Origin of the sequence: Paenibacillus sp. LK1, from assembly GCF_002750415.1 — a bacterium.
GTDB lineage: Bacteria > Bacillota > Bacilli > Paenibacillales > Paenibacillaceae > Paenibacillus > Paenibacillus taichungensis.
Window position 1 is genome coordinate 173,015 of sequence record NZ_PEII01000003.1, and the last position, 230,686, is coordinate 403,700.

Consider the following 230,686-nt stretch of genomic DNA (forward strand, 5'->3'; position numbering starts at 1 on the left):
AGACAACAAACGTTCCTGAGCTTCATTATGTACAGATTCGTACACCGCTCCACGGTGAGACATCTCCATAATCGACATTCCTGTATTCCGAAAATCAACAAATTCTGCCTGAGCACGCTCCAGAACCTCAAGTGGCAACGCCGCAGGTCCTGCATTGAAATTATACGCTCTCTTTGTCACAAAATCCCCCGCCCTTTCCATCCGTAGCTGACATATGAAGTGAATATTATCGCTATGATATCAGTATTCCCTATCTGCTTCAAGGGCAATAAGCACCGAAGCTGCGAATCAGGGTTATCAAATTCCTTTATCACCCTGCAAAGTTAATGCACTACATCGTTCAATTCAAGGAAAAGCCTCCGAGAGCGAGTCCCGGAGGCTATACATTGGGAACAGTTTCTGTTCCGACTGGATTAGCAGTCGAAGTAGAGGCTGTACTCATGCGGATGAATGCGAATTGCTACTGCTTTCGCTTCGTCACGTTTGAGGTTGATATAGTTGTCGATGAATTCTTTCGTGAAGACGCCGCCTTCAGTCAAGAATTCGTTGTCCGCTGCCAGAGCGTCAAGCGCTTCTTCCAGGGAAGCTGGCACACTGCGGATATTTTCTTTGTCTGCATCAGACAAATCATAGATGTTTTTGTCGAGTGGACCATATCCAAGCTCAGTTGGGTTGATTTTGCGTTTGATACCATCCAGACCCGCCATCAGCATTGCAGCGAATGCCAGGTAAGGGTTAGCTGTGGAGTCCGGTGTACGGAACTCGATACGACAACCTTTTGGTGTCACAGCCGCAACCGGAATACGTACTGCTGCTGAACGGTTACCTTTGGAGTAAACCAGGTTAACCGGTGCTTCATAACCAGGTACGAGACGTTTGAATGAGTTCGTACTAGGGTTAGTCAAAGCAATCAAAGCCGGTGCGTGGTACAGAATTCCTCCAATGTAATGCAGAGCCATTTCGCTCAGGTTTGCATATCCCGCTTTGTCATAGAACAATGGGGAATCACCATCGAAGATGGATTGGTGAACGTGCATTCCGCTACCATTATCACCAAACAGTGGTTTTGGCATGAATGTTGCTACTTTACCATATTGACGTGCAGTGTTATGCACGATGTATTTGTATACAAGCAGGTTGTCTGCTGTTTTCTTCAACGTATCAAAACGGAAGTTGATTTCGGCTTGACCAGCTGTCGCCACTTCGTGGTGGTGACGTTCAATCGACAGGCCTGCTTCTTCCAAAATGCGACACATTTCACTACGAATATCTTGTTGTGTATCCACTGGAGCTACAGGAACATATCCGCCTTTAGTGCGAACTTTGAAGCCCAGGTTACCGCCATCTTCCTTACGGTTGGTGTTCCAAGAAGCTTCTTCGGAATCTACGAAATAGGAAGAGCTGTTCGTGCCGCTCTCATAACGTACATCGTCGAAAATGAAGAACTCGGATTCAGGTGCGAAGAATGCTGCTGTACCTACTCCGCTTTCTTTCAGGAATTCTTCCGCTTTGACTGCGATACCGCGTGGGTCACGCTCATAACGCTCGCCATCCGGAGTGAAGATATCACACATAACATTCAATGTAGGGTGTGCTGTGAACGGATCGACAAAAGTCGCTTCAGGATCTGGAATCATAACCATATCGGACTCTTCAATTCCGCGGAAACCTTGAATAGAAGAACCATCAAAGGCTACTCCATTTACAAAAGTGTCTGCGTCAACTGCCGAAGCTGGTAACGAGATGTGGTGCGCACGACCGGATAAATCTACAAAACGAAAATCTACCCACTCGATGTTGTTCTCTTGAATTGATTTCAATACGTTTTCAACCGACATGTATTCGTCCTCCCAAATATTCCGAACATTAAACAACCCCACTAAGAAAATGTCCATATTCGAATTTTTTTCTGTCGTCATTATAAAATCTCAAATGTGACATCGTCAATACTTATGTAAGGTATTTTTTGCAACTATGTAAGCTATGCTCACATTTTATAAACCTATTGATTTCACTTAACAACGTATATACATTACATTTAACTGGTTTAATGCGGTAAAGCAAGGCTATATTTAGCCTAAATTATGGAAATAACATTACATCATAAATGTTTCTTATCACCTATGATTAATAAATGCGTTCAAAGCTCCAAATAACACAAAAACCGGACATTTTGTCCTAGCCCCATTCTCATTGAACGGAGCCAGGGCAGATGCCCGGGTGAACTATATTACCTATACTATGAAGATCAGTTATACGCCAACTCGTGCTGGAAAGAACTCCGCCGGTTGTTTGGCTGTATTGAATGTTTTACCGACGATTGGTGCCAATTTCTCCAGATCCTGAAGCAGGTTGGCAAATTGGTCAGGGAACAGAGACTGCACGCCGTCACCCGTCATAGAGTTATCGGGGTCCGTATGCATTTCGATAATTAGGCCGTTAGCACCAGCAGCGACAGATGCCTTCGTCATTGGTTCAACCAGCTCACGGCGCCCCGTACCATGACTTGGGTCCGAAATAACTGGTAGATGACTGAGAGACTGCAAGACAGGAATGGCCGAGAGGTCGAGCGTATTACGTGTGTAGGATTCGAATGTACGAATACCACGTTCACACAGCATTACATTCGGGTTGCCACCCGCAAGAATGTATTCAGCGGCATTCAACAGCTCATCGTAAGTTGCACTGAAGCCACGTTTCAGCAATACCGGTTTGCCACACTCACCCAATTTACGTAGCAAATCGAAGTTCTGCATATTACGTGTACCTACTTGCAGAATGTCTGCGTACTCGGCACAGATATCCACATATTCAGGCGTCATGACTTCTGTAATCGTCAGCAGGTCATGTTTCTTCCCTGCTTCTGCCATCATGATCAGACCTTCAACGCCCGTTCCCTGGAAGCTGTACGGACCTGTACGTGGCTTAAATGCACCACCGCGAAGCACCTGTCCACCGGCAGCCTTAACCAGCCCGGCAATCTCATCAATCTGTGCAGCTGATTCAACCGCACACGGTCCGCCCATAACGACGAGTTCTTTCCCGCCAATATCTACACCTTTGATGGAGATCACGGTATCTTGAGGATGGAAATCACGGCTTGCCAATTTGTAAGACTTCGAAATCTTAACGACATTCTCTACACCTTTCATTTGACGGAGATGCTCAGCCATTTTCGGTTCTACTTTACCAATAAGGCCAATGATGGTGCGGTCCTCTCCACGCGAGATATGGACCTGAAGTCCTTCCTTTTCAATTGTAGCGACGATATCCTGAATATGTTCCTCCGGAGTAGCTTTACCTGCAATAACGATCATTATAATTCCCATCCTTCCTTGTATGAGAGCGCCTAAGCGCGTCTGATTTAATCCTCAAAACTCTTCTCCACTTAAACGCTTGTTCGCTTTTAAGCTTTTATCCACTAAAGTAAATATAACATATTCACCCTTTTCAGTCAAGCCGACTCTTATCCCCTACAAAAAAAAAGAATCCTGCAGTCAGTCACCAAATTTCGGCTCAGTGCTGCAAGATTCTTATATTCATGTTTTGTTTACGTCGTACGAGTCTTTTCCCTTACAGGAGGTAGTAGCTTGCTCATATTCACCGTACGTTTGATTTCCCATGTTTCCGGCTTGTCATGTTCATATTGCTCCAGATATAGAATGACTTCCTTCGTGATCGGAGTTGGCGTAGAAGCGCCTGAAGTAACCGCCACCTTATTCACACCTTTCAGCCATTCCTGCTGTATCTCAGCCACATCTGATACACGATATGCCGTTACACCCGCAATTTCCTCCGATACTTGTGCAAGTCGGTTGGAGTTATTACTGCGAGGATCACCTACAACAATGACCAGATCTGCCTGCCCTGCCTGTTCGGCAACAGCTTCCTGACGGACTTGGGTTGCCAAGCATATCTCATTATGAATCTCTGCGCCTGGATACTTCTCCAGAAGACGGCTCATAATGTGTTTAATGTCCCATTGACTCATCGTTGTCTGATTTGTGATAAGGATTTTGCCAGGAGGTACGTTCAGACCGTCAATCTCCTCTTCCTTCTCGATCAGATGAACATGATCGGGTGCAACACCAACCGCGCCTTCCGGCTCTGGATGATTCTTTTTCCCAATATAGATAATGTCATATCCCTCTGCCGTCTTCTCCCGAATAAGGTCATGGGTTTTGGTTACATCCGGACATGTTGCATCCACTGTAGTTAAACCTTTATCACGTGCCATCTTGCGCACTTCTGGAGATACACCATGGGCCGTAAAGATCACTGTTCCACTCTCGACCTGGCTCAAAATATCAATCCGATTCGGTCCGTCCAGTGTAATAATGCCCTCATCTTCAAAAGAGTCCGTCACATGTTGGTTATGCACAATCATACCCAATATATAAATAGGCCGTGGTAGGTCCAGATTGCGTGCCGCCTGGCGCGCGAGCACCATCGCATCCACAACTCCGTAACAATATCCCCGCGGCGAAATTCGCAGTACTTCCACTTGGTTGCCACCCGCTTTCTTTCTCGGCAAAGATAGCCGATGTAATTGCAGTCCTGTCTATTATAACCTTATTCGATAGGCGGAGCAAAGACTACCGGCAACCAAATGATAAAGGTCGTTCCTTCTCCACGTCTGGTTACAACCTCGACAGACCCTTGGTGTTCCTCAATGATCCACTTGGCAATCGACAGTCCCAGACCTATACCTGGTGTGGCACCGCGTGACTCATCCGCCCGATAGAACCTGTCAAAGATAAATGGAACTTCATCCCGATCCATTCCGATTCCCGTATCACTGATGCGTAGTCCTACCTGACCTTTATAAAGTATTGCATCAAGCGTAACCGAGCCATCTGGAGTGTACTTGAAGGCATTCTCGATAAAAATAAACAACATCTGCTGTAAATAGTCCTTGCTGCCGTTCACATATATGCCATTCAGAATCGATAGATCTCCTGGACTCCAGTCTGCCTGATGATCAAGGAATTGCGACCTGCGAGCCACTTCCTGTACCAGAATCTGCAACGGGATCGGGTTCAGTTCGATTTTCTGTCCTGTATCGGCTCTGGCCAAAGACAGCATATCACTGATCAGTCTACTCATGCGTTTTCCTTCATCCGCCATGTCCTCTATCGCTTCGAGCGACATTTGTTTAACCGTTTCTTCGTCCAGATTTGGTCGGTCCGTGCTCTCCTGATCCCACAGCTTCTTAAGGAAGTCCACATTTCCACGGATCGTGGTCAGCGGTGTACGCAGCTCATGCGAGGCATCAGATACAAATCTGCGCTGAGCTTTATTCGTCTCCTCGAGACCTCTGAATGACAGCTCTGTTCGTTCAAGCATATTATTGACTGTTTCAATCAGACGTCCAATCTCATCCATGGGACCCGTATATTGAATGCGCACACTAAGGTCATCCCCGGACTGAATCTGATTGGCCGCATCAATCACATTGACGAGCGGACGCATGGATTTGCGAGCCAGAATCAGCCCCGAAGTAATGGCAAGCGCCATTGCGACAAGCCAGCCAAAAACCAGAATATTTCGTAAAGCTTCCAAGAGTCGTTCCTGGGAACTAACATTGGCGCCGACTTGAAGGAGCCCCCTTATTTCATTGGTTCCCTGAAGAGACAGGGGCTGTTGATTCACCAAGAAAGGGGTCCCATTCACATAGATCTTGGATATTCCACGCTTTTTCTGGATCTCATTGGATTTCACAACGGGAAATTGAATCTGAAGTTTCTCCATATTGCCTGAGATTTTACCAGATCTGCTCTGGTAGTCCCACAACTGGATATATATCTGAGCTTCCTGAAGCTGACTTTCCGTAAAAGGGTCCAGGTCCAGCGATTGTGAAAGTGGATTGACACCAATCTGATTCGTAATTCGTTCACTTTTATCTTTCAGTTGCTGTTCCACTTCTTGATACGTATTAAAATAAACAAAAGCGTAGATCACAACTCCCCAAAAAATGAGCACGGCTGCCAAGATGCCTGAATACCACGCGGTTAATCTTAACCGAATGGACATGTCAGGAGTCACCTCTCAAAATATAGCCGGCTCCCCGGATGGTCTGGATCAAACGTTTGCCGCCGTATTCTTCGGTTTTTTGTCTGAGCATGGCAATATACACTTCGAGCACATTGGACTCACCACTGTAATCATAACCCCAGATTTTATCCATAATCAGATCACGGGACAGCACACGTTTCGGATTTTGCATGAACAGATTCAGCAATTCGAACTCCTTGGCAGTCAGTTCCAGACGCTGACCGTCACGCAACACCTCACGAGAATCATTATCCAGAATAATATCCTCATACATTAGTCGATTATCAGGCGTGTCTGCTATATCCGCTTTACGACGCAATAAGGCACGGACACGAGCCAACAGTTCTTCAAGCGCAAACGGCTTCACGAGATAATCATCTGCACCTGTATCCAGCCCAATTACCCGGCTCTGTACTTCATCTTTGGCAGTAAGCATCAGCACGGGTACCTTGCTCCCCGCTTCTCTGAGTCTGCGGCATACCTCAAACCCGTCAATTTGCGGCATCATGACATCAAGAACCACGATATCCGGCTCTTTATCCATCAGCTTACTGAGGCCCTCCGCCCCATTCGAAGCTGTCTGTACATCATATCCTTCAAAAGCAAGTCCCCGCCGAAGCATGGACACGATTTTTTCATCATCATCAACAATCAAAATAGTTGAGCGCATGGTCTTTCTCCTTTATCCCTTAACGTTTTAATCTCATTGTAACAGCCAAAAGCGCAATCTGCATCTTTCCAAACACCTTGATGGAGTACAAACGTATATAGTGCAAAAAAGCGAAAGGGCCCTCGAACCCTTCCGCTCTTCTAAACCTTATTTTATAACCCATGTTTCAGCATTATGGTTGTTGTTGCTGTTGTTGATCCGTCGTTTGTGTAGTATCGTAATCGTTTTTGTTGCCGATTTTGAGTTTCACATCCATTTTTTTGCCGTCCCGAACAACATTCAGTGTCACTTCACTGCCGATTTCCTGTTTCTTGATGAAATCAATCAAATCCTGACTTGTGCTGTACGCTGTACCATTAGCACCTGTGATGATGTCATAAGCACGCAGGTCTGCTTGGTAAGCAGGGGATTGATAGATCGTGCTGGCTACAACTGAACCTTCAGTGATATCCGTTCCCATCTGTTTAGCCACTTCAGGCGTGAGGGCCATCAGAGATGCACCAATGAACGGTACGGGCTCTTTGGGAACTTCTTTGTTTTCTTTCAGATATTTAACCGCATCCGAGATTACACTCGAAGGAATGGCAAACCCAATACCCTGTGCATCCGCGCTAACCGCAACGTTCATACCAATGACTTCACCATTCAGGTTAAGCAATGGTCCACCGGAGTTACCAGGATTGATGGAAGCATCCGTTTGTAACAAGTGGCTGTACTCACGGGTTTTGCCTGTTTCTTCGTCCGGAATGCTGATCGTACGTTCTTTCGCACTCAACACACCTGCAGTAACTGTGTGTTCAAATCCTTCCGGGTTACCAATAGCTACAAGCCATTCACCCACTTGTGTGCTGTTGGAATCACCCAGTGGAGCGACAGGGAAAGCATCATCGCCGCTGTTTTTCTCGATTTTCAATACGGCAAGGTCAAGGTCGAAGCTGCTTCCCAGCAATTTCGCTTCATATGGTTTGCTGTTGTTCTCCAGCGTTACCTGAATCACATCTGCACCTTGAACCACGTGTTGGTTCGTCAGGATGTAGCCTTCTTTGTCAAAAATAAATCCAGAACCAATGCCGAGTGGAACCAACTGATTGCTGCTTTGTTGCTGTTGCTGCTGATTTTGGCCTTGGTAGCTATCTGTTCCGCCATTGCTTCCATTACCAAAGAAGTATTGGTACAATGGATCACTCATCGTAGAACCGCCCTGGCTGCTGCTGCGTGAAGACTGCTTCGCTAGTGTTTCGATTTTGACGACAGCCGGACTTGTACTCGTTACTACAGAGGATACATCCTCTTTGCCCGTTGGCAGTAATGACGCTGTCACGTTATTGCTGCTGCCTGAGTTAGTAGGAGAAGATGACTGACTGGAGCTTTCATTTTCTGCACTTGTTAGCGCTTCCTGTGGTGTAAACATATTTGTTCTGTCCGCTGTGTACATCAGCACTGTAATGACCAGCATCCCGGCGATGAAAGAGAACAGGAGCGATCTTACGGAAGAACGTGGCCGACGGTTGTTATAATTCCAATTGCCATTGTTCTTGCCTCCGTTTCCCTGATCTCCTCCGTTGCCACCTGAACCATTGCCGCCGCCCCCTCTGGAGGACGTATTGGCTTGATCAGATGATTCGTTACTGTAATTACTGTAGTAAGTAGGTACGGGCTTCACGGGGTCAGGTCTTGTAATCTCTACATTTCCTTCTTCACGTAGATTATGTTCCCCATTATGACTTGCTGTATCTTCCTGATTCACGGACTGAAAAGGTCCATAAGAATAATAATAGGAGGAATCGTCCGTCCCGGATGAATTGCGATTCTCCGCTTGTTTAGTTTCATTTTCCTCGTCTTGACGGTTCGCTCTGTAATTACGTTCGTCCATGCCTCTCTACCTCCCAATCTCTTCTTCGCAAGAGATATTCTTTAACTGTCCTTATTTTGTACTTTAAACCTTAACCGTACCTTAAAAACAATTAAAAAGGAGATAAAAGCACGCTGTTATAGAACATTTTTCCCGCCAAATCTGCATTCTAACCCTTATTCTTCACCCATCCCTGACGATGAGCGTAAATTGCCAGCTGTGTCCGATCGTCCATTTCACACTTCATCAGCAGATTGCTCACATGGGTTTTGACAGTTTTGATACTAATATGTAGTTCTTCCCCGATGTCCTTATTGGTCTTGCCCTCTGCAATCAGCAAAAGCACTTCCTTTTCCCGTTCCGTCAGGCCGGATTCGTTCTCTCTTGCCGTGCGCTGCCTGATACCACGGGTCAATGCCTGTGATACGTCGCCTGTCATTACAGGCATACCTCGGTATGCTCCTTGCAGAGCATAGATTAACTCTTCAGCAGATACCGTCTTCAGCACATAACTGACCGCTCCAGCTTCAATCGCTTGTACCACAAGGTCATCCTCCAGAAAACTGGTCAGCATCACAATTTTCATGCCCGGAAATTCGGCCATGATCGCTTGTGTCGCTTCCGCACCATTCATCACCGGCATCATCAGGTCCATCAGGATCAGGTCAGGCAGTTCGTTTTCTCCCAGCTTGCGTAACTGATTCAATGCATCCTGTCCGTTACTTGCTTCCCCCATCACATGAAATGTGGGTTCCAACATAAGATACGTTTTCAATCCCATTCGCACCATATCATGATCATCCACAATCATTACATTCACTTTTACGCTCATTCTGTTTCCCCCTCTGGTTCTTTCGGGAATTTCGGGATGAATACCCGCACCGTCGTCCCCGCTCCCGGCTTCGATATAATCTGAACCTGACCCCCAAGCTTCTCTGCCCGTTCACGCATCGTTGATAATCCGTATGAGCCAGGCCGTTCCGCTTGCTGCAAAAAACCCTGACCGTCATCGCTAATGCTCATGCTGATCTGATGTTCACTCTCTCGTATGGACAGACTGACCAGACCCGCTTCCGCATGTTTGACCACATTAGCGACCGCTTCCTGAATAACAAGAAACAGCTGGTGCTCGATGGCATCGGAAATTCCGCCATCCAGTTCCAGCTCTTTCACTCCTTTTAAACCATTCTGCCTGCAATAATCAGGGAACCAGCTATCCAGCGCTTCGCCAAGATTCCTTCCCTCCAACTCCACTGGGCGAAGCTGAGCGATAAGCCCACGCATCTGTCTCTGGGCAATATGCGACATCTGAATAAGTTGATCCAGCACTTTGCTGCCATGCTCGGGATTCATCTCCAGCAGACGTGGTAAGGAGGAAGCCGACATATGCATGGCGAAAAGCTGCTGGCTGACCGTATCATGCAAATCCCTTGCCATCCGTTTACGCTCTTCAATTACAGCGCGCTCAGATGCCTGTTCCTTTTCAATGACTTCCTGCTCACCGAGCCGCTGAAGCAATCTCATTTTTTTCTCAATCGAATCCATCATGACATTGAATTCCTGATATACCCGCCCGAATGAGGCATCATCTGCCTCAGGCATACGAACAGCAAGATTGCCTTTTGACACTTTCAGCATGTTGAGATCCAGTAGATCAATCTTACGTTGAAGTCGCAAAGCAGCAATATACCCCGTGATTACGGTAGCCAGAAGGACAACAGCAACATAGGTCCACGCACGCTGTCGCCCTGTTCCCATTAGCACTTCCCCGTACAGCAAGTAAAACCCGCCCAAAGTAATGAGTCCGGTCACCGCAAAATACATCATCAGTTCCCACTTATTTGCTTTGAGAATCGTTCGAATCATGCGTTAACCCACCTTATTCACTTTGACATCTCCAATAAACACACTAACGACAATCCGTACTTTTTTTCCTGCTTCGCGATAATGCGCCGTTTCAGCCTGAGCACTGCTTAGGAATCCGCCTCGTTTTTGATTTAACAGCGACATGTCCCCAATAAATGAGTTTGTCGTCACAGTCACACCCAGATCCATATCTTCAGGAACAAATACCTTCACATCCCCAATAAAAGAGGAAATGTTAATTTTCGTCTCACCGTAAGGTATTTGCGCCTTCGTCAAATCAATCACCGTATCGCCAATAAATGCCGAAATATTCATCGGTTTCAGGGAGAACACTTCCTGTCCCATATACATATCACCGATAAATGCCGATTTGTTAATTGTATTCCCATGGCCACCATAGTAATTCGGATCATCATCATAGTGGTCATCGTGATCAAATGTTCCATATCCCTTTTTATTTGAACCGTAACCTTTATGCTTGTGATGATGATGTTGATGTTTATGATGGTGTTGATGTCCGTGTGTTTTAGGGTCTTCCTTATCTGTATAGAATGAGCCATGTGAATCATTCTTGTGTTCCTGTTCCGGTTTGCCAAATGTTTTCTCGAACTGTTCATCAAACGAAGACGGCATTTCCAGGTCCTCAGGGGACAATGGCTTATAAGGTGGCTCCGGTGGTGGAGGCGGTTGCACTTGGTCATGATGTTTCCGGTCACGACGACGAGGTCCGATCAGAACGAACAATCCCCCACCAATCAGCATTACCGGAATTAGGTAGCGAATGAACTCGCCCATGGAATAATCAATCCACCCCAGATTGCGTGCCAAGAAGTATCCACCAATCGCCAGTACAATGGCCGGTCCAATCAATGCATGACTCCCATTACGCCGAATTTCGGTTAACCCTTTTACACCCCACCAAATCAAGAATAACGGCCAATATGTTCTGAACATGTATCCGATATCTATGTCATAGCCCAATTGCCTGAACAATATTATTGCGCCAATCGCAATAAGAGGAATGCCAACCCACCAGCGGTCCCGCGTAGATCGTTTCATCGCTCATGTCTCCTTTGTCTGTATTCTGTATCCAGTTTACATCAGACAAGGATTGGTTAACAGCGGCGGCAGATGGAATTGATCTCGGTCTCCAGACCGAGGCGGAAGGTTATTTATGTAAAATATTAAAAACACCCTGGAGAAATTCTCCAAGGTGTCTGTGCATTGATTTACTTTTGTGTTTTGCCTGTGTTCTCAGTACCGAACTCAGCATTGTATTTTTCATCAGGTGTTTGGAAGTTATCCTTCACTTTGTTTTGGTGCGATTGTTTCACTTTGCTTGCTGCATTCTCTTCTCCAAACTCTGCATTGTACTTCTCGTTTGGCGTTTGTGAACCTTGAGATTTCTTAGCCACGACGATCACCTCTCTCTTCATATTTACATTGCATGTCTGCAACGCGGGGTTCGTCCCCAGAGAGTATTATGTGAAGAGTGCGCGTGCGTTATTCATGTATTAAAATTCATCATCATTATACAGCCTTGTCCAGCCATGAATCCGGTACAGATTTGTACACATCAATGGCCTCCGATAACTCTTCCAGCATTTTTTCAGTGCATTTTCCAGCACCTTGTTTGATCACCTGAACTTCGACGTCCTTTTTGCCCCATTCTTTATACACTTGCTTTGTTGTAGGGAAATAAAGATCAATTTTATTGCCCTTGATCGCCGAGCCCGTATCTGCAACGATGCCGTAACCATAACCGGGAATATATAAAATGGAACCCAGTGGGAACAGCTTCGGATCAGCTGCAATTGTCGAAACTGTTTCTTTATCACGGCGCACCTTTACACCTGAATACGTAATTCCGTATTGAGGATGTTTCGGACCTTTTCCGGTTGATTCCACACCTGCAGTGTATCCGGTAGCCGTCACCTTGTGTGTATCCAACACCTGTTCTGTACGCGGAGCGAGTACCGGCATGGATGGGTCAACTCCGGTCTGCTTCTCCGGAACTTCCGGCCGTGGAATAACAATAGGCTGTGGAGACCACAAAAACCCCATATAGACCAAAGTAGTGAGTTGAGCCTGATCGCTGTATTCATAAACTGCCGCTTCTGAATGTACACCTTCAAGCTCTCCTAAAGTTTCGCTATGCCGATTCTCCACATACATGACTTCATTTTCCTCTTCAAAGGTATATGCTTCTGCCTGATTCAAGCCTAAGACTATTCCAGTGAGCACCACACAGCAAGAGATGATGAACCTTATGTTTTTCTTCTGAATTAAGAATTGCTTTTTCATTATAGAACCTCCCCCTTACTGCAAAGGTTTTCCAAAATGAAAAAATTCTATACTTTTCACCTATTAAGGCTTTTAAATCGGATATCCAGAAAACCTTAAAACAACAAAAAAACCGTCTAAACCATTGGATTTTACTCCAATACGATTTAAACGGTTCTTTATTATAGAAGCTACAATTCAGGATTACACCAGTCTTGTTGCAATCTCTTCTTTAAGTTGGGCTACAATTTCGTCCACAGGTTTCATGCCGAGATCGCCTTCTCCACGTTTCCGCACAGATACTCCCTCTGCATTACGTTCATTTTCACCAACGACGAACATGTAAGGCATTTTCTCAAGCTGTGCTTCACGGATTTTATAACCAAGCTTCTCGTTACGCAGATCCGCTTCAGCAGAGATACCCGCACGTTTCAGCTTCGCTTCCACTTCACGTGCATAGTCGTCGAAGTTGCCGGATACCGGAATAACCTTCGCCTGTACAGGAGACAACCACAGTGGCAGAGCCCCTGCAAAGTTCTCCAGCAAGAATGCAGTGAAACGCTCCATCGTACTGATTACACCGCGGTGGATAACAACCGGACGATGTTTCTGTCCATCATCTCCCACATATTCAAGCTCAAACCGCTCTGGCAAGAGGAAGTCCAATTGAACAGTAGACAATGTCTCTTCTTTGCCCAGTGCTGTCTTGATCTGAACGTCCAGTTTTGGACCATAGAATGCCGCTTCGCCTTCTGCTTCATAGAATGGAAGGTTAAGTTCTTCCACAACTTCACGCAGCATGCGTTGGGACATTTCCCACATCTCGTCGTTTTGGAAGTATTTCTCGGTATCCTGAGGATCGCGATAGGACAAACGGAAACGATATTCGTGAATGCCAAAATCTTTATAAACCGTTTGAATCAGCTCAATAACACGAGCAAACTCTTCCTTGATCTGATCCGGGCGTGCGAATATGTGAGAGTCGTTCAGCGTCATCGCACGTACACGATGCAGACCTGTCAACGCGCCCGACATTTCGTAACGATGCATCATGCCAAGCTCGGCAATCCGGATCGGCAGATCACGGTAGCTGTGCATGCTGGACTTGTACACCATCATGTGGTGAGGACAGTTCATTGGACGAAGAACGAGTTCCTCATTGTCCATAACCATTTTAGGGAACATGTCTTCCTGATAGTGCTCCCAGTGTCCGGATGTTTTGTACAACTCAACATTACCAAGCACCGGTGTGTATACATGCTGATATCCGAGGCTCTCTTCCAGATCCACGATATAACGCTCCAACGTCCGGCGCAGCTTCGCACCGTTAGGCAACCAGATTGGCAAGCCTTGTCCAACCAGTTGGGAAAATGTGAAGATTTCAAGTTCCTTACCCAATTTACGGTGATCCCGTTTACGTGCTTCTTCCAGGAAGTGCAAATGCTCATCAAGCTGTGCTTTTTTCACAAAAGCTGTACCATAAATACGTTGCAGCATTTTGTTTTTGCTATCTCCACGCCAGTAAGCACCGGCAACATTCATCAGTTTAAATACTTTGATTTTGCTGGTGGATGGCACGTGTGGTCCACGACACAAGTCGAAGAATTCACCTTGCTCATAAATAGTGATTACACTGTCTTCTGGTAAGTCACGAATCAATTCCAGCTTGTAAGGATCGCCCACTTCTTCGAAGATTTTGATCGCTTCCTCGCGGCTAACTTCCTTACGTACAATTGGCAAGTTCTCATTAACAATACGTTCCATTTCCTTCTCAATCTTTTGCAGATCTTCGGGATTGAGCGGTTGTTCCAGATCCATATCATAGTAGAAACCATCTTCAATGACAGGACCAACGCCGAGATGAACCTCTTTGTTTCCATATAAACGCTTCACAGCTTGAGCGAGCAAGTGAGCTGTACTGTGACGCATCACTTCCAGACCTTCTGGTGAATCCAGTGTTACGATCTCCACCAATGCTCCCTCATGAAGTGTTGTGGACAAGTCCACTACGATTCCATCCAGTTTGCCGGCTACGGCATTTTTGCGAAGTCCGCTGCTAATCGAAGCGGCCACATCTTCAATGCTGCTTCCGTCGGCATACTCACGAACCGAACCATCGGGTAGTTTAATGTTAACTGCCATTTGTCTCATTCCTCCTGTAAATTCAACCTCTGTCCATGTATTTCATGGATGGATAATCTATTGCTGTTCCTGCAATTTTGCAAAGGAACGCAAAAAACACCCGTCCCGGCAAAGGGACGAGTGTTGTATACTCTCGTGGTTCCACCCTAATTCAGCTGCTTCATCCATATTGGAAGTACAGCCCTCATTGGCATGACGGTAACGGGCATGACCCGGCATATCCTTACTCATGGATGACTACCTGTATTATAGAGGCAATATTTATATCCATTTTCAAAACTGCAGCTCCAAAGGGGTAAACCAAACGTGGCATCCGGAGGAAATTTCAGCCTGGTTCCCTCTCTCTGCACCGACCGTGCGTATGGTTCTTGTCTTTGTCAACGCTTTTGTTTATTGTTCCATAACAACTCAAATAAATCATGGATCAACAGTTATTATAATTGCCGATATCACTTGCGTCAAGACCTGTCAACAATCCGGAGCGTAGGACTTCACACTCAGGACAATGATGGCATAATTGCACCTTGTCTTCAAAGATCTGACGGATCGTAGAGATGATAGGCAGATCTGGAGTACGTGTATGCAGCATGACCTTTTCAGGTGAGATGGAGATCAGCGTACTCACGATCATATCTTCAATATCCATTTCCAATTCAAGCCCCGGCATCTCCACGACGACCTGTTCATCCTTTTGTACGGGCAGCACATTAAGCGCAGCATCCAATACTTGAAATTCATGTAATCCTTTGTGGATCAAATGCACAAGAGGTACTTTCGCCTCCTGAAAGAACACAAAATATTTGAGCAGCCCCATAAACTCTTCATATTGACGATCCATCCAGAATTCATCCAGTGCATATTCTACCAGCTCGTGAAGTTCCTGCTTATATGGCCGAATCCGGAAATTAAGAATGCCTTCAAGATGAAAAAAATGCACCTCTTCCAAATCCTGCTTCAATCCATTGGCCAAAGTGTTACGGCGACGCTCGCGCAGTCCTGGCTGATCCAAGTCACCATTGAATAATAAAGGCATGCATATCCGGTTTACCTTCTCCACCTCATGTTCATCCATGACTGAGCATGCCTTTGAGATCATCTCTTCCACCATAATACGTTCACGCGTATCCATAATGAAATCTGCAAGTCCGTTGGCAAGCAAATCACTGATCTGGGGCAACCACTGCTGGAAGTCAGCGTGATTCTCATTGCCTCTGCATACCCAGGCCGCTCTTCCGTCATTATGTTTGAAGGTGAGCCGAAATCCTCTTTTGCTTATATGTAAACCTTTGGTTTTTTCCTTCACACAACGATAAAATTGATCCGCTTCTTCCTGCCCTGATACATCGGTCCATACGGCGAACAGTTCCATAAGAATCACTCCTTTCCTTCCTGTTCAAAGTATATGGCAAGGCTGATAGGGATATACGAAGCGGATTGATGGAAAGCGTGTCATGATTTCTCAGTATATTATCAATCTGTTTGGAGTTAAGACAAAAATGTGTTATTATTTTTATAACAGTATGTTTCACGGAAAAGGGGGGAAGCCAAAATGAGACAACAACCAAGAATACTCCGTTACGCCTTTATTATCATTTTGTGCGTATTCCAAGCGTTGTCCTTCCATATTCCGATGCAGTCGGAATCCGCTGTCGAGGTAACCGTTGAGACGACTTCCAACAAGGAAGTGCTTGTCCACACTTTGGAGTCTCAGCAGAAACCTGCCATTCGCAAATACCCACAAGTCATGTCGAAGTTGATTGCGGTCACGCATAACAAACCTGTCTTTCTTGTGCTCGCTTTGTTGCTAATGCTGCGAATTCCTACACCGCGTCTACCCTTTAAACCGTTGATTTGTCTGTTTAAACGCAGATTATTTCTGCTACCCATCAAATTCACCAGTATGTATGTATCTCCCACCCCGATAGCACCAATTTACGTGAACGCTCTTAGCTAGCCGTTACACCGTAATTTAGGTTGCTTTGCATGGAGACACCTCTGTCTGTGAGACGGTGTGCTTGTGCATAACTTTTAATCCTTTTAGCAAATGTTAGATATCGATCAGTTTTATTTGGCAACACCTATTTGTTAACGTCTATTTTGTTATCCCCATCTTCTAAAAATTCACAACACAAGGCTGTGTGTCAGGAGTCCCTGGCTCTGTTTACCCGCATCATTTAATGTTCCTAAGCGCAACAGTTCATTCTATTTTCGGGAAATAAGCCTGTCTTCTGTGGCCAGCCCTCAATATAAGGAGGCATACTATCCATGGATGTACGCGAAACAGATTTGCCGGGAATCGGCAAGAAATTTCAGATTGAAACGAGCAGTGGAGATAAAATTATTGTCATTATTCACGATGACGGTCGCCGGGAAATGTACCATTTTGAGTACGATGATCCAGACCAAAGCATCTCCATGATTACACTTGATGACTATGAAGCAAGACAGATTGCTGCCATCGTTGGTGGGTTGACCTATAAACCAAAGCAGCTTGAAAATATTGAAGTAACGTTTGACGATCTGATTATTGAATGGTACAAAATCGAGCCATCCTACGGATGTATCGGTAAATCAATTGGTGAACTGGACGTACGTCAAAACTCAGGGGCAACGGTTATTGCCGTTGTTGAGAAGAATCACAAAAAACATATCAGCCCCGGTCCGGAGGTCGTGATTAGTGCAGAGTCCACGGTAGTAGCCGTTGGCGAACGCAATCAGCAGAAACTGTTTAAATCCCTCCTCCTGACTGGAAGGGGGTAAATAGATGGATCATTTGATATTCGAAGTAGGTCTGGCCCTTGTGCTCATTGCGGCAGCCGGCCTTTTATCTGCAAAACTAAGATTTTCGGTCGTTCCGTTTTATATTCTGATCGGGATGGCTGTTGGGCCACATGCTATGAAAATCTGGCATCTGGACTTCCGCTTTATTGAGAGTCAGCCTTTTATTGAATTTATGGGCCGGATCGGTATCCTGTTCCTTCTCTTCTACCTTGGACTTGAATTCTCGGTAGGTCGTTTAATTAAATCGGGTCGCTCTATTGCAGTTGGCGGCTCGATCTACATCGGCATTAACTTTACGCTGGGATTAATATTCGGTTTTATGTCCGGTTTCCCAGTTGCAGAAGCACTTATTATCGCAGGTATAACTACCATCTCTTCCAGTGCCATCGTGGCCAAGGTACTCGTGGATTTGAAACGAACGGCCAATCCAGAAACAGAGATGATATTGGGTATTATTATGTTCGAAGATGTATTCCTCGCTGTATATATCTCGATCTTGTCCGGACTTGTGCTTAGTGATTCATCCTCCATCGGAGGCGTCATCATGTCCGCACTTATTGCTCTCGGATTCATGCTTATCGTGATTATCCTTGGACGCAAAGCAACACCGCTACTAAACAAATTGCTTAAAATTCGATCGAATGAGCTATTCTCTCTCGTTGTATTCGGAGCCTTGTTCCTGGTAGCCGGCTTCTCTGAAACCATTCATGTTGCCGAAGCGATTGGTGCATTACTGGTTGGTCTGGTGCTTGCTGAAACAGAACACGCAAAACGGATTGAGCACTTGATTCTACCGTTCCGTGACTTCTTCGGAGCAATCTTCTTCTTCAGCTTTGGATTGTCCATTGATCCGTTGTCCTTGGGTGGCGAAGCCGTATGGTTAGCTCTGATTGCAGTTGTTATTACATTGTTCGGTAACTTCCTGGCAGGTATGATGGCCGGACGCAGTGCAGGACTATCTCCCAAAGCATCGGCGAATATTGGATTAACCATTGTGTCACGGGGTGAATTTTCCATCATATTGGCCAACATGGGTAAAGCCGGGGGACTGTTGCCAATGATTCAACCGTTTGCCGCGCTCTATGTCCTAATTCTGGCCATTCTGGGTCCTTTATTAACTAAAGAATCCAAACATGTATTCCGTTTATTGGATAAAATATTCAAGTTCAAGGATCCTCGGAAAAAGAAAGAAGAACCGAAGGTTTTACAGAAAGAAGGGTAACCCCCTTGTCTGTTCAGACAGACAACGTATCGTAATCGCGGCTCTACCGCCGATCTTTCTGTGATTAACCCAGGGAGAATTGCACGAAAGCCGCACAAAGGAGGATGACCTATGAAAGCACCTCTGATATCGGCTAATCCGGTGCCACAAACCGCCAAGACCAGATTATCATCTGCCCGTCGCATGTTGAATTTATTGTTTGTAATAGCGGGTGGAATTCTGGCCTCCGTGGGACTTGAATTGTTTCTACATCCCAATAAGATCATTATTGGAGGCATTACAGGCATCTCTTCGTTGTTCGCCCACTGGACCGAAATGAGGATTGGTTTGTTCCTGTTTTTGTTCAACGTTCCATTTATTTTTCTGTCCTATAGACTCGTGCAAAAGAAATTCGTACTGGTCACTGTTCTGGGTTTGGTTGTCTTTTCGATTGGTGCCATTGTGCTTCATCCCATGCCGCCGCTTGTCGAGCACCCCCTGGCTGCCGCCATGTTTGGCGGATTATGTCTCGGTCTAGGAATCGGTCTAGTCGTGCGGTATGGTGGGACACTGGATACGCTGGAAATCGGTGATCCGTCCTCCCGTCCACCTGAACGTGTATTTAGCGGGAAACGGATGCTTATCGAAAAAATAATCATGCTGCTCAACTTGTTGATTCTAACCGCCGCTGGTGTTGTCTTCGGTTGGGATCAAGCGATGTACTCGGTAATTGCTTATCTCATTGCATATGAAATGGTGTATATTGCATTCCGCGGATTCACAGCTAAGCGCAAAATATGTATTTTAACCACACAAAGCGCTCAAGTTGAAAAAGCCATCCGTAAACGGCTGCGCCGTGAACCTGGAACATTGGATCCTTCAGCAGATTCAGGACACCCTGCTGTAGCTGAAGGTTGGATCCAACACGTTCCGGGAGCACTCTACTATGAGATTCATTTCCTTGAAATGATCTGGCTCAAATCCATTGTGCGTCATATTGATCCACATGCAGGTATTGTGACGAACCCGGAAAAATAATCAAGATTTCTATAGGCTAGGCGCACAAAAACTCTCTCTGATTTCCCATGGATGTTAACCATTCATTCAGGATCAGAGAGAGTTTTTTTCAGTTATTCTTTTTATAACTCCACTATCGCTTTCACTACATGCGAATCCGGTTGTAACCAGGTGTCGATCGAATCAGGCAATTGATCAAAACTCGTCCGGTGTGTAATGTAGCCGTCCATGTTCAACTTCTTCTCCCGCAAGATCGACATGACTTGTTCAAAATCTTCCCGTGTGGCGTTTCGGCTACCTAAAATGCTCATCTCTCGCTTGTGAAAGTCTGGATCATGAAAGGAAATATCGGCTTTGACCAGTCCAACAAAGATTAATTGTCCACCATGAGCAACGTATTGAATGGCATTATTCATCGATTGCATGTTTCCTGTTGCATCAAAGACAGCCGTCGCATAGTCCCCATTCGTGATTTCAGCAACTTGCTGTGCCGCTTGTTCATTGGCCTGAACCATAGCATCCACTCCGGCCCATGTTCGGCTAAGTTCCAGCCTGTCCAGATTTCGGTCAATAGCAATGACCCGAGCACCCGCCTGTTTGGCAAATGCCATCACACCCAGACCAATCGGTCCAGCTCCAACGACAACAACCTGTTCACCAGGCCTTAGGGCTGCTCTTCTGACCGCGTGAGCACCAATACTGAGCGGTTCTACCATCGCAGTTTCATCCAGTGTAAGTCCTTCAGCTTGGATCAGATGGGAGACAGGCACAACGATTCTCTCTCGCATGCCGCCGTCCACATGTACACCCATCACCTGCATTGACACACAACAATTCGTTTTCCCTGATCGACAAGCGATACAATGACCACAATGCAAATATGGAATAATACTAACCTGATCTCCCGCCTTCAGGCCCGCTCCATTCTCCCCGATTTCTTCAATAATCCCTGCAAGCTCATGACCCAGTACACGAGGATAGGTGAAAAAAGGCTGATTACCTTTGTAGGCATGCAGATCTGTGCCACAGATTCCAATTCGGCGGATGGTTACCAGCGCCTGATTCTCGTTTCTTTCAGGTTCAGCTATGTCTCGCAACGCCAAACGATTTATTTCTTCACATATAACAGCTCTCATTCCTGTTCCCCCTCGGATGATGCTTGTGACTTCATGTTATGTTCAATGTTATATTCAGGGCGTCCGCTGGCCCAGCTTTCATTACGAATTGGAGCCAGAATACGCAGCACCTCTGATAACAGTTCCTGGTCTAATGGTTCCTCAATCCAGGCTGCATTGTTGCGGATATTATGTTCACTTGCACTGCTGACCAGTGTTGTTGGAATCCGTTCATTGGCTGTTGCAAATTGCACGGCAAGCTTCGCAATATCAGTGCCCTGTTCCGCGCAGAACTGCGCCGCTTGCTGGCAGATCTGCTTCACGCGATCATCTGCCGGGTGCCAGGCAGGAGCTCCTCTTGTGCTTAATAAGCCCATAGAAAGTGGCGAAGCATTCACAAGGCCAACTTCTTTCTTTTCCAAAAGGGGCAGCAAGGACAGCAGTGAAGTATCATTTAATGCATAATGGCAGTAGGAAATGATGGCGTCAGCATCAATCTGTGGCAACACTGTTTCGAATAACGGCAGCGGTAAGCCACAAATCCCTGCATGGCGAATGACTCCCTGCTCTTTCAGGCGAAGCAAGGTTGGAAAAGCTTCTTCAATAATAATATCGGCCGGGACAAACTCAATGTCATGCAAGAACAGGATATCGATATAATCAGTATGCAGTCGACCCAGACTCTCTTGTACACTATCATGTATCCGCTTACGCGAAAAATCAAATGCATTCTCCCCATAACGTCCAGCCTTGGTCGACAACGTAAACGAGCTACGTGGCAAACTACGGATGGCTTCTCCAAGCACCGATTCAGCCTTCGTTAATCCATAATAGGGCGAAACATCTATATAGTTCATCCCTGTATCTACAGCGGCGTGAACCGTACGAACACCCTCACCTCGGTCAATATCACGAAATACTGAACCTAGAGAGGATGCTCCAAAGCTCAGCACAGGTACTTCCAGTCCAGTCTTACCAAGTCTTCTCGTTTTCATCGGCCTGCCCCTTCCCAGCATGTCTAGCATACTCACGTGTTCTTTCATTGTAACAGTTGAATTTCAAACTAAAATATCGCCAAATGCGTAATATATACTGTTTGATGATCTGTGAATTATCGCTTGGTGTGAAGTGAAATTAAAAAGTCCGCCGATTCCCCTTTTAAAGGGAAATCAACGGACTTCATATCCACACTGACTGAATGAACTACTTATCCATTCATTTCATCAGCGTGATGTGCTATAAAATAAATATTAGTTCTGCATTACAAAATCTTGTTGAATGGCATTATTCTCATCAAACGTCCGCAGGATATCATATCTCGTGTTACGCTGTGCTGGAATATAACCGGACTCCCGAATCAGTTGCGTAATGGAACCAATGTTGACTTTGTACGTTGCGCCTGCAGCAGATACCACGTTCTCTTCAATCATGGTGCTACCAAAGTCGTTGCAGCCAAATTCAAGTGATTTTTTGCCGACTTCAGGTCCCATCGTTACCCATGAGGATTGAATGTTTTTGATGTTGTCCAATACCAGTCGGCTGATCGCTACCGTCTTCAGGTACTCTTCTGGCGTCTGACGCTCCAACTTCAGATTCGTATTATCCGGTTGGAATGTCCAAGGAATGAACGCCAGGAATCCTTCAGAATCATACTTGTTCGCAATGCACTCATCCTGAGCTTCACGTACACGAAGCAGGTGCAGTGCGCGTTCTTCCATCGTTTCACCTAGGCCGATAACCATCGTTGCCGTTGTGTTCATACCGATACGGTGAGCTGTCTGCATAACGTCCATCCAATCACGCCAGGAACCTTTCAGACGGCTGATTTTGCGGCGTGTACGGTCATCCAGGATTTCGGCACCACCACCAGGCAGAGAATCGAGTCCCGCTTCGTGAATTGCACGTACAACCTCTTCCAAAGTAAGACCGTCGGACACTTCAACCATTTTCATAATTTCGGCTGGCGAGAAGGAGTGCATCGTAATATTAGGGAAACGCTCCTTGATCGCTTTGAGCAGGTCGGTGTAATAACTAAACGGCAGATTCGGATTCGTTCCACCTTGCATCAGAATCTCGGTACCATTCACGTCTTCGGTTTCTTGAATCTTCTGGAAGATGACTTCATCGGGAAGTACATATCCTTCGTCAGAGCCAGGTCTGCGGTAGAAAGCACAAAAACGGCAGTACACATCACACACGTTCGTGTAGTTGACGTTACGCCCAATTACAAAAGTTCTGTATGGTTCGGGGTGCATGCGTTTTACAATCACATTGGCGGCTGCCCCGATTTTGTCTACTTCATTTGATTCAAACAGCTGAATCGTGTCTTCCAAGTCCAAACGTTCGCCCCGAAGGGCTTTATCTAAGATACGGTCTACCGTACTCATCGTAAAAAAGCCTCCCTCATGAAGAGAAAATATAATCACGATCCGTCCCAACTTGCTCATATAGATGAAAGTTTTGGTGGCAACATCGCATTTCCGTACTCCACATATCGTAACACAGGTTACATGTGAAAAAAAGCACCTTATGAGCAGGTGCTTTAAAAATTAATAAAAATGTTTACATATGCCATCTATTTCATTTCTTTTTCAGCGGGCTCTAACACCCGTGTTTCAATACAGCCGACTTACGAATCCTGAAGTGCCTGATCCAGATCTGCAATCAGGTCATCGATGTCTTCCAGACCTACCGAGAAGCGCAGTAATCCGTCAGTTATACCTCGATCACGGCGAACCTCAGCCGGCATAGCCGCATGAGACATCATCGCAGGATAAGACAAGATACTTTCAACCGCACCCAGACTCACGGCAACAATTGGCAATTTCACACGGTTGAGTACAGCCTTGGCACGATCTCCCGACCCAACGTCAAACGACACGACAGCGCCGTATCCGCTTGACTGACGTTCATGAGCTTCACGGCCGGGATGATCCAGCAGCCCCGGATAAAATACAGCCGTAATATCACTGCGTCCACTAAGCCAAGCAGCCAGCTTCGCTGTGCTTTGTTCACTGTGTGCCATGCGCGCACCCAAAGTTTTCATGCCACGCATCAGCAGCCAGGATTCCTGGGCACCAAGCACGGTTCCAAGTCCATTCTGCAATTGTTTTAGCTGTGTACCCAATGAATCCGTACGAGCAACGGCTAAACCTGCCAGCACATCACTGTGTCCGCCAAGGAACTTGGTCGCACTATGTACGACAATATCCACACCAAGCTCGATCGGCCTTTGGTAATAAGGCGTCATGAAGGTGTTATCGAGAATGGAGATTAGCTCATGTTCCTTTGCCCAGGAGGTGACCGCAGCAATATCCGTGATCCGAAGTGTCGGGTTGGATGGTGTCTCCATATAGACTGCCTTCGTGTTCGGTTTGAGCGCTGCCTTTACTTCCTCAATATTGGTCATATCCACAAAGGTAGTCTCAATCTGCATCCGGCTCAGAATGGAAGTAAGCAGTCGATACGTTCCTCCATATACGTCTTCCGTCACAATCATGTGATCGCCTGCCGAGAACATCATGAACACACTGGAGATGGCAGCCATTCCTGAGGAATAGGCAAATCCGCGTGCCCCACCTTCCAATAATGTAATGTAATCCTCCAATGCCTGACGAGTCGGGTTACCGGAACGACTATAATCATGTTGGGGTGGATTAAAAATATCAAAATGATGGAATGTGGAGGCCTGGTAAATTGGCACACTGGAAGCCCCGGTTGTTTTATCGATTTCGTCACCGAAATGCAGCAGCTTGGTATCGAACTTCAGGTCAGAATGAACATTCCGTTCATGATTGTTGGCATTATTGTTTTGCTCACTCATGATGCGGTTCCCCCTTCTATCTCCTGTTGTGCAGCTGTAAGTGCATTGCCCAGATCGGCAATCAGATCTTCGGCATGCTCGATCCCTACTGAGAAGCGCAACAGACGGTCATCTACACCTACAGCGTCACGAATTTCAATCGGAATATCCGCATGGGTCTGCACCGCAGGATAAGTCATCAATGACTCTACACCCCCGAGGCTTTCCGCAAAAGCAATCAGTTTAATGTGACGAAGCAATGGTTCAACATAACGAGCATCCTTTACCTTAAAGGAGAAAATGCCTGTATTTCCACTGGATTGTTTATTCTGTATTTCAAATCCGGGATGATCCGACAAACCAGGATGATACACTTCATTAACGGCTGGGTGCTCCAAAAGGTACTTGGCAATCGTCAGAGCATTATACTCATGCCGCTCCATGCGAAGAGCGAGTGTCTTCATGCCTTTCATCAGCTGATAGGAGTCACTTGGAGACAATACGGCTCCAATGGAATTGTGCAGGAATGCCATTTCGGCCGACAATTCCTCACCTTTGGTAATAATTAATCCGGCAAGTACATCATTATGACCACCCAGATACTTCGTGGCACTATGAATGATGATATCAGCACCAAGTTCAATTGGACGCTGGAAGAACGGAGTCAGTAGTGTATTATCCACAATGGTGAGCAAGTTGTGGCTCTTGGCCCAGGAGCATACCGCTTCCACATCCGTAATCATCATTAGTGGATTGGTTGGTGTTTCAATAAATACCGCTTTTGTATTTGGTTGACGAATATTTTCTAGAGCTGCCAAGTCATTAGTATCAACGTAACTTGCCGTCACACCAAATCGAGACAGGATGCGTTCAAGCAAACGATACGTTCCGCCGTACAGATCCAGCGATACAATCAGATGATCCCCTTGTCCGAATAAAGCGAAAATCGTTTGCAAAGCAGCCATGCCGGAGCTACAGGCAAAACCTGCATCACCGGATTCCAACGCTGCCGCTGCTTCTTCCAACACTTTACGGGTTGGATTGGTCGTACGAATATAATCAAATCCCGTGCTTTGTCCAAGCTTTGGGTGGCGAAACGCAGTGGATTGATAGATCGGAAAATTAATGGCGCCCGTTACCGGTTCATTGATAGACCCAATTTGGGCCAATCGACTTTCGATTTTCAATTTGTTGTCTTCCATTGCAGCATCCTCCTGTAATGTCGATTAAATTTGCGGACCAATATCGTAAGGTGTCTCTTGATACACATAGTAATTGAGCCAATTAGAGAATAATAAGTTTGCATGTGCTCGCCAAGTGGCCGGGGGAACACGGGAAGGATCGTCATTCGGGAAATAATGTCTCGGCAGCGCAATGTCCATACCTTTAGCTGCATCACGGTCATATTCCCATTTCAATGAAAGCGGGTCATACTCGGCATGTCCGGTTGCAAAAATCTGTTTGCCGTCTTTGGTAGCAACGAGGAAAATACCCGCTTCCTCTGATTCAGCCAATATTTCAAGGTTTTCATTTTTTTCAATATCTTCACGTCGCACTTCCGTATGGCGGGAATGCGGGACGTTGAATACTTCATCAAATCCGCGCAGCAGCTGCACATTGGATCTGTTGATCGTATGTGAGAATACGCCAAAACATTTTTCATCCAGCGGAACTTTGGGAACTCCGAAATGATGGTATAACCCCGCTTGGGAAGCCCAACATATATGCATGGTCGAAGTCACATTGGTTTTGGTCCATTCGAAGATCTCCTGGATTTCTTTCCAATAGTTCACGTCTTCAAAGTCCATTTGCTCTACAGGAGCACCTGTAATGATCATGCCGTCAAAACGGCGGTGTTCGATCTCATCAAAGGTTTTGTAGAACAAGTCCAAATATTCCTGGGAAGTGTTCTTGGACGTATGAGACTTCGGATGAACCAGAACGATATCTACCTGAATTGGTGTGTTACCCACCAAACGAAGCAATTGAGTTTCTGTCGTTTCCTTTGTGGGCATCAGGTTTAATATAGCGATACGTAGTGGACGAATGTCCTGCTGGTAAGCAGATGTCTCGTCCATGACAAAGATGTTCTCTCCTGCAAGTACTTCTTTGGCAGGCAGTGTGTCTGGAATTTTGATTGGCATGGTAGTTCTAACTCCTCCTTGTGCATAAATAGATGCAGCCACTGCGGACTCGATACGATTCGCATCCGTACAGTTTTAGGCTGCCATGAGCTTGCCTGCAGGCGCTGAATTGCAACCACATTGCTGGCGGCAAGCTCAAGTTCCTTAGCGAAAATCACTGCTGAGAAGTCGGTGCATATAACAAAGACCTTCCTCGGATTCCGAGAAAGGTCATATGTAAATAGATATGCGCCTCTCTCATCTCTCAGTTACAACAGTGCCACTTGGACACTTGGTCGCTGCAAGAATTAGCACCGTGCGGTATACCGCCGGTTGCCGGGTTTCATCGGGCCAGTCCCTCCACCTACTCTTGATAAGATTTCGCTTTATTCAATTGTAAAAACTAGTGTGGTTCACCTTTTACTTTAAGACATTAATCCCCTCACGTCAAGGTGTAGTTCAATGTCTGTTCCTCAGGATCGGAACCGTTCATCATCCGTTGTCATACACTGCTCCAGGGCGCGAAATCGACACATTTTTGCGCTTGAAAGGACCCTGTACCAGCGGTATACTAGACAAGTGTTATAAACCCTTATGTGAGAGGTGACATATTCAATGGATGGCGACCCGAGGCCTGACTGGCAGCCGAATTCCGACAAACTGCATAGAGAATTGATATCAGCATGCCGGCAGCGGGACGTTACTTCCGTTTGATTATAGAGCGAACGCAGTCCTGACTTCCAGGCTCCGCTGCCGACCGGCTGATCTGTTCTTTTTGCGCCCATATTGATGAAATCCGCCCATTTGGCGGGTGCAGAAGGAGTAGATGAATAATGAAAATCCGGTTGGTAAATAACGGTGTATTTATTCCGGTGGACGACATTCAGCAGGCGCTGACTCCACCAGCGGAGGGGTTTTACTGGATTGATGCGGACGTAGACGATTTGGCGGTACTTCAACCGCTGTTCATGATGCATGATCTGGCCGTGGAAGACTGTTTGAGTGACGAAGAACAACGTCCGAAGATTGAAATTTATGAGAGCCATTATTTTATTGTTATTAATAGCATTCGTTTTGATGATGAAGAGATTTTTTTACGTGCCGTCAACTTGTTCCTTGGCAGACACTTTATTATCAGTGTTACCAAACAGAAAGTCAGCGAATTGCGGACATTGAAACCGATCCTTTGGGAACAGGAAATTAGTACGCCAGATAAGCTGCTGTATCTGCTGGTTGACTTGATTGTTGATAATTATTTTACTGTCGGTGACCGAATTGAAGCGCGCATTGAGAAGCTTGAAGAGGACATTCTGATGCATACCAAGAAGTCACATCTGAATGAGATTATCGGGCTGCGCAGTGAGATTTTGTGGCTGAAGAAAGTGCTTGGACCTCAGAAAGAGGTCATTAACACACTCAATAAAAAAGATCTGCGTCTTATTGATGATCAACTGCAAAAGTATTTTAGTGACATTTATGAAAATGCTGTGAAAATATCCGAAACCTTTGAGACTTATCGCGACTTGATGGGGAACTTACGAGAAGCTTACCAATCCAGTATCGCCAACCGGGCGAATGAAATCATGCGTGTGTTCACCGCCATTACGACGGTGTTCATGCCGCTGACGGTTATCACTGGCATCTATGGGATGAACTTTACGAACATGCCCGAGTTGGACTGGAAATATGGTTATTTTGTGGTTATTGGCCTGATGGTTACACTGGGCCTGAGTATGTTCTTTATTTTCCGCAAAAAAGATTGGGTTTGAAATAGCAAAAGACGAAGCGCTCCACTTCTGGAGACGTCTCGTCTTTTTTTTATTATCCGCTTAATGTATGACAACTAACGTCCTATTTCCAATCTAGCCTGCATTCTGCTCCGTCTCTGTGTGACGACGAAACCGGATGCGAATCATGCGCAGTCTTTCGTAGACCTGCTCCAGATTGCTCCCGCCAGGCTTCTCTTCTCCATACACCTTATGTAACACGGGCTTCAGGAACGTATCTCCCAGCTCCTCGTAGGCACTCCATACCGCCTCTTGCTCCTCTTCAGACATGACAGCAAGCTCCGCATCAAGTAGACAATCGGTGTCATACCCCTCCAAATCCAGTGTCTCCAACAGTTCAATTAGCTCCCGACGGGACAATCCGGAACGATTCACAATCTCCTCCAATGTATATCCTTCTTTCATACCCTCAAGTACCTGCTTCCGTGTGGTGAATCTGTCTAGCTCCTGCTTGTACTTCTGCTCTCTCTGTTTGTACAGCCAGCTCTCATATTCTTGTTCTTTCAGAACCGAGTACACCCAATCTAGCGGGAAAGATGTGGAACGTTCCAGTCCATTCGTAAGCTCCAGCCATTGCTCTCCGTACTCGGAAGCCTTGCTCTCCCCTACGCCAGGCAGTTGCATCAATTCATCGATGGTTTGTGGAACAAATGCACTGATCATGCGCAGCAACCGGTTCGTTGCAATAAAATAGGGGGCCTTCCGGTCAGACGCTGCTCTCTTCCTGCGCCATATGCACAGGTCCATATACAGCCCCTCATTGCCATATAATTCACTGTAGCAATGAAGACGTTGACCGCCATAACTGCGCGACTTCAAATCATCATTTTCGTGGAACAAACCTTGCAACAATGGACGATATCCTTCGCCCATCTGTATGGCTAACTGATGACGATACACATGCAACAGCTCGTCCCACGAACTGCCATCATACCAGATGGCATCCGTACGATCTCCTTCCTCATATCGGCTCCACCCCAGATGCCACGCCCCTTCTTCTTCACCAATCCACAGCTGCGCATGCTCTTCATTCTGACCTGACATTCTGGATAATCTGTTCATGAAAATGACTTCCATATCCTGTCCCTCCTTCAATAGTTCAGCTCGACACAGTCTGTATTGTGCTAAATTAAGCAGCACAAAAAAACACCTCTCCTGCAAAATCCATGCAAGAGAGGTGCTTCCTCATTAACCGTGCTATGCTGTTGCTCATATATTACCACAATGGAAAAATTCGTCAACTACTTGTTTGTAAAGCTATTTACTTATTCAAAGCTAGTTTCGCCAGCGCAAGTGAACCACACAACCCCGCATTATCGCCAAGTCCAGGTGAAACGACATACTGGTCAATTTCGGACTGAAGTGCAGGATGCTGAACGTATCCAGCGAGCAATTCCTGCAGTTTACTGCGAACCATTGGGAACAGATGCTCCTGCTTCATCACACCGCCACCCATTACAATTTTCTGAGGTGTGAGGATCAATACATAATTCATCAGAGCATGCGCCAGGTAATGTGCTTCAATCTCCCAAGCCTTGTGATCGGCTGGCAGTTCGTAAGCCGGTTGCTCCCAACGTTTATTGATGGCAGGACCTGCGGCAAGCCCTTCCAGACAGTCTCCATGATACGGACAGAACCCTTCATACGTATCCTCAGGATGTCTGCGTACAATGATGTGTCCCATCTCTGGATGTGACAATCCATGGACCATTTTGCCACCTACAACTGCGCCTGCACCAATACCCGTTCCGACAGTAATATACAGACAGCTATCTAGGCCTTGTGCAGCCCCCCAGGTTGCTTCCCCAAGCGCAGCACCGTTTACATCGGTGTCGAACGTCATCGGTACATCAAAGTGCTCTTTGAGCTTACCAATCAGGTTGTACTGACCCCAATGTGGTTTTGGTGTTGTTGTGATGTAACCATAAGTCGGGCTTCCTTCAATCGGATCAATCGGACCAAATGAACCTACACCTAATGCTTCAATACCTTTACCTTCAAAAAAAGCGATTACTTGAGCCATCGTCTCTTCCGGTGTCGTCGTTGGAAAACTTACGCGTTCAAGAACTTCTCCTTCTTCCGTACCGATACCACATACAAATTTGGTTCCTCCAGCTTCAATTGCGCCTAAAATCGTCATGTTAGTCACACTCCCAAGTAGTTTAAAATTAAAATGGATCTTCGAATCTGTTCTCTAAACAAGGGCATGAATTAATCCTGTTCAGCAGTTTCGAGCTTAGCCAGTCGCTTCAATAAGGTCTGCTTCCAGCTGTCGGCTAACGTTGGAATGGCCAGCAAAGCACGCATAGCAGCGACATCCTGCTTCCCCTGATGCATAATTCGATTAGCTTCCAGAATGGTCATTGATGCAGGATCCGTGCTTATTCGTCTGAAAGTTGCAGAAGGAGTTACCTCGCCCTCTTGCAACACCCGAAAATAAAATCCGGTATGCCCGCTATCCTGGAAATAAACAGGCAGCTCTTTGTAATCATACCGTGCACCAAGCTTGAAGCAAGGCTGTCTCGGCTGGCTGACCTGTACCGTGGCTTTCCCCAATTCATACACATCACCAATGCGGACTTCTTCCTCCATACAGCCTTCAACTGTCAGATTTTCTCCACAAGCTCCCCAGTCCAGCTTGCGATCCATCAGTTGTTCAAGCGCCGCATAACGACTGTAATCGTATACACAAACCGCCTTGTCAGGCCCACCATGATGCTCCAGATCAGCCTGGGCATCCCCTGTCATTCCGGTGAATGACAGGAAGACCGGGCTGGATATGGGATGTTTCACAATGCCGCTCATCACTTCGCGCTTCTGGCCAGGCAAGGCCTGAACTTGCCCTACGTTTACAGCTAATACCGCCGTTTTGCTTTCATCTGGCTTCCGGTTATGTGTGAGTGTCATCTGATCCTACCTCCCATATTAGCTTTCTTTTAACGAACAGAGCCACCAAAAACAAGTGTATTACTTAACAAGCGGCCCGGGGAAGTAAGCATTTTGCCGCCAGCATACATGCCAGAAGATGCACCACCATCCAGGTTCATTGCCTGCTTGGCACCAAGCTTCTGCATGACAGCAGCCCATTCCTTAATGGTCGCTCCAGAAACGGTAGCCAACATAACCGAACCGTCGGCCATAATGGCAATACCACTTCTTGCGCCGGAGGCATTGAGAATTTTGGTATCCTTGAAGCCCTCACTCGCTGGATTTACGGCAACTTTGCCGTCTTTCACCAAACGTGGACCTGCGCCCACAGCGGTGACTACATCTTGCCAAGGGATCTCTTTGCCCGCTGCATTGGTGTACTTATAATTCATCTCTACAGTTGATCCAATGGTGAAGCGGTCGGACGAAGATTTCTGATTTCCCGTGAAGACCAGCACCGAGCCATTCTTCGGAATGGCTACATCGGTATTCGGTACTTTCTTGGTGACAATCCCTTTCTCCATCACAACCGCCGTACCTCCTTTGAACCCGACTGTAGATCCCCGCTCTGGCGTGTATAACATCGTAATACTCGCATTCGCGGAAGGTGTTCGGTTAATAAAGGTCGCATACCAACTGCGTGAATTCCCTTCTTTATCTGTTACTTTACCCGTCAGGCTCACTTGAAGCGAATCCATGATGGCTGAGCCATCTTCCTTAAATCCAATCGTTGTTCCGTATCTTCCAATATGTATAACTTTGCCGTTTGCTATTAACATGCCGTATGGATCTGGAGCTCCGTTATAAGCTTCAAAAAACGCTCCGTTAATGGCCGCTTGCGCGCCATATGCCTTAACAATCGAAGGTAATGTTGCAGTCTGACCAACCTGCTTCTTCGCTAATCCTACGGTAACTGGTGTACCCTTGGGAATACTAACCGTCTGCACGGTAAAACTGCGTCCTGCTGCTTTTACTTTCTGTACCTTGGTGCTAATTGCCGCTTTGGCATCTGCTGTCTGTGGAACACTCACTGCTCCTGAAAGGACTACAGGCAAAGCAAGGACGAGGGCCATAGCCCCTGTCCACCACTTTTTGCCCGTCCGTTTTGTCTGCATGCTACTCACCCTATTGCCACTCCCATCCAAGAGCCCAGGCTCTTCATCTCAAGTTGTTCGAACTTGTCCATCACCATATCCGGATCAAGACGCAATTCACATACATCCAGTGCACATGCTACCGGAACAGCACAGTGAATCTCTGCCAGTTTGCGGGACAGATGAAGCATGTCGAGGTCATTCTCAATCTTGTTACGTACCGAAGGGGTAAGCTTATCCATATTGTCCAAAATACCTTCAATGGAGCCAAACTCCTGCACAAGTTTCAAAGCCGTCTTCTCCCCAATGCCACGTACCCCAGGATAATTGTCACTGGCATCGCCCATCAGACCTTTCATGTCAATCACTTGACGAGGTGTCAGTTGTTTCTCCGTCATTAGAGATTCAGGCGTATACACCATGTAATTGCCATGACCTTTTTTCATAATAATAATGCTTGTGCGATCATCAATCAGTTGCAGCATATCATGGTCACCCGTAAGTACCATCACGTTCATATCCGTCTGCTCGGTGTAGTATTTGGCAAGTGTACCGATGCAATCATCAGCTTCATATCCTTGAGCGCCAATATTCGGAATGTTCAAACTATCCATCACTTCGCGAATCAGAGCAAACTGAGGAATCAAATCATCCGGAGCTTCCGGACGGTTCCCCTTGTACGCTGCATACTCTTCACCGCGAAACGTCTTGCCCCCCATATCCCAACAGCATACGACATGACTTGGCCCAAAGGTCTGAACCGCATCCCAGAAATAACGGATAAATCCGTATACTGCGTTGGTTGGCACGCCTGCCTTTGTACGTCTGATATATCCGCTTGCAGATGTTGCATAGAATGCACGGAACAACACCGCCATACCATCTACCAGCAACAAAGTAGGTTCATTACGTTGATTCACTTGAATTTGTTCTCTCCTGTCCTGTATCTAGCAAATAAAATATCGAACTAATTCTATCATTATAGCATAGTTCCGCCAAGGATCGACCAGCCAAAAAAGCCCTGAAATTTGAACATTCAGAGCCTTTTTTACCTTGGTTCATTTAACAATCAATGAAATCATTAATCAACTAATTACGTGTTGTTCCATTCCTGCTCATACGTATCTTCCTTGAAACCTACGGTCACTTTGTGACCATCCGTAACGATTGGACGTTTAATCAGACGACCATTGGAAGCCAGCAAACGAATCTGCTCTTCTGTGGACAACCCCGGCAGCTTGTCCTTCAGTTGCTGCTCCTTGTATACTTCCCCACTCGTATTGAAAAACTTCTTCACTTCAAGTCCGCTCTTCTGAATCAATTCCGTTAATTCTGTTTCGGATGGAGGTGTGTCGAAAATAGGGATTAATTCCAGCTCATGCCCCTGAGCTTCCAGCCATTTTACGGCTTTACGGCACGTGCCACATTTGGCATATTGGTATACTTTTAGATTACTCATCGTTGCTTGTCCTCCTAAAATTGCTCCTGTATCGGGTGCTCCGGTTTCGATTTCTCGCTTCCCTTGGTTTGCTTCGCAAATCCAAAAGTCGCTCCAAACCGATACCATCGCACTGTAAATTTAAACCTCTTTGCGAATGAGAAAAATGTCCATTCGGCTTTAGGATCAAAAGCCTAAAACATAAAATCTTACAACCTGAAAATATTAAAAATTAGCCTACGGCATTTTGTTCGGATGCAGTTTGCATGCCTCACACGGGTTAAGGTAACTAACCGTTGACTTACTGCTGGACACAAATGCACTCTGAGCTACTACACACAGCGCGAATTGCAGGCTGTTTGATAGATTCCTACAACACTTCTCTAGGAGATGCCTCGGCATCCAAACGTGCCTCCAGGGCTGCCAAATCAGCGGGCAACGGGGCTTTGAACGTCATCCGACTTTGCAAAATGGGATGGTCAAACGCCAGCTCACATGCGTGCAATGCCTGACGGGCAATCCAAGTGTCTCGTTCATCCCTAACAGACATGGTCTGCTCATCGATGTCATGCACAGGAAGGGTCTTGTACATCCGATCCCCAATTAACGGGCAGCCGATCGATGTCATATGTACCCTTATTTGATGGGTTCTGCCGCTCTCCAGCTTCAGGTTCACCGCACTGGCGCTTCCGCCCGCCCATCTTGCAACGGTCGTGTATAACGTTCTTGCCGCATAACCGTCAGGTGTAACGATTCGACGATGCGGCTCTTCGGGATCACGATCAATCGGCCCATCGATGGCCCCCTCTTCTTGGGCAGGACTACCGTGCACAAAGGCAATATATTGTTTATCCACCGTTCCTGCGATCATCTGTTCAGACACATGCTGGTGCACATATGGATTTTTTGCGATTGCCAGCACACCCGATGTTTCCTGATCCAGTCGATGAATTGGTCTGAATCGGAAACGCTCGCTCTTGGACTTCCAATAATGGACAACTCCGTTTGCCAATGTACCTGTGTAATGCCCATGTGTTGGATGTACGATGACACCAGAATCTTTGTTCACTATAAGCAAGTGCTCATCTTCATACAGTATCGTAAAGGGAATCGGCTCAGGTAAAATATCATCCGACTCTTCCTGTTCCATCCGGACTTCCAGGACGTCACCTGTGCTAACTTTGACGCTGATGTATACTCGCTCGCCATTCAACATAATTCCCTGCTCTGTAAGTTTGATTCTCGACAGGAGCTTGCGCGAAACCTGTAGGCGCCGCTGAAGCACGGTCTTCAGCAGCCAGCCATCTTCATTTTCGGGAACCGTGTAAGTAAGTGGTGAATAATAATCGCTCATTCTTTGTCTTTGCGGCGGAATACTTTTTTGCTCCGCACATATTCAATGTCAGCTACCTGTTGTCTCGCATTGGCAGTCCGAGCTACAACGAAGAAATAATCAGACAGACGATTCAAATAACGTCGTACAGAAGGGTTGATATCCGTATGTTGTCCGAGTGTTACGGCGCGGCGTTCAGCGCGACGACATACTGTACGGCAGACATGTAATGTGGAAGAGAGCAGACTGCCCCCAGGCAAAATAAACCGCTCCACCTTCGGATTTTCCGCATCATACAGATCTATCCATTGCTCAAGCCGGGTGACCATCTCATCCCGTACTTTATATTTGGTTTCGCTAATTTTTACAAAGGCGAGATCGGACCCGCAATCAAACAATTCTTGCTGAATTTCGAGCAAGTGTTCACGCAAATCCTCAAATTTTCCGTTTGCTTGATCAATAAAACTAATGGCCTGCCCAACAAAACAATTCAGCTCATCAATTGTCCCGTAAGCTTCAACCCGGTCATCGTCCTTGATGACCCGTCCACCAATGACTGAGGTTTGTCCCTCGTCACCTGTTCGTGTATATATGCCCATTGTAATCCCTCCTATTGTTAATATCATTCGCATGGTAGAACGCTGGGGTTAAATATAAATGCATGCCCTTTTAGAGTTTAACTTAATCAGTATACTTGACCTACTATGAATACGGGAATGCTATTATTTTCAGAAACCAGTGAGATCCTTCACACGTATATATGAGTTGGTGTACTCTGCCGAGTATACGCCAAATCCTTGCAAACCAAAAGTAGAGGAGACGATTATGCAAAACTGGATAACCGATTTCATGGAACAATACGGCTACATAGGCATTGCACTCATTATTGCGCTTGAAAACGTATTTCCCCCCATCCCCTCCGAAATCATATTACCTTTTGGCGGCTTCATGACCACCTACACCAGCTTGACCCTTCCCGGTGTTATTCTTGCTGCTACCATTGGTTCTGTGCTTGGGGCAGTCATTCTCTATGGGATCGGACTGCTGATTGATGTTAATCGGCTGGAGAAGATTGTAGAACGTTGGGGTCATATTCTGCGGATCAAAAAAGAAGATATCCACCGTGTCGATGCATGGTTTGACAAATATGGAATGTGGACCGTATTATTCTGTCGCATGGTCCCCCTTGTTCGCAGCCTGATTTCGATTCCTGCCGGCATGTCCAACATGAAATTTGGTTTATTCCTGCTCTTCACAACCATTGGAACACTGGCCTGGAATATTATTCTCGTCTCGGTTGGTGCGGCTCTCGGTGCGTCATGGGAGAGTATCCTGCACTTTATGGACGTGTACTCCCTGGTCGTATATGTACTTCTAGCGATTATTGTTGTGGGCTGTATAATTTGGTGGATCAGAAGAAATAAAACTCGGAAATAAAGAAATTTACACGCATCGCATTTGTCATAAAATAAAGCCTCCGCACCACATTTGTGGTGACGGAGGCTTCTTTAGGCTCGTCCATCGTTAACATAATGAAATGTTAATCTTCATAGCGCAGCCCTCGATCTTTGAGATCTACAGGCAGGCCAGATATTAACAGATACATCTGTTCCGAATGCGCCTGCAACGCCCGGTTAACTGACGCCATTCTTGCTGCAAAAATTCGTTCTTCCTCTGAAGGATACAAAGAGCCGTGCATTTCATTGGTAATCACAAGCAGTTTTCCCTGGTAAGACAGAAGGGCGTCCAGCAACAGCTGTGTCTCTGAACGCTGCTTATCCAGATCATCACTTGCCCTGAACCCGGCTGCCATCCATGCGGTCAGACTATCCACAATGACAATACGCTGATCTGCCAGGAAGAGATTGGATTCCCGATTAATCTGGTGAAGCACCTCCGTCAGGTGCTGGCCATTCCCAGCCTGGATGGCACGATAATGAGCGGATGGCAATTCGGGAATCACGGGATCATGATCACCAGTGGATAAATAGATGCCCTCCCGGCTAATCCGGGCTGCGTATCCAAGCGCAAATCGGGTTTTACCACTGCCTATGCCGCCTGTGACCGTAATTAGCAATCCGCTCCCCTCCTTCAGTAGCCATACTAGATTGCATTTACTCTGTCAGCGCCTTCAGCACTTTCTTGGATTCTTCGACATTAGACGCCGACACTGGAATGGTAGCAAACAGATTTTGCGCAGCATAATCTACATCTTTGAACATTTTCATATCTTCCAGCGGAATGCCATAGAGATGTGATTCTGTCTTGATATCTGAACCGTCATCTCCTTCACCCTTTTCAACCAGGACCCCGCCTTCAAATACACCGCGCTTATACTTCTCCGCATCAAATGTATCATCCAGCGGAATATTGGAGCCGTTACTTCCGTACTGCTTCATATCAGCCTCAGGCAAAATGAAAATATCATGACCACCGGCCGCGTACTCTACCATAATTTTCTGCACATCATACATCGCACTGGTGATAACCTCCACCTTGGGCTCCTCGCCCAGCTTCTGCTGCAAATTAGCTTGCAACTGCTCCGAGATCACGGATGGATTTCCTTGGTTATCAATGATAAAAATTGTAAAACCGTCCTTACCGCCACAGCCAGCAAGCAGAAAAATCATAGAAATGATTGCGGTAAGCCCCCAAAATCTCTTCATTCCAGTTCCCCCTTTAGTCTCCTATGTACAATATATCACAATTGTTTCACGCAAAAAAATAACCCTGCCTATCCGGAGCAATCTATTCATAGATCAAAAAAAAGACCCATGCCGGGTCTTCTTTAAATTGCATATGCGTAACGTTTCGATACAACGAAAAATTACTTTCCTTTGATCGGATTAGCCTTCATGTATTCATTAATCTTCAAATCTAGTAAACTGCTAATTTCAATTACAATATCGGATGTGAATGATTTCTCTTCAAGGAATATCTGTTCCATCTTGCGGCGTAGCATATGGATCTCATCTTCCAAGGAAACGTTATGCAAAGATGCGTGATCCGGTTTCACCGACCATCGGTCGCCATGATCGCCTTCTGCCAAATAATGCCCACGATTAGTCGGTAAATCATATTCAACACAAAACAAAGCCAACCCCTCCTTGGAAAAATTAGTTTCCAAATACAAGAAAAACATATTTCAAATTGAAATTATATCACAATATTTTGTAAAAGAAAGTTATTTTTTTCTAGTTTGAAAAATGTTCATATTACTCAAAGGCTTCTAATCCCTATTAACCCTCTTTTTGCAGTTTGTAAACAAAGTTTCCGATTCGTTCCAATGCTTCATTCAATTGGGTCACCGATGTTGCATAGGAACAACGAAGAAACCCCTCACCTTGTGGACCAAATACATTACCCGGAACAGCCGCCACTTTATTTTCCGTTAGCAAACGCTCAGCAAAAAGATCCGAACTCAGCCCCGTCTTCTGGACACTAGGAAATGCATAAAATGCTCCCTGGGGTTCATGACAGTCCAGCCCGATATCTCTAAAACCCTGCACGATAAGGCGTCTGCGCTGATTATAGGATTCAACCATTCTATCCTTCTCACCTAAACCGTTTGTCAATGCCTCAAGCGCGGCCACCTGTCCCATGGCAGGTGCACACATCACCGTATACTGATGAATTTTGAGCATGGCTGCAATTAGTTCAGGATGTCCGCACATATACCCGATCCGCCAGCCGGTCATGGCAAAAGCCTTGGAAAACCCACTCACCAAAATGGTTCGTTCCTTCATATCCGGAATCGAAGCGAAACTAACATGTTTTTGCGTATATGTCAGCTCAGCATAAATCTCATCCGCAATGACGATCAGGTCATGCTTTTTGATCACTTCAGCAATCGGTAACCATTCTTCATAGGTCATGATGGCACCTGTAGGATTGCTCGGATAACATAGAATAAGAACCTTGGACTTCGGCGTAATTCCCGCTTCCAGCGCCTCGGCAGTCAGTTTAAACTGATCCTTCGCATACGTTTCTACACCAACCGGTATACCTCCACCAATCGAAGCGATCGGTGAATATGCTACATACGAAGGTTCTGGAATCAGAATTTCGTCTCCGGGTACGATCAAGGCACGTAATGCCAAATCAATGGCTTCACTGCCACCAACGGTAACAATAATTTCGTCTTTTGGATCATACTTGGTATCAAACTGAGTATCCAGGTACTCGCTAATGGCTTCCCTCAGTTTCGGCATCCCTGCATTGGAAGTGTAACTGGTCATTCCTCTTTCGAGTGAGTACACACAAGCTTCACGCATATGCCATGGTGTTACAAAGTCCGGTTCACCTACACCCAGTGTGATGATATCTTTGTTATCGCCAACTAGATCAAAAAATTTGCGTATGCCGGATGGCGGTATCTGTTGAACCAATGGAGCCAAGTACGAAGTCATTTTCTTGTTGTTTCCTGTTGTCTGTTCATTCACTATCATGACACATCTTCCTTTACGGCGAGATCATGAGACGGTTGTCTTCCTGATGGTCTTCAAAAATAATCCCGTCCTGCTTATATTTTTTAAGAATAAAATTCGTTTTGGTTGAAAGTACAGAGTCAATCGGAGACAATTTCTCCGATACAAAATTAGCGACTTCACGCAGGTTGCCACCTTCTACTTCTACGAGCAGATCATATGCACCTGACATGAGATATACCGATTTCACTTGCGGATACAGATAAATGCGTTCAGCGATCCCTTCGAAGCCACGACCACGCTCAGGCGTAATCTGTACTTCAATCAAGGCTGTTACTTTCTCATCATCAATCTTGCTCCAGTTCACAACGGTTGCGTATTTTACAATCACGTGGTCCTGTTCAAGCTGGGCCACGGCGTTCTTGATCTTATCTTCCGACTCCCCCAGCAGCGTCGACAGCAGTGCGGGAGTCCTTCTCGCGTCTTCCTTCAACAAATCCAGAACTTTTAATTGCAGATCGTTCAGATCCTTCATGTCTTTCCCTCCAGCGTCATTCAGGTTCCTGAAAATGAATTAATACTTATATTACATGAATTCAACGATCATGCAAAGACAAAAACCGCCCGCCCTGAATTCGGGCAAGCGGTGGTATGGTCTGCAACAGTACCTGCTTCAAACCATAATGACAAAGGTTACATGTAATAAGGGTTACCGTAATTCGGTTGATGCTGGGGTACATTAGGCGCCTGGCTGTAAGCACTCGTCTGCGTATTCTTTTCCTGAATGAACTGTTGACATTTCTGTTGGGTCTGGTGGGCCGATTGAATCTGCTTGTCCACATCCTGGCGCAATGCCTTCGAACCTACCGAATACATGTTGTTCTGCTGCATCACATTGAACAGCTCACCTTGCAAACGGAGTGTATCATTGGTCAAGTCTGTGAACATCCGACGTGTAATAGGACAGGAAGCTTCGGTAGTTGCTGTCGTATATTCGCGCGCGGTTCGTCTTAAATCCGCAAGAATCGACTTCAACAAATCCTGCTCCTGCATAAATGATCCATTAGATGATAAAGATTGAGAATACACAAAGTTTCCTCCTATACGGTTAGATTCGGCTTCTATTACTGTGCTTGTGTTGGAGCAATAGATTGATGTTGCTGCAAAGCATTGACAAGTGTGTTCAGATGCTGTTCATGGGAACGAACATAGTGATTCAGTGCCTGCTGGATTTGCGGATTATGTGAGATGGAAGCTGTAGCCGCACACTGTTTGATTAGCAATTCTTCATTGGTTATTGAATCCGCAATATAATTTAACTCTTTCGGACTCAGCGCTTGCATGGATTGATTCTGCATGTTCTGGTTGACCTCCTCGGCATTAAGTTATGCGCAATTATTGTTAACCCGGTCACTCAAAAGTATACTCACTTAATACATTCTTACTGAGGTGAATCCTTATGGAACTTATAAATGGTAATCCATTCTGGCCTACCACATTACAATCAAATTCCAGTTATCCCATTCTCGAAACAAATCTCTCCTGTGATACCTTGATCATCGGAGGAGGCATGGGGGGGGCGCTCTCAGCCAAGCTCTTAACAGATCGTGGAATAGACACGGTTGTCATTGATAAAAGAAAAATAGGCACGGGGAGCAGCATGGCTAACACGGGATTGCTTCAGTATACCAATGACAAAACACTTACCTCGTGCATTAATACGTTTGGTGAGGAACAAGGGGTGAGATTTTATGAATTGTGCCGCATTGCGATGCAGCAGTTAAAGGAAGTCGTGTCGGGTCTTGAAATGGACACTTGGTTTATTCCTCGGACGAGTCTATACTGTGCCAGCACAGAAGACGATGTGACCAAACTGGAAGAGGAGTATCATACCCTGAGACGTTATGGATTTGAAGTAGAGTTATGGAATCAAGAGAAGATCGAGAGTCATTTCCCATTTAGCCGTTCAGCGGCTTTATATACATATGGGGATGCTGAAGTTAATCCTTACCGATTAGTGCATGCTCTACTTCATTCGTCTGTACAAAAGGGCGCACGGGTATTCGAACAGACTGAAATGACACACTGTGACTTTAAGGAAGATGGCGTTGTCTGTTATACCCCCAATGGCACGATCAAAGCTAAAAATGTAATCTTCTCCACAGGTTATGAAACGCAGGAGATCAAAAATGATCGTGGTGCCTATTTACAGAGTACTTATGCGATTGCGACCAAACCATTGAATGACCTCAGCAACTGGTATAAGCAAAGCATGATTTGGGAAACATCTCGTCCTTATCTGTACATGCGGACAACACCAGATGGCAGGATTATTGCTGGTGGTCTCGATGAAAATACGCCTCATGAGGACCAGCGTGCTATTCGAGCTCTGAACAGAGCACGGGTTCTACTGGAGAGAGTTGCGGAGTATTTTCCACTGCCAGACCTCGAAATTGATTATGCTTGGGAAGCCACTTTTGGCAATACACATGACGGACTTCCCTTTATCGGACCGCATCCGGAGTATCCACACTCCTATTTCCTGGAAGGATATGGCGGTAATGGTACCGTATACAGCATGATTGCTGCATCCATCTTAACGGATACTATAACAGGGAAAGAGAATAAGGATCTGGAACTTTTCTCATTAACCAGAACGAGTAAACCCTCTCCCCTCTAATCGAAAAAAAAGGGTACGCGCTCAGGAATGAACTCCTGAGCCGTCCCCTTTTTTTGCTACACAGAAGGTCCTTGTTGATCCCAATGTCCAAGTATTTTGCGCATAAATATCCAGCCAATGAGCGGGAAAGCTCCAAGTGTCACAATAAGCCAGGTTAACGTTTGTAACGAAGGGCCATTCATAACCGTCAGAATAAATACAGCAAGGCCAAATAAACGACCGACCATCAAACAAAGCTCCCTTAATACGACAAGTTCAACCCTTTTCTCTACATTTTCGCCGTTCGCCCCCATCAGGTCGAATCCTGCCGAAATCATCGGCAAAATATACAACGGCATCGACAAGGCAGATCCAATTCCCATAATTAAAAGCGTACCATAACTGACCTTCCATAATAGCGGAATCAACACGATGAATAACAATATCGCACCGGCTAACATCCCCCTGGACCTGTATTGCGGCTTAAACCATTTTCCTGCAGCCCAGTAACTCACCAGTGCTACGGCAGAAGTGATTAGTGAGAACTGCCCAAGCTTATATTCCTGCTTAGTTGCCACATAGACGAGCAACGCAATCAGAAAGGCAAATACGCCTTCTCGCACGCCTTGCGCAAACAATCCCATGCCAAGCGGCCTCCATGCGCTATCTTTGGCAGACAGCTGTCGCCACGGTTCAGACCAGCGGTATGTTCCGCTGACCTCCCTTTTTTTCAGAAAAAAACTGAACACAACGGCAATCACATAAATTACCAACGACACCGTAAAAATAAGGCGATAACCCGAATTATCAACCATCCGTGAAATAATTAGACCTGAGAACCAAGGACCGATAATACCTGTCATCGAACCCAGTAAACCCACCCAACCATTGAACAGGTCCCGATTCTCCCGGTCAGTCACCTCAAAATAAACCACATTGAACGCAATCCAGAACAATCCCAGTGCACATCCAAACAAAATCCCCAGAGGCCATATCCAGTCAACCGCTTTTGGCCCTGCCCATAACACAAGCATGTAAAAAATACCTGACAAGGCTGTTCCCAAGCGCAACGCACTCATTTTGTTATGTTCCTTGACCCACTTTCCCGCAAGCCAAAAAGTGAGTCCCAGTGCAATTTGTTGGCTTATCGTGAACCATCCCAGCATGGCGTAATCCGGGCGGCTTTTCCATAGATACACGTTCAGAAACGTCCCCGACAAAGCTCCGGCTAACACAAACAATCCATTCACGCCTAGTAGCAGAATGGATTGTCGGCCCAGAGAAATCTTCATCTGCTCCCTCCTTATTCCACCTGAAGTCAGCACTTCACAGGCAAGGTCTCAGGGTTAACGTACCCCAAGCAGAAGGAAAACATGATGAATTTCCGGAATATTATATATTTTCAGAGCAGTATACTCCCTTATTTCCGCGCACTCAAATTCTGGATCAGACGCAGACGGTCATCCTCGGACAGGTTATATTGAACCTGGAAGCAGCCTGAGCATACATACATTTGTACAGAGAACGGCGCATCAAGCAACGAATCCGTACCAGTTACGGCATTGGCAACAGGATTGAACGTATCCTTGCTTGCCTTCTGTGTACCCGTAAGAATCATGAATTCACGGCAGTGTGGACATTCTGGAACTTCTTCTTGCAAATCAAGTTGCTTCTCCACGCCTTCTTCGTATTGAATCAGATCATTGCCCTCATCCGCATACTTCGTCAATGTGCGAAGCTCCGGCATTTTCAGCTCTACTTCATCACCCCACAGATTGGCGAGATCGGTAGTTTGTTCATCGTCCTCAACTTCATCCATATCATAGATGTCTTCCTCAGATTCATTGCTCTCTTCATCACCGATATTGATGTTTAGTGTACGGTATCCCTTTAATTCATTGTGACAGTAAGGGCATTCTTCTTCAGGACCTAGCTCCTCATCCCATACAATCTCGGTGTGGCACCACGGACATACTGTTGGTTCCATATTGAATCAACCTTTCTCTTTCGAATAATCATGTGTTTAAAACATAAATGACGCCAATGGCAAAAAATACAATCGATGCAGCAAACAGAATCCGTATCAATATTTTCATGAACGGTCCCCCTACATGATGCTCGCGCCAATAACAAATGACAACGAGACGGAAATAATCATGGATATCAATCCAACGGCCCGGTTATCCGCTTCAATCTCCTTGTCAATGGAGAACACCGGTGTCAGAAACTCGAATAGAAAATAGGCAATGAGCAGAAGGACAAATCCTACAAATGACCACGTCATCGCTTCATACACCGATGATTTGGCCTGAATGCAGAAATGAAGCACGTTGCAGATTCCAAAGATTTTGCCTCCTGTAGCCATCGCAACCGCCACATTGCCCTTCTTGATTTCATGCCAGCATTTGTACTTGGTCACCAGTTCAAAGCAAGCCAGAAATACAAGCAGCTCCATAATCGCTACGGAGAAAAATCCGAGCACCATCCCCAAGGGATGAGACAGCAATTCGTCAATCGTCCCTTTCACTCACCGTTCCCCTTCCCCATTCTGCTGCCTGAACTCGTCAGGCGGCAGAACTTCTTTGATTCCTGGTCGGGCTATTCCAATTCTGCGACGGTCACACCGTTTCCGCCTTCTCCGTAATTGCCCAGCCGGTAACTTTTTATATGTCTATGCTTACGCAGGTAATCCTGAATACCGGAACGTAAAATTCCTGTTCCTTTACCGTGAATAATATAAACCTGACCCAGATTAGCAAGGAAAGCTTCATCAATAAAACGATCTGTCTCCATCAAGGCTTCTTCCAGATTCGTCCCCCGCAGATCCAGTTCACTTTTCACATTATCATCGCGAGTTCGTTTCACACCAGTTACCGGTTTCTGCTTCGGTTTGGCTTCTGCTGGTGCAGACTGTTGTAATTCAAGATCATTCAAGGATACTTTCATTTTCATGATCCCCAATTGAACCATGGCATCCTTGGTGCCTGACATCTCCACCACATGACCTTTTTGATTCAAACTGTAGACAAGAACTTCATCACCCGGTCCGATGGCCCGAGACTTCGTTGCCGTTGAAGTGCGTTTAACTGTCTTCTTGCGTTTCTCAGGTTCAGCTTCATCCAGTTGTTTGCGAGCAGCAATAAGTTTGTGCTCTTTCACGGATGCGCCTTCTTCCATGGCGAGCTGGCGAAGATCAGCTATAATCTTCTCAGCTTCTGCTCTGGCCTTGTCCACAATGTTGCGGGCATCTTCTTCCGCTTTTTCAATGCGTCGGTCACGCTGCTGTTCCAATTTCTCCAGTTCAGCTTGATGACGGCTGCGTAATTTCTCCATATCTTGGCGCAAACGCTCTGCACTCTCACGTTCTTGCTCCGCAGTAAGCCGATTTTCTTCCAGGGAAGCGATCATATGCTCTACGCGCTGGTCTTCCTCTTTCACTTCGCCACGCGCGTAATCCAGAATGTATCCTGGCAGGCCGAGCCGCTCCGCAATTGCGAACGCATTACTCCGTCCAGGCACACCAACGAGCAGTCGGTAGGTAGGGCTCAGAGTGTTAACGTCGAATTCCATGCTGGCATTAATAACACCTTTTCGCTCATAAGCGTAAGCTTTCAGCTCACTGTAATGCGTTGTTGCTACCATGCGGCATCCAGTCTGATGCATATGCTCCAGAATGGAGATCGCCAGCGCAGAACCTTCTGCAGGGTCGGTACCTGCCCCAAGTTCGTCGAGCAGCACCAGACTTTTGGTCGTCATGTTTTTCAATATCCGAATGATGTTAGTCATATGACTGGAGAACGTACTCAGGTTCTGTTCAATACTTTGTTCATCACCGATATCCGCATAAATCGCATCAAATACGCAGAGCTGGCTGCCGTCTTCGGCCGGAACGAACAAACCCGACATCGCCATAAGGCTCAGTAACCCAATCGTTTTGAGCGTTACTGTCTTACCACCTGTGTTTGGACCCGTTACGATAATGGACGTATAATCGTTGCCGAGTTCAATGTCGGTTGGCACCACATTTTCAATCGAGATCAGAGGATGGCGTCCCTTTTTGAGCTTGATGAATCCGCGATCGTTCATACGTGGCAATGTGGCTTTCAGTTCACGGGCAAGACGTGCTTTGGCAAAAATGAAATCAAGCGATCCCAGCAGGTCAACATCATACAATAACCATTCTGCCTGTTCACTGACAAGTGCTGTTAATTTCTGCAAAATCACTTCAATTTCGCGTTCTTCCCGGATTCGGGTCTCGCGCAATTTGTTATTCATCGCAACGATGGACTCTGGCTCAATAAACAGCGTTGCTCCCGAACCGGATTGATCATGTACAATCCCACCAAAGTACGAGCGATATTCCGATTTTACGGGAATCACGAAACGGTCTCCCCGAATTGTAATCAGCTGGTCCTGCAGCATTTTGGATACCGTAGAAGAACGGATCATTGAATCCAGTTTCTCACGGATGCGAGCTTCACCGCCGCGCAACTCACGACGAATCTGCGCCAGTGTTACACTCGCGCTGTCTGAAACTTCAGCATTGTCGTCAATACAGATACGAATCGCATCTTCCAGCGTTTTTTGCTCAGATAACTGATCACTGATATAGAAAATGGATTCCACTTTTTCATCATCGTGGAGGGCAGCGATCTGACGTTTCAATCGACGTGCTGCCAAAGTGGTGTTGGAAATTCCCAGTAACTCATGCGGGTTCAACGTGCCCCCTATTTCGGCACGTTTGATCGAAGCGGTAATATCCACAATTCCCCCAAAAGATGGAGAGCCTTTCAGACGATCAAACGTAAAAGCTTCATCGGTTTGCTGGAGCAGTCTCTTAACTTCTTCCAGTTCACTGATCGGCTCCAATTGTTCCGCTTTCTTTTTTCCCATCGTAGTCTGGGCAAAGCTTTGCAATGTATTTAAAATTTTGCGATATTCCAATGTTTGTAAAATTTTCGTGTCCAAGTGTACAACTCCTTCCAAACTATAACTGTATTATAACGAAAGAAACTTTCTAGCGCTATTTAACGAATCCTTCCACACATAACTTGGGACATAGCGCCGCAAACTACAGGTGTCAGGATTGTGCAACCTCACCAGTGAACAGGATGTACAATGCTCAATCCGATTTGAATAAAGGAGGTATAACACCATGAATTTTCTGGGACATGTCGTGCGATTTATCATCGCCGCAATTGTATTGATGGTCGTCAGCTGGATCGTACCCGGATTCGCCGTCGGTGGTTTCTGGAGCGCACTGATGCTTGCTCTGGTTATTGCTCTGCTTGGCTGGGTTGTTGAAGGCATCTTCGGTAAAAGGGTTAATCCTTTTGGCCGCGGTATAGTCGGCTTCATCGTCAGCGCACTAGTGATCTGGATTGGTCAATATGTCGTAGATCATGTACATGTCAGTCTGCTTGGTGCTGTTCTGGCTGCATTGGTCATTGGGATCATTGATCTGTTCATCCCGGTTTCCACCCCTTTTGATGCCGGAAGAAGATCCAAAGATCACGCATAGGCTCCAACGTACCTACTCTCCATAGGCTTCCCCTAAACCTCTGATGGCTTAAACGCCTGATGAGGTTTATTTTTTTAGGTTGTGAACATGCTGATGTTCAAAAAAACGACATAGGCAGCATGTACAGGCATCTTCAATTTGCGGTATGATGACTGGAGAAATCATTCAAATTTTATCCATATCACGCTTTTTGAGGAGGCAAATGATGAAGAAAGGCCTGGCATGGCTTGCAGCCTGTATGTTGATTCTGGTCCTTGCTGCATGTGGTGGAACTGGACAATCCGCAGAATCAAACGGTGAGTCCGACTCGGGTGCAACTGCAAGCGAAGAACTGGTAATCAAAGCAAGCAACTATGAATTTGACCAACCTGAATACCATTTAAAAAAAGGTGTCCCGGTTAAGATTGTTTATGAAAATACAAACGGAAACCATGGTGTTCTAGTACCTGAGCTGAACCTTCGGCTGGATACCCAGAACAGTTCCAAAGTGATCACTCCCGACAAAGCAGGGGAATTTGAAATGTCCTGTTCCGTCTATTGCGGAAGCGGTCACGGCAGTATGATCTCCAAAATTATTGTTGAAGAATAGTGTTCAAGACAAGGAGCCCCCGTAGCGACGGGAGCTCTTTCTTCATTATAACAAATTGTACAAGAGTGCGCTGTCCAGGATTCCAGTTATGACATAATCATCAGCTAGGTCTGATCCTGCTCAATCAATTCAATCCATTCGTTATATTCCGTCTGCAATTTCGTATATTCATCCCGCAATTGGCGGTAATCTGTATTCAGTTGCTCCGCCTTCTCCTGCTCCATCTCACGTTCAACTTGCAGCAAACGTAACTGATTGGCCGCAAGTTCATACCGCTCACCGATATCCAGCAGTTCATTTTCCATCGTCTGCTTTTCTTCGATTGCTTCTGCACGCTGCTGGGCAAGCTGCTGCCGCTCGTGTTCCAACTCTTCTACCTTCTCCACACTGGCAGCACTTTCTTTCTGCCAGAGATTCAATTCATTCTCCAGTGCAGCCCATCGATCTTGCCAGGACTGTTCCTGAGCCGCCCATTCATCAGCACGACGTTGCCAAACCTGATCTTGTTGTTCTGCTTGTTGTTCCGCTTGTTCTACTCTGGATTTCAGCTCAACTTCCCGTGCAGTCAGCTCTTGCAGGCGAGAGGAGAGCTCTGCCTGTTGGGCAGACAATTCTTCATGCTTAATCTGCCACTCAAGTGCTTCTTCTTCTGTCTGAGTCAGTAAGCTGCCTTGCTCATCGATCCGAGCAGATAGCTGATTGGCATTCTGTCTTGATTCTTCAAGCGCACGCTCAATCTCTTTCTTTTCTTCGCTCATCTCATTCAGCTTGCGAGTATAGTCCTCTTCGCGCTGCAGAGCATCACCATAATCCTTGCGGATTTGTTTATAATTTTCCTGCAGCTTGCTTAGTTCTTCACGTGCATCATTCAATTCACCATCAAGCTCTTTATGTTGTAGCTCCAGACGACCAGCTTGTGCAATGTAACGTTCCGCTTCTTCGCTGGCGTGACGAGCTTCTTCTTTAACAACGGATAATTCATCATGAAGAGACTGTACACCTGACTCCAACGTTTCATTCTGTTCTGCAGCTTCAAGCACCTGTGTCTCCAATTCGCCGATCTCGATCAGACGTTGTTCAGCCTGCTCTTTCCAGGACAGCTCGCTCTGCGTCAGTGCACCAAGTTCATGTTGTAATGTGCGTACTGCCGCATGGGCCTGCTCAAGCACTTTTTGCAGCCTGCGCTGCTCATCCTCGGATTTCGCTTCGGCTTCACGAAGTTTCTTGATTTCCTGCTCCAGTTGACTGTGCTGCTCCTGTACTTTTCGCAGCTGTGCTGTCAGAGAAGATTCACGTTCAACGGTCTCGTTATACTGCTGTTTCCATTGCTGTTCCGCTTCCCGGAAATGTTCGGCCTCAGCTTCTTTGTTGCGGAGTTGTTCAGTCAGCAGAGCACTATCTGCTTTTAATTGTTCCAGTTGCTGCTCCAATTCCGTAATTCGACGAAGCTGAACATCTTGCTCCTGTTTGTATACGGCTTGTTCACTGCGCAACGTTTCAGTTTGATTACGCTCGTGTTGGAGCTGTTGCTCCTGATCCACAACCACCTCTTGAGCATTCTTGAGCTGCTTACGTACCTCGGCTAATTGGGCTTCAACATCGATTAAGCGCGATTTGGCCTGTTTACGCTCTTCTTCCAACTGCTGCTTCAGCTTGCCTTGCTCTTCTTGTAGCAAAGCTTCAGCAGTTGCCGCAGCCTCGTTCGCCTGAGTCTGGGCTGCTTCATGAATTTGCTGAAGCCGTTCTTCATAAGCCGCTTCTTTTTCCATCCATTCCAATTCCGCCAGTTCGGATGACTCCTTGAATGCTGCATTCAGCTGTTCAATTTCAGCCAATCGCTTCTGCTCTGCTCGTTGCTGCAGTGCGACTTGTTCTTCTTTTGCCTTCTCAGTCAGTTCTTGAGCCTGATTGACGGCAGCTTGCTCTGCCTGCTGTATACGCTGCTCCATCTTAGTTTGAAGTTCACGATATTGAAGCTGGGCTTCATCCTGAACCTTCTGCAATTGAGCTTCGGCTTGTTCCAGTTCAGACAAAATTGCCGCTTCCGCTTGTTCCTTCGCCATTTGTACCTGCTGTGCAGCCTGCATCTCGATTTTTTGACGTTCTGCTACGGCCCGAGCTTCGGCTTCTTTCAGTTGAACTGCCGTCTTCTCCTGCAGCTCCTTGTATTGTGCAGCCGCTTTGGCCTGGGCTTGCTGCATCTCATTTGCTGAACGTGTCTGTGCTTCCTTCAGCTGCGCTGCCGCCTGAGTCTGTGCATTCTTGATTTGATTCGCTGCTTTTTCTTCTGCTTCTTTGAGACGCGCCTGCGCCTTCTCCTCAGCCGCTTTCAGCTGTGCAGCAGTTTGGGCTTGAAGCTTTTGCTCGCGACTTGCTGCCTGAGCGCGTTCCTGCTCCAATAATGTATTCAGCTTGGCTACTTCTGCCTGCTGATCCTTCTGGAGTTTCGCGATAGCCTGTTCCACCTCAGCCTTAAGCTTCATTGCTTCAGCGAGTTCTTGGTCCCTGCGTTCCAGTTCCTGCTGATGTTCATTTTGTATGGCATTCAGCCGATTAAGTTCATTTCTCATTTCGGTACGTTCACCGGTCAGCATTTTCAGCTCATTCCGAATTTCCTGAGTCTGAAGAGACTGCTCAGCCATATGTACAGCTGCTAGAACTGCAATACGCGGGGTATCGAGTCGGGAATTATGTTTGGAGATGGCGCTCATTCGCTCATCCACCAGGTTAGCTACTTGTTTCATATAGTCGGCACTGCTGCCAACCAGTTTATAGGAAGTCCCGTAGATCTCTACGGTGACGCGTGTACGATCAGGTATAGTCACAGTTGTGCCCTCCTTAAAGTCTGTATGTTGATTCTAAGCTGTAAAACAAAAAAAGTCACATCGATCCTCTAATGCTAAGGATTCGATGTGACTTCAAGCAATTCCTGCTAATCTTTGTTCAAAAAATTGACTTATGTTCTATTTACGCAATTCGGCTCCAAATTGCTCCTCCAGACGAGCAACAACACGAGCATGAACCTCAGTAATTTCCTCATCCGTCAATGTGCGTTCACGGTTGCGATAAACGAGAGCCATCGCTACGCTCTTCTTGTCTTCACCTAACTTGCTGCCTGTGAACACGTCGAATACCTGTACAGTTTGCAACAGTTCGCCAGCAGATTCACGAATCGAACGCAGCATATCCCCAGCTTCGATATCTTTACTCACAACAACCGCGATATCTCGCTCAACTGCCGGGAATCGTGGAAGCTCACGATAACGGATATCCGCATCCGCTTCACTATAGATCGCTTCAAGCCCGATCTCTGCGAGATATACATCGTTCAAATCATATTGCTGTTGCAGTTCAGGATGCAATTGACCCATCGTACCAATCAGTTTGCTCTCTCCGCCATCTTTTGCTTCAAGGTATACCGATGCGGAACGACCAGGATGGAAGCCTTCTGGGCTGTTTGCTACCAGGCGAATGCGCTGCTCCAGGCCCACATAGGCGAACAGGTTCTCAAGTGCACCTTTCAGATCGAAGAAGTCCACTTTCTCTGCTCCCACATTCCACTGCTGGGATGCACGATTTCCGGTAAGCAACAAGCTCAGAACCGGAATCTCATGCGGTTGCTTCGTCAGCTTTTCTTCTTCAGTGAAGAACACACTGCCTACTTCAAATACAGCTAGTGAATCATGTTTGCGGTTCATGTTATACACCGTTGCATCCAGCATTTGAGGCAAGATGCTCTTACGAAGCACGCTGCGGTCCTCACTCATTGGCATAGCCAACTTCACGGCTTTACTACCTTCTGTTAGAGCAGGGAACAAAGATACTTTATCTGGGTGTACGAATGAATAGCTGATCATTTCCTGCCAGCCACTACCTGCAAACAGGCCACGAATGGTACGACGCATTGCTTGCGAACGTGTATATGCACCCGGTGTTGTTGGTCCTTCGATCAAAGTAGTTGGAATATTGTCGTATCCGTACAGACGAGCAATCTCTTCAAACAGATCCACATCAAGTGTAATATCCCCTCTGCGGCTAGGCACTTCAACATCAAGCAAGCCCTGCTGCGCATCACCACACGCAAAGTGCAAACGAGCGAAAATGGTTTTCACTTCAAGCAGGGACAACTCAGTTCCCAGATAGCGATTCAGTTTATCCAGCGACAGCTGCACAACATGTTTATCCGCTGCGGCTGTTCCAGCTTCCACGATCCCTTGATGAACTTCGCCTTCCGCATAACGCTGGATCAATTCAGCCGCACGGTTCAATGCCGTAATGACAGCAGCCGGATCGACTTCTTTCTCAAAACGCATGCTTGCTTCGGAACGCAGCCCCAGTTGGCGCGACGTTTTCCGAACGGTTCCACCGTCGAACTTGGCGGATTCCAGCAACAGATTCACTGTAGTTTCCGTTACCTCGGAATTCTCGCCACCCATAACACCTGCGATGGCTACCGGTTTTACGCCATCCGTAATGAGCAGCATATGCGGCTCCAGCTTGCGCTCTTGGCTATCCAACGTCACGATCGTTTCGCCTTCTTTGGCCATTCGCACTTCAATGTGGCCCTTCTCCAGCTTATCTGCATCAAAAGCATGCAGCGGCTGTCCGTATTCCAGCATGACATAGTTCGTGATGTCAACGATATTATTGATCGGACGGATGCCAGCGGCCATCAAACGGTTTTGCATCCACTGCGGGGAAGCTCCCAGCTTGATCCCAGTTACATAGCGAGCTGCATAATGACTGCATTGTTCGCCAGCCGTAATCTCAACCGAGATATGATTCGCAGCCGCATCACCGATTTCCACCAACTTTTGAGTTGGATCAGGCAGTTTCACTTCACGACCGAGAATTGCACCTACTTCATAAGCAGCACCCAGCATGCTCAAACAGTCGGAGCGGTTCGGTGTCAGGTCCAGTTCAAGAACATGATCGTCGAGACCAAGCACTTGGCTGATTGGTGTGCCAATTTCCGTTTGTGCCGGCAATACGAGAATGCCTTCCTGTTGGTCCTTCGGCAGCAACTTGTCGTTCATGCCCAGTTCTTTCGCAGAGCAGATCATGCCAAGGGATACAACGCCGCGCAGCTTGGCTTTTTTGATATCGAGTCCACCAGGGAGCTTCGCTCCTACCAGGGCAACGACTACCTTTTGACCGGCATCCACATTTTTCGCACCACATACGATTTGCAGATCTTCTTCCTGTCCAGCATCAATCACACATACATTCAGCTTATCAGCGTCAGGGTGTTTCTCCTTACTCTTCACGTAACCAACAACCACTTTGTTTACGCCCTGGTTCCGGTTCTCCACTACATCAATCTCAATCCCCGCACGGGTGAATTTCTCTGCCAACTCCTGCGGTTCCACGCCTTCCAGCGCGATATAATCAGACAGCCAATCTGTCGATACTCTCATGGACGTTCACTTCCTAATCTATGAATTGGTATTGCAAATGACGGGCGTTCGCCCTGTATGCTACTTCGGTAATTACAGTCGTCCGAATTGTTTCAGGAACGCCATATCACTGTTGTAGAAATGACGAATGTCATCAATGCCATATTTCAGCATGGCGATACGTTCTACGCCCATTCCGAATGCAAACCCACTGTATTTCTCCGGATCATAACCGCCCATCTCGAGTACTTTCGGGTGAACCATACCGCCGCCCAAAATCTCAAGCCAACCTGTCTGTTTACATACACGGCAGCCACTGCCACCACATTGCACACAAGTCACATCCACTTCAGCACTTGGCTCTGTGAACGGGAAGAAGCTTGGACGCAGACGAATCTCGGTGTGTGAACCGAACATTTCGCGTACGAATTGCAGCAAGGTACCTTTCAGGTCACTCATGCGAATGTTCTCGCTAATAACCAAACCTTCAACCTGATTGAACTGGAACGAATGCGTCGCATCATCATCGTCCCGACGGTATACTTTACCCGGACAGATGACTTTAACAGGCACTTCACCTTTCATGCTTTGCATCGTGCGAACCTGAACCGGAGACGTATGCGTACGCATCAACAGGTCTTCTGTTACATAGAAAGAATCCTGCATATCACGCGCCGGGTGGTTCTTCGGCAGGTTCAGTGCTTCGAAGTTGTAATAATCCATTTCAACCTCAGGACCTTCCGCTACGCGGTATCCCATACCGATGAAAATATCTTCAATTTCCTGTACCACTTTGGTCAGTGGGTGCAGTCCGCCTTGACGTCCGCGACGTCCTGGCAGGGTCACATCAATTTTTTCGGATTGCAGACGTTTCGCCGTCTCTTCCTTCTGGAACTGCTCCTGCTTGCTATCAATGACTTCTTCAATCGCGCCGCGAACATCATTGGCAACCTGACCAATCACCGGACGTTCCTCTGCACTAAGCGCACCCATGCCGCGCAAAATCTCGGTTAATGCACCCTTTTTCCCCAAATACTTTACACGCAGATCACTCAGCGTCTGTGGATCGTTCACGCCAGACAGTTGCTCCAGCGCTTCGATCTTTAATGCTTCCAAACGTTCTTTCATGTGTAAATGCCCCCTTTATGTGGTTAAATGCAACAAAAAAAGGCCTTCTCTCCCCTGAAGGGACGAAAAGACCGTGGTACCACCCTTGTTAGACATTCAGTACTGCCCGGCCCTTCCGGCCTGCAACATGTTTGCCTCACTCTATACGGAATAACGACCGTTAACCGTTACCCCCTACTGACTCTTGCGATGTATCGCAAGATTTGGTTCAGGGAACCGCTCCGGAGTGAATTTCAGCAGCCTTGTTCTACAGAAGCGCTCTCAATCTACGGCGCTTCCTCCCTGTACAGAGGCACTGCTTACTTGTCTCCATCATCACGTTTACATGTCAGATAAACCTTCAAATTTACTGATGATCGTCCATTATTATATGCAAAATCGCTCGAAATAGCAAGCCGTAAAGCCACATGTTCAAACGTTAAGCCAAAAAGTAAAACAGCATAAGCTTCATCAATAGATTACTTATGTTTTCGCAGCTCGTGCAACTGTTTCAAACGACGCTGAATTTCGCGAACCTCGGCAACTTCAGCCGCCCGTTCAATTACATCATCAGGCTTAGTCAACACATCATTGCCCGCACTGTTCATAGGAGATAATAACTCGGATAAACGCATTTCAAGCCGCAACCGTTCATCATCTGACTCCCGAACCTCAAGGGCGGACTCTCGCAATTTAATGGATTGCTCCCAATCCTCCACTCCACCTTCATACAGTGTAGCCTTCCCGCCGGGTTCTAAATCAAGCAAGCGGCTGGCGAGTACTTTGGTCAACATGCGGTCATGGGATACGAGCACCAGTGCTCCGGATGCCTGCTTCAATATATTCTCCATCACTTCCTGTGTGTCAATATCCAGATAATTGGTCGGTTCATCCAGCACCAGCACGTTAGATCCTCCGAAATACAACCGTAGGAATGCAACTCTGCACTTCTCTCCCATGCTTAGATCCCCAATACGCTTGAACACATCATCTCTTGAGAACAAAAAGCATCCGAGAATGGTACGTGCAGCACTTTGTGTCATGGATGGAAGACTGAGCAAACTATCCAGTAGTATCTCACTTTCCGGTAACCCCTCAAGCTCTTGCGAAAAATAACCGATCTTCAGTTGTGGATGTCGTGTCACTTTGCCCTGGGATGGTTCCAGCTCTCCAATCATCAGTTTGAGCAATGTCGTCTTGCCTGTGCCATTCGAACCACGTACGGCAAGACGATCTCCACGTTCGACAGCAATCCGGATATGGTGAAGCAATGTCGGGCTCCCCGGATAAGCAAAGCTAACGTCTTCCAGTGCAAGGAGTTGGCGGGCAGCCAGCGTGTTCACTTGCAGCTCCATGTTCAATTTTGCAGTTTCGCGGGGTTTATCCACGCGTTCTTTCTCCAGGCGCTCCAGTTGCTTTTGCTTGGCATGGTAGCGGGAAATGTTCTTGTTGGCTTTCGCTTTGTAAAAGCTCTGAGTTATTTTCACTTCCACATCGCTTGCTGAATTATGAGCCTGATGAAACCACTGCTGATAATTGCGGATCGTCTCTTCTAGCGCTTTCCGTTCCAGCTCCTGCTTGCGATAGGTTGCTTCCTGCTCACGTAATTCGCGTTCCTTATGGCCTTTGTAATCCGTGTAACCGCCTTTATATTTGGTCAGTGCATCCGGACTAAACTCAATGACACCCGTTGCGACCTGATCAATAAAAGTCCGGTCATGAGAAACAAACAACAATGTTCCAGCATAGGCCGAAAGCCATTCTTCAAGCCAGCGCATGCTCTCTTCATCCAGATGATTCGTCGGTTCATCCAAAATCAGAAATTTGGGTTTACTGACCAGTAATCCTGCGAGACGGGCCTTCGTTTTTTGCCCACCACTCAAAGAATGATACGGCCGATTCCAATGTTCCGACGATAACCCCAGACGCGTCAGTACCTTCTCTACCTCAGTCTCCCACATATACCCGTTCAATTGCTCATATTGCTCCATCGCTATCGTATAAGCTTCGAGCAGCCGCTGCTCATCTGCCGCTCCACTGTTGCTCATCCGTTGTTCCAGTAATTCCAGGTCCCGCTTCACCTCGTAAATCCGTCCACTTTCCTGTCGGACAGCATCAAGCACATTCATCTCAGGCTTGATCAATGAGCGCTGGCGCATGAAACCCCACTCCTGCTGCGGAATGTGACGTTCGATGCGTCCGCCACCCTCTTCTTCTCCAAGAATGATGCTTAATAAGGTGGTCTTGCCACAGCCGTTGCGACCTAGAATGGCGAGCCGCTCACCTTCATTTATTTCAAGATTTAATCCTGCAAACAACTCATTCCCGTTCCACTCTTTCGATACTTCATGTAGGCGTACCATTGTCATCATGAGGCCTCATCCTTCCTGCAATTCAAAATAAAAAAACCGCTGGCATCAGCCGGCGGTCTGGCAATTCAGGATTGGATAAAGCGTCAAAAAACAAGCATAAGATACCCCACGGTATGAACAAAGAACCCTTAAAAGGGTATACACAAGCTAAGCCAGAACAGCCTGCCTGTTTCCATACCTGATCCCATAGCTGAATTTGGACACACGAATCCCCTCATTGCTCAGCCGCTTTTTGGCTGACTGCGTCATAAACTCTCTGCAGTTACTGGGGTTGAATTCATGTGTTTTACTTCATGGGACGTATGGTTACCTCTCATTCATGTGTAGTATCAATTTCTCCGTTATTGTACCAGATGATGGGGAAAAAGCAAAGGTTTTCAATTCAGCGCCATGATATTCTCACTCAAACATGACTTAAAATACACTAACTAACTTCTAGAAAAAGAAAAAAACCTTGTTTTCACAAGGATTTCAGGTGTTACATTAGTTAAGCGGGTGATGGGAATCGAACCCACGCTATTAGCTTGGAAGGCTAAAGTTCTACCATTGAACTACACCCGCGCGAATGACGATCGGGACGACACGATTTGAACATGCGACCCCCTGGTCCCAAACCAGGTGCTCTACCAAGCTGAGCTACGTCCCGTCAAGTTCCGAGGAACATTAACATGAATTTTACAAAATTAATATACCATGATCATCCAACGCTTGCAACTTCTTTTTACCATTTTCCCTCTATCCTTTCGAAACAAAACAAGACAGAAGCGTGTCCACGCCCCTGTCTATCCTTACCCCGTGGGTTTATCCACATCTCTCAAAAACTTTTTTTCAAAATCGGCTGCCACAATCGGTTTGCTGAAAAAGTACCCTTGAGCCTCATGACAATGCTGATCACGAAGAAATGAAAGCTGGTCCTCATTTTCAACGCCCTCAGCAGTCACTTTCAACTGCAGGTGATGAGCCATCGACGTAATGGTCGACACAATTGCCGCGTTATTGCTGTCCTCCATCACTTCATTGACAAAGGAACGGTCAATCTTGAGGCGGTCAATCGGAAGATCTTTCAAATAGTGCAGTGAACTGTACCCGGTGCCAAAATCATCAATACTAATGTGCACACCAATTTCCTTAATCTTGCGCAACTGCTCAAACGCACGATCCTTGTCAAACGTCATGCTCTCCGTAATCTCGAGTTCAAGCCACACAGGTTCCAAGCCTGTCTCTTTGAGAATACCGCTGATGTTGTCCAGCAGATGGGAATGCCTGAATTGTCTCATGGACAGGTTAACCGACACACAAAGCTTGCGATAACCTGCTTCTTGCCAGCGTTTGTTCTGTGCACAGGCCTCACGCAATACCCATTCTCCCAGCGGCACGATCAGCCCGCTCTCCTCAGCAAGAGGAATAAATTCCCCAGGGGATACTGAGCCTCTCAGCGGATGCTGCCAACGCACCAAAGCCTCCATACCCACAATCAACCCACTCGCCAGATTAACCTGCGGCTGATACACAAGATAGAACTGCCCACGATCCAATGCTTTGCGCAAATCATTCTCAAGCTGCAAACGCTCCTGGGCTTTCATCTGCATCGCATGGGCATATCGGTTTAGCTCTATTCCTTGCTCTTTGGCATTATGCAGCGCCGTATCCGCATTCTGGATGATCTCTTCCGGTGTGTCTCCGTCATGCGGGAATATCGCCATACCAATACCCAACGTAAGATGATACTCGTTCCCATCCACCGTTACAGGTTTTTCGAACAGTTGTAAGATCGATCTTGTCCGCCGCAACGCCGTATCTGTTGTGCAGAAGTCTGTCATTGTCAATACGAACTCGTCTCTTCCTAGTCCGAACACTTCCTCTCCCGGGAGCGAAGAATGCTGCAGACGCTGTCCTACCTGACGAAGCACACGGTTAGCCGCTTGTTGGCCTAATGAATCATTAATCGTTTTGAACCGGTTGATATTCAATACCAAGACACCGACAAGCTGCTCCTCTACCATAGCTGCATTCATCATCACTTTCAGTCGCTGAGAAAGACGACGGCGATTCGGCAGCCCTGTCACATCATCATGGTGAGCAATAAAGTTCATTTTCGCTTCCGCCACCTGCTGTTTCAGGAAAGGCGTATCTACCACAGACGAATACAGTCCCTTCTGGATGAAGAAATAGCCCAAACAATCGCTTAACAGACCTAGCAACAGATTGAGATCATTAATCTTCGTAGCAGAGACAAAGTAACATTCCCCAAAGAAAAAACAAAGGATTGCACAAAGAATGGTAGGCAGATCACCATCTTTTCCTTTTTTCCATTGAACGAATAACACGACCGCAGTCACGCCATACAGCATTCCGATCAGAAAATGAATTCGGGTAAACATGCCACCAAGCACATTCCCCTCCAACAAGTTCGGCAGTATAGCCCATTCCTGAATTGCAACTGTATACAAAACAACAAAAATACCGAGTGTTCCACTGAAAATTAAAAATTTGCGTGGTAACGCAATTTCCCTCTCGTTGACTGCATATATGAACAGCAAACCTGCCGCACAAACAAGAGATCCAAGCGAAATCATCTTCAACGAGAATTCCGATTCCACCATCGCCCCATTTGGCATTTCTTCGGCAAAAGAAACGATGTGAACCAACTCAAACAAACCAATCAATAAAAATAACGTAGTCATGAGGACCCTACGGAGGGTCAGTCTTTGAGTCTGAAATAACCAGCTTTGATTATAAATGCCGATACAGGCCGCTGCTGCAGCGAAGCCACCCAAGAGTGTCAAAACCGGGTAACCCGATATGATCAGATCAGAGCTTGCGGAGGAACGAAACCATTGACTTGCGAGGAAACACAATAAGCCGCCTATTGCGACCCAACCTATTTTTCTCTGATCTTGCTGATTAGCCTTCATGCCGTGTTTTTTCCTTCCCGGGATCGCCTATCCTGAAATAACCTTAACGATATAAATCTAATTTGTTACAATATTCGACATTTTCATCTCTATCAACGTTCAATTCACATGTGAAAACATGCTATCTGGTACATAATAACATTTATTTCCGCAGACGTGAACAAAAAAAATGAGCATTCCTAGGAATATTTATTCATAGATATGTAGAAAAACAAGGCAATAAGAACTAAAAAAACATGAACTCCCCATTGGAGTCCATGTTTCTTTAGTTTGCAACTGTATTTCAGACTAATTTTCGCCATATGTGTACTTTTCGACTTAAAACGCTAATGCGCTAAAGTTATAGACGTATTAGATCCCTTCTCTTGTTGACTTGAAGTCAATTTCAAGAATTATGCAACAAGCTTATTTGTCAAAATTAACTTCTGGTGTTGTCAATTTATCATAGAAATCAACAACCTTATCTTTGTCTTCCGACGAACGCAGTGCCATCGCCGAGCGAGGATGCTCGTCCAAGGTACCTGTAATCATATAAGGCAAAATGTAACCCCACTCTTCTTTTTCACGGAGAGGCACCATCAATTGCTCCAATACACCAAGTACTGGACGCAGGTTGTATTTTGTTCCTTTCAAATGAGCAACGAGCAGTTCAGTAGGACAGTTTCCTGCAGCACGTCCCATACCGTATACGGAAGCATCCAGCAGTTCAACACCAAGCTCAGCTGCTACCAACGAGTTCGAGAACGCCAGTTGCATGTTATTGTGTGTGTGAACGCCAAGACGTTTGTTCGGCAGATGAGTCTTGAACTTCTCCACCAGATATTTCACATCGTTATGATCCAGGCTTCCATAGGAGTCTACTATGTATACAACATCCACAGAGCTTTCCTTGATCAGTTCAAAAGCTTCCAACAGTTCATTTTCCATAACATTAGACAATGCCATAATGTTCAGCGTTGTTTCATATCCACGATCGTGGAATGTTTGAACCAGAGCAAGTGCCTTGTCTACATCTTTGCTGTAGCAAGCTACACGGATCAGATCCAGCATGCTTTCGCTGCGCGGCAGAATGTCATTCTCGTCCACACGTCCAACGTCAACGAGTGCAGACAGTTTGGTATTTCCTTTTTGCGGAATTACTTTGCGCAGGAAATCATCATTCAGAAAACGCCATGGACCTGCTTCTTCTGCACCTTTCAAGAGCTTAGGTGAGTTTTTGTATCCAATTTCCATATAATCAACGCCGGCTTCATTCAATCCAGCATAGAGCTGTTGAACAAAGTCCACGCTAAAGTCCCAGTTATTTACCAATCCACCATCACGGATTGTACAATCTACTATTTTGCAATGATTTGTCTTCATTAATGTCTGCTCCTTTTCTGACCAACTTGTGTATTCCTCTCATGATACTTGAACGTAACAAGAAAAGTAAAGGGATTCCCGACTTATTTACTTCGATAAGATTTCCATATCCGATCAATCTCACTCATCTCGGAATCGTCTGGAGATTTCTTCCCATAGCGCACAGCGTTATAGGTATCTGGTAGCATAGCAGAGAGCTTCTGATCATCTTCTCTGGCCCCATGCTGAACAATCGTCTCTGCAGCCTCCAGTGGCGTATGTGCACCCTGTATATCGATTCCCCGGTGTGCAGCTCTGTCGATCCACTTCCGATAATAAAATCGAACACGTTCGTCATCATGTGAGGGTAGCGACTCCTTCTTGCGGAACCAGGATTTGCGCGTTTTTGCAGGCGCCTCTAACGTTTCGCTAATGTCCACATACTCCGTCCGAGGCTCTGCCTTCTTCTGACCGGGCTGCAGCAGCCCTTTGAAACGCTCCATAAGTTTGTTTATCGCCTTCTGACCCAAACGCAGGATAAGCCACAAGATCACAACTGCGACAGCCCCCATGACGACCCACCCCAGGATATCCCAGAAAATAGAGGGCTCCCCTGCCGGTTCCATTCCTTCAGATATCATTGGCGGTTCATTTGGAGCTGTAGGCGTATTCGGCGGCTCCTGATTGGAACTCGAGCCTATTAAACCTCTGATCCATGCAAGCAGACGGTCACGCAGTGGTCCTAGCCAGGCAACAAGACTGGGAAAAGCACCAATTCCAGCGATCACAATCAGCATCCATAACAGACGCTGGTGATTCGCCCGGGCAAACTCACGTAACACAATTCTTTTTGAGCCATCATTTAATATCGCACGATCCAGCTGCACACTGTATTGACCTACCAACCAACCAACAAAACTGATTACTCCCGCTGCATATATGGTGCCGGTGTAAGCAAGCAGAGGCTGCATGAATTCAATTCCATTGGCCGCCCCACTGAGCACAATTGCACTGGCAACACCCCAAATTTGCAAGCGCCAAATCAAAATCGAACGGAAGGCAGGTTGAAAATTCAACCCAATATAGGCTGATATAACTCCCCATACAACTGCCGTCAGCAACTCAGGTAAAGGAAACGCCCACACTAATGCAATTACCAATGAGATCAATAACCCCAAAAGCAACGCTGCACCCCATCGAATAAACGTGTTCTTTTCACTGATGGTTGGTAACCTGTGCTGTACCCACTGACCTAACCAGCCAGCAATAACAAAGATAGCCATTAATGTGTATGGAAAATGACCCGTTCCATAGAGAGAAGTAAGCGTTAATAGCGGATAAAAATATACCCCAATCAATAGAACGGCCGACATGGATATAAGTACTTTTCCCTTGGTATTGTTGTTGTTGGTCTCATTCATGCACTCACCGCCTTGAAATCGCTTTTCCCGCCCTCTACGGGGAGTATGGTCACACGGTGGCCTTGCTCATGCAAACGCGCAATTTCATGTTCCATAGCTGGAGATACATAGGACGTAATTAAGAGATAACTGCGAACCTGCTGAGCTTCTTCATTCCGTTCTACTTCATCACTCAGGAACTGCTCCATGGGAACCATGCATTTCAGCTCCGTCTCTGCCATAGCTTCCAGTAACATTTCCAGATGAGGACTACCGTAATCCGGCTCAATCCGCAATGGATCGCGCCCTCCACTCACACGATAGCCATTATGAGCAAATCCCGCAGGTAACCCTCTTCCAATTGCATCTACCGCTGCTGTTGCTGCATAACGAAGTGCCCGTTCGATCATCTCCGGGCGGGTAACGACACTCCACATGTCCGCCGACTCCTGAATGTTAACCACAATCCAGGATTGAGGGTCCGCAGTCCATCCCTGCTTATAAACCTGCAATTCTCCTGTGCGTGCACTCGCTTTCCAATGAATACGGTTCATCGGATCACCCGCACCATACGGTCGTACCCCGAGAATCAGAAAAGGATCTTCAACAATCCAACGGGATACCTCAACCTCACCTTGCCATACTTGATAGATCGCAGGCAGATCCTCCGCATGAACAAGTGAAGGATATACGACCATGGACAGATGAACGGGAATAGGCTTCGAGGTACGCCAAAGGCCGAACAAGTCCCCTCCGGTCATGGTTACGGTGTTTAACATGTAGATCCCACGTCTACTGCATACAAAAGGATGCTTGCGCGTAATACGGGTAAACGGTTTCAAAGTGAAGATACTTTTATGATTCTGATAAATATCTCCCTGACTGATATCCATGCCTGAGCCCGAACGAAACACAAATGAAACTGGCATCATAGCTTCAAGTCTGAGCCATGGAACCGATATTCGTTTTTCATTCGCAATCGTCTCAACCATCTCCAGCTCATCCCCAGCATAACAACGCATTTTGCTGAATTCTCTGGTGTACTTCAGCTTGCGTAAAGCCGGACGGCCGAACCATATGCCGTGTACTCCAATAACAATGCCTCCGACAATGACTAGCCATAGTAATGCCATATGTTATCGCCCGCTGCCTGTAGCAAAATGCTCCGTCGGCACTTCAGTCTGGCTCAGAAGTTCCTGAATAATACGCTCCGCCAAGCCCTCTTGTTGTCTCACTCGGTTGCGGAATACAAGCCGATGGGCTAACACGGGCTCCGCCAATATTTTAATATCATCAGGGAGAACGAAGTCTCTGCCATGTAAAGCAGCCCAGGCCTGACTTGCCTTGAGCAACGCCTGAGCTCCTCGTGGACTTACGCCCAGTGAAAGCTCGGGATGCTGCCTAGTCGCTTCTGTCAGACGGATAATATATCGCAATAGATCTTCGTCAATTTGGACCGATGTATAGGCGCTCTGTGCCTCAAGCAGCTGCTCGCGACTAATGATAGCGGACAGATCGGCAACAGATCGGCTCGCTACCGTACGTCTCAGAATTTCCACACTTTCTTCACTGCTTGGATAGCCCATTCGAATCTTCATCATGAAACGATCCATCTGTGCCTCGGGTAATGGAAAAGTTCCCTGGTTATCTACCGGGTTTTGGGTGGCAATGACGATAAATGGCCGTTCCAGCTGTCTGGTCGAACCATCAATACTAATCTGCCGTTCCTCCATACACTCCAGCAAACTGGACTGGGTACGCGGTGTAGCCCGATTAATCTCATCTGCCAGCACCAGGTTGGCAAACAGGGGGCCAGGTCTGAATTCAAAGTCACCTTCTTTTTGATTGAAAAAATGAATACCCGTCAAATCAGATGGCAACAGATCCGGTGTGAACTGAATACGCTGGAAGGTACAATCCAGTGAAGAGGCTACTGATTTGGCCAACATGGTTTTCCCCGTACCAGGTACGTCCTCCAGCAGGACATGCCCTGAGGCAATGATTGCTGTCATCACAAGCTCAATCGTATGGTCTTTGCCCACAATGATCTTCCCTACATGGTCCATTAGCTGTTTGTTCATTTGTTCCATTCCCTGGATATTCATAATTGGTTCTTCCTCCCGTAAATTGAGCTATGTATTCGCATTCATTCTAACTATAACCCTAATCGTCCCAACAAAAAACAACAGGAATCGGCGGGTAGGCCAATTCCTGTTCGCATAACTCTATCTTTACACTAAGGGAAGCATGATGATGAACCGGGTGCCTTCCCCTTTTTTGCTATCCACAGAGATGTTGCCTCCGTGATTTTTGATAATGCGATAACTCACGGAAAGCCCCAGTCCTGTTCCGCTCTCCTTGGTGGTGAAAAACGGGTCAAACAGGCGCACAAGGGTGTTGTGGTCCATCCCCTGTCCATTATCAGCAATAGAGATCTGCACATACTTGTTCTCGGTTCCCGTGGAAATCTGAATCAAGCCAGTATGCTCTTCGCCCACATCCTCGATGGCATCCATTGCGTTTTTAACCATATTCAAAATTACCTGCTTAATCTGTTTGACATCAATGGACACATTTAACGGGACTTCTGCTTCATCCAGGGTTATCTCGCACCCCTTCATTAATCCTTCGCTTTCTGTCAGCAAGACCACCTCTTTGAGCAAAGAGTTAACAGACATAATGGTCTTCTGAGGAGCTGACGGTTTCGAGGAATTCAGAAATTCGTAGATAATGTCGTTCGCCCTGTCAATCTCCGTTAGAATGATTCGAGCGTACTCGTCTTTCCCCAATTGCAGCAAATGAGGACGAAGCAACTGGATAAATCCGCGGATAGCCGTCAAAGGATTGCGAATTTCATGGGCAATCGATGCCGAAATCCGCCCCAACATTGCAAGTTTGTCATTTTGATAAGCGGTCTGCTCAATCTGTTTATAATCGGAGACATCCTTCACACTGAAAAGGAAGTCCCCATCCATCTGATCCCCGTACGTTACTGTAACCAGCCAATGCCTGCCATACTCGTCAATCAATTCATGATAGCGCTTACGATGAAAGATAGTTTCCCGATAGATGCGTAAAATTTTCTTTTTCTTGAATCGGCTCATCTGTGGATGATGCAGCATCTGCATCAGGGTGCAGCCGCTCAATAGACTCCTAGGAAGCTCCAACAATTTTGCCATTTGAACGTTAATAAACGTCAATACACCATTACTGTCAAACAACATTATACCGCTATCCAGATGCTCCAGGACATTCTCATACTTGTTGTTATCCAGATGTACAGGCGGGAATCCATTCGTTGGTCGAGGCACTGTATCCTGAAATTCACTAATCATGTCAGGTTCCTCCTTTTCACGTAAATGATAAACTTGCCATTCGGACATCATATCATCACAGAAACAGGAAGGGCCGATTTTATTTTTCATTACCGGTGCCCTTTCATTAGGGGGCTGAGCCGAAAATATGGATGGCATGTCCGGAACCCAAGCTGGTCTATTCCGGGTAACCAAGAGTCGATCCGGAAAACATTATACGTCTGTTCCATTCTAACCTTCTCCTATTCCCAAACACGAACATTTTTTGCTCCGCCTCTTTTGCAAGTCTGTTTTTATCATAGACAAGTTTATAGAAGGGAGTCAATCGGAGAAAGTGTCGAATGGAAATTATTTTAAGAAAAACCGTGAATTAGTTTCTATATACAACAAAAACGAAGCTTTTTCGCTCGATTAGCGAATAAGCTCCGTTTGTATAGTTTAAATTTTAAATAATTAAATTCAATCTATAGTCCACTCTTGTTATGCTGAATTTTGAGTCTGCGCTGACTCATGACGGCTAAGCGACGCTTGAGTTCACTTTCCCACTTCTCATCCTTCATTTCCTTGGCAAGACGAAGTAGATCCAGAGACATGTCGATCTGACGCTGCACAATGACCATAGCATCTTCGCTTTCACGATTCACGCAATTTTCAAAAATCGCATCTTCATCTTCCGTCACGTAATCTTGAAAATCAATCTCCGACGCACCATCTCCATGCGCATATTCAGCCAAAATTTCATATTCATTTTCCACTTTATAATGCACTTCTACCCGGTGACACACCGGACAAAACAGCAGGGGAACATTATGAACCTGGGTGCGGTAATGCTTCAGCGTGCCCTTTGTTCCCACCATACTTGCCCCACAACAGTAACTCATTTTTGTTCACCCTCCTTATAACGTGCCGAGACTTTATAATGGATTGCAGTCCCGTACACTTCAAGCACTTCCGAAAAAGGAATAGTTCCATCAGTGTATCACATTCATGTACAAATTATAAATGCAGAGCACCGGAATATTTACCGGGTTTCCATACCCTATTCGCCTTAAGGCCCTTCGATTCCTCTTTCCAGAGATAAAATGAAGGCTTTCTTCTATTACATCATTACCACGTTTACGTCCCTGTTTAAACACTTTTCTCCCTTTAGGCCTTATATTCTCGCAAAAGGGTGCAAAAAGCCCTCAATCCCATGAGGGATGAGGGCTTGAACAATAAACGTTCAAGTTCAATCAGGCTTACAGGTTGTTGTCGCCTGGTTTCCAGTTCATTGCACACAATCCACCGGATTGCAAAGCTTGCAGTACACGAAGTGTTTCTTCAACACTACGGCCTACATCATTGTGGTTAACGACTTGGTATTTCAATTCGCCTTCTGGATCGATGATGAACAAGCCGCGCAGTGCAACGCCTTCTTCTTCGATCAGAATGCCATAATCTTTAGCAACTTGTTTCGTGATGTCGGAAGCAAGTGGGAAGTTCAATTGACCAAGACCATTGCTGTCTTTAGGTGTGTTGATCCAAGCTTTGTGGCTGTGTACGGAGTCAACGCTCACGCCAAGAACTTCAGTATCCAAAGCTTTGAATTGCTCAGCAGCATCACTCAAAGCTGTAATTTCAGTTGGGCACACAAAAGTGAAATCCAAAGGATAAAAGAAAAATACGAGCCATTTGCCACGATAATCGGACAGTTTTACGGAACCAAAGTCTTGTCCATCTCCCGATACTGTTTCCATTGCAAAATCCGGTGCGGGTCTACCAACCAAACGTTCTGCCATAACTAACAATTCCTCCTTTGGGATTATGTAAGCACTCAAGTTTGAATGCTCATCATCAAGAAAAACGAGAACGCTTTTCCTGTAATTAAAATGGGTTTGTTACTTGATAACAAGTACAAGTAAAATGTTATCATCCGGACTTCTCAAAGTCAAGATTATAATCGTTGTTTTATTATAATAATTATAAATAAGGATTTTTCGTGGCAAAAAATCATAAAGGAACAGCCCTCTGCAATTCCGGATCGGAGCAAAGGGCTGTACTGTTCTTACTATTATTAAGCCTGTTTCTGAATTGCCGCGACGATCAGATCGCCCATTTCCGTCGTACTGATCGCTTTGCTCTTGTCTACAGCGATATCGCTTGTACGATGGCCCGCATTCAGCACATCAGACACAGCTGCTTCAATTGCGTCAGCACCTTCTGCATAACCAAAGGTTGTACGGAACATCAATGCCAACGAAAGGATCGTTGCGATCGGATTCGCCAGTCCTTGACCTGCGATATCCGGCGCTGAACCGTGCACTGGCTCATACAGACCAAAACTGCCTTCACCCAGTGATGCAGATGCGAGCATGCCGATTGAACCTGTCAGCATCGCTGCTTCATCACTAAGGATATCTCCGAACATATTTTCAGTCACGATAACATCAAAGCTGGATGGACGACGCAGCAACTGCATTGCACAGTTGTCTACAAGTACATGTTCCACTTCAACATCCGGATATTCCGGTGCTACACGGTTAACAACTTCTCTCCAAAGACGGGAAGTTTCCAGCACGTTGGCTTTATCTACTGAAGCCAATCTTTTGCTACGTCCTTGGGCAATTACAAATGCCTGACGAACAATGCGCTCCACTTCGGTTACATTATATACGCATGTATCTACTGCTTCTTCGCCTTGTGCACCTTCACGTCTGAACTTTTCACCAAAGTAGATTCCACCAGTCAACTCACGCACGACCATCAGATCCGTACCTTCCAGCACTTCAGGTTTCAAGGTGGAAGCATCCTTCAAGCAATCAAATACCACTGCCGGACGCAGATTTGAGAACAATCCGAGCGCTTTGCGAATGCCAAGCAAGCCTGTTTCCGGACGCAATTCCTTACTGTTGTTGTCCCATTTTGGACCACCAACGGCTCCGAGAAGCACAGCATCTGCACTCTTACATACTGTCAGTGTTTCTTCTGGAAGTGGTGTACCTTTTTCATCAATAGCGATTCCACCAAACAACGCATGCTCTGTCTCAAAACGGTATCCGAACACTTCCTCCGTACGTTTGAGAACTTTCTCTGCCTCCGCTACAACTTCAGGACCAATTCCGTCACCTGCGATAACTGCAATTTTTTTCACGTCTGCCATGGGTTGTCCACTCCTTATATCCATTCATTCGGTTATTCACTTCAATGATTAACGTGTCATTTTTAACTCTCTCTTTTGTATCATATTCGGAGGTCATTTGACCAAGATATACAATCTATGACTTTAATAGTTTTTACCTATAAGCGGTTTAAGATTGGTTGTTCTGTACCTCTGACTGAGTTAAAATAAAGCCTGAAGACAAATTCAGGTAACTCAGGAGGGATTGCAATCATGCAATACACGTACTTGGGAAAATCAGGTCTTAAAGTCAGCCGGATCTGTCTCGGCACGATGAACTTTGGTCCTGCGACAGACGAAAAAGAGGCATTCCGCATCATGGATGCGGCACTCGATGCCGGTGTGAACTTTTTTGATACCGCTAACATTTACGGCTGGGGCGAAAATTCAGGTCTCACCGAGGAGATCATTGGACGATGGTTTAAACAAGGCGGCGGCAGACGAGAAAAAGTCGTTCTTGCAACCAAAGTTTATGGCTCCATGCATGATGATACGGACGGTCCAAACAATGATGCAGGTCTCTCCGCATACAAAATCAGACGACATCTGGAGGGTTCCCTCCGCCGCCTGCAAACTGATCATGTTGAACTGTACCAGATGCACCACGTTGATCCCGCCATCTCATGGGACGAGCTTTGGGGCGCGTTTGAGAACGCTGTTCATCAAGGCAAAATTGGTTACGTAGGTTCAAGTAACTTTGCTGGCTGGCAGATTGCCGTTGCCCAAAGTGAAGCCAAAAATCGCCACTTCCTCGGTCTTGTATCCGAGCAGCATAAATACAGTCTTAACTGCCGTTTGCCTGAGCTCGAAGTGCTGCCCGCAGCGAAAGAACTGGGCCTTGGCGTTATTCCATGGAGTCCGCTTGACGGTGGGTTACTTGGACGCAATGCTCTCCAGAAGCTGGAAGGTACACGCAGTGGTGGCATTGCTGAACGGATTGAGTCCCATCAAACTCAATTGGAACAATTCGCAGCACTTTGCCGCGAACTCGGCGAACCACAGGATACCATAGCTTTGGCTTGGGTTGCTGCCAATCCGGCAGTTACCGCACCCATTATTGGTCCGCGTACACTAGAGCAGTTTGAAACTGCGCTCAAATGTTTGGATGTTACTTTGGATGAAGCTGTCCTCAAACGTTTGGATGAAATCTTCCCAGGTCCGGGAGGACATGCTCCGAACGCTTATGCTTGGTAAGGGCATATCGGCTTAACTGAGTACGTCATTTCGATAAAAATGCTCTAAATAATAATGCAATTATCCTATACGTAACAACAAAAAAGTCTGACCTTCAAATGTTGAGGGTCAGACTTTTTATGTACCTCACTGAACTACAATACTTAGGGCTGGGAACTCCATCTCAGCTTCTCCAGCCAGACGAATTCCAGTCCAATGAAGAGCTTTGCTTGCTGCAAATGATGTGTTACAGGTTCACATTAACGCGATTCGTATAAGTCTTGCGTTTTTCAATCAACTTGTTCAATCCATCGACATAAGCACGTGCACTGGCACCCAGAATATCGGTGCTTACACCACGTCCTTGTACAGATATTTGGTTTTGAGTAAGTACGACGTGTACCTCACCCAATGCATCCTTACCATGTGTAACCGATTTGATCGAGTAGTCGGATAACGTTACTTCTTCTCCGCTCACTTGGTCAATCGCATTATAGATGGCATCTACCGATCCATTTCCTTCTGCTTGTTGTTCCACCGTATCACCATCAAGTGTAGCAATACGAACTTTAGCCGTTGGAGTGGATTCATCACCATACGTTACAAAGATGGATTCCAGTTTAAACACCTCAGGTGCATCCTGCAATTTCTCTTCGATGACCGCCAGCAAATCCTCATCTGTCACTTCTTTTTTCTTATCAGCCAGATCTTTGAATTGGGCAAAAGCACGGTTCAAGGCTTCATCTTCCAGTTCATAACCGAGCTCAATCAAGCGCTCACGGAAGGCATGACGTCCCGAGTGTTTACCCAGTACGAGCTTACTTTCCTTCAGACCGATGGTCTCTGGCGTCATAATTTCGTACGTTGTTTTCTCCTTCAGCATGCCATCTTGGTGAATTCCGGATTCGTGTGCAAACGCATTCGCACCAACAATCGCTTTATTGCCAGGTACAACCATCCCCGTCAAACGACTCACCAGACGACTGGTCCGAGCAATTTCAGAAAGTTGCAACGAAGTTTTCGCCTGGAAAAATTCCTGACGTGTCTCCAGTGCCATAGCAATCTCTTCAATCGCGGTATTACCTGCACGTTCACCAATGCCGTTAATGGTGCCCTCAATTTGATCGGCTCCATTCAGAATGGCTGCAAGCGTGTTGGCAGTTGCCATCCCCAGATCATTATGACAGTGTGCACTCAGCTGCACTTTATCAATGTTGTGTACGTTCTCCTTGAGATGTTTAAAAATATTACCGTATTCGTATGGGCTCAGATAGCCCACCGTATCCGGAATGTTTACAACAGCTGCGCCTTCTTCCACAGCCATATTTACCATCTCAACGAGGAAATCATACTCGGTACGACCTGCGTCCTCCAACGAGAATTCAAGCTTCGAAAAAGTTTTCTTCGCATAACGAATTGCGGAACGAGCTGTATCGAGAACCTGGGCTCTGTCCATGCGCAATTTATGCTGACGGTGAATAGGTGAAGTTGCCAAAAAGATATGGATACACGGGTCTTGAGCGCCCTTCAACGCTTCTTTTACCGCATCAATATCCTGCTCTCTGGAGCGGGACAAGCCAATGACGGTAACGTTTTTGACCGCTTTAGCTACTGCATTAACTGCCGCCAAATCGCCTGGAGAGGCCGCGGGGAAACCGGCTTCCATCCGGTCAATACCAAGCCGCTCGAGCTGGTGCGCAATTTCCACCTTTTCACGAGTATTCAGATTGACCCCCGGGGATTGTTCTCCATCACGCAGCGTTGTGTCAAATACATAGATTTTACGCACGCCTCGCACCTCCTAGACTTGTATTTTATGTTCCTCTAAACCAGTAATAGCGGCACACGCATATGCACGGCCGCTATTCCCGGTTAAAGCTGTAAGTTTACTAGAATACTTAAAATGAATGCTTACTTCTTGATCCAGTGCATCATCTCACGCAATTGTCCGCCAACCACTTCGATTGGGTGTTCAGCTTCGTTGCGACGAGTTGCTGTCAGGAATGCACGGCCGGATTGGTTTTCCAGGATGAAGTCACGTGCAAATTTACCTTGTTGGATATCTGTCAGGACTTCTTTCATTGCTTTCTTCGTATCTTCAGTTACCACGCGAGGTCCAGTTACATAGTCACCGTACTCAGCTGTGTTACTGATGGAATCACGCATGCTTGCAAGTCCACCTTCATACATCAGGTCAACGATCAATTTCAATTCGTGCAGACACTCGAAATATGCCATTTCAGGAGCGTAACCCGCTTCTGTCAATGTTTCGAATCCAGCTTTTACCAGGGCGCTTACACCGCCACACAGAACAGCTTGCTCACCGAACAGGTCTGTTTCTGTTTCTTCACGGAAGGAAGTTTCGATAACCCCTGCACGCGTGCAACCGATACCTTTAGCATAAGCCAAACCGATATCTTTTGCTTTACCTGTTGCATCTTGCTCAATTGCGATCAGGCCCGGTACACCGAATCCTTCCACGTAGGTACGACGTACCATGTGGCCAGGGGACTTAGGAGCTACCAGCAATACATCGCTGTCTTTTGGAGCAACGATTTGACCGAAATGAACGTTGAAACCGTGGGAGAAGAGCAATGCAGCGCCCTTTTTCAGGTTTGGTTCGATTTCGTTTTTGTATACAGAAGCTTGTGTTTCGTCAGGCAGCAAAATTTGAACTACGTCTGCACGGCTAGTAGCTTCAGCCGGGGACAGAACTTCAAATCCGTCATTTTTTGCAGTGTCAAAAGATTTACCTTCACGAAGTCCGATGACTACGTTCAATCCACTGTCACGCAGGTTTTGAGCTTGGGCATGGCCCTGGCTACCGTAACCGATGACCGCAATCGTTTTTCCTTTCAATACGCTAAGCTCTGCATCCTGTTCATAATAAGTAGTTACTGGCATGTTTATAAGTCCTCCTTTGTATTGTAAAGAACCCTTCATTAATGAGCGGGTGTCTCAAGGGACCGGCACGCTTTTCCTGCTTTAGCGTCTCTGGTCTGATCCGATCCGTTCAGACACCCGCCCGTTAATGCGGGTGTGTGGCTATATTGTCAAGCGTTACATCACTAAAATGTTAAATTGCAACTTGTACGGGACTGGCACCTCATCTAAGATGAACGGTATTTCTCAGCTTAATGCTGCTAACACACCTTTGTCGTTCCGTTGGATAAGCATCAGACCATGTTTTTTCAATATGACTGTTTAAACGTTGCCTCGTACCAATGCAGTTACGCCTGTACGTGACAGTTCGCGAATGCCGTATGGCTTAAGCAATTCAATCATCGCATCGATTTTATCTGTATCCCCGACCACCTGTACAATCAGGCTGCCTGGACCAACATCCACAACAGATGCGCGGAAAGTCTCCACCACACCCAGAATTTCTGGACGCTCGGATGGCTCTGCTTTGACCTTGATCAATGCAAGTTCACGGGCAACCATCGGCTTCAGACTAAAATCAACTACTTTGATGACATCAATGATTTTGTACAGTTGCTTTTCAATCTGTTCCAGCGTTTTGTCATCACCAATCGTCACAATGACCATCCGGGACAAACCCGGTTCCTCGGATTGACCTACCGTGATACTCTCAATGTTGAATCCCCGTCGACCGAACAACCCCGATACCCGCTGCAGGACGCCAGGCTGATCGTTGACCAATATCGAAATCGTATGTCTTATCATTCCTCAGCATCCCCCATCAGCATTTGATCGATTGTCGCTCCTTGCGGAACCATTGGATATACATTTTCTTCCTTGCGTACTACGAATTCAACAACGACCGGTCCTGGTGTATCCAGGGCTTCTTGCCAAGCACGCTCGGCTTCTTCCTTGTTGGTTGCACGCAATCCTTTTACACCATAAGCTTCAGCAAGTTTTACAAAATCAGGGCTGCCTGCCAGATCGATATGACTGTAACGGTTCTCATAGATAATCTCTTGCCACTGACGTACCATTCCAAGGACCTGATTGTTGATAATAACAATTTTCACCGGGATATTGTTAATGGCACAGATTGCGAGTTCTTGAGAACACATCTGCATTCCGCCATCACCGTTGATGGAAATAACGAGTCTGTCCGGGTTGGCCATTTGAGCACCGATTGCAGAAGGGAATCCAAAACCCATCGTTCCCAGTCCACCAGAGGTTACCCATGAACGTGGTTGGTTGAATTTGTAATACTGAGCAGCCCACATTTGATGCTGTCCAACGTCCGTAGTCACGATTGCTTCGCCTTTGGTTGTATCATTCAGCATTTCTACAACCCACTGCGGTTTTAATACTTCATCTGAATCTGTATAGCTGTAAGGTTTCTCTTGTTTCCATTGTTTGATCTGATCTCTCCAAGCATCCGCACGTTCAGCACGTTGAACCTCTTTGTTCGCTATTTCGAGAACCGTTTTCACATCACCAACGATTGGAATATCGGTTGCGATGTTTTTGCCAATTTCAGCCGGATCAATATCAATGTGTACAATTTTGGCATGTGGAGCGAATCCGTCCAGCTTGCCTGTTACCCTGTCATCAAAGCGTGCTCCGATGTTAATCAGCAAATCCGATTTTTGTATCGCCTGATTGGAAGTGTATGTTCCGTGCATACCCGGCATACCAGTCCACAATTCGTGCCCACTTGGGAATGCTCCAAGTCCGAGAAGTGTTGTCGTGATTGGAATGCCTGTCTTCTCGACAAATTCGAACAGCGCTTCGTGTCCACCAGAGTAAACTACACCGCCGCCTGCCAGAATCATCGGACGTTCTGCTTCCTGAATCGCCTGAGCCAGACGATCAACCTGAAGTTTGTTCGGTACTGTCCGTGGGTTGTACCCTCTCAATATAACAGGTTCAGTCACGGGTTCAAACAACGTTTTGTTTGCCGATACATCCTTCGGAATGTCGATCAATACGGGACCTTTACGACCAGTATTCGCAATATGGAACGCCTCATGAATGACACGTGGCAGATCTTCTACGTCTTTTACCAGGTAACTGTGTTTGGTGATTGGCATTGTAATTCCGGTAATGTCCGCTTCCTGGAAAGCATCTGAGCCGATCAGGCTGGAAATTACATTCCCCGTAATGACTACGAGTGGTACGGAATCCATATACGCTGTTGCAATACCCGTAACTAGATTCGTTGCTCCAGGTCCGGAGGTAGCGATACAGACACCCACTTTTCCGCTCGCCCGTGCATATCCGTCAGCTGCATGAATGGCGCCTTGTTCGTGACGAGTTAACACGTGCTTGAAATCCTCGAAACCATACATCGCATCGTAAATGTACAACACTGCGCCGCCCGGGTAACCAAATACACACTCTACACCTTCCAGCAACAAGCTTCTCAGCAGAATTTCGGAACCGCTAATGACCTCCGGCTTCATCCATTTTTCACGTAATTCATCTGTCGATCGTACTTCTGGAATTTGAGCTCCCATCAGTCATCCTCCTCTCGGAATTTACATCATTCTGACATTTAAAGTTACAAAAAAAACCTTCCATCCCTGCAAACAAGTTTATGCTTGCGAGGGACGAAAGGTTGTTGCTTCCGTGGTACCACCCAACTTTGTCCGAAATTTCGCAATAACGGACCTTACCAGGTACAAAAAACGATAGATCAAACGGATATCCCCGTTCTCCATACCTGTTGTCTGTAACGCAGACATACGATTTTCCCTAATAACCCAATGGAGTGACATCCAATGCTTTTCAGGAAAACAGCTCCGAGGTGAGCTCGTATATAAGGGGTAATGGTGGTGGTTTCAGCAATTCCAGCCACTCTCTGAGCAAAAGAGCCCTTAAAACTTCGTCCTCTTCATAGCCGATGAAATATTCTCGTTAAATGTTAGGAACATTATATGATTCCTCCAACCGATAAGTCAATACCCCTTTTGTATAAAAATTCAGAACGTCCTTAATCCTTCACTCTCCATCTTTAACGTTACCCCAATCCCAACGCTTCATTCAGTCACCTTTCAACTTGCCTCAGGCATAGGATATACGAGCAGCACGACTGGTCCTGAAAGGAGGCTTCCGATGGTGATTCGGCAACGTAAATCCAAGCTGGATGATGTCGCCATAATGAGGCTGATTGACTCTCAACTTGTTCCTCTATCTCATATGAGTGAAAGTGAAATCAATAAAATACGCAAAGAAATACCCCTGCGAATGAACAGGGGCATGACCTTTGTTGTCTCATCGAATCCTGACAACGAAGCCGTCGCATTCATCCATTTTCTCATGCACGGTGAACTGCTGTATGTGGATATGATGGCTGTTGCCACAAAAGAACAGCGAAAGAAATACGGTCAGACCTTGCTGCTCAAAGCGGAAAATTTTGCGGCATCTCGTGGTTGCAAAAGATCCAAAGTGATGGTGGACGAAGGCAATACCAAAGGTCTTCGATTTTACCAGAAAAATGGATATAGCACCATTCGATACATTATGTTAAGCCGCTGTTACGAGTTAGAAAAAACATTATAAATCTGTTTAGAAAAAGCCCGGTGGCCGTGGTCCATAGGGTCCATATCCTGGGCCTGGGCCATATCCACCACCAAATCCCGGTCCATACCCCGGTCCTGGTTTTGGCCCTGGGCCATATCCCGGACCACCACCTGGACCAAAACCGAATCCAGGGCCAGGGCCGTAAGCATAAGGAAGCGTAGCGATGGCGAGTAAATCAAATAATACCAATGGCAAAATAGCTTTAGTGTGTACTTTTTTGCCAACGGGACGTTTCAGCACCAATTTGTTACCCGATACTTTCAACAGTCTTCCGGTTACCCGAGTACCGTCTTTTTTGATCGCGACAATATTTTTGCCTATTAATTTCATCGCTGCATCACGCGTAACATGTTGTTTCATACTTTCCCCTCCTCCTCGGATCGTTCAAAACAGTGTATTCGTCCAGAGCCGGCTTCGCCTGTTTCTTTGTCCCTAAATGAAAATATGGGTGCCTTTCTCTATAACAGTTTAAAAACTAGTAATCTGATATTTTTCTTTGTGAAACAAAAAAAAGTTCGCACGAGGCGAACCTTTTCAAGTAAAGCATTATGTGGGAAATGATAATTCTGTCGTTACCTTTTCCCGGGATCATACGGTTCCCCGAGTGCGGACGGAGCAGAAGAGCGTCCAACAGCCGCAACGAGCACGATGATGGTGAGCAGGTAAGGCAGCATATAAATAATTTCCTGGGGAATACTTTGAGACCATTCGAACAACTGTACATAGTTCCGGATAGCTTGCGAGAAACCAAAGAACACAGCCGCCCCAAAGGCACCAATCGGATTCCACTTACCAAAGATCATTGCTGCAATCGCAATGTAACCTTGGCCGGAAACGGTATTATGAGAGAATGTGCCTGTCGTAGTCAGCGTGATTGCAGCTCCACCAATAGCAGCCAGCGCACCACTGATCATTACCGCAACGTAACGATAACGACGCACTTTAACACCTACGGTATCCGCAGCACTTGGATGTTCACCAACCGAGCGAAGACGAAGACCGAATGGGGTTTTGTACATAATGTAATACGTCAGAAAGACGAACAAAACAGCCAGATATGTTGTCGGATACACATTCTTGAAGAAAGCTTCCCCAAGCAAAGGAATATCTTTTAACAGTGGCACATCAAACTTGCTGAATCCTTGTACCAATGGTGAATCGCCTGATCCTTCAAACAGCAGCTTTACCAGATAGAGTGTGCTTCCTGCTGCTAGAAAGTTAATAACGATACCACTAATAATTTGGTCAGCCTTAAACGTAATGGAGGCAACCGCGTGGATCAGTGAAACCACTACACCCAGCACAACCGCGAACAAAATCCCCATCCAGGCAGACGTTGTTCCACCCATGCCAGCTTCTTGTGCATAATGCGCAGCAATCCCTGCAGCAAACGCACCAAACACCATGAAACCTTCAAGTCCAAGGTTGGTCACACCGGATTTTTCCGAGAATATCCCGCCCAGGGATGCAAAAATCAATGCCGTGGCAAAGACAAGCGTCGTATTGATAATTTGCCCAATTGTCAACAAGTCCATCTACAACACCTTCTCTTTCTTGCGCTTGGAATAGAACGGTTTAAGTACCCAGCGCACGATGCCTTGTGCCGCAATGAAGAAGATAATCGAACCGATAACAATCCGAATAATCTCGGGCGGTACATCCGCAGCAAAGCTCATTCCCGCAGATCCATAAGTGAGCGTACCGAATAACAACGCACCCAGCAACACACCAAACGGATGATTCAAACCAATCAGTGCAACAGCTATGCCGTCAAAACCTGTTCCTGGCGAGCCAGACATAACAGTCTGGTATTGGAACACACCAAGAACCTGGAATGCACCGCCAAGACCTGCAAGCATACCACTGATAAACATAGCTTTAACGATATTGCGATTGACATGCATACCCGCATACTCTGCCGCATTCGGATTATATCCTACAGCACGAATCTCGTACCCTTGTTTGGTTTTCCACATGTAGATATAAAAGAGTACAGCCATAACAAGAGCTATCAATGTTCCCATGTGAACACGGGAGTTGCCCATCAGCTCAGAAAGCCATGTCAGACTAATCGATGCGGTATCACTGATATCCACCGAACGATTTTCACCTTTTAACAGCAGGAATTGGCGCACGATTAGGTTGGCCAGATACAGACCAATCCAGTTCAGCATGATACTACTGATAACTTCGTTTACCCCACGCGCTGCTTTCAGGTAACCAGCAATAGCTGCCCACAGTCCACCAAATACTGCACCAGCAATCAATGCCAGTGGAGCATGAATATAGATTGGCAGACCTGCAAACTTCACACCTACAAAAGTCGCCGCAGTCATACCAACGAGAAATTGTCCTTCTCCCCCGATATTAAACAGTCCTGCACGTGACGCAAATGCAAATGCAAGTCCTGTCATAATCAGCGGTGTCATTTCTCGGACTGCTTCACCAAAGTTGTACATGTCTCCGAAAACCTTCGTAAACAATGCACTGTATGCTTCAATCGGATTGTATCCGCCGATCAGCATGACAATACCACCGAGGATCAGACCCATAATGATGGCTACAATAGGTAATATAAATGAATCACGGGTAAACCATTTTAATACGTTATTCATGCACAGTACCTCTCTTTTGGGTGCTGCCCGCCATCATCAAGCCGAGCTCCCTGTCATTGGTTTCTTCCGGCAGCACCTCGCCCACAATCTGTCCTTCGTAGATGACAGCAATTCGGTCGGATACGTTGATAATTTCATCCAGCTCGAATGAGATCAGCAATACCGCTTTGCCCTGATCACGTTGTGCAATCAATTGTTTTTGAACAAACTCAATAGCACCTACGTCCAGACCACGAGTTGGCTGAGCAGCAATAAGCAGTTCAGGGTTCTTATCAACCTCACGTGCGATTATGGCTTTCTGTTGGTTCCCTCCCGATAAGGAGCGGGCCTTCGTTTCAATGCTTGGTGTACGCACATCAAAGGCCTCGACAAGACGCTTTGCTTGCTTCTTGATCGCATCGAAGTTAAGGAATCCTTTACGTGTATAAGGAGCTTTATAATATGATTCCAGGACAATATTTTCACTCACCGAAAAATCTAGTACAAGTCCATGTTTGTGCCTGTCTTCCGGAATATGAGCTACACCTGACTCCGAAATATGGCGCGGAGAATGATTAGACAGTTCTTTACCCTCGAGGCGAATCGAGCCGCTATCTACTTTACGCAGTCCGGTAAGAGCCTCAATCAGTTCGCTCTGTCCATTACCATCAACACCTGCGATTCCTACAATCTCTCCTGCACGTACATTCAGGTTGAGTTCGTTCAGTACCGAGATACCTTCTTTATTCTTGGCGGTCAATTTGCTAACTTCAAGCACATTGTTTCCTGGAGTAGCTGGCTTTTTGTCCACTTTAAAAGTGACATTGCGGCCAACCATTTTTTCTGCCAACTCATTCGGATTCGTTTCTGATGTTACAACTGAATCAATCACTTTACCACGACGAATAATCGTCACCGTATCGGAGATTTCCATGATTTCTTTCAGTTTGTGTGTAATCAGAATAATGGACTTGCCTTCGGCCACCAATTTTTTCATGATTACCATCAGTTCTTTGATTTCCTGAGGTGTTAATACAGCAGTAGGCTCGTCAAAAATAAGAATGTCTGCACCACGATACAACGTTTTTACGATTTCAACACGTTGCTGCATTCCGACGGAAATGTCATGAATTTTGGCATGCGGATTCACTTTGAGTCCATACTGTTCAGACAGACGCTGCACTTCAGCAGCAGCTTTTTTATAATTAATGTTGAGACCTTTCCTTGGTTCAGATCCCAAAATAATGTTCTCTGTTACCGTGAACGGCTGTACAAGCTTAAAGTGCTGATGCACCATGCCGATGCCAAGATCGATTGCTTTGTTAGGGCTGTCGATGATGACAGGCTTGCCATTCACTTCAATGGAACCTTCATCCGGCTGATAGAGACCAAAGACAATATTCATCAACGTTGATTTACCAGCGCCGTTTTCGCCCAGTAGAGCATGGATCTCGCCTTTACGAAGCTGAAGGCTGATGGCGTCGTTGGCAACAATGCCTGGGAAACGCTTCGTGATTTGTTTCAACTCAACGACGGGGGTTGCTGCACCCATGTAATCACCCTTATACCTGATATAGTGTGGTTCCGCAAACGTAAGAAAAACGTCTAACGACGTTTATCCAAGGAAGATGACCGCATTTTAGCGGTACTTTTTCTTAGGATCATCGAATCCTTCAGTTTCACCGAAACTTCTGCATTCCATAATCTTAAGAAAAGCTCCTACCGGAGCGTTGATACGAAGTCTTCTTGCTTTTGCCTTGGGCTAATCCCCAATCACATAATACATAGCTTGTACAATTGTTATGATGATCTGAGCAAATTTTCCTACTTTGACAATCATAAGGCCGGTCAAGACCGGCCTCGATGATTATTCATTTTTACAGCAGAATCAGATTACTCTGTAGGAACTTTGATTTCGCCGTTGATGATTTTTTCTTTGTACTCGTCCACTTTGGCAAGTACATCAGCAGAAACATTTTTCGTAGAAGTATCAGCGACACCTACACCGTTTTCTTTCAAAGTCAGGTTCTCAGCTCCGCCTTTGAATGTACCATCGATGATTTCTTGGTTTACGCGCTTAACAGCTTCGTCAACTTTTTTGATCATGGAAGTCAGTGTTACTTCATCACCAAACTCCAGGGATTGGTCTTTATCTACACCGATAACCCAAACGTCTTGACCTTGTTTCTTACGAGCGATTGCTTCGTTGAACACACCATTACCAGTAGCACCGGAAGCGTGGAAAATGATATCTACGCCTTTGTTGTAAAGTGTAGCTGCTGCTGCTTTACCAAGGTCAGGCTTATCAAATGCACCTGTGTAGTTCGGAATGAATTCAGCATTAGGATTAACAGCTTTAACGCCTTCTCTGAAACCTACTTCAAACTTTTTGATCAGTGGGCTTTCCATACCGCCAACAAAACCAATTTTGTTCGATTTAGTTGTCAGACCAGCTACAACACCTACCAAGTAAGAACCTTCTTCTTCAGCAAATGTTACCGATTTAACGTTAGGAGCATCAACAACACTGTCGATGATCGCGAGTTTGGATTCAGGATTTTGTTCAGCTACAGTCTTGATCGCATCAGCCAATTGGAAACCGATACCCCAAGTCAGATCATATCCACCTTTAACGAACTCGTTCAGGTTTGGAATGTACTCTTCATCGGATTTACTTTGCAGGTATTTAACAGCTACACCTGTTTCAGTTTCAGTTGCTTGCAGAGCTTCCCAAGCGGATTGGTTAAACGATTTGTCGTTAACTCCACCTACGTCAGTAACCATACCGATTTTCAAATCGGATTTAGCTTCAGTGTTTTCGCCACCTGTAGTTCCTCCGGCATTTGTTTCCTCTTTCGGTTTGCTACCGCAACCTGCGAGCATAACCGATACTGCCAGCAACATGACCAAAGACAAGCTGAGCATCTTCTTCATTTCTCTTGTTCCCCCTTAATGATATATACCTAATTCCTGTCCAGGCCAAAATGGAACGGATCAACAGATCGATAATATGGCTTTTATGCAGAATGTATGGTTTCTTCGACATTAAAAGCGCATTCTTACCCCTTAAAGATTGTGTCACCTGTCGAAAAACCGAACATTATGACTTGAAGAGAAAATTTTAGGACTAGCCTACTAGAGGTGATTATACATTCAACCCGTGGTAAAATCCAGATGTTTCATCACCAAATCTCACTTATTTTTGCTCTTTTTTTATTGAAAGCGCTTAATAATTTAACGATTTAACACACTAACGTTACAACGATGTGATGTTATATAACAAATACATATCACTCTTCCTAGAAAGATGTGGAATTCACCTGTTTTCGTTTGTATTATTTCACCGTTCGTATTTTATGTATTATCATAGCCTGTTATTCACCCGTTATATGCTTTCATTGTTCCCTTACAGGCTGCAGCATATTCGTTTCACACGACCCTGCTCTTTGGAGTAAATCAATCTTCAAGCCGTAAAAAAAGCCGCCATAGGTACGGCGGCTTGCATAAACAATTTTAAGCGTTGATTTTGCCTTTAGCTACAGTAGCCAAAGAGTTGAACGCATTGATGTCGTTAACGGCCAGATCAGCCAACATTTTGCGGTTCATGTCTACTCCAGCAAGTTTCAATCCATGGATCAGTTTGTTGTAAGACAAACCATTCATACGTGCTGCAGCATTGATACGAACGATCCACAGTCTGCGGAAGTTACGTTTTGTGTTGCGACGGTCACGGTATGCGTATACCAGGGATTTCATTACTTGCTCGTTAGCTGTTTTAAAAATACGGTGTTTGGAACCGAAATAACCTCTTGCCAGTTTCAAAACCTTTTTATGACGACGACGTACTACAAAACCGCCTTTTACTCTTGCCATATTAAAGAACCTCCCAAATAAATATAAATGTATCCGTGGTATGTGTACGGCCGTAGCCGATCCCCCATACGGAATGTACTAATTAGAATTAGCCTTTCAAGTTAGCCAAACCTTGTTTCAAACGTCTTACGTCCCCGGCAGCCATAACTGGGTTGCCGTTCAGAACGCGCTTAGCACGTTTTGATTTGTGGGAAAGCAAGTGGTTTTTGTGAGCTTTGTAACGCAGGACTTTACCGGAACCGGTAATTTTGAAGCGTCCTTTCAAACTGCTGTGTGTTTTCATTTTAGGCATTTTGTGTTTCCTCCTCCAATGTTATCAGGCTTTAGGAGCCAGAATCATGATCATACTGCGGCCTTCCAATTTTGGTTGACGTTCGATGGTGCAAAGTTCTGCAACCTCCACCTTAACGCGTTCCAAAATCCGTTGACCAATGGCGGCATGCGCAATTTCACGTCCGCGGTAACGAACGGAACATTTTACCTTGTCGCCTTCTTTCAAGAACTTAACTACATTACGAAGCTTCGTTTGATAATCATGCTCCTCAATATTGGAACGGAACCATACTTCTTTAATGTCAACAATTTTCTGGTTCTTACGGGCTTCTTTGTCTTTCTTTTGTTGCTCATAGCGGAATTTGCCATAGTCCATGATGCGGCATACCGGCGGTTTAGCCTGTGGTGCCACATTGACCAGGTCCAAGTTCAGGTCAATCGCCATTTGCAGTGCTTCCCGAATCGGCGTGATCCCAATTTGTTCTCCTTCAGCTCCGACAAGGCGTACTTCCTTCGCCCGAATCTCATCATTAATCATGTGATCTTTACTAATAACCGTCCACCTCCAGGTCATTTTGAATATCCTGTTACACAAAAATAAAAGGGATGCCGGTTAAGCTACCGACATCCCTGTAATCAACACAATTCTTCATGAGTAAACACTTCATAAATTATTGGGATCGTTGACCAGCCAACATATTTGTTGATCAGGTGAGAAGTCGGACTTCTACTTGTGATTCCATAGCTATTCATTTAACGCACTTGAATACTATAACATCCTGTAAAACTATTGTCAACGTCTCTACAATATTTTTTTTACAGACATGCTTTCATCCAAGGCGACCTGTCATTATCCCTGCTTACTCTGTACCTCATCCAAACGTACAACACGTGTATGTTGGGTATGGCTCCATTGTTTGTTGTTCTGCGTAAAGAACGCGTAGAACGTAATTGGGTACCATGAAAGAAGGTAAATCGGGAACAAGATCAGGTACAGATACACTTTGGCAAAAGTAACCTTTTCCAACGCCATGGACAACAAGAATGTCAGGACATTCAGACCAATCGCTACGAATCCTACCCAAAGCGGGAAATATCCGTATATGTTTGCGATATGTGGACCACTGAATATCGCTGTATCCACCCACAGGACAGCTGTCATCAGGAACGTAAGCAAAACAACGTACACGTTTGCTCCATACACAGCAAGGTCAAATTTCACCAAGCTTCTTTCCTTGATACTTTGCCACAGCAGCGGGAAAAAATATCTACGCGCAACTGTAAAGTGACCTTGCATCCAGCGAAGACGTTGTCTTGCTGAAGCTTTAAAGGTTAACGGCTTCTCATCAAATACTTTGGCATCATAGTTAAAGACAGGATATACATTACGCTGAACACTGCGCATCGTAAACTCCAAATCCTCAACCAGACTTGTAGCGCCCCAACCAATTTCCTTCAGCAGGTTAGTCTCGAAGCACATTCCAGTACCTCCGAGGAAATTCGCCATATTCAAATTATGACGGGACAACTGCCACAGACGGTTGATGTACCAGTAAGATACGCCATAAGCTGCAGTGATCCATGAATCCTCTGGATTTTTCGTATCGATGTATCCTTGAATTACACGCGAACCATTGCACAAGTCGTCATTCATCTCGAGCAAGAAGTTACGGTCAACCAAGTTATCCGCGTCAAACATGACAACTGCGTCATACTGGCGTGGCAATTTCCACAGGTATTTAAGCATCCATTCAATGGCATACCCTTTACCTCTGAGATCAGCATTCGTACGTACACAAGCATTCAATCCATGCTGTCTTACAATTTGAGCCGTTCCATCCGTACAGTTGTCACAAATGACAAACACATCGTACAGATCTTCTGGGTAATCCAGTTGTTTCAAGTTCTCCATCAAAGCACCAATAACTTGTTCCTCATTGTGTGCTGCGACGAGTACAGCGAAAGATTTTGTCGCCGGATAATGTTTCTTTTTCTTTTTCTTAATCAGACCGAACAGCGAAAACGTGAATTGGTACACGGCTAGCAGTGCCAGAATGACCTGCATCGTGACGAATATAGCGTCCAACATCGTTCTCTGTTACCCCCTTTTTTTCAAAACCAGATTACTTTAAAACGTTTCTCTTCCTGGATTCTGCACTTTTTATTTTTTTTGTGATGCGCAGAATATGACCCTGTTCTTTTGTTTACTACGCAAATATTTCAGACAATGTTTCAAGCATGGTTGATGCCAGTTGGCTGCTTTATCGATTTTGTATTCTTTTCAGCCATTTGTCAAAACCGCAATTCCACTTCCTGAAGCAGAAATGTGAACTTTAAACGCTGAATAGGCACCTCGTGATACTCCAACCTCGCATTCATGCCTGTTATATCTTATTTTCAGCCGTTTACTTGATTTTTATTTCTAAAGTCCCTGCTTTTTTCATCAGGCTGATACATATCGACAGAGGCTCTATATCAAATAACGTAAACAGACCTCAAAAAGTTCAGTCTTAAACTCACATTTTTTTAACCGCATTTCAGCCATGTTGAATCATTGTATCTTTTTTAGATCGTCCGAGTCAAAAAGTTAAGTTGGGTGTATATCCACTCTTTAACATGAATTTTACCTTATTCACATGTGTTCTTCTTGAAAAGGACAACATTTAAAAATATGATAAACATATACCTGAAATAACCTCAAGTTCACGAAAAAACGGTTATATACTAATCAGGACGAAACCGGACACAGCAATTTACCGGAAATACTGCCGCCAACATGGGGCCTGACTGGCAGGAGGCCAATATGAGCCGTTTATTCGTAAAGTTTCAAGAGTATGATCGAAATGTATTTATGTGGATTAATGGTCGACTTCATAATCGATTTATGAACTTTTGGCTGTATTATTTCACCCATCTGGGCGGAGCAACTTCTTCTATTGCAGTATCCTTACTAATTTGGCTGCTTGCTCCTGCTCCTTGGAGCACAACAGGACTTCAGGCATGTATCGCTCTAGCGGTTAGCCACATTCCCGTAGCAATCGCCAAAAAACTGTATCCGCGCATTCGGCCTTACCTGGCTCTACCGGATACGATTACGTTCCGCAACCCCCTGACGGACCATTCGTTTCCTTCAGGGCATACTACTGCCGTATTCTCAGTTACGGTCCCTTTTATGACGATGGAGCCGTTCCTGTTGCTGTTGTTACTCCCTGTTGCATTAATTGTCGGATTTTCACGAATTTACCTGGGATTACACTATCCCTCAGATGTGCTCGCAGGTGCTACGATCGGTACTTTAGTCGCACTTGCAACAGTTGCTTTATGGACATAATGTGAATATGTTAGACTAAGGAAAACCTAGCAGGAACAGGTGAAGCAAGCGTGGAGAAAAAAAGAGTATTACTATTATCTGAAGGCTTTGGCGCTGGTCATACTCAAGCCGCTTATGCGCTGTCCAGCAGTTTGCGAAAACTTTCGCCGAATGTGCAAACCAAAGTACTTGAGTTGGGAAGTTTTCTGAACCCCAGAGTTGCGCCACTCATCATTACAGCGTACAAAAAAACGGTCATTAACCAGCCCAAGCTCATCGGGTATGTATACAAGCACCAATATAAAAAATCCTTGAATCGGCTGACTACACTCGCGTTGCATAAACTGTTTTATACCCATACACGCAGCATTGTCCGTCAGCTTCGTCCGAATGTTATTGTATGCACCCACCCTATTCCCAGTGCCGTCATATCCAGACTGAAACGTCTGGGTGTGCAGGTTCCACTTTGTACAGTCATCACCGATTATGACGCACACGGGACATGGATTAGCCCAGAAGTGGATCTGTATCTTGTTTCTACAGATGAGGTAAAGTCCAAATTAATGCTGCGGGGTGTATCTTTAGACAAAATTCGGGTTACCGGCATTCCGATCCACCCCAACTTCTGGGAACATCCCGGGCGGGATGAGATCCGAGGCAAATTTAATCTGAAGAACATGCCTACTGTACTTGTGATGGGCGGTGGTTGGGGAATGCTTAGTGATGAAGTGGTTAACCAATTATTGACACGCTGGCATGAGGATGTTCAGATTATTTTCTGTCTTGGCCGCAATGACAAAAGCCGTATCAATATGGAACAGAATCCGTTGTATCAAAAAGATAATATTCATATCATCGGTTACACCAATGAAGTGGACAAATTAATGGAAGTATCTGATCTCCTGATCACCAAGCCGGGCGGAATGACATGCAGTGAAGGGTTGGCAAAAGGAATCCCCATGCTTTTCCATAATCCGATACCGGGTCAGGAAGAAGAAAATGTTCAGTATTTCACCGCACGAGGTTTGGGAGAGCCCATTACTTCCCTCGACGTTGTTGTAAAATGGATGAATAAACTGCTTCATAACTACCCTGACATTGTCCGCAAACGTAAACGCCACATGGCGCAGATTGCCAAGTATCACCCCATGCAGAGCGCACAAAGTATTATCGACCTTTTGGACCTTCGTCCCTACTCTGCAGACCAAGCCGGACTGTAACGGCTTCAAACAAGCTTGCATATACACAGTAAAGGTGCCTTCGAATCGAAGGCACCTTTTTTAATATGAAGAAAAGTACAAACTATTGAATCCCAGCCGACTTCAAGTATTCCTGCCACTGTTTGGTATACTCAGTCTGAATTTTCTCAAGGCCTGCCTGTTTGGCTTTTTCCATGAATGTATTCAAACCTGCTTCTACATCCTCTACCAATCCCACATTCAACGGATAGAGATACTGCTTTTCTACCTGCTCCAGTGCAGCTTTCTCAGCTTGGAATGGCGTCCAATCTTCAGCAAATCCAGTAAAGATATCCGGCTTTTTCATTTTGTCCAGCTCTTTGAAAATTGCCAGCACATCATCAAAACTCTTATCATAGAGCATGAATTCCGGATTACGCCAAGCCCAGCCATTCATGCCTTCGCGCGGGAAGCCATTGGTCTGGGCATCGCCCACCATTTTATAATAACCGTCTTGAACTTCAAAGTTCTTGCCTTCCACACCATATTCGGTAAGCCAGTTGTAACGTTTGTCGGTAACCAGTTTCTCATAGAATGCGAGTGCTTTCTCCGGGTTTTTGCTGCTGCGCGGAATTGCAAAACCATTGTGGATCGGGTGAACTGGTTGTGCAAATCCTTTGGCATTCGGGTAAGGGAAATAACCGAGCTTCCAATCCGGGTGAGTGGACTGGACCTTGATCACATCCGCATTAAATTTGTTCGGGTTCTCACCCGACAGTACAACGGCAGATTTTCCATTTTGCAGCAATGAGTTGGATGTATCCTTCACATTCAGCACGTTTTTCGGGAAAAAGCCTTTGTCCATCCAACGTTTGTACGTTTTCAGGTCTTCCAGATGCTGTGCAGATCCCCAATAGGAAGTGATATTGGATGGTGTATCATACATGATATCCAGGCCATAAGGGAGCTGACCTGCCGTATTCACCAGCTTGGACGTCAATTGTCGAATACCATGGGTATGGTTCGCATTGCTATCCGCAATTGGAATCATATTCGGTTCATTAGCTTTGATTCCATCCAGATAAGCTTCGAGTGTCTCCAGAGATTCCGGTTTGGGCAGATTGTACTTCTCACGCAAATCCTCTCGGTACGCAATACCCTCAGTAACATATTCAGTCCATGTCGATGGTACAGTATAGATCTTGTCATTGACTTTTACCGCTTTCCACATGTCATCAGGTACATAAGCTTTGAGCGTTGGTGCTGCCTTAGGCAGTAGTTCATCCAGAGGCAGGAATGCTCCTTTTTTCGCATAGGACTGATAAAATGTCCAATCTGCGGTAAAGATCAGATCAATCGGTTGACCGGAGGACAGCAGCAGTTTATATTTTTGGTCCCAGTCTGTCCAAGAGGTATAGTTAAATTTCACATTGACGTTCAGATCGGCCTCAGCCAGCTTGTTGATTTCCGACTCAATCACAGGCAGATCCTTAGGTGCATCACCAAGCATGTAGAATTGCAGTGTTACCTTCTCCCCTTTGTTTTCAGAAGAACCTCCCTGCTCACTTCCTTGCACAGATCCCCCCGAACCGCTATTACATGCAGCAAGCACCCCGGCAAACAACATCAGGGCAAGTACCATAGACAGGTGCCGAATTGTTTTGTTACGCATACGCATCCTCCCTTTTTGTGGTCAACCTTATATGTTAGCGCAGACTCGCCATAGTTCAGACGCAGACGGACAGACAGCTATCCCGCAATCTGAACCCACAACGCGTGCACGTTCTAACCTTTTACCGCACCAATGGTAAGCCCCTTGACAAAGTAACGCTGCACAAATGGATACAGGAACAAGATCGGGCCAGTAACCACAATAGCCATCGCCATTTTGGTCGATTCGGTAGGTACATCCTGGCTAAGTGTTATGCCGGTACCAATCGCCATCTGGTCAATGAAGGTAATCGTGTTCATGGTGTTATACAAATAGAATTGCAGCTGGTACATATCCGGGTTGTTAATGAACAAGGATGATGTGAACCAGTCATTCCAGTATCCCAGTGCCAGAAATAACCCTACAGTGGCAATGCCGGGCATCGCCAGTTTCAGCACTACGCTAAAATAAATGCGGAAGTCATTCGCTCCATCAATTTTGGCTGACTCAATCAGCTCATCCGGTACGGCTGAACGAATGAAATTTTTCATCAGAATAATGAGAAATGGCGTCATTAGTCCGGGAAAAATCAACACGGTATACGTGTCCGTAAGATTGAAATAGTTTGCCAGCATGATATACCAAGGAACCAATCCCCCACCAAAGAGAGTTGTGAAGTATATGAAAAATGAGAAGGCGTTCCGGTACCTGAAATCTTTGCGTTGCAGTACAAATCCCGCCATCGTAATGAGAAATAGTCCAAGAGCCGTACCCACAACGGTTGTAAATACCGTCACGCCATAAGCTTTAAGCACCTGGGTCGGAAATTTGAACACCATCTTATAACCTTCCAGGGAGAAATCGGCGGGAAAGAGGTGATACCCATCTCTTACAATGGATTCGTTGCTGCTGAATGAGCCGGATAAAATTAAAAGAAATGGAATGATACAGATTAAGGAAAGAATCAGGATCATGCTGTAAGCGATGATTTGAAACAACAAGGTGAATTCCGTATCTCGGGCACGAGTATGCATATTAGCTCTCCCTTCTGCCTATAGGCGTTTTAGAACAAGGCGTAGTCCTCATTCACTTTACGGATGATATAGTTGACGGTCATGATCAGGATAAAACCGAACAGCGATTGATACAAACCAGCCGCGGTAGCCATTCCGATATCAAACGTCACTTTCAGGGAACGATACACATACGTATCGATGATATCTGTAGCGTTATATAAGACACCGTTGTTTCCAATGAGTTGGTAAAAGAGATCAAACTGTCCCTTCATAATGCTTCCGAGCGAGAATAACAACAGGATGACAAAGGTAGGTTTTAGCATTGGTACGGTGATATACCAAATACGCTGAAAGATATTGGCCCCATCAATTCGGGCTGCCTCGTAATACTCATCGCTAATCCCTGTAATAGCTGCAAGGTAGATGACCATGCTGTATCCGAGATTTTTCCACAGATAAAAAATGATGATAAGGAACACCCATATCCAAGGTGTATTGTAAATATCGATTGGGCCTGCCTCAAAACGTTTGAGTACCGTGTTCACAAAACCGGATTCATAGTTAAACATGTTGTAAGCGATTACACTTAATAGTACAAACGAGATGAAGTACGGTAAAAACATGACCGACTGCGTAATTTTCTTAAACACTTTTCCCCGAATTTCACTGAGCAAAATCGCACAGAAGATCGCTAGCCCGTTTCCTAATATAATGAAGGCCAGATTGTACCCCACCGTGTTGGTTGTCAGCTTGAGCAGCATTCCGGATTGCCACAGGAACTTGAAGTTCTCCAGTCCAACAAATGGACTGCCGAACAAACCACCTTCAAAATCATAACGAGTAAACGCATAATAGATGCCGACCATCGGAAAATACGAGTTAATCAGAAAAAAGATCAATGTAGGCAGCAGCATCAGGAACATGATTTTGTTTTTGTTCAATTCTTTGAGCATGGCTCGATCCCTCCCGAATTTCTTACGGCGCGGCGCGCAGTGGAGCTCTGTTTTTATTGTAGTTGCCCTAAGTGCTACCGGATACTGAATCATTCGGCCGGATCATGAACGATTCTGCGAAACAGAATATGAACAATATGAACGAACACTGAAATGATGCCTGAGCGTTCACAAAAGTTGATATCGTGCATAGGTTGAACCTAGTGAACAATAAAGCGAAAGTTGAACTTTAGCTAAGGAAATCGAGCATAGCAGCCGTTCTTCGTTGATGTAAACGCATACATAATATATAATTCAAGATACATCCGTGATTCACCACGCCCATATATGAAGTCTTATCCTTCGCTATGAAGTCTAACTTTGTTCATCCAAAACAGGAGGTCCACGGGAGGAAAGGTCATGCGCAAACGTTCAGAGGACAGCCAGAAGGTGTTTGCACGGATTCTCATCGGCATTATTGTTAGCACCGTTGCCACCTTGCTTGTGGCTTCTACCATTTTGTACGTCAACTATAATCGTATTGCCCTTCGTCAGGTCTACCGAACTGATATGAATGGTCTTACCCAGACCAGTCGGGAAGTCTCCAAGATGACCGAGACCGCCAAATCACTTTCTTACCAGATTTATCAGGATTACACCATCTCTGCCCTCCTGCTCTATTCCAATCCGAGTATCTATGAAATTACATCAGCGATGGAACAACTCGACAACTATCGCATGTCCCTCCCTTTTATCGAATCCATCTATGTTTATAACTCCAAAAATGATGAGTTCTTTATCAGTTCAAATGAAGTTCGCAATGGACAACAGTCCATCTCGGAAATTGACGATCAGGGGATTACAAGCATCCTCGACAGGTTCCATGACTACAAACCATTTGTCCCCATTCCGCGTACATACCAGGTTGGCTCCACAGAGGAAACTCAAGTCAGCAGTTATACGTACCTCTGTTATGACACGATCAATGACAATGCCACATTGAATTATGCGGTCGTAGTAAATATCAAGGACGACTGGCTCAGTCCCAATATGAACTCAGCCGATCAGCCTGGGAAAACGTTTATTATCAATGAACAGGGACAGTTATTGTCCGATTTCAGCAATCGTGCGTTGATGAAAGATTTGTCCAATGAAACGTTTATGCAGCCAATTCTGGAAAACAAGGAGCAGTCCGCCTACTTTACCGCAGAGGTTGATGGAAAAAAGTCACTTATTACCTACACCGCTCCTGATAACCTAGGGTGGCGCTATGTACGAATCACGCCATATGACCTGATCACCTCAGATATTCGTAATATGCGGACACACACTGTTCTGTTTTGTCTCGGGCTATTAATTGCCGGTGTGTTCTTGTCCTACCTCGTGTCCCGAAAGCTATATCATCCTATTGATAAAGTACTTGTCCGTATGCGTGTGATGGAAGCAGAGCGTCGTGGCAGTCTGCATCTATTACGACAGGACTTTCTACGCGGGGCTTTGCAAGGACGTGAAACGGTAACAGGAGCTATGCTGGAGGACCGAATGAAGTTTTATGGCTCTTCTGTTGATGTTCATTGTCTAACCAAACTAGTACTGCTTCGTATTGATCATTTTACCGATTTCAATGATACCTACCGGGATGAAGTCCAACTTATAAAATACGCGATGATGAACATTTGCACGGAAACGGCTGACCTTTACTACCACACCGAAGCTGTGGATATGGGCGGCGATCTGATCACACTTATCTTTAATGATAAAGTTCAGGATGAAGCTGATTATGAAAATAACCCTATTGAGGACCTGCTGCGCATGATGCAGGCTGCCGTGATGACACATCTAAGATGTTCCATTTCATTTACCATTGGACCTGTGGAAGATTCACTGGAAAACAGTATTGCTTCTTATACCCGATCAGCAGAAGCATCTCTTCATCGTTTGTTCATGGGTCCTGGATGCCTTATTTACACCTCGGACATCATGGCGTACCATGCCAAAGAATATGCTTTCCCTGTTGGAAAAGAGAGACAGTTGATTGATTGCCTGATGACAGGCAAAACAGGTGAAGCCAAACAGGTCTATGCAGACATCGTGAGCGAAACGGCAACATATCCATTTACCGTATTTCAACTGGCTCTGTCCCATCTGACCATGACCCTGAATCATGTAAGAAACACACTCAAAAAGAACAACCAGCTTACACTTGAATCCATCTCCGATCGTTCAATGCTGCCGATCCATGATGCCGAGGATCTCAGTGAAGTTCACGCACACTTCTATCGCATGTTCGACGAGCTTGGATCCAAAGTTGAGGAAAAAAGAACGCTTAGACATGAAGAACTCATTCGCAAAATTAACTGCATTATTGAGAGAGATTACGCAGACACCAATCTTTGTCTGACCTCGATTGCAGATGAACTAGCCATGTCACCCATCTATGTCAGCAGACTCTATAAACAACTAACGTTAAAAGGTCTAACCGATGTTATTAACGAGACTCGCATAGCCAAAGCGCAATTCCTGCTCATTGAGACGGAAAACTCTGTAGCTGATATTGCCGAGCAAACCGGATTCACCAACAGTTCTTATTTCTATCGGATGTTTAAGAAATTCAACGGGGTTACTCCCAACGATTATCGACGTAAGGAGCTTCATTCGGAGCTTTAGCAGAAGTAAAATGGACATCCACAAGTTACGGCATGAGGTTTAGTTCATCCAAAATAGCAAAAAAGCGTGATATGAGAGTCTGGTAGCCAGATGCATATCACGCTTTTTTATAATATTACTCTTGATCTTCGCCAGACTCGTCCGCAGCTTCCCGAACTTTATACTTGTCCAAGCGGATCTCTTGATACTCGCGCAAGGCTTCTTCACCAACGATGACTTCAACCCGGTGAATGTTCATGCCTTTACCCATGAATTTCTGCTCATACTCTGTCATGACATGCTCTTCATTCAATCCATCACGGTGCAGGTTCAGGGACAAATTGGTCATTTGCAGGCCAAAGTCGGCAATCGCATTGAGAGAGAAATCAAACAATGTCTCCGAATCTGTTTTGAAATGAATCTGTCCTTTGGTGTTAAGCAGTTCCGTATATTTCTTCAGGAAACGTGGATGTGTCAAACGACGGCGTGCATGCTTGGCTTTTGGCCAAGGATCGCTGAAGTTCAGATAAATCCGTTCCAGTTCTTCCGGTTCAAATACATCTTCAATCTGTTCGATATTAGCAAGCGCCAGCTTCAGGTTGGGTGGTGTCTCCACTTCTGCCTGACTCCATGCTTTCCGAGCCTTCTCGCTGGCACGACGTACCAATTCATCATACATATCAATACCGATAAAATTAAATTCCGGATATTTATAACTCATTTGGCTGATAAATTGACCTTTACCCATGCCAAATTCCACAAAGATCGGATGGTCATTGCCAAACAATTCAGACCATTTTCCTTTGTACTGTTTGGGATCAAGAACAACGAGGTCAACTTGTTGCTCCAAATTTTCACGAATCCCTTTTCTGCCACGTAAACGCATCTTATTCCTCCGTTTATCCATACTTGTCTCAGAATCATTTTGCCGAAGAACTGGCTAATTGTAAAGAGCAATGAAAAAGGAATCTTCGGATCTGCCACTTTGGGGCAAATCTCAAAGATTCCCTCTTCGATTTATTTGGAATTGGGGTCCAACTACTTTAATAGTTCATAGTCTACCTTATCTTGGTGTGAAAAATCAAATGTCTTTTCGAAAGCATCGCGAACTTTTTGTCTTGCAGCCGCTTTCACTTTCGGATTGCCATTGAAACGAACACCTGTCAAAGCCAGAGCTTCTTCTGCCGTCAGTTCTACAGAAACATGATGAAGATCATTATTTTTAACTTGGGAATTCATTCATATCACCTCACGGTATAGTATGGTCCATGACGTCAACATTGATTCAAATGCTATGATGAATAGTACCCATTAGATGGTGTCTGACGCTGGTTTAAATATAACATAATGTGTAAACTATAGCAAGGATAAAACCTCGTTTATACGGCCTATTTTTGCGACTAGATTCCCCTTTTTTTGAGTTTTTTGATACAATGGTAAAAGTTCAAAAAGAGTCGAATTCGGTATTATAATAAGCAAGCCATTAGGTAAGTCAAAGGAGTACCCTGAAGATGAATGCACCTTCAATACAACCTCCTCTTCTATGGGGAGATAAACGATTCCATACCTGGAATTACGAAATGAGAGACGAGTTTAACAATAAGGTCTTCAAAGTGATGCTGGATGCGGGTTTCACCTGCCCGAACCGAGATGGATCTATTGCCAAAGGGGGCTGTACATTTTGCAGCGCTCGTGGATCGGGTGATTTCGCCGGTAGCAGACGGGATGATTTGGTCACCCAATTTAATACCATTCGGGATAAACAGCATCTGAAATGGCCTACAGCTCACTACATTGGCTATTTCCAAGCCTATACGAACACATACGCACCCGTTGAAGAACTGCGTGAATATTTTGAAGAAATTTTGAAACAGCCCGGTGTTGTCGGTCTGTCCATCGCCACTCGGCCTGACTGTTTACCGGATGACGTCGTTGATTATTTGGCTGAATTGAATGAACGCACCTACCTCTGGGTTGAGATGGGTCTGCAAACCATTCACGAGTCCACGTCAACCCTAATTAACCGTGCACATGATACTCATTGCTATGAAGAAGCCGTTGCGAAGTTGCGCAATCGGAATATTCGGGTGTGCACACATATTATTTACGGACTGCCGCAGGAAACCCATGAAATGATGCTGGATACCGGACGAGCTGTTGCCAACATGGATGTGCAGGGAATCAAAATTCATCTACTTCATCTGATGCGCAAAACACCAATGGTGAAGCAGTATGAAGCCGGGCTCCTTCGTTTCCTCGAACAAGACGAGTACATTAAACTGATCGTCGATACGCTGGAGATGCTTCCACCCGAAATGATTGTACACCGCCTTACAGGGGATGCACCGCGTGATTTACTAATTGGGCCGATGTGGTCCATGAACAAATGGGAAGTGTTGAATTCCATTGATCGTGAGCTGCGTGAGCGGGATTCCTGGCAAGGTAAATACTGGAGGGGTGCTTAAGATGGGTTTTCTTTCGGTTTTAAGTTGTGCCCATCAATGGATTTCTTCCCGTCTACAGCCTGGAGATTTAGCTATTGATGCAACGGTTGGAACAGGTGCGGATACTCTGTTTCTGGCACAAAAAGTTGGTAAACGCGGGCAAGTCATTGGTTTCGATATTCAAAGCGAGGCACTTACCTTGGCACAAGCCCGTATTCGGAAACAAGAGGACACTGCCAAATTAGGCTCCATCTCCATGCTTCAATTAAGCCATGATCGAATGACTGAGGCCGTTCCTGAAACATGGCAGGGTAATGTGGGTGCTGTAATGTTCAACCTGGGGTACCTGCCTTCGGAAGGTGCGGACTCCACCATAATTACGGAAACAGACAGTACTATTGCTGCTCTCCAGGCTGCACTGGCATTGCTCAAGCCGCGCGGCATTATTACCGTTGTGCTGTATCCAGGTCATGATGGAGGATCACAGGAAGCGGATGCGGTATTGGAGTGGTCCTCTGCTCTACCTGTAGAGCAGGTACAAGTGGTGATTTATCGCCAATTGCAGCGTGATACCTCCCCTTTTCTGATTGGCATCGAGAAAAAATAATTTCCTTTGTTCCACAAATGCAATAAACTAGACACAATCGCAACAAAGCACTCTTTGGGTTCAATTTATGCGATTTGTGTTCTACATAAAGATGTGCAACCGTATTCACTGTTACATTCATGCCAATTACGCGGTCATGATTGTTTAAAGCGATCCACCATTTCATATACTAGAGGAGAGATTAGGAATGCCTACGCCATACCCACTGCAATTTCAACCAGAGTTTAAAGAACGTGTATGGGGAGGACGCGCGCTGGAGCAATTCGGCCTGACGCCACCTGAAGGACATATAGGAGAAGGCTGGATGATTGCGGATCATCCCAATGGTACAACCAAGGTATTAAATGGAGCACTTGCCGGAAAAGGCCTGGACGAAGTTCGTGAACAGCTGGGCACAGCATGGCTTGGAACTAAAGGAGTTTCGGAAAAGGGAGGACGATTCCCGCTTCTGATCAAACTGCTTGACTGTAACGATGATCTGTCCGTACAAGTTCACCCAACAGATGACTACGAAGCGCTCCCTCCCGGCGAGCTTGGCAAAACGGAAATGTGGTATGTGCTGGATGCCAAACCAGGAGCACATATCATCTACGGTTTAAATGAAGGCGTCGATCGTGAAGTACTGAAGGAAGCGCTTGAAAATGGTACGGTCATGGATACTCTTCGTCAAGTACCTGTAGAGGCTGGAGATACGTTCTTTATTCCTGCGGGAACGGTACACGCTTTATGTGCAGGTGTCGTTGTTGCTGAGATCCAGCAAAACTCGGATACAACATACCGGATTTACGATTATAATCGTCCGGGCCTGGATGGCAAACCACGTGAGCTGCATGTTGAGGATTCATTGAATGTAACGGCTTATGAGGGCGCTGGCGCCACGACGATGAAAACCAACAACGCAACTCCGGGTGAGTGGCTGAAGCTTGCGGAATGCCCTTATTTTGTAGTGGAAAAAGGGATTGTTACAGGACGTTGGGAGCTCTCTACAACTGCTGAAAGCTTCACTATTCTTGTGGTCTGTGAAGGTAGCGGAACGCTGGAGTGGGATAACGCGGAATCGGATAAGATTGAACTAAAAGCTGGACAATGTTACTTACTGCCTGCCAACTTGGGCTCCTATACGCTGGATGGTAATACTACTGTTCTTCGTTCTTATTTGCCTTAATTGAATAATCAACTATTTATCAAGGGTCAATTCCCTGATTTGAACTGGCTTTAATGTGACCTGTGAAGGAGGATTTACACGAGATGCAGGAATCTACCTTTAGCCTAGTTGGCAATGAAGGTACCCGTATTCATGTGTACCGCTGGCTTCCCGATCCGGAGTGCAACATCAAAGGTGTGGTCCAGATTGCACATGGTATGAGCGAGACCGCTGCCCGATATACTGAATTTGCTCAACATCTCACCACGCACGGGTATGCGGTCTACGCGAATGACCATCGTGGTCATGGTAAAACGGTCGAAAACTCGGATTTGTTGGGCAATGCCGGCGTCGATGCTTTCCGCTGGATGGCGAGTGACATGATGAATCTGGGCGAAGTTGCCGCCAAAGAGAACCCTGATGTGCCCCTCTTTCTCATGGGGCATAGCATGGGGTCGTTTTTGGTACAGCATCTAATGTATGCTGGCCACGAGCGTTACCATGCATTTATTTTGTCCGGCACCAATGGCAAGCGCGGTCTTCTTCGGATCGGAGAGAAGCTGGCTTTCTTGCAGTGTGGCATTCAGGGGACGGGTCATCCAAGTATGCTGCTCAATGCGCTCGTATTTGGCGGATTCAACCGTTCTTTCCGTCCGGCAACAACGCCGTTTGACTGGCTGTCTCGGGACTCCGAAGAGGTCAAGCGATTTATTGATGACCCTTTATGTGGTGCCGTCTGCTCCGCAGGTTTTTTCCGCGACTTTTTCAAACTGCTGTTGGACATTCATTTGCCACGCAACATGAAACGTATTCCCAAGGATAAATCTGTATATCTGTTCTCAGGTGAACAAGATCCGGTGGGGCTTCATGGCAAAGGGGTGCTTAACCTGGTCGCCCAATATCGGGAGCTTCAGCTTGAGGATATTGAATACCGCCTCTATCCAGGGGGACGCCATGAAATGCTGCATGAGACAAATCGGACTGAGGTTGCAGGACATGTCGTGGAGTGGCTGGAGAGGCATACGCCCGACTACAGTGCCCATCATTCCACAGCACATGCAGAAACAGCCGATTCCATATAATGCGGCATAAATTACTTATACAATGAAGGAAACCCCTGAACGGGTGCACAGCCTACACTGTGCTCGTTCAGGGGTTTTCTTTTTTATTTATAAGATGGCAATTTAATATTAAACGTTATGGATTACCCTTCGATCAGCAAAGACTCTGGATCTTCAAGCAATTCTTTCACCGTCACGAGGAAACGAACGGCTTCGCTACCATCAATGATACGGTGATCGTACGACAGAGCGATATACATCATCGGACGGTTCTCCATCCGCTCTGCATCAATCGCTACTGGACGAAGCTGGATTTTGTGCATACCCAGAATACCCACTTGAGGTGTATTCAAAATTGGTGTGGACAACAGGGAGCCAAACGTTCCCCCATTGGTAATGGTAAAGGTTCCTCCTTGCAGATCAGACAAAGCCAGCGTGTTGGAACGAGCTTTGGATGCCAGATCAGCAATGCTTTTCTCGATCTCAGCGAAGCCAAGACGATCTGCATCACGTACAACCGGTACAACAAGACCTTCTTTGGCAGATACCGCAATGCCGATATCATAGTACTTTTTGAGTACAACATCTTCACCATCAATTTCCGCGTTGATGGTTGGGAACTTTTTCAGTGCACCTACAACTGCTTTGGTAAAGAAGGACATGAATCCGAGATTGATTTCATGTTTCTCTTTGAACTTGTCCTTACGGCGTTTACGTACATCCATGATTGCCGTCATATCCACTTCGTTAAACGTAGTCAACATCGCTGCAGTCTGCTGTGCTTCTACCAGGCGTTTCGCAATGGTAGCACGACGGCGGGACATACGTTGACGCTCTACTGGTTTGGTATACGTGGTACCACCTGCTGCCGGAGCACTAGGTGCTGCAGCGGGAGCTTTAGCAGGAGGCGCTGAAGGAGCCGCAGCCTGGGTGTTGTGAGTTTTCACATCATCCTGATAAACACGGCCAATCGGATCCTTGCTCTGTACCTGATCCAGCTCAATACCACGCTCACGTGCAAGTTTGCGAGCAGACGGTGAAGCTGTCTTCGAGCTGCTATCCGAAGATTCCGGTGCTGCAGCAACTGGTGTTGGTGGCGGAGTTGGAGCTTCCGGTGCAGGAGCTGATTGTTTCTGCTCCGTTGCTGCTGGTTGGGAAGCGGACGCGCCGCTTCCTCCTCCAGTTCCAGCTGAAAGTGTTCCAATCGTTTCACCAATTTCTACAGTCTCGCCTTCCTGGCGAACAATTTTCTCAAGAACACCGCTCTCTTCAGCACTGATCTCAATATTTACTTTATCCGTTTCCAGTTCCAGAAGAACATCACCCTGATTAACGGTTTCGCCTTCTTTGACCAGCCATCTGGATACAGTTCCTTCCGTTATCGACTCACCCATTGCAGGTACTTTAATTTCACTCACAGCTGTTACCTCCCCAGTGGAATATTATTCTTCGTCGTTTGCTTCAATGCGGATGTAATAATCTGTTGCTGTTCCATGCCATGCACAAGTTGATAACCGCTGGAAGGACTGGCATGTTCCGGACGACCTTCGTATTTAACGGTTGTTCCTTCTGGCGCAATTTCACGAAGACGAGGCTCCATGTATGTCCAGGCACCCATGTTTTTGTTTTCTTCCTGTACCCACACCAGCTCTTTCAGCTTGCTGAAACGTGCAAGTACACGCTTGATTTCTTCCGCCGGGAACGGATACAGCTGTTCGACACGAATAATGTGAAGCCAAGACCAATCTGCTTTATCCTTCTCAAAAGCATCTTCCAGATCGATGGCGATTTTACCACTGCACAAAATGATACGCTCTACGCGATCCGGTTTCGTGCCCAATCCTGCTTGCTCCAGCACAGGCTCGAACTTGCCTTCGCTGAACTCTGTTGCAGGTGAAGCGACACGCGGATTACGAATCAGACTTTTCGGCGACATCATAACCAGCGGTCGAGCATCTTCCGTTTCAGTCAACGAAGCCTGACGACGCAGCAGATGGAAATATTGCGATGCACTTGTCAAATTCGCAACGGTCATATTGTCTTCTGCACAAAGCTGCAGGAAACGTTCCAGACGAGCACTTGTATGCTCAGGTCCCTGACCTTCGTTCGCATGCGGAAGCAGCATGACCAGACTGGATTTTTGTGACCATTTGGCACGGCCGGCAGATACGAACTGGTCAAAAATAACCTGTGCACAGTTGGCAAAATCTCCGAATTGTGCTTCCCAAATTACAAGCGTATCTGGTGAATAGACGTTATATCCGTATTCAAAACCAACAACGGACTCCTCAGACAACGGACTGTTGTAGATGGCAAAAGATGCTCTTGCCTGTGGCAGATGATGCAGTGGGCAGAATTTCGCACCATTCTCGGAGTCATGCAACACCAAGTTCCGATGAGCAAACGTTGCACGCTCTGCATCCTGTCCACTAATCCGGATTGGTTTGCCATCCGCAAGAATGGTAGCAAACGCAAGCGTCTCTGCAAGACTCCAGTCTACTTTCTCGCCTTCGTTCAGAGATGTGCTTCTGCGCTGTAAAATACGCTGCAACTTCGGATACACATTAAAATTCTCTGGCCATTTCAGCAAGTCTGCGTTAATTGTCCGCAGATTTTCCAATGGTACCGCAGTTGGAATAATCGAAACGGCTTCTGGCTCGCTAATTTGACGTTGATAATATTCATGTACTTCATTGTTCTTCATCTGCTCGTACGCTTCTTTTAAACGATTCGTTACAGCTTCACGAATGCTGTTAATGGAAGCATCGTCGATAACCGATTCCTCTTTCAGATGATCCTGGTACAAATGGCTAACCGTTGGATGAGCTTTTACTTTGTCATACACCGTCGGCTGTGTTGTTTCCGGATCATCTGTTTCGTTATGACCATAACGACGGTAACCGATCAGGTCAATCAGGAAGTCCTTTTTGAACAGGTTACGGTATTCTGCTGCCATACGAATAGCTGCAATACACGCATCCGGATTGTCTGCATTGACATGCACAATCGGAATTTCATATCCTTTGGCAAGGTCACTCGCATAATACGTTGAGCGTGAATCGCTGCTGTCTGTTGTGAATCCAAGACGGTTGTTCACGATAATATGAATTGTTCCGCCATTTTGGTAACCAGGCAATGCTTTGAAATTGAGCGTTTCTGCTACAATACCTTCCCCAGGGAAAGCCGCATCACCATGCATCAGAATCGTTGCCGCTTTGGTTACATCCTGCTTCGGATATCCCGGATCACGGCGGTCATCCTGTGCTGCACGTGCAAAACCCTGTACAACCGGGTTTACATATTCCAGGTGACTCGGGTTATTGGCAAGCGTAAGACGCGCTTGTACTGTTTCCCCGTCTTTTACATAACGGTTTGCGCCCAGATGATATTTGACATCCCCCGTCCAACCGTAATTGATTCCTGTTGACCCTTCGGAAGGAACCAAATCCTTGTTCGGAGAATGATGGAATTCAGAGAAAATTTTGCTATACGGCTTGCCCAGTACATGAGCCAGTACGTTCAATCGACCACGGTGAGCCATCCCCATCAGAATATGGCTTGAACCAGCGTGTGCCATAATTCGGACTGCTTCATCCAGCATAGGGACTAACACATCGTTACCTTCAATGGAAAAACGTTTTTGCCCAACAAATGTTTTGTGGAGGAAATCTTCAAATTGCTCCACTTCAACCAAACGTTCCAGCAAAGCTTTACGCTCCTCTGGATTAAGCGGTGCCGGCGAAGTACGAGATTCTGCACGGCGGTTCAGCCACTCCCGCTCATGAACTTCATGCACATGGCTGAATTCATAAGCGATAGGACCAGTATATATTTGCCGCAGGCGCTGGATGGCATCCAATCCTGTTACCGTCTGTCCATCTGCACCTTCCCAGATCAGGGAAGCTGGCAGAGCTTTCAAATCTTCTTCATTCAATTCAAAATGCTTCGGTTCTAGCAAAGAAGTATCTGAATCTTCACTGATTCCAAGGGGATCAATATCGGCCGCAAGGTGACCATAGGTACGAATATTCATTACCAGTTTCCCTGCTGTAACCGCTTTCTGTAATAGTTGAATATCCACGCTTCCGGAAGCCTTTTGGGCATTGCCAGAAAACGAGGCTGTATGTGCATCCCTGCCAGACATCGGCGGTGCACCCCATTGTTCAAATAATTCCCGATATGCCGGTGTAACTGCACCCGGGTCTTGGGAGTATAATTCATATTGTTCCTGTACGTATCCCATATTCGGGCCATAGTAACTTTCCCAGGGTTTCTTGTTGCCTTCCTCGATCGTCATCGACGTTCCCTCCGTCTTGATTTAGTCATAAGTTTTTGACGGAAATCATTGACTAAGCCGTAATTTGCGTTCGTTCAACATTTTAAGCTAAATTTTTCATGAAGTCCAATAATCGTGCTGTTGGTGGTAGTAACGTTGTTCCGACGCTCCCGTCAAGGTTTGTCTGCGTTTTCAAAATCATAGTAAACTGATGATTGTATATACCGTCGCACAGATGTCGAATACTGTCCTGATCCGTTCGAGGGTTACACTTTCCTCAACTTTTTCAAGTGAAGTCCGTGTTCTAATATCTATTCTATAAACTTTTACGCTCAGGAGCATTTCCTATTTTTAGTTCAATTGATGCATAAATTAGATGAATCGAATAATTGGAACATTTCCGACCCACAAATGTGCTCTGATTGTATGGCGTTTTGTTGGTAATCGCTTATCCTGCGATGGTTTCTACACATTTTCAGATTTCGCCCGATTTGTAGCCTCCTTATTTAGAATTGTGGTCCATAATGTTCAAAAACAAACCGTCAAGATAAATATTAACCATTTGGCTTGGTATTCAACAAAAAAATGGGTGTTTCTTGTCATTCAATGTTATAAACCAAAAGCCACCTGAATGCGTAAAAGCATCCGGGCGGCTTCTTTTTGAATTGGTTTATTTAGGCTGACAGTCCTTTTGTTTTTAATGTGGCACCTGAGACTGAAAATCGCTCCGGCTGGACTGATCTGCATGGTAAAAGACCACATCACCATCCTTCAAGGGCCAAGTTCGGCCTTGACTGTCTACTGGGCGATTGTTGAAACCTTCCATCTGCCACTGATTCATCAGTGGAGCATAAATGTATTGCAGGTGTGGAGCTTCTGTATTCCCATCTCGAAGTGTCTCGATATTGAAGTTGACCACGATATACCCGTCCTTCATAAATACAGAAGCCTTTTCATCCAGTTGATTTTGTCTGGCGAGCAATTCAAGATTGGTTCCCTTTGGCACGGTGTATACATCTGCAGGCAGGCTGTATTCTCCGTACCAACGTTGGATTGCCGCATTCGCACGGTCTACACTAACACCCGAGGGAATGTCTGTCTTGGGTCCAATCAGTGTACGAATGGAAGCGGGCAAAATCATCCAATCATAGCGGCCTACCCACGTTTTCTGGTGAGAGATTTGATCTACAAGCTTAACCATATAATCAGCGAGCGAACTCTGATTGCGTTCATCGGCAGTCAGTTCATACGTATACTGATAACGCGCCGTGTCCCCCAATTCCGTACCGGGTACGTTACGCAACCTCGAGTTCAGGACAACAAACCTTTTCTCCAAATCCTGCGCCGATCCTATCCGAATAAGTCGCTCTTGACCGCGGTGGTAGTATAGATCAACTTCTTGTCTGGAAGAACCGTCTTTGCTCACAAAGTAGAATGTTGGAGTAATTCGAACACCATCCTGTTTGCCAAACATATTTCCTTTTGTTTTCAGGTCGAACTTGATATGGTAACCCGTCTTCACCGCAATATTACTAAAACCCTGCACAGGGTGACTACCTGGGCGAACAGGTAACACGAATGGTGCCAGATTCCCTCGCGGATCACCATCAATACTATTAAGTCCTGTCCAGTAACTCACCCCTAGCGGCTCTGAACTTCCGAGCTGCTTGCGGAACACATTTTCCCAATTATAATCAGCGATATCCGTAACGTGAAAATCATACAATCGCCCAATAACCTCCACCGGAACCGTATCTGCCGCAACATGATGGGTCAGATTCGTGTTGGCATCTTGCTGTTCGGTGAATGTTGAAGGAGCATTTTCCGCAATATTGCGAAATTCAATTCGGTAATGTCCTTCATCCACCCATACTGGAAGATAGAAAACGGTATCCAATTGGTTGACCGGAATATCCACCCATGTCTTGGCTGGAATGAACTGACTTCTATCGGCGTTATAGACATCGAAGGGGAAACGAACCTGCTTGATGCGAAAATACTTGGCATAGTCCCTATTGCCATAACCCGGGTAACTGGTTACGTCCAGATGCTGCCCTGAGGTCGGGATGCGTACGATAAACGGTCGTTCCAAAATAAGTGCCGAACTGGTCGGATCAGGCACTGTTTTCTGGTTATGCGGCTGATCATCAGACACTGAGGCGTAGTTAACGACAGGCGTGTGCACCGTGACAGAATTGATCCCTTGAATAGAAAACTTCTGATCCTGACCGCCTTTAATATTTCCAGGAATCAAGCCATATGCGATCTCGCCCGTTGTCGATTGGTCCGCCTTGTTGACCAGTGTATTCTGAATAGTTAAACGATTCTGGTACAGCACGTTGTCGCCGATCATATCAGGCTGAGGGATTGTTTCAGGTCGCGGAGCAGTCTTATCCATCGGAGCAGGATCCATCACAGTGGCACCATTAAACACCACCTTGTCATTATTTACAGTGTTCTCTTTGACCTCAGCCTCGGCTTTGGATTGGAATAACGACGTCTCATCAGGTGTAGGCGGCTCGCTGTCACCGCCTGACTTTGTTTCAGTGCCAAGGTCGATTTCCTTGCAAGGTACTGGTTTCACATGTGCGGTAACAGCATCATCATTAGCCGATTGTAAGGTCGGCGGTGTATATCCGTTTGGAATCAGCGTTACTGTACCACCGTAGCCACCAAGTGCATAATTGGATATCGTAGCTTGATTTAGCTGATAGACTTCCAAATTATCAATCTGCCAATAACTATATTGCCGGATGACCTGCATTGGTTTTTCCACAGGAACGTCTAGCTCCTTAGGTTGTGGAGGTGTGCCTGGATCATTCGGTCCTGTCGAGGCTCTGCCCGGAATCGTCCATGTTTTGTGATACTTCTTTTTAACGTTGACCGTATAAGTCACTGTTCCCGTCATGTTTACCCAACGATGCTGGAACAAGTATCCTCTAGCCATGACATTTGCATAGAGATCTTCAGAAGTCGGGATGCCACGGGTGACATCAAACTTCTCAGATCCCCGATCATCAGCTTTCAGCACGCCCGAAACGGATGGGTCCATGATAGCCGATTCGATTAACGCTCCTTTATTAGGTGGACTAATGGTCACGGGGCAACCCACAACACCGCCGTTACCTGGATCAGTCCCCCCATCTCCCCCGTTGCCTGTGCAATCCTTTACATCTAAAACCTGAGTTCCTTGCTCATCCAACTGCTGGGCATTGTCCAAAAATCGCGCAGTGATGGTGGTGCTGCCGACGATCCCTTTGATCGTCATTTTCCCATCTGCACCTATGGTCGCTACTGCTGGATTGGAGCTTTGCCAGGTCAATTTGGGATGAGCGGTAAGGTCATGAACAGAAAGATCTGACTTAGTCAGGATAGCTTTAGCTTGCAGCGGTGTTGCTGTGTCTGCTTTACAAGCGTTTGGCAGGTTCACAATGAGTCCTGGTTCGGACGTTACCGTAATGTCAGCCGTATCCGAGATAAGATATGTACCGTTGTTCCAGATTGCACGTACAAAAGCAGTACCCGGCTTTTCAGCCTTCACCATTCCGGTTTTGGGTTCAATACTCACAATACTCGGATCGGATGACCACCAGGTGGTCTCAGCCTCGCGACGACTTACGTCGATGCCTTCACTAAATTGAGTAGCTCCGTAGTTTTTCGTTTTAACTTTGGCTACCATCTGTTTGGTTTCTCCAACCGTTAGGGTGGAATCTGGGGTTACGTCGATCTCTTTTTCTTCTTCGAGATCCCCTTCCCAGATGATATCCATTGGAGTATGGTAGGCTACTACTTGCTTCACACAATTTTGATTAGTTTTACCACCATTTTCGAACTCTGTTCGATCACTTACTGAATGATTCCCTCCTGTTTTTGTGTTGATTTTTACAATGGTACTATCTCTTCGTATTACCGTTTCACCAATTCCTGTATAAGAAGTTTGCTGTAATCTGGTTTGATAAGTAACACTTTTTATTCTTATAGACTTAAGAACTGATGAAGTTATAGGATATCCATTATATTCATTCCATTGAGTAGCAGGCCAATTGGAAAAGTCAACTTCATCGGGTATATTTTTTTCATCAGGATAAGGAGACGAACAAGACAAGGGATTCAAGTTTCTAGAGAAAGTAGGCCCAGTAGTATGATCAGCTTTAAAACTTCCATCATCAAGCTGATACCAATAAACACCTGGATTAGCAACTCTTGGTGCAGATTTTACGGTCAGGACAGATGGACTCTTCATTGATTTTGGACCGTACGGATCATTGGTAGCTGCTTGAATTGGAAGATAAAATGTGCCCATAGCACCTACAATTAAAAACATAACGTTAAATACTAACATTAATTTATAATGGAGTTTCAGTACTCACTCACCGCCTTGAAGAAACTACATGTTCTGAATTTGAACTAAATCATTGTTGTTAGCTTTTATATAATAAGAGCCACCTTTTGCCACGAGCACAGAGGAAGTCCAAAAACGTTTTTTAACATCTTTCTTTATAAGATTACTAGACATCTCTGGAATAGTTATGAATCCATTTTTTTCGGCATGTTTAACATCCATACGATTAAATCTTAACAAAGCACTGTCTAGACCACCGCTAAAAGCTAAGAGATTCGATTTTTCTATATTGGATGTAAACGATATATCTGCAAATGTCATGTAGCTTCCTGGAAACTGAATGGAATCGGGACCAATAAACAGTGATGAGTAAACCCCTTTCGGCGTGCCTTTCGTAACATCTACTACAATAATTCGATGCAGTCGAAGTATGCCGGAATTATTAGAGAGAGTTATATCTCCCTTAGATAGATCACTTACCGTAACAGAATTTTTAGTATAAAAGTAATTACTAATCGTCGTTAAATTCGTTCCAGTCGTACCAACCTCGCGCATTTCATTCAAATCACTGTACTTCTCTGCATCCGTGCCCTCAACATCCATATAACGCAGCAAAATAGCAGACACTTCAGCTCGCGTTGTTGGATCAGCAGGCTTCAAGGAACCGTCCTCAAATCCACCGACAATGCCAGTGCCGCGAACAAGTGCAAGATAAGGAATTTGTTCTGCACGAATCGTTCCCCGATTTACTTCAGGGGTAGGTAGCAGTGTATTTTTGCTATCGTCAAAAGCATCCTTGAAACTAGTTCCGGACTTGATCAGTCCGTTCGCAATCCATTTCATCATCTCGTAGCGTGTCAGCTCGGCATTGGGGTTGAATCCTTTCGGATAATCATTAGCGTTAATAAAGCCTTGGCCCACCAACTGTGTCACAGCGGATTCAGACCAGTGTCCCTTGAGATCAGCAAAAGGATTCTCGCCTTGTACCTTTTCCAAGCTGGTTGCACGGCTGAGAAGGGTGGCATACTCACCACGGGTGATTTTGGCATTGGGGCGGAACGTACCATCCTGATACCCGGAGATCAGATTTTTATCATAGGCTTTAACAATTGTAGCTTGCGCCCAGTGCCCTTTGATATCTTTGAACTTCGTAAGTGCAGAAGCCGTTGTGCCCGCTCCATTCGTGCTTGTAGCAGCCTCCACAGTAGACATCAGACCCACGGTTCCAGTAGTCAGCAGCGTTCCTGCCAGCAAAGCCGTCGTCAACAATCCGACTATCAACACATTCCTTTTTGACTTACTATCAGCTAATCTCATCTTTTTCTTCAATCTAATCACTCTCCTATGTACCTTAGTATGGGGCAAAATTCTGCTTCTTCAGCACTCGTACTACTCTTCAATCCAAAACCTAAATTTGTCATATTCATCAATATTCTACCATGCAAATCTAGGCTATTGGTATTATTTTTCAGCAATCCCCATCCCTACAAGGCATGCAACCTCCCCTTCCAAAGACCCAATTCACCCCTAAAAAACACAAAAAAAGGCCACGAATCCGCAGATTCATAGCCTTATGCTTTAAGGTGTCAGTCCTATTCAGTTGAAAAAAAATTGTATTCTATCACAGAATAAACGATTCTGTTCCATTTGACCAGTCCTAAAATTCAAATCAAAGTAGGTTTCTATTAAAATTGTTAATCATATACTCTGCAAATGGCGTCAACGATAACGCTCCAATCTCTTCCATAGTAAACCATTGTGCGCCCAGCGAATCTTCGCCATCCGGTTCCCTTTTGATCTCATAAGGCCGACTTTCGCTTGTCAAATATACATCGTATAAAATTCCAATATGGTGCAGCTCTTCCGGCTGGCCTTCGTAAACCCACTCCAATACGTTCGATTCCGCAGAACGAATCACCAATTGTAGATTGTAAAGGCCTGTCTCCTCTTCAATCTCACGGTGCAGAGCGGTCTCCGGTTGCTCACCAAATTCCAATCTTCCTCCAGGCAAATCCCATTTCCCCGTATAGGCTCCTCTTGCCTTATGAACTAACAGGAATTTTTGCTCCCAAGTGACTAAACCGTATACTCCCATGTGTGTGTACCGATCCACTTAAAAGTTCTTCCTCTCGTCTGAAAGATATCTAACCTGCTCTTCCAATCTACGAATACGCTTATTCATCTGATAGAACGATGGAGTAAAAATCACCCCAATAATAATAACAATGACCCAAACACTCAAATCATCAGCCCCTATCTAAGAGTCTCCCTCCTCTAGCGAAAACCGAACAATTAGTTCTTCGCCCTCAATCAACAATGCGGTTAGTCCTTTGTTCGATCCAGATTGATGATTCTCTCCGTTAGTCCAATACGCGGCTTCTCCCGATCGTACAGCTACCCGTTCGCCTGTCTCACCTTCCACCCAACCTTCCCCTTCAAGCACCAGAAATACCTGCTCACCCACTGCTGGATGAAAACCTACACTGCCTCCTGCAGACAGTTTCAGTTGTGCTACGTGACAAGCTGTTGTGCTTCGGAGTATTGGCGTAATCTCTGCTCCCTCACTGCCATAAGCGGTAATGCTGCGACTATCCTCTGATTTCAGGCGGTATATCTTCACTTCTTGTTCTCCTCTGCCACGTTATCCAGATCCAGAGCCAAACGAATCATATCGACGCAGCGAATACCATCTTCTATAATCTCTTCTTCATAATGTTTCACAAAAAAGTCCCGATCGACCCCTATAATGCGAAAACCGCAGCGTTGATACAGCTTCAACTGATGAAAACTTGAGTTGCCTGTCCCAATTTCTATCGTTCGACCACCGAGCTTGCGTGCTGCTTCTATCGCTTCCTTGATCATGTGTTTGCCAACGCCCTGTCCCTGTAACTCTTCCTGTACGGCAATATTAACAATCTCTACCGTCTCTGGACGCGTCTTAAGCAAAACAAACTCTCCCACCATTTCTCCTTCATATTCAGCGATAAAGCAAACACCGCGACTCAGATATTCGTCAACTATGGCTTTGGACGGATCAGCCATCAATAAAAGTTCATAAGGTTTTTCTTCTTCCCAGTCCAAAATCCGGAACGACAATTTCACACCAATCTCCACCTTTTCCTCGTACATATTCATTTACGTCCCGTTTGCAGAAGCCTATGTATGGCTAGTCACCAAATATATAACAACCTTCCGTATATAAATGTTTTAGTCTGAATTCATATTTTTCTCTTTTTATAACTTCAGGTTACTCCGGAACGATTTTTATACTTTATTTCAACCATCTATTTCACCAAATCTATTAGCTTTTTACCGCTCCAGCCTGATTTTGATAATGACGAATCACCATGCCAGATGCTTTTTGCATGCCCTGTTTCTCATAGAACTCCTGGAGTTCGTTATCGCACAAAAGATCAATCATATAGAGATCACCCAGACGATTAAACATACGCTTGATGAGATCTGTTCCGATACCTTTACCCTGATACTCCGGAAGCACTTCCAATAAGGGAATATATGCACTAAGAACTCCATCTGAAATCGCTTGAATAAAGCCCACCACATTTCCGGTTTCTTCATCAATAGCCAGTTCGACAGCATAGGATTGTTCCAGCAACTTCAGAAATGTAGGCGTAGATGGAGGGTTTGGCCAACCTTCGAAAAAAGCCCCGCTAAGTTGGTCGATTTCTATTCCCTCAAGCGATTCACGAAATGTAATATCCATAATAGCAAGTCCTCTCCTTTTAAAAAGTAAACTTCATTATATCATAATATCTGGATATAAATATATAGAATTGGCTGATAAAATATGAGGCATGCATCAGATAGAAGCTTAATTATTAGCTTTATTCAAGTAGACTGTTATAACAACGCAACGTTCTATTCCTCACGTTATTCACCCGCACTTAAATGTTCATGGATTAATTTCCATTCTCCGTTGATGCCTGCAACAAATACATTGGTAGCCCGACCTTTTCCAGCAGCCAGCTGCCCTTGATACAGTCCTTTCCAGTGATAGGTATAAATACAGACTGCCTGCTCTTCGCCAGTCGTAATCCACGTGACATCTTCTGCACGATATACCTCATCCTTGACTGTCTCCCAAGCGTTTTCAAAATAAGCCTGAATTTCGTTAAGGGTAGTACAAGACGTTCCCGTAAACCAACATACGGCATCCGGTGATAACCATTTGCTTACCTCATCAAAGTCATGTGTATTTGTCGCTGCAATGTATCCTTCCAGTGCATGCTGGTATCCCATAATTTCTTTCGCCTCCTGAGCGTTTTGAATTATTTGACTTTACTCTGTTCAAGAACCGAATCACTATACACCATAAACGTCTCTTTCAGTGTACGTCCGGTGGATTTCTCCCATATTACACTCCGCTCAAACGTACCTGCTTGAAAAAATCGTGGGAAACGTTCCGCAAACCAATCCTGCATAGGCAGTTCTAGCGCTTGACCTAAAGACACCCACAACAGTTCACCTTCAGGCGGCTCGCTCAGTAGCTCCCCCTCATAAGAAGTAGCCACGTAATTAAATACCATATAACGCAATCCTTGCTCCGGATCACAAAATTCATCAAGACCTTTGTATGTAATCTCTTTCACCACAAGTCCTGTTTCCTCTTTAACTTCTCGCACGGCACCATCCACAATACTTTCTGGAAAATCAACTTTCCCTCCAGGAGCAATGTATCCCGGAAATCCTTTTTGGTTGGGTCGATTCATTAATAGTACCTGATCATTTTGTTTGTCCCATATCATACACATCGTTAAAATCTCAGTTCTAATGTCCATGTTTATCCTCCCAGTTGCCTTATACAGAACCTAATCCATTGCAATTCATACATAGAATTAAGCTTATATACTTCGTTGTACCCTAACACTTCTGGTACATAGATAGATTCTCCTGCTTCAATCTCTATTCCGAATCTCTCTAAACTTTCCTGATTATCTGCAACGTCAATTTTGATATAAACGCATACGAAAGACGGACACCGGAAATTTCGGAAGCCCGCCTATTTATGATGTATGCAATACTGAACCAAATATCAAATATGCGCCACTCAGCTCATGCCTGTAATTAACACCCGACGCTCTTTCCACTCGGCACGGCGATAAGCCTGCAGCAGACCAAATTTGCGAATACTTGCTTTCGGCACCGATTTGTAAGGCATAACGACTGTAAAGTCCTCATCAAACGGCACAAAAGACAATCCTACTTTCTCATTGGAAAGCCACTCGGCCTGAATGGGCTGCCTTGAACAGGCATCGAAGGTAGAGCCCAGTCCATCAGCGAAAAAATCATAACGTGCAGCAGGTGTTCCGGGTTCCTCCATACAGAGAAAAAGGCTGAGCTGATCACAAAATAGCATAATTTCTAAATCATGTTTCAGCCTAAGCTTCAACGCTTCACCACCACCAAGCTGCTGTTCCATACGTAACTGATGCTCCCGTTCATCGTTCAGATATTCCCTAATGTCTTCATCATCATTGGCGTTAGCACCCAGGTTGTTTTGAAACAAATCTGTATACATCATGCTGCACAACAACCCGGCGTACAAGTTTTTCTCCCGAACCTCTTCAATACCTTTACGGTAAAATACAAATCGTGGACGTAGCGGAAAATCACGAAACGAATACGGTATCTGACTATAATCATTCCAGAATGGAGCAGAATCCAACTCAATCCATCCCCGATCATGCTCTTTTGCGGCAAAAATCAGATCTTCTCGATGAGCTTCATCAGTTAACAATTCCGTTTTCCAATGGGAAGCCATTTCTCCGGCTACTAGTCCATGTTCATGCTGTGCGGTCAAAACAAAATCATGCTCTCTCTCATATACGATCATTTGCTGTCACCCTCCCGCATGGTATACGTTGACTTTAACATAATTTGGTTTACAATTTCCTATAAGTTGCTTTTCATTCAACTTTCAGGGAATATACTAATGGAGCCATCAATGTAAAGGTGTTGTCAGTTCCCTGAAATTTGGTACACTAATGATTGTGCCAACATAACATTACATACAGAAAGCGGGATCTCATGAATTTATACTCTCCTTACACCGAGTTTAACCGCAAGGAATGGGCTGACTTGAAGAAATATCAGACCACTCTTCCACTAACGAAAGCGGAATTGGAACAGCTAAAGGGATTAAATGAAGAGGTATCCATTCAAGAAGTTGAGGATATTTATCTACCTCTTACCCACTTTATTGACTTATATGCAGGAGCTTCACGAGAGCTGAATCGCTTAACGGCATCTTTTTTAAAAAAAGAAGCACATCACGCTCCCTACATTATCGGTATTGGGGGCAGTGTTGCCGTGGGCAAAAGTACAACTGCCCGCCTGCTCCAGGCTATGCTTGCAAGAGGTAAAGGAAATCCCAAGGTGGATCTGGTCACTACGGATGGTTTCCTGTATCCCAATGCCGTGCTGCAAGAGAAAGGCATCATGAACCGGAAGGGATTTCCAGAAAGTTACGATATCAAGTCACTGATTCAATTCATGGGTGATGTCAAATCAGGTAAACCCGAAGTAATGGCTCCCGTATACTCCCATCTTGCCTACGACGTCATTGCAGGTGAAGAGAATGCCATATGTCAGCCGGATATCCTCATTATTGAAGGAATTAACGTGCTCCAGGTTAAAAAGGAAACCCCACTGTTGGTCAGTGATTTTTTTGACTTCTCCATCTATATCGATGCGGAAGAGGAGCATATCCGTCACTGGTACATTGAACGTTTCAAGCTGCTACGCAATACAGCGTTTCAGAATGAGAATTCCTTCTTCCACAGTCGTTTTGCCAATCTGGAAGAAGATGAGGCTGTTCTTACGGCAAGTCAGATATGGAAAGATATCAATGCCAAAAACCTGCACGAAAATATCCTGCCAACTAAAGGACGAGCCAGACTCATTTTGAAAAAAGAAGCGGACCATTCGATTCAGCGCATTCAATTGCGTAAGCTATAAGCGTCATAATGAGCAGAAATATTCTGCTTAATACTATTAAAAGGAGACAAGACCACATGCAGACCTTGATTATACTTGGAAGTATCATGATGTTTCTTGCTGTTGCCCTTGGAGCTTTCGGTGCACATGCGCTCAAACGCAGATTGTCTGCTGACATGATCAAAATATACGAGACTGGCGTTCAGTATCACCTTGTTCACGGAATCGGAATCATCCTGCTCGGACTGCTCGCTGATCGACTGGAGCAGCCATCTCTTGTGTTGCTGGCTGGATGGTTGCTATTCGCCGGCATCCTCTTGTTCTCAGGCAGTCTATATGTCCTAAGCGTAACTGGCGTTCGAAAACTGGGGGCGATCACACCCCTGGGCGGAGTAGCTTTCTTGGCCGGTTGGGTAATGTTATTAGTTGCCGCTTTGTAAAACCAACATCGTAAACTGAAAAGAGTGTTCTAGCCGATCTCAAAAATCGCTGGAGCACTCTCTTTATGTTTAACTTCGCCATATACGGCGAATGCTGTGTGTAACTTTATCCCCCTGCTGTTTTTCCAGGACATATACATCAGGATTAGATAGATTTTTCCACTCCTCGAATCCAAAGGATGCATTATGACTGCGGATGAGCAGAGATAACAGATTGCCGTGTGTAATCACAGCCCCGCTATGCTCCGGCCTGCTCCACAGCTCGTCCAGCACCTCAAGGCCCCGAGCTGTCGCCAAACGAGAAGATTCACCACCTTCTTCTGTCCAGTCTTCGTCCGTGTATGTACGTTCAAGCACATCCATCCAATTATCCAGATGAAGGGAACTAAGCACCCTTTCTTGAAGACGTTCATCCGTATGTATATGTTGCAGGACGGTTTTGCCCAGTGGGGCAGCGGTCTGAAGTGCCCTTTTCCACGGACTCGACACAATGTATTGGATTGGGTGCTCCGCCAACATCTCAGCAAGTTCTTCGGCCTGACGAAGTCCTTCATCCGTAAGCTCGGCGTCTGGTTCTTGCCCTGTTGCTTTGGCATGACGAATGAGATAAATAGCCTGCATCGCCCCTCACCTCCTGTTGATTCAATTTACATTCAATACTTCTCCAGATATTGGAGTGCAATTCTCATATTCTCCTGGTCTTCCGAACGGCCAGATGAACTAAGAAAAGTAACCTTATCCTCTGTCCACACGCCCTTTTGTTCTGCCAACCCAAGAAGCTGCTTCAAGCGGTTAACTGTTCCCGTACTACCATCAATAATCTGAATATGATCTGGCAGAACCGTACGAAGAATCGAAGTGTAGAACGGATAATGCGTGCAGCCAAGTACAACTGTACCGTATAAGCTCAGATCAAGATCAGCCAGTTTGAGGCGGAAATATGCCGCAATCTTCTGTGGATCAAAATCCAACTGTTCACACCATTCCACTAGTTCTGGTAATGGAATGGAATCAACACTATGGTGATCATCCACACGGGATACCAATTCATGATATTTCGTTTGACTCAAAGTCAGGGCTGTAGCAAATACAAGCACTCTTTTGCCGGTTCTTCGATTCATTTCCACAGCTGGTTTCACAGCAGGCTCCATCCCGATAACTGGGATATCATACTTGGCACGCAGATCCTTTACGGTCAGACTGGTCGCTGTATTGCAGGCAATCACGATCGCTTGCACATTTTCCTGAACAATAGCCTCCACACAATTGAAGATATGTCCTCTAACCTCATCGGCGGACTTGGTCCCATAAGGAACATGCAATGTATCGGCATAATACAGAAACGCTTCTTCAGGGAATTGATGCAAAGCCTTATGCAAGACGGTTAAACCACCGATTCCCGAGTCAAAAAATGCAATTTTCTTCTTCAAGGGTTTCACCTCTATAACGTATTCTTTCAGGTTCCTGGAACCTCTCATTCCTGCTCATGATGACTGGGAGGTGAGTTATGTTATTCTGGGTCATCACAGACGTTAACGTTTGACGACCTGCGGTGATCGTTTCGGTTACGGATCGTTCTTTCGATCGCTGTTATCTCCAAATTTTCTTGAGCTTCTTCAGAATCGATTCCGTTCCCTCCACAACCTTCGCTGTAAGTCATGCACTAATGATGATGAGCCATTATTCTACCTTTATTTTATACTGTCTGAGCCAGTCTTTGCCACTTTGCCAGCGTTCCACGGGGTTACGCTCTCCGAGCAGCTCCGTACTTGCCTGAGCCATAAGCCATTCCTTAAGACCATTATCTGCACTGGACTCCAGTTGCTGAATCAGAACGTTCAGTCCCTCTTCACCCGTATCCAGAATCTGTGCATACGCCTCTGTATTAGCAGCAATATAGTCACCTGGATTACTGCTGGTCAGAATCTCAGTTTCGTTCACGATTTGCTGAAGATTGCTATCAATTTTCCAGCTCACGTCATGACTTTCCGCCTGATTCGAGCATGCTACCAACATCCACACTGCACACAGCATCACCGTGCCGCTTGCAATACGTTTGCGAATCATGGAATCACTCCTGTCCCTGCTCAAACTTAAGAACGGCACTCTCAATAAACTCGACAAAGCTATGATCATAATTATACTCATCCCGATAGATACGGATATGCGCTACAATGACTTATTGCAGGTTCTTTTGTACAAAATTCCTAATCATTGCTGCAATAACAACTTTTGATCCCGAGTTTCAACACAGCGGATTGATGTCCTTCATTTAACACAAATGATTGCATCTTTTATGACGAAGTCGTGATGTTGAAATCCACACCAAACTGGATTAGTCCCAGTTTTCGGGCAACAGTTTGTGAAGCTATATTATCCCATGATGTACTATAGATTGGAATGCGCCCGCTCTCTTTAACATAATACTGCCAGCACTTTACCGCCTCCGCTGCATAACCCTGTCCTCTGAAATTAGGCGCCGTATACAGACTCGCCTCAGCACCCTGTTGGGATACACGGGCCGAACAACATACAGCGACAGCCGAATCCTCCATAACATAAGCAATAACGGGCATTTTTTCATGCAGATGCTCTATTAAATTAGGAAAATGCTTTTCCAGCAGAAAAGTACGATGACTCTCTATACGCTGAACATTCGGATGCCATTCGCCGCACTTCTCGGGAAATGCATAAGCCGGGCCCATCCATACACTCTTCACTGGCTTAAACGTCTCCACTCTCCGAATCAGCTTCGCAATATCGAGCGGAAGCTCAGTGTCACAGCCTAGCTCCTCAATCAGAGTGAGCGGCAACTGCTCATGATAATAAGAGCATTGCCCGACAGAAGTTATCCCTATAAATAAGGCTGGAGCCTGCCCACCATCCGGTTCGTTAATACTTAACAGACGCTTCTGATTGTCCATCGTATACAATGTATTTGCCTGAATTTTCATCATATCCATGGGTGAAAAGTTTGAAATGGGATCCATAACTACGGTATGAACCTCTGTAATAATGGTTCGCCTACACTTCTTTTTCGAGCGTCATGCTGCTTCAGAAAATCAGTTATTAATCCTGATATCGTATATTTGCACATTGGCTATACCCCCTCATTAATTTCCATTATACGGTATATACCGTGCAGATACGAATCAAATGTGCACAATTGCGTATGAGTAATATATTAGAGGACTTTAAAATCTAGACAGTGATTCAATATCGTTTATTGATCCTGCAGCACGGCTTTTTTCCATGCTTCACCCAATTCAGCAACCGATGTATAACGACTTGCCCGCTCAGGGTCTACTGCTCGAATAACCACCTGGTACAACGCTTCTCCCGCATCCCATCTGGCATATGAACGATCCAACTCTCCACCCAGCAGGGAGAAAGCCATCGCTCCTAAGTTGAACACATTCGTGATTCCATCCATTGGTGCACCCAATTCAAATTCCTCAGGAGACATAAACCGGGATGATCCCCACATCCGTCCCATCGTATTCGTGAAAGAGCCCTTTCGATACAAATCAATATCACATATTTTCATCGTTTGTTTGTCAAAATCATAGATCAGACTACCATCGTAAAAATCGACAGCCACATATCCTCTCCGTTGCACTTCGATGTGAAAATCCAAAATACGCTCCATCGCCTGAATACGTGTCTTTACCGAAAGCTGTCTGAATCGATAATAAGGGGAACGAGGGTCCTCATACTTGGCTGGTGGTGGAAAATCCCAATGGGAATGCAGACATTCTCCTTCCACCCAATCGAATACACAGGCGTAGCCATGTTCCGTTGCAAAATGTTCTTTTAAATGAATCAATGTGTCATGTGTCAAATCTTCGTATATGGAAACGGATGATTTCAAATAATGAATCGCTTCGGCAGGTGCACTTATACTGTTCGCATGTATCGTGCATGCTCCAGCATATTTCACGAATATCCGCTTTCCGTCCAGACCCAGAATACCAAAGGACAAATTGCCGGAATCCTGCTGATCAAACACACGGAATACAGTACCCAGGCGCGCGATCCACTCGAATGAATGAGGTTCTTTTAACTTAAAAGGAATGCCGTCAAGTTCAAGCTGAACCGTGTCCGTCATAAGTCACCACCTGCTTCAACATGCTCATCGCTCATATTCAAACGACGCTCAGCATAAAAGTACGTCATATGCGCTTCATCGTAACCTTTTCCCTGAACGACCAGTGCATTGCGCTCAATGCCATAGGTTTCAAATCCATGCTGCTCATACAATCGCCTTGCTGACCCGTTTGTGGTAACCACACTGAGATTGATTTGCTCTATGCCTTCCAATTCCCTGCCCCGATCCAACACTTCGCGGAGCAAGCGGGAAGCAAGTCCACATCCACGATAAGACGGTGCGACATAAACTCCCCAGATGTATCCTTTGTGCCTCAGCTTTAGTCCCTCTTCTCTTTTGAATCCCATCGTTCCTGTGAGTATGCCTTCTTCTGTATATGCACCCAAAATGTAATCATCAGCTTCATTATGTATACGTTCCTGCACTTCACTCATGGGAAGCTGAATCGACATTTCAAATGAAGCCCCGAAGGCTTCCGGGTGATTTCTCAGCGCTTCCAGCCGTAAAGGCCAATATTTCTCTGCCTCATCTCTGCGTAAATTGCGAAGGATGAACACGTTCTCCTTTTGACCTTCATTCATGCTTCAACCACTCCCTGCATGTCATAAGGATAATCGATCTGGAGCTTCACATTATCTGCAGCTTCCTGGCCTGCAAGCAAACCTACAACATAGACCCCAAGATCAATGGACGTCGCTACCCCGCCGGCTGTAATCACATTTCCGTCTTTCACAATCCGGGTTTGAATCACCTCGGCAACGTATGGCTCAAGCAGTTCATAGACATTGGGATGCGTTGTTGCTTTTTTACCTGTTAAAAACCCCGCTGCCCCCATCAGCAGAGAGCCTGTGCACACAGATACCTTCAGTGGAACATTCTCGGCCTGTCTCAGCCAGCCCACAAAAGCCTCATCGAATCGAAGCTTGCGTGTTCCCATGCCACCAGGCACAAAAACGAGATCATATTCCGCCAAATTAGGCTTCACCCGATCCACCTTCAACGTTAGGCCTGATTCATCCGTAACCTGATCAGTCATCGCACATGTGTCCCACGTCGTGCCTTTGGTTTGTTCAAAGAAATTCAACCGATTGATCACATCATAGAATCCTGCAAAATCAAGGAAAGTCAAACCGTCAAACAAAACAAAAGCGATTTTCATATGAAGCCCTCCAGTGTTTTTTATTTCGACGCATCCCGCTCCATAGCTTCTTTCACCCAATCACGTTCTGGTAGTTTACTGTTGATACGGAAGAGCAGGCCAACAATGGATAGCAGTAAAATAATGACGATGATTTCGAACATAGCTCTTTACCCCCAGCATATTAGTTGAGTGCATTTTGCCCTACTTCAGTCCACGCGCAATAATCCACTCCAGCCATTTCCAGGGAAGCAGCAGCTTGCCGATGATAAGCAAACGCGAGCCTTTACCCAGCGCATAACGAAGCCTTGGTGCACGCATCCGTGCAATGCGAGCAATCAGATCGGCCACTTCCTGCGGATCAGGTGCAGTATTCCCAGCATGCTGGGAATAACGAAGAACCGCATCCAGCTTATCTTTATATGGAGAATGTTCGCTCCTGTGAATTTCACCCAAACCTTTACTCCATATGGGTGTACGATAAGCACCCGGCTCTACGAGCACAACCCGGACGCCGAACGAAGACATCTCATGACGCAAACTTTCCGTGAAACCTTCCACGGCGAATTTGGATGCAGCATACGGCGCATAACCTGGAAAACCGGACAATCCACTGACGCTGGACAAGTTGATGATCAATCCCTGCTTTTGCTCACGCATGACTGGCAGGACCGCACGTGTAACGGCAATCAAGCCGAACAGATTCGTTTCCATTTGCCGACGCCAATCATCCATGGATACTTCCTCAATAAATCCGCCAAGTGCAAACCCTGCATTGTTCACCAGCATATCGATCCGCCCATAGTTTTGAAGTACCGTCTGAACAGCCTCCTGCACCGAATCAGCAACCGTTACATCCAGCCGAATAACCTGTAACCGATCCGAGATGCCCGCCTGCTCCGCCAGCCTTACTAATTCCGCATTCCGACTCAAATCTCGCATCGTTGCCACAACACGATATCCTTGTTTAGCCAGCGTAACCGCCGTAAGCATACCGAACCCACTCGATGTCCCGGTAATTAACGCAATAGGAGCGTTTGAGTCGAACTCTTCCGGTTTCCCCACGGTTGAACCTGTTTCGCCCTGTATATGATTGTCCTCTGTCTGTATCTTCTGTTCTGTCATCTGCTTCACCTCTTCCCTCGATGGATTTTCCTTCGTTAAGACTATCATCAAAACGCTTCACTCAAGTGTGCTGTCTCTCCACTCGGCGCAGCTTCGTTATTCCCGGTTCAAACGTATAAGGAACGAATCTGATATCAGGTACATTACATTCCAGCCGCTCTCCCAGCTTCGTCATCTCCCTCTTCACATTGGCTTCCACCTGCTGCATCCCTTTTCCTCCTCCAAGCCGAAGTGATACTTCCAACATCCCATTACCTCGCTGTACGACCCGATAATGCTCAATAGCCGGAGAGGCTGCAATCACTGCACGCGTAACAAAATCCGGAAATACAGGTACGTCTTCGCCCGTTTGTCGATGTGGAAAATAAAGCGTGTCATCACACCGGCCTTCGATCCGCTCAATGGCAGTGAACGAAGACCCACAGGCACAAGGAACCGCTGCCTCGGTCAGAATGTCGTTCAGCCGATACCGGATAATCGGCTGTGATGTTCTGGAGAAGTCCGTGATCACAGGCACGAACCTCCGGGTCGTGGGATCAATGAACTCTTTTTCAATATGAACAATATCTTCATTCAAATGCAACGTACCGAAGCTACAGGTTGCGCCCAGAAACCCTTCCGTACACTGGTACACCTGATGAATGGTTTGCCCAAAAATACTCTCCAGCACCTTGCGATCCAGCGGGTCCAGCACTTCAGCAACCGAAATGATTTTGTCCGGTACAGTGGTCAATGTGCCTGACGTATAAGCGTCAGCCAACATTCTCAGCATGGAGGGCGGCGCTACCCATATGGTGGGTCGGTATGTTTCCATACGTTCAACCAAGGTATCGACACGCTCTAACAGATCAAAATATTGAAATTGCAGCTTACCCCGCTGCACCGATTCATACAGATTACTGTTGGCCCGGAGGAAAAAGGAAATCTTGGCAGGTTTCCACAGTCCGCCAGGCAGGAGCTTGGCCAGCACCGTCCCTGTCCACGCATCCTGCTCCCGATCACTCACCAGGAACACCCCCCGGTTGCCTGATGTGCCTGAGGACAAGCCTACCGTCACGCCCTGAACGGATGGCTTGAAATCACGCGTTTCCTCGCTTTCCCCGGCAAGAGCCATCGCTTCGTCCTTGGAAATGCCCACTGTGTTGAGCCGATCGAAATGCTGCATCATGATCGTTTTGTCAATTAGCGGAAAGCTTCTCCAGTCGGATGCATCAACATCACCCCACCACTCCCGGTAAAAAGGTGACTTCTTACGAACCCGCTCCACTTGCCGAATGATCTGGCGTTCCTGCCAGCGTTCAAGCTGCGCTCGTGTTTTCCATTTTCTCAATCCCCGTGCAAGTGCATAATGATAGACAATACGTAATGTGTTGCTCATATGTACTCACCCACTGTACCCCAAGCATTCAACACTTCACGGCAATGACTGGGCACAATCCGAATCGCTGGAAACTGCTGATACAACTGAACGAGTCTGTCAAAGTTTCTTCGATACGCCTGACGATCCGACATAATAATTCCAGCGAGTTTGTGAGGTCTGCGTTGTTCCTGAAAAGCACGACTCGACCACACCGCGTCCGCACACAGAAAATAGTCATGCGACTCCGTACTAAGCAAAATTCCCATCATGCCTTCCGCATGACCCGATACGTCAACACCCAGCAGACTGCCATCACCGAAAATATCGTATACCTCGGAAAAGGGAAAATCCTCACCCGCTCTCACCCATCGCTCCGGCTGCTTAATAACAGGCAATGATCGGGCATCAAAGTCCTCTGGCAGCAGGCCGGGCAGAAAGCCTGCCTTTACAGCCGCAATGGGTCCAAGTGAACGCACGGCGTCATAGGCTCTTGGCAGATAGATCAATTGCGCCTGTGGGAAATCCCGCACACCTGCAATATGATCCCCATGAAAGTGCGAGAGGATGATGTACCGAATATCCGATGCTTTCAGCCCTAAACGAGCCAGAAAATGTACCACACTGTCATCTTCACGATAGACCACAGGTGTAATATGACGGTACAGCGCGTTTGGCAAATGAGCGGTTTCCTTGAAAAAACGGGAGCTATATCCCGTGTCCAACAGAATCGGACCATGTACAGGATGAATGATACACGCAAAGCCGGCCGGAAAGGCCACCGGACGCAAACTTCCACCACGCAGCGTCAGAAACTCCGGATGTGTACAGTAACCTGCTGCGCCCAAATGAAGCTTTACCGAAGTTGTTGTCAGCATGATTCAGCCCTCCACCAGTTAGCAAATTGTTGTAACCCCTCATCAATGGTCAACCGAGGTACATACCCCAGCTTCTCACGGGCATCCGTAATATCCAGCGTCTGCGGGATAGATAACGAACCAACCGTATAACGCGTCAATTGAGGTTCACCTAACGCAGGAATCAAGCGATATACACGTTCCAGCACGGAGGCTGCTCCGTATGCTGCTCTGTAGGGAATGTTTCGACGGCGTAAAGGCATTTCCAACATTCCAAATAACGTGCTCATCAAATCCTGGAACGGTCTCGGATCTCCATTGGAAATATTGTAGGCACGACCCAGCGCTTCTGTCTTGGCATCCCTGCATAACAACAGCGCATCCACCACGTTATCCACACAAGTCAGATCAATGAGTGCCTGTCCGCCTCCGATCATAGGTACACCCGATTTGCCATTTGCTGCTACGATTCTGGGAAAAAGGGTCTGGTCATACGGGCCAAAAATAGCTCTCGGACGAATCATGATCGATGGAAGTCCCTTGGCATGAGCCTGTAAAACCACCTGCTCAGCGAGCCGCTTGGTGGCTGCATAATGATTAGCTGGTTTGGATGGCAAGGGGTCATTCTCATGTATGTCATATCGCGGACTGTAGTTAAAATATAAGCTCGGCGTTGATACATGAATGAAGCGCTGTATGCCACCTTTCATACAACGGTCCACCAAATGCTGTGTCCCCTCCACATTGCTGCTGTAAAAATCCCGATATTTGCCCCATGGCGACGATAACGCCGCACAGTGAAACACAACATCCTGACCCGAACAGGCCTCAATCACCGCCGCCTGATCCCGTATATCTCCGTTATAAAATCGAATGCCTGCTGCCTCAAGCTGTGCACCGTGCTTTAGCTGGCGCCCCATACCCGTAACTTCCCAGCCTTGCTCTACAAGCCGTATCGCCAGATGCCTGCCCAGACATCCGGTTGCTCCTGTAACCAAAGCTCTATTCATCGTTGTTCACCGTTCCATTCTATGTCGTGAGTCAAAGCTTCAGTCAGCGAAAACTTATGTTTCCTTGCCAGACGCCAGGCGGAGAGTACAATTGCAAATTGCTCAAACAAAGGTTTCATATCGAGTCTCAGATACACCACATCTCTCGTTCCCCGCCAGGCTGTCATCCATGTCCGCAGGCTGCCCTTCCCCCAGAGCTGCTGCAATCCACTTCCCAACATCGGAAGCATCAACATCGCTTTGCTTCCTTGCTTGGGGATGATCACCTTTGCTGCTTTCACCAGTTCTTCTGGTGCAATTAAAGCACGTACCAAGCCATCACCAGGGTGAAACAAATGGATTCCACTGGTCGCCCTCGGATTACACTCAATAGCATACACTTGTCCGTCCTCTGTTTCGATAAAATCAAAACCAATCTGCCCGCTAAGCCCTGTCGCCTGTACAAATTGCCTTACCCACTCGTAAATTCCTTCATGCTCCACATGTTCAAAAAAAACACTCGCCCCTACGCTACCCGTTCGATAGCGACTGTCGTAGGTCGTATGAGCAACGATTTTCCCTTCATAAGCTACGCTGTATGTACATAACATTTGCCCGGCAACATAAGCCTGTGCAACCCAAGGGGAAGCCGAGGATATTTCCGTGTCACCAGGAGGATCATTCCGCAAACGGTGCTGCTTCATTTTACCTGCGTATATCTTCTGATCAGGTGCGTCTCCATCAAAGTCTGTTGTGGAGGATATCGGCGGCATACGAACTCTGGCAGCAAAACGGGAGTATACGGGCTTCCATACCCATTCCCCCTCTATTTCTAGAACAGCCTGCGCTTCCCTCCACTCCTGCCGACTGTTGATCAGACGGGTATCTGGAACCGAAAGACCAAGCGACTTTGCAAGCTGGATAAAGTGATATTTATGATGCAAATCATGCAGCTGCTCTATAGGCGAAACAAGTACACGGCAGTGATCACGCAGTCGCTCTGCTCCTTGAGCAATATAAAAAACTTCTTCACACATTGGAATCAACAAGTCGATCTGCCAGGTTTGAACCAGACTCTCCATCTCTAACAAGTAATTCTCTGTTTCATGACGTGGAGATGGAACCATGAAGCACTGCTCCACCGCACTCGACAATCTGCACAAATGATGCACCATGCTCTCCGCGACGTAAACCCGGTGACCTGCACGATGAAACATTCGCGCCAAATCGAGGGTTACCGGAGCCCGGCCGCCCGTGAGCAGCACATTTAAGGACGTAGATGCTTGATGTTCATTCTTCATGAATCTAGTAGTCAAAAATAAGTCCTCCCAGTGATAATCCGGCGGCTGTTCCGATCATTAGCACCCGATCTCCCCTCTGAATGCGCTGCTGCTTGATCGCTTCATGCAGACCCATCGGAATGGAAGCGGCAATGGTATTGCCATGATTTCGTGTAATGTCCATAAAACGTTCCTCTTCGATTCCTAGCTTCTTGCGGATCAGCCTCATCGCCATGGCACTTCCCTGATGCGGAATTACCAATTGGAAATCCTTCATCTGATTACCGGTTGCTTGCAACATATCGTCAATAAATGCTGGCAGCAACCTGGAAGCCATACGGAAGATGGCCTGTCCATCCATATGAAAAAGATAGGGCTCCGGCTGCTCTGCCACATAATTTGAGGCATGCAGACGAGTGCCCCCACCAGCAATTTCTGATAACCGCGCGCCGCGGCTGTATGTTTTCAGCGAGGCGTGCACAATCTGCGAAGACTCTCCTTCAGCAGAGCGTTCAATAATCACAGCAGCAGCTCCATCACCGAACAGGGCAGCACTTTCCTTGTTCGACCAATTCAACCCCTTTGAAGCGATCTCCGTAGCTACAAGCAGCACCCTTTTATAACGCCCGGCATCCACCATATAGGAGATAACATCCAACCCGTTCAGGAAACTTAAGCAGGTCGCATCGATGTCAAAAGCCGGTACACCTGAATCCTGCTGTCCCATCGCCTGCTGAATGAATACCGCCGTACTGGGTAAAGGTTGTTCCTTCGTACCGCTCGTGCATACCAGACAGTCTATATCTGCGAACGTCAATCCCGCATCGGCAAGTGCGGCTTCGGCAGCCCTCGCTCCCATGAAGGAAGAGGTCTCTACACCCGAAGCGTAATGGCGAACACCTACACCTGTTGCTTTGCTGACCCAGCCCGCAGGCACCTGCAAACGGCGATCTAACTCCTCGTCGGTTACTTCCTGTTCAGGCAAATACTTGCCTGTTCCAACAATTCTCACTCTTCTAAGCTGCATATGACCTACCTCTTTCTCTTCTTCTGACTGACGATATAAGTTCAACTAATAAATATTTACACTAACACTCCGATGACAGAACAACCTTTCGCTCGCTGTTATCGTGTAGATGTTTAGCAGATATATCTAATTGAATTTACACTTCACTCCGCCTGGCTAAACGCCATGACGAAGTGAAGAAAATACAGCAGAAGGGCAGATATCTCTGCCCTCCCGTTGTGTTATCTTTTTTTATTCAGTCATGTTGATTCATTTCCTTACTTCAAGATCTCGGCCAGTGCAAGATCGAGCGTATCATATCTGAATGTAAATCCTTCTCTTTCCAGCCTCTCGGGAATAACCCAACGGCTTTTGAGAACCAGTTCCGTTTCGGTCCGAATGAATCGCGCTCCCAGTCCTAACATCCAGCGAGGCGAAGGAAGTCCAATCCGAACTCCCATCTGCCGCCGCAGACTCTCCATAAGCTGGCGGTTCGTGACAGGATGCGGAGAGGAAGCATTAAATACACCCTCCAGTTGCGGATGCTGCTGAACATAGATAACCATGCGGAACAAATCCTCTATATGGATCCAGCTAAACTGCTGGGTTCCAGGTCCTTGTGATCCACCCAGCCCAAAGCGGACCAGATTGGTCAGTGGCTCCATGACGCCACCTTCTCCAAGCACAATGGCAATCCGTAATGCAATCTGACGTGTAGACGGCAGACTGAATTCAAAAAAAGCCTTTTCCCACGCCTTGGCGACATCCACCGAGAATCCAGAGCCAATCTCGCCCTCTTTCTCCGTCATGGGACGATCTTCTGCATGTCTGTATATGGTGGCTGTGCTTGAATTAATCCATAGTTCAGGAGGATTGCTACAAGCCAGAACAGACTCGCCCAAAATGCGGGTTGTGCGTGTTCTGGATTCCAAAATGATTTTGCGGTTCTCATCCGTGTAACGGCAGTTTACGGATTTTCCAGCCAGGTTAATCAGTAATTCTGCACCTTCAAGTGCCTGTATGATTCCAGCCTGGTCCTCCCAGGCAATATGACCGGGCTGGCGTGAGATAATGAGCACTTCATAACCAAGCTTCTTGAATCTGTCGGCAAAATCCTGACCAACAAACCCTGTTCCACCCGCCAACACAACCTTTTTCACGGTATCCCCTCATTTCCCCATACTGGGTAAAGCAACTACGCTATATATGGACTAACACCGTCTGCGACCGTTTTGTTTGATTTTAATTTGTGCCCAATGCTGCGTATAAGCGATTGCGTTCTTCAATCGCCCATGTATTCGCTGGGTTTTGCTCCAACTGATACATGAGCTCATCATGGAAATCATGAATCATGAACCCTTCAGGCAAACTCCCCAGCATGGCTGTAAAATTGTATTCAGGCAGTTTTCTTTGTCCTTTACCGATCTGCTTCAACCATTCCATCCATTCGGCAAGCGTCAGCACTTCTGCCTGCCATAGTTCGGCCTGTAATCCAAGTACATCCTGAAGTTGCTCATAAGCAGATGGCTCGGAGAAGGGACGACAAGCTTGCACAACCAGCTCATACAACTCGATAACTGCGCGCCGTACCTCATGCTCAAGCTCGATTTCCAACCCTTCCATGAAGTCCTGAACTTGAATTGTCAGCCCGTCATCGTATAGTAATGGTGCGTGTGCCAACAGACGTACAATCTCTTCCATGTCGTGCGCTGAAACTTTCTTTTTCTCATAGAGAGCAGGTAACATATATGCTGTAATGATCATTCACTCCTAGATCGTTCTTCTATTAATGACGTATATTATATCATGATTTGGCGGGTTATCCTTGAATCACTTTAACGATGACAAAAAAGGCAACCTAACTCTTTCAAGAGAGCGTAGGCTGCCTATCTGTTCTTATAGGAAAAGCAAACAGCATCTAAATAAATGCTTTAACCGATGCAAAATACTCCCGTATCATATTGATCGGTTTTAAATAACCCGGTGAAGGAGCGGAGATGCCGTATTCGGCAGCGTAACCGTTCTTGGCGGCCAGGTACTTGGATCTGAACATGTGGTAGTCACTTGTGACAATCATGATCTTGGGATGCTCCAGCCCGGATGCATCAATGATTTTTTTGGAAAATGCCATATTCTCCTGGGTGCTCGTCGATCGATCCTCCATAATGACTTGTGTGGGGCTGATCCCCTGATCAACAAGGTAGTTTTTCATGGCGAGTGCTTCAGGAATGGATTCCCCCGGCCCCTGACCGCCGGATACAATCACAGGCGTCTGAGGATGACTGCGGATATAGTCCAGACTGGCATCCAGTCTTTGTTTCAAAGTCAATGACAATTCTGTTCCCTTGATGCCCGAACCAAGAATAATGACATAGTCCGCTTCTTCCGGATCATTCGCGTTAAGCTGAGTAAACACAAGGGCTTCAATAATAACAAATGAAACTGCAGCAATCCCGAAGCCAGTAAGCAGAATGCGTTTCAACAGGATATGCTTTTGATAATCAATTCGCCTTAACACGATAAAGGCTACAGTGATCATGCCAAAAAACTTCACCGCGAAGTTCCAGCCCCAGAAAACAAGGAAGAACACAAAACATGCAATGAAAATAAGATCAAGGATCAGGCCTTTTTCTCGTATAAATTTTTTCATAAATCCAGTAACACTCCTTCTCGGACCTTCACTTCCGTCACATGCCTTGATTCAGGATTTTATGATCGTGAGCTTGGACCACTGCTGTTGCCAGCATTTCTTCTCAACACGATGATTATAGTAGTCTGCATCCGAGAAAAACGGACTTTGGCGTACGATTAACGCATACAGATCCTCCAGCCCATGTGGGGCACAGATACGCACCTGACCCTGTTCATCTAACCGCACACCTATGGCTGTGACGATTTCGGGCCAATATCGAAGGGCATCTTCTGTGGATTGATAGGGCTCGTTTCCATTGCGCAGATGCATCCTCGCCTGATTTTTCACCGACCATTTGGAATTGCCTGTCTGATCGCGAAGCCCTTGTTCCAGCAGCAGGTCCCGCTCCTCACGCATGTCTTCCGTATCGTAGTACACCACATCAATATCGCTGTGTAGTTCGCGAAGAGGATAGCCATGAAGCACATCCCAGATATAATTACGAATATACCCCGCACCTATGTAACACTGAGGCAGATCAAGACTGCGAACCCGCCGCAGGTCGTGCATTAATTGGTCATGCTCCGTAATCGCCTGAATCAACTTTTCCTCATGCAGCATATAACGTCTCTCCCCGTCACTCTGTCCATTTCATTATAGAGCTATCATTGCTCGCTTTTACATTACCGACACGCTACTCCTTCCAATATATCATGTTTGAGTACCTGCGATAAAATAAACAAATCCCCTCAGGCAGTCATCCTAGGCTCATCTGAACAGATGTTCCTTAAGATCATTTACCCTGAGGGGATCAAATGAAGAAGATTGAATAAGCGATTAGGCCAGTGCCTGCCTTTTCCGAATACGTGATCTGCCTTTTCTACATTTTACGTCGGATTAACCATAAGCGTCAGTTGTCCACGATTCTCCTGCATGCGGAAAATAACAGGTCGTTCATTCGGATGATTGTTCGGAGCATGAATGGTGAGACACAGTTGGCCTTCAAACGTTCGAAACAACATCCCATGTCCTCCATTATTGGCGAACAACGGCTTCTCATCCTGCTTCCATGGACCTTGCGGTTTGCCGGACACCGAGCGGGCTAGTCCCAGTGTATAACCGTCTTGACCGGATGTGGACCACATCATGACGAGTTCATCATTTTGCATCCGATACAGAAACGGACCATCCGTGACATAACGGTTTCGCTGTTCTCCACCTCCGACAGACCATGAGGCTTCGGAAGCTTTGAATAACAGATCAGGTTTGCCTATCGTTCCTTTCAGATCGGGTTTCAGACGTACCGCGTACATCTCCCCATCCTCCACCTGCACCCATTCCTTGCAAAAGATCATCCACGGATCACCCTGATCGTCCACATACAATGTACCGTCCAGGCATTCCCAATCGGGAGGCGTCAGGGAGCGACACCACAATTCAAAAGGTCCCTCCGGCTGATCAGCCACCAACACTCCTGTTACCCGTGGAACACCTTCTGCCTTGAAACTGGCAAACATATAAAAGCGTCCTTCCCATTCATAGACTTCCGGGGCCCAATAGTGGTGATCGGACCAGAAGTCCGCTGGTGCACGGAAGCATGGGGAAGGACCGCTCCAATGGATCAGGTCTTCACTCTCATAGACATCAAAACCGATGGCTGGGCCGTTCCACACATTTTGCCCGATAGAGCCGTATAAATAATATTTCTTGCGCGATGGTATTGCCAGTATGTAGGGATCACGAAAATGAATATCTTCTAAACGGTGCACGTTCAATGGTTCATCCTCCTCATGAAAGCGATTCATTAACCATGAGTATACACCATATCTCCAAATACTGGAATTCCATTAACCCCACATACCAATCATCAATATGCCGCCAAAAATAACGATGGAACAGAGAATGCGCTTCTTCCCCTGCTGTTCTTTCAATAACAAAATACCGAGGAAGGCCGCGAATACCGTTCCTACTTCCCGAAGCGGGCCCAGTCTAGCCATTGGCGCCTGCTGCAATGCAAACAGAAACAACAAGTACGAGCCCGGATTCAGCAGCGCACCCAGCATAATCGTTGATCGGTTCTTCTTCCACTCCTGACGCAGTTGGCGGGAAGTGAGCAGCGCCGGAGTCAATCCGGCAACAAAGCCAATGTTCGTCACTTCAAGCAACGACAGGGGTGAAATATGCTCTAGATTTAATTTGTCCACGAACACATAACTGGTTGTACATAACCCGACACATAAGGCCATAAGCACCGGCTTTGATCCTGTTACACTTGAGCCAGATTTGCCAACTCTACTTCCCACTCCACTCAGCACCGTAAATCCTACAATCATGCAGGCAATACCTAGCCAGCCGAACATGGATAACGTTTCCCCCAGAAAAGCAACACCGATCAATGGCACCAACAAGGTGCTCGTTCCCCGCATAATCGGATAAATCTGCGACAAATCGCCCAATTCATACGTCTGCGATAGCAGCCAGGAATACAAGGCTTGCAGCGCCATCGATAACACGAGTAGTGCATAGGCTGGCATGGATAAAGGTTCCCGTACCAATTCCACAATAAGTACAGGCAGCAGTATTACGGTTGGAATCATCATGATGGACCATAAAAACACACTTTTGTTTAAACTGCGTTTGGTGAACATACTCCAGACAGCGTGAGCCATCCCGGAAGCGAGCACCAGAACTATAGGTAAAATCATAATCAAAACGTTCCTCTCTAATGCCTTGCTCTTCTATATTCTCTAATGTGCCGAAGTGCTCTCAGGTTGATGTTCTGGCTGTTCATTCACGACCGATCCGTCTTCCAGTCGAAGCCAGGTATCAAAGCTGCGTTGTCCCACCTGCAATTGAATAACCCGTCCTCCGCGCAGCATACCTTCCCTTCCATATGTGCTGTGTCCACTCGAACGCCCGTAGCAGAGACGAATGCCATGGTAAGTCCCCTGAAAATCATTCACATGATCATGTCCGCAAAAGGTCCCCATCACATCGCCCATCTCCAGCAGTGCAGAGAACAGACCCGAGTTCACTTGGGCAGAGCAGACAGGTTCGTATTTGCTGCCGTAACAGGTCTGCGTGTCCCACATGGACTGATATTCAGGAATCGGGATATGGAAAAACGCCAAGGCTGGGAGCTTCTCCCCGCGGCTGCGGCCGGGATTGACGCGTGTGGATTCAGACATCAGCCACTGGATCTGATTGGGCTGAATCCACCCATAACCGGGAATGGACTCGAACTGGGAATAGTTCCCTGAATCGAGTAAATACAACACTGCTGCCGGACGGCCATCCGCTCCGGCAATCTCCAGTGTGTAATTGCCTAGTCCCGCAATTTCACGTGGACCAGGTTCTGTCACATTATGGGCATGCTCCTGAATCACATCCATTAATCCATCGGGGGTAATCCGATTCTCTGTATCATGGTTGCCATATACAAAAGCCCACGGAATACCACGCTCTTCCACTACAGACACAGCATCCCGGAATGCCTGCTCCGGGTGTTCACATTCCTTATTGCCAGGATCAACCGGTCCCGTGTAAATGACGTCGCCTGTAAAGACAACCAGATCGGGTTGTTCCGCTTCAATGACCGTCTTCATTAACTGCCCGGTTCGAAGATCTTCAGGTCGCCCATCCTTCCAGTGTAGATCTGTAAATTGCACGATTTTGAATGTTCCATTTTTTTGAAAACCAAGCTGACGTTTCACCCTTTTTCCTCCCTGTTGATCCATGTACTATGGACTAAAGTTTCCAATGTTGTTTGTTGTGGTTTTACGTTGTTTTATATGATCTTATCGTCACATCATATTGCTGTCAATACATATTAAGAACAGAATATATTCACTATATCCATTTCAAAATTGACAAGGTCTTCTCTCCAACATAAACTATTAAAACAACAACAATCCACACTATCTCACAACTGTAGAATAAATAGAACTTAGAATCGAAACTTCAGGAGGCACAAACATGTCTTTAACATATGAAGAACGCAGACACACCATTCTTATCCAACTTGCTACCCAGGGCAAAGTTCAGGTACAGGTTCTGGCGGATCTGTTCCAGGTATCCACGGAGACGATTCGGCGGGATCTGGACCGACTTGAAAAGGAAGGCGAATTGCGCAAAGTATACGGAGGTGCTGTACGTGTACGTTCAGGCATGATCGAAGCTCCATTTCAAAAGCGTGCGCAGCTTCAACTGAACGAAAAGCAGGCCATTGGCGTGGCAGCTGCCTCTCTGATTGAGGATGGAGAGACCGTAATGCTGGACAACGGCACAACAACGCTAGAGATCATGCGACAGTTGCGACATCGGTCTCAGGTGACCGTCATAACCAACTCCGTCCCCATTCTTACCTGTGCACTGGAGGAGTTTGCAGGCAAAATCATTTTCGCAGGAGGAGAAGTCACCCCGGTCGTACAAGCCTCTACTGGACCCATTGCTCATGAATTACTCAGTCAATTCAAAGTCAACAAGGCGTTCATCTCAGCAGGCGGCGTTTCGTTAACGGATGGGATCACAGATTATGTGCTGGAAGAGGCACTCATCTCCCGCAAAATGATGGAGCGTGCGGAGGAAGCCATTTTGGTAGCTGATCATACCAAGTTTGGACGTTCCACCTTCGCCCAGATTGCACCAATAAATCAAATATCCATGGTGATCACAGATTCTGGATGTCCCACAGAATGGACAGATGCTCTTCACCAAATGGAAATCGAAATGGTTCACAGCATTTGACAATGTGAGCCATTTTCTATATTTTAGAAGTATAATGATCGTTCTATCTTATTCTGAAAGGAGCGTATTACTTCCTATGAGCAGCAAAAAGGAAATGCTGTTGAACGTGGCTGAGGAATTATTCTACCTGCACGGCTTTCATTCTATCGGCTTGAAGCGAATCATCACAGATGCCGGGATTGCCATCATGACATTATATAATCACTTCAACTCCAAGGATGATCTCATTGTTGAAGTACTTCGGCGGCGAGAACAGCGCTATCTGGAACAGTTGCGGCAGTATGCCGACAACAAAGCGCAGCACGTATTCCTCAATCTGGCGGAAGGACATTCACGCTGGTTGATGGAGCATGAGTCAAGAGGATGTTTGTTTCTGCGTGCCAAGGAGGAATTTGGCGGAGATCCAGACAACGTCATAGTACAAACTGTCAACGCGCATAAGAAACATGTGTTGACCTTGATCAAAAATCTTGATCCTGCCGCAAGTGATCGTGCAGTGCTGCAATTTAACCTGCTGCTGGAGGGTTCTACTGCACTCGCTGAGACAGAAAATGTAAATAGCGTATGTCGGGAACTCATTGACATGACGCAAAATAGTTTCAAGTAGTCCCACACCGGGTGAGTTAGTAGTTCAACTCACTTTTTTATTTCAAAGAAAATATAATGATCGTTCTATCTAAAAGGCGGTGGATTTGATGAAAAAAATTATTTTCCCAGGGATTGCCCTTATCGCTGTATGTTATGCATTCGGGAGATTCAGCTATGGGCTGTTTATGCCAGAGATCTCGGAAGCACTCCAACTGGACGATGCCCAATCCGGAGCAATCAATTCCGCAACCTACATTGCGTACTGCCTGTCTCTACTTAGTGCTCCACTGTTAATTAATCGCATCGGGCACTATCATGTCATTCAAATAGCGGGTGTTAGTGCTGTGCTCGGTTTATTGGGCATTGCCTTGTCTCCAAACGTATTTGTTCTCACACTAGGCGTATTTCTTGCCGGATTAAGTACAGGCTTAGCCTCTCCTGCATTGGGTAACACCGTCTATGCTGAGCTTGCGCCTGATCAGCAAGCCAGAGGAAACAGCTGGATTAACACAGGTACCAGCTTTGGCATTATCGTATCTGGTCCGATCTACTGGCTATTCACCGAGTATTGGCGTTTGACCTACATCTTCTTCGCTGTACTCGGTGTTGTGGTGGTGCTGTGGAATAGACGTGTTCTTTCCCCACGCAAAACAGAGCCTTGTACCAAGTCCCTTTGGAGATGCATGAAGCCGACCAGACCCGGTGTAGCTCTGCTCATGGCTTCCCTTCTGACAGGTATCAGTTCTGCGATCTATTGGACCTTTGCCCGAAACTTCCTTACGGACGAAAAGGGGGCCTCCGATTCGGAAGCCGTGCTGTTCTGGATTGTGATGGGGATTATGGGGATTCTCGGCGGGTGTGCTGGCCGCATTATTGAACGCATCGGAATTGGATGGTCCTATCGGATAGGCCTTCTGCTGTTATCTGTTTCACTTGGCATTATCCTTCTTCCATCGATGGCCGCCAGCCTGGTCTCAGCCGTTATGTTTGGCAGTACCTATATCTTCCTGACCAGTGTATTCATCGTGTGGGCGACCAGGCTATTTCGTCCAAATACGTCCATTGGGATCAGCCTTGCTTTTCTCGCGCTTGGTGCGGGGCAGTTCATAGGTTCATCGATAGCGGGTTACACCATTGAGATGTTCTCCAACACTACAGCATTTCTGGCCTTTTCTGTACTGGGTCTGTTTGGATTACTCATTCGGGTGAAATAGACCGAGCCTTATTCTACAAACAAGCAAACCAACATACTATACATCCGCTGCGCATCTGAAACCAATATGCCCAGTAGATGTATCAGGCGTGTTGGGAATTCTCGCCGCCACTCTATAGCGATTGCAGTAGGAACGGTGGCATAGGTAGGAACCGCCTTTTAACACCTTGCGATCTTCATGAGGAGATAATTCCGTGTCAGCAGCCGTAGCCTTCTCATGATCCGTAACGTAGTTGTCTGCGCACCACTCCCATACATTGCCTGACATATTATAAAGTCCGTATGCATTGGGAGGAAACGATTGAGATGGAGCGGTGCCTGCATAACCGTCGGCTGCATTATTTTTCGTTGGAAATACCCCCTGCCAAATGTTGCAATAGTGCTGTCCATCTGGCCTTAACGTATCGCCCCAGGGATATTTTTTCTGAATTAGGCCACCTCGGGCTGCGTACTCCCATTCGGCTTCTGTGGGCAGACGTTTACCCGCCCAGCGGCAATAGGCATTGGCATCATTCCATGAGATATGAAGAACCGGATGATCAGAGCGATCATTCACATGAGATTCGGGTCCTTCGGGATGAGCCCAATCCGCACCTTCAACAACCCACCACCAGGGTGTCTGTTGAACCACGTTTCGAACTTGAGTCGCCGTTTCCGGAGAAACGAACAGATGAAAAACAAAAGACCAGCCAAACCGCTCCGCCTCAGTCCGATACCCCGTCTCACGAACAAACTGTGCAAATTCTGCATTGGTTACCGTACAGGCATCCAGATAAAAGGATTTCACCTGAACTTCCCTGACGGGGCCTTCCCCATCTGCTTCAAAAGCTTCGGGGTCATTCGTACCCATCAAGAAACGCCCACCTTCAATACGAATGCTTTCTTTCTTCTCTGCTCTATTGGTTAGAGCTATCGTGAAATCAGCTGTATAACTGGTATGACTGGATGGTTTGTCCTCAACAGCCTCTACCGCTGCAGCCGTTTCCTCTGGCAGACTCTTTTCCTCCAACTTACCGTCTCGGCTTGCAGCGCAGCAGCAGGAAGAGGGTTTCTTTGGCAGCCGATCATGCATCTCAAGCATCCCCTTCTATGGTTAGGTTTAAGACTTTTTCCCCCTATTGTACACGGCAGGACGAATATTCGGATACGGTGGTGTTATCATTCCTGCTCCTACTTTTTTGAACAGTCCATTCAACTGAATTTCTTCATCCATTTCGCATATCAATCAAGGTAACGATATGGTCTGATAATTCTCTCGTTCCACACCTGTACTTCGATATAACGCTCCGGTCCGAGATCACCCTGTTGATTCCATTCCTGAGGCCAGCCATAGGATTGAATAATGTCCAGTATTTCATCTTTCGTGTAGACCTGCTTACGATAAGGTTTATCATCGATATAACGCATCGTTGGAAACAAATCGCCGTAGGTAAAACTTACGGAATCAGCAGGCAGATTCTCCCATGAGATCGTGACCCAATCCGGTTCGGTATACCAAGATTCCAACCACGCGCATGCACCCAGGGTCATATAGTGAGGATAACGGTTGGTCGGTTTCCCACCTTTGGAGATAAACTGCTCGTACGCTTTCCGCTCAAGTTCTCTTCGAATCATCATGTAATCTGCTGATCGCTGACTGGCAAAATTCCGGCCTCCCTGCCTGATATGCTGCGCAACGGCTTCTGCATCCTGCTCGGACAAACTGGAGAGATTGCGGAATGGTCCAACCCTTTTTTCAAAATAATGATACGCTTTCAGATCTGTCATACGGCACCACCTCCATGTACATCTCTTCGTCCCCCGTTTTCGTTAGTCATAGTGTACATCACGCCAACATGTATGGAATAACTGTAGCAAACCATTTCCTCTGGTACACTATGCCATTTCAATTACAGTACCATCTTCCGATCGCTGCTTCGCTTCTCCAGGATGATCCAGCACTCTCCGTCCAATAAGTGATAAACTAATAAAAGGGCATTTATCTTCAACAAGCTTAAAGGGAGGAGGTTGTGTGTATGTTAGGCATAAAAGTACAGCAAGTAGAGAATCAACTCATCATCCGTTGGCAACTTTCCAAAATAGAGATTCCCATCTCAGATATTAAAACAGTTACCCTTGATGATACATATGGTGGAAGTGAGCCTTCAGCCGTTCGAATCGGCGCAGCGTATGGCTCTTCCGAAACAATTCTAATCCGTACAACCAATCAACACTATATCCTGTTCACTTCCAGTGAGACTTTATTTCCAAAAATCAGTGCCATGCTATCCAATAATTCAGGTGAGCGGAATGCGTCAAACTTGCAACGTGCTAACGAATCTAGCGCACCTTAAAGGTCCGATTCTCAAGGCAGGCCAAATTAACGCGAACAAGGGGCGTCCACCGTCATGTTCATGACTTGTGGAACAGCCCCCTTTTTTTCACGTCGGTAGAAGTTCAAATGATATCCCTATCTCCAACTCCACTTCGGTAATTGATCCAGCGTAATGACTTCTTCACTATTATATACTTCCTTCAAATACGCCACGGTATTATGATTACCACCCTGTAGGAATTCTCCCGTCCAGGTACAAAACCAGCTCCAATGTACATCTTGCTCTTTCATTTGCTTTGGATCTGGAATGGAGCCGTTCTCGGCTAAGGCAATGATTTTGCTGTCATTCACCAGTTCACGCAGATTTTCATAACGCTTAGCTAATGGGCTGTGATCGCCTGCTTCTGGATACACATCCACACTCACAATGTCCACCACATCGTCACCCGGATACCAATCCGGCTTTTCCGAGTTCCACACCCAGATCAGATTACCCAGCTCATACTTGTTGACCAATTGATCATACATTAGGCGATATAACTGTTTGGCAGGTTCAGGTCCTTTGGCTCCCCACCAGAACCAGCCTCCTTCCGCTTCATGAAGCGGCCGGAATAACACAGGCACCCCAGCCTCCTTGAGTTCTTGCAGATGTACTGCAATTGCATCGATATCCCGGATCAATAAGGTATACTCTTCCGATTCAGGGTGAGCCAGCGCTGACGCGAGATCGTAGGTGGTGGCATCCGTATAGAAGCCGCGCCACCATTCTTTACCGGGTTCATTGATCAGATTAGCAGGTGCATTCCAGTGCCAACATAATGTCACAATTCCGCCTTGCTGATGCCATGCAATCGCATCCCGAATCTCCTGAGAGATCGCGCCGCGTTCTGTCCTTGATGGAGAATAATCCATGAGATCGAATCCAATTACCGCCGGCTTGCGGCCTGTATTCTCATTAATCCAGTTCAGATTGCCGTAATCCTGTTGACCTGACAATACCCCTTTTCCATAACGCTCCGCCAAATACTTCATCAGTTCTCTAGCCTCGGAAGTCGCATCTTTATTCACTAAATTACTGCTTATCTTTTGCTCCGTCATTGATAATCCCCCATTCCCATGCAGGGCACATAGCGACCCAAATATCAAAACACCCGAATTACGCATCCTATACGACTACTCCAAACCCGGTTAACCCACTACACCTGAACGTTCAATACTCTCGACGAAATAGCGTTGTACAAACAAATACAAAATAATGAGCGGTGCAATCGCCAGCAGAATGCCTGTATCCACGATCATGGCAACATAATTAGGGTCTGCCTTCATGCCCGAGTTCGAACCAAAACCCATCAATTGGGGAATTAACTGGTTCGCCTGGGCAGGCAATGAAGCCACCTTCAGCGAGATAAGCGGGCTTTCACTCATGAATAGCGCGGAATAGAACGTATCGTTGTACTGCCAGACAAACGAGAACAGAATGACTGTGATCAGCGGCGAAATGGCGTTCGGCAGCATAATTCGGGCAAATGTCCGAAATCCGCCTGCTCCATCAATCAGTGCAGCTTCTTCAATTTCCTTGGGCATGCCCTTGAAGAACTGGCGGAAAATATAAATGAACAGCCCCGCCTTCAGCCCACCAGCCGTAGCCGCAGTAATCATGGACGGCCAGTATGTATTCAGCAGGTTGATCCCCTCTCGTCCCGTGAACAGATGAACCATTCCAAGGATGTCAAAGTTGCGGAAATGCAGATACATCGGCACCATCAGGGTGCTTGTTGGCACCAAAATAGTGAGGATGACCAATACAAACAGCACATTGCTGCCGGGAAAAGAAAAGCGGGCGAAGCCGTACCCGGCTAACGCACAGGATATCGCTGTGAGCAGCGTTGTAATCGTGACGAACAACAGCGTGTTCGCCAGCAAAGGCAGATAATCCATCACCTGCGCCGCAAGCTTGATATTATCCAGCGTAAAATGCTGGGGAATCATATAGATGGTCGGATTATAGATATCCTGTTTATCCTTGAACGCAACCGAGATTTTAAGAAACAATGGATACAAAATAATAAATGAAATACCAATAATCAATGCATATCTGAAGATGGAATACAGGAGGTCCGATGTCTTGTTTCGTACCCTCTGCATGCGGTAGTTCTCTTTCGGAACCACCACCATACGATCCGTTCCCGACACAGCCATAGTCTCATGCCTCCTTCTACGTTCGTTAGCTTTCAGTTGTAATGAACCCGTCGCGACAGTACCCATCCGACAACAACTAATACCAGGCCGATGACCAGCGTATACAGCCAGGACATGGCTGAGCTCAGACCGAAGTTCTGGGTTTTAAACGCCGTCTGGTAAATGGCCTCTGTCACCGAGCTGCCTGCAAAGGAATCAATAATCGTATAGATGACATTTGTCAGGATCAATGGACTCACCATCGGAAACGTAATTTTCCAGAAGGATTCATATGCCGTTGCACCTTCAATTTTGGCCACTTCATACATCGAGCCGGGTACCGATTGCAGCGCAGCGAGGAAGATCAGAATCTGTACGCCAGAGCTGCTGACAATATCGTAAATGCGCATGATGGCTTCCACGATGTAATCGACATATGCCATGGGCAACCCCACATCATTCAGCATTCGTACGATTGAAACGACGTTGAACGATGCTCCCCCTTCGGTAGACGATTCAATCGCACTGGCGTCCCCCATCAGATTGATCAAACCTGCGGACTCGGCCGCCGCCACTGCACTGGAGGCCAGTATGACTGGCAGGAAGAAGATCGCACGCGCCATCGTTCTCCCTTTGAATTTCTGGTTAAGCAATGTCGCCGTAAATAAACTGAAGAATAGAATCATCGGCACATTCAGCAGCATCGCTCCGACCGAATCCACCAAGATCCGGTTAAAGGTGGCATCAACCAGGATGGCATCCTTGAAATTTTTCAGCCCGACAAAATCCAGTACATATCCTCCTGGGGCAACCGACAGATTGCTCAAACTGAACCGGATCGATTGCAGCAACGGCGTGGCGAACAGGAAGATGAAACCAATCAGCCATGGCGAAATAAATGCAAGTCCAAGCAGCGCTCTCCGTGATTTCAGCGATAAACGAAGGGTTCTCATCGGTTCACTCCTTCCACTGCATAGTCCGCCCCGCCAACGGTAATTCCATTAATCGTTACCGGATCAGCCGTGTAATTCACCAAAATCGTTGCACCGCCACTATATGTGACACGCACCACGCCATCCTGAACTCGTTCATGCTCGGTTATTGGCTGGTTCCGCAAATGACTTAATACCTCATTCGCTTCCTTGTATAATGCAGCTGCCTCATCTACCCAATATGCATAGTCAGTGGCATAAGCCGAATCATAATTGGTCAGCTTCAGCTTGGATGATGGTTCATACGTCCATTGAAATTGCGGAGCTGAGCCCAGCTCCAGACTGCGGAGCAGCTGTTTGCGCAGATCTTGATCCCCTGACGTATTCATTGCGGAAGCAGCGTAGTCCATATATCCATGAATGACCATCTCATAAAAAGGAACTTCCTCGTCGGTAATGTTGAACCGGCTGGAGCCTGAGGGAGCATTAACAATATGCTGCGTATATCCCCACGCATACGCATTAGCGGATGATAACATTAGGTTTGGATATTCCTGCTGCAGCTTGCCCAGTTGCTCCTTCACAATGTTCTTCGCAGTTTCTCGGTGGATGACACGACTATCCCGATAATCCGAGCTCAATACCTGCCCGAGATCACGTAGCGATAATGCGCTGAGTTCCAATTTGTTGATTTTCCGGGCAAACTCGCTCACCACATACGGCAGCTTGGCGGCCGACAACAGATAATAACTGTCTTTGCTCTGATCCATCCGGTTGAGGGCAGGACTGTATGGATACAATTCAGCCGTCTCCTTGGTGACAAATCGCGCTGCATCGGAGGAAGGAGCAAAGTTCCAATCGTCGTGATAGATACGCTGGAACGCCACATCAGGGAATAACGCTCCACCGGACTGCTTCAGTTGTTCAGACAGATCCTGCAACTCGGAACGACTGCCCACTTCACTGTCCAGCTTGACCTGGGTAGGTGTATGGTGGCTGAACCCCCCGCCAAACCATCCCTGATACCGCATCTGCACGCGGTTCACACCTTCCTGCTGCAGCTTCGTAGCCATTTCAGCCGCTTGTTCATACGTCGTCATAGCCAATGTGGTCCGATAAGGTACACCCAGGAATGAAGCTTTTTTGTCCACTGCACCTAACACATCCACGTAAAAAGGTAAGGCTGATACGTCCTCCAGCGGTTTCAGTACGTTCTGCTCCACCAATTGCTGCTGATACAAACGGGCCATCCCGGAATAGCTGGCATCCTTGCCGTTTAGAAAATGGTATCGCACCTGAATATCCCCGCGGAATGGTTCCTCGCTCAATAGCTGAATCTCCTGCATCTTTTGCGAGGTATACATCTCTAGCTCATCTTCACCCCGCAGGGAGAACGTGCCGTAGACGTGGTTGTAGCTATTTTGCCTACCTCCAATATCCGCAGAGATACTGGCCATGCCATCCCCTTTTTCAATCACGGCAAACCAGGCATGTTCACCGTTCTTCAAACCAAAGACAGGCATATGCACAGATTCACTAACCTGCGGGCGACTGAGTGAATTGTCATTCGGATCTGCACCGTACACACGCTGTACGTACTGCTCCTCTTTGACCTTTCCGTTATTCAGATGAATCAGACTGCCTGAACCGTCAGGTACAAACATATAACCTTCACCTTTCGTATCGGCGGCACCAAAATAAGCGAGCAGATCGATATTACGAATACGGTATTGACCGCTCTCTTTCACCTGACTTAGTGGCACGGTTACAACCAGCGAACCTTGATCCAGCCGATATTCCACCGGAATGACGAAGCTTGGTTTATCCGATGAGCCCCCGCCTTCGACTCCATTCTGCTCATTGTCAAAAGCAAGATCGTCAGCGGTGTAACCCGCCTTCTCAAAGGCATCCAGCATCTTGTTCAGCACAAGCTGCTTAGATATCTGTCCATCCAAGCGTTCAAGCACATCCGGATTGTTCTTGGTTGGATAGTAGCGGGCAGATGTATATCTTGCGACTGTGGCATCCAATTTCGAAAGGACCTTCTCCTCCAGGCGCTGTTTGCTGATCAGTTTGGGCAGAGCATCAATGCCTAGCGAGGTATCCCCAAGCGTGTATGTAACACGAATGCCCTGATCCACATTGGCAGCTACGAACTGTTTGTTGCTGATACTGGAGCTAAAGTTCGGAAAATTCTCCAGCGTACCAATTGCATCCCGAAATGACACGTTCAGCTGGGAGGACAGCACCTCCTTTTCATAAGCAGAAGCCAGGCCATCCTGATTACGTTCGTTCGGATTGCTGTACCAGATCTGACCACTCGCTCCATCACGAACGGCAATTTCCGTCGTTTCCTCGTTGTAATACAGCGCCAGTCCCTGGTCTTCGACGACCAGTTGCATACCCGGCACACCCTCTGAAGAATCGGTAAGGAATTGCAATGATTCCGTCTCGGTTGGCATAGCCTCTGTTGTTGCTTCAAGATAAGCCGTTGCTTCCACAGCAGGTACTCCCCTGTTATTGATATACAGCAGTCCGGCTGTAAGCAGGATCACAGCAGCACCACTGGCCAGCACCGTATATATTCGTTGCCTTTTGTTCACGGATGCCGCCTCCTTTAGGTCCGAAAAATCAACTCGCGGTAGATGTTGTAACCGAATTCATATAACTGCTGCAACATGCTGAACACCAATGCTCCGAGGAACACGATTATGCCCATGACAATTACCGTCAGCAGCATCGTCAGGATCGTTTTGATCACGGTGTACTGGTGTACCGTCATCGTGCCAATGAAGAGCAGCAGCACGAACCAGAAGAACGCGATGCCATTAAATAAATAATAAAAAGCCGTCTCTTCCTGTACCATAAACCGGCTGATGATAATCATAGGGACATAGATCAAAATAATCGGAATAAGCGAGTATCCTGTTGCCAGAAAAATCTCCTTGAACTTCCCTTCACCTTCCATCAGGGTGGTTACAGCCCAATTGGCTATGCACCAAAGAAAGAATGGCACTGCAACCGTAGCGATCTCCCCTATGCTGTTGATTGTGCGAGGATCGACGTAATTGACGAGAAACCCCGCGTATTGTTTTTGCAAAATCATCATGATAATGGTAAGCGCCAGTGCTCCAAAAGCAACGGTCAACCTTCCCCGCTGATCCGACTTGATATCCCAGAATGCATCAATGGGGTGAAAAATGAGATGCAGCGGAAACTTAATGTAATCCTGCTTCACTGTCAATCTGCCTCCTCCGTCTCCATTTAACCGCCACTCGGACCAGGATCAGCATGAAAATCAGTGCGATGGCAAGCGTCAGAAAGGTGCCGAAATGTTCCTTCATCATCTCTCGCCGATATCTTTTGAACGCGACAGAATAACTTTTGCGATCCATTCCCAGTTCGAAGTAACCTAGAGCTTCCTCGTTTTTCTTCTCCATCAGCAAGGACTTGCCGATACCGATATAAGCGATATCATAGTTGGCGTTCAGCTTCAGCACTTCTTTCCAGATATGAACAGCCTCTGTATCCTCGCCCTGATAATGAAGGGCAACCGCCTCATTCACGCTGGCTCCAAACCGTGTTGGCTCATAGATAACCAGATTGCTTTTTCCCCGATCCAACACTAATTGATGATCCCCGGACTGTTCCATGGCGACTGGTGTTTTGAGCGTTCCCACCTGATTTCCTTTGCCTCCATATACGTAGAGCAGATGACCTTCATCATCGTAAGTAAACACCCGGTTCTGCGTCGCATCCAGCACACTGTACATACCGTTACCCAGTACCTTCACATCAATCAGCTTGGACGGACCCGGGTTATTGCGGAATCTGATATCTCCTTTGACTTCAAAATAACCAAACCTCTTCAGCACATCCTCACCGGATGGATTGAGACGTTTAATCGGTTCGCTGGAACCTGGGTCGATATTGGTCGCATATACGAACCCTTTGGAGTCGATATCCACATTGGAAAACTCGGTCGGTACAAACAAAACCATCTGCGCCCGCTGGGCTTTGGTTGAGAGCATCCGCCAAATGTATTCGCCGTAGTCGCGTTCCACCTTGTTCGTACCAACGTATCCAATGAACTGACCGTGCTCGTCAAACTGCATAATTCCTTCGTAGACACCCTGAGCCACCACATACACCCTGCCTACCCGATCCACAGTCAATTTCAACGGTTGGAATTGAAAATTGGTCGCGAGGATATCAGACTCTGGCTTCGTAATGGTATGGACCAGCTGACCTTCCGCATCCAGGACAACTACGCGGCTGTTCCCTGTATCTGCGATGTATACTCGATCCTCTTCATCCACGAATAATCCACCTGGCGTATTAAAACTCTCCTTGCTGCCGTCCATCATAAATCCTTCGATTACCCGCAACAGCTTATACTGCGCGTCAAGGACAACAATTCGGCTGTTGCCACTGTCCAAAATATAAATCTGCCCGGAGGGAGAGACGTTTACATCACCGGGGTCTTTGAATTCGCCAATGCCCAGGTCGCTGCCCGAAATGGTTTGCTTGGGCAGATAGGCATCCGGTGACGGAACGGCCTCTTTCCAGTAGTTGTAGTTATAACTCTCATACGGCGCCGGGGAGGCCGCCGCAGGCACGGAATTCACCAGCAGCAGCGATACTGCCACCAGGAGAACAAGCCATCTTTTCACTGTGCGTGCCATATCGTTCCCCCTTATTCCTTCATGCCCGAACTCGCCATCGTCTCAATGATGCGGCTCTGGGAGAAAATGAATAGCGTAATGGGCACACTCATCAAAATAAGTGCTACCGCAGCACCTGCCCCGGCCCGGGATATCCCGCCCTGAATGATCTGACCCGCCGCATAGTGCAAGGTCTTGAGCTGTTCACTGTAGATGTACCCATTGCCATCACTGCCCCACAGCATCTGGAACAGCAGAATGATCAATGTGAGCCAGGCTGGCTTTACATTGGGCATGACAATGGACCAGAAAATTCGGTATTCACTGGCACCGTCAATTTTGGCTGCTTCCAGCAACGCATCCGGGATCTGCTCCATGAACTGCTTCATCAGATACAGACCCAATGAATAGGCAAATGCCGGAATAATGACGGCCCAATACGTATCAATCCAGCCCAGCCATGACATGATCATATAATTGGGAATGGCCGTCACGGCAGGCGTGAACATCAGGGAAAGCACAACAACCTGGAACATGAACACTTTGCCCGGAAATTTGTGCTTGGCGAGTGGGTACGCCGCTGCCGATGCGAGCAGCACATGGCCCACGATGCCAATGCCTGTAATAAATACCGTATTGAATATATAACGTGAGAACGGAACCCACGAGTCACTCAGCAGATTCAGCAGATCCGTGAAATTGCTGAACGTTGGATTTTTGACAAATAGCGTTGGTGGAAAAGTAAAAATCTCATCCAGCGGTTTGAACGCATTATTGATCGCATAGATCAGCGGCAGCACCATGAAAGCACCAAATACGAGCAGAAGGGTAAACAGGGAGATGCTGCCCGATAAGGAGCGGTTCACCCGCTTTTTGCCTGTTGCAATTGCAGCCATAGCTATTCCCCCACCCTTCGAAGCAGTTTCTGTACCAGCAAGTTGGTGCCCACCATAATCATAAACAGTACGGTTGCAATCGCCGAGGCGTATCCCATCTCAAACCGCGTTGTACCAAAGTCGATCAAATGGGTCACCACCGTCTCCGCTGCATAGTTCACGCTTGGGAAGCCCGCCAGCGCAATGGATACATCGGCCACCGCGAATGAGGTGGTGAGTTGAATGACCGCACCGAACATCAATTGCGGACGCATCGAAGGCAGGGTAATATACCAGAGCTCCTGCCAGCGATTTTTGATCCCGTCTACCGCACCTGCTTCATATAACGTCCGGTCTACGGTCTGCAAACCGGCGATAAAAGCCAGAAAGCCTGTGCCAAGACTGAGCCACAACTGCACCAGAATGAGGATTGGCATAATGTAGGCTTCCGTTTTCAACCACTGGATTGGCTCCAGCAGAAATCCCCATTTGATCAGCAGTCCATTGGCTATACCGTAGCGATCCCCCGAGAAAATCATCAGCCAGATAAAGTAAACATTCCCCGAAATGGACGGTGCATAGAAGATGAGCGTCATGAACGCTCTCCATTTGGGCGTTAATTCATTAATGATCCAAGCAAATACGAAACAGGCAATATAACTGATGGGTCCGGTAATAATGGCAAACAGCAGCGTATTTTTGATGGCAATCAGAAATACGTCATCCTCCAGAAACAGCCGGGTATAGTTCTGCCAGCCAATAAAACGCGGAAACTCCAACATGTTGAAATAGGTGAAGCTGAGTATGATGGAGATGACCACCGGAATCACAGTAAACATGATGAATAGGATCATATAAGGAGCTAGCAGTACATAGGAATGTTTGCTGGCCTTCATTTCCTTGAGCTTCCAGGACCACCATGATTTCATGCCCATGCCTGGTGTTTTCTCAGGAGGACTGTTTTGTCCGTCTCGGAGTGATATTTGTGACACTGTTAACCCTCCCTCTGCTTACGGAAGACCAAATTCATTACGCTTGACTCGAATCTCGTCCTGAATATACTGGGTGTAATCCATGATGGATTCCCTTGCTTCCACTTGGCCAACAACCGTCTTGTAAAATGCATTGAACAGATGACGTCCGGTAAAATAACCACCAGGTACTTCGGGAATGCCCTTTACTGTCTCGAATTGTGCCTTCAGATTCGCATAGTCCTCAGCAGGCCATGGAAGTGAATCGAGTGCCTTGATGTTGGCCGTCGGATAACGCGCAGCCGCACCCATCAGCCCTTCCATCTCGCGGCCAAACTCAGCCTGAACCGGTGTACTGGTCCACCATTTCATGAACTCCCACGCCGCCTCCTGATCCTTGGCACTTTCCAGCATCATGACCGCACTGCCGCCACCCGGAACGTCCCGATTCAATGTTCCATCCGGCTGCACAGTCCCCGGAACAGGAACAAATCCCCATAATCCACGGATCTCCGGTGCAAATACGGACAACTGGTTATACATCGTGTAATCCGTCAGACCAATCGGCATCTGTCCGGTCCGGAAACGGTTGGCAAAGTCATACTCCCGCTCCAGCTTGTAATCGGTATAAAACTCTGTCCACTTCTTAAAGGTCTCGATGCCGATGCGCGAATCCAGATCCGATTCCTTGTCGTCATTCCGATAGAAGGAGCCGCCGTTCTGCAGCAGCATCGTTGCATACTGCGAATTAGGCGGGATATTGACCCCCTGCATGTTGGCCTGGGCCACCACTGGCATGCCAAATTCCATATGATTTTTGCTCAGAATCGCCAGCAGGCTCTCGACATCATCCCACGTTTGAGGAACTTCAAGCCCCAGCTCTGCAAGCACATCTTTTCGATAAAACAACATATTAAAGGTCTGTGTCTCCGGCAGGGCGTACACGCCTGAATCATAGGCGTACGGTACGATGGCACTATCTCTAAACTCCTGTTCCACCGTGGTATAGTCACTAAACTGGGTGAGATCCACCGCCGAGTTCCGCATCGCAAAGTTCACGGGCAGATCATTGCCGATCTGCATCGCTACATCAGGTCCTTCACCCGACAAGGTGGCTGGCAACAGCGTACCCATGTTGACCAGCTTCAAATTGACGTTGATGCCGCTCTCCGGTGTGAATGTCTCATCAATCATCGCTTTCATCGTGTTCGCCTGATCACGACCACTGCCGATCCAGACCGTCACCGTGCGCTGATCCTCTGAAGTGGCTACGTTCCCGATCTGGTTATAATCAATGAAGAACGAATGATAGAATGTCTTCGCTTCATGACCAAGCTTCGCCAGCGGACCCATACCCGTTCCGGGAATGCTACTGTCTAATGAAGCTACATAGAGGGCATCAATCTCAAGCGGTTGCTCGCGAGCCTGCTGCACCCAAGTCCCCAGTCCGCCCGTGTTCGTTTTGTAAGCAGCAAGTCTTCTTGGAATGGTATCCGGCTTATCGATCATCTCATCCAGCTGTTGGGCCATCGTTTTGATCAACGCTTCCTGATCGCTGGACTGGCCTGACAGAAGACGAAGTTGCCTTGCCACTTCCTTCAGGCGTTTGCTTTCTCCGCTAAATACCTCCAACAGATTCGGAATCTGCTTCTCCACCCGATAATCCCGGAATTCATCCGGCTTGGTGCCTGTAATCATCAGAATTCTCCGGTACATGGAGTTCAGGTTGTACAGGCTGTCCTCCACATTGCGAATAAGTGGTGCGAAGTCGCCCAGGCTGTTCTCCAGCCGAATGACATGTTTGCCTTTATCCAACTGAAACTTGTAAGCATCCTCACCGCCCAGCACATCAATGCGATAGTCGCTTTGGTAACGGAACGGGGCTTTCGTCATCTCCGCAAACGGAATCTCGCCATCGATGGTCAGCTTGCGTGTGGAATAGATGCCTTTGACAAAATTTTGCTGAACGGTAAAACCGATATGATAAAGTCCACTCTCCGGCACGTCCACTTCCCATTCGATCCACTGCCCTGGCAGACGCCAGTTAAAGCCACCAATCGAATTAATACGCACCTGGGAAGCGCTGTAAGGGGATACGGCTGAACTTGATCTTTCACTGGTTGGATATAACGTAGGTGAAGATTTGGCAACTGCCGCTTCCCCTTCAATTCGGATGAGCACATCCTTAGGCTGACCGGAAGAATCCGTCTGCTTAGCCCCTGCGGTTTCCGCATAAGCAACGGCTGGCTTCTCGTTGAATAGTCGTATGGATCGAATTACCATGGGTTCGCGAGAGGATTTCAGCGTTAACGTGTGCTTTCCCTTTTCCAGATAGAATTTGAATGGAACCTGTTCATACCCATCCGAGTCCTGAAATGTTTCCTCCATCCAGCGGGGCTTCTCCACTTGTTTTGGACGAAGATCATTGCCCTGATTATCCTGTTCAACAGCTTGTTTCTCATTGCCCCATACCCGATCAAACTGCAAATAGGCGGCTTCCGCAAACGGAAGTTCACCGTCAATGTACAATGCACGCTCAATGGCCGAACTCTTGCCTTCTACGGGAAAATAGACAGCAGAGAGGTTGTACAGCCCGGTTTCCGGTACGTCAACTACCCAGTCGATCTCGCCTGTCTCCCCAGTATGAAGCGATACACCCGGCCTGCCTTCATAATCCTTCAGTTTACGTACCTCTTCACCCTCTGCCCGTATGTAGTCTCCTGCTTCGATGGTCATATCCACATTCGGTCTTGAGGCCTCACCTGCTTGGGACAAATATTGTTCATATCCGTTCTTCTGCCTCGTCTGCTGCAAAATGGCATCCACCTCAATGGCAGGCAAACTGCCAGAAGGCACAATTGCACTCTTTACACCTGCACCGGAAGTAAGCAAAAGTATGACGCAGGCAGCTACTGCTGCAATGACTATGGGCAGGATCCATTTCTTTCGTTGTAGAATTCCAGCCATCTTACGAGCCCTCCTCATCAAGGCTGATGCCAGCAATACTTAGTTCGTGATACAGAAAAAGAGGTACCCGTGCGTGAGCCCGGACACGAGGCACCCCTGTCTGAATCATGCTGAAATTACTGTTTGCCAAGCTTATCGACTGCTGCTTGTGCCTGCGCTTTATACTTCTCGGCTGTTGCTGTAACGGAAGCATTGTTTTTGATAATGTCGTTTACATAGTCACCGATTGGATAACCCGCGTAGGCGTCATCCAGCAGGATGCGGCCCGTTCCAGCGATATGCTCCCGAATCATGGCGATGTCCTTCTCGTCGGTATAACGGCTTTCCAGGTAATCCTGACCTGGATACTCTTCGATCTGTGGAATGTCGAAGGTTTCTTCATAGATTTGGTATACAATTTTAGGATCTTCCACACCTTTAGGAATGAATTTTGCTGAGGCAGCGTTGTTGGCGTATGTTACATCCTTGCTGCCCTGAGGACCGTTCGGAATTGGTACGACTCCGGCAGCAAAGGTGATATCGCCCAACTGCCATTCCGCAGCAGTGAACAAAGCCACATCTCCATCCTTGAATGTGTTGCTTTCCTCCCAGTTCGTTTTGTCACCTGTTTTGACTTTTACAACATTCTCGACGTTATACAAGCGTTTGACAAATTCGGCAGCTTCAATCGTTTTCGGATCGGACAATCCTTCTTTTGAATGTTCGTCATCTACAATCGTGCCGCCATTAGCTGCAGTAAAGTGACGAAGCACGTCAATAGCCCAGCCGGAGAACCCGTATACGTCAATTTTTCCGTCGTTATCTGTATCCTTGGTCGCTTGTTTCGCCAGTTCCAAGAATTTATCCCAGTTCCATTCGCCTTTGTTATAAAGCTCCTGAGGATCAGGTAACGACAGCTTCTTGAACAAGTCACGGTTATAGTGAAGTCCCAGACCGATGCTGGTTGGAGATTCAAATGCGTAGTAGTTGCCTGCGATGGCAGGGTATTTTGCGATTAGATTTGCCTCTTGGTTGATGTTATTCTCAGCTGTGGTGAATTCGGAGATCGGAAGCAGTTGCCCTTTGAGGATGGCGGGTAATGCGGATTTGTACTCCATCTGAACGATGTCTGCGAACGGTTCGCCAGCCAGCGCTGTCGTTGTAAATTTGTTCATGTATTCTTCGAATGGTACATTCACGAACTCGATTTTTACGTTGTATTTCTTCTCGACTTCAGCGATTTTATCTAGTCTCGCTTTATCCGAAGCGGTCTCCCCCGCTGGCTTCAGATCCCACCAGGCCGCAACCTTGATGACACGCCCACCCAAATCAGGTACATCGACTGCCACTTCTTCTGTTCCGCCTTCTTTGTCTGTCTCGACGGTTCCAGTGCTATTGCCCGTATTCGCTGGAGCATCATCAGCCGGCTGAGCCGTCCCCCCACCACTGCAAGCGGATACAAAAAGCATTACGGCCAATAACATGAGCGGCAAAACGTTCCATTTTTTAGTCACGATTTTAACAACCTCCCCGAATGTGTATACAAATCATGGTCCGGCATAACTCCCTGACTCTCATTTATCCTAATGAAATTAGATTATCACCACCATTTGTTATTTTATAGTTTGGTTTTGACAAACAAAATTTAACATAGCATAATGTAAGCGTCAACATTTTTATTGTTAACATTTTCTAATTATTCTGATAAAATGCTGTTATATCGCTTTAAAAGCTTATCATATAGCATATTATCCGAATACCTTTCTGAGTACTCCCATATCCAAAACGAAAATCATTTTGATTATTTTGTTATTTTATAAAATAACAAAAAGATAATAAACTATTCAAAATTCGCCTTTTTCTCCTGCAACATGTCCATCACCGTGGTCTATCTCCGTCGTTACATGGATGGGACACTAACATTTTAACTTCTACAGCCGTTATTAGATTAAGAGAAATACATCATGATATACTAGAAACAGCTTTATTGCACAATGTAAGGAATACGGCAGAACTACGAGTGTAAGGATGGTATGATGAAGACGAAGGTAACAATTCAGGAAATTGCACATTTTACAGGTCTGTCGAAATTTGCGGTCTCACGAGCACTGTCCGGAAAATCAGGTGTTAGTGAGCAGACACGGGACGTTATTCTTAAGGCCGCTGGCAAACTTGGATATTTCAAAGATAACAGCATGTTGTCTGGTGATATGTATAGCAGCAATGAACTTCAGGACCCGCAAAACACGCGGTGGAGTGGCACCATTTTGATTTTGTTTCCTAATGTTCGTTATCAGAATCAGGAATCCGTATACTGGGGGCCTGTCTTTAACGGGATATCCTCCAGACTGAACCAGAAAAGCATCAATATTCTTACTCTGACAGAGCCTTCGGCGGATCAACTATTCACATTGCTGAATCCGGATGCCATTCGGGGCATTATTACGGTTGGCTCCATCTCAACACCCATTCTTCTTGAAATTAAACGTCTGGGCATTCCTGTTGTCATGGTGGATCACCTCGACCCTGTCTTTCACAGTGACAGTATTTTCACAGACAATTTTGCTTCCATGCGTGACATTATGCTCTACCTTCTACGCAAGGGATTCAAGCGGTTTCAGTTTGTTGGAAACACCAGTGACGCTCACAGCTTCTATGAACGATGGGTCGCCTATACTTCCGTATTGATGGGTCATGGATTGGAAATGAATCAGATCCCCGAACTAAGCAGCCCGGATGTGGATGATTTTCACAAGACGTTCACTTCGGTCATTCATGAGGGGAATTTGCCTGAGGTTTTTGTCTGTGCCAATGACTTCTATGCGTTATACACCATCGAGGCTCTGGAGAGCATAGGGATTAGTGTACCCGATCAGTGCGTAGTCACCGGTTTCGATAATGTGTATGATAATATCCCTGTACTCGCCACAGTTAATGTGAACAAGGAACTGCTTGGTGCACGTGCGGTCGACCAGATGTTATGGCGAATTGTGAACCCGGAGAGTAATGTAGAGAAAAAGCTGATTCTTGCTGATGTGATGATTCGGGAACAGTATGGAAGACATAGCGGATAAAAGATAAGGTACCCATAGACAGCAAAACACCCCCATAACCAGTATTCGACTGGCTTGGGGGTATTTGAATTTGAATGCCATATAAAAAATAGTTGATGTTAAAAGTCCATTCTACGTATCTGTCCGTACATCATCCCAATCTTGATCCAGATAACAGATCAACCAATTGAGCGCACGGTGACGTTCGTAGGCCACTCCGCCATTCAGACCCCCAGGAGGTGTTTGCTCCTTCACACGACTGTCTACACACACCCAGTTGTACCGGTAGATTAGATCAGCTGCATCCAAAATCTCGCCTTTGGAGCGAAATTGTGCCCCGGCTACAAAGGCTTCAACATCGTCACATTGCTGCAAATATCCTACATCTTGTCCTACGTTACAAAGATTTACCGGTGCTCCAAGTTCCTTGACGTAGCCAAGCGCCCATAACATCACATGATAAGCCTCATATCCCCATGAAAAGGAGATAACCTCCTGATGCTCTGCCCCATGTTGCTCCACAAATCTTCTCTCCACAGGTGAAAAGAATGAAGCTGCATCATACTTGTCGATTACTTCCTGGACCAGCGCTGTTGTATCTTCTGCGCTCTCCCCCGCTCCAAGGCATTCACCTTTGAGAGCTGCAATACAAAGGGCTACCGCGCGCTCTGCAACTTGTTCCACACTACGGATCGTAGTATGCTCATCCCCCGCTCTTGCAGGCAAATGAACATTGAATGGGATTCCTTGCTCGTTTAGAAGCTGCTCGGAGCGCTCTTTGCGCAGCATTGCAGATTCCGACGGGGGTCTGACATCATCCAGAAAACTGGTGTGCGCTGTCACTTTGTAATCCTCTACTTCGGATTCTCCGTTGACATCCAACAGCAGCTGACCTTGCGCATTCAGCAAGGAGCCACCTCCCCAGAAAATGACTGCATCCAGGGCATCGGCCAGATGTAATAATTCATTAAAGAATTCTTCGGAAATGTCCTCTTCCGTCTCGATGCCAACAACCATATTCAGTGTAGAGCATTTAATCAGTACCTTTTCCTGCAGCGAAGCATTCTTTCCCTCAATTTGACTCAGAAACCCCAGCATCCCCTGAATCATAGCCGTAAATTCTTCAGGGTGGGTCTGGCTCGTCATGATATTGAAGCCCTTTGTCTTCTTACTAAATAACTTCTTGCGTGTAACTTGAATATGGGTTTTGTCTTCCTTACGTTCAATTGTATCCTGAGGGTATATGGATTGAATTATTTCGAACAACTGATCTAGGTCAAACTGCGAGCTGTATATCGCACAATTTCTCATGAGGTTCACCTTCTTCTTTCTATATAAATTCAACTAATAAATATTTACACTGGCACTCCGATGACAGAACAACCTTCCGATCGCTGTTATCCCCAGATTTTGTTGATTCCCTTCTCCAAAGGGAAAAATCCGGGGATAAAGGCGAGGTCTATGCTTCCGATGCAGCTTTCTTTCAGAAAGCTTTTAGCTTCGCTTCTTCAAGTTATTTCTGTCCTCTCCGTTGTTGTATAAATGTTGAGTTGAACATATCTAACTAGTCTTTATACGGGTCGAATTCGTTGCCCCCGGCCATCGCGACACCTACGGGGCGAAGGGTATGGTTGATTTTCAAGGTATGCGCATGCGCATTCAGCACATCCTGCAGTTTCTTGTACACAAAAGGACTTTCATCCGTCCCTGCACCCCGAAGCTCCACACCATATGCACGAATCGCCACTCGCATCTGTTCCTCGCTGATCTCGCCGCCCATGCGTGTGCGCAGCTTGTAATTCATTTTGCCAGCCGCTTGGGTTCGGCTCATAATCCGACCTGCACCATGCACGGTGCTGCGGAAAGACTCTGTATTCTCTTCGCTGTGGATTCCTTCCACAATTACCGAGATATCTCCCATGCTTCCGCCCACAAAACCGAGCTGGCCCGGTGCCAGCGGCGTTGCTCCTTTGCGGACCACCACCACTTCTTCGCCCATATGCTGTTCTTTCCAGGCAAAGTTATGATGGTTATGAACCGAATACTCTGCGCTCGCCCCAAGAATGCCGAGCACCTGTTCAATCACATAATCTCGCCCTGCGTATGCATACCGGCCGGCCAAAGTCATCCCGTCCCAATACATATCACCCATTTCACTCTTGAGGTCAAACAGTGTTGGTGGTTGGTCCATCGATTCTCCCGGCGCTTTGCCACTAAATGCACGTCCTGCAGCCAGGTTCAGGAAACCACTGGCGACCTTATGCCCAAAGCCACGGCTGCCAAAGTGGTTTGCAATCCATACTTTACCCGTCGCCTCTTCCACAAAAATGTCGACAAAGTGATTGCCACTACCTACCGTCCCGAGCTGGTTGCGTGCGAGTGTCTTCAACTTGTGCTGTAGCCCATGCTCAATGGAATCAAACAGCTTCCAGCTGGCATCATCGAACAACTCATGCTCCACAGGATTTGGATTGTTGCGTCCTACACCGAAGGATATAGTTGCATTAATGTCATCCATAATGACAGCAATCTGATTCCGGATATCATCCCACATCAGGTTGGTGCGCACAGCCTTGTTGCCGCAGGCAATATCATATCCAACCCCTGACGGACTGATCATGTTCCGGTAGGCAACCACGCCCCCGATGGGCTGTGAATATCCTTTGTGATGGTCTGCCATTAGAGCCACGCCCAGTACATCTCCATACTGCGAGCAAGTCACCGCCTGACTTACCGCATTCTCCAGCGGCTCCCCCCAGACTTTAATGTTATCTACGATACGCATGATCTGGTTAACCTCCTTTTGTCTTCACTACAACTTTAATGAAATATATACGTCCCTGCCCATAACTTTCTTTATTTTACCAAAGAGAGATCCTTCCCGAAACTATACATTCCTTCAGTTCAAGGTTATCCGTATAAAGTAAGTAAAAAAAAAGAGCGCTAGGCTCTCTTTTACATGATCGGGCCCTATTTTATTTCTTACTGATCTTAAACTTGAACTCCCACGTCGCTGTGTTACCCGAATAACGGCCTCTGTTCTCCGTCACGACAACCGATAGAGTCTTGTTGGTTGATTTGGAAATGGAGGAAACCTTAACGTTCATACTTTTGCTTCCCAGATCAGGAATTTTGTCCTGCTCTTCGGCATTCGCTTGTAATTTAAGCGTATCTGTAGGTTTCAGATTCAACGTGACCGACGAACCCTCCTCCAGGCTCTTGCCGTTCACACTTGCCCCAATGGCCCATTCATTACCAACGGAATTGTTTTCCACCAGTTCTGCACTGACAAGCGTCACGGTTACTTTAACCGTCTTGGCAGCGGCATAGGATGTTGGGGAACATACAGCGAATACCAAACTCAGAATCATCAAGACATTAGCCCATTTTTTGAACACGAGAGTGCCTCCCTCATATCAGTTCATTTATTTCAAGACTATGCCTTATTCGCCCTGCTCCTTAAGTAGTCCTTCTACCGATTAGACATTTTCCGTGCTATATTGATTAATTAAAATGCTTCCGATAACCCTGAACCTTCTCATCTTTAAAGCCCAGCTTTTCATAAAAAATGTGAGCCTCTTTGCGCTGATCGCCAGACACCAGAATCATGTATTCACATCCAAGATCTCTCGCAATGTGCTCAATCTGAAGCATAAGCTTCTGACCAATTCCTTGTCTGCGTACCTGATCGGATACAATCACATTCTCCACAACCATGAAGGGATTGCACTGACCCGCCAGATCCATACATTCAATACCCATAACTGATCCGGCCAGTTCGCCATTGTAAAATGCACCGAGTACATGGTAGTGTCCATTTTGCTGGATATAGTGAAACATCTTCTGCATCTGTTGTTCATTAGTCGGTGTACCCATCAATTCGTTGTATAACTGACTTAGCGCCGGTAGATCCTCAAGTTCGATTGCTTTAATGGTAACCATAATAATCCTCCTGATTTGTCCTATTTCGCATACATTGCTTAAGTTAGGTCCTTCTTAAAATAATGATGACTGTGTCCGGTCGGTGCATTGTCGATCGTTGTGATCAATTGGTAGCCATGCTTCTTGTAAAATTCCGGTGCTTGATATGAGAATGTGTTCAACATGACAAAATCACAAGATTTCTCTCGCGCAATTCGCTCAACTTCAAGCAACAACCGAGAACCATATCCCCGATGCCGTTGTTCAGAATTCACCCAAAGTATATCAACCTCCAGCCAGTTCCAGCAAAGTGTAGTAAGCACACCTGCAACAATCTCGCCGATCTCATTTTTGATATTGAAATTCAGTTCTTCGTAACGATGCCTTAATTCCTCGCTCACATGCGCAGCATTATATGCGATAAGTTGCTGGCGAACATATTCTGAATCCTCCGGAGTACTTGGATAGATATTGATTTGGGTCATCATCTTCTCCCTTTCTCGTTCTTACTTCGTAGTAAATATCTGAATAGGACCATCCCAGTCAGGTTCTCTAAGCTCTTGGTATTTATTATCGGTGAAGCGTGCAATGACCTTACGCCAGAAAATCTGAGCAGGCTCATTCGTCTCCATCTCCGCTACTTTCCATGTTCCGGGAAAAAGATTGAACACATGAATGGCGGCTTGCGCACCCACTCCCAGCTTTCTGTATTTTTTCATTACAAAAAACTCTGCCATTTCGTATACACTCGTCCCCTGTTCACTCTCAATTTCACGAATCAGTGCGAATCCCGCCAATTGTCCTTCTACTCGAAACAAAAAAGGATGTCTGCCCGCTTCTGTCCAATAATGGTCCAGGTACACATACTCATATAACCCGTTTTCGTTAACATCTTCCGGGTCATACTCACTAAAATCGTATTTGTACAATTCCATCAGATTGCGCAAAGTTGATTTCTGTTGGTACTCCGCTTGATGAATCGATAACATGAGATTATTTCCTTCTTTCCAGTTGATCATCGTTTGACGATGTCACTCGAAGCCACATTCGTTTCTTGCATATTTTAACATGAACTTATCTCCTACAAAATAAAAACAACGCACCTTCCATATAGGGAAGGCACGTTAGTTTAACTTACTATAGTCCACTTATACCTGATGTAGAATACTCTATTCTAATTCTCTTAGATCAACGTACACGTGACCTATAGCCATTTTGCCCAGTGGGTCCGTAGCCTTCACCTCAATCCGAATAGGCTCAATACTCGTCCCCAGTGCTCTAACATATAATTTCTGTCCAACCATTCTGACATCTGCCAATTGTGGATCAGGTGAGTCAGCCATAAGTTTGAGGCTTGACCTAGCGTCATCTTCATCCTCAAACATGAAGGACAGGTCGATCTCAATCTCATCTCCATTAACATAAGCGGTATTACCCGCAGGTGCCTCCACCAGCACGGGGGGAGCATCATCAAAATCATACATGTACACACGTTGCAGCAACGTGTGATGCAGTGTGAAATCAGGCTCTTCTCTCAGGGATATGGAATTGTTGCTCACATCCAAGTATTGCAGATCAGACAGTTCAGCAATTCCAATGGGTAAATGAACAAGCTCATTACTGTTCATATCAAGTTCCTGTAAGGAATGTAGTCCGCTAACATCCACTAAAGCCAGTCGATTATTCGCGAGATTCAGATACTCCAGCTGATCCAGTTCCGTAACATTGATCTCCGTCAGTTGGTTACCGGATAAATCCAGCCAATTCAAGCGATCGAATCCAGAGGCATCCGCCTTGCTTATGTCGTTTCCGGACAGATCTATTTCGGTTATATTCAACCCCTTGAATATCTCGACTCCTGTCAGATCGGAAATGCCTGCATTCCTCGCATATAATCCCCCGTTCGTCTGAACGAGAGCTTCCGCCAATTCATCTTTGGTCAGCGGATCATCCACATCCTTTTGCAACCAATATGCAATGGCTCCAGCCAAATGTGGATCAGGAAATTGTCGACTTATCGTATTGGCCAGTACCTTAACTTTGAGTTTCGCCGTGACACTTGCGCCCTGATCATCGACAGCTTTGATCGTCAGCGTTATTTCACCAACAGCCTGTGGTACAAGTCGAATTACTTGGCCCACCACACTGGAGGAAACGATGGTTTCATCTCCTGCTATGACACTGAACTGCAATTCATCACCATCTGGATCACTAAAATAAGAGGAGGCTTGCCAGTCCAGTGAGGCGTGATCCAATGTAATTTCCTGATCAGGCAAACCGCCACTAACGATCACTGGAGCCCTGTTTCCCGTACCTGGATTGGACGGAGTGGAAGGATTCGTCGGAGTTGTTGGTGCAGATCCACTTCCTCCACCCGAACTTCCATTTCCACTTCCTGGCGTCGCCTCGGAATTACCGTTTGTGTTTCCTTTACCGTTTCCTGCGTCATTGCCGCCTGAAGTTGTACCCTGCACCTCAGTTACCTTTCCTGGTTCATTAGCATTGGATTCCGGATTGGCGCCCCCTGGACTCGCAGCTTCTTCAAGCGCTTTAATCACTTCAGTTGTGCGTAGTGCGATCACGGCCATTTCCTGTCTGGAAGTGGAGCGCTTCGGAGCAAAGTTTCCATTGTCCCCTTTCAAAATCCCCAATTCAACGGCCTGTTGTACACTTGGCAAAGCCCAGGTACTGATGCTGGACGTGTCCTTAAATGACAACTCTTTGGTCAGTTGTAACGCTTCATCATATCCCTTACTCTTGAGCATTCGTATAATCGTCGTTGCCAGCTCTTCCCTTGTCACCAGACCGCCTGGACGAAACGTATCATCCGGATAACCATTCATAATTCCGGCTAATTTGAGAGCATGAATATAGGATCCATTCTCAACGTTACTATCCAGATCTTTAAATAACAGATCTGGAAGCTGAGCTGACGACAACATGTTCATTTCCATTAGTTGTGCCAGTGTGTACGCAAGGTCCCCTCTTGTCAACGTTGCGCTCGGGTTGAAGTTCCCTGCTTCGTCCGCCAGAATCATCTGTTGCTCAGCAGCTCTTTCAATGGCTTGCCTTGCCCACGGTGCTGCCTGATGCAAGTCACGAATACTTACTGCATCGGTCGCTGCGCTCACTGTTCCGGGAACAGTAATGACTGATAAAGACAGAAGAGCCGCCAAATAAGGCGAGACCCTACGGTTCTTATTTTTAGAACAAAATTTTTGTTTGGATATACGTGTTGTCATCACTTAATGTTACCTCCTACATGAACATAACCCTGGAGTCAGCAAAGACTCGTCAGCGTTATTTGATTATTTTCATTGTAGGAGAGACTATAGTTGGAAAACAGTCTACAAAAGAGTAGACAGCGTTTCAGCTCATCATAACAATCCCCGCTGCTCAGCAATTTGTACAGCATGAGTGCGACTGCTCGCACCCAGCTTCGCGAACACTCGGCGAATGTGTGTATTAACAGTGCCGGGTGAGATACCAAACTCGACAGCAATCTGTTTGCTGGTCAGGCCCTCAGCGATATAACCGAATATTTTTTGCTCCATCGGGCTGAGCCCCACTTCCTTCGTATCCAGGTTTGCCTCCCCTACAGAGGAGAGGCCCCTTGCCCGTTTGTCTCTTGCGAATGCCGATAATAACTGCTTCACATAAGCCATTTTCACACCATCATCCTGTATCGCCTTCGTACGGCGTAAATACAGGTAGTCCTGCAACAACCGCCTAATCTGCTCACCTTCTGCAACGAATGAACGTATATATCCTTCCGGTCCCCCCAACACCAAGGCACGGGATAATGCTGCAACACTGGCATCTGTGAATCCTTGCTTTTGCAGCATGATGGATTCCAGCAGAGCACACTCTACCTGTTCAGTCAGCCAATCCCGTTCTTCAGCCTGGTTACGGATTCGTCTCAGTTCCTCTTGTGCAAAATCATACTGCTCAAGGACAATCATCGCACGTATGCGAACCATGGAATGGAAGATTTGATCACAGCTGGTCTCAGCTGCCATACTGCCTTCGCCTGCTGGTTTAACCAGAATGGTTTGAGCCGATTCCAAGGGACTCACTTCAAGCAAAATTCGATGTTGATGTGCTTCCAGTGCTGGCTGCCAGTAGTCCATGTCCTTCACAGATAACAATCCTGTGACCTGTTGAAGCAGCTTCATGCCTTCCTCGGGTCGACCCAATGTAAGTTCAAGTCTGGCTTTGAGTACATACGCAGGAACGAGCAGCGCAGCTACCTTGATCTGCAAAGCCACTTCAAGGGCTCGATCTGCATAACTTACCGCTTCTGATAACCGATCCTGTTCCATTAAAATTTCACCATATCCGACACCATAGTAGGACGTTACATAGGCATGTTCAGCTAACCAACGTTCCGTAATCGCCCCAAAGCAAGCTTCCGCACGCCGTAAATAGCCATTAACGCCATGAAAGCTGCGTAGGCGCATGCTCTCTCTCCGATCATAATCCATATACTGAAAGGCGATATCATCGGGATATCCCTGATCGATATAGGACACCAAATAATGAGCGAGCCCATCCAAATCTCTGTTCAGATAAGCCATGTAGGCTCGCATCACACAAATGACTTGCAGCAAATACCCGATAATCTCAGGTTCAAGCTGCCCTTGAAGATGCACCCGGATGACGTGTTCCAGTTCATCAAGCTGCTTCACCATCTGTCCATAAGGCATTTCGCGCGCGACTAGAAACAGGTAGGACATATATAACTTCGGACGTGCTTTCACGATCTCCAGTGGCAAAACATCGAAGTATCGCCGGAGCGTCCACCACTCTCCCATAATAAAGTGGGCAAACAGCTCTTCCAGCAGTCGGGCTGCATCCTGCATGTGCTGTCCAATAATATAATGATCCAGTGCTTCAGCCGGGTACCCTTGCTGCTCATACCAAAGTGCAGCAAGGGCATGTAAATCATTCACCTGTTCTGTGCCATAACGAGCCAGCTCACGCTTTAGAAATGCAGAGAACAAATGATGATACCGATACCAGTGCCTTTCCCGATCCAGTGGAACAAGGAAGAGATGTTCCTTTTCCAGCTGCCTTAACAAGTGCGGAGCTTCCTGCATATCACTTAATACCTGACACAAACTGTTGTTCATTCTTCTAGTGATCGCTGTCCGGAGCAGAAATTGCTGCATTTCGGGTGACTGACGCTGAAACACCTCTTCAAGCAGGTAATCCGAAATTGTCCTCTCCCCAGGCTGCCCGTGATCTTCACGAGACAGGGAAGTGGATGGACTGACCAACGAGTCTGCACCCCATGCGTGAGATAAAGCTAGCAGCTTCAATCCGGCAGCCCATCCCTCCGTCTGCTGTACCCAACAACGCGCATCCTCCCCCGCAATATCCAATTGCATAATCTCCTGGCAAAATTCAATGCCCTCCTCTGTCGTAAACGCCAGTTCCTGAAGCGTGAAGTGCTTCAATTCACCTCTCAGACGCAGCTTCTCAAGCTTGAATGGAGGATAGGTGCGACTTGACAGTACCAGATGAATGGACAGGGGAAGATTTTCGATAAAGTATTGCATCTGCTCATGAATCTCAGGCTGAGTTACTGCATGATAGTCATCCAGAATAAGCAGTGCCTGTTGATTGGCCTGGGCAACACGGTTCAACAATAATATTAAAGCTGACCTTGGATCTATCGGATACCGTTGCAAAAAGTGTGGCAGAACATCTCCGCAGAGCCCCTCTCTCACTCGATCCAATGCATGAATAATGTAGAGCCAAAACTGAAGTGGGTCCTGATCTTTATCATCCAGGCAGACACTGGCCGCATGTACTGCTTCATTTCTCACCCAGCTGCCTAGAAGTGTGGATTTCCCTGAACCGGCCGGGGCAGTTAACAAAGTGACTTTGGATCGAAACAATTCTTTGCGCTGCAAACTGAGCCGTGGACGGTCCATTGTATCCGCTGGCAAGGGTGGCAATTCCAGTTTGGTTGTTAAAATCATAAATTGAAGCCAGTCTCCGTGGAGATCAGCGGTATGTTCCTGTTGCATGAGATCCTCCTGAATCAGCACCATGGTGCCCGTTTTCCGATTCATTCTATGTACATTCAGATACCCTAAGTATACAAGGAACCACGGCCATGCCCCACACATTTTTGAACAAAAACAATGACAAACAAACCCTGCACATTGAATGCAGGGTATCAATTGGATTATCGAACCATTATCCGAGTGGCTCTTCTATTTTCCTGTCTGAAGCAACTTATAGTTCACTACAATATAGTTCAATCCCGATAACAGCGTAACTCCTGCCGCCAGCCACAATAAAATCACATCAACTCGCACATCTGTCAACAAACTGAACGGAACATTATTCAATAACACAGCAATGATGGCTGCCACCTGCAGCACCATTTTGAGCTTGCCATACCGGTCGGCAGCAAGTGCGATCCCCTGTTCACTCGCAATCATGCGCAGCGCCGTAATGACAATTTCACGTCCAATGATGATCACAGCAATCCATGAACCGATCAGATTCTCCTGAACCATCATAATCAGCGCAACCGAAATCAATAGTTTATCTGCCAGTGGATCAAGCAATTTCCCCAGATTGGTGATCTGATTATATTTTCGCGCCACATACCCATCCAATTTATCCGTACCCGCAGCCAGTGCAAAAATAATAACACCAATCACCAGCCCATGCTGATCCAGAAAACGAATAAGTTCACTCGACTCCTGTATCCATGACGGCAACGGGATGAAGCACAACATAAACAAAGGAATCAATGCCATTCTCGCCAGGGTAATTTTGTTAGCCAGGTTCATGGAAAACCTCCCTCTACTTCACTCCAGTATGTTGTGATTTCTCCACCGTTGAGCCATCCTCCTTTTTTTCACAAAAAAAGAAAGGGCAGACTGTATATCATACAGTTACCCCTTCTTCTGAATTCTTTACTGTATTCCTTTGTTGCTCATCCTCTGATCTACAATGATTCCTTGATCACATGTTTGTAATACCATATGGACAACAGGCCGAAGATTGAATACAACAACGTATACACAATCATGACGATTACAGTAGGTGTGGCAAGTTCGGTGCCAAAGAAGAACCAGCCTGATTTCACGGCAAAATAACTATGGCTTAGTCCCACGACAAGTGGAATGCCGAAATTAAACAACTGCTTGTACTGAATTCCGCGTAACAAATTGCCTTGCGTAAATCCAAGTTTGCGCAGAATGGTATAGTTTGATTTCTCTTCTTCGCTCTCATTCATTTGTTTGAAATAGAGGATACACCCGGATGTAATCAAGAAAGTCAGTCCCAGGAAACCAACAATGAACATGATTAGGCCCATACTGGTACGTTGATTATTTCTGAATTCAATCTGGGAGAAGCTTGGAGCTTCCAATTTCAGATCTGCAAAAATGGCATACGCATTCTCGTCTTGACTTGAATCTGTAATTTGCACACCGTAATAATCTGTCCTTTCCACCTCCTGAATTTTCGGATCAAGATCCTGCGCAAGCTCCGCATAAACCGATTCATCCACAACCGCTACTGGCGTACCTTTGTTGTAATATACGGGAAGCACGCCCTGTTTGGAGGTTCCAATCAATTGCTGGTCAATCGTTTTCTTCAACCCGTGCAGAACAATGGGACCTTCCTCCCGAATGGAAAAGAACTGCTGAATCACATTGCCGTATCCCATGAAAACGACTTCTCCTGGTTTCAGATCAATGTTATCTACCATACTGTCACTTACTACACTGCTGAACAACAGCTCTTCCATTGTGGAGTCATTCATCACCTTGTGTGCGTCAATTTCAATATACAGAGGTTGTCTGTGTTTCTCTTCATATGGAATCTGTTTGTTATCCAACTCAGCTACAAAACGATTTTTCACATCAACCTGGGCAAATGAAAAATCTTCTGGCAGACTTTCCTTGGCCTGAGCCTCTGCCGAATAATAGGAAATGTAACTGAGCGACAACATACCTATGGCGAGTGCCGATACAGTAGTAATAATAGTCAGCAGCAAGGCATTCGACTTCATGCGAAACATGATGGAGGATAACGACAATACCTCGTTAATGGAGAGGTAACCTTTTTTGCTTTTGCGAATCATATTAAAAATAAAACTGACGGAACCTTTATAGAATAGATATGTCCCCAGAATGACCGAGAACAAAATCAAAATCATGGTGTACATTAACTGCTGCATATCCAATTTCTCGACGCTGAACAGCCGTGCAGACAGGATGTAACCGAACACGATCAGAGCAATACCCAAGATGCCCATCAGAATCTGCCCCACAGATAACTTCTTTACCTGCTGCTCTGTTGTAGAAGACACCCGAAAGAGTGATAGAATACTCTGGGCTCGGATAAACGTGTAATTCATCAACATGATAAGCAGATACATGACAGCAAAGACAATCAGCGTTTGCACTAGCGCCATCGGTGAGAAGTATAGCTTCGTGATCACATCAACGCCAATAATTTTGAACAAAATCATCAATATCAGCTTGGAACCCAGAAACCCAATTAGAATACCGATTACCATAGAACCAAAGTAGAGAATGCAATTTTCCGCACTCAAGATGCCAAATATTCTCCCCTTCGTCAGTCCGATTAGCTGAAACAAACCGATCTCCTTACTGCGTCGCTTGATAAAGATCGTATTGGCATAGAGCAGAAAAATGCCCACAATAACAATCAGTAACACGGAGGATGCGCCGATCGCAGCCGCTCCTTTCGTTGATTCAGCAACCTCATCCATGGAGGGATCATACTGTAAGGTCACAAAGGAAAAATACAGGGCCACACTAAAAATCAGGGCAAAGACATAAAGATAATAATTTTTCAGGTTTTTCCTCAGATTGCGAAAGATGATGTAGTTCAGGCTCATGGCTGCACACCACCCAACACGCCCTGAGTTTTGATAACATCGTTGAAGAAAGTTTGTCGGGACTCGTCTCCTTTATTTAATTGGGTGTAGATCTGACCGTCCCGGATGAAAATCACCCTGCTGCAATAACTTGCGGCAAACGGATCATGTGTAACCATAATAATCGTAGCCTGATGCTTCCTGTTCATATCACTCATTTTGCCAAGCAGGTCCGAAGCCGATTTGGAATCGAGTGCACCCGTCGGCTCGTCAGCGAAAATAATGCTCGGATCATGCACAAACGCACGGGCGGCTGAAGTTCGCTGTTTCTGTCCACCCGAGATTTCTGATGGATATTTGTCTTTCAGCTCATATATGCCCAGCTCACGGGCGATTTGTTCGAACTTCAGGTGTGCCTCATGCTTCGGAATACTCGTAATAGAGAGCGGCAGCAATACATTTTCCTTCACCGTGAGGGTATCCAGCAAATTATATTCCTGAAAAATAAAACCGAGATAGTCTTTGCGGAACTCAGCCAGCCTTTTCTCCTTCATTCCGGTAAACTCCTGGCCTTCGATTTCAATTGTGCCCTGACTTACCCGATCGATCGAAGAAAGAACATTCAGCAGCGTCGTTTTCCCCGAACCCGAGGGCCCCATAATCCCAACAAATTCGCCTTTACTTACCCCGAGATCAATCCCCTTGAGGACTTCCTGTTTATTTAATTTGTTGCCATAGACTTTATGAATTTTTTTGGCTTCCAGTATCAACATATCCCACTCACTCCTCTTTGGTATATCTTTATCATAGGCGGGATGCTCCAATTAATCGTGCGATTCACCGAACAAAACCAAAAAGCATGTGACAATGTTGTCACACGCCTGCTAGGTGGATCATGTCATTTTTTCTCGGGAAGGTTAGCTTGACACTAGTGCCCTCTCCGGGAGCAGACTGTACTTTAACGTCTATACGAAGTGCTTGTGCCACCTGTCGGGTCAAATACAAGCCCATTCCCGTTGCCGTTCCTTCCAGTCTACCCTGAGTTGAAGTGAAGCCTTTATCAAAGATACGTGGTAAATCCTGCGCCTCGATCCCTCGTCCATAATCTTGAACAGTCAGTATGATGTGCCCATCCTGTTCCTTGCTTTCAATGACAATGTCAGAGGAATGACTATATTTCACCGCATTGCTAAGCAGCTGCCGTATGATAAAACCTAACCATTTGCTGTCGGTCAGCACCTTTGTCACATCTAATGACACGTCGAAGCCAATCCGTTTGGATATACACCATGACTTCAAAGCTCTAATCTCGCCGTTCAAAATCGGTTCAAGCTCTGTCTCTTCCACAAACAAATCATTATGCATAAATGGAATACGCTTCTGGTGAAGCTGCTGATCGAGCAGTTGGTGAATTCGCAGCCATTCATACGTCATCTGACCCTGCAGCTTGTCATCATGCATTCGCTCAATCATTAATTGCAGCGCGGTTAAGGGCGTCTTCACCTCATGAATCCAGGACAGTATCTCATCCTTTTCTTGCTCCAGCAAAATAAAATGAGAAGAGGACTCCTTCCGATAACGTTCGGTCTGGGAAGTCACGGCATCGTGCACAATCCGTTCATAAGGACTTTCAGCGATATCCAAATCCCCTGGATCATAGGTATGATCCCAGGCAGTTAATCTTTTGTAGAAACGAGTCTCTCTTGGATATCTCGCCCAGATAAAAACGATGCATACCACCACATTCAGCACGACGATATAGGATACGGATCGGAATGGAATGGATGTGTCGATATAGGCTACAAATAAAAAGATGAGCTGCATGCTTATAAGCAACACTAACCAGCTTAGCTTTTCCCGTATGTACTTACCAATCATGTTTCCGCCTCTTCTGTTGCCATGTAGCCCTGACCAACTTTCGTTTCGATATAGCCATCCAGATTTAGCGGCTCCAACTTCTTGCGAAGGCGATTCACGTTGACCGTGAGTGTGTTGTCACTCACAAAATGTTCATGATCCCACAGACTGCGAATCAGGTCTTCCCGGGTCACAATCTGATTTTTGTGCTCCACTAGCACTTTGAGAATGAACATTTCATTTTTGGTCAAAAGGACAGATTCATTGTTATAGGTAAGTGTATTTTTCACATATTCAATGGTAGCCCCACGCCATGTGCGCAGCTCAATCCGCTCTGTATTGTAGTTATATACCCTACGCAGGATCGCCTGGATCTTGGCAATCAGCACATCGAAATGGAAGGGCTTCTGGATAAAATCATCTGCGCCCAGATGCATCGACATGACCATATCCGTAGGATGATCCCGTGAGGATAAAAAGATAATCGGTACATTGGAATGGGCTCGAATCATGCGACACCAATGAAATCCGTCATACTGGGGAAGCTGAATATCAATGATGACCAGCTGTGGCTGAATGGCACTGTATTCCTGCATCACTTTGCCAAAATCCTGCACGCCATACACGTCATATGACCACTGGGATAACCGTTCTTTGATTTCACTGAATAACGATTCATCGTCTTCAATGAGCATAATTTTAAACATATACCTTCACCACGTTTCTGTTCTTCTTGGGCATTGCCCGAAGCATATTGTTTGACAATCTACGAGGGACCGTTCCAGATACGGATCGTTCTTCCGATCGCAGTTGTCCCCAAATTTCCTTTATTAGATTTATTAAATGTAGAAATTAGGTGACAAAGGCGAACGCTACCGCTTCTTCAGAATCGATTCCGTCTCTTCCACTCCGACCGCTATTAATAGATCAATACAAATTTCGAGGCAAAATAAAACCCATAATCTCTTATCAATTTAGATGAATCTAAACGTATAACTGTTAATCTGTTATCCCTCCATAGTATGGAGGACCTTGCTTGGATCACTGATTTCTTCCATCCGTTCGATTAATTGCTTTGCGACATCGTGTGGCGATCTTAATTGGCCTGCTTCATAGACCTGACCGAATACCTCAGACAGTGCAAATTCCTCTGCATTTTTGCCTCTTGCCACAGCCTGTAGCTCAGTATCTACCATCCCTGGATCGAATGCAATCACTTCAACGGGATTGGGTTGCCCGGATTGTTCCATCGCTACGCACTGGGTGAACATGTTTATTCCAGCTTTGGAGGCACAGTAAGATGCCATTGAAGGTGCCGGATAACTGCCTGACCCGGACGATACATTGACTATTTTTCTGCGTGTGGTCAGGTGATTGGTATGTTGTATAAAAGATGAAGTCAGAATCATAGGCGCTGCCAAACTGATGTTCAGATTAAGACTGATCTCCTCTGCACTGCACCGATCTATCGATTTCAACGGTTCCAGCATCGCTGCATTGTTAATGAGCCCGATGAATTCAACTTCTTGCGGTGGAATCTGTTCCAATAGGCCTGAGACAAGATCGTCGATGCTATGAATATCTGCCAGATCAAACTGAACATGCTGGTAACGCTCGTAAGCTTCCTCCAAGTCAGACGTTCCGCGTGCAATACCGTAGACGTGATCTCCCTTTTCCAATAACAATTCCGCAAGCTGTTTGCCGATTCCTTTGGATGTACCTGTAATGATAAAATACCTTTGTCCCATATTCTCCCCGCCTTTCTCTCGCTCTGTGCAATATTGGTTAAACACGTCAAATCTATGACCCTTCCTCTATGACTACACGTTTGGTTTTCTCCACAATGTCACCCATAGGATGGGCAAGCCAAAACAATCTTCATCCTGATCCATCGCCTTCATCGGTCGCAGCTCCACGCATTCAAAAGGATCTTCCAGCAAATAGCGAAGCTTTTCTTCCGTAAAAGCCAGACCACCTTTCATCGACTTCTCACGGTATACCTCCCAATCGTCCATAACGCTCTCCGGTCCACCCTGACCGCCAAATCCTGGAGCAAAGCAGGTCATTCCAAAATACCCTCCAGATTTAAGTCCGTTCTGAATCTTCTGTATGTAGGGAATTCGCTGATGTGGCAGCAGATGGTGAAGACAGCCCGAATCATAGACGAGATCGTACTCTTCATGTGGCGTGAGTTCTAATGCTGATTTGCATTCGAAATTCACTTCAAGCTGTTCCTCCACAGCTCTTTCCTTGGCCCAGGCAATGGCTGTCTCTGAAAGATCATAAGCATCTACTTTATAACCCTGACGTGTTAGATATATTGCATTTCTTCCCGGGCCACAACCGAGCTCCAATGCTTTGCCCCCAGGTAATATTCCTGAGTTTACATGTGCTACCAGATTTTCATCCGGTTTGTTTGGAAAAAAGGGAATCGGCCGGTCTCGATCCTCGTAAAAAGGTTCCCAAAATTGCTTCGCTGATCTGAATTCTGAGTCAAGCATGTCATATAGATCCTGGACATTTTTAATCGTCTTCTCCATAACCACATTCCTCCTCAAATCCATATAAATTATCCTTCATATTCCCTCTTATGTTTCGATCTCTGTGCTCACCATTTGCCCGCTTTATCACGGTTTATACGCTAAATCAACTACCCTCTATTATAACATTTTCACCCAATCCAACTCTATTTTTCTTGTAAGATTCGAGCCGAAAACAGTCTGATTATATGTAAAAAAACGCTGTTTAGAAGAAAGTAATTCCCTGTCCTCTCAACAGCGTTATAATCCTTTTTATTCAGGATTCGATCAGCTTAACTTCTTCGTTAAATAGAGCACTACATCGTCGTCGATGATCGTTTCATCGCCCCATTTTAGATAACGATCATGCTTGTGAATGCCCTGTCCATCTGGTATATATCCACGACGGGCATACAGAATTTGAGCTTTGCCATAATCGGAGAACACCCCGACACCAATCCCGGCAGTTTCGGTTCGCTCATGAATGACTTCTTCTGCCCGGTCCATCAAACGTGATCCAATTCCCTGACGCTGATACTTGATCAGCACATTGAAATCATTAATTTCCGGAATACCCTGTTCCCTGAACGAAGGGTAATACGAATTCCACAATACATTCACGTAGCCGGCAAAAGCTCCATCCAATTCCGCTATCAAAGTCACTCGCTCACCATTCTGCTGCTCTGCAAGATATTGAATGTACTGCTCCGCCGATTTCGCCCAACCCTGTTCCTGAAACGCCTGCGAAATTACGACCGGATCGCCCTCATCCAAAAGTCTGATATGTATATTCATCGATGTAATCTCCTTAATATTATTAGATATTTAAATGTTATTTTCACAAAAAGTCAGATCCACAAAGTGTTCGTGTGTCCCTTTGGCAGAATATACCTTCCATCGATGCAAAAAAGAATAAAACATATCACCAAAATTCATGCCCTCTGGTAGTGTATCTACCATTTTCATTGCACCTATTTCGGAGTTAGGTTCCAGCGATAGAGCACGGAATTTCGTAATATTCGCATAATAAACCATACCAAACGTTCCATTCATTTGGTAAATTCCGAAAGGTTCTAGCATGAATCTCAATGCTCCTGTTTCTTCGTACAGTTCTCTTTCTGCAGCCCTAAGGACTGACTCGTCAGGTTCACGATTACCTCCTGGGAATTCCCAGCCTTGGCGTTTAAGGTTATGGATAATGACGTATTTCTCCTGAAACTGAGTAACCATGATGACATACTGAATCTCTTGTTCCAATTCATCATATTTACTGAGATCCAGCCACTGTTTCTCTATCATCAGAAATTACACCTCACATATTTCACCACTAGATTCCCAACCTGCTTCTAAGCAAGGTAATATGGGCAACGTGGTGTCTGCCATGCCATGCATATACGCCCAAATTATAGTCCAGTCTGGTCGTTTCTTTGGAAGCGGGATGATAAAAGGTTTTGGCATAGTCTGTATCCGTTAATGTGTTTAATAGCGCTACCCAACGACGGTGCAGCGCATCCAGGATTTGCAGAGAAAACTCGATATCCAGCTCCCGCGAATCACTCAGTTCAGCCCATCGTTCCTCGTAATATGGTCTTATCGTAGGGTTATCCTCCGTCAGTGCCAGCTTGAAACGAACCATGCTATTCATATGGCTATCTGCCATATGGTGTATGACCTGTTTGAGCATCCAGCCACCTTCCCGGTAGGGTAACCTCAATTGTTCTTCACTCAATCCTTTGACCGCTTCGCGGGCGCGCTCCGGCAACTCCGCAATATCTTGAATCCACTGCTTTCGCTGCTCTAATGTAACCTCGCCTGTATGTTCAAATGTTCCAATCGGGTACCTCAAATCCATCGATCATTCCTCCTTGGTTAAATGGTTTATATAGCACCACGTACTGCCTATGGGGTATACTCCATCAGCCAGCAGTCTCTCATCTGCCCTTCATGCAGCTCATGTTCTGGTAACAGTCTGACCTTCCTGAGACCACACTTCTCGTAACAGGATATGGCTCGTTCGTTCCAGGATTGCGGGTCCATGACCACTTTCCGAGCTTGCTTTTCGTTGACTAGATAGCCCAACATGGATTTTACTAGTTGTGTACCAATACCGCGGTTCCAGTAATCAGCTTCTCCAATAAACTGATCTGTTCCATAGATGATTTCATCGGTGTCTCCATAACCATACTCATTCCGTTCTTCCTCCTCCAGTTCATAGAACTGGATATAGCCGATCGGTTTACCTTCGTGTTCAACCATACAACGATGTGCCGTATCCTCTTGTCTATAAAAGTGCTCTCTGACCAAATTCAGATCATGCGGCCGATCACGGCCTTCGTAATATTGAAGTACTGCTGGGTCAGACAACCATTGAGCAAGGCGCTGTTCATCCTTTTCATCCAGTAAACGTACCGTAATCTCATTCCATTGATAGATTAGCATCACTCTGCATACTCCTTAATGATTTCCAGAGGCTCTCCTGAGACCCAGCTCAGGTCTTTGCCCAGTAATTTTTCCTGATGAACATAATAGATCTTCGGTTGCCGAATCAGTTCTGCCTCCTCACCCAAAGGATGAATGGTAAAACGAACCTTGTACGTGCCCACTGCATCAGGTATGGAGAACCCCGCAAATTCAGTAATCGCTGTTGATGACTGCCTCTGTAACACTTGACGAAGAATCTCTTCCATTGCACCTGTGCTGCCGACGGAAGTAGGTCGAATAAATCGGTTGTCCTGTTTGTCATCAAAAGATATTGAACCCCAGCCAGCTACAAGGGGATATATAGTGTGCTGACCTTTATCTTCTTTTGTGCGTGTAATGGCTAATTGCACCTCGTATTCATCCGTAGCTGTCTGCCGAATCGTGCCCTTCATGTTAACATCCTGCGCTGTAACGCTTGGAGCCAGATTATTATATACAATGAAAGATGCTACAATAACAATTGCAACTCCAGTTTGCCAAAATATCGTACTTCTACGCATGTATTTACCCCCAAGCTGATTAACCGTAAGTCTGAAGTAATTCGCTCTCCATTAGTGCCTGTGTAACGCTGTCCAGTTCCGGAGAAGCAGACCAATCACTATGTGTATTCAAACCATATTTAATCGTATGGATAACGCTATTGGCTGACATATATAAATTATGGTGTACTCCCGGTTCCACAATGATGTGATCTCCTTCGCCCATAACTCTGATTTCAAGCGTCTGATCATTCGCAAAATTCGCATAAGCAATCCAACCAGACTGCACAACATAGAACTCGGTTATATGGTTATGAAAGTGGCTATTTTGCCATCCTCCCTGAGATTAAGCTATCGTTCTGCAATAATAACCGCCATCCTCTGAAACCATCTTGTATTTCCGTTCCCCGTTAGCCATCTGCTCGAAGATGGTATTCACATTATCTGGTCCTAAATTTTGTTCTAAAGTTTCTCTATCCAAAACACAACCTCCAGATCTGAAATACGAAGTCAGGCAATCATATTTTATAATCTTTCTTTAACGCCTTACGGCCTTCCAGATATATTTGTGCTCACGCACAGCAAGTCTCCCCTCAATCTGAATTTCCTTCAGCTTAACTTGAAGCTGCTCATGGTACTCAGGCTGTGTGTAATCCGGGTTGCCAGGGATATCGGAAAGAAAAATAGCGAACTCTTTTTCATCAGGGAAGACCATTAGAGCCTCGTTGAATTCCTCAATCTCAATGTTTTCATACTGATTTGTATGCAGCCTTTCTCGTACCTTGCTTACATCGGTATGAATGCCAAAGATCACGCCACCCTTTCGCAGCAATCTCCTATGTTCAATTATCGACGTAGGTCCTCTGCGGTCATAAATCAGGTCGAACTGTTCGTCTTCGAAGGGCAACTCTGTTTTGGTTGTAGCGTAGACAAATTCAACATTGCCAACGTCACTGGCCACAAGCCCAGCCTGAGCGATACGCAGTAGTTCCTTCGAGTTGTCAAAACCCGTAATATGATCGGTATAGGCCGACATTTTAAATGTGAATTCACCATGACCACAACCTGCATCAAGCACAGATTTATACTGAGGCAACAACTGTATCAAGCGCGCTTCAAATACATCTTCTGCTGAATTGCCCTCCCAGGTTAATACCGATCTGCCTTTGTATCCTCCGTTACGCCGTGCGATCATGTCATACCATTCCATGCCCAATAGATATCCCCCCAGAAGAAAATCCCATATTAAACAACATTCGACACAGACAAGTCGATTTTCCTGTCCATAAGTTAACTTTTTTCTCACTTAAGAGTTTTATCTATCCTCATCTTGTGCTTGTTAAAATTTGAAACGCTTCTCTCGTAGGCGCCGTATTATGCTCGAAGTCGTATTTTGCCACTTGGATAAACCAATAGGATGTGGAGGTTGAATGAATGTCTTTTTTTAAGAAAATGTTAGCCAGTGTAGGTGTTGGAGCAGCCAAAGTAAATACAGAATTACATACACCTGAGGTTACGCCTGGAGGAGTCATCTCTGGGATCGTGTACATCGAGGGTGGAGACGTGGAACAGAATGTAGACCGCATCTACCTTACGATCAAAACCCATTACATACGGGAGCACAATGATCGAAAAGTAAATGAAACTGCCGTTGTAGCCAAATACTTGCTTACCGAAGGTTTTATATTACAGCCTGGCGCCAAACTGGAGAAATCCTTCTCATTTGATCTGCCAGAAAACCTTCCAATTACACTGCATCGTGCAGAGGTATGGGTTGAAACTGGGCTCGATATCTCCAGCGCCATGGACCCCTCAGACCGGGACAGACTCCATGTAGTTCCTACAAAAGATATGAACACTGTGCTTGATGCGATTGATCTCCTTGGTTTCAAACTGCGTGAAGTGACCAATGACTATGCTCCAAAGCTTGGTGGCAATCTTCCATTTGTACAGGAATTTGAATTCGTGCCAACGAGTAAATTCCGCGGTTATTTAGATGAGTTGGAAGTATTGTTTTACCCGATGGGAGATTCACTGGAACTGTTGCTTCAGATCGACCGCCGTGCACGTGGACTCGGTGGCATTTTCTCGGAGGCGATGGGGACGGATGAGAGCTTTGTCCGGCTGCATCTCTACGAGAGACACCTTGCACGGGGTGCGGATTCGGTTGCGCAAGGTCTGGAAGAAATCATCTCCAAGCATCTATAATCTATTAATAAAAGATTCAAAAACAAAAAACAGTTCTCCTACCAACTTCATTGGTATAGAACTGTTTTTTGGCTATGCTTTTCTTTTATTAATAAACAATCAGGAACGCTGTGTCCAGCGCTGTATCCCCGATCGAAGTCCATAGTATGCAGCAGCAAGCAAGAGAAATCCAACAGCAGCGATCAGAATGGAAGTCATATCCCAACGGGCAATGGAACCAAAAGCAACTCTGGACTGCAACATCATAACGGATGAATCGGTGTGCATCATTTCAGGTGTATGATTCAGCGTCATTAACATTCCTTGAACGACATTCCAAGCCATAAAACCCAGTGTGAATAGCAAAGTTACCAACAGGGATTCCACACCTAATCGTTTGTTGATACTCATCATTTTGCCTCCTCATTTACGGTTTGACAACACTTTGGAAGTTATAAAATTCACTACATCATCTGTCGTTTGGCCATCCGTCTGAATGTGCTCTTCAAAGCGTGCTCCATGGAATGCTTCGACACACTTAATCGCTTGTTGAAAAGTCCATCCATCAGGCTTATCCCCGCGCTTCAACAATCTCTCATGTAATGTTTCCATAGAAGTCATCAGGGTAAAATGAAAAAGGTCAGTATCTATCTCTTTCAGACCTCGATGGATGTAACTGAACTGCTCTGACTTGTAGATGGTCATTGGAACAATCAGATGTTTGTTATACTTCTGCCTGATTTCACGGGCGACTTTCACGGTAAGGACTTTCCACAGCTCCATATCCTGAAAATCGTCCGTTTTCTCCACATCCATTCGGACGTCATCCACAATCACGTTTCTTAACATGTATCCAATCTCTTCTGGATCGTAGATCATGCTGTTCGGAATTAACGGCTGCAGCTTGGTTGCAGCAGAGGTTTTACCCGAGCCAAATGCCCCATTAATCATCACAATCATAGTGAAGTCCTCCTGCGTGTCAGATTGAATTAGACAAGAGGTGCTCCAACTCCTGTTTCAGGCGATCTTTGTTCGTATCCACATATTGATAAAGGAGTTCAAATACCTCTTCATTATCCGATTGCATGCTTAAATTACCCGCTTCCAGCTCAACCCGTTGTAAAACCTCATGGATCTGCTGTCCATGCGTATTCAGGGTCGTCGTCACATCCTGCTCGGAGAGTGCGTTCACATTCGCTCTTAACAGCTCAGGTGTTACACCAATTTCGGATAACATATGCTGGATATTCTTCAGAATCTCTGCATCTGCATCATTGCCTATGCGCTGCATTGCTTCCATCGTTTCACCCAGAAACCGCCCACTCGCATTTTCAAGAAAACCAGTCATGCCACTCATGGACAGCTCTGTATCCAGATCTATGATCAGGATGGTATCTCGCAATACCTGTGGAAGTTCAGGTCCACACTCCCGAATGGTCGCAAATTCCGCGCGATACAGATCCATGGCAACACTCCCCACCACTTCCTCACCCGACATGCTGTCAAACTGATCTAAGGGTAATAATTGCTGCAATTCTTCCTGTAAATTGTTCATCTCTCTGCCTCCTGTATCTCTCTATCTATATAAGTTGGACGAATGATTTCACACGGGTCCACTATAACTAAACGCCTATATATCATAGCAGAATATGTTATATAAGTTTATCCGATGTAAGTTTGCCCCAGATTACTTTCCCGCACACTTTACACGGAATATGGATAAAGTTAACCTTCACTTGACCTTTGGAAAATGATCCGCTGTTATGATCTTGTCATCAAGAGTCTTGGGAGGGGTTATGATGCGCCTGGCCTTGTTCACTGACACCTATGTTCCGGAAACCAATGGTGTTGCCGGTACGCTGCACCGCTTGAGTAATCACTTGAACCGCAAAGGCATTGAGCATCTGTTATTCACACCGCAGTCTGTTATTGAAGGCAATGATGCCGCTCCGGTCCGTTCGGTTACCAACATCCCCTTTTTCCTCTATCCGGAATGTCGTATCGCCTTACCTAATCGAGCATCCATTCATCGAGAGCTAAATACCTTTCAGCCAGATCTGCTGCATATCGCCACTCCGTTCAATATGGGTCTTTTTGGTCTCAGATATGCGCTCAAGTATCAGCTTCCACATGTCATCTCCTACCATACTCACTTCGATCGGTACCTCGAATACTACAAGTTGAAAAGTGTCATTCCTCTGTACTGGAAGTATATCCAATGGTTTCACCGAGCCTGTGATGCAACATTGACACCGTCTCAGGAGACCTTAAACGCATTGCAATCAAAAGGTATTCAACGTCTGAAGTTATGGTCCCGCGGGATCGATTGCAGTCTGTATTCACCTGATAAACGAAGCTCCGATATGCGTACTCGCTACAACATAACGGCTCCTCTAATTTTACTCTACGTTGGACGAATTGCCCCGGAAAAAGATATCGCTACCCTCACCCTTGCCATGCAGCAGTTGCCAGAACATATGCAATCCCGTGTACACTGGATCATTGTAGGCGATGGGCCATTGCTTCCCAAAATGCGTATGCAAGCCCCACCCAATGTCACCTTTACGGGGTATCTACATGGTGAAGATCTTGCTGCTATGTATGCTTCGGCAGATCTCTTTGTGTTTCCTTCCTCAACAGAAACATTTGGCAATGTGGTGCTGGAAGCGATGGCTTCGGGATTGCCGGTTCTCGCTGCGAATGGTGGCGGTGTAAAAGACTTGGTCACACATCATCGAAGCGGTGTTCTGTTCGAGCCGGGTAATACGGATGCATTGATTCGAGAGATATGCCTCTGGGGAGATCATATGGATCAACTGAGGACTATGGGTCTTGAAGGCCGAAAACTTGCTGAGCAGCGTTCGTGGGATCATATTTTTGACAGGTTGGTCAGAGATTATGAGGAAGCCATTGAGAATCGGAGAAAACGCACGAAAGATCGAATCATCACAGCTTGATTTTCATTTAATAAACCGAATTGAATAGTGGATGATCACTGCCGCTCCAAGACCCACCTGTTGGAGTTTGAATATCAATATCCATCATGCTTTTTAAAAAAGAGAATTTATATTCAATACGAGGTATTAAAAAAGAGCGGGGATGGCTAATATCCTCGCTCTTTATAACAGTCGCCTACAGACGTTTAAACGTATGGCTTTTTCAATCAGAGATAGGTCCCTTTCCCGGTCAAGACGTCTAACATTACACAACGGGTTCAAAGGATATCGTGTCTTGCATAATACTCCATTCCACCCTTGGTTTACCCGTTGCCCCTTCCCCCTTTAGGACATTACCGATCCATATCTCGTCGGTCTCCTGATTCTGCAAAAAGTGCCGGATCGCTGCTTTAATCAGAATGGATGTGTGTAAATCCAATAGCTCATCCAAAGGTACCCAAAATAACTCCCCTTCATCTGATGGAATAAAGGCTCGATGTGTCGTCTCACCAAAATATACAAACTGCTGCCAAACTTCACCGTCGCTATACTGCATCAAAACATATCGAAGACGGAAATTTTCAATTTCCGCTTGCTTGAACCCCGTCTCTTCTTCAATCTCCCGGTAACTGGCGGTCATTGGTGAATTAAACTCGCCGTGCTCCAAATGCCCGCCAATACCACCCCAGAACTCAAAATCGAACAGCCTGCTGCCTGCCTTCTTCATCATTAACATGTCGTTGCCATTACTCAAAAATGCCGTAGCCATTTGTCTGATCTCCATGTGCACCTACCTCACTGTTCTGCTATGTAATGTTGTGTTGTTTGAAGCTAATCTGAAGATCTCCCCTTAGAGTAGGCCTTTTAATTCACCAAGATGCTCAATAGCATGTAATGGTTTGGTTGTAATGCTGTCCTGCCAAGGCTGATTGACCTTCATCCAGATCGTGCTCATGCCTACTTTTGCCGCTCCTTCAACATCATTGACGGGATGATCCCCAATGTAGATACACTGCTCGGCAGAGAGGTTGAAATGATCCAATGCCAATTTGAAAATACGAGGATCGGGCTTTTTGACCCCAGCCTCTTCCGAAACGATAATATGATCAAAATCATCCCGGATGCCAAGTTGATCGATTTTGCCGTACTGAATCTCGGTTTTACCATTGGTGATTAAACCTGTTTTATATTTTCCCCTTAGATGCTGAACCACTTCTCGCGCCTGCTCCATCAGAACAGCACTTTTCACATACTCTCTGCCATAGAACTCCATAAGCTCCGCGTGAGGTGGATTCTCAGCCCAAGGTAATTCATGGAGCAGCTCGTTGAACAACACATCCTTGTCCTTGTAACCGTCCTCATCCAGCTCAATAATTCGTTTAAGAATATCATCCGTAGTCTCAAGATGAGCAAAATAAGTGTTGATCAAGCTCTGGCTGAAGCCTTCAAAGGTACTTGTTCTGTTGAGAATCGTATTGTCTAGATCAAAAATAATTGCTTTAATATGATCCATCGTCATACTCCTCCTGTCTGGTCTTAAACACGTTCTTTCCTTAATAGTTGCTCCAGTTTCCGATTGGTTTCGGCCTGCTCTTGAATTAACCGTTTCGTATTACTTTCTATGCTGATGAGTGTGACCGTCATAATAATTACACAAATGATCCCAATAAACCCGATAATACTACTCACCTCTAACGTAATGTTTATTGTATTCTGTTAGCTGCGACTACCATGAATTATAAACATGCAAACCCAACCATAGATTAGACCAGGGCTGGGTTTACCTTGTAAAACTCATTTTCATTTCTTCTTTTTGTGATAATGGTAGCCTGTGCAAAGGCCCTTTTGTTTGGATTTCGCGGAACAATTATGTCCACCATTTTTGTCAAGTCTGCCTGGATGGGCATACGCTGAAGAAGATACACCAATAAGTAAAACAAGAGACAAGATTACTATGACAGCCTTTTTCATAAGTCACCCTTCGATCACACCCTATGCTTTAGGGCTTAATTCATCCTCCATCATTCTACATGAAAACCCATAATCAGGATATCCTTATTACTCTAAACTTTGCTTATTCTATGATTTTAAACTTCCTCAACGCATGTGTGATGCCATCCTCACTTGCTCGCAGTGTGATATAGTCGGCACTTTGTTTGACGCGTTCTCCTCCGTTTCCCATCGCAATGCCAAGACCCACGTACTCTAGCAAATCAATGTCATTATCACCATCGCCAAAAGCCATTGCTTCCTCTTTCGATATATTCAGATGGTCGAGCACTTTCCCTGCCGCTATCGATTTGGATACTTCATTCTTTTCCAGTACGTTAGACACGTAAGGATGAAACCTCACGAATTTTAATGTTGGAAATCTGGAATGGAATTTCTCCGCTTCGGCTTGATCGGCATATAAACAAATGCAATACACTTCCTGTTCCAAAGAACTGATTTTCAAGGGGGACTCCATCAGACCGAGTGTATCTCTCAATGCATCGGTGACACGTACATCCGCTGTGCATAAACCATTCATTTCGAATGACTCTGTAAAATAAGAAATACTGCTGCCGTTCAGCTCGGCAAATTCACTGATTTCTCTAACCATTCGTGTAGAAAGCACCGATTTATGTATCACTTCTTCACCACTCTTGATCAATGCCCCGTTAGCCGAAATCATGGTATCAATCCCGAGTTTTCTGAAATCTCGGCATAAATTGTACGGTCTGCCAGTGACCAGCACGACCTCTATGCCCCTCTGAACCAATTTTCGAATGGAATCCTCTGTACTTGGTGAGAGACTTCGATCCTTCTCACTGAGTAGCGTACCGTCCACGTCCATAAATACGATTTTAATCAAAGGGACACCTCCTTAGCTATATCGATTGTACTAAAGCATATTTACACCTGCCACTCCGATGACAGAACAACCTTCCGATCGCTGTTATCCCCAGATTTTTTTTGATTACTATTTTCAAAGGGGGAAATCCCGGAATAAAGGCGAACACTTCGTTTCTTCAGGTTATTTCTGTCCTCTCCGTTCTCTTGTAACTGTTTAGTTCAATTGATATAGAAATTAAAAATTTCAATTCAAAAGGCAAGTGCACAGTTAACTTAGTAGTCTTCCTGCACTTGCCTTTACATTATCGAGTCTGGACGTTCTGGCTCCGCTCCATATACCACAGCTGAAACGCCTCTACCGCTTCAAGCGGTATATCGTTTAGCGTATGATGCAGAACAGGTTTGGCACGATTCACGGTTTGAATCGAAGCAACTCCAAACCAACGTTGCAGTAGATTCCGGGTGATCTGTACCTCAATGACTTTCTCTCGCTTGGAGATGTATAGTGTCGAGGTTAATGCACCCGTTCGCAATTGGATAAAGTTCTCATTCAGGATGTATCGTGTATGGAGAAAATCAGTTATTCTGCATATGCCAATCCACAGTAACAGAATAGCGGAAATCATCCACCATGCCTGATTCTGTCCCAGAATCGGCGGTTTGAAATAAAACAGTAACCCTGTTGCAATGATCCACACCCAGCTTGGTGTCAGCATGCGCAGCCATAATGATTTTCGTGGAAGCTTTTGCATCTCCTGCGTAACCTGATAGGATGGCAAAATCTCCGAGATCATATCGTAAGCTTGCTTCACAGGCAGAAAAGGATAGAGCGAGTTAACTTCCTGTTCGGATTCTCCCACACCACCTGCTGTCGTCAGTTCCACTTCTGCCAATCCTAGCAGTCTTTTCATCGGAGACTGTGTGATTTTCACCGCCTGTACTCGTTCTTTCAGGATTGAAAATGCGGTCTGTTCCAACATACCTTTCGTAATGTAGATACGTTTGCGATCAGAGGAGATTTGGAAATCACCATACTTCACAAAGGTTCTGATAATCCCTAGCATAATGGAAACAGCAATAAGTCCTGTAATGATCAATGCGGTAATCCACCAGGTATCCAGCCACGTTAATAGGATGCTCTCCGTCACTTTTTCATCGGGAAAGAAATCTTTTATCGACGAATAGAGCGATCCCAGAATCGGAATAAGCACCAGAAAGCTGAGCGACGTAAACGAAGCTTTGAATATATCTTTTCGAGTGGACTTGTAATGGACATTCCGTTCAATCTCTTCTTGTACAGGTAGTTGAATATCTTCTTCCAGTGTTACTTGTTCAGGTCGCATCACTGGTTCCTCATTTGGTTCTACAGCATCACTGGCGACATTCGCTTCCGACATATGCCCTGCTACTACCTTTTCAAGCCGCTCCGATTCCGAAAGTGAAACGACTTGCAGCTGAAAAGTAGCATCTTCTCCCTTGATACCCGTCTCAAAACGAATAGATGTGACTCGGAACAAACGATGAAACAGCGACGTATGCCGGTTTACGTTCTGAATTTTGGTATAGGGTATCGTTCTTCTTGTACGATTAAATACCCCACTGTAGATCTGAAAAGCCTTATCATCAGCGGTATAACGTAGTGTAAACCAACTCCAGATGATGCTTATCACACTAAACGCGATAGCCACATAGAAGACGATTCTGCCATACATAATCCACGTGGACGCCGAGCCATGACGGAGAATAAATAAAAAAACGATAAATGCAAAAGAATTTTTCACCAGTTTCCACAAACTCCAGAGCATGGCTAACGGGTGTTGTCTTTTCATCTCGTTCATTCATCCACCTCATTAATCCTTGCATAGGACGCAATCTGATTACGCAGTTCAAGCGCCACTTCCTCTGGCAACGCCGGAATCGTGTGAGATGAACCCATCGTGCCAATCGATACAGAATATAGGCCATATTTTCTCAAAAGAGGACCTTGGTTCGTCGTGACGGATTGTACTTTGGCCATGGGAACGATCTGATGTACCTTTTTCAAAGCGCCGTGTTTCAATTGCAAGAACTCCTCATTCGCATCGTAATACCAATGCTTGTATAACAATGAAGGCCGGATAAAAACCTCCCACACCGCATACAGCACTGATATGGCAGTCACTCCCCACAGCAACCAACCAATCCACGCCCTCCATCCAAAGACGGAATCCAGAATCAGCAGTGCTGCAAGCACAATCAACCCTATTCCGTTCGATATAATCGCACTGATTCTCCATATGGTTATGGCATCCGGCGATAAACGTTGCTCGGGTGTACTCTGTATGTACTGCATATCTTCACTCCTTTTTCTTACTGTACGAAGAATAGTCCTCTATCGATGCAGAAAGATTGACTTAGTAAAAGAGATGACCCCTGTTCAGTACAGGTCGTCATCTCTTAGTCATTTATTACAGCAAAATCCTTCACATTACATAACCACACCATATGGTCCGTGCCTTCACCCCAGTAGTTCTTTGCCACGGCATAGGGTTCTCCAAACTTCCGCTGCCATTTCTTCTGGGCTATCCGGTATCCACTATCCAGGCAAAATTGCGTAATCTCACGTCTCTGAAGTTCAGTAGCCAAGGCATGAATGAGAGCAGAGCCAATTCCCCGACCCTGAACCTCTGGCAGAACGTAGAGACTACCCAATTCCCCTACGTAGTTCAGTTGGTGGTCGGTGCATTCTTGAATCTCCTCGCCGCAAGGTCCATACGAAATAGTGCCTACGACGGTATCTTCCCTTTTGGCCAGCAAGAAGAAAACATTCGATTCCTGTTTGTTGTCAGGATGCAAAGCTGAGTAAAGCAACGCTTTTTTGTGTTCAATTTCATCGCGTATGTCTTCGTGCAGGGAACCCAGCCCTTCCTGTGTAAATGCATTCGTTATGGATGTCTCGAATACCCGCCAGGCACCCGCCATATCCGATGCTGTTAAAGGTTGAATGGTAATCAGGTGACTCATATGACCGTCTCTCCGTTATCGTGGAATTTTTTGTTGAACCTATATAGTAAACTGACTTACCGAAGGTAATCTGTAATCTTCTGTGTCAGTCCGTATGACTTTGAATCAGTTTCCTCACTCGGTTTGCATCCTCTATGGGTATGCTGTATCCTACGTGGGTATCCTCGTGGTTAACCAGAAGGGCTGACTGCTTGGGATCTTTGCCTATGGAAAAATCATACTGGGTTAAGGATCCATCTGCATCTGTTAAGTTCATTTTATACTCCACACTATAATCAAGACTTCCTGATATACGCTCCGCTTTGTTTATAGCCTCGATTACGATTTCGATCTCAACCGGATCTTTGAATTCCACATCCTCACACGCTTCAATCGTGAAGTTGGGGTTGCAGGTTAATGTAATGAGCGAAGGCAGAGCTTCCTTCGGTTTAGAATTACTTCCATTGGTAGAATTGCAGCCTGCAAGGAGCACCATGAAGAGACCTAAGAGAATCCCTGCTTTTTTTATTAGCATATGAACCTCCCGATTCTTACTTAGAACATGAGCGTAAACGCTCTACGTAATCATCTGTATTTAGCTCTAGATGCTTATGCTAACGTGCTGCAACTCGGTGTCCCATCCTTGGAGCAACACTTTTAAACCCTGGGCGGTATCGGCCACGAAAGCACTTATCTTTATGTCCGTAATGAATTTGGGAACTATACCCGGTGTTCAAGCCTGCACTCGCTCTGTTTGTATCCTCACAAATAACTGCTCCAAATCCGTATGAAGATCCGTCTGTTCGTTAACGAGCAGGCTTATGTATTCCGACCCGCATTCATAGAAAACAAGACGATTAAACGGAGCTGTATCCCCAATATGATTGATTTCCAGTCCAAATTTCTCCCGAATTCGATTCTCCAGATAGCGCGCGTAACCTTCGTTCCATTCCAGCCAGTTGAAGTACTCCCCTTGTTCTTCACTCAAAGAGCTGAACAGGGCTACTCTCGCCTCTTTCACTTGCAAGAGATCCTTACTCTTCAAGGCTGACAGCAACGAAGTGATCCGCTGGACAACCATCTCATTGTCATAAGGAAACTCATAATCCAGTTCCCATGTTACACGTTTGATTTGCTCCATCTTATGTTTGATCTCAAGTCGGTCACCCATGTCGGTGTAATGCTCATTTACGTAACAATGGACAAATTCATGAAAGAGGTAGACTTTCTGCTCAAAATTTTGGAACGCCGCATCCGTCACCACTGCGCACATCCGCTCATCCATGTGATGCACTCGAAACGCCGCAAGGCATCCTTCGGGAATATTCAGGTCATCCGGGACGGTTTTCACCCATTCATATTGCTGCGTCTTGGACGAATAATCATAGATATATAATAAAGTTTCAAATGCCACAACCACGGGATAATAGTCTGCGAATAAAGGATGTATACTGACCAAATCTTTTTGAAGCTCCTGCAATTCGTTGATTTGCTCTAAAAAAGTATCCATGTCATTTACCCTCTCTTTAGTTGAATGATGAATTAATCATATCAATAGAACAACAATAAAACACTGAGAGAAAAATGATAATTCTATTGTTGAGTGAGATTTCTACAGCTTAGAACCGTTCTCCTCGTTTCTCATATAGATAAATGTCCAACGCCTGAATCCCGAGTTTAGCAAGTTTGATAAATAAAATGAGGGCATATACACCCAAACCGAATAACACCAAGTTAAATAACACTGCGAATGTTGAAATGAATGAAAAGCTCATCACAATTCCTCCTTTTTTATCAACGTACTGAATTCATAATTCATATGATCATCATGATTGATAAATAGTTCAATTTATTAATTCACCAAACTATTTTAGCATATTTTACCTCCATTTACTTTCTCCAATCAAATTCCTCATTCTTGATAGAGTGAATTCTAATCATTAAATTCAAAAAGTCTTCCCCCGAACATCCGGCAGGAAGACTCTACTTAAGACTTATTTTATTGGATACGTTCACCGCTTACCACATGCCAGTGTTGATGCTTCGAATCCTGGTAAGTGCCCAGGTTGGTTACGATTTTGGAAGAACCCGTCTGGACAACCATGTCCGCAGCAACCTTTTTGATAACGCGCATAATTTCCAATAATAGTTCATCATTATTATCTTCTTCCTGTGAAATGAATGATTGGATATGGATCTTTGGAATAACAACAATATGATGCTTGTAGTATGGTAGGGTATGATGATAAGCCAGCACCTTGTCTGTTTCCATAACGATATTTACTTTGGTATTACCACTAAGCACTTCATCACAATAAAAATCCTGTGTCATATACGATCCCCTTTCACTACTTAGTTAATATATCCCGCTTTTTTCAGCACATATTCCGTGAACGGATTAATCTCTGGAATGGGCATAGTCAGATCAAAATAACGCAGTTCCAGTCCTTCATCATCCATGACCGTTGGTTCGCCCTGAATTTCAGTAGCCTCATAGACAGCCATGACATTATATACTTCATCACCATGCGGATACTTGTAATACATGTCCTGACCAGAGAAAACGGTAATGAGTTTATATGCACCCGCTCTCAGTCCAGCTTCCTCATTTAATTCACGGGCAGCAGCTTCCTCCAAAGATTCTCCCGGTTCCAATGATCCGCCAAGGGTTCCCCAATCCAGACTATCTGTACGTCTTTGCAACAGCAGATGGCCCTGCTCATTGAAGACCAACACACATGAACCAGCCATGATTAGAGGACGCGAACCCACCAGCTTTCTCAACTCCATGATATATCCCATAAAGATTTTCCCCCGTCTGTAATCAGATAAGTTCAGCAATGTGCTCTAAGATTTGGATTTAGTCAAGATTCCTTTGTCTACGGAATTTTGGATAATCTGTTGTGCGTACGTCCACAATGTTTCGGAACCGTTCTTAATCTCCCGATTTCTATTTAACACCTGCTCACTTGTAATATTATATTTCTGCCACGTATCTCCCTCATTCTGATGATTGTGGATCAACGGCTGCAACCGATCCATCGACGAGGCAAACTGCGCTTCGTTGGTCTCCTTTGCCTCAAACTCCAGCCATAGGTTCAACAGTTCTTCGGCTTGTTCCTCAGGTAAAATCCCAAATAGTCGATGCGCAGCCTTGATCTCTCGGTCATATTTATCCGCATGCCCTACCGTATCGTAGGCAAATGTATCTCCGGCATCGATCTCAACGAGGTCATGAACAAGAAGCATCTTAATGACTTTGAGAATATCCACCTCCTTGTTGGAGTGACTCTGCAAAATCAGGGCCATCATCGCCAGATGCCAGGAATGCTCCGCATCATTTTCAAGTCTGTCGCCATGGATGATTCTCGTTTTTCGTTCAATCGTTTTCAGTTTATCAATCTCAATAAGAAATTGAATCTGACTCTGCAATGATTCGTTCACGACCATTCTCCTTCGGATTATAGAATTCATGCTTATTAAGCTCGCTAATCATGAGTTCATTCCCTCCCGAACGACACTCAGGAAATACTCACGATGATCCGGATGGCAGGCAATCAGATATGGCTCTGAATTCATGCCTTCAAAGGGAATCCCTTCAAAATCCATAACAATGGCACCTGCTTCTTTCGCCATTAATATGCCTGAATACAAATCGTCTCCTTCCGAATTGTAGAGCACAATGCCGTCAATATCCCCCTTAGCTAACATGCACCACTGTAAGGTTGGAGCCCATAATCGCATCATTCGTTTGAAACGAACATCCAGATGTTGACGTAGCCGTACAGCCTTCTCCTCATTTTGCACCTGATGCCCCTGAATCCAGCCAATGGTCCCTTTGTGAATATGCTCTTTCTTTTGGACTTTCATGGGGTTTAGATTACAACTTGCTCCATTCCCACGTGATGTCACAAACAAACGATCCACCAGAGGCTCGTAAATAACCCCGAGGACGGGTTCTAAACGATACATTAATGTAATCGAGACGGAAAATATCGGTAGACCAATGGCAAAGTTGTTTGTTCCGTCTAACGGATCAATCATCCACAGCCAGTCACTCTTCTGTCCGTTATGCCCCCGCTCTTCACTATGGATCTCATGATCGGGAAAACGAATGCTAATTTCATCACATATTATCCGCTCTGCTTCATGATCTACTTCAGTAACGACATCCCCAAAGATGCCCTTCTCCTCTGCGCAGGTGATCTGATCAAAATGATCTTTGGCAACTTTTCCTGCTCTTCGAATGACTCTCTCCGCAAGGTCTTGAGCTAAACGAATGGTTTGTTCGATGACAATCACTCCGTTCGGTTACTGGATCCGTATTTCCCTTTTTCTTTTGTTATTAAAGCTTTCCTTTATATGCATATTTCATAGATCCGAGTCTCTTCATCATCTAGCAAGTATCCTTTACCGATATACGCCCAGTTATTTTTTTCATAATAGTCCGTCAAATCCGTACATAAATACAGCTTATCGTAGCCCTTCGTCTTTACCTCATTAATCGCATGATTCTTTAGTTGCCCACCAAGGTTCTTGCCTCGGTATTCTGGATCAACATGAAGGCACGCAAACCACGGGAACAGATCCTGGCGGCTATTCAAATCACTCCTTAACAGAGCATATCCTCCAACAATCCTGTCCCCATCCAACAGTACATAAAATCGGGGTACATCACTCTCGGTTTCCACGGAACGCTCAATGCAATCCCGGTAAAAATGATAACTTGATTCCGAGCCCCACTGCTTCCAAAAGTATTGTACAGCTGTCTGCAGCATGTCCGGCTTTTGCCGAATATCAACTATCTCAAACATCACAGTCTACCTTCCTTATTATGTTCTTGTATATTTTTGTGGTAATAGCTGCCCAATCGTTGTTTTAGAATAACCCTCTTCTCCCTGCAAGATGACCTGTGTGTCCTTCCCATAATCACTAATCAGTTCTCTGCAAATACCGCAAGGAGATACCACATCTAACTGGATTTCCGCTCCGTTCGGTGCATCATTAGGATCAACTTCGGGATGTCTTACGGCCACGATCGTTTCGAATTCATGTTCCCCTTCCGAAATGGCTTTACCTATAGCAATCGCTTCCGCGCATACTGAGACACGACCGATATAGGCTTCCAGATGTACCGCCGTAAATATTTTTCCAGATCGAGTTCGTACTGCTGCCCCAACGTGATGCTTGCCCTCCTGATACAAACGCAAAAATTACGTTCTTTGCTGCTTCAATCAGTTCCAGATCCTCTGTCGTTATAATCATCATGATGTCTCCTTTTTATTTCATCCAACATGTACTTCGCATAATCCAGAAGTAAATCATCACTTAGATTCACGCTTTCCAGCTCTCCGTTATATTTTGCTATACATTGTGAGATGACTTCTTTGTACTTCGGTAAAATATGAATGAGTGCCCACTCGCCTGCTTCTCGCTTGGAGTATATAACCGACTCTTTCACATACAATAGAACCCGTGATAGGTTCAGAACATAGTAGACAGGATTCTCCGTTATTTCTTCCATAGCTGAACCAACGTCAGATGTAATAGAGGCCAACATATATTCACGTTTTACGGGCTGGAATAACTCCTTAATCGGTTTGCCGACAAGCACAATTCCACGGTCAACAATAACGGCCAGGTGTGCTACCAGATCCGGATCTTCGTATCCACCGCAAAGATATTGATCATCAGTTCTATACTTTTCCCGGTGATACCCCGAGTAATGAAACTCAAATGGAGTCGGAAATGTCAGTTTAGCAACCGTAGACTCCAAAACAATACTAAGTTCAAACCCTGTGACAATATGCATTTCATCTTCGGTCTGCATCAATCTCTTCGCAATCCTTCGATAGGTATCAGCAGACAGCTGCTCCCGGCATACCACCAGTATATCGATATCGCTTTGATTGGGATGGAAGCACCCCATAGCCATGGACCCGTGCAAATAAATTCCTACCAAAGAGTCCGAACATTCTTCTTGTAACAAATGAGAAACTGTATGTAGTACCGCCTGTTCATCCACCTAAACCCTCTCCTTCATTTACGTTGTTACGTATTCAACTCCACTTTCATTTCTTCCACAAAAACAGCCGTGCCTCGTATTCTGACATCCATGTCCTGTCCATTTCTGACCACACTGACATGAACTTTCCCATCTCTGCCAATCTCATGCCCTTGCTCCACAACAAAATGAGTCTGATCCATTCCAGAATTCATATACTCCAAATAATAGGCACCCATCACACCGGAAGCTGTTCCCGTAACCGGATCCTCCGTAGTTCCCGAAAAGGGCGAGGAAAAATGTCTGGCATGCATTAGCGCATCTGAATCGCGGGTTTCCAAAGCAAATGGATGCAGAGAAGCTTTCGGATTTTCATCTAATATCTCAGGAAATAGAGAAGAATCCGGTTTCATTTGTTGGAAAGAAGTCAGTTTGCGAATCGGTATCAACAAAGTCCAGGTGCCTGTACTTCCATAAACTATAGGTGTGGATAGATCAATATCATCCGTGGTTAGATTAATGGATTTTGCCAGCTTCTCTATGTCACCTTGGAATGGCATGAAACGGGGTTGATCCTGCTTCATCTCAATGTTGATCGTATCGCAATCCTGCTGGAACTGAATGGGCAATATGCCTACATTAGTCTCAATGGTAATCGACTGTTTATCCTCCAGTAGCCCTCTAGTCTTTAACCCATACATGGATGCCATTGTTGCATGGCCACACAGATTAATCTCATGACCCGGTGTGAAATATCGTAATCTAACGTCTGCAACTACTGAACTCATCACGAAGACCGTTTCATTAAAGCCGACTTTATGCGCAATCTGCTGCATCGCTTCTTCACTGAGCGAATCGGCATGAAAGACGACTCCAGCCGGATTTCCTTTACCAGGAACCGTGGAAAAAGCATCATAATGATATACAGTGATTTCACTCATTGTAGACCCACCTTTCACTTAACAAAGCCAACGTGGTCATTTGAATTTCTCCCTCTTTGTTCACTAAACTCTTTTTCTAAAATGGAGAAGAAATATTGATCCGTCCATTGATTGTTCCACCAAAGTTCTTCCTTGAACACAGCTTCCCGTGTCATACCTACATTCTGCATCAGCGCAGCCGATCGGACATTCTGAGCATTGCACATACCTATCACTTTATGGGCGTGTAACCCGTTGAATGCAAATTCTAATAAAAGATTCGTAGCCTCACTTCCATAGCCCTCCCCTACATAATTCGGAAGCAGCGCGAATCCGAGTTCCCAGCTTTTTCTATGACCTACATAGCTCCACATTTGGATAAGGCCAACTGGTTCACCTTCTGGATCTTCCAAACGACGAATAATGAAATCATAGGCATACGGCTTTTCCTCCACAGTAAAAAAATGACTACGATATTTATCGCGAACTTTCTCCATATCCGTTTCAACGGTCTCCTCAAAACTCCATATACTCGCATCACATTCAATTTTGCTTATAAAGTCGAGGTAATGTTCTGTGACAGGTGTTATTCTTATTTTCTGTCCTGCGAACTCCATTTCAAATTATCTCCTTTGTTTGTTTAGGCCGTCGTCCCCTAGGACTATTGCATCTGCCCATTAATATATCTTCTATGACTTGAAGATGCGTCCTGAGCCCACAATTCCAACTCGATTCTACTAACCAAAAATTGATCTTGAACCTTGATGAAAGGAAACATTTTTCCTTCAAAGAAACCGGATGCCGAGAAACTTCCTTGTTCGGCCTTAATAATGTCCATCACCTGTTCTTTAGTCATACTCAGATACTCCGCCGTTTCTTGGATCGTCATTAATGTTTTATTATTGTTCGGCACATCCTGTTCCACTGCCTGAGTCGATTCACTAGCTCTCCCCTGATTTGATAGCAACAGGCAGCCAACTATGAACGATATTCCCAAAATGACACTGGCTAGTAAAATGGAGATCGGAATGGATTTCATTGTTTGGGAGTCTCCCACTCTGTATTAAGCATACCTCTACCAATATTCCATTGGGCAAGCAATGCTCGCTGTCTATTTTCCAAATCAAGATATGGTGCTGCAATACAGGAAAGTGTGTCGAACAGATGGATAAAATGAGGGCCCTCCTTAAAACGTCTAAGCCCGCCATACCCTTCATCATCCGCAGCCCATACGATCTTTTTGATCCCCGACATTAATATGGTGCATGAACACATGGGACAAGGTTCACATGTGGTGTAGAGAGTCAGGTCATTCTTCGTGTAGCGCTTCTTACTTACATCCAGCAAATGTTGCCCTGCCTGACGAATAGCATCGACTTCAGCATGTGCGGTGGGATCACATTCGGAGAAGACTCGGTTTCTTCCTTTACTAACGACATCCCCATCCGCATCCACAATTATCGCACCAATCGGATATGTTCCTTCTATTAGCGCCTGATCTGCCTCTTCCAGAGCCAAAACTAAATATTCATAGTCCGATAATCTCACGAAAAATCCCCCTTAGTTTAGATATTGATCTTTTATATTAGAGATCTCTAATCGTGTAATGCCCAGCTTCGCCTAGAAAGTCACTTCGGGTTAACCCCTGCTCTCCAAGAAAAGCTCTATAACTTGTTATCGTACCATCATGTGAAATGATAAAAGTACTACCGCCCTGCTTTCTGCACCATTGAATTAGCTGTCCAGCATAAACCTCAAATTGATGTTCTTCCGTTCGATTAATCCCATCCAACCAGCAGTCAAGTTCAAAATCAAGAATTCGCAACCCTGTATACTGAGCATTTAATTCGTCTTTCGAATAGATTTGATCACAGCGCAGAACAGAGAACTCCGGATTTTGAGGGAACATTCTCGGGCCAACGAGTGGACAGACCGTCTGTTTAGCTCTTGATGTTAAGAGGGATGCCGTTTCTATTGTTCGTTTCGTAGGACTCACCAACACTATGTCTTCTGGTAAGATTTTAATCTGCTTTCGTAATTCAGTCGCCTGCCTCTTTCCTTGTTCAGTAAGTCCCGGATGCAACTGATTTAGCTGATGAGGATAATGAAGCAAATGTTCAGCATGACCATGACGAATAAATGTGATATCCACAAGCCCCTCCTATTTCTGAACGTAATGCTTAAGGCTTCCATAATTTTAACTGCTTCCAGGTTACTTTGCCGACCAGCCCGAAGATAATCCCTCCACAAATCCATTAACAAACGATGGAATAAAAAGTACAATCAACAAAATTAAACTCCCTATACCCCATCTAATCCATGTTTTGCGTTTGCTCCTTACACCTATGATGAACAATAAAGCGGTAATGACGATTAGTGTTGCCTCCAGAAATAACATGAAAATAAACCTCCATTATGTATTGTATTACCGCACGAAGAAATCTCGTACTTGTACTTTAGTATCTCAAAGTGAAATTTTCAGAATCTTCTCCAGTTCCTCCTGGCAAGCAGCGCGGTTATATTCTGAATTGTCCAGCCAGTGCTTGTCCATCTTCAGTAACTGATAAATCTCGGTTTCCAACTCTTTTCTTGCCTGAAGAACTTTCACCGTGCCTTCAACACCATGATATCCTTTCGCGAGTCCCCATCCTTGATTTGTGTAATATTGTACGAATCCAGCTGACCATTCCTTGGGTCTTTCCTGGATCGCCTTGTCAAAGGTATGTACAAGATCCTCCTGATGAATATAGATTAGGAGCGGATTCAATGGTTGAACGATGCACTCCAATTCCAGAACATATTGCACGTTTTCTTCTCTGAATTGATTGGTTTTCACCATACCTATGGTCAGTGGATTTTGAATGAAACAACATTCAAATATGGTGATGGAATCATCATCCGCACTTATCACGCTTTCGGTAAAACTCCGCCATTTTTCGGTGATCAGCTTCACATTTTGTTCAAAAGGCAGTTCATAAATATCTTTGTTAAATATCTCCTGCACCACATAATCAGGGAAATCCACTCCGAATTCCTCTTTCATTTTGCGATACGGAATCAGGAAACCATCCTGATAGGATGTAGCTTTGCTCTCCAATATATGTTTATATGCCTCGTGAGCATCCACCAAAGACCTGAACTCTTCCGCAGAATAAAAGGCCACACCATCATAATCAGCAGGGTGATCCAGATTCCCTTCCTGGATGAGTTGTACCCTTTTGCCTTGCTCAGTCAGAATCTCGGAAACCATCTTGGCAATCGTCGACTTTCCTGAACCCGGTAATCCCTCAATAAGTATCAATTGTTTTGTCATGATTTCATCACCCTTTACTTCATTTCCTTCAGTTGTTGTTAATCGATGTCTGCAAAAATCCACTTCGCAGCATCGCCATCCGCTTTCTTCTTCCAAAACACCATGCTAGGGCCGAACTCTTCCCCGTTCTCTCTTAATTCAGTAACCATCACAAGTGCCTCATAGAGCTTCTTTTGCTCTCGAATCTTGATCTTGCTCATAGAGATCACCTTGCGAACTTTTGAAACTGGCATGCCTGAGACTGGCGATTGTGGATCAAAAAGGCTCATATAGCCCTCCTCATCCTCTTCCCATATATAACGCATGCGCACGTTCATCAGTTTGACGATTTCCAGTTCATCACCTGTATACTTGGTTTCATCAAGATAGACAGGAGGAATTCCTTTGTCTTCTTTGGGTGCTTCTGCTTCATCGTCCTTCTGCTCGATTGCTTCATCAGTAACGCTTTCCGTCACTGGAATCGTTGGTTTCTGCACAGCTTCATGGGTTGTTTTATCCTGACAGGCGATTAAGAATAGAAATAGTAACGACAACACGGTTAACTTTTTCATATCCAAGCCTCCAACATATGCACAACTTCGCCAAGATCTTTGCACTCATAATCCGGTGTAATCTGTTGCGGTTTGAGTTTTCCTTTTCGATTCAACCAGATAGCCTTAATTCCCGCATTTTGCGCTCCTTGTACATCACTGACCAGAGAATCGCCTATATGGATCACCTCATCTCGCTGCAAACCATACCTGTTGATCGCTTCATCAAACATCTCTGACCTTGGTTTATAAGAACGAACATCCTCACCGGTAATTACTCCGGCCACTTCAATGTTATGTGCCTTCATTGCAGCTTTCACGTCATCCGTATCGATATTGGACAGGATATATACTGGAATTTTAAGAGAATGAAGGAAGGGAATTGAATCAGCAAATATGCCAGGGTTACGCCAATGTGCCAACTGTTCCTGATTAAGCGACTCAGCTTGTAGCTCCGATTTGAAATGGAGAAGCGTTTCTGCCAGAGATTGCACATTCAGCATTCTTTGCGTGGTAAACTGGCTGCCGTGGCTTGCATAAAACAATGTAGAAAAAGCCTTCCACCAGTAAGCACCGATCTCATCCGTTGTACATTCCACCTGCGCTGTCGCTTGAACTTGTTTATAAATTACGGGTAGAATATCATCATCTTCATGAACAACTGTCCCATAAAAATCAAGGAAAATAGCTTTCATTCTATTCCTCCTACTGGAATAATCTCAATCCCCAAAAAACTTCCTATGTATGTTAAATTTTCTCTGTAGGTACATCATAACCCATAATGTGGAATTTGCGAATGAACCAAATAACGTAATCCTCCCCCTCCTTACGGATTTTGCTCAACACAAAAACCACGATGCTCTGCATGTTTTCATCATACAAAGAAGCGTGGTATGTATAACCCCTTTCCAACATCTGAACAGCAACCAACTATCTTTTAAAAAACATGTTCATTACACCAGTGGCTTTAATGTTGATCTCATTACCCTCAGCATTCATAAAAGTCTCATTATACGTAGTAAAGATTCCCACATGCTGTATATGCCCGCTTCTGAAATTAAGACTTTTTTCCTGGCCGTTCGTGATCTGTGTATACGTCGTTTCATTGATGTCGTAGGAGACATGTATACCATACTCGCTTTCCAGCCAAGTATAAAAATCACTTCTGGTTGGATTGGTAATAATCATAATGACAACGAAAGTGACAAGACCCATAACTACTGGTAATTTACGGATCATGTTCGGTTCATGACCAAATCTATTCTTCATCTTGTTCATTCCGCATCTTCGTTATCATCTCAACCTTTTTAGCCAAAACCCAGCCACTTAATCCATACGATGATGAAATGACAAAGTACAGATAGTCCCCCTCGATCAACTTGGTTTCCAGTTCTTCATCAGTTTCATACATGATAGGCCAGCCCTGACCTTTCCCTTTCTCCAACAAATCGCGATTGTAACTAATAAAACAATCCAAACCAACGTCGTCAATATCGAAGATAATGCTACCTTGCAACGGTGTTTCAAATGAATGTGCTAATACACCTGAGAAAAGGATATCAGTATCTTCAGACAAATCAGAGTGATACGAACGGGTACGCATCCTAATCCTCTCATTCTCCAAATCGACTTCGTAACTTAATATGATGTTATCATGAACACTCGGCATCATCCCACTCCTTTCAATGTTTAATTAGCTCATTTGCTTGCTCTGACTATGATCTGTTAAGCAACTGATCGTCAAACCATACATCCTCATAATCTTCTGCAATCACAAACCGCCATCCCGGCGCAAGTCCGAGGTACTTCTTGATTTTGGGGTCCCAGTCATCGATGTGCGTGACATGTAATGGGACAAAAAAGTCATCTGCCTCCGAGTATTCATCCGCCCAAATATACCATCCTGTTGTATCTCCCACGGGCTGAATACGCATGCCGTGGATCGGTTCCAACTTCTCTTTGACGTTCCAGGCGATTCCGATCTTATGGTGTAGTTCGCTCGGTACATAGTCGGCATTATATTTCTGACACATCTGCATCTGTTCCTGGATGGAATCAGCATTTGTCATCATTAATCACCTCACTTCTCACATGTTGGATATGACTAAGGTTCTTCATAATATTGTTTATAGTAAGAGACCCATTCCTCCTTGGAAAAATCAACAAAGTCATATGGCTCACACTGTCTAAGATAGTTCAACTGTTCTCTCACTTGATCCCCATCCTTCTGTTCCAGATAGGTCACTGTCTTCTCATAACCGGCACCACACAGAAGCTGCACATCAATATAACTGCCCGTATCCTGATTCTTGCGTTTTGCCTGCCAGATCAGCACAGTGTCCTCTACATTTCCGATGCAGAATAACAAAATACATAAGGTTTTGAGATACTCATGATCTACTGCTTCTTGATTCTCAATCTCTTGCTGCAACAACTCTCTGATTTGCTGCCTATGTTTGGTATCTGGATCTAAACCATACAACTCCAAAACCTTTTCTTCGTTCATTTCAGTACCCCTTGCTTACTTCAGAATATTATTTAATTCTTCCGCTTTTTTCCTGCTATCTATTCTAGCATAGAAATAGAAACCAATAATGTGCAGTACGATGGATAGGACCCACATTCCAGGGAACCAGGGAGCAATCAATAGGAACATGTCTGTAGAAAATAACCATACGATCGCCATTCCTCCTGCAATATTAAATGTGGAAGAAATGACGATATTCCACACCGGTTTCATCGTAAAGTAGTTCCAAAGTGCATTGTACATTACGCCAAACAGTATAGCGGCAATAGCTGAAATCCCAGCAATATTCCATAGGTAACCCATTTCAAAGGACTGACTTTTAGAGAATAGTGTCAATAACAAGGTGACCCACAACGAAGTTACTGTAAAAACCTGAAAAAATGAATGCTTCAACTGACTAATCATGATAATTTCCCCCTAAAGTTTTTAATATAGAATCGGCTAACAAAGTAACTGGAACCATCGTTCAGATCAACCTGAATCCTGGCATGGTCTGTTGATGAAAATTCCCTAATACAACGTGTGTTGATGATCGTTTGATTGTTAATTTTCACAAAATGGGATGATCCCAAATCCTGTTCCACAAACTTCAGACGTTTGTTGAGCAAATACCTTTCGCCTGTGATGACACGTACACAGCACAACCGATCCTCTGATTCAATCGCGACCACCGAACTCAACTCGATTTGCACATTGCGATTGTTCTTGGCATTGATGACAACAAGTTTTGTTTCCGATTGGCAGATCGCTTCTTGGATACTGTCCCAATGGGACTTCTCATCAGGATGGGTTATGACCTTGGCCATGCTTTTTTCCATTAACAGTTCCTCTTCAAAAATGACTTTCATTTGCTGTTCCTCCTCTCACAACTCATATTACAAGCAAAGCCACGACAAACCCACAGTATTGCGTTTTGTTGCATGAAATTGCAGGTTTGTTACATCGGTACTGATTTTTCAGCGTATAGACACGATAAAAAGGACTACTCATTCAAGAGTAGCCCTCGTGTCTCTCTTTCAGACTGTCATCTGGATTCAGGTTACCGAACTGTTCTCCAGATACATCTCCTGATTTTTCCGAATTATTTCATTCATGTGTAAAATAGCTTCCTGAGCAGCGGCTCGATATTTAGCGTATAGTTCTTCCGTTCTTTGCAGCAGGATTGGGTCTTTCTCCAAATCCGTAGGCAGGACCTCACGCCACGCATCTCCAACTTTATTTTTATCTGTAATCAAACGCTCGATGTCATCCAGCAGAGTTACCATTTCATTTTGGTTAAAATAGCGCATCCCGTTCTTAATTCCATTCCAGCTCTTCATGTCAATAATGTTGTACGCCGAAAACCAATAAAACTCCGCCAAGCTCTTCGTATGGTTATGATAGGAATAGAACAAAAATATCGCTTGTTGTCCTTCATGTAATCGCCGATATACCTCTACTTTTGCTGCAACATCTTTACCCCGAACGGAGATCAACATCGGTTGGACGCACAGCCAGCTAAGCTGCTCAGAGCCTAAATCTTCTGGTTTGACATTAACTTTCAATAACATGCTCCTCTCTACTTGCGATAATTGTACATTCGAACTTCACTAGTCATTTGTTAAGGATTCTTTGGTGTTTCTACTGCCGGATCACTCTCTCCACCCATTCTACGTCTGGACGTTTCTTTCCTGCCTGTCGCTGGAACATGGTTAGACACTTTAGCCAACCCGAATTTGGGCATATTCGCATAGATGGTCTCATATGAACCGGATTGAGCTTTGTACGTTTCATGATAAATCCCCACGCTTCCATCCGCTCCAATGGATTGGTTAAATCGTTTCCAAGCCTCCAAGTGTAGGCCACCGCGTGCGTATTTCTCCAATTCATCATAAGATCTCCAATATTGCAGCAGAGTCACTCCACGCCAGCTCATAAAAAATTCCGTCCCCAGAAACCCGGTATCTGGGTTCATGTACAGTTCTTTAATCATCGGGCCCATGGATTTAAAAACAGGCAACCACTTATGTATGGCCCACAAGCGATTAACTCTCATTCCAATAATAAAAACAACAAACTCTCCTTCGATCTCAGCCGAATATCTTCCCTTGTGTATGTTCGCCACATTACTCCTCCTTTTTTAAAATTGATCTAACTAGCTAATATTAAAAGTTTCATTGGGCGTCACACCCTCTTTGATTACATGATCAGAGCACTATTCGGTTTGTCCACATTAACTCCATCTTTACCACTCCGATCTGACTCTTCGATCTTCGAATGATCATAATTCCCCCGATACCTGACACTTTAAAGAAAACAATTTCATCCATGATAAAGGAATGAAAAGTTATTACAAAAGCAATCTGAATTTCCGATTATTTATCTCTTAAATTAATACTATATTCACGCTAACGTTATACTTTTTTAATGAATAAAGGACTTGTATTTTGGGGAAACGTAGAAGATGCGACACTATACAATTTGTACAATGTCGCACCTTTTCTGTATATAATCATAAAATAATATTGTGCATACAACCATCCATAATTAAGATTATATTATTTCTGATACTTATTACGTTCTTATTCAAAATTTATAAATCCAGATCCATATTTATCTCTCATTTTTTTCAGATTGTTTAATCCTTCTTCATATGACTCTCCCGTAACAATATAGATAGCCTCTTTTTGATTCGCTTCGGTATTTACACCTAAAATTCCAATATCTCTGAAATTATTATCAAACCAAATAATACCAAGTACTGTAGCGTTTTGAGTGTTATTATAGATCAAATTCCCCATATTAATTCCATTCATTCTTTTAAGTACCTCAGTGTCAATTGTATCGTATTTCTCTGTTATTTCTATGCCGTTTATTATAATGGAACCCTTAAAAACATGCTGCCTAAATAACGGCCTGTTAAATGTTCCTGCTATATGGATAGAGGTGTTTTTAAGTGATTCGGGATTATTATCATTAAAAGAAACTGCAGGACGAATGATATCGATTTTTTTAGGGAATTGGTAAAATAATAGAATCAAAATGATTAATACAATTGGAATAATAGAGAATTTCATTATTCTTTTCATGTATTGATGTCTCCTTACCTTCTAAAAATAAATAAGATTTGTGTAATTTAACAATACACAAATCTTATTTCTAAGCGATAGACAAATTAAAACAATATATTTATGGCATAACAACAGGTGATGCAGGAGTAGCAACAGGTATTAATCCAATGTTTTTGCCCCCAACTCCTATTATTGCGGCATAGGTCACATAAGCGTTTCTAGCCGCAGAGGGATTTAAATATGCTGCAACCCCCATAGATCCATTTCTATGTGCTACGGTGTTATAATAGTTAAATGTATTAGACCCCACTACGTTTTTAACACTTTTTGTAGCGCCACTAACTTTGTAATTAAATGTTGGGATTACCCAAGTAGTTTCTCCAGCAACTGCGGAGGACATAAACGTCAATTCTTGGTTGTTGTCTGAATCACCCTGTTTCTTCACATACATGAAATCAATATTTTGATACCAAGATACCGTGTAGTTTGTAGTAATATCAGGAATTATTGTAGTTCTTCCAAAGTTTGCATCATTAACAAAACTTTTAAGAGCATCATAAATGGTTATTGTCACATCAATTGGTTTCCCTAATTCCGTAGCCCCTTCTTTAATAAGTGAAGTTACTAAATTTACGGAAGCTGCTTGAAGATTTATAGAACTTTGGATGACTTTAGCTTGTGTGCCCTTAAGAATAGAGGCATTACTATTAGATTCTGCGGTCAAATGTTGAACTTCATAAGTTACACCATTTTTTACCCAAGAATTTCGAATGCTTGACCATGTGTATTTCCCATTTGCAGGTATGATTACTTGAGGTGAAAAACCATTGTAAGATTTTTTAGCAATTTCCATTTTTTCTTCTACTTGTGAAGGAGATAAGAATTCGACTCCTAAAGATTCCAGTTCTTTACCCAATCTATCGTACTCCTCAAGGTAACCTTCTTTTTTCTGTGCTAATACAAGACCCCGCTTTTCATATATTTTATTTATTTGCTCATCGATGCTAGAAGATTGAAGGGGTTGGATACCAGAAGAAGTCATCTCATCGGAATTAGCACTAACAACACCTGAAAAGCTCATCAGCATTAGACAAATAAGTGTACTTAACACCATTCCTTTTTTTACCTTAGCCCACAATTTGTGAAGCATTAGCTCAACTCCTATAAATATATTTATCATACAATTTCTATAAGTTTCCATAAATAAAATATGATACTATGAATAATACATAATATTACAAAAAAAATCAACAAATTATAGAAAATATAAAAAATAATAGATATTACCCATCAATAAAAGTTTATGATGAGCATTTTTTCTGCTTGTTTTATTCTTTTTTAATAGCTTTACTATTATATCGATATTTAGAATCTTTTTTCTGTTATCAATTAAAAGAGTATTGTTTCTTCGCTTATATTCATGTACCTAGGATTTATTAGGTCGTTAGCATCAAAAAAATACTCCATATTAGTATCTTTAAATTCTTTTTCAATATAGACAACAGAATCTATCCACTGTTAGAAACATCCCATGTTGATTGTTCATATTTGATCCTTTTGATTCAATTATTAATGAATATCCATTATATCCGCATGAACATTGAATCCCCGCTCTTTATCTAGCGATCAGCAACTTTCAGTATTTTTGTCTTCTTTCTATTTGAAAGATTGCATTTGCTAAAATTTACTTTCTTGCATGTATTAACGTCTGTGACAGAATCCGATGGCTTCCAGCGATGTTTTCAATTTCAATGCTATACTCAGACTCTACATATTCAATGTGATGATGTTCATAGTATTTTCTCCAGAATGAAACAGCTGATCGGTTATTAGCCAGTTGCTCCACTTTGAATCTGCCCTGAAATTGTGCAAACACCAGATCAACCGCCTGAGCGGCTAATCCTTGTCCACGATACTTTTTGACCAGAAACAGCTCTTGTACCGTATAATCCACATCATCATCTACGTATGGAGGTGAGCAAACCAGCACAAATCCGATTACCTTTCCATCATATTGAATAAAAAACGGATGTAATTCCGCCCGTTCCAGATAGAGATAGGTATTCGTTGGATCGAATTTCCCCTCTTCTAGCAAATCCTCACCCGAGAATTCGGAAAGATCATACAGATAAAGGTTGTACAAGTTTAAAAATAATTCTTTCTGACTTTTATCGATTCTGGTGATCTGTACATTCATGTCATTACACCTCACTTTATTAATAAACCGCAATTCCCCATCTTTAGTTGCATATCACGCCCCTGCTTTCCACTTAAATGTATCGCTTCAACTCCAGTAAATATAGGTAAAGTTTAATTTAAACGATGAAGAATCCTTCCCATCATAAAAGGATATGTTTAACCAAAAACGGACACGACATCGTCGCGTCCATGAGTAATCTCACTTATTTGATTAGATAATTAACTACAGGATAAGAAATCACATTCCGGTCTCTATAGGTTGAAATCACCGCTTCGGAATGCGTACTTAGAATCCCATTTTGCAACATGACCGGTCTAAATCCTCGCTCCATCGCGCCATTATAGGTAAACAAAACACATTCTTCGGCGGCAAATCCCGAAATGATCAACAGCTCAACACCGTGACTCTTCAGAATCTGCTCCAAGTCTGTTTGCCAGAATGCATTGGAACTCTCCTTCGTCACTGTCAGATCCTTCTCAGTCACATCAACCTCAGAAATAATACGATACGCCTCAGAATTTGAATTCTCCATCCCTTCCACGTCTTGTACATGAACGACCACATGGCCGCTCGAACGAAGCACGTCTGCAACATGGTTGATATATTCACAAGCGCGGTCTATTGCTTTTTGATCTAACTTATCTCGTACAATACTCTCTTGCATATCCACGATCAGAAAACCTATTTTCATATCATCTCTCCTCTTACTTTCTTTCTCAGCATCATGATCTGTCCAATATGATACGCATTATGAATACACAGATTGGATATGACATTCCACCATGGGGCATTGAAGTACGATGGAATGGTCATCCCTAATTTTGCATCATCACTTTCCTCTATAGCCTGTATCCAGCGACTAAATGTTGCACCAACGTGTGCAATGCTTTTCTGCCAATCTTCTTCACTTACCTGGGATGGGTTAATAATGAACGTCTCATCATTATCTATGCTATTGTCCATAACCACTTCACCCTTAATGAACCGATCCAACCAAGTTTCATTCCAGAAAGTCAGATGATTCACCAACCTCCAGATGGATTGCCCCTCATCATTCAGCGATAAGGCCTGCGTAGCGGTTACATCACGTAACATCTCATCCAGCGGCACAAACCAGCTCTTGTCATGATGACAGGCAGCGAGTTGGTCCAACAGCACCAATTTGATACTCATGTTCGGCTCCTGTCTCCTTTCAAAATAAAAACAATTAGTCCTTGAACAACTCATTCAGCATCCGGTTGCGATTTTCCAGGAAACTGCGGGTGATCTGATAATGTTCTGTATCTTCATACTCTACGTCCTGAATACCACCATCGTCAAAACTCAAAATGCGTGCACCCGGATAACCCAATAGAATCGGCGAATGCGTCGCGATAATGAATTGGGAAGTGCCTGATAGATCATGAAGAATGCGCAATAAGGAGAGTTGACGGGCTGGCGATAAGGCGGCTTCGGGCTCATCGAGCAGATAAATGCCTTTGGAATTGAATCGGTTCACGAACAGATTGAGAAAAGACTCCCCGTGGGATTGTTCATGCAACGAACGCCCACCATAATACTTGAGCGACTCCGGCCCCAATTCATCTACATGCGATGCAAATTGATAAAAGGACTCCGAGCGCATGAAGAAACCATTCGTGATTTTGGGCAACCAGGATAGACGCAAATAGTCACCTAATGATGATTCAGCAGCATCAATCTCAAATGCATTATTTTTCCCGCCCCCTGCTGTGTTAAATCCACATTGATGAGCGATACCTTCGAGCAGTGTGGACTTACCCGATCCATTTTCACCAACAAAGAAAGTAATGTTATTGTTGAATTCCAATCGCTCCAGAGACTGTATGGACGGTATGTGAAACGGATATTGATCCGGATTCTCGACTTTAGCAGACAGTAACTCCACACTTCGAAGATACATAGACACACTCCTATTTTATAAAGTTCGACTCCTGCTGGTTTCAGTCCTGTTTATTGATCCACGGATGGATGATTTCTTTGCGGGTGATGATCTCAATGGTCCTGATAAAAAACCAGGTGAACCCGGCATAAAAACCGATATGCGGATATCGGAATGCCGCCGGTTTGTTGCCTTCGAAATAGAAGTGCCCAATCCAGGAAAGGGCGTAATGGATAAGTGCCAGAACCAGCATGACTTTAAAATTAATAAACAAGAAAATCCAAGCCGCAAACGCCGATAAAAATGCGAAATAATGCAAGATGAGGTTGTTCCGATCCTGATGTTCCTGAAGATAATAACGCAAATCTTTGCGAACACGATTCAACATCCGGTCACACTCATTTCACCCTAAAATGTGATCATGGCTCCTTTTTCATTAAATACGGCGGTTGGATTCCAAGTGACTTCCCAGCAGTTATTCTCCGGGTCCAGGAAATAAGCGATTCTCCCGCCCCAGGCAGCGTCATATGGCTCTCTGATTACATTGCCTCCGGCAGCGCGGATATTCACAATGGTATCGTCAACGTCTTCCGCTTGATCCACATTGATGGCCAGCAGCGTTCCTTTCAACCCATCAGATGCACTGAATATCATCCCCGTATCTTTCTCCAGCTCCTGAATGGGATATAACGATAGCAATACACCTGTTGTTTCAAAAACACTGTATTGATCTGAACTGATTGCGGTCTCACTCCACCCAAGCTTCTGATAGAACGAACGCAGCTCAGGCAGATGCATTGCACCAATGGTGACCAGACTCACTCGTTGTGGAACCATAAATTATTCCTCCCATATCTTTTTAACATGAATTCGGAATGTGGATGAGTTCTCCCGTTCCTGCCACACCTTGTACCAAGGACGACCTTGATAGCGGGGATTGAGGCCGTTCGTCACGTGCTTTCGTCCGGGAATCGCTTGATTTCGTTGACCCTCTGATAGTCTGGATCGGATTGCAAAGCGTTCATATGCTAAAAGCGGGTGTGCCCGAGAAGCGCGCAGTCCGTCAGATAATCCATGAGCATCGAAGCCGAATAGACGCAGTTGCTTCCCCGCATCAGTCTTTCATGGCGAAGGTAGCTTTTCATTTACACATTCCCTATATTAAACGACGAACAGACGGATGACAAAATTATGGTTGACGGCGGCAGATCAGCTTCTATATTATGTAGGAAGAACGTTCTGCATAAAAACTTAAAATGAATTGGCGTGTTACCACCCCAGAGGGCATGAGCCAAGAAGCGAACATGAGACTATACTCGCTTCTTGGCTCTTTTTGCGTTCCGGAGACCTGGAAGCGTTAACTTTAGAAACGAGGAGGCGGTGAACCGTGAGTAAAGGAATGATGCTGCAGGTGGAGCGGGTCGTCGGCAGCAATATTGTTCTGGCCCGGTCGCACCAGAATACCAAGGAGTACGTACTGATCGGCAAAGGGTTGGGATTTGCGTTCAAGGTGGAAAACACCATTCAGTCCGATGATCCGCGGATTGAGAAAAGGTTCCGGCTGGAGGACCGGGAGGAGTGGGGGCAGGCGCAGGAGTTGATGAAGGACTTGGACCCCAATGTCATCGACATCTCTGATCAGATTATCCGTCTCATCGCTGATCAGTTTCCTGGCAAGCTGAATGACAAGATCTACCTTGCTCTTCCAAGTCATATTCAGTTCACCTTATATCGTATCCGCAACGGGATGGAGATTCTGAATCCTTTCCTCACGGAGACAAAGCTCAGTTTTCCGAAAGAATTCGAAATCGCCTCGGAAGCGGCGGCCATGATCGGAGAGGCATTTGGCGTAGAGGTACCGGAGGATGAGGCCGGGTTCCTGACATACCATGTGTACTCCTCCGTGAATCACGTCCCTGTCGGACAGTTGGTTAAGGTATCCAATGTGATCAGCAAGCTTCAGTCCATTATTGAAGAGCAGGGTGGCGTTCGCTTTGAGCAGGGCAGCCTTAGCCAGGCAAGACTCCTGATACACCTGCGCTTCTCCATGGAACGCCTGTATCAGCAGCCGATGACGGCCCCCACCTTCGCACAATATGTGAAAAATGAATATCCGTCCGAATACCAGCTGGCCAGAAAGCTAAGTGCTGTAATGGCCGAGGATTTGGGTACAGAGGTACCCGAGGAAGAAACGGCTTTTCTCGCCATGCATTTATACCGGCTTTTTCAAACCCAAGCCAAAACCAACAACAGAGAGGATAACACACAATGATCTGGAAATGGAAAAACAATAAATCTGCCAAAACATCTGAGACAATATCCGTCGTCTCCCCACTCACCGGAACCTGCGTCAGTTTGGAAGAAGTGCCTGACGAAGCGTTCGCGCAAGGACTAATGGGTCCAGGAGTTGCAGTGATTCCCCAGGAGGGCAGGCTGGTCGCACCTATCGACGGCACTGTGGTGCACCTGATTAAATCGCATCATGCCGTAATGATTGAGCATGCTTCTGGGCTACAGCTGCTGCTGCATATCGGTATGAATACTGTCAGTCTGAAAGGACAGGGCTTCACACCCCAAGTGCAGACCGGGGATCAGGTCGCTGTCGGTCAGACCCTGATCGAATTTGACCTGAATGCTATCGTTTCGGCTGGTTATCCGGTCATCACCCCTGTCATCGTTGCGAATGCGGCAGAACAGCCGTGGGAGTCACACCCGACGTATGGCAACGTAGAAGCGGGCTTGGGAACTATCATGAAAGTCAGCTTGCCCAAATAACATGAATCTAAAAAAGAAAGGAAGAACAATATGCTGAAAGCATTGCAAAAGCTAGGGAAATCCCTGATGCTTCCTGTAGCAACCCTGCCTGCAGCAGGTATTCTTCAAGGCTTGGGTCTTCTTAATTATGAAAAGGACATTCCGCTTGGACCCGTGATAGGGGGATTTCTCAATCAGTATGTAGTTCCATTCATGAATGAGGGAGCGGGGGCGATTTTTGGCAACCTTGCGCTCATCTTCGCCATCGGGGTGGCAATCGGACTGGCGGGGGATGCGGTCGCCGCTCTTTCCGCCCTGATCGCTTATATGGTGCTGACGCGGATTCTGGGAGCCGTTCCAGGTGTATTCGGCTATATTCCTGACGATGTCAAGCTGGATATGGGCGTATTGGGTGGGATATTTGCCGGACTGCTTGCAGCCTATATGTATAAAAAATACCATAATATCAAGCTTCCTGACTGGCTCGGCTTCTTCTCCGGCAAACGCTTTGTGCCGATGGTCACCGCCGGCTCCATGCTGGTATTGGCCATCCTGTTCGGCATGGTCTGGAGCCCGATTCAGGATGCCATCGGCGCTTTCGGCGCTTGGATTGTAGGCTTTGAAGGCGTTGGCTCCATGGTGTTCATGATCGCCAACCGCCTGCTCATCCCGCTCGGTCTGCATCATGTCCTCAACTCCATCGCTTGGTTCCAGATCGGAGATTATACCAATGCAGCCGGGGAAGTCGTGCACGGGGACCTGACCCGCTTCTTCAACGGAGACCCTACGGCAGGCATGTTCATGTCTGGCTTCTTCCCGATTATGATGTTCGCTCTTCCGGCGGCGGCGCTTGCCTTGATTCATACAGCCCGGCCTGAAAAGCGGAAAATGGTCGCTTCGATCTTTATCGGCGCAGCGGTGGCTTCGTTCTTAACGGGTATTACCGAACCGCTCGAGTTCTCCTTCATGTTCGCGGCGCCTCTGCTGTATGTGGTGCACGCTATTCTTACCGGTGTAGCGGCCCTGATCATGTACCTGCTGGATGTTAAGCTGGGCTTCGCCTTCTCCGCAGGTCTGATTGATTACCTCGTGAACATGAAGCTATCGACCAATCCGCTGCTCATGATTCCAGTCGGACTCGCATTTGCGGTCGTCTATTATTTCCTGTTCCGGTTCATGATTCTCAAGTTCAACCTGAAAACGCCGGGGCGCGAGGATGACGCTTATGATGCCGATGGCCCCACTGATGCTTCCGCCGTGGCAGCGGCGTCTGGCGACACCAAGGCTGGCAAAGTGCTCGCCGAGATCGGTGGAACAGATAATATCGAGAGCATCGATGCCTGCATCACTCGCCTCCGTCTTGTTGTTAAAGACGACAAAGCCGTCAACGACCAGGCGCTCAAACAGCTTGGCGCTTCCGGCATCATGAGGCTTGGTGGCGGAGCTGTGCAGGTCATCTTCGGCACCCAGTCCGAAATTCTGAAGGATGAGATTAAGAAACTGATGTAACGCTCGTCCTCCTTTGAGTTTAAAAGGTCGAGAACAGGGGTATGCTTTACCCTGTTCTCGACCTTTTTTATTACCAAGAAGCGCATGATATTCTTTTGAGTGGCCGTGTCTTCTTGTGGTCTATGAGTATTAATATACAAAGTTAATATACAAATCTGCGCTGCGCCCAATAGCTGAACACAAAGATCGATACCTCTGTTAACAGCTTGGCTGCAATCAGCGGGATAATCAATTTTTCATTGTAGAAGTACAACAATCCGTAATTTAATAACAGCACCAGAATGACCAGTGAGAAGTACTTCGGTAAAGACTGACGGACTCTGGACGTTTTCCCAGCTGAAAATACATATTTCCGATTGATCGTATAGTTGAAGATGGAGCTGCACAGTCTCGCTGCAACGACCGATAGGAACAGATTATGCGTGAAATACTGGATCACGAACAGTAAGCCAAAATCGATCAAGGCCGATAACACCGAAGACGTACTGAACATCAGAATCGGCATATAAATGCGGAATGAATCTACCAATGGGCGAAAATGAGAAGATTTGTTATGATCCAGATAGACCGTATCAATAAACTCCTCTGTAATCTCATACCCTTCTTTATGTGCTGTTAGCAGCATGTTCATTTCATATTCAAATCTTTCCCCCGGTATCTGGCACAGCCAGTCCAGCATCGAGTACGGAAAACCTCGCAGGCCTGTCTGTGTATCGTATACTTTCGTACCTGTCGTGAGAGAAAAGACACCTCGTGTGACCGTGTTGCCAAAACGACTACGCGCTGGAATGGTTCCACTGAACCGACGGCTACCCAGTACAATCCCCGGATTCGTTTGCTCCAATAGTACATCAAAGATACGTTTGATATCATGCGGCAGATGTTGGCCGTCACTGTCTGCGCACACAATACCGCCCTGTGGGCCATGTTCCTTAATATATTGAAATCCTGTCTTGAGTGCACGTCCCTTGCCCAGATTAACCGTATGTGTCAAGACAGTACACCCATAGGCTTCTGCCGTCTCGAAAATCCCCCTGTAACCTGGTCCGCTACCATCATCTACAATGACAATGGGTCCTAACTGAAACGTCTGCAACTGCAACACGAGATTCAATAAACGAACATCCGGTTCGTATGATGGAATTAATATGGTCATGATCATTGTCCCTCTTTCAGATAAAGGATGTCACTTACGCCGCGTTCCTGGTTTCTCCCCAGTGGATTATTAACAACCCGACCCATGAAATACATTGTGGATGAACCGCCGCCGTCCAGATTGTAGGCTTCCGTTGCTCCAAGACCTTTCATGACATCGGCAAGCTCTGCCAGCGTCATGCCACGGCTGTCATCCTGCCGTCCGTCAACCACAACAAATACATAATGATTCGGGGCGATCATGCCGATTGCAGTTCTCGGATTGGCATCCTGGATCGACCGGTTGCCAAAGTTGTTATCGATTTTCACACTGCTGAAGTCACTTACAATCTCACCGTCCTGAATCAGAATTGGTCCAAAAGATAGCGTATTGGTCGCACCTTCCGCCAGCAATTCCGATGAGGATTCTTCTGTCTCGTTATATGTCTTCATCGTGCCATCACTGAACAATGCCATCGCATCACGCACCGGATCATCCCGATATACCGTACCATTGCGGATAATTACGCCATCATCACGGAAGCCGTAATAGTCACCATTGATGGCAAAGATGGCATTGTTGGCCAATGCTATCTCTGAAGTGTTTTCGGTAATATTCGTGCCAAAGCTGTTATCTGCCAGAGCCGAGCGCAGGCTGCTCGCATCTGTCAGCTGTACATCTGCGACGTAATACGTAATCTGATCTGAGCCGGACCCCGTCTGCACCTTGTCGATTTTGACCTGCATATCATCGCTGGAATAGTTCCAGTCATCTGACGTTGCATTTACTTCAGTCGTCGGGGTTGAAGTATCATTAGAGGTGCTGGTTGCTGATGTATTGTCATCCGCTACAACAACCTGTACATGCCGGATTAAGTAGCGATCTGCCAGGCTGTATATCACGGTACCAAGGCCCAGAACAATAACAAGGATAATCATCAGCCATTTGCGCCTTGGTTTTGCATTTTTATATGGGTCGTTCTCGTTGGTTTTTGGATAGATCTTCATCATATGAAGTTCACCTCTTCATCTAAGTTCTTAAGGCTCATCATAGGCGGGCTAGCTTAAATGAATCTGAAACAGGCTGAACGCAAAAAAAGAAGGTCATCCTTTCCCCCGAGAGGAAATCAGACAACCTTCCATATAAGTGATAATGATGGATCTCAATCTATATATGTACCCTAAATAGGGACAAGTACGATGCTAAACAACTTTCTATAAACGGGACTGTTCACCAGCAAAAAGAGCATCGTATGCAGGGCAGGGCTGCTTTTCTAGATAATCCATTAACGCTTGTGGCTGCTTGGTATAAATATCCTTCAAAGACGTACCCTCGTAGATATTGCCGATCACGACTGGGTGGCATAACTCACAGATGAGAATATCCCCATTACCGTGTAAATGTAGCTGCTTCGTCCCATCCACACAATTGGAGAAATACACACCCGGTTGTTCTCGTAACCCCAATTGCTCCGCGAAACGATCCATACAGGTAAAATATAATGTCGTATCTTCTTTCTTGTGCTTGATCAGATCATTTACGGACTGGATGAGGGACTCCTTGGAGGCAATCTTGCTCCATCTACTGTGTGGCATCACGATGCTGTTCTGAATCTCATGGATGCGCACACCCAGTTCATAGACTTTATCGCTAATAGCTTGCATGTTCGCTTGGGTTTCTTCGAATAACAGCGTTTCAAGCACAGTTTCCAGCCCCGCTTCAGTACAAAGACGAATGTTATGCTCCAATCGCTCATACATGCGCGGATGTACACGATAATATGCTGCATATGCATCCCGATCTGTATAGTTAAAAGATATATGAATATTGGACAAGCCTACATCCCGCAAAGCATGAATTCGTTCTTCCGTTAGCAGGCTGGCATTGGTATTTAATTGCGTGTCGATGCCATGTTCCCCACAATATGTCACAATCTCCAGGCAATCCTGATATTTCAGAGTCACCTCTCCCCCGGACAAACGCACCCGCTTGAGCCGCGGAAGCTCACGAATGATTCGGATGACCTCTTGACCACTTATGCATTGCCCATCGTCCCGATTGTAGGCGCAGCAATAGTCGCATTTGTAATTGCAATTGGAGGTCACGCCGACCTCCAGTCCTTCCAGTTCATATACGCCGGGTGTTTCAAGTTCAAGTGATTTATATTTGTTTTTCGCTGTCAATTCAATGTACCTCCCGATTCCTTATCCATGTTTTTTCAACTTGGAGATTATAGCGGATCCCGGTCGATGCTCGATATGACATTATGTACGTTGGGATGTTAAAAATAGAGTACCCCCCAGCCATTTTATTGAGTTTCAGTCCATCTATGCTCAGGATGATATGCAAATTCATAGTCTGCGATCATCAAGAATGACACACGACTTTGCTGATCGATCACCATGGATAGAATCATCAAATTTTCATAGCCACCTTCAAGTACGAATTTATCAAATGACGTTATTACACTGTAGTTGCCTTGTTTATCTCTCTCCATGAGATACGTAATTGAGCGTACTTTTCTTTGATTAGAATCAATAAAGGCTTTCTTTCCGTATTGCTGGATTACCTCTTGAATTGTACTGCCATAACCTATGCCACTTGGCGTTTTATATTTTTTGGAATTTGCAGCCGCATCATCGATCACGATTCCATCCACAATTCCTTCTTTGTAATGAATCCACATCCCTTTATACTGGTAAACATTCGTATGATAATAATAATCCACGTGTTTCCCCAACTGCTGCTCAACCTCTGCTCGAGTATCTCCGATTTGAATGGTGATATTCTTTGCTTTATTCTGCACTTTAAATTCTTCTTCTGTAAATATTGTAGGCGCAGGAGACAGATTAGAGACTTCGGACAGACTATCGGATACTTCAGAGTTACTTAAAAGAGTCATAAAAAGGACAACAAATAGTATTCCTTTGGTCAACATTAACATTCCTTTCAAACATGTTCAGCAGGTTATAACGATTGAAAATCTTCTCTGGTCATCGCATACAAATTCAAATCCTGCATTTCGTTTTTAATTTTCATATAACTCCGTAAAAGCCCCTCGAATTTCATGCCTGTCTTTTCCATGACCTTTGCGGAGCCGATGTTACCCACCAGACATTTAGCCTGAATTCGTTCCAACCCGATGTCTTCAAATCCAAATTGAATGATTCGGCTAACCGCTTCCGTCATGATGCCTTGGCCCCAGTACTCATTGGATAACACATAACCTAATTCCACCCTCATACTGTTGCTGTCGCATCCTAAATAATTGCAGCTGCCAATCAACTTCTTCGTTTGTTTATCCTCAATCCCCCATGGCCCCAGCTTATCCACCTCATATCGACTCGTCACAAAATCAATAAAGGCTTTCGTATCCTCCTTGCTCTGATGTGCGTCCCAAGTTGTGTACTCCGATACAGCAGGAACCGCGCAATAACGGTACATCTCATCCAGATCAGCATAGGTAATGGGCCTAAGGAGCAATCGTTCTGTTTCCAATACCGGAAATGGATCAAAATAACTTTCAATGGACTTCATATGTATGCCTCCCCAGCTTATACAAATTAATTTAGCAACTGTTGCTGATAAGAACTCACACTATCCAGTTAATCTGTTTTGTTCTGGCTTCCCTCTTCTTGATCTACAGATTCATAACTCACAAAACGCTTGAGACTTTCTTTGGTTTTGGAGCTGGTTGCTTCATATTCCGCCCATACTAAATAGAACAAACCCAGGATTAAAGCAGCTATACTCCAACTTTGCGGAGCGGTTCCCACATAATTCAGCATCTCCTGAAACAATTCCGAATTCCACGAAGCCACACCAGAACCAAAAATGGCAGCACTCAAATATCGAACACCGTATAGAAATGCCGCTATGACCAGCAGCAGTGTCCCTGTAGTTCTACGACTCACACAATTCCCCCCTTTATAAAATCACGGCCATAACCTCTGGTGCTTCCATTGCCCTTGATGCAGAATATATTGAATTCGCACATGCTTTCGTTCCGAGTCTCCCTGCCAGAACTCAACTTCCTTTGCGTTTACGGCGTACAGTCTCCAATTCGGTGTAATGACATCAGGATCCTTGCTGATCCGCTCTTTCTGAGCGGCAATGGCGCGTTCCAATTCTTCCTCACTCTCCAGCTCCTGACTCTGTCGTCCTGTCATCGCAACTGCGCGTGCCCCTGCCGATCTTTTCCGAAAATCCGCTGCACCTGCTTCCTCGCCCATATCCACGGCTTCTCCCCTTATGCGGATCTGTCTGCCCAATGTAGGCCAGTAAAAGGTCAGTGCCACATACGGATTGTTCTCCAGCTGCTGTCCTTTTCGACTCTCCGAGCCAGATGCAAAATAAAAAGCTTCGTCAACTACGTCTTTCATTATCAATACTCGTGCATCTGGAAAACCATTCGAATCCACTGTCGAAATCGTCATCGCATGAGGTTCTTTCACCCCGTAATCTATAGCCAGTCTCAGCCATTCCAGAAAAAGATCCCCTGGTCGATCCGGTAAAAGCTCGGTATTCCAAGCTGGAAAAGGTCCAGACAAGGACTTCAACCCACGCAACAATTCACTTGGTTTATTAATCATATCTGCAACCTCCTTATACTTCCATTTCATTCCATTGTAGCGTAGTAGGCCATTTTCTCAACTATTTGTTTTGAAATGATTGATATGTTCAATCTATTTTCACTGATAAAAGAAGGATATATTAAACAAAATAGCAAATAACCTACATTAGAGTTTTTTCATTTCGAAAGGAGTGATGTGGTATGAAGAATAACCATGTTGCAATGATTTTTAGGAAGGATCCGAAGTAAGTGCAGAGGATAAATTCCTCTGCAAAGTAAAATTTGGGAGGAACTCCGAATGGTAGTTGTATTAAAGCCAGTGTCTAATGAAAATTGGTATGAATGTACCCAGCTTAAAGTTAAGCCAGAACAGCTTAATATCTTTCCTGCACCTGTCGTTTATTGGATTGCTGAATCTAAATATGTTAATGATTTTGAATTACGTGCTATTTACTCGGAAGAGGTTTTAGTCGGTTTTCTCGTATTCTGTGCGAACCCAGACAAGGATGATAACTACTGGATTCCTGCCATAATGATTGACGAGAAGCATCAAGGAAAAGGTTATGGCAAGGCAGCAATGAAAACTTTGATTCAGCTTATGCGTATTTCAAATTACACAAGAATCATGATTGGACACCGACCAGACAATCTAATTGCGGGAAAGTTGTATGAATCTTTAGGGTTTATAAAAACTAGTGAAGAAGTAATAGATGGTGAAATAGTGCGTCTGCTTCAGATAAACTAAATAATATATATAAAGACTGACGGCACCTGTCGGCAGTCTTTATATACTCCCTTTTCTAACCTAAATGACTCATCATATTCATGCTGCTAAACTCCCAACCATTTACTCCTTTTTCAAGCGTATGAACACTGGTATTCCCAATAGAATGAAACACCGATGTATTGGTCCAATTTTGGTTTCCTAAGAGATAATAAAGGATGTTGATTACTCCGCCGTGCGTGACCAGTAGAACATTCGATTTGATCTGTTGCTCCTCTATACTTCGGCATAAATCCCGAAAGGATGTACATATTCTGTTATAAAAATTTCGAGGACTTTCTCCTCCTGGAAACGGAGTGTCCATGCCAAGAGTGTTAAAATAAACTCCTGCATATTTCACTTCTGCTTCCTTATTTGGCATTCCAGCCAAATGTCCGTTGTTCATTTCTCTCCAGTCTTTCAGATAAAGCCCCTTTATGTACAGTCTTTTTTCAATCTCTTTGGCAGTCTGTACTGCACGCGGAAGATCACTGCTAATCACTGTGTTTATCTCATATTGCTCTGAATGATGGTACAGGTAATCTCCGAGCCTCGCCGATTGAGTAACACCTTCTTCAATGAGCCCTCGCTGACTCCAACCACCTCTGTAGCCCTCCTCATCCATCCCATGCCTTACCAAGAAAATCTTCAAGATATCTCCTCCTCTATTTGAATCCTCTTATAACAAACCCCGGCCTTAGATCTTCCATCTTAGGTCGGGGCTTATGTTTTTATCTGACAAACGTATTGTGAACTCGAACTGATTTGATAAAATAAGGAATCCATATGGCACAGGTGAGTACCGACCTGCCTATCCCTTTTAACGAACTTCCATCCTCAAGTTCTACCGCCATAGGAATCTGAAGTAATAATAGATAATCAATAATGCCCACGGCTAGACTGACACTGTAAAACATAATCATAAGACGAGGGAATATCGATTTCTTTCTATAAAACGTAATCAGCGTATATACGCTAAATACTAAAAATAGCACATTATATACCGTTTCAAAAATGAGAACCGGGCCCCACCATGCGTGATAATAGTCAGATTGTTTGGAAGTTAAGAGCTCCCAAGTCTCTCTCGTCATTGAAGGTAAAAGGTATTGAAATAATTGCACAACAAGCATAATGATGGTGAGATAAAGTCCAATATGGACGAGAATCAACCATCCCCCAAGTCCTGATATACCCAAAGGTCGATAATCAACCTTCTTTTCTTCAATTTGTGGTTCCACTAAATAACACCTCCTATTCTGTTTTGTTATTCTGAGATGATTCCTCTTTCTCGTGTAAACTTTTACACAACTGTATTATTATACAATGCGAGGATGAGGTACGATACCAATTTCTCCAATTAAAGCCATTGACCAACAAAAGAGGGTTACTCTTTAAAAGATAATCCCTCTTCTTCAAGTGCTTGTCGAAGTTTTGGCATTGCAGAAGGCCCGATCCCGTGCAGCTTCAAAATCTCTTTTTCGGAGTATTGCGAGAGTAGCTGCAACGACGTAATTCCCTGATTCTCCAGCGCACGTCTGGCGGGTGCAGACAACAAGGAAAGAAATCCTTCTTTCGGTTTCCGTTCCTTCTCACAGACTGGACAGGTCGGACAATCGCTACTTTTGTAATAGGAATGCCCTTGTTCGCATGTTCTTAGTGTTCCTTTTGCGTTTACCATGAAGATCATACCTTTCTGTTCTATGTTTATGGGATAACAATTAACTCGTATCTCGGATTTAGCTACTCAACCAGTTCTCAACATCGGAGATCATATCCTCGTATTGTTTTAAAGCCTCTATAGTCCATGTAACTTGTGATGTTCCCAACTGTTGCTCTTCACCGTCTGTGCATTCAATCCACAAAGAGCGTTTCAGACTGTATTCGAGCCAATCCAATTTCCCGGAAAAACCATTTTCGAGAACCCTTCTCCAATTGGCGTTTAAATTCCCCACTCGAGACCGATATCCATTTATAAAAGCCAAGAACCTTTCTTTGCCCACGTTTCCGGTCTGATCTACCGACCAATACATCGCTGTTTCCACCAGATCATGCATCGGATTGATATAACCCGCTGATTCCCAATCAATAATAATGGGGTTGTCCTGCTGCCACATCACGTTCTTAGGTTCAAGATCTCTATGGCTAATAACTGCATCTGAAGCCAGTATTACTGATGCATTTTTTGCCTGAGCACTCCACTCATAGAGCTTTTGAATGTTATCAGCTAATAAGATTGTCCAATCCGAATTTTCTGTCTGCCCTTTGTTTAAATAATCATTCCAATCGGTTTCTTTGGAATCATCCAACTGAAGGTCAGGAATATGAAGCTGTGAAAAATCAGTTTTATGAATCTCCGCAAGAATCATGCCCATATGCTCACAATGGGTTTCGGTTACTTCATGAAGCTCCAGACTTTTACCATCGATCCAGTCAAATATAAGATAACATTGATGATCTAAGATCTGCATTGAAGAACCGTTTATCACTTTGGCAGGTTGAGCATGAATAAAATTTGCTGCCACGTTTGCTATTTTTTCGGATTGGATATAATTCTGCATAGCTGTAGGTCTACTCATAATTTGAGGATTCAGTGCTTTCACAGCATATTTGGCATGTGTAGTTTCAATGGCATACATGCGATGTAAAAGCCCACCCGAGATTGCCTTGGGCTTACTGTTCAACTCACCAAGTTCTAATTCAGCGACGAGTTTTTCGAATTTTAGATTATATTGAACATTATTCATCCGTTATAACACCTTTCGGAAACTACCAATATCCAATCTGCGATCAAATTTATATCCCACGCCTTTAAACATCGCACATTGCTCATACCCATGCTTTTCGAACAGAGTAGCAGGGCATTTCCAGTTTCATACTGATAAATAACATGTCCTCGTCATGCACTTTGCTATAAAACTCCTTATCTCTTTTAAAGCCTATCCGCTCATACACTTTAATTGCTCGTTCGTTGAATGTGGCAACAACCAGCCGAAACTGAGAACTTTTGAAATGATTTTGCAAGAATACTAAACTTTGTTTAAGGAACACAGACCCTATCTTTTGTCCTGTCAGATCTGGATCTAATCCAAGGCCTATATCCAGATATCCTTCTTCTTGATACAATCCGATTGAGGTTCCTCCCGGAACTCGAGCTGATGCCCCACAACAAATAAATCCTACTAACCTCTCCAGTTCATCCAGGACTGAAAAGTACTCCCCATTCATCAATTCTTGAATATCTTCATTGGATTCAGAGAAACTGTACATCGCGTATTCCTCTTCATACTTCCAGGTAGCGATTTTTTCTGCATCAACTATTTTCATTGGATGATAGGATAAAAGCATGAATAGTCCCCCTTTTTATACACTTACGGGTTTAATGAAGTCGATAGAGACACCATCATTGTTTTTCATACAGACTGGCACTCCAGTTCCCCTGTTTCATTCTGCGAATGTATTGGAATCCATAGTCTTTATAGTATTGATTAAGTCTCAGGTTATCTGCCATGCAATCCAGCCTGATCAAAGTTTTACCTTTTTGCCTAATGTTCTCTTCTGCTGATTTTAGAAGGAGCAGGCCTATATTTTGCCCTTTAAAATCTCTATTCACTGCAAATCGGTGTATGTATCCGGAATTGGTGTTGTCGAGCTCTTCCCAAATCAGGGAATCTGACCACGTTAAGGTATACGTCCCTACGATTTCATGATTTATTTCAGCAAGATATACGTCAGATCCATCCGTCATGAATTCATTTACTTGTTCCAAATTGAAATACTCAGGACGCCATTGAAATATCTCTTTAGAGTTCAGCCATCGGGCAGACTCCTGCCATAGGTTCAACACAATGGAAGCTTCCTCCGGTAATGCAAGTCTAGTTATGAGTTTAGTATTAATTTGCTCCATCAAGATCCCTCGCTTATTCAAAAGTTTAATACCCCCCTCAACCACGCTACAAATCGTTCTTTCTCCTCGAACTGTGGGTAATGAGCCGATTCTTCAAATACAACAAAATCTTTTTCGGGTGCTCCAAGCTCATCGAAATAATCCCTTGCCGCATCCACAGACGTCATATAATCATACTTTCCCATAACAAAATAAGTCGGTATCTCCAGCTGATCTACAATGTCTGGCAAATGGTTGGTGGACCCCTCCTTCAGGAGAATTTCTTGTGTAGCCTGCACTCCCATCGAATAACGAATCACATCCAGTGCATTATATTCGGTTCCCAAAAGAAAGCCGAGCATATAGTCCCTGTTGTCATCAATAAGCCTAGCCGCACCGCCGTATTTGCGAACCAACTTTCTTGGTGTGTATTTCTCGCCTCGCTCAATCGGACCGCGAAGACGTTCCAGACTTTCCGCATCAGCTGCGCTGTTGGCTTGTCTCGCTTGTGTTATCGTATATTCCAAACTATCCAACTCACTCTGCACAGTATCAGCTACTTGTCCAATACCTATATAAGCAACGAATTTTCCAGGTGCTTTGGCCGCCGCTTTTGTCCCTATGTATGTACCAAATGAATGACCGACCAGCGTAACCTTTCTTTGCCCCAGTTCGGCAGTAACGTAATCCGCTAAAGCCAGTAAATCATCTACAAGCACATCTGAAGTCACATCCGAATAATCCTCCATGAAATGATATGACTTTCCACTTCCACGTTGATCATAATTCACAATAGTAAAATGTTGCTCAAGCTCCTGCTGATACTTCCTTACATAAGGAATCTCGGAGCAACCAGGACCACCATGCACAAAAAGAAGGATAGGATTGTTCCGATCCGTCCCGCGAATCATAACCTCATGACCTGCACCATTGATCTCGACCTGTCCTAACGTGCTGATACTATTCTCTCCCTTGATCCCAGGGGTCCATGTGGGAAAGATCAGAGCGATTATTACGAGTAAAAGAATACTAAGCATGGCGCGTCTGAATATTTTAATCGACCTCTTACGCATCAGATGGCTCCTCCGGCAGATATTCGTGTGTTTATTAAGTGGACTCCAAACTTCTCACTTGTTACTCCTTACTGCTCCTTGTTACTTCACTTTATAAAAATACGGTCCGCACATGGATTCATGGGTATGTACATACGTCCACGTGAACGCTTGGTCAAAAATATAAATATCCTGTTCCGAATCAAAATCTCCTGCGATGACCTTATTCGCATTCTGAAATACCTGTATGAATGGCGTGTGTTGGTACATGACATACAACTCGTTTTTATTTTCGGCATTGAAAGCATTTCGCGCTGCATCGTCTGTTAGGCAATCCTGTTTCTCATAACTGAACATATGCCATTTGTACTGGCTATAATAGATAGCCTCTTTTACCTCTTCACTGATGCTCTTGGCAAATGTGTTATCCCATCTCTGTATAATTTCTTCGGATTCCTCGCACAATTCAGTCACAAGGACCCCCTTGTCCTCCAAATTTTTGTTATACATATATTTGCGGTGCACTAGCTCGATTCGCGAGTAAATCACGTTCAGTTCATGGTCCGGTAGAGCATCCAACAACTCATTAATTTCATCTCTAATCATCATAACCTCCGAAGTTTGTAGGATTTAAGATTTAAGATTTAAGATAGATTTAGAATACACTAGCATTCCAGTTACTCACCGTTTGCTTCTTCTCGAAGCAAATAGGCTAATCGGTACATTTCCGCAATGTCATATCTATTCTGTTCTTCAAATCTCTTAATCGCTTCACCAATCTCCACAACCTCTACAGCAATTACCTGTTCCCCATCTGCCGGATTCAATGGTTTACCGATCAGCTCAACTTCTCCATAGCCAATAATTCTCACAAAATGAGGATGTGGAATATGCGGTCTATACGGCTCAGGTGCACTCGACATGCAATGAAATTGTCCAAACACCTGATACGTGACCAACTTGGCTCCGAGCTCCTCCATCACTTCACGTTGCAGTCCATCCATATACTTCTCTCCTACCTCCAACGTTCCTCCGGGCAGCTCCCATTTTCCGTTATCGATCTGAAAAACAACCACTCGTTCCCCCACAAACGGGATAATGCTCACATTGCTTACCAGCGTTTCATCCACGATGTCATTCAATCTAAACTCCGCTTTAACAATTCCCCAATGAATCGATGTGCTGAGCGCCGGGAACTGTTCCCGATCCAAAGTCTTCATTTTTCTATCCGATCCTCTCTATGTAAAATAAATCTTCCATTATAAGTTCTAACTCTCATTATAGATCAAAAAAGAAAAAAGAAGGCCACTTTTCCCATCGGGAATCCATGGACCTTCTAATGTTATTTCAGTTGAACTAAAGAATGTCTATACTATTCACTCTGACCACTAATGGTGTACCAGTTTCCCGTTTTCCAAATAGAGAACCCGATCACATAGCGGCAAAATCCGCTCATCATGCGTAACCATGACTGCACTCTTACCCTGTTCTTTCACGAGCCGTGCAATCATGCCCACAATATCCAGTCCACGTTCCGCATCCAGACTGGCTGTCGGTTCGTCCGCGAGCAGGACGGCTGGATCATTCATCAAAGCTCTGGCAATGGCAACCCGCTGGCGTTCTCCGCCGGAAAGCTTCTCGGCATATGCCTTACGACGATGCGATAAACCTACCGTATCCAGCAACTCATCGACCCGCTTCTCTGCCTTGTTTTTGTCCGTTCCAGCGAGCTTGGCGACCACCATCAGTTGTTCTTCCACTTTCAGATACGGAATGAGGTTGGCACTTTGAAAAATAAACCCGAGCTGCTGGAGCCGTACATCGGATATGTCCTGTTTGTTTTTGCCCATAATCGATGCGCCATCCAGCATAACCTGTCCCTCCGTCGGTTCAAGTAGTGCACCTGCGATGGACAGAAATGTACTTTTGCCTGAGCCAGAAGGCCCCATGACCGCGACGAGCTCTCCTTCGGCCACCTTAAGATCCAACTTATCCAATATCGTCCGTTTGACCCCGCCATCTTCGAATGTCTGTGTAATTCCCTGCAATACCAGTCGGTTTCTCATGCTGCTGTCCTCCCAATCGCATCAAGCGCATCAATTTTGGTAACCTTCCACACCGAGAATAGCGAACCCGCCATAGACATCACCACGAATAACACACAGGTTAGTGCCAGGGTGGACAAGCTTAATTGAAACGGCATTGAAGCTGGCAAGATCGATTCAAATAGCCGAACCAACAGCACACTAATCACCAGACTGCCGATGGACAGAAGCAATACTTGCAATGAAACACTGCCGGCCAGATACGAATTTCGCGTTCCAATGGCTTTCAAAATACCAAATTGACTCGTTTTCTGAATCGTGATGACGTAGAAGAATACCGCAAGCACAAACGCCGAGATGACAAATAAAAAGGCAATCATCATGAGCAGTGAGCCCTGCTCTTCCTTGTACCCAGGAATAGCGGATACCGCATCGGACTTCGTAATCACTTCCGTATTCGGCAAAGCGGAACTGAGGCTGTCTACCTTCTCACCTGCATCTTTAACGGCAATCGCATTGTATACCGGAGCATTAGAGTTTGCTGTTCCTTGCGAAGTACGAGAACCCTCCTGAATAGCCAGCCATTCCTGCTCGTTTAAGAACACAACTGGTGAGTGACTGAAGGACTCATTTTCCACAAATCCACCCACGGTCCACTCCGTTCCCGAGGCTTGATCGACCAGTACTGTTCCAATCGTCACGCCAGATTCAGACAGCTTTTGATCTACTACAACCTGCCCGTCTTTCAGATCCGTGATTGGAGAGCCATCCGTTACGGTTGGAGCCAGCCAACCTTCCGGGTTCACCATGAATAGCGTTACATCAATCTTCTTTGTATCGCCAGCTGGACTGACTGTTGTCATTTTTACACCCAGCGGTTCAGCATTCTCTTGCCCCACAACGGAGCGTGTCTGTTCCAGCTGATCCTGATTCACCTGAGAGCGGGTAAAACGATGATTTGAATCCTGCTCCAGAACAAAATGGGTTGCTGCCATATTTTTGATGGATGCCGCGTTGTCATACGCAAGCCCCTGTGCCAGACCTGTGACAAACAAAACCAGAAATGATACAAGCACCATAATTGTAGCAATTAATGCATATCGCCCTTTGGCAAACCTCATCTCTCTAATAGCCAAGTACATATTCTCTGACCTCCTCTTGATAACCCAAGTATAGGAGGCGAAAATGAACGGCAAATGAATAACAGATTACATCTGCGGGAGCGTCACGGTAAAGTCCGTTCCTTCGGTCGAACTGGAGACCTCAATCGTGCCGTCATGAATGCGGATAATTTTCTGCACAATGGCAAGCCCAAGCCCGGTTCGGCCGGAAGAACGTTCTCTCGCACGGTCTACTCGGTAGAAACGATCAAACAGGAACGGTAAATGCTCTGCCGCAATCCCATCTCCTGTATCCCGAATATGGATCACGCACTGGGCATTGGTCTCTTCTGCACGAATCTCGATACTTCTCCCCTGTGGAAGATGATTCACGGCATTACCCAGCAGATTCATCCATACTTGCATGAGCAGCACTTCATTGCCATAGAGTTGAATGGATTCGGGTACCGAGATCCGGAGCAGCAGTTCTTTCTCTTCCAACTGCCATTGCAGCACCTGAACCGCTTGGCGGAATTGATCTCGTAGAGAAAATCTCACTTTGGTCAAATCCTCATGACCTTGTTCCAGAGAGGACAACAGCAGCAATTGTTTACTGAGCAACGAGAGATGGCGGCTCTCCTCTTCAATAATGGAGGCATAGTGCTCCCGTTCCAGTTCAGGCAGATCCCGGTCCGCGACCAGTTGGGCAAAACCCTGAATCGAGGTCAGCGGCGATTGAATCTCATGAGATACGTTGGATACAAACTGCTGTCGTGCCTGATCCACTCGCTCCAATTCACGACTCATGGTCATGAAATGCTGGGCCAGCTGTCCAATCTCATCACGCCTAGTCGTGGACAATTTCAGATTATAGTTTCCTTGAGCAATGCGTTTGGTCGCCTCGGACAGACGTTCAATCGGATTCACCAGATAGCGGGTACTGATTATAAAGAGCAGGATACTAATGCCCACCGTAAACGCTCCAATCAACGCAAAAAAGATACGCAGCTCACCGAATTGCAAAATGACATCCGGGCGCATAAACAACGCATAACTTGCATTGCCCATCTGTAGATGAACACCAACGGTATTGCTCAATTGATTATCGAAGAAACCGGTAATGAAAGGTTTGCTGGGAAACTCAGCGACGCCGTGGTATATCTCACCACTGAGCACCTGATCTACAGCCTGCTTGTCCAGATCCTTCTGGCGGAATTCACGGCCATAGAATTGGTCATTCCCTTTTCCATCCGTCACATAAATTTCGTAACCGAGTTCTGCGGCATTGTTCAGATAATGCTCTACCGTAGCTGGTTCCTGCTCTACAAACTGCTTCATTTGCGTCGCAATGCCAACTAACTTCTCATCATTGAAAGACTTCAGCTTCGCATGATAATAAATATTGGATAAAAGAAAACCCAGCATGGCGCTGACCAGAATCACCGCGATTGTAATCATAAACACCCGAAAGTACAGTGATCTCAATGCGCTTTCACCTCAATCTTATAACCAATCCCCCGTACCGTCTGAATGACAAAATCATCCCCATAATCGGCAAAACGATCACGAAGCCGCTTGATATGTACATCCACGGTGCGGTCATCGCCTTCATAATCCGCTCCCCAGACCAACCGAATTAGTTCATCACGCGAGAATAATCGCCCCGGAAACTGAGCAAGTTGAGAGAGTAGCTCGAACTCCTTCATTGGTAAAAAGAGAATCGATTGCCCATCGGAGACCTCGACATTATTCCGGTCAATCACGATGCGATTCATACGAATGATATCACTGGAAGTACGATGGTACCGACGAAATAATGCTTTAACCCGGTAGACCAGTTCCTCAGGTTCGAATGGCTTCGTCACATATTCATCTGTACCTCTCAAGTACCCATCCCGCTTGTCGGATAGTTGATCCCGTGCTGTCAGCAGCATGATCGGAATGTCATAATGTTGCCGAATGAAATCACATAACTCCAGCCCGTCCATACCTGGCATCATCACATCCAGAATCGCCAGATCGATTGGCGTTGCTTGCATAACCTTGACTGCTTCCACTCCATCTTGTGCTTCATGTACACGATACCCTTCCTTGGTCATGACATGCCGGAGGAGTGCTCTAATATTGGCGTCGTCGTCCGCCAGAAGCAGATTCTTCATATTGTTGTCCGCCCCTTTTCTGTTAAGTTGAAATGAATCATTTTTACACTAGCCACTACAAGGTCAGAACAATCTTCTGATCGCTGTTATCCCCAGATTTTTTTATTTCCTATTCAAAGGTTAAAATCCGGGGATAAAGGCGAACGCTCCGCTTCTCCAGATTTTTTCTGACCTCTCCGTTACCGTGTAAATATTATTTTTAACTTATATTTACTTCATTTTATTATTTGTAGCGGGAACTTCCTCGACATTCATCCTGCACAGATGGTAGCACAAAAGTAACGTAAACCGCCAGCGCACATGCGATGAGCTTACAGGTCATGTTTATATTTTCTCGAATCTGGTTGACACTATTATTAGGCGCACCTATAATAAAACCATAACATATGAATAACTGCTCATATGTTCATGTATTATCACTTTATCATTTCCGAAGATCACTTGTAGTCACAAAAGAAATCAATTACATAACGGAGCACGGCTCCAAAGGAGAGGATCTCATATGTCCGGACATCATCACAGCCACGACCATGGACACAATCATGGTAGTACCAATAACAAGAAAGTTCTGTTGTTTTCCTTCATTATTATTACCGTTTATATGATTGTTGAAGCCGTTGGTGGATTCATGACGAACAGCTTAGCCCTCATCTCCGATGCAGGTCATATGTTGTCTGATTCCATAGCTTTGGGGATCGCCTTGCTGGCGTTCACCTTTGGCGAAAAAGCGGTGAATACAGGCAAAACGTACGGGTACAGACGCTTTGAGATTTTGGCAGCCACGTTAAATGGGGTCACCTTAATCGCCATCTCACTTTACATCTTTTACGAAGCAATTGGTCGCTTCATCAACCCACCAGAAGTCGCAACAGTCGGTATGTTGATCATCAGTATCATCGGCTTGCTCATTAATATCCTGGTGGCATGGATCATGATGCGCGGTAGCGATACGGAGAATAACCTGAATATGCGCGGTGCTTATCTCCATGTCATTAGTGACATGTTGGGATCGGTTGGGGCTATTGCGGCGGCACTGCTCATGATGTTCTTCGGCTGGGGTTGGGCCGATCCACTCGCGAGTGTCATTGTTGCTGTACTGGTTCTGCGCAGTGGATTCTTTGTCACCAAATCATCCCTGCATATCTTGATGGAGGGAACGCCAGCGAATGTGGATGTAAATGACCTTGTTCAGACCATCAAACAAGTCGATGGCGTCAAAGGCGTGCACGATGTACATGTCTGGTCCATCACCAGCAACCTGAATGCACTGACCGCACATATCGTGGTGGACGGAACGATGGATGTATACGCATCCGAGGTGCTTGTTCAGAAGATTGAGCATCTGTTGGAGCATAAAGAAATCAAACATGTGACATTGCAAGTCGAGTCTGAGAAGCATCTTCACGACACCTCGGTATTATGCACCGTCAAAGGCGACGAACCGGATGCTCATGCGCATCATCATCATTGAGATTAATAGTTGTAAATAGAAACAGGACTTATTCCCGTTAGAGGAATAGTCCTGTTTTTCATTTTGCACGTAACTTTAATTCCATTCAGGTGTTATGTAATACAGATGGCAGTATCGAATTAACTTGTTTTACACCGTAATTTACTTAATATAACGAGGAGGTTAAATCTACCATGGGGAAATTCCAAAAGTTCGCGTCAGTGATCCTTGTACTGATAACGCTTCTTCTATTTCTTAACTACCTGGAGCTAAGAGAAAACAATAGACTACAAGTCATCATCATTAATGGTATATATAATTAGCTTATCCATTTAAATGGATAGCCTGGATATGTTCTCGATCAAAATCAATAATCATAATGTGACCTTGTAACACATTGTCTCCGCAGGCTATCGTTGCTCCGTAGTCCTCTTTACTATTAAATGTGATATCTACTTGATAAACTTCAATTTCATTAAACCAATCCTTATGTACTTGTTCGCGAAGTTCGTTCTCATAATAATTTCGAAATACGGCCTCACACTCCGTAAACCAATGCAGATATGACTCCACTACATCAGCAATTGCATCTAACTGAATAGTCGTCGATATATAGATTCGGACATCCTTTAAATCTTCATCCTTTATGGATTGCTTAAATATTTGGACTGTATTTTTCAAAACATAACATTTGTACCTCTCATCACTCTCTTCAACTAACTCAATGAAATCACTTCGCACCTTAACCCTCCTTCCATAAAACGACTTGCATGATGCAAGGTATTGCATCTTGAATAGGCACCCTATAATATACTTTCTCGTCAATAATATATTTATTATCGCCTTGTTTATTGTTATTTTGTTTATTAATTTCAGTTCTCAAATAGTGTACTTCTTTTATTAGATCCTCAAGTCTTTTCGATGTTTTTGATGAATCTATCGCATAGCGTATAACTGCAGCAACGATAAGAAACACAATAAAACATAGGATCAACGCTATAAGAGCTCCAAAGAATTCCATCCTGAATTACAACTCCTTACTTATATTAAACTGTACTTGATTAACTGTTATGTTTACATGCATATAACGTATTGTCAAACCAAGTACGACGGAATTACTCTGAAGGATTAGTGAATACCACTATATAGAAAGAGCTAATCATCATGACAAATAGAGCATTTTTCCCGATTCTTCTGCTCTTCCTTCTTCTCACAGCCTGTGCTTCAGAAGTTCCTGCTGAAAATCATGACACTGAAGTTATGCTAAGAAATGAAGCTCTGCCCATAATTACGAATGTTAAGACTAACTTTCCCCAAAAAGAAGGTTGGATTATAGTTCCTACAGATAGCACAGAGTTAAATGTCACAGTTGAGGCGACCAACGCGGAAACACTTCTGTTCTGGGCCGTCCCAACAGGAACTGAGACTTGGGGAGAACGAGAACTTATTGGATATGATACTAACGAGGACGATGGTTGGAAGATAACGTGGGATATTGCGGGTAAGTCTTTGCATCACCACGTGATTGTTCAGGCATTGGAAAGTGATGGTAAGACCATAACCGATAAAACGATAAATATTACGAACGAGTAAGGTTAATTTAAATCCTTTCGGAGATATTATTAATAATGGAGGCATCCCCCGATAACTATTATCTTAGGTGGGCCTCCATT

General features: G+C 45.5%; 237 protein-coding genes, 2 tRNA genes, 2 pseudogenes and 1 riboswitch (1 of these 242 only partly in view). Of the genes and pseudogenes, 33 read left to right on the top strand and 208 right to left on the bottom strand.

Annotated elements, in window-relative coordinates; genetic code table 11:
- The 15 genes from serC to CS562_RS07800 form a co-directional block, all read right to left on the bottom strand.
- A protein-coding gene (gene serC / locus CS562_RS07735) for a 3-phosphoserine/phosphohydroxythreonine transaminase (protein ID WP_099854828.1) crosses the window boundary here: on the bottom strand, nt 1-180 show its start. The gene continues 909 nt to the left of window position 1, outside the view; only the first 180 of its 1,089 coding nucleotides appear in the window; it begins with the start codon at nt 178-180; the stop codon falls past the left edge of the window.
- Nucleotides 181-413: 233 nt separating this feature from the next.
- Nucleotides 414-1,838 (bottom strand): type I glutamate--ammonia ligase, encoded by a 1,425-nt coding sequence (gene glnA / locus CS562_RS07740; protein ID WP_099854830.1) that lies wholly within the window; start codon nt 1,836-1,838, stop codon nt 414-416.
- A 414-nt stretch (nt 1,839-2,252) separates the two neighbouring features.
- Nucleotides 2,253-3,317: a 3-deoxy-7-phosphoheptulonate synthase gene (gene aroF / locus CS562_RS07745; RefSeq protein ID WP_063564242.1), complete on the bottom strand. Its 1,065-nt coding sequence runs from the start codon at nt 3,315-3,317 to the stop codon at nt 2,253-2,255.
- A gap of 233 nt (nt 3,318-3,550) precedes the next feature.
- Nucleotides 3,551-4,504 (bottom strand): 4-hydroxy-3-methylbut-2-enyl diphosphate reductase, encoded by a 954-nt coding sequence (locus CS562_RS07750; RefSeq protein WP_076289892.1) that lies wholly within the window; start codon nt 4,502-4,504, stop codon nt 3,551-3,553.
- A 68-nt stretch (nt 4,505-4,572) separates the two neighbouring features.
- Entirely contained in the window at nt 4,573-6,033 is a 1,461-nt protein-coding gene (locus CS562_RS07755; RefSeq protein WP_099854832.1) for a sensor histidine kinase, read from the bottom strand.
- Nucleotide 6,034: 1 nt separating this feature from the next.
- The gene (locus CS562_RS07760) at nt 6,035-6,724 is read right to left on the bottom strand and encodes a response regulator transcription factor (RefSeq protein WP_076289894.1); all 690 of its coding nucleotides are present in this window, start codon (nt 6,722-6,724) and stop codon (nt 6,035-6,037) included.
- Between the two features lie 172 nt (nt 6,725-6,896).
- On the bottom strand, nt 6,897-8,597 hold the full coding sequence (locus CS562_RS07765; RefSeq protein ID WP_099854834.1) for a S1C family serine protease: 1,701 nt from the start codon (nt 8,595-8,597) through the stop codon (nt 6,897-6,899).
- A 148-nt stretch (nt 8,598-8,745) separates the two neighbouring features.
- Nucleotides 8,746-9,408 carry a response regulator gene (locus CS562_RS07770; protein ID WP_099854837.1) on the bottom strand — a complete coding sequence of 221 codons (663 nt, stop codon included), beginning with the start codon at nt 9,406-9,408 and terminating at the stop codon, nt 8,746-8,748.
- Entirely contained in the window at nt 9,405-10,442 is a 1,038-nt protein-coding gene (locus CS562_RS07775; protein WP_180287071.1) for a HAMP domain-containing sensor histidine kinase, read from the bottom strand. Before CS562_RS07775 ends, CS562_RS07770 begins: the two co-directional genes overlap by 4 nt.
- A gap of 3 nt (nt 10,443-10,445) precedes the next feature.
- Nucleotides 10,446-11,501, bottom strand: a complete 1,056-nt coding sequence (gene liaF, locus CS562_RS07780; protein ID WP_099854839.1) for a cell wall-active antibiotics response protein LiaF — start codon at nt 11,499-11,501, stop codon at nt 10,446-10,448.
- A 170-nt stretch (nt 11,502-11,671) separates the two neighbouring features.
- On the bottom strand, nt 11,672-11,857 hold the full coding sequence (locus CS562_RS07785) for a hypothetical protein (RefSeq protein ID WP_076290141.1): 186 nt from the start codon (nt 11,855-11,857) through the stop codon (nt 11,672-11,674).
- A 115-nt stretch (nt 11,858-11,972) separates the two neighbouring features.
- Nucleotides 11,973-12,746 (bottom strand): 3D domain-containing protein, encoded by a 774-nt coding sequence (locus CS562_RS33705; RefSeq protein WP_306553832.1) that lies wholly within the window; start codon nt 12,744-12,746, stop codon nt 11,973-11,975.
- A gap of 183 nt (nt 12,747-12,929) precedes the next feature.
- The gene (gene thrS / locus CS562_RS07795; RefSeq protein ID WP_064639432.1) at nt 12,930-14,867 is read right to left on the bottom strand and encodes a threonine--tRNA ligase; all 1,938 of its coding nucleotides are present in this window, start codon (nt 14,865-14,867) and stop codon (nt 12,930-12,932) included.
- A 57-nt stretch (nt 14,868-14,924) separates the two neighbouring features.
- A complete protein-coding gene (locus tag CS562_RS32860) occupies nt 14,925-15,098 on the bottom strand; it encodes a hypothetical protein (protein WP_175383954.1) in 174 nt (57 codons plus the stop codon).
- 193 nt (nt 15,099-15,291) lie between these two features.
- Nucleotides 15,292-16,236: a putative sporulation protein YtxC gene (locus CS562_RS07800; RefSeq protein ID WP_076289899.1), complete on the bottom strand. Its 945-nt coding sequence runs from the start codon at nt 16,234-16,236 to the stop codon at nt 15,292-15,294.
- Nucleotides 16,237-16,416: 180 nt separating this feature from the next.
- On the opposite strand from CS562_RS07800, the gene CS562_RS07805 reads away from it, so the two are divergent.
- From CS562_RS07805 to CS562_RS07820, 4 genes are all read left to right on the top strand, one after another.
- Nucleotides 16,417-16,821 (top strand): hypothetical protein, encoded by a 405-nt coding sequence (locus tag CS562_RS07805; RefSeq protein WP_099854842.1) that lies wholly within the window; start codon nt 16,417-16,419, stop codon nt 16,819-16,821.
- A gap of 311 nt (nt 16,822-17,132) precedes the next feature.
- Nucleotides 17,133-17,627 (top strand): cation:proton antiporter regulatory subunit, encoded by a 495-nt coding sequence (locus CS562_RS07810; RefSeq protein ID WP_053780467.1) that lies wholly within the window; start codon nt 17,133-17,135, stop codon nt 17,625-17,627.
- Nucleotides 17,628-17,631: 4 nt separating this feature from the next.
- The gene (locus CS562_RS07815; protein ID WP_076289901.1) at nt 17,632-18,870 is read left to right on the top strand and encodes a cation:proton antiporter; all 1,239 of its coding nucleotides are present in this window, start codon (nt 17,632-17,634) and stop codon (nt 18,868-18,870) included.
- Between the two features lie 111 nt (nt 18,871-18,981).
- Complete coding sequence (locus CS562_RS07820; protein ID WP_076289902.1) at nt 18,982-19,887, top strand: YitT family protein; 906 nt, start codon at nt 18,982-18,984, stop codon at nt 19,885-19,887.
- Between the two features lie 101 nt (nt 19,888-19,988).
- Here the strand turns inward: CS562_RS07820 and CS562_RS07825 are convergent, their stop codons facing one another.
- The 6 genes from CS562_RS07825 to metA all read right to left on the bottom strand — a co-directional run bounded on the left by CS562_RS07825 (nt 19,989) and on the right by metA (nt 26,927).
- On the bottom strand, nt 19,989-21,002 hold the full coding sequence (locus tag CS562_RS07825; RefSeq protein ID WP_099854844.1) for a zinc-binding alcohol dehydrogenase family protein: 1,014 nt from the start codon (nt 21,000-21,002) through the stop codon (nt 19,989-19,991).
- Nucleotides 20,999-21,976: an aldo/keto reductase gene (locus tag CS562_RS07830; protein ID WP_099854846.1), complete on the bottom strand. Its 978-nt coding sequence runs from the start codon at nt 21,974-21,976 to the stop codon at nt 20,999-21,001. The genes CS562_RS07825 and CS562_RS07830 overlap by 4 nt, the downstream gene beginning before the upstream one ends.
- 255 nt (nt 21,977-22,231) lie before the next feature.
- Entirely contained in the window at nt 22,232-23,368 is a 1,137-nt protein-coding gene (gene mqnC / locus CS562_RS07835) for a cyclic dehypoxanthinyl futalosine synthase (protein ID WP_063564227.1), read from the bottom strand.
- A 242-nt stretch (nt 23,369-23,610) separates the two neighbouring features.
- Nucleotides 23,611-24,804 carry a trans-sulfuration enzyme family protein gene (locus CS562_RS07840; protein ID WP_076289905.1) on the bottom strand — a complete coding sequence of 398 codons (1,194 nt, stop codon included), beginning with the start codon at nt 24,802-24,804 and terminating at the stop codon, nt 23,611-23,613.
- Nucleotides 24,801-25,985: an aminotransferase class I/II-fold pyridoxal phosphate-dependent enzyme gene (locus CS562_RS07845; RefSeq protein WP_076289906.1), complete on the bottom strand. Its 1,185-nt coding sequence runs from the start codon at nt 25,983-25,985 to the stop codon at nt 24,801-24,803. The genes CS562_RS07840 and CS562_RS07845 overlap by 4 nt, the downstream gene beginning before the upstream one ends.
- 24 nt (nt 25,986-26,009) lie before the next feature.
- Entirely contained in the window at nt 26,010-26,927 is a 918-nt protein-coding gene (metA, locus tag CS562_RS07850; protein WP_063564335.1) for a homoserine O-acetyltransferase MetA, read from the bottom strand.
- 234 nt (nt 26,928-27,161) lie between these two features.
- Nucleotides 27,162-27,286: riboswitch (SAM riboswitch) on the bottom strand.
- 453 nt (nt 27,287-27,739) lie between these two features.
- On the opposite strand from metA, the gene corA reads away from it, so the two are divergent.
- The gene (corA, locus tag CS562_RS07855) at nt 27,740-28,675 is read left to right on the top strand and encodes a magnesium/cobalt transporter CorA (protein ID WP_053780458.1); all 936 of its coding nucleotides are present in this window, start codon (nt 27,740-27,742) and stop codon (nt 28,673-28,675) included.
- A gap of 93 nt (nt 28,676-28,768) precedes the next feature.
- On the opposite strand, the gene CS562_RS07860 is transcribed toward corA, so the two are convergent.
- The 8 genes from CS562_RS07860 to CS562_RS07895 all read right to left on the bottom strand — a co-directional run bounded on the left by CS562_RS07860 (nt 28,769) and on the right by CS562_RS07895 (nt 36,085).
- A complete protein-coding gene (locus CS562_RS07860; protein ID WP_099854848.1) occupies nt 28,769-29,770 on the bottom strand; it encodes an HRDC domain-containing protein in 1,002 nt (333 codons plus the stop codon).
- A gap of 184 nt (nt 29,771-29,954) precedes the next feature.
- Nucleotides 29,955-30,833, bottom strand: coding sequence for an ROK family protein (locus CS562_RS07865; protein ID WP_063564224.1), 879 nt, complete (start codon nt 30,831-30,833; stop codon nt 29,955-29,957).
- Between the two features lie 71 nt (nt 30,834-30,904).
- Complete coding sequence (locus tag CS562_RS07870; protein ID WP_099854850.1) at nt 30,905-31,600, bottom strand: MOSC domain-containing protein; 696 nt, start codon at nt 31,598-31,600, stop codon at nt 30,905-30,907.
- Nucleotides 31,601-31,629: 29 nt separating this feature from the next.
- Nucleotides 31,630-32,736 (bottom strand): phosphodiester glycosidase family protein, encoded by a 1,107-nt coding sequence (locus CS562_RS07875; RefSeq protein WP_257219418.1) that lies wholly within the window; start codon nt 32,734-32,736, stop codon nt 31,630-31,632.
- 5 nt (nt 32,737-32,741) lie between these two features.
- Complete coding sequence (locus CS562_RS07880; protein ID WP_072734037.1) at nt 32,742-33,635, bottom strand: 5'-3' exonuclease; 894 nt, start codon at nt 33,633-33,635, stop codon at nt 32,742-32,744.
- Nucleotides 33,636-33,808: 173 nt separating this feature from the next.
- Complete coding sequence (locus CS562_RS07885; RefSeq protein ID WP_076289910.1) at nt 33,809-34,174, bottom strand: arsenate reductase family protein; 366 nt, start codon at nt 34,172-34,174, stop codon at nt 33,809-33,811.
- Between the two features lie 349 nt (nt 34,175-34,523).
- Entirely contained in the window at nt 34,524-35,507 is a 984-nt protein-coding gene (locus CS562_RS07890) for an RluA family pseudouridine synthase (protein ID WP_099854854.1), read from the bottom strand.
- Nucleotides 35,504-36,085: a cob(I)yrinic acid a,c-diamide adenosyltransferase gene (locus CS562_RS07895; protein ID WP_076289912.1), complete on the bottom strand. Its 582-nt coding sequence runs from the start codon at nt 36,083-36,085 to the stop codon at nt 35,504-35,506. The genes CS562_RS07890 and CS562_RS07895 overlap by 4 nt, the downstream gene beginning before the upstream one ends.
- A gap of 226 nt (nt 36,086-36,311) precedes the next feature.
- On the opposite strand from CS562_RS07895, the gene CS562_RS07900 reads away from it, so the two are divergent.
- Entirely contained in the window at nt 36,312-36,923 is a 612-nt protein-coding gene (locus CS562_RS07900; protein WP_076289913.1) for a DedA family protein, read from the top strand.
- Between the two features lie 103 nt (nt 36,924-37,026).
- On the opposite strand, the gene CS562_RS07905 is transcribed toward CS562_RS07900, so the two are convergent.
- From CS562_RS07905 to CS562_RS07935, 7 genes are all read right to left on the bottom strand, one after another.
- Nucleotides 37,027-37,563 (bottom strand): bifunctional adenosylcobinamide kinase/adenosylcobinamide-phosphate guanylyltransferase, encoded by a 537-nt coding sequence (locus tag CS562_RS07905; protein ID WP_076289914.1) that lies wholly within the window; start codon nt 37,561-37,563, stop codon nt 37,027-37,029.
- A gap of 37 nt (nt 37,564-37,600) precedes the next feature.
- Nucleotides 37,601-38,152 carry a type 2 periplasmic-binding domain-containing protein gene (locus tag CS562_RS07910; protein WP_076289915.1) on the bottom strand — a complete coding sequence of 184 codons (552 nt, stop codon included), beginning with the start codon at nt 38,150-38,152 and terminating at the stop codon, nt 37,601-37,603.
- A 161-nt stretch (nt 38,153-38,313) separates the two neighbouring features.
- Nucleotides 38,314-38,580: an aspartyl-phosphate phosphatase Spo0E family protein gene (locus tag CS562_RS07915; protein ID WP_053780449.1), complete on the bottom strand. Its 267-nt coding sequence runs from the start codon at nt 38,578-38,580 to the stop codon at nt 38,314-38,316.
- Between the two features lie 145 nt (nt 38,581-38,725).
- Nucleotides 38,726-39,934 (bottom strand): aminotransferase class I/II-fold pyridoxal phosphate-dependent enzyme, encoded by a 1,209-nt coding sequence (locus tag CS562_RS07920; protein WP_076289916.1) that lies wholly within the window; start codon nt 39,932-39,934, stop codon nt 38,726-38,728.
- Between the two features lie 13 nt (nt 39,935-39,947).
- Nucleotides 39,948-40,448, bottom strand: coding sequence for an Lrp/AsnC family transcriptional regulator (locus CS562_RS07925; RefSeq protein WP_024628343.1), 501 nt, complete (start codon nt 40,446-40,448; stop codon nt 39,948-39,950).
- A gap of 158 nt (nt 40,449-40,606) precedes the next feature.
- On the bottom strand, nt 40,607-41,002 hold the full coding sequence (locus CS562_RS07930) for a spore coat protein (RefSeq protein ID WP_076289917.1): 396 nt from the start codon (nt 41,000-41,002) through the stop codon (nt 40,607-40,609).
- Nucleotides 41,003-41,037: 35 nt separating this feature from the next.
- Nucleotides 41,038-41,271, bottom strand: a complete 234-nt coding sequence (locus CS562_RS07935; protein WP_063564215.1) for a hypothetical protein — start codon at nt 41,269-41,271, stop codon at nt 41,038-41,040.
- A 101-nt stretch (nt 41,272-41,372) separates the two neighbouring features.
- On the opposite strand from CS562_RS07935, the gene CS562_RS07940 reads away from it, so the two are divergent.
- A complete protein-coding gene (locus CS562_RS07940) occupies nt 41,373-42,593 on the top strand; it encodes an NAD(P)/FAD-dependent oxidoreductase (RefSeq protein WP_099854856.1) in 1,221 nt (406 codons plus the stop codon).
- A 56-nt stretch (nt 42,594-42,649) separates the two neighbouring features.
- Here CS562_RS07940 and CS562_RS07945 read toward each other — a convergent pair whose 3' ends face one another.
- The 4 genes from CS562_RS07945 to CS562_RS07960 form a co-directional block, all read right to left on the bottom strand.
- Complete coding sequence (locus CS562_RS07945; protein WP_099854858.1) at nt 42,650-43,864, bottom strand: MFS transporter; 1,215 nt, start codon at nt 43,862-43,864, stop codon at nt 42,650-42,652.
- A gap of 128 nt (nt 43,865-43,992) precedes the next feature.
- Nucleotides 43,993-44,559 (bottom strand): hypothetical protein, encoded by a 567-nt coding sequence (locus CS562_RS07950; protein ID WP_076289919.1) that lies wholly within the window; start codon nt 44,557-44,559, stop codon nt 43,993-43,995.
- Between the two features lie 120 nt (nt 44,560-44,679).
- Nucleotides 44,680-45,099: a DUF350 domain-containing protein gene (locus tag CS562_RS07955; protein ID WP_162842430.1), complete on the bottom strand. Its 420-nt coding sequence runs from the start codon at nt 45,097-45,099 to the stop codon at nt 44,680-44,682.
- 71 nt (nt 45,100-45,170) lie between these two features.
- On the bottom strand, nt 45,171-47,540 hold the full coding sequence (locus tag CS562_RS07960) for an endonuclease MutS2 (protein ID WP_076289920.1): 2,370 nt from the start codon (nt 47,538-47,540) through the stop codon (nt 45,171-45,173).
- Nucleotides 47,541-47,727: 187 nt separating this feature from the next.
- Between CS562_RS07960 and CS562_RS07965 the strand changes: the two genes are divergently transcribed.
- Nucleotides 47,728-48,093, top strand: coding sequence for a phage holin family protein (locus CS562_RS07965; RefSeq protein ID WP_053780442.1), 366 nt, complete (start codon nt 47,728-47,730; stop codon nt 48,091-48,093).
- Between the two features lie 205 nt (nt 48,094-48,298).
- Entirely contained in the window at nt 48,299-48,682 is a 384-nt protein-coding gene (locus CS562_RS07970) for a cupredoxin domain-containing protein (protein ID WP_076289921.1), read from the top strand.
- A 104-nt stretch (nt 48,683-48,786) separates the two neighbouring features.
- Here the strand turns inward: CS562_RS07970 and CS562_RS07975 are convergent, their stop codons facing one another.
- The 15 genes from CS562_RS07975 to leuB form a co-directional block, all read right to left on the bottom strand.
- Nucleotides 48,787-51,507 (bottom strand): cell division protein ZapA, encoded by a 2,721-nt coding sequence (locus CS562_RS07975; RefSeq protein ID WP_099854860.1) that lies wholly within the window; start codon nt 51,505-51,507, stop codon nt 48,787-48,789.
- Between the two features lie 138 nt (nt 51,508-51,645).
- Entirely contained in the window at nt 51,646-54,099 is a 2,454-nt protein-coding gene (pheT, locus tag CS562_RS07980) for a phenylalanine--tRNA ligase subunit beta (protein ID WP_099854862.1), read from the bottom strand.
- Nucleotides 54,100-54,171: 72 nt separating this feature from the next.
- On the bottom strand, nt 54,172-55,206 hold the full coding sequence (gene pheS, locus CS562_RS07985) for a phenylalanine--tRNA ligase subunit alpha (protein ID WP_024628331.1): 1,035 nt from the start codon (nt 55,204-55,206) through the stop codon (nt 54,172-54,174).
- 458 nt (nt 55,207-55,664) lie between these two features.
- Nucleotides 55,665-57,557, bottom strand: coding sequence for a ribosomal protection-like ABC-F family protein (gene abc-f, locus CS562_RS07990; protein ID WP_099854864.1), 1,893 nt, complete (start codon nt 57,555-57,557; stop codon nt 55,665-55,667).
- Nucleotides 57,558-58,047: 490 nt separating this feature from the next.
- Nucleotides 58,048-58,118, bottom strand: a tRNA-Gly gene (locus tag CS562_RS07995).
- Nucleotides 58,119-58,129: 11 nt separating this feature from the next.
- Nucleotides 58,130-58,203, bottom strand: a tRNA-Pro gene (locus CS562_RS08000).
- A 142-nt stretch (nt 58,204-58,345) separates the two neighbouring features.
- The gene (locus tag CS562_RS08005; protein ID WP_099854866.1) at nt 58,346-60,472 is read right to left on the bottom strand and encodes a bifunctional diguanylate cyclase/phosphodiesterase; all 2,127 of its coding nucleotides are present in this window, start codon (nt 60,470-60,472) and stop codon (nt 58,346-58,348) included.
- A 405-nt stretch (nt 60,473-60,877) separates the two neighbouring features.
- On the bottom strand, nt 60,878-61,834 hold the full coding sequence (locus tag CS562_RS08010) for an aldolase catalytic domain-containing protein (protein ID WP_063564204.1): 957 nt from the start codon (nt 61,832-61,834) through the stop codon (nt 60,878-60,880).
- 83 nt (nt 61,835-61,917) lie between these two features.
- A complete protein-coding gene (locus CS562_RS08015; RefSeq protein ID WP_099854868.1) occupies nt 61,918-63,234 on the bottom strand; it encodes a DUF4129 domain-containing protein in 1,317 nt (438 codons plus the stop codon).
- Nucleotides 63,231-64,346 carry a DUF58 domain-containing protein gene (locus CS562_RS08020; RefSeq protein WP_076289927.1) on the bottom strand — a complete coding sequence of 372 codons (1,116 nt, stop codon included), beginning with the start codon at nt 64,344-64,346 and terminating at the stop codon, nt 63,231-63,233. The genes CS562_RS08015 and CS562_RS08020 overlap by 4 nt, the downstream gene beginning before the upstream one ends.
- 3 nt (nt 64,347-64,349) lie before the next feature.
- Entirely contained in the window at nt 64,350-65,318 is a 969-nt protein-coding gene (locus tag CS562_RS08025) for an AAA family ATPase (RefSeq protein ID WP_099854870.1), read from the bottom strand.
- A gap of 126 nt (nt 65,319-65,444) precedes the next feature.
- Entirely contained in the window at nt 65,445-66,548 is a 1,104-nt protein-coding gene (locus tag CS562_RS08030; RefSeq protein WP_076289929.1) for an ATP-binding protein, read from the bottom strand.
- Between the two features lie 443 nt (nt 66,549-66,991).
- A complete protein-coding gene (locus CS562_RS08035) occupies nt 66,992-67,408 on the bottom strand; it encodes a hypothetical protein (protein WP_024628323.1) in 417 nt (138 codons plus the stop codon).
- Between the two features lie 357 nt (nt 67,409-67,765).
- The gene (locus CS562_RS08040) at nt 67,766-68,305 is read right to left on the bottom strand and encodes a peroxiredoxin (protein WP_024628322.1); all 540 of its coding nucleotides are present in this window, start codon (nt 68,303-68,305) and stop codon (nt 67,766-67,768) included.
- 275 nt (nt 68,306-68,580) lie between these two features.
- On the bottom strand, nt 68,581-69,666 hold the full coding sequence (gene leuB / locus CS562_RS08045; RefSeq protein ID WP_024628321.1) for a 3-isopropylmalate dehydrogenase: 1,086 nt from the start codon (nt 69,664-69,666) through the stop codon (nt 68,581-68,583).
- Nucleotides 69,667-69,897: 231 nt separating this feature from the next.
- Here leuB and CS562_RS08050 point away from each other — a divergent pair, with 231 nt between their 5' ends.
- Nucleotides 69,898-70,878 (top strand): aldo/keto reductase, encoded by a 981-nt coding sequence (locus CS562_RS08050; RefSeq protein WP_076289930.1) that lies wholly within the window; start codon nt 69,898-69,900, stop codon nt 70,876-70,878.
- Nucleotides 70,879-71,104: 226 nt separating this feature from the next.
- On the opposite strand, the gene CS562_RS08055 is transcribed toward CS562_RS08050, so the two are convergent.
- The 4 genes from CS562_RS08055 to ilvB all read right to left on the bottom strand — a co-directional run bounded on the left by CS562_RS08055 (nt 71,105) and on the right by ilvB (nt 76,292).
- The gene (locus CS562_RS08055) at nt 71,105-72,646 is read right to left on the bottom strand and encodes a 2-isopropylmalate synthase (protein WP_064639488.1); all 1,542 of its coding nucleotides are present in this window, start codon (nt 72,644-72,646) and stop codon (nt 71,105-71,107) included.
- A 122-nt stretch (nt 72,647-72,768) separates the two neighbouring features.
- Complete coding sequence (gene ilvC / locus CS562_RS08060; protein WP_024628318.1) at nt 72,769-73,761, bottom strand: ketol-acid reductoisomerase; 993 nt, start codon at nt 73,759-73,761, stop codon at nt 72,769-72,771.
- A 300-nt stretch (nt 73,762-74,061) separates the two neighbouring features.
- On the bottom strand, nt 74,062-74,544 hold the full coding sequence (gene ilvN, locus CS562_RS08065) for an acetolactate synthase small subunit (RefSeq protein WP_076289931.1): 483 nt from the start codon (nt 74,542-74,544) through the stop codon (nt 74,062-74,064).
- Nucleotides 74,541-76,292, bottom strand: a complete 1,752-nt coding sequence (gene ilvB / locus CS562_RS08070) for a biosynthetic-type acetolactate synthase large subunit (protein WP_076289932.1) — start codon at nt 76,290-76,292, stop codon at nt 74,541-74,543. Before ilvB ends, ilvN begins: the two co-directional genes overlap by 4 nt.
- A 601-nt stretch (nt 76,293-76,893) precedes the next feature.
- Between ilvB and CS562_RS08075 the strand changes: the two genes are divergently transcribed.
- Nucleotides 76,894-77,337, top strand: a complete 444-nt coding sequence (locus tag CS562_RS08075; protein WP_076290142.1) for a GNAT family N-acetyltransferase — start codon at nt 76,894-76,896, stop codon at nt 77,335-77,337.
- Nucleotides 77,338-77,343: 6 nt separating this feature from the next.
- On the opposite strand, the gene CS562_RS08080 is transcribed toward CS562_RS08075, so the two are convergent.
- The 9 genes from CS562_RS08080 to CS562_RS08120 form a co-directional block, all read right to left on the bottom strand.
- Nucleotides 77,344-77,718 carry a hypothetical protein gene (locus tag CS562_RS08080; protein WP_099854872.1) on the bottom strand — a complete coding sequence of 125 codons (375 nt, stop codon included), beginning with the start codon at nt 77,716-77,718 and terminating at the stop codon, nt 77,344-77,346.
- A gap of 212 nt (nt 77,719-77,930) precedes the next feature.
- Nucleotides 77,931-78,893, bottom strand: a complete 963-nt coding sequence (locus CS562_RS08085) for an ABC transporter permease (RefSeq protein WP_076289934.1) — start codon at nt 78,891-78,893, stop codon at nt 77,931-77,933.
- Entirely contained in the window at nt 78,894-79,973 is a 1,080-nt protein-coding gene (locus CS562_RS08090; protein WP_076289935.1) for an ABC transporter permease, read from the bottom strand.
- On the bottom strand, nt 79,966-81,504 hold the full coding sequence (locus CS562_RS08095) for an ABC transporter ATP-binding protein (protein ID WP_099854874.1): 1,539 nt from the start codon (nt 81,502-81,504) through the stop codon (nt 79,966-79,968). Before CS562_RS08095 ends, CS562_RS08090 begins: the two co-directional genes overlap by 8 nt.
- 341 nt (nt 81,505-81,845) lie before the next feature.
- Nucleotides 81,846-82,886 carry a BMP family lipoprotein gene (locus tag CS562_RS08100; protein WP_076289936.1) on the bottom strand — a complete coding sequence of 347 codons (1,041 nt, stop codon included), beginning with the start codon at nt 82,884-82,886 and terminating at the stop codon, nt 81,846-81,848.
- A 579-nt stretch (nt 82,887-83,465) separates the two neighbouring features.
- Complete coding sequence (gene rplT, locus CS562_RS08105; protein WP_017689664.1) at nt 83,466-83,825, bottom strand: 50S ribosomal protein L20; 360 nt, start codon at nt 83,823-83,825, stop codon at nt 83,466-83,468.
- 88 nt (nt 83,826-83,913) lie between these two features.
- On the bottom strand, nt 83,914-84,117 hold the full coding sequence (rpmI, locus tag CS562_RS08110) for a 50S ribosomal protein L35 (RefSeq protein WP_017689665.1): 204 nt from the start codon (nt 84,115-84,117) through the stop codon (nt 83,914-83,916).
- 24 nt (nt 84,118-84,141) lie between these two features.
- A complete protein-coding gene (gene infC / locus CS562_RS08115) occupies nt 84,142-84,636 on the bottom strand; it encodes a translation initiation factor IF-3 (RefSeq protein ID WP_024628309.1) in 495 nt (164 codons plus the stop codon).
- A gap of 312 nt (nt 84,637-84,948) precedes the next feature.
- Entirely contained in the window at nt 84,949-86,187 is a 1,239-nt protein-coding gene (locus CS562_RS08120) for a glycosyltransferase family 2 protein (protein ID WP_099854876.1), read from the bottom strand.
- A gap of 714 nt (nt 86,188-86,901) precedes the next feature.
- Here CS562_RS08120 and CS562_RS08125 point away from each other — a divergent pair.
- Entirely contained in the window at nt 86,902-87,429 is a 528-nt protein-coding gene (locus CS562_RS08125) for a phosphatase PAP2 family protein (protein ID WP_063564190.1), read from the top strand.
- 50 nt (nt 87,430-87,479) lie between these two features.
- Nucleotides 87,480-88,628 (top strand): MGDG synthase family glycosyltransferase, encoded by a 1,149-nt coding sequence (locus tag CS562_RS08130; protein ID WP_076289938.1) that lies wholly within the window; start codon nt 87,480-87,482, stop codon nt 88,626-88,628.
- Between the two features lie 82 nt (nt 88,629-88,710).
- Here CS562_RS08130 and CS562_RS08135 read toward each other — a convergent pair whose 3' ends face one another.
- From CS562_RS08135 to CS562_RS08145, 3 genes are all read right to left on the bottom strand, one after another.
- Nucleotides 88,711-90,264, bottom strand: a complete 1,554-nt coding sequence (locus CS562_RS08135) for an ABC transporter substrate-binding protein (RefSeq protein ID WP_373561699.1) — start codon at nt 90,262-90,264, stop codon at nt 88,711-88,713.
- Between the two features lie 107 nt (nt 90,265-90,371).
- Nucleotides 90,372-91,211, bottom strand: a complete 840-nt coding sequence (locus CS562_RS08140; protein ID WP_373561708.1) for a carbohydrate ABC transporter permease — start codon at nt 91,209-91,211, stop codon at nt 90,372-90,374.
- Between the two features lie 89 nt (nt 91,212-91,300).
- Nucleotides 91,301-92,206: an ABC transporter permease gene (locus CS562_RS08145; RefSeq protein ID WP_076289941.1), complete on the bottom strand. Its 906-nt coding sequence runs from the start codon at nt 92,204-92,206 to the stop codon at nt 91,301-91,303.
- Nucleotides 92,207-92,605: 399 nt separating this feature from the next.
- Here CS562_RS08145 and CS562_RS08150 point away from each other — a divergent pair, with 399 nt between their 5' ends.
- Nucleotides 92,606-94,852 carry an AraC family transcriptional regulator gene (locus CS562_RS08150; protein WP_099854882.1) on the top strand — a complete coding sequence of 749 codons (2,247 nt, stop codon included), beginning with the start codon at nt 92,606-92,608 and terminating at the stop codon, nt 94,850-94,852.
- Between the two features lie 115 nt (nt 94,853-94,967).
- Here CS562_RS08150 and trmB read toward each other — a convergent pair whose 3' ends face one another.
- Entirely contained in the window at nt 94,968-95,717 is a 750-nt protein-coding gene (trmB, locus tag CS562_RS08155; protein ID WP_076289943.1) for a tRNA (guanosine(46)-N7)-methyltransferase TrmB, read from the bottom strand.
- Nucleotides 95,718-95,869: 152 nt separating this feature from the next.
- Nucleotides 95,870-96,070, bottom strand: a complete 201-nt coding sequence (locus CS562_RS08160; RefSeq protein WP_062320234.1) for a hypothetical protein — start codon at nt 96,068-96,070, stop codon at nt 95,870-95,872.
- A gap of 272 nt (nt 96,071-96,342) precedes the next feature.
- On the opposite strand from CS562_RS08160, the gene mnmL reads away from it, so the two are divergent.
- The 4 genes from mnmL (at nt 96,343) to CS562_RS08180 (ending at nt 100,108) form a co-directional block, all read left to right on the top strand.
- The gene (mnmL, locus tag CS562_RS08165; RefSeq protein ID WP_076289944.1) at nt 96,343-97,296 is read left to right on the top strand and encodes a tRNA modification radical SAM protein MnmL/YtqA; all 954 of its coding nucleotides are present in this window, start codon (nt 96,343-96,345) and stop codon (nt 97,294-97,296) included.
- A 1-nt stretch (nt 97,297) separates the two neighbouring features.
- Nucleotides 97,298-97,882, top strand: coding sequence for a tRNA 5-(aminomethyl)-2-thiouridylate-methyltransferase MnmM (gene mnmM, locus CS562_RS08170; protein ID WP_076289945.1), 585 nt, complete (start codon nt 97,298-97,300; stop codon nt 97,880-97,882).
- A gap of 187 nt (nt 97,883-98,069) precedes the next feature.
- Nucleotides 98,070-99,047 (top strand): type I phosphomannose isomerase catalytic subunit, encoded by a 978-nt coding sequence (locus CS562_RS08175; protein WP_099854884.1) that lies wholly within the window; start codon nt 98,070-98,072, stop codon nt 99,045-99,047.
- An 83-nt stretch (nt 99,048-99,130) separates the two neighbouring features.
- Nucleotides 99,131-100,108, top strand: a complete 978-nt coding sequence (locus CS562_RS08180; protein ID WP_099854886.1) for an alpha/beta fold hydrolase — start codon at nt 99,131-99,133, stop codon at nt 100,106-100,108.
- A 122-nt stretch (nt 100,109-100,230) separates the two neighbouring features.
- Here CS562_RS08180 and odhB read toward each other — a convergent pair whose 3' ends face one another.
- The 11 genes from odhB to CS562_RS08235 all read right to left on the bottom strand — a co-directional run bounded on the left by odhB (nt 100,231) and on the right by CS562_RS08235 (nt 114,559).
- A complete protein-coding gene (odhB, locus tag CS562_RS08185; protein WP_099854888.1) occupies nt 100,231-101,505 on the bottom strand; it encodes a 2-oxoglutarate dehydrogenase complex dihydrolipoyllysine-residue succinyltransferase in 1,275 nt (424 codons plus the stop codon).
- 5 nt (nt 101,506-101,510) lie between these two features.
- Entirely contained in the window at nt 101,511-104,384 is a 2,874-nt protein-coding gene (locus CS562_RS08190; RefSeq protein WP_099854889.1) for a 2-oxoglutarate dehydrogenase E1 component, read from the bottom strand.
- Nucleotides 104,385-105,060: 676 nt separating this feature from the next.
- Entirely contained in the window at nt 105,061-108,132 is a 3,072-nt protein-coding gene (locus CS562_RS08195; protein ID WP_257219419.1) for a DUF5704 domain-containing protein, read from the bottom strand.
- A 618-nt stretch (nt 108,133-108,750) separates the two neighbouring features.
- The gene (locus CS562_RS08200; protein WP_257219420.1) at nt 108,751-110,043 is read right to left on the bottom strand and encodes an S-layer homology domain-containing protein; all 1,293 of its coding nucleotides are present in this window, start codon (nt 110,041-110,043) and stop codon (nt 108,751-108,753) included.
- Between the two features lie 331 nt (nt 110,044-110,374).
- Nucleotides 110,375-110,818: an NUDIX domain-containing protein gene (locus CS562_RS08205; protein WP_099854895.1), complete on the bottom strand. Its 444-nt coding sequence runs from the start codon at nt 110,816-110,818 to the stop codon at nt 110,375-110,377.
- 144 nt (nt 110,819-110,962) lie between these two features.
- On the bottom strand, nt 110,963-111,325 hold the full coding sequence (locus tag CS562_RS08210; protein ID WP_099854897.1) for a cupin domain-containing protein: 363 nt from the start codon (nt 111,323-111,325) through the stop codon (nt 110,963-110,965).
- Nucleotides 111,322-111,840 carry a GNAT family N-acetyltransferase gene (locus CS562_RS08215; protein ID WP_076289953.1) on the bottom strand — a complete coding sequence of 173 codons (519 nt, stop codon included), beginning with the start codon at nt 111,838-111,840 and terminating at the stop codon, nt 111,322-111,324. Before CS562_RS08215 ends, CS562_RS08210 begins: the two co-directional genes overlap by 4 nt.
- Before the next feature lie 166 nt (nt 111,841-112,006).
- On the bottom strand, nt 112,007-112,429 hold the full coding sequence (locus CS562_RS08220; protein WP_306553852.1) for a GNAT family N-acetyltransferase: 423 nt from the start codon (nt 112,427-112,429) through the stop codon (nt 112,007-112,009).
- 167 nt (nt 112,430-112,596) lie between these two features.
- Nucleotides 112,597-112,965 (bottom strand): YybH family protein, encoded by a 369-nt coding sequence (locus tag CS562_RS08225; protein ID WP_099854899.1) that lies wholly within the window; start codon nt 112,963-112,965, stop codon nt 112,597-112,599.
- Between the two features lie 29 nt (nt 112,966-112,994).
- Nucleotides 112,995-113,504 carry an 8-oxo-dGTP diphosphatase gene (locus CS562_RS08230; protein WP_076289955.1) on the bottom strand — a complete coding sequence of 170 codons (510 nt, stop codon included), beginning with the start codon at nt 113,502-113,504 and terminating at the stop codon, nt 112,995-112,997.
- 269 nt (nt 113,505-113,773) lie between these two features.
- Nucleotides 113,774-114,559, bottom strand: a complete 786-nt coding sequence (locus tag CS562_RS08235) for a DUF3891 family protein (RefSeq protein WP_099854901.1) — start codon at nt 114,557-114,559, stop codon at nt 113,774-113,776.
- 194 nt (nt 114,560-114,753) lie between these two features.
- Between CS562_RS08235 and coaA the strand changes: the two genes are divergently transcribed.
- Entirely contained in the window at nt 114,754-115,683 is a 930-nt protein-coding gene (coaA, locus tag CS562_RS08240; RefSeq protein WP_024628283.1) for a type I pantothenate kinase, read from the top strand.
- A 56-nt stretch (nt 115,684-115,739) separates the two neighbouring features.
- On the top strand, nt 115,740-116,102 hold the full coding sequence (locus CS562_RS08245; protein ID WP_076289959.1) for a DUF423 domain-containing protein: 363 nt from the start codon (nt 115,740-115,742) through the stop codon (nt 116,100-116,102).
- 69 nt (nt 116,103-116,171) lie between these two features.
- Here CS562_RS08245 and CS562_RS08250 read toward each other — a convergent pair whose 3' ends face one another.
- The 21 genes from CS562_RS08250 to CS562_RS08345 all read right to left on the bottom strand — a co-directional run bounded on the left by CS562_RS08250 (nt 116,172) and on the right by CS562_RS08345 (nt 134,307).
- Nucleotides 116,172-116,723, bottom strand: coding sequence for a histidine phosphatase family protein (locus CS562_RS08250; protein WP_099854902.1), 552 nt, complete (start codon nt 116,721-116,723; stop codon nt 116,172-116,174).
- 32 nt (nt 116,724-116,755) lie between these two features.
- The gene (gene murI / locus CS562_RS08255; RefSeq protein WP_099854904.1) at nt 116,756-117,580 is read right to left on the bottom strand and encodes a glutamate racemase; all 825 of its coding nucleotides are present in this window, start codon (nt 117,578-117,580) and stop codon (nt 116,756-116,758) included.
- Nucleotides 117,581-117,782: 202 nt separating this feature from the next.
- A complete protein-coding gene (locus CS562_RS08260; protein WP_083678952.1) occupies nt 117,783-118,169 on the bottom strand; it encodes a hypothetical protein in 387 nt (128 codons plus the stop codon).
- A gap of 227 nt (nt 118,170-118,396) precedes the next feature.
- The gene (locus CS562_RS08265; protein WP_099854905.1) at nt 118,397-119,092 is read right to left on the bottom strand and encodes a GNAT family N-acetyltransferase; all 696 of its coding nucleotides are present in this window, start codon (nt 119,090-119,092) and stop codon (nt 118,397-118,399) included.
- A gap of 233 nt (nt 119,093-119,325) precedes the next feature.
- Nucleotides 119,326-120,210, bottom strand: coding sequence for a serine/threonine-protein kinase (locus CS562_RS08270; protein WP_099854907.1), 885 nt, complete (start codon nt 120,208-120,210; stop codon nt 119,326-119,328).
- Nucleotides 120,207-120,791 (bottom strand): GNAT family N-acetyltransferase, encoded by a 585-nt coding sequence (locus CS562_RS08275; protein ID WP_099854910.1) that lies wholly within the window; start codon nt 120,789-120,791, stop codon nt 120,207-120,209. The genes CS562_RS08270 and CS562_RS08275 overlap by 4 nt, the downstream gene beginning before the upstream one ends.
- On the bottom strand, nt 120,788-121,369 hold the full coding sequence (locus CS562_RS08280; RefSeq protein WP_099854912.1) for a DJ-1/PfpI family protein: 582 nt from the start codon (nt 121,367-121,369) through the stop codon (nt 120,788-120,790). The genes CS562_RS08275 and CS562_RS08280 overlap by 4 nt, the downstream gene beginning before the upstream one ends.
- 20 nt (nt 121,370-121,389) lie before the next feature.
- Nucleotides 121,390-121,512, bottom strand: a complete 123-nt coding sequence (locus CS562_RS33370) for a hypothetical protein (RefSeq protein WP_256336659.1) — start codon at nt 121,510-121,512, stop codon at nt 121,390-121,392.
- A gap of 40 nt (nt 121,513-121,552) precedes the next feature.
- Nucleotides 121,553-122,473, bottom strand: a complete 921-nt coding sequence (locus CS562_RS08285; RefSeq protein ID WP_099854914.1) for an SDR family oxidoreductase — start codon at nt 122,471-122,473, stop codon at nt 121,553-121,555.
- A 61-nt stretch (nt 122,474-122,534) separates the two neighbouring features.
- Complete coding sequence (locus CS562_RS08290) at nt 122,535-123,851, bottom strand: F390 synthetase-related protein (RefSeq protein WP_099854916.1); 1,317 nt, start codon at nt 123,849-123,851, stop codon at nt 122,535-122,537.
- Entirely contained in the window at nt 123,848-124,708 is an 861-nt protein-coding gene (locus tag CS562_RS08295; protein ID WP_099854918.1) for an MBL fold metallo-hydrolase, read from the bottom strand. The genes CS562_RS08290 and CS562_RS08295 overlap by 4 nt, the downstream gene beginning before the upstream one ends.
- A complete protein-coding gene (locus tag CS562_RS08300; RefSeq protein WP_099854920.1) occupies nt 124,702-125,697 on the bottom strand; it encodes an NAD-dependent epimerase/dehydratase family protein in 996 nt (331 codons plus the stop codon). The genes CS562_RS08295 and CS562_RS08300 overlap by 7 nt, the downstream gene beginning before the upstream one ends.
- Nucleotides 125,694-126,992: an ATP-grasp domain-containing protein gene (locus CS562_RS08305; RefSeq protein WP_246318283.1), complete on the bottom strand. Its 1,299-nt coding sequence runs from the start codon at nt 126,990-126,992 to the stop codon at nt 125,694-125,696. The genes CS562_RS08300 and CS562_RS08305 overlap by 4 nt, the downstream gene beginning before the upstream one ends.
- On the bottom strand, nt 126,982-127,983 hold the full coding sequence (locus CS562_RS08310) for a beta-ketoacyl-ACP synthase III (protein WP_099854922.1): 1,002 nt from the start codon (nt 127,981-127,983) through the stop codon (nt 126,982-126,984). The genes CS562_RS08305 and CS562_RS08310 overlap by 11 nt, the downstream gene beginning before the upstream one ends.
- Before the next feature lie 257 nt (nt 127,984-128,240).
- Complete coding sequence (locus tag CS562_RS08315; RefSeq protein WP_099854924.1) at nt 128,241-129,122, bottom strand: TIGR01777 family oxidoreductase; 882 nt, start codon at nt 129,120-129,122, stop codon at nt 128,241-128,243.
- 82 nt (nt 129,123-129,204) lie between these two features.
- Nucleotides 129,205-129,726, bottom strand: coding sequence for a hypothetical protein (locus CS562_RS08320; RefSeq protein WP_099854926.1), 522 nt, complete (start codon nt 129,724-129,726; stop codon nt 129,205-129,207).
- A 154-nt stretch (nt 129,727-129,880) separates the two neighbouring features.
- Nucleotides 129,881-130,612, bottom strand: coding sequence for a YdcF family protein (locus CS562_RS08325; RefSeq protein ID WP_099854928.1), 732 nt, complete (start codon nt 130,610-130,612; stop codon nt 129,881-129,883).
- A gap of 51 nt (nt 130,613-130,663) precedes the next feature.
- Complete coding sequence (locus tag CS562_RS08330) at nt 130,664-131,215, bottom strand: nucleotidyltransferase family protein (RefSeq protein ID WP_306553857.1); 552 nt, start codon at nt 131,213-131,215, stop codon at nt 130,664-130,666.
- A gap of 266 nt (nt 131,216-131,481) precedes the next feature.
- On the bottom strand, nt 131,482-132,363 hold the full coding sequence (locus CS562_RS08335) for a glycoside hydrolase family 43 protein (protein WP_099855315.1): 882 nt from the start codon (nt 132,361-132,363) through the stop codon (nt 131,482-131,484).
- 78 nt (nt 132,364-132,441) lie between these two features.
- The gene (locus CS562_RS08340; protein ID WP_257219421.1) at nt 132,442-133,299 is read right to left on the bottom strand and encodes a DMT family transporter; all 858 of its coding nucleotides are present in this window, start codon (nt 133,297-133,299) and stop codon (nt 132,442-132,444) included.
- A 42-nt stretch (nt 133,300-133,341) separates the two neighbouring features.
- Nucleotides 133,342-134,307 (bottom strand): metallophosphoesterase family protein, encoded by a 966-nt coding sequence (locus tag CS562_RS08345; RefSeq protein WP_257219422.1) that lies wholly within the window; start codon nt 134,305-134,307, stop codon nt 133,342-133,344.
- A 262-nt stretch (nt 134,308-134,569) separates the two neighbouring features.
- Between CS562_RS08345 and CS562_RS08350 the strand changes: the two genes are divergently transcribed.
- From CS562_RS08350 to CS562_RS08360, 3 genes are all read left to right on the top strand, one after another.
- Entirely contained in the window at nt 134,570-135,340 is a 771-nt protein-coding gene (locus tag CS562_RS08350; RefSeq protein ID WP_076289975.1) for a DeoR/GlpR family DNA-binding transcription regulator, read from the top strand.
- Nucleotides 135,341-135,416: 76 nt separating this feature from the next.
- Nucleotides 135,417-135,947 carry a TetR/AcrR family transcriptional regulator gene (locus tag CS562_RS08355; protein WP_099854932.1) on the top strand — a complete coding sequence of 177 codons (531 nt, stop codon included), beginning with the start codon at nt 135,417-135,419 and terminating at the stop codon, nt 135,945-135,947.
- A gap of 88 nt (nt 135,948-136,035) precedes the next feature.
- Complete coding sequence (locus CS562_RS08360) at nt 136,036-137,142, top strand: MFS transporter (protein ID WP_076289977.1); 1,107 nt, start codon at nt 136,036-136,038, stop codon at nt 137,140-137,142.
- Between the two features lie 36 nt (nt 137,143-137,178).
- Here the strand turns inward: CS562_RS08360 and CS562_RS08365 are convergent, their stop codons facing one another.
- Together CS562_RS08365 and CS562_RS08370 are read right to left on the bottom strand one after the other, a co-directional pair.
- On the bottom strand, nt 137,179-138,222 hold the full coding sequence (locus CS562_RS08365; protein ID WP_246318282.1) for a formylglycine-generating enzyme family protein: 1,044 nt from the start codon (nt 138,220-138,222) through the stop codon (nt 137,179-137,181).
- A 140-nt stretch (nt 138,223-138,362) separates the two neighbouring features.
- Nucleotides 138,363-138,908: a hypothetical protein gene (locus tag CS562_RS08370; RefSeq protein ID WP_072734086.1), complete on the bottom strand. Its 546-nt coding sequence runs from the start codon at nt 138,906-138,908 to the stop codon at nt 138,363-138,365.
- Between the two features lie 248 nt (nt 138,909-139,156).
- Here CS562_RS08370 and CS562_RS08375 point away from each other — a divergent pair, with 248 nt between their 5' ends.
- Complete coding sequence (locus CS562_RS08375) at nt 139,157-139,474, top strand: SunI/YnzG family protein (protein ID WP_076289980.1); 318 nt, start codon at nt 139,157-139,159, stop codon at nt 139,472-139,474.
- A gap of 116 nt (nt 139,475-139,590) precedes the next feature.
- Here the strand turns inward: CS562_RS08375 and CS562_RS08380 are convergent, their stop codons facing one another.
- The 10 genes from CS562_RS08380 to CS562_RS08425 form a co-directional block, all read right to left on the bottom strand.
- Nucleotides 139,591-140,553, bottom strand: coding sequence for a glycoside hydrolase family 26 protein (locus CS562_RS08380; protein WP_257219423.1), 963 nt, complete (start codon nt 140,551-140,553; stop codon nt 139,591-139,593).
- A 90-nt stretch (nt 140,554-140,643) separates the two neighbouring features.
- A complete protein-coding gene (locus CS562_RS08385; protein WP_083678955.1) occupies nt 140,644-141,654 on the bottom strand; it encodes a carbohydrate ABC transporter permease in 1,011 nt (336 codons plus the stop codon).
- A 32-nt stretch (nt 141,655-141,686) separates the two neighbouring features.
- Nucleotides 141,687-142,586, bottom strand: coding sequence for a carbohydrate ABC transporter permease (locus CS562_RS08390; RefSeq protein ID WP_099854938.1), 900 nt, complete (start codon nt 142,584-142,586; stop codon nt 141,687-141,689).
- Entirely contained in the window at nt 142,583-145,168 is a 2,586-nt protein-coding gene (locus CS562_RS08395; RefSeq protein ID WP_099854940.1) for a DUF5696 domain-containing protein, read from the bottom strand. Before CS562_RS08395 ends, CS562_RS08390 begins: the two co-directional genes overlap by 4 nt.
- Nucleotides 145,169-145,182: 14 nt before the next feature.
- A complete protein-coding gene (locus tag CS562_RS08400; protein WP_099854942.1) occupies nt 145,183-145,803 on the bottom strand; it encodes a Yip1 family protein in 621 nt (206 codons plus the stop codon).
- Nucleotides 145,784-147,250 (bottom strand): NHL repeat-containing protein, encoded by a 1,467-nt coding sequence (locus CS562_RS08405; protein WP_099854943.1) that lies wholly within the window; start codon nt 147,248-147,250, stop codon nt 145,784-145,786. Before CS562_RS08405 ends, CS562_RS08400 begins: the two co-directional genes overlap by 20 nt.
- Before the next feature lie 11 nt (nt 147,251-147,261).
- Complete coding sequence (locus CS562_RS08410; protein WP_076289986.1) at nt 147,262-148,125, bottom strand: carbohydrate ABC transporter permease; 864 nt, start codon at nt 148,123-148,125, stop codon at nt 147,262-147,264.
- A gap of 2 nt (nt 148,126-148,127) precedes the next feature.
- Complete coding sequence (locus tag CS562_RS08415; RefSeq protein WP_064641001.1) at nt 148,128-149,039, bottom strand: carbohydrate ABC transporter permease; 912 nt, start codon at nt 149,037-149,039, stop codon at nt 148,128-148,130.
- Between the two features lie 75 nt (nt 149,040-149,114).
- Complete coding sequence (locus tag CS562_RS08420) at nt 149,115-152,042, bottom strand: extracellular solute-binding protein (protein WP_099854945.1); 2,928 nt, start codon at nt 152,040-152,042, stop codon at nt 149,115-149,117.
- A gap of 116 nt (nt 152,043-152,158) precedes the next feature.
- Nucleotides 152,159-153,505, bottom strand: coding sequence for an ABC transporter substrate-binding protein (locus tag CS562_RS08425; RefSeq protein WP_076290152.1), 1,347 nt, complete (start codon nt 153,503-153,505; stop codon nt 152,159-152,161).
- 552 nt (nt 153,506-154,057) lie between these two features.
- Between CS562_RS08425 and CS562_RS08430 the strand changes: the two genes are divergently transcribed.
- A complete protein-coding gene (locus tag CS562_RS08430) occupies nt 154,058-155,095 on the top strand; it encodes a LacI family DNA-binding transcriptional regulator (protein WP_076289988.1) in 1,038 nt (345 codons plus the stop codon).
- Nucleotides 155,096-155,206: 111 nt separating this feature from the next.
- On the opposite strand, the gene CS562_RS08435 is transcribed toward CS562_RS08430, so the two are convergent.
- The 23 genes from CS562_RS08435 to CS562_RS08540 form a co-directional block, all read right to left on the bottom strand.
- Complete coding sequence (locus tag CS562_RS08435; protein ID WP_099854947.1) at nt 155,207-156,385, bottom strand: DUF4272 domain-containing protein; 1,179 nt, start codon at nt 156,383-156,385, stop codon at nt 155,207-155,209.
- A 253-nt stretch (nt 156,386-156,638) separates the two neighbouring features.
- Nucleotides 156,639-157,859, bottom strand: a complete 1,221-nt coding sequence (locus CS562_RS08440; protein WP_099854949.1) for an RtcB family protein — start codon at nt 157,857-157,859, stop codon at nt 156,639-156,641.
- 190 nt (nt 157,860-158,049) lie between these two features.
- Nucleotides 158,050-158,472, bottom strand: a complete 423-nt coding sequence (locus CS562_RS08445) for a hypothetical protein (protein ID WP_257219424.1) — start codon at nt 158,470-158,472, stop codon at nt 158,050-158,052.
- A 106-nt stretch (nt 158,473-158,578) separates the two neighbouring features.
- A complete protein-coding gene (locus CS562_RS08450) occupies nt 158,579-159,016 on the bottom strand; it encodes a GNAT family N-acetyltransferase (RefSeq protein ID WP_076289992.1) in 438 nt (145 codons plus the stop codon).
- Nucleotides 159,017-159,054: 38 nt separating this feature from the next.
- A complete protein-coding gene (locus tag CS562_RS08455) occupies nt 159,055-159,480 on the bottom strand; it encodes a GNAT family N-acetyltransferase (RefSeq protein WP_099854950.1) in 426 nt (141 codons plus the stop codon).
- 21 nt (nt 159,481-159,501) lie between these two features.
- Nucleotides 159,502-159,984, bottom strand: coding sequence for a GNAT family N-acetyltransferase (locus CS562_RS08460; RefSeq protein WP_099854952.1), 483 nt, complete (start codon nt 159,982-159,984; stop codon nt 159,502-159,504).
- Between the two features lie 180 nt (nt 159,985-160,164).
- The gene (locus CS562_RS08465; RefSeq protein ID WP_099854954.1) at nt 160,165-162,237 is read right to left on the bottom strand and encodes an S-layer homology domain-containing protein; all 2,073 of its coding nucleotides are present in this window, start codon (nt 162,235-162,237) and stop codon (nt 160,165-160,167) included.
- A gap of 135 nt (nt 162,238-162,372) precedes the next feature.
- Nucleotides 162,373-165,030 (bottom strand): winged helix-turn-helix domain-containing protein, encoded by a 2,658-nt coding sequence (locus CS562_RS08470; RefSeq protein ID WP_180287074.1) that lies wholly within the window; start codon nt 165,028-165,030, stop codon nt 162,373-162,375.
- Nucleotides 165,031-165,219: 189 nt separating this feature from the next.
- Nucleotides 165,220-165,807 carry a CDP-diacylglycerol--glycerol-3-phosphate 3-phosphatidyltransferase gene (gene pgsA, locus CS562_RS08475; protein WP_099854958.1) on the bottom strand — a complete coding sequence of 196 codons (588 nt, stop codon included), beginning with the start codon at nt 165,805-165,807 and terminating at the stop codon, nt 165,220-165,222.
- A gap of 158 nt (nt 165,808-165,965) precedes the next feature.
- Entirely contained in the window at nt 165,966-167,891 is a 1,926-nt protein-coding gene (locus CS562_RS08480) for an ABC transporter permease (protein ID WP_099854960.1), read from the bottom strand.
- Nucleotides 167,888-168,643 carry an ABC transporter ATP-binding protein gene (locus CS562_RS08485; RefSeq protein ID WP_099854962.1) on the bottom strand — a complete coding sequence of 252 codons (756 nt, stop codon included), beginning with the start codon at nt 168,641-168,643 and terminating at the stop codon, nt 167,888-167,890. Before CS562_RS08485 ends, CS562_RS08480 begins: the two co-directional genes overlap by 4 nt.
- Before the next feature lie 100 nt (nt 168,644-168,743).
- On the bottom strand, nt 168,744-169,748 hold the full coding sequence (locus tag CS562_RS08490) for a sensor histidine kinase (RefSeq protein ID WP_076289999.1): 1,005 nt from the start codon (nt 169,746-169,748) through the stop codon (nt 168,744-168,746).
- Nucleotides 169,745-170,434 (bottom strand): response regulator transcription factor, encoded by a 690-nt coding sequence (locus CS562_RS08495; protein WP_063564131.1) that lies wholly within the window; start codon nt 170,432-170,434, stop codon nt 169,745-169,747. Before CS562_RS08495 ends, CS562_RS08490 begins: the two co-directional genes overlap by 4 nt.
- Before the next feature lie 300 nt (nt 170,435-170,734).
- Nucleotides 170,735-171,475, bottom strand: a complete 741-nt coding sequence (locus CS562_RS08500; protein ID WP_099854964.1) for an SDR family NAD(P)-dependent oxidoreductase — start codon at nt 171,473-171,475, stop codon at nt 170,735-170,737.
- A gap of 72 nt (nt 171,476-171,547) precedes the next feature.
- A complete protein-coding gene (locus tag CS562_RS08505) occupies nt 171,548-172,267 on the bottom strand; it encodes a class I SAM-dependent methyltransferase (protein WP_099854966.1) in 720 nt (239 codons plus the stop codon).
- 267 nt (nt 172,268-172,534) lie between these two features.
- On the bottom strand, nt 172,535-173,041 hold the full coding sequence (locus tag CS562_RS08510; protein ID WP_076290003.1) for a GNAT family N-acetyltransferase: 507 nt from the start codon (nt 173,039-173,041) through the stop codon (nt 172,535-172,537).
- Between the two features lie 30 nt (nt 173,042-173,071).
- On the bottom strand, nt 173,072-173,545 hold the full coding sequence (locus tag CS562_RS08515) for an NUDIX domain-containing protein (protein WP_099854968.1): 474 nt from the start codon (nt 173,543-173,545) through the stop codon (nt 173,072-173,074).
- A gap of 28 nt (nt 173,546-173,573) precedes the next feature.
- On the bottom strand, nt 173,574-174,098 hold the full coding sequence (locus CS562_RS08520) for a YfiT family bacillithiol transferase (RefSeq protein ID WP_099854970.1): 525 nt from the start codon (nt 174,096-174,098) through the stop codon (nt 173,574-173,576).
- Nucleotides 174,099-174,145: 47 nt separating this feature from the next.
- Nucleotides 174,146-174,685 carry a GNAT family N-acetyltransferase gene (locus CS562_RS08525; protein WP_099854972.1) on the bottom strand — a complete coding sequence of 180 codons (540 nt, stop codon included), beginning with the start codon at nt 174,683-174,685 and terminating at the stop codon, nt 174,146-174,148.
- Entirely contained in the window at nt 174,685-175,227 is a 543-nt protein-coding gene (locus tag CS562_RS08530) for a hypothetical protein (protein WP_099854974.1), read from the bottom strand. The genes CS562_RS08525 and CS562_RS08530 overlap by 1 nt, the downstream gene beginning before the upstream one ends.
- A gap of 19 nt (nt 175,228-175,246) precedes the next feature.
- On the bottom strand, nt 175,247-175,495 hold the full coding sequence (locus CS562_RS08535; RefSeq protein WP_099854976.1) for a hypothetical protein: 249 nt from the start codon (nt 175,493-175,495) through the stop codon (nt 175,247-175,249).
- A gap of 57 nt (nt 175,496-175,552) precedes the next feature.
- Nucleotides 175,553-175,687 (bottom strand): hypothetical protein, encoded by a 135-nt coding sequence (locus CS562_RS33375; RefSeq protein ID WP_257219425.1) that lies wholly within the window; start codon nt 175,685-175,687, stop codon nt 175,553-175,555.
- 57 nt (nt 175,688-175,744) lie between these two features.
- The gene (locus CS562_RS08540) at nt 175,745-176,416 is read right to left on the bottom strand and encodes a class I SAM-dependent methyltransferase (RefSeq protein ID WP_257219443.1); all 672 of its coding nucleotides are present in this window, start codon (nt 176,414-176,416) and stop codon (nt 175,745-175,747) included.
- Nucleotides 176,417-176,640: 224 nt separating this feature from the next.
- Here CS562_RS08540 and CS562_RS08545 point away from each other — a divergent pair, with 224 nt between their 5' ends.
- Nucleotides 176,641-177,414: a sporulation protein gene (locus tag CS562_RS08545; protein WP_099854981.1), complete on the top strand. Its 774-nt coding sequence runs from the start codon at nt 176,641-176,643 to the stop codon at nt 177,412-177,414.
- A gap of 99 nt (nt 177,415-177,513) precedes the next feature.
- Here CS562_RS08545 and CS562_RS08550 read toward each other — a convergent pair whose 3' ends face one another.
- From CS562_RS08550 to CS562_RS08560, 3 genes are read right to left on the bottom strand one after another with little or no spacing between them, the layout of a single operon-like run.
- The gene (locus CS562_RS08550; RefSeq protein ID WP_099854982.1) at nt 177,514-177,804 is read right to left on the bottom strand and encodes a hypothetical protein; all 291 of its coding nucleotides are present in this window, start codon (nt 177,802-177,804) and stop codon (nt 177,514-177,516) included.
- A gap of 12 nt (nt 177,805-177,816) precedes the next feature.
- Complete coding sequence (locus CS562_RS08555) at nt 177,817-178,353, bottom strand: AAA family ATPase (RefSeq protein ID WP_099854985.1); 537 nt, start codon at nt 178,351-178,353, stop codon at nt 177,817-177,819.
- A gap of 19 nt (nt 178,354-178,372) precedes the next feature.
- The gene (locus CS562_RS08560) at nt 178,373-178,948 is read right to left on the bottom strand and encodes a DMP19 family protein (RefSeq protein WP_099854987.1); all 576 of its coding nucleotides are present in this window, start codon (nt 178,946-178,948) and stop codon (nt 178,373-178,375) included.
- Nucleotides 178,949-179,192: 244 nt separating this feature from the next.
- Between CS562_RS08560 and CS562_RS08565 the strand changes: the two genes are divergently transcribed.
- Entirely contained in the window at nt 179,193-180,350 is a 1,158-nt protein-coding gene (locus tag CS562_RS08565; RefSeq protein WP_099854989.1) for a glycosyltransferase family 4 protein, read from the top strand.
- Between the two features lie 244 nt (nt 180,351-180,594).
- Here the strand turns inward: CS562_RS08565 and CS562_RS08570 are convergent, their stop codons facing one another.
- The 43 genes and pseudogenes from CS562_RS08570 to CS562_RS33795 all read right to left on the bottom strand — a co-directional run.
- Complete coding sequence (locus tag CS562_RS08570; RefSeq protein WP_257219426.1) at nt 180,595-181,113, bottom strand: NUDIX domain-containing protein; 519 nt, start codon at nt 181,111-181,113, stop codon at nt 180,595-180,597.
- A 66-nt stretch (nt 181,114-181,179) separates the two neighbouring features.
- Nucleotides 181,180-181,842 carry an HAD family hydrolase gene (locus tag CS562_RS08575; protein WP_090954332.1) on the bottom strand — a complete coding sequence of 221 codons (663 nt, stop codon included), beginning with the start codon at nt 181,840-181,842 and terminating at the stop codon, nt 181,180-181,182.
- Between the two features lie 287 nt (nt 181,843-182,129).
- Nucleotides 182,130-182,300, bottom strand: a complete 171-nt coding sequence (locus tag CS562_RS08580) for a YHYH domain-containing protein (RefSeq protein ID WP_099854993.1) — start codon at nt 182,298-182,300, stop codon at nt 182,130-182,132.
- Nucleotides 182,301-182,403: 103 nt separating this feature from the next.
- Entirely contained in the window at nt 182,404-183,183 is a 780-nt protein-coding gene (locus CS562_RS08585; protein WP_099854995.1) for a Cof-type HAD-IIB family hydrolase, read from the bottom strand.
- Between the two features lie 283 nt (nt 183,184-183,466).
- Nucleotides 183,467-185,002 carry a PH domain-containing protein gene (locus tag CS562_RS08590; RefSeq protein ID WP_099854998.1) on the bottom strand — a complete coding sequence of 512 codons (1,536 nt, stop codon included), beginning with the start codon at nt 185,000-185,002 and terminating at the stop codon, nt 183,467-183,469.
- Complete coding sequence (locus CS562_RS08595) at nt 184,999-185,496, bottom strand: PH domain-containing protein (RefSeq protein ID WP_064639637.1); 498 nt, start codon at nt 185,494-185,496, stop codon at nt 184,999-185,001. The genes CS562_RS08590 and CS562_RS08595 overlap by 4 nt, the downstream gene beginning before the upstream one ends.
- Before the next feature lie 104 nt (nt 185,497-185,600).
- Nucleotides 185,601-186,167 carry a GNAT family N-acetyltransferase gene (locus tag CS562_RS08600; RefSeq protein WP_099855000.1) on the bottom strand — a complete coding sequence of 189 codons (567 nt, stop codon included), beginning with the start codon at nt 186,165-186,167 and terminating at the stop codon, nt 185,601-185,603.
- Between the two features lie 85 nt (nt 186,168-186,252).
- On the bottom strand, nt 186,253-186,681 hold the full coding sequence (locus CS562_RS08605) for a YhfM domain-containing protein (protein WP_099855002.1): 429 nt from the start codon (nt 186,679-186,681) through the stop codon (nt 186,253-186,255).
- A 198-nt stretch (nt 186,682-186,879) separates the two neighbouring features.
- Nucleotides 186,880-187,656, bottom strand: a complete 777-nt coding sequence (locus CS562_RS08610) for a hypothetical protein (protein WP_099855004.1) — start codon at nt 187,654-187,656, stop codon at nt 186,880-186,882.
- Between the two features lie 109 nt (nt 187,657-187,765).
- Nucleotides 187,766-187,921: a hypothetical protein gene (locus CS562_RS32865; RefSeq protein WP_162842428.1), complete on the bottom strand. Its 156-nt coding sequence runs from the start codon at nt 187,919-187,921 to the stop codon at nt 187,766-187,768.
- Between the two features lie 224 nt (nt 187,922-188,145).
- Nucleotides 188,146-188,478, bottom strand: coding sequence for an HIT domain-containing protein (locus CS562_RS08615; RefSeq protein ID WP_099855006.1), 333 nt, complete (start codon nt 188,476-188,478; stop codon nt 188,146-188,148).
- 20 nt (nt 188,479-188,498) lie between these two features.
- Nucleotides 188,499-188,948 (bottom strand): NUDIX hydrolase, encoded by a 450-nt coding sequence (locus tag CS562_RS08620; protein WP_099855008.1) that lies wholly within the window; start codon nt 188,946-188,948, stop codon nt 188,499-188,501.
- A 45-nt stretch (nt 188,949-188,993) separates the two neighbouring features.
- Nucleotides 188,994-189,596 carry an HD domain-containing protein gene (locus tag CS562_RS08625; RefSeq protein WP_180287075.1) on the bottom strand — a complete coding sequence of 201 codons (603 nt, stop codon included), beginning with the start codon at nt 189,594-189,596 and terminating at the stop codon, nt 188,994-188,996.
- A 42-nt stretch (nt 189,597-189,638) separates the two neighbouring features.
- Entirely contained in the window at nt 189,639-190,439 is an 801-nt protein-coding gene (locus CS562_RS08630; protein WP_099855321.1) for an inositol monophosphatase family protein, read from the bottom strand.
- 65 nt (nt 190,440-190,504) lie between these two features.
- Nucleotides 190,505-190,960 carry a GNAT family N-acetyltransferase gene (locus tag CS562_RS08635; RefSeq protein ID WP_099855012.1) on the bottom strand — a complete coding sequence of 152 codons (456 nt, stop codon included), beginning with the start codon at nt 190,958-190,960 and terminating at the stop codon, nt 190,505-190,507.
- Between the two features lie 18 nt (nt 190,961-190,978).
- Nucleotides 190,979-191,414 (bottom strand): annotated as a pseudogene (locus tag CS562_RS08640) (cytidine deaminase).
- Nucleotides 191,377-192,171, bottom strand: coding sequence for an aminoglycoside adenylyltransferase domain-containing protein (locus CS562_RS08645; RefSeq protein ID WP_099855015.1), 795 nt, complete (start codon nt 192,169-192,171; stop codon nt 191,377-191,379). The pseudogene CS562_RS08640 and the gene CS562_RS08645 overlap by 38 nt, the downstream one beginning before the upstream one ends.
- Nucleotides 192,172-192,197: 26 nt before the next feature.
- Nucleotides 192,198-193,091: a PhzF family phenazine biosynthesis protein gene (locus CS562_RS08650; RefSeq protein WP_099855017.1), complete on the bottom strand. Its 894-nt coding sequence runs from the start codon at nt 193,089-193,091 to the stop codon at nt 192,198-192,200.
- Between the two features lie 14 nt (nt 193,092-193,105).
- Nucleotides 193,106-193,687 carry a GNAT family N-acetyltransferase gene (locus tag CS562_RS08655; RefSeq protein ID WP_099855019.1) on the bottom strand — a complete coding sequence of 194 codons (582 nt, stop codon included), beginning with the start codon at nt 193,685-193,687 and terminating at the stop codon, nt 193,106-193,108.
- A 44-nt stretch (nt 193,688-193,731) separates the two neighbouring features.
- Nucleotides 193,732-194,109, bottom strand: a complete 378-nt coding sequence (locus CS562_RS08660) for a MerR family transcriptional regulator (protein ID WP_072734132.1) — start codon at nt 194,107-194,109, stop codon at nt 193,732-193,734.
- Nucleotides 194,106-194,618: a nucleoside deaminase gene (locus tag CS562_RS08665; RefSeq protein WP_076290029.1), complete on the bottom strand. Its 513-nt coding sequence runs from the start codon at nt 194,616-194,618 to the stop codon at nt 194,106-194,108. Before CS562_RS08665 ends, CS562_RS08660 begins: the two co-directional genes overlap by 4 nt.
- Nucleotides 194,619-194,655: 37 nt before the next feature.
- Nucleotides 194,656-195,222, bottom strand: coding sequence for a histidine phosphatase family protein (locus CS562_RS08670; protein WP_099855021.1), 567 nt, complete (start codon nt 195,220-195,222; stop codon nt 194,656-194,658).
- Between the two features lie 60 nt (nt 195,223-195,282).
- A complete protein-coding gene (locus tag CS562_RS08675; RefSeq protein WP_099855023.1) occupies nt 195,283-195,468 on the bottom strand; it encodes a hypothetical protein in 186 nt (61 codons plus the stop codon).
- Nucleotides 195,469-195,534: 66 nt separating this feature from the next.
- On the bottom strand, nt 195,535-196,383 hold the full coding sequence (locus CS562_RS08680) for an adenylyl-sulfate kinase (RefSeq protein ID WP_099855025.1): 849 nt from the start codon (nt 196,381-196,383) through the stop codon (nt 195,535-195,537).
- Between the two features lie 38 nt (nt 196,384-196,421).
- On the bottom strand, nt 196,422-196,934 hold the full coding sequence (locus CS562_RS08685; RefSeq protein ID WP_099855028.1) for a hypothetical protein: 513 nt from the start codon (nt 196,932-196,934) through the stop codon (nt 196,422-196,424).
- A complete protein-coding gene (locus CS562_RS08690; RefSeq protein WP_099855030.1) occupies nt 196,931-197,608 on the bottom strand; it encodes an HAD family hydrolase in 678 nt (225 codons plus the stop codon). Before CS562_RS08690 ends, CS562_RS08685 begins: the two co-directional genes overlap by 4 nt.
- A gap of 235 nt (nt 197,609-197,843) precedes the next feature.
- Nucleotides 197,844-198,182: a hypothetical protein gene (locus CS562_RS08695; protein ID WP_125477249.1), complete on the bottom strand. Its 339-nt coding sequence runs from the start codon at nt 198,180-198,182 to the stop codon at nt 197,844-197,846.
- On the bottom strand, nt 198,172-198,582 hold the full coding sequence (locus CS562_RS08700) for a hypothetical protein (RefSeq protein ID WP_099855032.1): 411 nt from the start codon (nt 198,580-198,582) through the stop codon (nt 198,172-198,174). Before CS562_RS08700 ends, CS562_RS08695 begins: the two co-directional genes overlap by 11 nt.
- Before the next feature lie 46 nt (nt 198,583-198,628).
- Entirely contained in the window at nt 198,629-198,982 is a 354-nt protein-coding gene (locus CS562_RS08705) for an immunity protein Imm33 domain-containing protein (RefSeq protein WP_076290037.1), read from the bottom strand.
- A gap of 35 nt (nt 198,983-199,017) precedes the next feature.
- Nucleotides 199,018-199,419 carry a hypothetical protein gene (locus CS562_RS08710; protein WP_076290038.1) on the bottom strand — a complete coding sequence of 134 codons (402 nt, stop codon included), beginning with the start codon at nt 199,417-199,419 and terminating at the stop codon, nt 199,018-199,020.
- Between the two features lie 15 nt (nt 199,420-199,434).
- Nucleotides 199,435-199,845, bottom strand: a complete 411-nt coding sequence (locus CS562_RS08715) for a hypothetical protein (RefSeq protein ID WP_064639689.1) — start codon at nt 199,843-199,845, stop codon at nt 199,435-199,437.
- Nucleotides 199,842-200,288, bottom strand: a complete 447-nt coding sequence (locus tag CS562_RS08720; protein ID WP_064639691.1) for a LytTR family DNA-binding domain-containing protein — start codon at nt 200,286-200,288, stop codon at nt 199,842-199,844. The genes CS562_RS08715 and CS562_RS08720 overlap by 4 nt, the downstream gene beginning before the upstream one ends.
- A gap of 186 nt (nt 200,289-200,474) precedes the next feature.
- Nucleotides 200,475-200,984, bottom strand: coding sequence for a hypothetical protein (locus tag CS562_RS08725; RefSeq protein WP_099855034.1), 510 nt, complete (start codon nt 200,982-200,984; stop codon nt 200,475-200,477).
- 56 nt (nt 200,985-201,040) lie between these two features.
- Nucleotides 201,041-201,544 carry a DUF4188 domain-containing protein gene (locus CS562_RS08730; RefSeq protein WP_099855036.1) on the bottom strand — a complete coding sequence of 168 codons (504 nt, stop codon included), beginning with the start codon at nt 201,542-201,544 and terminating at the stop codon, nt 201,041-201,043.
- Nucleotides 201,545-202,001: 457 nt separating this feature from the next.
- Nucleotides 202,002-202,508 carry a hypothetical protein gene (locus CS562_RS08735; protein ID WP_099855038.1) on the bottom strand — a complete coding sequence of 169 codons (507 nt, stop codon included), beginning with the start codon at nt 202,506-202,508 and terminating at the stop codon, nt 202,002-202,004.
- Between the two features lie 100 nt (nt 202,509-202,608).
- Complete coding sequence (locus tag CS562_RS08740; protein WP_099855040.1) at nt 202,609-203,640, bottom strand: hypothetical protein; 1,032 nt, start codon at nt 203,638-203,640, stop codon at nt 202,609-202,611.
- Nucleotides 203,641-204,174: 534 nt separating this feature from the next.
- Entirely contained in the window at nt 204,175-204,687 is a 513-nt protein-coding gene (locus CS562_RS08745) for a GNAT family N-acetyltransferase (RefSeq protein WP_099855042.1), read from the bottom strand.
- A 205-nt stretch (nt 204,688-204,892) separates the two neighbouring features.
- Nucleotides 204,893-205,381: a cysteine hydrolase family protein gene (locus CS562_RS08750; protein ID WP_099855044.1), complete on the bottom strand. Its 489-nt coding sequence runs from the start codon at nt 205,379-205,381 to the stop codon at nt 204,893-204,895.
- Nucleotides 205,378-205,863, bottom strand: a complete 486-nt coding sequence (locus CS562_RS08755) for a DinB family protein (protein ID WP_099855046.1) — start codon at nt 205,861-205,863, stop codon at nt 205,378-205,380. Before CS562_RS08755 ends, CS562_RS08750 begins: the two co-directional genes overlap by 4 nt.
- Before the next feature lie 34 nt (nt 205,864-205,897).
- Nucleotides 205,898-206,611, bottom strand: a complete 714-nt coding sequence (locus tag CS562_RS08760) for an AAA family ATPase (RefSeq protein WP_063564078.1) — start codon at nt 206,609-206,611, stop codon at nt 205,898-205,900.
- 40 nt (nt 206,612-206,651) lie between these two features.
- Nucleotides 206,652-206,978 carry a DUF962 domain-containing protein gene (locus tag CS562_RS08765; protein WP_063564077.1) on the bottom strand — a complete coding sequence of 109 codons (327 nt, stop codon included), beginning with the start codon at nt 206,976-206,978 and terminating at the stop codon, nt 206,652-206,654.
- 20 nt (nt 206,979-206,998) lie between these two features.
- Nucleotides 206,999-207,427 (bottom strand): VOC family protein, encoded by a 429-nt coding sequence (locus CS562_RS08770; protein ID WP_099855048.1) that lies wholly within the window; start codon nt 207,425-207,427, stop codon nt 206,999-207,001.
- A gap of 116 nt (nt 207,428-207,543) precedes the next feature.
- Nucleotides 207,544-207,699, bottom strand: a pseudogene (locus tag CS562_RS33795) (IS1380 family transposase); the annotation flags it as partial.
- A gap of 278 nt (nt 207,700-207,977) precedes the next feature.
- Here CS562_RS33795 and CS562_RS08780 point away from each other — a divergent pair.
- From CS562_RS08780 to CS562_RS08790, 3 genes are read left to right on the top strand one after another with little or no spacing between them, the layout of a single operon-like run.
- Nucleotides 207,978-208,862, top strand: coding sequence for a PRD domain-containing protein (locus CS562_RS08780; RefSeq protein ID WP_257219427.1), 885 nt, complete (start codon nt 207,978-207,980; stop codon nt 208,860-208,862).
- Nucleotides 208,859-209,365 (top strand): PTS sugar transporter subunit IIA, encoded by a 507-nt coding sequence (locus CS562_RS08785; protein WP_063564075.1) that lies wholly within the window; start codon nt 208,859-208,861, stop codon nt 209,363-209,365. The genes CS562_RS08780 and CS562_RS08785 overlap by 4 nt, the downstream gene beginning before the upstream one ends.
- A 30-nt stretch (nt 209,366-209,395) precedes the next feature.
- The gene (locus tag CS562_RS08790; protein ID WP_090808442.1) at nt 209,396-210,853 is read left to right on the top strand and encodes a PTS transporter subunit EIIC; all 1,458 of its coding nucleotides are present in this window, start codon (nt 209,396-209,398) and stop codon (nt 210,851-210,853) included.
- A gap of 142 nt (nt 210,854-210,995) precedes the next feature.
- Here the strand turns inward: CS562_RS08790 and CS562_RS08795 are convergent, their stop codons facing one another.
- The 7 genes from CS562_RS08795 to CS562_RS08825 all read right to left on the bottom strand — a co-directional run bounded on the left by CS562_RS08795 (nt 210,996) and on the right by CS562_RS08825 (nt 216,580).
- Nucleotides 210,996-212,009, bottom strand: coding sequence for a bifunctional glycosyltransferase family 2/GtrA family protein (locus tag CS562_RS08795; RefSeq protein WP_099855051.1), 1,014 nt, complete (start codon nt 212,007-212,009; stop codon nt 210,996-210,998).
- 2 nt (nt 212,010-212,011) lie between these two features.
- On the bottom strand, nt 212,012-212,998 hold the full coding sequence (locus tag CS562_RS08800) for a phosphodiester glycosidase family protein (RefSeq protein WP_099855053.1): 987 nt from the start codon (nt 212,996-212,998) through the stop codon (nt 212,012-212,014).
- Between the two features lie 204 nt (nt 212,999-213,202).
- A complete protein-coding gene (locus tag CS562_RS08805) occupies nt 213,203-214,171 on the bottom strand; it encodes a radical SAM protein (protein ID WP_099855055.1) in 969 nt (322 codons plus the stop codon).
- A gap of 125 nt (nt 214,172-214,296) precedes the next feature.
- Nucleotides 214,297-214,923: a hypothetical protein gene (locus tag CS562_RS08810; RefSeq protein WP_143764746.1), complete on the bottom strand. Its 627-nt coding sequence runs from the start codon at nt 214,921-214,923 to the stop codon at nt 214,297-214,299.
- 32 nt (nt 214,924-214,955) lie between these two features.
- On the bottom strand, nt 214,956-215,525 hold the full coding sequence (locus tag CS562_RS08815) for a GNAT family N-acetyltransferase (protein WP_079696420.1): 570 nt from the start codon (nt 215,523-215,525) through the stop codon (nt 214,956-214,958).
- A gap of 68 nt (nt 215,526-215,593) precedes the next feature.
- Nucleotides 215,594-215,902, bottom strand: a complete 309-nt coding sequence (locus tag CS562_RS08820; RefSeq protein ID WP_180287076.1) for a hypothetical protein — start codon at nt 215,900-215,902, stop codon at nt 215,594-215,596.
- A 21-nt stretch (nt 215,903-215,923) separates the two neighbouring features.
- A complete protein-coding gene (locus tag CS562_RS08825; protein ID WP_099855057.1) occupies nt 215,924-216,580 on the bottom strand; it encodes a pyridoxine/pyridoxamine 5'-phosphate oxidase in 657 nt (218 codons plus the stop codon).
- Between the two features lie 279 nt (nt 216,581-216,859).
- Between CS562_RS08825 and CS562_RS08830 the strand changes: the two genes are divergently transcribed.
- Entirely contained in the window at nt 216,860-217,306 is a 447-nt protein-coding gene (locus CS562_RS08830) for a GNAT family N-acetyltransferase (RefSeq protein ID WP_099855060.1), read from the top strand.
- Between the two features lie 55 nt (nt 217,307-217,361).
- Here CS562_RS08830 and CS562_RS08835 read toward each other — a convergent pair whose 3' ends face one another.
- The 13 genes from CS562_RS08835 to CS562_RS08900 form a co-directional block, all read right to left on the bottom strand.
- The gene (locus CS562_RS08835; protein ID WP_099855062.1) at nt 217,362-217,976 is read right to left on the bottom strand and encodes a histidine phosphatase family protein; all 615 of its coding nucleotides are present in this window, start codon (nt 217,974-217,976) and stop codon (nt 217,362-217,364) included.
- A 79-nt stretch (nt 217,977-218,055) separates the two neighbouring features.
- On the bottom strand, nt 218,056-218,562 hold the full coding sequence (locus CS562_RS08840) for a DUF2569 domain-containing protein (protein ID WP_180287077.1): 507 nt from the start codon (nt 218,560-218,562) through the stop codon (nt 218,056-218,058).
- Between the two features lie 146 nt (nt 218,563-218,708).
- Entirely contained in the window at nt 218,709-219,002 is a 294-nt protein-coding gene (locus CS562_RS08845) for an RNA polymerase alpha subunit C-terminal domain-containing protein (protein WP_099855066.1), read from the bottom strand.
- 58 nt (nt 219,003-219,060) lie between these two features.
- Nucleotides 219,061-220,068 (bottom strand): aminoglycoside phosphotransferase family protein, encoded by a 1,008-nt coding sequence (locus CS562_RS08850; protein ID WP_099855068.1) that lies wholly within the window; start codon nt 220,066-220,068, stop codon nt 219,061-219,063.
- 82 nt (nt 220,069-220,150) lie between these two features.
- The gene (locus CS562_RS08860; protein WP_099855070.1) at nt 220,151-220,669 is read right to left on the bottom strand and encodes a GNAT family N-acetyltransferase; all 519 of its coding nucleotides are present in this window, start codon (nt 220,667-220,669) and stop codon (nt 220,151-220,153) included.
- A gap of 55 nt (nt 220,670-220,724) precedes the next feature.
- On the bottom strand, nt 220,725-221,249 hold the full coding sequence (locus CS562_RS08865; protein ID WP_246318281.1) for a GNAT family N-acetyltransferase: 525 nt from the start codon (nt 221,247-221,249) through the stop codon (nt 220,725-220,727).
- On the bottom strand, nt 221,246-222,280 hold the full coding sequence (locus tag CS562_RS08870; RefSeq protein ID WP_099855071.1) for an alpha/beta fold hydrolase: 1,035 nt from the start codon (nt 222,278-222,280) through the stop codon (nt 221,246-221,248). The genes CS562_RS08865 and CS562_RS08870 overlap by 4 nt, the downstream gene beginning before the upstream one ends.
- Before the next feature lie 81 nt (nt 222,281-222,361).
- Complete coding sequence (locus CS562_RS08875) at nt 222,362-222,865, bottom strand: DUF4275 family protein (RefSeq protein WP_099855073.1); 504 nt, start codon at nt 222,863-222,865, stop codon at nt 222,362-222,364.
- 71 nt (nt 222,866-222,936) lie between these two features.
- Nucleotides 222,937-223,479: an NUDIX hydrolase gene (locus CS562_RS08880; RefSeq protein ID WP_099855075.1), complete on the bottom strand. Its 543-nt coding sequence runs from the start codon at nt 223,477-223,479 to the stop codon at nt 222,937-222,939.
- Between the two features lie 168 nt (nt 223,480-223,647).
- Nucleotides 223,648-224,325 (bottom strand): ABC transporter ATP-binding protein, encoded by a 678-nt coding sequence (locus CS562_RS08885; RefSeq protein WP_099855076.1) that lies wholly within the window; start codon nt 224,323-224,325, stop codon nt 223,648-223,650.
- On the bottom strand, nt 224,322-225,446 hold the full coding sequence (locus tag CS562_RS08890; RefSeq protein ID WP_099855078.1) for an ABC transporter permease: 1,125 nt from the start codon (nt 225,444-225,446) through the stop codon (nt 224,322-224,324). Before CS562_RS08890 ends, CS562_RS08885 begins: the two co-directional genes overlap by 4 nt.
- A 66-nt stretch (nt 225,447-225,512) precedes the next feature.
- The gene (locus CS562_RS08895) at nt 225,513-226,889 is read right to left on the bottom strand and encodes a sensor histidine kinase (RefSeq protein ID WP_099855080.1); all 1,377 of its coding nucleotides are present in this window, start codon (nt 226,887-226,889) and stop codon (nt 225,513-225,515) included.
- Entirely contained in the window at nt 226,886-227,563 is a 678-nt protein-coding gene (locus tag CS562_RS08900; RefSeq protein WP_063564057.1) for a response regulator transcription factor, read from the bottom strand. Before CS562_RS08900 ends, CS562_RS08895 begins: the two co-directional genes overlap by 4 nt.
- Before the next feature lie 502 nt (nt 227,564-228,065).
- Here CS562_RS08900 and CS562_RS08905 point away from each other — a divergent pair.
- Nucleotides 228,066-229,034, top strand: a complete 969-nt coding sequence (locus CS562_RS08905) for a cation diffusion facilitator family transporter (RefSeq protein WP_099855081.1) — start codon at nt 228,066-228,068, stop codon at nt 229,032-229,034.
- Nucleotides 229,035-229,337: 303 nt separating this feature from the next.
- Here CS562_RS08905 and CS562_RS08910 read toward each other — a convergent pair whose 3' ends face one another.
- Nucleotides 229,338-229,754: a hypothetical protein gene (locus tag CS562_RS08910; RefSeq protein ID WP_180287078.1), complete on the bottom strand. Its 417-nt coding sequence runs from the start codon at nt 229,752-229,754 to the stop codon at nt 229,338-229,340.
- Between the two features lies 1 nt (nt 229,755).
- Nucleotides 229,756-230,034 carry a hypothetical protein gene (locus CS562_RS08915; protein WP_099855083.1) on the bottom strand — a complete coding sequence of 93 codons (279 nt, stop codon included), beginning with the start codon at nt 230,032-230,034 and terminating at the stop codon, nt 229,756-229,758.
- A gap of 143 nt (nt 230,035-230,177) precedes the next feature.
- Here CS562_RS08915 and CS562_RS08920 point away from each other — a divergent pair, with 143 nt between their 5' ends.
- The gene (locus CS562_RS08920) at nt 230,178-230,606 is read left to right on the top strand and encodes a hypothetical protein (RefSeq protein WP_099855085.1); all 429 of its coding nucleotides are present in this window, start codon (nt 230,178-230,180) and stop codon (nt 230,604-230,606) included.
- Nucleotides 230,607-230,686: the final 80 nt, after the last annotated feature.

What these genes read in the sequence shown, in the direction of transcription:
- glnA (WP_099854830.1), bottom strand. Translation starts at nt 1,838, where the DNA reads ATGTCGGTTGAAAACGTATTGAAATCAATTCAAGAGAACAACATCGAG.
- aroF (WP_063564242.1), bottom strand. Translation starts at nt 3,317, where the DNA reads ATGATCGTTATTGCAGGTAAAGCTACTCCGGAGGAACATATTCAGGAT.
- CS562_RS07755 (WP_099854832.1), bottom strand. Translation starts at nt 6,033, where the DNA reads ATGTCCATTCGGTTAAGATTAACCGCGTGGTATTCAGGCATCTTGGCA.
- CS562_RS07760 (WP_076289894.1), bottom strand. Translation starts at nt 6,724, where the DNA reads ATGCGCTCAACTATTTTGATTGTTGATGATGATGAAAAAATCGTGTCC.
- CS562_RS07765 (WP_099854834.1), bottom strand. Translation starts at nt 8,597, where the DNA reads ATGGACGAACGTAATTACAGAGCGAACCGTCAAGACGAGGAAAATGAA.
- CS562_RS07770 (WP_099854837.1), bottom strand. Translation starts at nt 9,408, where the DNA reads ATGAGCGTAAAAGTGAATGTAATGATTGTGGATGATCATGATATGGTG.
- CS562_RS07775 (WP_180287071.1), bottom strand. Translation starts at nt 10,442, where the DNA reads ATGATTCGAACGATTCTCAAAGCAAATAAGTGGGAACTGATGATGTAT.
- liaF (WP_099854839.1), bottom strand. Translation starts at nt 11,501, where the DNA reads ATGAAACGATCTACGCGGGACCGCTGGTGGGTTGGCATTCCTCTTATT.
- CS562_RS33705 (WP_306553832.1), bottom strand. Translation starts at nt 12,746, where the DNA reads ATGAAAAAGCAATTCTTAATTCAGAAGAAAAACATAAGGTTCATCATC.
- thrS (WP_064639432.1), bottom strand. Translation starts at nt 14,867, where the DNA reads ATGGCAGTTAACATTAAACTACCCGATGGTTCGGTTCGTGAGTATGCC.
- CS562_RS32860 (WP_175383954.1), bottom strand. Translation starts at nt 15,098, where the DNA reads ATGAGTAAGGATATGCCGGGTCATGCCCGTTACCGTCATGCCAATGAG.
- CS562_RS07800 (WP_076289899.1), bottom strand. Translation starts at nt 16,236, where the DNA reads ATGGAACTGTTCGCCGTATGGACCGATGTATCAGGGCAGGAAGAAGCG.
- CS562_RS07805 (WP_099854842.1), top strand. Translation starts at nt 16,417, where the DNA reads ATGAGACAACAACCAAGAATACTCCGTTACGCCTTTATTATCATTTTG.
- CS562_RS07810 (WP_053780467.1), top strand. Translation starts at nt 17,133, where the DNA reads ATGGATGTACGCGAAACAGATTTGCCGGGAATCGGCAAGAAATTTCAG.
- CS562_RS07815 (WP_076289901.1), top strand. Translation starts at nt 17,632, where the DNA reads ATGGATCATTTGATATTCGAAGTAGGTCTGGCCCTTGTGCTCATTGCG.
- CS562_RS07820 (WP_076289902.1), top strand. Translation starts at nt 18,982, where the DNA reads ATGAAAGCACCTCTGATATCGGCTAATCCGGTGCCACAAACCGCCAAG.
- CS562_RS07825 (WP_099854844.1), bottom strand. Translation starts at nt 21,002, where the DNA reads ATGAGAGCTGTTATATGTGAAGAAATAAATCGTTTGGCGTTGCGAGAC.
- CS562_RS07830 (WP_099854846.1), bottom strand. Translation starts at nt 21,976, where the DNA reads ATGAAAACGAGAAGACTTGGTAAGACTGGACTGGAAGTACCTGTGCTG.
- mqnC (WP_063564227.1), bottom strand. Translation starts at nt 23,368, where the DNA reads ATGAGTACGGTAGACCGTATCTTAGATAAAGCCCTTCGGGGCGAACGT.
- CS562_RS07840 (WP_076289905.1), bottom strand. Translation starts at nt 24,804, where the DNA reads ATGAGTGAGCAAAACAATAATGCCAACAATCATGAACGGAATGTTCAT.
- CS562_RS07845 (WP_076289906.1), bottom strand. Translation starts at nt 25,985, where the DNA reads ATGGAAGACAACAAATTGAAAATCGAAAGTCGATTGGCCCAAATTGGG.
- metA (WP_063564335.1), bottom strand. Translation starts at nt 26,927, where the DNA reads ATGCCAATCAAAATTCCAGACACACTGCCTGCCAAAGAAGTACTTGCA.
- corA (WP_053780458.1), top strand. Translation starts at nt 27,740, where the DNA reads ATGAAAATCCGGTTGGTAAATAACGGTGTATTTATTCCGGTGGACGAC.
- CS562_RS07860 (WP_099854848.1), bottom strand. Translation starts at nt 29,770, where the DNA reads ATGGAAGTCATTTTCATGAACAGATTATCCAGAATGTCAGGTCAGAAT.
- CS562_RS07865 (WP_063564224.1), bottom strand. Translation starts at nt 30,833, where the DNA reads ATGACGATTTTAGGCGCAATTGAAGCTGGAGGAACCAAATTTGTATGT.
- CS562_RS07870 (WP_099854850.1), bottom strand. Translation starts at nt 31,600, where the DNA reads ATGACACTCACACATAACCGGAAGCCAGATGAAAGCAAAACGGCGGTA.
- CS562_RS07875 (WP_257219418.1), bottom strand. Translation starts at nt 32,736, where the DNA reads ATGCAGACAAAACGGACGGGCAAAAAGTGGTGGACAGGGGCTATGGCC.
- CS562_RS07885 (WP_076289910.1), bottom strand. Translation starts at nt 34,174, where the DNA reads ATGAGTAATCTAAAAGTATACCAATATGCCAAATGTGGCACGTGCCGT.
- CS562_RS07890 (WP_099854854.1), bottom strand. Translation starts at nt 35,507, where the DNA reads ATGAGCGATTATTATTCACCACTTACTTACACGGTTCCCGAAAATGAA.
- CS562_RS07895 (WP_076289912.1), bottom strand. Translation starts at nt 36,085, where the DNA reads ATGGGCATATATACACGAACAGGTGACGAGGGACAAACCTCAGTCATT.
- CS562_RS07900 (WP_076289913.1), top strand. Translation starts at nt 36,312, where the DNA reads ATGCAAAACTGGATAACCGATTTCATGGAACAATACGGCTACATAGGC.
- CS562_RS07910 (WP_076289915.1), bottom strand. Translation starts at nt 38,152, where the DNA reads ATGAAGAGATTTTGGGGGCTTACCGCAATCATTTCTATGATTTTTCTG.
- CS562_RS07920 (WP_076289916.1), bottom strand. Translation starts at nt 39,934, where the DNA reads ATGATAGTGAATGAACAGACAACAGGAAACAACAAGAAAATGACTTCG.
- CS562_RS07925 (WP_024628343.1), bottom strand. Translation starts at nt 40,448, where the DNA reads ATGAAGGATCTGAACGATCTGCAATTAAAAGTTCTGGATTTGTTGAAG.
- CS562_RS07935 (WP_063564215.1), bottom strand. Translation starts at nt 41,271, where the DNA reads ATGCAGAATCAATCCATGCAAGCGCTGAGTCCGAAAGAGTTAAATTAT.
- CS562_RS07940 (WP_099854856.1), top strand. Translation starts at nt 41,373, where the DNA reads ATGGAACTTATAAATGGTAATCCATTCTGGCCTACCACATTACAATCA.
- CS562_RS07945 (WP_099854858.1), bottom strand. Translation starts at nt 43,864, where the DNA reads ATGAAGATTTCTCTGGGCCGACAATCCATTCTGCTACTAGGCGTGAAT.
- CS562_RS07950 (WP_076289919.1), bottom strand. Translation starts at nt 44,559, where the DNA reads ATGGAACCAACAGTATGTCCGTGGTGCCACACCGAGATTGTATGGGAT.
- CS562_RS07965 (WP_053780442.1), top strand. Translation starts at nt 47,728, where the DNA reads ATGAATTTTCTGGGACATGTCGTGCGATTTATCATCGCCGCAATTGTA.
- CS562_RS07970 (WP_076289921.1), top strand. Translation starts at nt 48,299, where the DNA reads ATGAAGAAAGGCCTGGCATGGCTTGCAGCCTGTATGTTGATTCTGGTC.
- pheT (WP_099854862.1), bottom strand. Translation starts at nt 54,099, where the DNA reads ATGAGAGTATCGACAGATTGGCTGTCTGATTATATCGCGCTGGAAGGC.
- pheS (WP_024628331.1), bottom strand. Translation starts at nt 55,206, where the DNA reads ATGAAAGAACGTTTGGAAGCATTAAAGATCGAAGCGCTGGAGCAACTG.
- abc-f (WP_099854864.1), bottom strand. Translation starts at nt 57,557, where the DNA reads ATGATGACAATGGTACGCCTACATGAAGTATCGAAAGAGTGGAACGGG.
- CS562_RS08005 (WP_099854866.1), bottom strand. Translation starts at nt 60,472, where the DNA reads ATGAAGGCTAATCAGCAAGATCAGAGAAAAATAGGTTGGGTCGCAATA.
- CS562_RS08010 (WP_063564204.1), bottom strand. Translation starts at nt 61,834, where the DNA reads ATGAAGACAAATCATTGCAAAATAGTAGATTGTACAATCCGTGATGGT.
- CS562_RS08015 (WP_099854868.1), bottom strand. Translation starts at nt 63,234, where the DNA reads ATGAATGAGACCAACAACAACAATACCAAGGGAAAAGTACTTATATCC.
- CS562_RS08020 (WP_076289927.1), bottom strand. Translation starts at nt 64,346, where the DNA reads ATGGCATTACTATGGCTAGTCATTGTCGGAGGCATTGTTATTGGAGTA.
- CS562_RS08025 (WP_099854870.1), bottom strand. Translation starts at nt 65,318, where the DNA reads ATGAATATCCAGGGAATGGAACAAATGAACAAACAGCTAATGGACCAT.
- CS562_RS08030 (WP_076289929.1), bottom strand. Translation starts at nt 66,548, where the DNA reads ATGATTAGTGAATTTCAGGATACAGTGCCTCGACCAACGAATGGATTC.
- CS562_RS08035 (WP_024628323.1), bottom strand. Translation starts at nt 67,408, where the DNA reads ATGAGTTACTGTTGTGGGGCAAGTATGGTGGGAACAAAGGGCACGCTG.
- CS562_RS08040 (WP_024628322.1), bottom strand. Translation starts at nt 68,305, where the DNA reads ATGGCAGAACGTTTGGTTGGTAGACCCGCACCGGATTTTGCAATGGAA.
- leuB (WP_024628321.1), bottom strand. Translation starts at nt 69,666, where the DNA reads ATGGCAGACGTGAAAAAAATTGCAGTTATCGCAGGTGACGGAATTGGT.
- CS562_RS08050 (WP_076289930.1), top strand. Translation starts at nt 69,898, where the DNA reads ATGCAATACACGTACTTGGGAAAATCAGGTCTTAAAGTCAGCCGGATC.
- ilvC (WP_024628318.1), bottom strand. Translation starts at nt 73,761, where the DNA reads ATGCCAGTAACTACTTATTATGAACAGGATGCAGAGCTTAGCGTATTG.
- ilvN (WP_076289931.1), bottom strand. Translation starts at nt 74,544, where the DNA reads ATGATAAGACATACGATTTCGATATTGGTCAACGATCAGCCTGGCGTC.
- ilvB (WP_076289932.1), bottom strand. Translation starts at nt 76,292, where the DNA reads ATGGGAGCTCAAATTCCAGAAGTACGATCGACAGATGAATTACGTGAA.
- CS562_RS08080 (WP_099854872.1), bottom strand. Translation starts at nt 77,718, where the DNA reads ATGAAACAACATGTTACGCGTGATGCAGCGATGAAATTAATAGGCAAA.
- CS562_RS08085 (WP_076289934.1), bottom strand. Translation starts at nt 78,893, where the DNA reads ATGGACTTGTTGACAATTGGGCAAATTATCAATACGACGCTTGTCTTT.
- CS562_RS08090 (WP_076289935.1), bottom strand. Translation starts at nt 79,973, where the DNA reads ATGAATAACGTATTAAAATGGTTTACCCGTGATTCATTTATATTACCT.
- CS562_RS08095 (WP_099854874.1), bottom strand. Translation starts at nt 81,504, where the DNA reads ATGGGTGCAGCAACCCCCGTCGTTGAGTTGAAACAAATCACGAAGCGT.
- CS562_RS08100 (WP_076289936.1), bottom strand. Translation starts at nt 82,886, where the DNA reads ATGAAGAAGATGCTCAGCTTGTCTTTGGTCATGTTGCTGGCAGTATCG.
- rplT (WP_017689664.1), bottom strand. Translation starts at nt 83,825, where the DNA reads ATGGCAAGAGTAAAAGGCGGTTTTGTAGTACGTCGTCGTCATAAAAAG.
- rpmI (WP_017689665.1), bottom strand. Translation starts at nt 84,117, where the DNA reads ATGCCTAAAATGAAAACACACAGCAGTTTGAAAGGACGCTTCAAAATT.
- infC (WP_024628309.1), bottom strand. Translation starts at nt 84,636, where the DNA reads ATGATTAATGATGAGATTCGGGCGAAGGAAGTACGCCTTGTCGGAGCT.
- CS562_RS08120 (WP_099854876.1), bottom strand. Translation starts at nt 86,187, where the DNA reads ATGTTGGACGCTATATTCGTCACGATGCAGGTCATTCTGGCACTGCTA.
- CS562_RS08125 (WP_063564190.1), top strand. Translation starts at nt 86,902, where the DNA reads ATGAGCCGTTTATTCGTAAAGTTTCAAGAGTATGATCGAAATGTATTT.
- CS562_RS08135 (WP_373561699.1), bottom strand. Translation starts at nt 90,264, where the DNA reads ATGCGTATGCGTAACAAAACAATTCGGCACCTGTCTATGGTACTTGCC.
- CS562_RS08140 (WP_373561708.1), bottom strand. Translation starts at nt 91,211, where the DNA reads ATGATCCTGATTCTTTCCTTAATCTGTATCATTCCATTTCTTTTAATT.
- CS562_RS08145 (WP_076289941.1), bottom strand. Translation starts at nt 92,206, where the DNA reads ATGCTCAAAGAATTGAACAAAAACAAAATCATGTTCCTGATGCTGCTG.
- CS562_RS08150 (WP_099854882.1), top strand. Translation starts at nt 92,606, where the DNA reads ATGCGCAAACGTTCAGAGGACAGCCAGAAGGTGTTTGCACGGATTCTC.
- trmB (WP_076289943.1), bottom strand. Translation starts at nt 95,717, where the DNA reads ATGCGTTTACGTGGCAGAAAAGGGATTCGTGAAAATTTGGAGCAACAA.
- CS562_RS08160 (WP_062320234.1), bottom strand. Translation starts at nt 96,070, where the DNA reads ATGAATTCCCAAGTTAAAAATAATGATCTTCATCATGTTTCTGTAGAA.
- mnmL (WP_076289944.1), top strand. Translation starts at nt 96,343, where the DNA reads ATGAATGCACCTTCAATACAACCTCCTCTTCTATGGGGAGATAAACGA.
- mnmM (WP_076289945.1), top strand. Translation starts at nt 97,298, where the DNA reads ATGGGTTTTCTTTCGGTTTTAAGTTGTGCCCATCAATGGATTTCTTCC.
- CS562_RS08175 (WP_099854884.1), top strand. Translation starts at nt 98,070, where the DNA reads ATGCCTACGCCATACCCACTGCAATTTCAACCAGAGTTTAAAGAACGT.
- CS562_RS08180 (WP_099854886.1), top strand. Translation starts at nt 99,131, where the DNA reads ATGCAGGAATCTACCTTTAGCCTAGTTGGCAATGAAGGTACCCGTATT.
- CS562_RS08190 (WP_099854889.1), bottom strand. Translation starts at nt 104,384, where the DNA reads ATGACGATCGAGGAAGGCAACAAGAAACCCTGGGAAAGTTACTATGGC.
- CS562_RS08195 (WP_257219419.1), bottom strand. Translation starts at nt 108,132, where the DNA reads ATGGATATCATCTGGGAAGGGGATCTCGAAGAAGAAAAAGAGATCGAC.
- CS562_RS08215 (WP_076289953.1), bottom strand. Translation starts at nt 111,840, where the DNA reads ATGAATATGTACGAGGAAAAGGTGGAGATTGGTGTGAAATTGTCGTTC.
- CS562_RS08220 (WP_306553852.1), bottom strand. Translation starts at nt 112,429, where the DNA reads ATGGATATTACATTTCGTGAATCGCTTGAGGGAATAGAAATCGACCAA.
- CS562_RS08225 (WP_099854899.1), bottom strand. Translation starts at nt 112,965, where the DNA reads ATGGGATACCAGCATGCACTGGAAGGATACATTGCAGCGACAAATACA.
- CS562_RS08230 (WP_076289955.1), bottom strand. Translation starts at nt 113,504, where the DNA reads ATGGACATTAGAACTGAGATTTTAACGATGTGTATGATATGGGACAAA.
- CS562_RS08235 (WP_099854901.1), bottom strand. Translation starts at nt 114,559, where the DNA reads ATGATCGTATATGAGAGAGAGCATGATTTTGTTTTGACCGCACAGCAT.
- coaA (WP_024628283.1), top strand. Translation starts at nt 114,754, where the DNA reads ATGAATTTATACTCTCCTTACACCGAGTTTAACCGCAAGGAATGGGCT.
- CS562_RS08245 (WP_076289959.1), top strand. Translation starts at nt 115,740, where the DNA reads ATGCAGACCTTGATTATACTTGGAAGTATCATGATGTTTCTTGCTGTT.
- CS562_RS08250 (WP_099854902.1), bottom strand. Translation starts at nt 116,723, where the DNA reads ATGCAGGCTATTTATCTCATTCGTCATGCCAAAGCAACAGGGCAAGAA.
- murI (WP_099854904.1), bottom strand. Translation starts at nt 117,580, where the DNA reads ATGAGAGGTTCCAGGAACCTGAAAGAATACGTTATAGAGGTGAAACCC.
- CS562_RS08260 (WP_083678952.1), bottom strand. Translation starts at nt 118,169, where the DNA reads ATGATTCGCAAACGTATTGCAAGCGGCACGGTGATGCTGTGTGCAGTG.
- CS562_RS08265 (WP_099854905.1), bottom strand. Translation starts at nt 119,092, where the DNA reads ATGGATCCCATTTCAAACTTTTCACCCATGGATATGATGAAAATTCAG.
- CS562_RS08270 (WP_099854907.1), bottom strand. Translation starts at nt 120,210, where the DNA reads ATGACGGACACGGTTCAGCTTGAACTTGACGGCATTCCTTTTAAGTTA.
- CS562_RS08275 (WP_099854910.1), bottom strand. Translation starts at nt 120,791, where the DNA reads ATGAATGAAGGTCAAAAGGAGAACGTGTTCATCCTTCGCAATTTACGC.
- CS562_RS08280 (WP_099854912.1), bottom strand. Translation starts at nt 121,369, where the DNA reads ATGAAAATCGCTTTTGTTTTGTTTGACGGTTTGACTTTCCTTGATTTT.
- CS562_RS33370 (WP_256336659.1), bottom strand. Translation starts at nt 121,512, where the DNA reads ATGTTCGAAATCATCGTCATTATTTTACTGCTATCCATTGTTGGCCTG.
- CS562_RS08285 (WP_099854914.1), bottom strand. Translation starts at nt 122,473, where the DNA reads ATGACAGAACAGAAGATACAGACAGAGGACAATCATATACAGGGCGAA.
- CS562_RS08290 (WP_099854916.1), bottom strand. Translation starts at nt 123,851, where the DNA reads ATGAGCAACACATTACGTATTGTCTATCATTATGCACTTGCACGGGGA.
- CS562_RS08295 (WP_099854918.1), bottom strand. Translation starts at nt 124,708, where the DNA reads ATGCTGACAACAACTTCGGTAAAGCTTCATTTGGGCGCAGCAGGTTAC.
- CS562_RS08300 (WP_099854920.1), bottom strand. Translation starts at nt 125,697, where the DNA reads ATGAATAGAGCTTTGGTTACAGGAGCAACCGGATGTCTGGGCAGGCAT.
- CS562_RS08310 (WP_099854922.1), bottom strand. Translation starts at nt 127,983, where the DNA reads ATGCAGCTTAGAAGAGTGAGAATTGTTGGAACAGGCAAGTATTTGCCT.
- CS562_RS08320 (WP_099854926.1), bottom strand. Translation starts at nt 129,726, where the DNA reads ATGATCATTACAGCATATATGTTACCTGCTCTCTATGAGAAAAAGAAA.
- CS562_RS08325 (WP_099854928.1), bottom strand. Translation starts at nt 130,612, where the DNA reads ATGAAAAAATTTATACGAGAAAAAGGCCTGATCCTTGATCTTATTTTC.
- CS562_RS08330 (WP_306553857.1), bottom strand. Translation starts at nt 131,215, where the DNA reads ATGCTGCATGAGGAAAAGTTGATTCAGGCGATTACGGAGCATGACCAA.
- CS562_RS08340 (WP_257219421.1), bottom strand. Translation starts at nt 133,299, where the DNA reads ATGATTTTACCTATAGTTCTGGTGCTCGCTTCCGGGATGGCTCACGCT.
- CS562_RS08350 (WP_076289975.1), top strand. Translation starts at nt 134,570, where the DNA reads ATGTCTTTAACATATGAAGAACGCAGACACACCATTCTTATCCAACTT.
- CS562_RS08355 (WP_099854932.1), top strand. Translation starts at nt 135,417, where the DNA reads ATGAGCAGCAAAAAGGAAATGCTGTTGAACGTGGCTGAGGAATTATTC.
- CS562_RS08360 (WP_076289977.1), top strand. Translation starts at nt 136,036, where the DNA reads ATGAAAAAAATTATTTTCCCAGGGATTGCCCTTATCGCTGTATGTTAT.
- CS562_RS08365 (WP_246318282.1), bottom strand. Translation starts at nt 138,222, where the DNA reads ATGCTTGAGATGCATGATCGGCTGCCAAAGAAACCCTCTTCCTGCTGC.
- CS562_RS08370 (WP_072734086.1), bottom strand. Translation starts at nt 138,908, where the DNA reads ATGACAGATCTGAAAGCGTATCATTATTTTGAAAAAAGGGTTGGACCA.
- CS562_RS08375 (WP_076289980.1), top strand. Translation starts at nt 139,157, where the DNA reads ATGTTAGGCATAAAAGTACAGCAAGTAGAGAATCAACTCATCATCCGT.
- CS562_RS08380 (WP_257219423.1), bottom strand. Translation starts at nt 140,553, where the DNA reads ATGACGGAGCAAAAGATAAGCAGTAATTTAGTGAATAAAGATGCGACT.
- CS562_RS08385 (WP_083678955.1), bottom strand. Translation starts at nt 141,654, where the DNA reads ATGGCTGTGTCGGGAACGGATCGTATGGTGGTGGTTCCGAAAGAGAAC.
- CS562_RS08390 (WP_099854938.1), bottom strand. Translation starts at nt 142,586, where the DNA reads ATGAGAACCCTTCGTTTATCGCTGAAATCACGGAGAGCGCTGCTTGGA.
- CS562_RS08405 (WP_099854943.1), bottom strand. Translation starts at nt 147,250, where the DNA reads ATGGCACGCACAGTGAAAAGATGGCTTGTTCTCCTGGTGGCAGTATCG.
- CS562_RS08410 (WP_076289986.1), bottom strand. Translation starts at nt 148,125, where the DNA reads ATGGCTGCAATTGCAACAGGCAAAAAGCGGGTGAACCGCTCCTTATCG.
- CS562_RS08415 (WP_064641001.1), bottom strand. Translation starts at nt 149,039, where the DNA reads ATGGGCATGAAATCATGGTGGTCCTGGAAGCTCAAGGAAATGAAGGCC.
- CS562_RS08420 (WP_099854945.1), bottom strand. Translation starts at nt 152,042, where the DNA reads ATGGCTGGAATTCTACAACGAAAGAAATGGATCCTGCCCATAGTCATT.
- CS562_RS08425 (WP_076290152.1), bottom strand. Translation starts at nt 153,505, where the DNA reads ATGTTATTGGCCGTAATGCTTTTTGTATCCGCTTGCAGTGGTGGGGGG.
- CS562_RS08430 (WP_076289988.1), top strand. Translation starts at nt 154,058, where the DNA reads ATGAAGACGAAGGTAACAATTCAGGAAATTGCACATTTTACAGGTCTG.
- CS562_RS08435 (WP_099854947.1), bottom strand. Translation starts at nt 156,385, where the DNA reads ATGAGAAATTGTGCGATATACAGCTCGCAGTTTGACCTAGATCAGTTG.
- CS562_RS08440 (WP_099854949.1), bottom strand. Translation starts at nt 157,859, where the DNA reads ATGCGTATCGTAGATAACATTAAAGTCTGGGGGGAGCCGCTGGAGAAT.
- CS562_RS08450 (WP_076289992.1), bottom strand. Translation starts at nt 159,016, where the DNA reads ATGGTTACCATTAAAGCAATCGAACTTGAGGATCTACCGGCGCTAAGT.
- CS562_RS08455 (WP_099854950.1), bottom strand. Translation starts at nt 159,480, where the DNA reads ATGACCCAAATCAATATCTATCCAAGTACTCCGGAGGATTCAGAATAT.
- CS562_RS08460 (WP_099854952.1), bottom strand. Translation starts at nt 159,984, where the DNA reads ATGTTATCGATTCATCAAGCGGAGTACCAACAGAAATCAACTTTGCGC.
- CS562_RS08465 (WP_099854954.1), bottom strand. Translation starts at nt 162,237, where the DNA reads ATGACAACACGTATATCCAAACAAAAATTTTGTTCTAAAAATAAGAAC.
- CS562_RS08470 (WP_180287074.1), bottom strand. Translation starts at nt 165,030, where the DNA reads ATGCAACAGGAACATACCGCTGATCTCCACGGAGACTGGCTTCAATTT.
- pgsA (WP_099854958.1), bottom strand. Translation starts at nt 165,807, where the DNA reads ATGAACCTGGCTAACAAAATTACCCTGGCGAGAATGGCATTGATTCCT.
- CS562_RS08480 (WP_099854960.1), bottom strand. Translation starts at nt 167,891, where the DNA reads ATGAGCCTGAACTACATCATCTTTCGCAATCTGAGGAAAAACCTGAAA.
- CS562_RS08485 (WP_099854962.1), bottom strand. Translation starts at nt 168,643, where the DNA reads ATGTTGATACTGGAAGCCAAAAAAATTCATAAAGTCTATGGCAACAAA.
- CS562_RS08490 (WP_076289999.1), bottom strand. Translation starts at nt 169,748, where the DNA reads ATGATTGGTAAGTACATACGGGAAAAGCTAAGCTGGTTAGTGTTGCTT.
- CS562_RS08495 (WP_063564131.1), bottom strand. Translation starts at nt 170,434, where the DNA reads ATGTTTAAAATTATGCTCATTGAAGACGATGAATCGTTATTCAGTGAA.
- CS562_RS08500 (WP_099854964.1), bottom strand. Translation starts at nt 171,475, where the DNA reads ATGGGACAAAGGTATTTTATCATTACAGGTACATCCAAAGGAATCGGC.
- CS562_RS08505 (WP_099854966.1), bottom strand. Translation starts at nt 172,267, where the DNA reads ATGGAGAAGACGATTAAAAATGTCCAGGATCTATATGACATGCTTGAC.
- CS562_RS08510 (WP_076290003.1), bottom strand. Translation starts at nt 173,041, where the DNA reads ATGAATATACATATCAGACTTTTGGATGAGGGCGATCCGGTCGTAATT.
- CS562_RS08515 (WP_099854968.1), bottom strand. Translation starts at nt 173,545, where the DNA reads ATGATAGAGAAACAGTGGCTGGATCTCAGTAAATATGATGAATTGGAA.
- CS562_RS08520 (WP_099854970.1), bottom strand. Translation starts at nt 174,098, where the DNA reads ATGGATTTGAGGTACCCGATTGGAACATTTGAACATACAGGCGAGGTT.
- CS562_RS08525 (WP_099854972.1), bottom strand. Translation starts at nt 174,685, where the DNA reads ATGCTAATCTATCAATGGAATGAGATTACGGTACGTTTACTGGATGAA.
- CS562_RS08530 (WP_099854974.1), bottom strand. Translation starts at nt 175,227, where the DNA reads ATGCGTAGAAGTACGATATTTTGGCAAACTGGAGTTGCAATTGTTATT.
- CS562_RS08540 (WP_257219443.1), bottom strand. Translation starts at nt 176,416, where the DNA reads ATGGAATGGTATGACATGATCGCACGGCGTAACGGAGGATACAAAGGC.
- CS562_RS08545 (WP_099854981.1), top strand. Translation starts at nt 176,641, where the DNA reads ATGTCTTTTTTTAAGAAAATGTTAGCCAGTGTAGGTGTTGGAGCAGCC.
- CS562_RS08550 (WP_099854982.1), bottom strand. Translation starts at nt 177,804, where the DNA reads ATGAGTATCAACAAACGATTAGGTGTGGAATCCCTGTTGGTAACTTTG.
- CS562_RS08555 (WP_099854985.1), bottom strand. Translation starts at nt 178,353, where the DNA reads ATGATTGTGATGATTAATGGGGCATTTGGCTCGGGTAAAACCTCTGCT.
- CS562_RS08560 (WP_099854987.1), bottom strand. Translation starts at nt 178,948, where the DNA reads ATGAACAATTTACAGGAAGAATTGCAGCAATTATTACCCTTAGATCAG.
- CS562_RS08565 (WP_099854989.1), top strand. Translation starts at nt 179,193, where the DNA reads ATGCGCCTGGCCTTGTTCACTGACACCTATGTTCCGGAAACCAATGGT.
- CS562_RS08570 (WP_257219426.1), bottom strand. Translation starts at nt 181,113, where the DNA reads ATGGAGATCAGACAAATGGCTACGGCATTTTTGAGTAATGGCAACGAC.
- CS562_RS08575 (WP_090954332.1), bottom strand. Translation starts at nt 181,842, where the DNA reads ATGGATCATATTAAAGCAATTATTTTTGATCTAGACAATACGATTCTC.
- CS562_RS08580 (WP_099854993.1), bottom strand. Translation starts at nt 182,300, where the DNA reads ATGAAAAAGGCTGTCATAGTAATCTTGTCTCTTGTTTTACTTATTGGT.
- CS562_RS08590 (WP_099854998.1), bottom strand. Translation starts at nt 185,002, where the DNA reads ATGAACGAGATGAAAAGACAACACCCGTTAGCCATGCTCTGGAGTTTG.
- CS562_RS08595 (WP_064639637.1), bottom strand. Translation starts at nt 185,496, where the DNA reads ATGCAGTACATACAGAGTACACCCGAGCAACGTTTATCGCCGGATGCC.
- CS562_RS08600 (WP_099855000.1), bottom strand. Translation starts at nt 186,167, where the DNA reads ATGAGTCACCTGATTACCATTCAACCTTTAACAGCATCGGATATGGCG.
- CS562_RS08605 (WP_099855002.1), bottom strand. Translation starts at nt 186,681, where the DNA reads ATGCTAATAAAAAAAGCAGGGATTCTCTTAGGTCTCTTCATGGTGCTC.
- CS562_RS08610 (WP_099855004.1), bottom strand. Translation starts at nt 187,656, where the DNA reads ATGGATACTTTTTTAGAGCAAATCAACGAATTGCAGGAGCTTCAAAAA.
- CS562_RS32865 (WP_162842428.1), bottom strand. Translation starts at nt 187,921, where the DNA reads ATGAGCTTTTCATTCATTTCAACATTCGCAGTGTTATTTAACTTGGTG.
- CS562_RS08615 (WP_099855006.1), bottom strand. Translation starts at nt 188,478, where the DNA reads ATGACACAGGATTTTTATTGTGATGAAGTGCTTAGTGGTAATACCAAA.
- CS562_RS08620 (WP_099855008.1), bottom strand. Translation starts at nt 188,948, where the DNA reads ATGGGATATATCATGGAGTTGAGAAAGCTGGTGGGTTCGCGTCCTCTA.
- CS562_RS08625 (WP_180287075.1), bottom strand. Translation starts at nt 189,596, where the DNA reads ATGGTCGTGAACGAATCATTGCAGAGTCAGATTCAATTTCTTATTGAG.
- CS562_RS08635 (WP_099855012.1), bottom strand. Translation starts at nt 190,960, where the DNA reads ATGTTTGAGATAGTTGATATTCGGCAAAAGCCGGACATGCTGCAGACA.
- CS562_RS08650 (WP_099855017.1), bottom strand. Translation starts at nt 193,091, where the DNA reads ATGAGTGAAATCACTGTATATCATTATGATGCTTTTTCCACGGTTCCT.
- CS562_RS08655 (WP_099855019.1), bottom strand. Translation starts at nt 193,687, where the DNA reads ATGGAGTTCGCAGGACAGAAAATAAGAATAACACCTGTCACAGAACAT.
- CS562_RS08660 (WP_072734132.1), bottom strand. Translation starts at nt 194,109, where the DNA reads ATGAAATCCATTCCGATCTCCATTTTACTAGCCAGTGTCATTTTGGGA.
- CS562_RS08675 (WP_099855023.1), bottom strand. Translation starts at nt 195,468, where the DNA reads ATGTTATTTCTGGAGGCAACACTAATCGTCATTACCGCTTTATTGTTC.
- CS562_RS08680 (WP_099855025.1), bottom strand. Translation starts at nt 196,383, where the DNA reads ATGACAAAACAATTGATACTTATTGAGGGATTACCGGGTTCAGGAAAG.
- CS562_RS08685 (WP_099855028.1), bottom strand. Translation starts at nt 196,934, where the DNA reads ATGAAAAAGTTAACCGTGTTGTCGTTACTATTTCTATTCTTAATCGCC.
- CS562_RS08690 (WP_099855030.1), bottom strand. Translation starts at nt 197,608, where the DNA reads ATGAAAGCTATTTTCCTTGATTTTTATGGGACAGTTGTTCATGAAGAT.
- CS562_RS08695 (WP_125477249.1), bottom strand. Translation starts at nt 198,182, where the DNA reads ATGAAGAATAGATTTGGTCATGAACCGAACATGATCCGTAAATTACCA.
- CS562_RS08700 (WP_099855032.1), bottom strand. Translation starts at nt 198,582, where the DNA reads ATGCCGAGTGTTCATGATAACATCATATTAAGTTACGAAGTCGATTTG.
- CS562_RS08705 (WP_076290037.1), bottom strand. Translation starts at nt 198,982, where the DNA reads ATGACAAATGCTGATTCCATCCAGGAACAGATGCAGATGTGTCAGAAA.
- CS562_RS08710 (WP_076290038.1), bottom strand. Translation starts at nt 199,419, where the DNA reads ATGAACGAAGAAAAGGTTTTGGAGTTGTATGGTTTAGATCCAGATACC.
- CS562_RS08715 (WP_064639689.1), bottom strand. Translation starts at nt 199,845, where the DNA reads ATGATTAGTCAGTTGAAGCATTCATTTTTTCAGGTTTTTACAGTAACT.
- CS562_RS08720 (WP_064639691.1), bottom strand. Translation starts at nt 200,288, where the DNA reads ATGAAAGTCATTTTTGAAGAGGAACTGTTAATGGAAAAAAGCATGGCC.
- CS562_RS08735 (WP_099855038.1), bottom strand. Translation starts at nt 202,508, where the DNA reads ATGAAAAGAATAATGAAATTCTCTATTATTCCAATTGTATTAATCATT.
- CS562_RS08740 (WP_099855040.1), bottom strand. Translation starts at nt 203,640, where the DNA reads ATGCTTCACAAATTGTGGGCTAAGGTAAAAAAAGGAATGGTGTTAAGT.
- CS562_RS08745 (WP_099855042.1), bottom strand. Translation starts at nt 204,687, where the DNA reads ATGAATGTACAGATCACCAGAATCGATAAAAGTCAGAAAGAATTATTT.
- CS562_RS08750 (WP_099855044.1), bottom strand. Translation starts at nt 205,381, where the DNA reads ATGAAAATAGGTTTTCTGATCGTGGATATGCAAGAGAGTATTGTACGA.
- CS562_RS08755 (WP_099855046.1), bottom strand. Translation starts at nt 205,863, where the DNA reads ATGAGTATCAAATTGGTGCTGTTGGACCAACTCGCTGCCTGTCATCAT.
- CS562_RS08760 (WP_063564078.1), bottom strand. Translation starts at nt 206,611, where the DNA reads ATGTATCTTCGAAGTGTGGAGTTACTGTCTGCTAAAGTCGAGAATCCG.
- CS562_RS08765 (WP_063564077.1), bottom strand. Translation starts at nt 206,978, where the DNA reads ATGTTGAATCGTGTTCGCAAAGATTTGCGTTATTATCTTCAGGAACAT.
- CS562_RS08770 (WP_099855048.1), bottom strand. Translation starts at nt 207,427, where the DNA reads ATGGTTCCACAACGAGTGAGTCTGGTCACCATTGGTGCAATGCATCTG.
- CS562_RS08785 (WP_063564075.1), top strand. Translation starts at nt 208,859, where the DNA reads ATGATCTGGAAATGGAAAAACAATAAATCTGCCAAAACATCTGAGACA.
- CS562_RS08790 (WP_090808442.1), top strand. Translation starts at nt 209,396, where the DNA reads ATGCTGAAAGCATTGCAAAAGCTAGGGAAATCCCTGATGCTTCCTGTA.
- CS562_RS08795 (WP_099855051.1), bottom strand. Translation starts at nt 212,009, where the DNA reads ATGACCATATTAATTCCATCATACGAACCGGATGTTCGTTTATTGAAT.
- CS562_RS08800 (WP_099855053.1), bottom strand. Translation starts at nt 212,998, where the DNA reads ATGATGAAGATCTATCCAAAAACCAACGAGAACGACCCATATAAAAAT.
- CS562_RS08815 (WP_079696420.1), bottom strand. Translation starts at nt 215,525, where the DNA reads ATGAAGTCCATTGAAAGTTATTTTGATCCATTTCCGGTATTGGAAACA.
- CS562_RS08825 (WP_099855057.1), bottom strand. Translation starts at nt 216,580, where the DNA reads ATGATTAATAAACCAAGTGAATTGTTGCGTGGGTTGAAGTCCTTGTCT.
- CS562_RS08830 (WP_099855060.1), top strand. Translation starts at nt 216,860, where the DNA reads ATGGTAGTTGTATTAAAGCCAGTGTCTAATGAAAATTGGTATGAATGT.
- CS562_RS08845 (WP_099855066.1), bottom strand. Translation starts at nt 219,002, where the DNA reads ATGGTAAACGCAAAAGGAACACTAAGAACATGCGAACAAGGGCATTCC.
- CS562_RS08850 (WP_099855068.1), bottom strand. Translation starts at nt 220,068, where the DNA reads ATGAATAATGTTCAATATAATCTAAAATTCGAAAAACTCGTCGCTGAA.
- CS562_RS08860 (WP_099855070.1), bottom strand. Translation starts at nt 220,669, where the DNA reads ATGCTTTTATCCTATCATCCAATGAAAATAGTTGATGCAGAAAAAATC.
- CS562_RS08870 (WP_099855071.1), bottom strand. Translation starts at nt 222,280, where the DNA reads ATGCGTAAGAGGTCGATTAAAATATTCAGACGCGCCATGCTTAGTATT.
- CS562_RS08875 (WP_099855073.1), bottom strand. Translation starts at nt 222,865, where the DNA reads ATGATTAGAGATGAAATTAATGAGTTGTTGGATGCTCTACCGGACCAT.
- CS562_RS08880 (WP_099855075.1), bottom strand. Translation starts at nt 223,479, where the DNA reads ATGAAGACTTTGGATCGGGAACAGTTCCCGGCGCTCAGCACATCGATT.
- CS562_RS08885 (WP_099855076.1), bottom strand. Translation starts at nt 224,325, where the DNA reads ATGAGAAACCGACTGGTATTGCAGGGAATTACACAGACATTCGAAGAT.
- CS562_RS08890 (WP_099855078.1), bottom strand. Translation starts at nt 225,446, where the DNA reads ATGTACTTGGCTATTAGAGAGATGAGGTTTGCCAAAGGGCGATATGCA.
- CS562_RS08900 (WP_063564057.1), bottom strand. Translation starts at nt 227,563, where the DNA reads ATGAAGAATCTGCTTCTGGCGGACGACGACGCCAATATTAGAGCACTC.
- CS562_RS08905 (WP_099855081.1), top strand. Translation starts at nt 228,066, where the DNA reads ATGTCCGGACATCATCACAGCCACGACCATGGACACAATCATGGTAGT.
- CS562_RS08915 (WP_099855083.1), bottom strand. Translation starts at nt 230,034, where the DNA reads ATGGAATTCTTTGGAGCTCTTATAGCGTTGATCCTATGTTTTATTGTG.
- CS562_RS08920 (WP_099855085.1), top strand. Translation starts at nt 230,178, where the DNA reads ATGACAAATAGAGCATTTTTCCCGATTCTTCTGCTCTTCCTTCTTCTC.